168 protein-coding genes, 1 tRNA gene, 2 pseudogenes and 2 riboswitches are annotated in these 165,761 nt (G+C 60.7%); of the genes and pseudogenes, 96 read left to right on the top strand and 75 right to left on the bottom strand.

Going from position 1 to position 165,761, the window contains the following annotated elements:
* Nucleotides 1–203: 203 nt before the first annotated feature.
* The gene (locus QO231_RS13890) at nucleotides 204–1,166 is read right to left on the bottom strand and encodes an acetyl-CoA carboxylase carboxyltransferase subunit alpha (RefSeq protein ID WP_316777381.1); all 963 of its coding nucleotides are present in this window, start codon (nucleotides 1,164–1,166) and stop codon (nucleotides 204–206) included.
* 220 nt (nucleotides 1,167–1,386) lie between these two features.
* Nucleotides 1,387–1,980, bottom strand: coding sequence for a LysE family translocator (locus tag QO231_RS13885; protein ID WP_316777378.1), 594 nt, complete (start codon nucleotides 1,978–1,980; stop codon nucleotides 1,387–1,389).
* Between the two features lie 297 nt (nucleotides 1,981–2,277).
* On the opposite strand from QO231_RS13885, the gene QO231_RS13880 reads away from it, so the two are divergent.
* Nucleotides 2,278–2,499 (top strand): DUF1858 domain-containing protein, encoded by a 222-nt coding sequence (locus QO231_RS13880; RefSeq protein ID WP_316777375.1) that lies wholly within the window; start codon nucleotides 2,278–2,280, stop codon nucleotides 2,497–2,499.
* Between the two features lie 34 nt (nucleotides 2,500–2,533).
* On the opposite strand, the gene QO231_RS13875 is transcribed toward QO231_RS13880, so the two are convergent.
* Nucleotides 2,534–3,229 (bottom strand): Crp/Fnr family transcriptional regulator, encoded by a 696-nt coding sequence (locus QO231_RS13875; protein WP_316777372.1) that lies wholly within the window; start codon nucleotides 3,227–3,229, stop codon nucleotides 2,534–2,536.
* A 426-nt stretch (nucleotides 3,230–3,655) separates the two neighbouring features.
* Nucleotides 3,656–4,615 (bottom strand): LysR family transcriptional regulator, encoded by a 960-nt coding sequence (locus tag QO231_RS13870; protein WP_316777369.1) that lies wholly within the window; start codon nucleotides 4,613–4,615, stop codon nucleotides 3,656–3,658.
* A 140-nt stretch (nucleotides 4,616–4,755) separates the two neighbouring features.
* Here QO231_RS13870 and QO231_RS13865 point away from each other — a divergent pair, with 140 nt between their 5' ends.
* The 21 genes from QO231_RS13865 to QO231_RS13765 all read left to right on the top strand — a co-directional run bounded on the left by QO231_RS13865 (nucleotide 4,756) and on the right by QO231_RS13765 (nucleotide 23,958).
* Entirely contained in the window at nucleotides 4,756–5,544 is a 789-nt protein-coding gene (locus QO231_RS13865) for a transporter substrate-binding domain-containing protein (protein WP_316777366.1), read from the top strand.
* Between the two features lie 57 nt (nucleotides 5,545–5,601).
* Nucleotides 5,602–6,393 carry a creatininase family protein gene (locus QO231_RS13860; RefSeq protein WP_316777363.1) on the top strand — a complete coding sequence of 264 codons (792 nt, stop codon included), beginning with the start codon at nucleotides 5,602–5,604 and terminating at the stop codon, nucleotides 6,391–6,393.
* A gap of 11 nt (nucleotides 6,394–6,404) precedes the next feature.
* Nucleotides 6,405–7,052 carry an amino acid ABC transporter permease gene (locus tag QO231_RS13855; RefSeq protein WP_316777362.1) on the top strand — a complete coding sequence of 216 codons (648 nt, stop codon included), beginning with the start codon at nucleotides 6,405–6,407 and terminating at the stop codon, nucleotides 7,050–7,052.
* Nucleotides 7,053–7,082: 30 nt separating this feature from the next.
* Entirely contained in the window at nucleotides 7,083–7,739 is a 657-nt protein-coding gene (locus tag QO231_RS13850) for an amino acid ABC transporter permease (RefSeq protein ID WP_316777359.1), read from the top strand.
* Between the two features lie 15 nt (nucleotides 7,740–7,754).
* Nucleotides 7,755–8,522, top strand: a complete 768-nt coding sequence (locus QO231_RS13845; RefSeq protein WP_316777356.1) for an amino acid ABC transporter ATP-binding protein — start codon at nucleotides 7,755–7,757, stop codon at nucleotides 8,520–8,522.
* Between the two features lie 7 nt (nucleotides 8,523–8,529).
* Entirely contained in the window at nucleotides 8,530–9,867 is a 1,338-nt protein-coding gene (locus tag QO231_RS13840; protein ID WP_316777353.1) for an aminotransferase family protein, read from the top strand.
* A 9-nt stretch (nucleotides 9,868–9,876) separates the two neighbouring features.
* Nucleotides 9,877–10,803 (top strand): BKACE family enzyme, encoded by a 927-nt coding sequence (locus tag QO231_RS13835; RefSeq protein ID WP_316777351.1) that lies wholly within the window; start codon nucleotides 9,877–9,879, stop codon nucleotides 10,801–10,803.
* Between the two features lie 3 nt (nucleotides 10,804–10,806).
* The gene (locus tag QO231_RS13830; RefSeq protein WP_316777350.1) at nucleotides 10,807–11,289 is read left to right on the top strand and encodes a GNAT family N-acetyltransferase; all 483 of its coding nucleotides are present in this window, start codon (nucleotides 10,807–10,809) and stop codon (nucleotides 11,287–11,289) included.
* Nucleotides 11,286–12,314 (top strand): histone deacetylase family protein, encoded by a 1,029-nt coding sequence (locus tag QO231_RS13825; protein ID WP_316777348.1) that lies wholly within the window; start codon nucleotides 11,286–11,288, stop codon nucleotides 12,312–12,314. Before QO231_RS13830 ends, QO231_RS13825 begins: the two co-directional genes overlap by 4 nt.
* Nucleotides 12,315–12,552: 238 nt before the next feature.
* Nucleotides 12,553–13,344, top strand: a complete 792-nt coding sequence (locus QO231_RS13820) for an SPOR domain-containing protein (protein ID WP_394356602.1) — start codon at nucleotides 12,553–12,555, stop codon at nucleotides 13,342–13,344.
* Between the two features lie 52 nt (nucleotides 13,345–13,396).
* Nucleotides 13,397–14,530: a D-alanyl-D-alanine carboxypeptidase family protein gene (locus QO231_RS13815; protein ID WP_316777399.1), complete on the top strand. Its 1,134-nt coding sequence runs from the start codon at nucleotides 13,397–13,399 to the stop codon at nucleotides 14,528–14,530.
* Nucleotides 14,527–15,165: a dTMP kinase gene (tmk, locus tag QO231_RS13810; protein WP_316777346.1), complete on the top strand. Its 639-nt coding sequence runs from the start codon at nucleotides 14,527–14,529 to the stop codon at nucleotides 15,163–15,165. The genes QO231_RS13815 and tmk overlap by 4 nt, the downstream gene beginning before the upstream one ends.
* Nucleotides 15,162–16,289, top strand: a complete 1,128-nt coding sequence (locus QO231_RS13805; RefSeq protein ID WP_316777341.1) for a DNA polymerase III subunit delta' — start codon at nucleotides 15,162–15,164, stop codon at nucleotides 16,287–16,289. Before tmk ends, QO231_RS13805 begins: the two co-directional genes overlap by 4 nt.
* A 16-nt stretch (nucleotides 16,290–16,305) precedes the next feature.
* On the top strand, nucleotides 16,306–17,112 hold the full coding sequence (locus QO231_RS13800) for a TatD family hydrolase (RefSeq protein WP_316777338.1): 807 nt from the start codon (nucleotides 16,306–16,308) through the stop codon (nucleotides 17,110–17,112).
* A complete protein-coding gene (locus QO231_RS13795) occupies nucleotides 17,112–17,909 on the top strand; it encodes an MBL fold metallo-hydrolase (RefSeq protein WP_316777335.1) in 798 nt (265 codons plus the stop codon). The genes QO231_RS13800 and QO231_RS13795 overlap by 1 nt, the downstream gene beginning before the upstream one ends.
* 76 nt (nucleotides 17,910–17,985) lie before the next feature.
* On the top strand, nucleotides 17,986–18,918 hold the full coding sequence (locus tag QO231_RS13790; RefSeq protein ID WP_316777333.1) for an AEC family transporter: 933 nt from the start codon (nucleotides 17,986–17,988) through the stop codon (nucleotides 18,916–18,918).
* Nucleotides 18,919–19,028: 110 nt separating this feature from the next.
* Nucleotides 19,029–20,984: a DNA topoisomerase IV subunit B gene (gene parE, locus QO231_RS13785; RefSeq protein ID WP_316777330.1), complete on the top strand. Its 1,956-nt coding sequence runs from the start codon at nucleotides 19,029–19,031 to the stop codon at nucleotides 20,982–20,984.
* On the top strand, nucleotides 20,977–21,699 hold the full coding sequence (locus QO231_RS13780; protein ID WP_316777328.1) for a hypothetical protein: 723 nt from the start codon (nucleotides 20,977–20,979) through the stop codon (nucleotides 21,697–21,699). Before parE ends, QO231_RS13780 begins: the two co-directional genes overlap by 8 nt.
* Nucleotides 21,700–21,830: 131 nt before the next feature.
* Entirely contained in the window at nucleotides 21,831–22,568 is a 738-nt protein-coding gene (locus QO231_RS13775) for a hypothetical protein (RefSeq protein ID WP_316777327.1), read from the top strand.
* Nucleotides 22,565–23,146: a hypothetical protein gene (locus QO231_RS13770; RefSeq protein WP_316777325.1), complete on the top strand. Its 582-nt coding sequence runs from the start codon at nucleotides 22,565–22,567 to the stop codon at nucleotides 23,144–23,146. The genes QO231_RS13775 and QO231_RS13770 overlap by 4 nt, the downstream gene beginning before the upstream one ends.
* A gap of 77 nt (nucleotides 23,147–23,223) precedes the next feature.
* On the top strand, nucleotides 23,224–23,958 hold the full coding sequence (locus tag QO231_RS13765) for a vWA domain-containing protein (protein ID WP_316777323.1): 735 nt from the start codon (nucleotides 23,224–23,226) through the stop codon (nucleotides 23,956–23,958).
* Nucleotides 23,959–23,970: 12 nt separating this feature from the next.
* Here QO231_RS13765 and QO231_RS13760 read toward each other — a convergent pair whose 3' ends face one another.
* A complete protein-coding gene (locus tag QO231_RS13760; protein ID WP_316777321.1) occupies nucleotides 23,971–24,210 on the bottom strand; it encodes an Lrp/AsnC ligand binding domain-containing protein in 240 nt (79 codons plus the stop codon).
* A 103-nt stretch (nucleotides 24,211–24,313) separates the two neighbouring features.
* Nucleotides 24,314–25,138, bottom strand: a complete 825-nt coding sequence (locus tag QO231_RS13755) for a hypothetical protein (protein WP_316777318.1) — start codon at nucleotides 25,136–25,138, stop codon at nucleotides 24,314–24,316.
* Between the two features lie 276 nt (nucleotides 25,139–25,414).
* Between QO231_RS13755 and hisB the strand changes: the two genes are divergently transcribed.
* The gene (gene hisB, locus QO231_RS13750) at nucleotides 25,415–26,002 is read left to right on the top strand and encodes an imidazoleglycerol-phosphate dehydratase HisB (RefSeq protein WP_316777314.1); all 588 of its coding nucleotides are present in this window, start codon (nucleotides 25,415–25,417) and stop codon (nucleotides 26,000–26,002) included.
* Here hisB and QO231_RS13745 read toward each other — a convergent pair.
* Nucleotides 25,999–26,622, bottom strand: coding sequence for a DUF2306 domain-containing protein (locus QO231_RS13745; protein WP_316777311.1), 624 nt, complete (start codon nucleotides 26,620–26,622; stop codon nucleotides 25,999–26,001). The genes hisB and QO231_RS13745 overlap by 4 nt on opposite strands.
* An 87-nt stretch (nucleotides 26,623–26,709) precedes the next feature.
* Between QO231_RS13745 and QO231_RS13740 the strand changes: the two genes are divergently transcribed.
* Together QO231_RS13740 and hisH are read left to right on the top strand one after the other, a co-directional pair.
* Entirely contained in the window at nucleotides 26,710–27,321 is a 612-nt protein-coding gene (locus QO231_RS13740) for a TetR/AcrR family transcriptional regulator (RefSeq protein WP_316777308.1), read from the top strand.
* Nucleotides 27,322–27,380: 59 nt separating this feature from the next.
* A complete protein-coding gene (gene hisH, locus QO231_RS13735; RefSeq protein ID WP_316777306.1) occupies nucleotides 27,381–28,019 on the top strand; it encodes an imidazole glycerol phosphate synthase subunit HisH in 639 nt (212 codons plus the stop codon).
* A 9-nt stretch (nucleotides 28,020–28,028) separates the two neighbouring features.
* Here hisH and QO231_RS13730 read toward each other — a convergent pair whose 3' ends face one another.
* Nucleotides 28,029–28,415, bottom strand: a complete 387-nt coding sequence (locus QO231_RS13730) for a DUF2147 domain-containing protein (RefSeq protein WP_316777303.1) — start codon at nucleotides 28,413–28,415, stop codon at nucleotides 28,029–28,031.
* Between the two features lie 131 nt (nucleotides 28,416–28,546).
* On the opposite strand from QO231_RS13730, the gene hisA reads away from it, so the two are divergent.
* Nucleotides 28,547–29,269, top strand: a complete 723-nt coding sequence (gene hisA / locus QO231_RS13725) for a 1-(5-phosphoribosyl)-5-[(5-phosphoribosylamino)methylideneamino]imidazole-4-carboxamide isomerase (protein ID WP_316777300.1) — start codon at nucleotides 28,547–28,549, stop codon at nucleotides 29,267–29,269.
* Between the two features lies 1 nt (nucleotide 29,270).
* On the opposite strand, the gene QO231_RS13720 is transcribed toward hisA, so the two are convergent.
* A complete protein-coding gene (locus tag QO231_RS13720; protein WP_316777297.1) occupies nucleotides 29,271–29,723 on the bottom strand; it encodes a DUF302 domain-containing protein in 453 nt (150 codons plus the stop codon).
* 123 nt (nucleotides 29,724–29,846) lie between these two features.
* On the opposite strand from QO231_RS13720, the gene hisF reads away from it, so the two are divergent.
* Nucleotides 29,847–30,608 (top strand): imidazole glycerol phosphate synthase subunit HisF, encoded by a 762-nt coding sequence (gene hisF, locus QO231_RS13715; protein WP_316777295.1) that lies wholly within the window; start codon nucleotides 29,847–29,849, stop codon nucleotides 30,606–30,608.
* Nucleotides 30,605–30,922, top strand: coding sequence for a phosphoribosyl-ATP diphosphatase (locus tag QO231_RS13710; RefSeq protein WP_316777292.1), 318 nt, complete (start codon nucleotides 30,605–30,607; stop codon nucleotides 30,920–30,922). Before hisF ends, QO231_RS13710 begins: the two co-directional genes overlap by 4 nt.
* 106 nt (nucleotides 30,923–31,028) lie before the next feature.
* Here the strand turns inward: QO231_RS13710 and QO231_RS13705 are convergent, their stop codons facing one another.
* From QO231_RS13705 to QO231_RS13685, 5 genes are all read right to left on the bottom strand, one after another.
* Nucleotides 31,029–31,652 (bottom strand): outer membrane protein, encoded by a 624-nt coding sequence (locus QO231_RS13705; protein ID WP_316777289.1) that lies wholly within the window; start codon nucleotides 31,650–31,652, stop codon nucleotides 31,029–31,031.
* Nucleotides 31,653–32,113: 461 nt separating this feature from the next.
* On the bottom strand, nucleotides 32,114–33,331 hold the full coding sequence (locus tag QO231_RS13700; RefSeq protein ID WP_316777287.1) for an NAD(P)/FAD-dependent oxidoreductase: 1,218 nt from the start codon (nucleotides 33,329–33,331) through the stop codon (nucleotides 32,114–32,116).
* Complete coding sequence (locus QO231_RS13695) at nucleotides 33,331–35,040, bottom strand: hydantoinase B/oxoprolinase family protein (RefSeq protein ID WP_316777284.1); 1,710 nt, start codon at nucleotides 35,038–35,040, stop codon at nucleotides 33,331–33,333. The genes QO231_RS13700 and QO231_RS13695 overlap by 1 nt, the downstream gene beginning before the upstream one ends.
* A gap of 3 nt (nucleotides 35,041–35,043) precedes the next feature.
* Nucleotides 35,044–37,125, bottom strand: a complete 2,082-nt coding sequence (locus tag QO231_RS13690; protein WP_316777282.1) for a hydantoinase/oxoprolinase family protein — start codon at nucleotides 37,123–37,125, stop codon at nucleotides 35,044–35,046.
* Nucleotides 37,126–37,798: 673 nt separating this feature from the next.
* A tRNA-Leu gene (locus QO231_RS13685) sits at nucleotides 37,799–37,885 on the bottom strand.
* Nucleotides 37,886–38,017: 132 nt separating this feature from the next.
* Here QO231_RS13685 and lipB point away from each other — a divergent pair.
* Both lipB and QO231_RS13675 read left to right on the top strand, forming a co-directional pair.
* Entirely contained in the window at nucleotides 38,018–38,698 is a 681-nt protein-coding gene (gene lipB, locus QO231_RS13680) for a lipoyl(octanoyl) transferase LipB (RefSeq protein ID WP_316777279.1), read from the top strand.
* 351 nt (nucleotides 38,699–39,049) lie between these two features.
* Nucleotides 39,050–39,289, top strand: coding sequence for a MerR family transcriptional regulator (locus tag QO231_RS13675; RefSeq protein WP_316777278.1), 240 nt, complete (start codon nucleotides 39,050–39,052; stop codon nucleotides 39,287–39,289).
* A 162-nt stretch (nucleotides 39,290–39,451) separates the two neighbouring features.
* Here the strand turns inward: QO231_RS13675 and QO231_RS13670 are convergent, their stop codons facing one another.
* Nucleotides 39,452–39,871, bottom strand: a complete 420-nt coding sequence (locus tag QO231_RS13670) for an HIT family protein (RefSeq protein ID WP_316777275.1) — start codon at nucleotides 39,869–39,871, stop codon at nucleotides 39,452–39,454.
* A gap of 296 nt (nucleotides 39,872–40,167) precedes the next feature.
* Between QO231_RS13670 and ctaD the strand changes: the two genes are divergently transcribed.
* The 3 genes from ctaD to QO231_RS13655 all read left to right on the top strand — a co-directional run bounded on the left by ctaD (nucleotide 40,168) and on the right by QO231_RS13655 (nucleotide 43,316).
* On the top strand, nucleotides 40,168–41,841 hold the full coding sequence (ctaD, locus tag QO231_RS13665; protein ID WP_316777271.1) for a cytochrome c oxidase subunit I: 1,674 nt from the start codon (nucleotides 40,168–40,170) through the stop codon (nucleotides 41,839–41,841).
* 165 nt (nucleotides 41,842–42,006) lie between these two features.
* Complete coding sequence (locus QO231_RS13660) at nucleotides 42,007–42,729, top strand: SpoIIAA family protein (RefSeq protein ID WP_316777268.1); 723 nt, start codon at nucleotides 42,007–42,009, stop codon at nucleotides 42,727–42,729.
* A 101-nt stretch (nucleotides 42,730–42,830) separates the two neighbouring features.
* Nucleotides 42,831–43,316 carry a DUF2244 domain-containing protein gene (locus QO231_RS13655; RefSeq protein ID WP_316777265.1) on the top strand — a complete coding sequence of 162 codons (486 nt, stop codon included), beginning with the start codon at nucleotides 42,831–42,833 and terminating at the stop codon, nucleotides 43,314–43,316.
* A gap of 143 nt (nucleotides 43,317–43,459) precedes the next feature.
* Here the strand turns inward: QO231_RS13655 and QO231_RS13650 are convergent, their stop codons facing one another.
* Complete coding sequence (locus QO231_RS13650; RefSeq protein ID WP_316777263.1) at nucleotides 43,460–43,924, bottom strand: GatB/YqeY domain-containing protein; 465 nt, start codon at nucleotides 43,922–43,924, stop codon at nucleotides 43,460–43,462.
* 184 nt (nucleotides 43,925–44,108) lie between these two features.
* On the opposite strand from QO231_RS13650, the gene carA reads away from it, so the two are divergent.
* Together carA and QO231_RS13640 are read left to right on the top strand one after the other, a co-directional pair.
* Nucleotides 44,109–45,269, top strand: a complete 1,161-nt coding sequence (carA, locus tag QO231_RS13645) for a glutamine-hydrolyzing carbamoyl-phosphate synthase small subunit (protein ID WP_316777261.1) — start codon at nucleotides 44,109–44,111, stop codon at nucleotides 45,267–45,269.
* Between the two features lie 113 nt (nucleotides 45,270–45,382).
* Nucleotides 45,383–47,272, top strand: coding sequence for a glycosyltransferase (locus tag QO231_RS13640; RefSeq protein ID WP_316777258.1), 1,890 nt, complete (start codon nucleotides 45,383–45,385; stop codon nucleotides 47,270–47,272).
* A 79-nt stretch (nucleotides 47,273–47,351) separates the two neighbouring features.
* On the opposite strand, the gene QO231_RS13635 is transcribed toward QO231_RS13640, so the two are convergent.
* Nucleotides 47,352–48,005 (bottom strand): GntR family transcriptional regulator, encoded by a 654-nt coding sequence (locus tag QO231_RS13635; RefSeq protein WP_316777255.1) that lies wholly within the window; start codon nucleotides 48,003–48,005, stop codon nucleotides 47,352–47,354.
* A gap of 102 nt (nucleotides 48,006–48,107) precedes the next feature.
* Between QO231_RS13635 and QO231_RS13630 the strand changes: the two genes are divergently transcribed.
* Together QO231_RS13630 and QO231_RS13625 are read left to right on the top strand one after the other, a co-directional pair.
* Complete coding sequence (locus QO231_RS13630; RefSeq protein ID WP_316777252.1) at nucleotides 48,108–48,752, top strand: pyrimidine 5'-nucleotidase; 645 nt, start codon at nucleotides 48,108–48,110, stop codon at nucleotides 48,750–48,752.
* Nucleotides 48,753–48,847: 95 nt separating this feature from the next.
* Nucleotides 48,848–50,044: a UbiH/UbiF family hydroxylase gene (locus tag QO231_RS13625; RefSeq protein ID WP_316777248.1), complete on the top strand. Its 1,197-nt coding sequence runs from the start codon at nucleotides 48,848–48,850 to the stop codon at nucleotides 50,042–50,044.
* Between the two features lie 30 nt (nucleotides 50,045–50,074).
* On the opposite strand, the gene QO231_RS13620 is transcribed toward QO231_RS13625, so the two are convergent.
* The 3 genes from QO231_RS13620 to QO231_RS13610 form a co-directional block, all read right to left on the bottom strand.
* The gene (locus QO231_RS13620; protein ID WP_316777245.1) at nucleotides 50,075–51,202 is read right to left on the bottom strand and encodes an aminotransferase class V-fold PLP-dependent enzyme; all 1,128 of its coding nucleotides are present in this window, start codon (nucleotides 51,200–51,202) and stop codon (nucleotides 50,075–50,077) included.
* Between the two features lie 83 nt (nucleotides 51,203–51,285).
* Nucleotides 51,286–51,744, bottom strand: a complete 459-nt coding sequence (locus tag QO231_RS13615; RefSeq protein ID WP_316777242.1) for an Lrp/AsnC family transcriptional regulator — start codon at nucleotides 51,742–51,744, stop codon at nucleotides 51,286–51,288.
* Nucleotides 51,741–52,196 (bottom strand): Lrp/AsnC family transcriptional regulator, encoded by a 456-nt coding sequence (locus QO231_RS13610; protein WP_316777239.1) that lies wholly within the window; start codon nucleotides 52,194–52,196, stop codon nucleotides 51,741–51,743. Before QO231_RS13610 ends, QO231_RS13615 begins: the two co-directional genes overlap by 4 nt.
* Nucleotides 52,197–52,333: 137 nt before the next feature.
* Between QO231_RS13610 and ilvC the strand changes: the two genes are divergently transcribed.
* The gene (gene ilvC, locus QO231_RS13605; protein ID WP_316777236.1) at nucleotides 52,334–53,356 is read left to right on the top strand and encodes a ketol-acid reductoisomerase; all 1,023 of its coding nucleotides are present in this window, start codon (nucleotides 52,334–52,336) and stop codon (nucleotides 53,354–53,356) included.
* A gap of 174 nt (nucleotides 53,357–53,530) precedes the next feature.
* Entirely contained in the window at nucleotides 53,531–54,409 is an 879-nt protein-coding gene (locus tag QO231_RS13600; protein ID WP_316777233.1) for a DMT family transporter, read from the top strand.
* A 21-nt stretch (nucleotides 54,410–54,430) separates the two neighbouring features.
* Here QO231_RS13600 and glmM read toward each other — a convergent pair whose 3' ends face one another.
* The 9 genes and pseudogenes from glmM to QO231_RS13555 form a co-directional block, all read right to left on the bottom strand.
* On the bottom strand, nucleotides 54,431–55,777 hold the full coding sequence (gene glmM, locus QO231_RS13595; protein WP_316777229.1) for a phosphoglucosamine mutase: 1,347 nt from the start codon (nucleotides 55,775–55,777) through the stop codon (nucleotides 54,431–54,433).
* Nucleotides 55,778–55,792: 15 nt separating this feature from the next.
* A complete protein-coding gene (folP, locus tag QO231_RS13590) occupies nucleotides 55,793–56,794 on the bottom strand; it encodes a dihydropteroate synthase (protein WP_316777226.1) in 1,002 nt (333 codons plus the stop codon).
* Nucleotides 56,791–57,726 carry a dihydroneopterin aldolase gene (locus QO231_RS13585; protein WP_316777223.1) on the bottom strand — a complete coding sequence of 312 codons (936 nt, stop codon included), beginning with the start codon at nucleotides 57,724–57,726 and terminating at the stop codon, nucleotides 56,791–56,793. Before QO231_RS13585 ends, folP begins: the two co-directional genes overlap by 4 nt.
* 324 nt (nucleotides 57,727–58,050) lie before the next feature.
* Nucleotides 58,051–58,650 (bottom strand): cell wall hydrolase, encoded by a 600-nt coding sequence (locus tag QO231_RS13580; protein WP_316777220.1) that lies wholly within the window; start codon nucleotides 58,648–58,650, stop codon nucleotides 58,051–58,053.
* A 210-nt stretch (nucleotides 58,651–58,860) separates the two neighbouring features.
* The gene (locus QO231_RS13575; protein WP_316777218.1) at nucleotides 58,861–61,446 is read right to left on the bottom strand and encodes a putative PEP-binding protein; all 2,586 of its coding nucleotides are present in this window, start codon (nucleotides 61,444–61,446) and stop codon (nucleotides 58,861–58,863) included.
* A gap of 119 nt (nucleotides 61,447–61,565) precedes the next feature.
* Nucleotides 61,566–63,719 carry a glycine--tRNA ligase subunit beta gene (glyS, locus tag QO231_RS13570; RefSeq protein WP_316777215.1) on the bottom strand — a complete coding sequence of 718 codons (2,154 nt, stop codon included), beginning with the start codon at nucleotides 63,717–63,719 and terminating at the stop codon, nucleotides 61,566–61,568.
* Nucleotides 63,720–63,728: 9 nt separating this feature from the next.
* A pseudogene (locus QO231_RS13565) lies at nucleotides 63,729–63,857 on the bottom strand (sodium/glutamate symporter); the annotation flags it as partial.
* A 27-nt stretch (nucleotides 63,858–63,884) separates the two neighbouring features.
* Nucleotides 63,885–64,418: a DUF6446 family protein gene (locus tag QO231_RS13560; protein WP_316777213.1), complete on the bottom strand. Its 534-nt coding sequence runs from the start codon at nucleotides 64,416–64,418 to the stop codon at nucleotides 63,885–63,887.
* 34 nt (nucleotides 64,419–64,452) lie between these two features.
* Entirely contained in the window at nucleotides 64,453–65,382 is a 930-nt protein-coding gene (locus tag QO231_RS13555) for a glycine--tRNA ligase subunit alpha (RefSeq protein ID WP_316777210.1), read from the bottom strand.
* A 199-nt stretch (nucleotides 65,383–65,581) separates the two neighbouring features.
* Here QO231_RS13555 and QO231_RS13550 point away from each other — a divergent pair, with 199 nt between their 5' ends.
* Together QO231_RS13550 and QO231_RS13545 are read left to right on the top strand one after the other, a co-directional pair.
* On the top strand, nucleotides 65,582–67,333 hold the full coding sequence (locus QO231_RS13550) for a serine protease (RefSeq protein ID WP_316777207.1): 1,752 nt from the start codon (nucleotides 65,582–65,584) through the stop codon (nucleotides 67,331–67,333).
* 98 nt (nucleotides 67,334–67,431) lie between these two features.
* Nucleotides 67,432–67,806, top strand: coding sequence for a glycine zipper family protein (locus QO231_RS13545; RefSeq protein WP_316777205.1), 375 nt, complete (start codon nucleotides 67,432–67,434; stop codon nucleotides 67,804–67,806).
* Nucleotides 67,807–67,860: 54 nt separating this feature from the next.
* Here the strand turns inward: QO231_RS13545 and QO231_RS13540 are convergent, their stop codons facing one another.
* The 3 genes from QO231_RS13540 to QO231_RS13530 all read right to left on the bottom strand — a co-directional run bounded on the left by QO231_RS13540 (nucleotide 67,861) and on the right by QO231_RS13530 (nucleotide 71,952).
* Nucleotides 67,861–68,832 (bottom strand): HAD family hydrolase, encoded by a 972-nt coding sequence (locus tag QO231_RS13540; protein ID WP_316777203.1) that lies wholly within the window; start codon nucleotides 68,830–68,832, stop codon nucleotides 67,861–67,863.
* 73 nt (nucleotides 68,833–68,905) lie between these two features.
* On the bottom strand, nucleotides 68,906–70,504 hold the full coding sequence (locus QO231_RS13535; RefSeq protein ID WP_316777202.1) for a thiamine pyrophosphate-binding protein: 1,599 nt from the start codon (nucleotides 70,502–70,504) through the stop codon (nucleotides 68,906–68,908).
* Nucleotides 70,504–71,952 carry a TrkH family potassium uptake protein gene (locus QO231_RS13530; protein ID WP_316777199.1) on the bottom strand — a complete coding sequence of 483 codons (1,449 nt, stop codon included), beginning with the start codon at nucleotides 71,950–71,952 and terminating at the stop codon, nucleotides 70,504–70,506. Before QO231_RS13530 ends, QO231_RS13535 begins: the two co-directional genes overlap by 1 nt.
* Nucleotides 71,953–72,320: 368 nt before the next feature.
* Here QO231_RS13530 and QO231_RS13525 point away from each other — a divergent pair, with 368 nt between their 5' ends.
* On the top strand, nucleotides 72,321–73,106 hold the full coding sequence (locus tag QO231_RS13525) for a hypothetical protein (protein ID WP_316777197.1): 786 nt from the start codon (nucleotides 72,321–72,323) through the stop codon (nucleotides 73,104–73,106).
* 64 nt (nucleotides 73,107–73,170) lie between these two features.
* On the opposite strand, the gene QO231_RS13520 is transcribed toward QO231_RS13525, so the two are convergent.
* Together QO231_RS13520 and folE2 are read right to left on the bottom strand one after the other, a co-directional pair.
* Nucleotides 73,171–73,509 (bottom strand): antifreeze protein, encoded by a 339-nt coding sequence (locus QO231_RS13520; protein ID WP_316777195.1) that lies wholly within the window; start codon nucleotides 73,507–73,509, stop codon nucleotides 73,171–73,173.
* A gap of 216 nt (nucleotides 73,510–73,725) precedes the next feature.
* The gene (gene folE2 / locus QO231_RS13515; protein ID WP_316777193.1) at nucleotides 73,726–74,826 is read right to left on the bottom strand and encodes a GTP cyclohydrolase FolE2; all 1,101 of its coding nucleotides are present in this window, start codon (nucleotides 74,824–74,826) and stop codon (nucleotides 73,726–73,728) included.
* A gap of 384 nt (nucleotides 74,827–75,210) precedes the next feature.
* Here folE2 and QO231_RS13510 point away from each other — a divergent pair, with 384 nt between their 5' ends.
* Complete coding sequence (locus QO231_RS13510) at nucleotides 75,211–76,584, top strand: pyridoxal phosphate-dependent decarboxylase family protein (RefSeq protein ID WP_316777190.1); 1,374 nt, start codon at nucleotides 75,211–75,213, stop codon at nucleotides 76,582–76,584.
* 108 nt (nucleotides 76,585–76,692) lie between these two features.
* On the opposite strand, the gene metZ is transcribed toward QO231_RS13510, so the two are convergent.
* On the bottom strand, nucleotides 76,693–77,892 hold the full coding sequence (gene metZ / locus QO231_RS13505; protein ID WP_316777187.1) for an O-succinylhomoserine sulfhydrylase: 1,200 nt from the start codon (nucleotides 77,890–77,892) through the stop codon (nucleotides 76,693–76,695).
* A 60-nt stretch (nucleotides 77,893–77,952) separates the two neighbouring features.
* Nucleotides 77,953–78,030: riboswitch (SAM riboswitch) on the bottom strand.
* Nucleotides 78,031–78,166: 136 nt separating this feature from the next.
* On the opposite strand from metZ, the gene QO231_RS13500 reads away from it, so the two are divergent.
* Nucleotides 78,167–79,102, top strand: a complete 936-nt coding sequence (locus QO231_RS13500) for an alpha/beta hydrolase (protein WP_316777184.1) — start codon at nucleotides 78,167–78,169, stop codon at nucleotides 79,100–79,102.
* Nucleotides 79,103–79,176: 74 nt separating this feature from the next.
* Here QO231_RS13500 and QO231_RS13495 read toward each other — a convergent pair whose 3' ends face one another.
* From QO231_RS13495 to QO231_RS13480, 4 genes are all read right to left on the bottom strand, one after another.
* The gene (locus QO231_RS13495) at nucleotides 79,177–79,809 is read right to left on the bottom strand and encodes an inner membrane-spanning protein YciB (protein WP_316777182.1); all 633 of its coding nucleotides are present in this window, start codon (nucleotides 79,807–79,809) and stop codon (nucleotides 79,177–79,179) included.
* An 8-nt stretch (nucleotides 79,810–79,817) separates the two neighbouring features.
* Nucleotides 79,818–80,720, bottom strand: a complete 903-nt coding sequence (locus QO231_RS13490) for an EamA family transporter (protein ID WP_316777179.1) — start codon at nucleotides 80,718–80,720, stop codon at nucleotides 79,818–79,820.
* A gap of 211 nt (nucleotides 80,721–80,931) precedes the next feature.
* Nucleotides 80,932–82,215 (bottom strand): signal recognition particle-docking protein FtsY, encoded by a 1,284-nt coding sequence (gene ftsY, locus QO231_RS13485; RefSeq protein ID WP_316777176.1) that lies wholly within the window; start codon nucleotides 82,213–82,215, stop codon nucleotides 80,932–80,934.
* 60 nt (nucleotides 82,216–82,275) lie between these two features.
* Nucleotides 82,276–82,926: a lysoplasmalogenase family protein gene (locus tag QO231_RS13480; RefSeq protein WP_316777171.1), complete on the bottom strand. Its 651-nt coding sequence runs from the start codon at nucleotides 82,924–82,926 to the stop codon at nucleotides 82,276–82,278.
* Between the two features lie 122 nt (nucleotides 82,927–83,048).
* Between QO231_RS13480 and QO231_RS13475 the strand changes: the two genes are divergently transcribed.
* The gene (locus tag QO231_RS13475) at nucleotides 83,049–84,089 is read left to right on the top strand and encodes an alkane 1-monooxygenase (RefSeq protein WP_316777396.1); all 1,041 of its coding nucleotides are present in this window, start codon (nucleotides 83,049–83,051) and stop codon (nucleotides 84,087–84,089) included.
* A 27-nt stretch (nucleotides 84,090–84,116) separates the two neighbouring features.
* Nucleotides 84,117–84,512 (top strand): hypothetical protein, encoded by a 396-nt coding sequence (locus QO231_RS13470; RefSeq protein WP_394356601.1) that lies wholly within the window; start codon nucleotides 84,117–84,119, stop codon nucleotides 84,510–84,512.
* A 34-nt stretch (nucleotides 84,513–84,546) separates the two neighbouring features.
* Here QO231_RS13470 and xseA read toward each other — a convergent pair whose 3' ends face one another.
* Nucleotides 84,547–86,094 carry an exodeoxyribonuclease VII large subunit gene (gene xseA, locus QO231_RS13465; RefSeq protein ID WP_316777169.1) on the bottom strand — a complete coding sequence of 516 codons (1,548 nt, stop codon included), beginning with the start codon at nucleotides 86,092–86,094 and terminating at the stop codon, nucleotides 84,547–84,549.
* Between the two features lie 77 nt (nucleotides 86,095–86,171).
* Between xseA and purD the strand changes: the two genes are divergently transcribed.
* Nucleotides 86,172–87,434: a phosphoribosylamine--glycine ligase gene (purD, locus tag QO231_RS13460; RefSeq protein WP_316777167.1), complete on the top strand. Its 1,263-nt coding sequence runs from the start codon at nucleotides 86,172–86,174 to the stop codon at nucleotides 87,432–87,434.
* A gap of 12 nt (nucleotides 87,435–87,446) precedes the next feature.
* Here purD and QO231_RS13455 read toward each other — a convergent pair whose 3' ends face one another.
* Nucleotides 87,447–87,830: a cupin domain-containing protein gene (locus tag QO231_RS13455; protein WP_316777164.1), complete on the bottom strand. Its 384-nt coding sequence runs from the start codon at nucleotides 87,828–87,830 to the stop codon at nucleotides 87,447–87,449.
* Nucleotides 87,831–87,999: 169 nt separating this feature from the next.
* A complete protein-coding gene (locus QO231_RS13450) occupies nucleotides 88,000–88,323 on the bottom strand; it encodes a 2Fe-2S iron-sulfur cluster-binding protein (protein ID WP_316777162.1) in 324 nt (107 codons plus the stop codon).
* Between the two features lie 272 nt (nucleotides 88,324–88,595).
* Here QO231_RS13450 and QO231_RS13445 point away from each other — a divergent pair, with 272 nt between their 5' ends.
* On the top strand, nucleotides 88,596–89,270 hold the full coding sequence (locus QO231_RS13445) for a Crp/Fnr family transcriptional regulator (protein ID WP_316777159.1): 675 nt from the start codon (nucleotides 88,596–88,598) through the stop codon (nucleotides 89,268–89,270).
* 464 nt (nucleotides 89,271–89,734) lie between these two features.
* Here QO231_RS13445 and QO231_RS13440 read toward each other — a convergent pair whose 3' ends face one another.
* From QO231_RS13440 to rpiA, 6 genes are all read right to left on the bottom strand, one after another.
* The gene (locus tag QO231_RS13440; protein WP_394356600.1) at nucleotides 89,735–91,207 is read right to left on the bottom strand and encodes a Do family serine endopeptidase; all 1,473 of its coding nucleotides are present in this window, start codon (nucleotides 91,205–91,207) and stop codon (nucleotides 89,735–89,737) included.
* A 164-nt stretch (nucleotides 91,208–91,371) separates the two neighbouring features.
* Nucleotides 91,372–91,569 (bottom strand): DUF2065 domain-containing protein, encoded by a 198-nt coding sequence (locus QO231_RS13435; protein WP_316777154.1) that lies wholly within the window; start codon nucleotides 91,567–91,569, stop codon nucleotides 91,372–91,374.
* Complete coding sequence (hflC, locus tag QO231_RS13430; RefSeq protein ID WP_316777153.1) at nucleotides 91,569–92,627, bottom strand: protease modulator HflC; 1,059 nt, start codon at nucleotides 92,625–92,627, stop codon at nucleotides 91,569–91,571. Before hflC ends, QO231_RS13435 begins: the two co-directional genes overlap by 1 nt.
* The gene (gene hflK, locus QO231_RS13425) at nucleotides 92,627–93,793 is read right to left on the bottom strand and encodes an FtsH protease activity modulator HflK (RefSeq protein ID WP_316777150.1); all 1,167 of its coding nucleotides are present in this window, start codon (nucleotides 93,791–93,793) and stop codon (nucleotides 92,627–92,629) included. The genes hflC and hflK overlap by 1 nt, the downstream gene beginning before the upstream one ends.
* Nucleotides 93,794–93,890: 97 nt before the next feature.
* Complete coding sequence (gene gorA, locus QO231_RS13420) at nucleotides 93,891–95,267, bottom strand: glutathione-disulfide reductase (RefSeq protein WP_316777148.1); 1,377 nt, start codon at nucleotides 95,265–95,267, stop codon at nucleotides 93,891–93,893.
* A 56-nt stretch (nucleotides 95,268–95,323) separates the two neighbouring features.
* Complete coding sequence (gene rpiA / locus QO231_RS13415; RefSeq protein ID WP_316777145.1) at nucleotides 95,324–96,055, bottom strand: ribose-5-phosphate isomerase RpiA; 732 nt, start codon at nucleotides 96,053–96,055, stop codon at nucleotides 95,324–95,326.
* A gap of 138 nt (nucleotides 96,056–96,193) precedes the next feature.
* Between rpiA and QO231_RS13410 the strand changes: the two genes are divergently transcribed.
* The 4 genes from QO231_RS13410 to QO231_RS13395 all read left to right on the top strand — a co-directional run bounded on the left by QO231_RS13410 (nucleotide 96,194) and on the right by QO231_RS13395 (nucleotide 100,313).
* Nucleotides 96,194–96,970, top strand: coding sequence for a methyltransferase domain-containing protein (locus tag QO231_RS13410; protein ID WP_316777142.1), 777 nt, complete (start codon nucleotides 96,194–96,196; stop codon nucleotides 96,968–96,970).
* Nucleotides 96,967–97,674: a glutathione S-transferase family protein gene (locus QO231_RS13405; RefSeq protein WP_316777140.1), complete on the top strand. Its 708-nt coding sequence runs from the start codon at nucleotides 96,967–96,969 to the stop codon at nucleotides 97,672–97,674. The genes QO231_RS13410 and QO231_RS13405 overlap by 4 nt, the downstream gene beginning before the upstream one ends.
* Before the next feature lie 105 nt (nucleotides 97,675–97,779).
* Nucleotides 97,780–99,153, top strand: a complete 1,374-nt coding sequence (locus QO231_RS13400; protein ID WP_316777138.1) for an L-serine ammonia-lyase — start codon at nucleotides 97,780–97,782, stop codon at nucleotides 99,151–99,153.
* Nucleotides 99,154–99,377: 224 nt separating this feature from the next.
* On the top strand, nucleotides 99,378–100,313 hold the full coding sequence (locus tag QO231_RS13395) for a DMT family transporter (RefSeq protein WP_316777137.1): 936 nt from the start codon (nucleotides 99,378–99,380) through the stop codon (nucleotides 100,311–100,313).
* Here the strand turns inward: QO231_RS13395 and QO231_RS13390 are convergent.
* Complete coding sequence (locus tag QO231_RS13390) at nucleotides 100,240–100,953, bottom strand: thiamine diphosphokinase (RefSeq protein ID WP_316777134.1); 714 nt, start codon at nucleotides 100,951–100,953, stop codon at nucleotides 100,240–100,242. The genes QO231_RS13395 and QO231_RS13390 overlap by 74 nt on opposite strands.
* A 158-nt stretch (nucleotides 100,954–101,111) precedes the next feature.
* Here QO231_RS13390 and QO231_RS13385 point away from each other — a divergent pair, with 158 nt between their 5' ends.
* Nucleotides 101,112–102,866 (top strand): hypothetical protein, encoded by a 1,755-nt coding sequence (locus QO231_RS13385; protein ID WP_316777131.1) that lies wholly within the window; start codon nucleotides 101,112–101,114, stop codon nucleotides 102,864–102,866.
* A 103-nt stretch (nucleotides 102,867–102,969) separates the two neighbouring features.
* Here the strand turns inward: QO231_RS13385 and QO231_RS13380 are convergent, their stop codons facing one another.
* The 7 genes from QO231_RS13380 to nthA all read right to left on the bottom strand — a co-directional run bounded on the left by QO231_RS13380 (nucleotide 102,970) and on the right by nthA (nucleotide 108,645).
* The gene (locus QO231_RS13380) at nucleotides 102,970–104,523 is read right to left on the bottom strand and encodes an alanine/glycine:cation symporter family protein (RefSeq protein ID WP_316777129.1); all 1,554 of its coding nucleotides are present in this window, start codon (nucleotides 104,521–104,523) and stop codon (nucleotides 102,970–102,972) included.
* Between the two features lie 12 nt (nucleotides 104,524–104,535).
* Nucleotides 104,536–104,973 carry a universal stress protein gene (locus QO231_RS13375; protein WP_316777127.1) on the bottom strand — a complete coding sequence of 146 codons (438 nt, stop codon included), beginning with the start codon at nucleotides 104,971–104,973 and terminating at the stop codon, nucleotides 104,536–104,538.
* A 417-nt stretch (nucleotides 104,974–105,390) separates the two neighbouring features.
* Nucleotides 105,391–105,648 carry a DUF2842 domain-containing protein gene (locus tag QO231_RS13370; RefSeq protein ID WP_316777124.1) on the bottom strand — a complete coding sequence of 86 codons (258 nt, stop codon included), beginning with the start codon at nucleotides 105,646–105,648 and terminating at the stop codon, nucleotides 105,391–105,393.
* A gap of 1 nt (nucleotide 105,649) precedes the next feature.
* Nucleotides 105,650–106,942: an adenylosuccinate synthase gene (locus QO231_RS13365; protein ID WP_316777122.1), complete on the bottom strand. Its 1,293-nt coding sequence runs from the start codon at nucleotides 106,940–106,942 to the stop codon at nucleotides 105,650–105,652.
* Nucleotides 106,943–107,033: 91 nt separating this feature from the next.
* Nucleotides 107,034–107,351 (bottom strand): nitrile hydratase accessory protein, encoded by a 318-nt coding sequence (locus QO231_RS13360; RefSeq protein WP_316777119.1) that lies wholly within the window; start codon nucleotides 107,349–107,351, stop codon nucleotides 107,034–107,036.
* Nucleotides 107,348–108,028, bottom strand: a complete 681-nt coding sequence (nthB, locus tag QO231_RS13355; protein ID WP_316777116.1) for a nitrile hydratase subunit beta — start codon at nucleotides 108,026–108,028, stop codon at nucleotides 107,348–107,350. The genes QO231_RS13360 and nthB overlap by 4 nt, the downstream gene beginning before the upstream one ends.
* A complete protein-coding gene (gene nthA, locus QO231_RS13350; protein WP_316777114.1) occupies nucleotides 108,025–108,645 on the bottom strand; it encodes a nitrile hydratase subunit alpha in 621 nt (206 codons plus the stop codon). The genes nthB and nthA overlap by 4 nt, the downstream gene beginning before the upstream one ends.
* A 116-nt stretch (nucleotides 108,646–108,761) precedes the next feature.
* On the opposite strand from nthA, the gene secG reads away from it, so the two are divergent.
* From secG to QO231_RS13270, 16 genes are all read left to right on the top strand, one after another.
* Complete coding sequence (gene secG / locus QO231_RS13345) at nucleotides 108,762–109,124, top strand: preprotein translocase subunit SecG (protein ID WP_316777112.1); 363 nt, start codon at nucleotides 108,762–108,764, stop codon at nucleotides 109,122–109,124.
* A 166-nt stretch (nucleotides 109,125–109,290) separates the two neighbouring features.
* Nucleotides 109,291–110,934, top strand: coding sequence for a CTP synthase (locus QO231_RS13340; RefSeq protein ID WP_316777109.1), 1,644 nt, complete (start codon nucleotides 109,291–109,293; stop codon nucleotides 110,932–110,934).
* Between the two features lie 56 nt (nucleotides 110,935–110,990).
* Complete coding sequence (locus QO231_RS13335) at nucleotides 110,991–111,641, top strand: DUF1007 family protein (RefSeq protein ID WP_316777107.1); 651 nt, start codon at nucleotides 110,991–110,993, stop codon at nucleotides 111,639–111,641.
* Entirely contained in the window at nucleotides 111,626–112,525 is a 900-nt protein-coding gene (locus QO231_RS13330; protein WP_316777103.1) for a nickel/cobalt transporter, read from the top strand. Before QO231_RS13335 ends, QO231_RS13330 begins: the two co-directional genes overlap by 16 nt.
* Nucleotides 112,526–112,608: 83 nt before the next feature.
* On the top strand, nucleotides 112,609–112,902 hold the full coding sequence (locus tag QO231_RS13325; RefSeq protein WP_316777101.1) for a DUF1330 domain-containing protein: 294 nt from the start codon (nucleotides 112,609–112,611) through the stop codon (nucleotides 112,900–112,902).
* A 42-nt stretch (nucleotides 112,903–112,944) separates the two neighbouring features.
* Nucleotides 112,945–113,397 carry a tellurite resistance TerB family protein gene (locus tag QO231_RS13320; RefSeq protein WP_316777098.1) on the top strand — a complete coding sequence of 151 codons (453 nt, stop codon included), beginning with the start codon at nucleotides 112,945–112,947 and terminating at the stop codon, nucleotides 113,395–113,397.
* A 69-nt stretch (nucleotides 113,398–113,466) separates the two neighbouring features.
* Entirely contained in the window at nucleotides 113,467–113,904 is a 438-nt protein-coding gene (locus QO231_RS13315; protein ID WP_316777391.1) for a tellurite resistance TerB family protein, read from the top strand.
* On the top strand, nucleotides 113,901–114,635 hold the full coding sequence (locus QO231_RS13310; RefSeq protein ID WP_316777096.1) for a phosphate/phosphite/phosphonate ABC transporter substrate-binding protein: 735 nt from the start codon (nucleotides 113,901–113,903) through the stop codon (nucleotides 114,633–114,635). The genes QO231_RS13315 and QO231_RS13310 overlap by 4 nt, the downstream gene beginning before the upstream one ends.
* Before the next feature lie 127 nt (nucleotides 114,636–114,762).
* Nucleotides 114,763–115,539 carry an ABC transporter ATP-binding protein gene (locus QO231_RS13305; protein ID WP_316777093.1) on the top strand — a complete coding sequence of 259 codons (777 nt, stop codon included), beginning with the start codon at nucleotides 114,763–114,765 and terminating at the stop codon, nucleotides 115,537–115,539.
* Nucleotides 115,540–115,572: 33 nt separating this feature from the next.
* A complete protein-coding gene (locus QO231_RS13300) occupies nucleotides 115,573–116,307 on the top strand; it encodes a transporter substrate-binding domain-containing protein (RefSeq protein WP_316777091.1) in 735 nt (244 codons plus the stop codon).
* Between the two features lie 58 nt (nucleotides 116,308–116,365).
* Nucleotides 116,366–117,250, top strand: a complete 885-nt coding sequence (locus QO231_RS13295; RefSeq protein ID WP_316777088.1) for an ABC transporter permease — start codon at nucleotides 116,366–116,368, stop codon at nucleotides 117,248–117,250.
* Entirely contained in the window at nucleotides 117,250–118,059 is an 810-nt protein-coding gene (locus QO231_RS13290) for an ABC transporter permease (protein ID WP_316777086.1), read from the top strand. Before QO231_RS13295 ends, QO231_RS13290 begins: the two co-directional genes overlap by 1 nt.
* Nucleotides 118,060–118,460: 401 nt before the next feature.
* A complete protein-coding gene (locus QO231_RS13285) occupies nucleotides 118,461–119,144 on the top strand; it encodes a type 1 glutamine amidotransferase (protein WP_316777083.1) in 684 nt (227 codons plus the stop codon).
* Nucleotides 119,141–120,499, top strand: coding sequence for a glutamine synthetase family protein (locus QO231_RS13280; RefSeq protein ID WP_316777081.1), 1,359 nt, complete (start codon nucleotides 119,141–119,143; stop codon nucleotides 120,497–120,499). The genes QO231_RS13285 and QO231_RS13280 overlap by 4 nt, the downstream gene beginning before the upstream one ends.
* A gap of 23 nt (nucleotides 120,500–120,522) precedes the next feature.
* Entirely contained in the window at nucleotides 120,523–121,827 is a 1,305-nt protein-coding gene (locus QO231_RS13275) for an NAD(P)/FAD-dependent oxidoreductase (RefSeq protein WP_316777078.1), read from the top strand.
* Nucleotides 121,828–121,946: 119 nt separating this feature from the next.
* Nucleotides 121,947–123,161: a DegT/DnrJ/EryC1/StrS family aminotransferase gene (locus QO231_RS13270; protein ID WP_316777076.1), complete on the top strand. Its 1,215-nt coding sequence runs from the start codon at nucleotides 121,947–121,949 to the stop codon at nucleotides 123,159–123,161.
* A gap of 83 nt (nucleotides 123,162–123,244) precedes the next feature.
* Here the strand turns inward: QO231_RS13270 and phaR are convergent, their stop codons facing one another.
* The 3 genes from phaR to QO231_RS13255 form a co-directional block, all read right to left on the bottom strand.
* Complete coding sequence (gene phaR, locus QO231_RS13265; RefSeq protein ID WP_316777073.1) at nucleotides 123,245–123,805, bottom strand: polyhydroxyalkanoate synthesis repressor PhaR; 561 nt, start codon at nucleotides 123,803–123,805, stop codon at nucleotides 123,245–123,247.
* A gap of 253 nt (nucleotides 123,806–124,058) precedes the next feature.
* Entirely contained in the window at nucleotides 124,059–124,502 is a 444-nt protein-coding gene (locus QO231_RS13260) for a phasin family protein (protein ID WP_316777071.1), read from the bottom strand.
* A 128-nt stretch (nucleotides 124,503–124,630) separates the two neighbouring features.
* Nucleotides 124,631–126,436: a PHA/PHB synthase family protein gene (locus tag QO231_RS13255; protein WP_316777068.1), complete on the bottom strand. Its 1,806-nt coding sequence runs from the start codon at nucleotides 126,434–126,436 to the stop codon at nucleotides 124,631–124,633.
* Nucleotides 126,437–126,553: 117 nt separating this feature from the next.
* Between QO231_RS13255 and phaZ the strand changes: the two genes are divergently transcribed.
* Together phaZ and QO231_RS13245 are read left to right on the top strand one after the other, a co-directional pair.
* On the top strand, nucleotides 126,554–127,840 hold the full coding sequence (phaZ, locus tag QO231_RS13250; RefSeq protein WP_316777066.1) for a polyhydroxyalkanoate depolymerase: 1,287 nt from the start codon (nucleotides 126,554–126,556) through the stop codon (nucleotides 127,838–127,840).
* A gap of 12 nt (nucleotides 127,841–127,852) precedes the next feature.
* Nucleotides 127,853–128,431: a DUF6151 family protein gene (locus tag QO231_RS13245; RefSeq protein WP_316777063.1), complete on the top strand. Its 579-nt coding sequence runs from the start codon at nucleotides 127,853–127,855 to the stop codon at nucleotides 128,429–128,431.
* 21 nt (nucleotides 128,432–128,452) lie between these two features.
* On the opposite strand, the gene QO231_RS13240 is transcribed toward QO231_RS13245, so the two are convergent.
* Genes QO231_RS13240 through QO231_RS13225 form a run of 4 tightly spaced genes read right to left on the bottom strand, consistent with a single transcriptional unit; the run spans nucleotide 128,453 to nucleotide 131,282 of the window.
* A complete protein-coding gene (locus QO231_RS13240) occupies nucleotides 128,453–129,094 on the bottom strand; it encodes a hypothetical protein (protein WP_316777388.1) in 642 nt (213 codons plus the stop codon).
* A 17-nt stretch (nucleotides 129,095–129,111) separates the two neighbouring features.
* On the bottom strand, nucleotides 129,112–129,540 hold the full coding sequence (locus tag QO231_RS13235; RefSeq protein WP_316777386.1) for a VOC family protein: 429 nt from the start codon (nucleotides 129,538–129,540) through the stop codon (nucleotides 129,112–129,114).
* A gap of 2 nt (nucleotides 129,541–129,542) precedes the next feature.
* Complete coding sequence (locus QO231_RS13230; protein WP_316777061.1) at nucleotides 129,543–130,499, bottom strand: alpha/beta hydrolase; 957 nt, start codon at nucleotides 130,497–130,499, stop codon at nucleotides 129,543–129,545.
* A gap of 30 nt (nucleotides 130,500–130,529) precedes the next feature.
* Complete coding sequence (locus QO231_RS13225; protein ID WP_316777059.1) at nucleotides 130,530–131,282, bottom strand: alpha/beta fold hydrolase; 753 nt, start codon at nucleotides 131,280–131,282, stop codon at nucleotides 130,530–130,532.
* 155 nt (nucleotides 131,283–131,437) lie between these two features.
* Between QO231_RS13225 and QO231_RS13220 the strand changes: the two genes are divergently transcribed.
* Nucleotides 131,438–132,481, top strand: coding sequence for an Lnb N-terminal periplasmic domain-containing protein (locus QO231_RS13220; protein ID WP_316777056.1), 1,044 nt, complete (start codon nucleotides 131,438–131,440; stop codon nucleotides 132,479–132,481).
* Here QO231_RS13220 and QO231_RS13215 read toward each other — a convergent pair.
* On the bottom strand, nucleotides 132,456–133,565 hold the full coding sequence (locus tag QO231_RS13215) for an alpha/beta hydrolase (protein ID WP_316777054.1): 1,110 nt from the start codon (nucleotides 133,563–133,565) through the stop codon (nucleotides 132,456–132,458). The genes QO231_RS13220 and QO231_RS13215 overlap by 26 nt on opposite strands.
* A 210-nt stretch (nucleotides 133,566–133,775) precedes the next feature.
* Between QO231_RS13215 and thrS the strand changes: the two genes are divergently transcribed.
* The 5 genes from thrS to QO231_RS13190 all read left to right on the top strand — a co-directional run bounded on the left by thrS (nucleotide 133,776) and on the right by QO231_RS13190 (nucleotide 138,466).
* Complete coding sequence (gene thrS / locus QO231_RS13210) at nucleotides 133,776–135,722, top strand: threonine--tRNA ligase (protein ID WP_316777051.1); 1,947 nt, start codon at nucleotides 133,776–133,778, stop codon at nucleotides 135,720–135,722.
* Between the two features lie 219 nt (nucleotides 135,723–135,941).
* Nucleotides 135,942–136,244, top strand: coding sequence for a BufA1 family periplasmic bufferin-type metallophore (locus QO231_RS13205; protein ID WP_316777049.1), 303 nt, complete (start codon nucleotides 135,942–135,944; stop codon nucleotides 136,242–136,244).
* Between the two features lie 56 nt (nucleotides 136,245–136,300).
* Entirely contained in the window at nucleotides 136,301–137,158 is an 858-nt protein-coding gene (gene bufB / locus QO231_RS13200; RefSeq protein WP_316777048.1) for an MNIO family bufferin maturase, read from the top strand.
* A 2-nt stretch (nucleotides 137,159–137,160) separates the two neighbouring features.
* Nucleotides 137,161–137,913 (top strand): DNA-binding domain-containing protein, encoded by a 753-nt coding sequence (locus QO231_RS13195; protein ID WP_316777383.1) that lies wholly within the window; start codon nucleotides 137,161–137,163, stop codon nucleotides 137,911–137,913.
* 4 nt (nucleotides 137,914–137,917) lie between these two features.
* Nucleotides 137,918–138,466 (top strand): DoxX family protein, encoded by a 549-nt coding sequence (locus QO231_RS13190; protein WP_316777045.1) that lies wholly within the window; start codon nucleotides 137,918–137,920, stop codon nucleotides 138,464–138,466.
* A 48-nt stretch (nucleotides 138,467–138,514) separates the two neighbouring features.
* Here QO231_RS13190 and QO231_RS13185 read toward each other — a convergent pair whose 3' ends face one another.
* A complete protein-coding gene (locus QO231_RS13185; protein WP_316777043.1) occupies nucleotides 138,515–138,883 on the bottom strand; it encodes a hypothetical protein in 369 nt (122 codons plus the stop codon).
* Nucleotides 138,884–138,922: 39 nt separating this feature from the next.
* Nucleotides 138,923–139,240 carry an arsenate reductase family protein gene (locus QO231_RS13180; RefSeq protein ID WP_316777042.1) on the bottom strand — a complete coding sequence of 106 codons (318 nt, stop codon included), beginning with the start codon at nucleotides 139,238–139,240 and terminating at the stop codon, nucleotides 138,923–138,925.
* Nucleotides 139,241–139,459: 219 nt separating this feature from the next.
* Between QO231_RS13180 and QO231_RS13175 the strand changes: the two genes are divergently transcribed.
* Nucleotides 139,460–139,666, top strand: a complete 207-nt coding sequence (locus QO231_RS13175; protein ID WP_316777040.1) for a cold-shock protein — start codon at nucleotides 139,460–139,462, stop codon at nucleotides 139,664–139,666.
* 537 nt (nucleotides 139,667–140,203) lie between these two features.
* On the opposite strand, the gene QO231_RS13170 is transcribed toward QO231_RS13175, so the two are convergent.
* Nucleotides 140,204–140,521 (bottom strand): HPF/RaiA family ribosome-associated protein, encoded by a 318-nt coding sequence (locus tag QO231_RS13170; RefSeq protein ID WP_316777038.1) that lies wholly within the window; start codon nucleotides 140,519–140,521, stop codon nucleotides 140,204–140,206.
* Nucleotides 140,522–140,669: 148 nt separating this feature from the next.
* Nucleotides 140,670–141,575, bottom strand: a complete 906-nt coding sequence (thyX, locus tag QO231_RS13165) for an FAD-dependent thymidylate synthase (protein WP_316777036.1) — start codon at nucleotides 141,573–141,575, stop codon at nucleotides 140,670–140,672.
* A 186-nt stretch (nucleotides 141,576–141,761) separates the two neighbouring features.
* On the opposite strand from thyX, the gene QO231_RS13160 reads away from it, so the two are divergent.
* From QO231_RS13160 to QO231_RS13145, 4 genes are all read left to right on the top strand, one after another.
* Nucleotides 141,762–142,640 (top strand): transferrin-binding protein-like solute binding protein, encoded by an 879-nt coding sequence (locus QO231_RS13160; RefSeq protein ID WP_316777034.1) that lies wholly within the window; start codon nucleotides 141,762–141,764, stop codon nucleotides 142,638–142,640.
* Nucleotides 142,641–142,651: 11 nt separating this feature from the next.
* Nucleotides 142,652–144,076, top strand: a complete 1,425-nt coding sequence (locus QO231_RS13155) for a surface lipoprotein assembly modifier (protein ID WP_316777031.1) — start codon at nucleotides 142,652–142,654, stop codon at nucleotides 144,074–144,076.
* Nucleotides 144,077–144,143: 67 nt separating this feature from the next.
* Entirely contained in the window at nucleotides 144,144–144,572 is a 429-nt protein-coding gene (locus tag QO231_RS13150; protein ID WP_316777028.1) for a VOC family protein, read from the top strand.
* Nucleotides 144,539–145,273 carry a DUF1194 domain-containing protein gene (locus QO231_RS13145; protein ID WP_316777026.1) on the top strand — a complete coding sequence of 245 codons (735 nt, stop codon included), beginning with the start codon at nucleotides 144,539–144,541 and terminating at the stop codon, nucleotides 145,271–145,273. The genes QO231_RS13150 and QO231_RS13145 overlap by 34 nt, the downstream gene beginning before the upstream one ends.
* A 9-nt stretch (nucleotides 145,274–145,282) precedes the next feature.
* Here QO231_RS13145 and QO231_RS13140 read toward each other — a convergent pair whose 3' ends face one another.
* Nucleotides 145,283–146,344: a dipeptidase gene (locus QO231_RS13140; protein ID WP_316777024.1), complete on the bottom strand. Its 1,062-nt coding sequence runs from the start codon at nucleotides 146,342–146,344 to the stop codon at nucleotides 145,283–145,285.
* A gap of 216 nt (nucleotides 146,345–146,560) precedes the next feature.
* Here QO231_RS13140 and QO231_RS13135 point away from each other — a divergent pair, with 216 nt between their 5' ends.
* From QO231_RS13135 to QO231_RS13080, 12 genes are all read left to right on the top strand, one after another.
* Nucleotides 146,561–148,150 (top strand): ABC transporter substrate-binding protein, encoded by a 1,590-nt coding sequence (locus QO231_RS13135; protein ID WP_316777022.1) that lies wholly within the window; start codon nucleotides 146,561–146,563, stop codon nucleotides 148,148–148,150.
* A 9-nt stretch (nucleotides 148,151–148,159) separates the two neighbouring features.
* Nucleotides 148,160–149,221 (top strand): ABC transporter permease, encoded by a 1,062-nt coding sequence (locus tag QO231_RS13130; RefSeq protein WP_316777019.1) that lies wholly within the window; start codon nucleotides 148,160–148,162, stop codon nucleotides 149,219–149,221.
* Nucleotides 149,218–150,147, top strand: coding sequence for a nickel transporter permease (gene nikC / locus QO231_RS13125; RefSeq protein ID WP_316777015.1), 930 nt, complete (start codon nucleotides 149,218–149,220; stop codon nucleotides 150,145–150,147). The genes QO231_RS13130 and nikC overlap by 4 nt, the downstream gene beginning before the upstream one ends.
* Nucleotides 150,144–150,986, top strand: coding sequence for an ABC transporter ATP-binding protein (locus QO231_RS13120; RefSeq protein WP_316777012.1), 843 nt, complete (start codon nucleotides 150,144–150,146; stop codon nucleotides 150,984–150,986). The genes nikC and QO231_RS13120 overlap by 4 nt, the downstream gene beginning before the upstream one ends.
* The gene (locus QO231_RS13115; RefSeq protein WP_316777010.1) at nucleotides 150,979–151,755 is read left to right on the top strand and encodes an ABC transporter ATP-binding protein; all 777 of its coding nucleotides are present in this window, start codon (nucleotides 150,979–150,981) and stop codon (nucleotides 151,753–151,755) included. The genes QO231_RS13120 and QO231_RS13115 overlap by 8 nt, the downstream gene beginning before the upstream one ends.
* Before the next feature lie 138 nt (nucleotides 151,756–151,893).
* Nucleotides 151,894–152,877: an AAA family ATPase gene (locus tag QO231_RS13110; RefSeq protein WP_316777008.1), complete on the top strand. Its 984-nt coding sequence runs from the start codon at nucleotides 151,894–151,896 to the stop codon at nucleotides 152,875–152,877.
* Between the two features lie 19 nt (nucleotides 152,878–152,896).
* Complete coding sequence (locus QO231_RS13105; protein ID WP_316777006.1) at nucleotides 152,897–153,853, top strand: DUF58 domain-containing protein; 957 nt, start codon at nucleotides 152,897–152,899, stop codon at nucleotides 153,851–153,853.
* Nucleotides 153,850–154,332: a DUF4381 domain-containing protein gene (locus QO231_RS13100; protein ID WP_316777003.1), complete on the top strand. Its 483-nt coding sequence runs from the start codon at nucleotides 153,850–153,852 to the stop codon at nucleotides 154,330–154,332. The genes QO231_RS13105 and QO231_RS13100 overlap by 4 nt, the downstream gene beginning before the upstream one ends.
* Complete coding sequence (locus tag QO231_RS13095; protein WP_316777000.1) at nucleotides 154,329–155,309, top strand: VWA domain-containing protein; 981 nt, start codon at nucleotides 154,329–154,331, stop codon at nucleotides 155,307–155,309. The genes QO231_RS13100 and QO231_RS13095 overlap by 4 nt, the downstream gene beginning before the upstream one ends.
* The gene (locus tag QO231_RS13090; protein WP_316776998.1) at nucleotides 155,306–156,829 is read left to right on the top strand and encodes a VWA domain-containing protein; all 1,524 of its coding nucleotides are present in this window, start codon (nucleotides 155,306–155,308) and stop codon (nucleotides 156,827–156,829) included. Before QO231_RS13095 ends, QO231_RS13090 begins: the two co-directional genes overlap by 4 nt.
* Nucleotides 156,826–158,079, top strand: coding sequence for a hypothetical protein (locus QO231_RS13085; protein ID WP_316776994.1), 1,254 nt, complete (start codon nucleotides 156,826–156,828; stop codon nucleotides 158,077–158,079). The genes QO231_RS13090 and QO231_RS13085 overlap by 4 nt, the downstream gene beginning before the upstream one ends.
* A 116-nt stretch (nucleotides 158,080–158,195) precedes the next feature.
* Nucleotides 158,196–158,283, top strand: a riboswitch (glycine riboswitch).
* Nucleotides 158,284–158,406: 123 nt separating this feature from the next.
* Nucleotides 158,407–159,660: a D-amino acid dehydrogenase gene (locus QO231_RS13080; RefSeq protein WP_316776991.1), complete on the top strand. Its 1,254-nt coding sequence runs from the start codon at nucleotides 158,407–158,409 to the stop codon at nucleotides 159,658–159,660.
* 79 nt (nucleotides 159,661–159,739) lie between these two features.
* On the opposite strand, the gene QO231_RS13075 is transcribed toward QO231_RS13080, so the two are convergent.
* Genes QO231_RS13075 through napE form a run of 6 tightly spaced genes read right to left on the bottom strand, consistent with a single transcriptional unit; the run spans nucleotide 159,740 to nucleotide 164,350 of the window.
* On the bottom strand, nucleotides 159,740–160,402 hold the full coding sequence (locus QO231_RS13075) for a cytochrome c3 family protein (protein WP_316776988.1): 663 nt from the start codon (nucleotides 160,400–160,402) through the stop codon (nucleotides 159,740–159,742).
* The gene (locus QO231_RS13070; protein ID WP_316776985.1) at nucleotides 160,402–160,872 is read right to left on the bottom strand and encodes a nitrate reductase cytochrome c-type subunit; all 471 of its coding nucleotides are present in this window, start codon (nucleotides 160,870–160,872) and stop codon (nucleotides 160,402–160,404) included. The genes QO231_RS13075 and QO231_RS13070 overlap by 1 nt, the downstream gene beginning before the upstream one ends.
* Nucleotides 160,873–160,880: 8 nt before the next feature.
* On the bottom strand, nucleotides 160,881–163,379 hold the full coding sequence (gene napA, locus QO231_RS13065) for a nitrate reductase catalytic subunit NapA (RefSeq protein WP_316776982.1): 2,499 nt from the start codon (nucleotides 163,377–163,379) through the stop codon (nucleotides 160,881–160,883).
* Nucleotides 163,376–163,666, bottom strand: coding sequence for a chaperone NapD (locus QO231_RS13060; protein WP_316776979.1), 291 nt, complete (start codon nucleotides 163,664–163,666; stop codon nucleotides 163,376–163,378). Before QO231_RS13060 ends, napA begins: the two co-directional genes overlap by 4 nt.
* Nucleotides 163,663–164,178: a ferredoxin-type protein NapF gene (locus tag QO231_RS13055; protein ID WP_316776976.1), complete on the bottom strand. Its 516-nt coding sequence runs from the start codon at nucleotides 164,176–164,178 to the stop codon at nucleotides 163,663–163,665. The genes QO231_RS13060 and QO231_RS13055 overlap by 4 nt, the downstream gene beginning before the upstream one ends.
* 13 nt (nucleotides 164,179–164,191) lie before the next feature.
* On the bottom strand, nucleotides 164,192–164,350 hold the full coding sequence (napE, locus tag QO231_RS13050) for a periplasmic nitrate reductase, NapE protein (RefSeq protein ID WP_316776973.1): 159 nt from the start codon (nucleotides 164,348–164,350) through the stop codon (nucleotides 164,192–164,194).
* A 281-nt stretch (nucleotides 164,351–164,631) separates the two neighbouring features.
* Between napE and QO231_RS13045 the strand changes: the two genes are divergently transcribed.
* A complete protein-coding gene (locus QO231_RS13045; RefSeq protein ID WP_316776970.1) occupies nucleotides 164,632–164,973 on the top strand; it encodes an ArsR/SmtB family transcription factor in 342 nt (113 codons plus the stop codon).
* 446 nt (nucleotides 164,974–165,419) lie between these two features.
* A pseudogene (locus tag QO231_RS13040) lies at nucleotides 165,420–165,761 on the top strand (IS4 family transposase); the annotation flags it as partial.

Raw genomic sequence — 165,761 nt, 5'->3', positions numbered from 1 at the left:
TCAACCGAGGCAAAATCACCTCGATCAACAGCAAACTCTCAACTTCACAATCCGCGAAACAAATCCCGACTACGCGCAACCCACGTCACAAGCGCCCATATCGCGAAGCGATTTAGTGCATGCGGGTCAAAGCAGCCTGCTGCGCAAACGCAGCTAATTCACACATCGTCCCGCACAGCAGACATCCCCCATTCGCACTGGACTCAGGCCGCCAGCCCCTTGGTGCCCATGTCGAGATACTTGTTCCGGCGGTCGGCGATCAGGGCTGCACGATCCTTTTTCTTGAGATCGTCGAGCATCGACGCGATGGCCTTTTCGACCGCCGCCATGGCCGTTTGCTTGTCCCGATGTGCACCGCCTCTGGGTTCGGGAATGATGCGGTCGATCACGCCCAGCTTTTTCAGATCCTGTGCGGTGAGGCGCAAGGCTTCGGCAGCTTCGCGCATCTTTTCGGAGTTCTTCCAGAGGATCGAGGCGCAGCCTTCGGGCGAAATCACCGAATAGACGGAATGTTCCAGCATCGCGACGCGATTGGCCGTGGCAAAGGCAACCGCCCCGCCCGATCCGCCTTCGCCGATGATCACGCTGACCAGCGGCACGCCGATTTGCAGGCAGGCTTCGGTCGAGCGGGCGATCGCTTCGGACTGGCCGCGCTCTTCGGCACCTTTGCCGGGATAGGCACCGGCGGTGTCCACAAGCGTCACGACCGGCAGGTTGAACCGGTCGGCGATGTTCATCAGCCGCACCGCCTTGCGATACCCTTCGGGACGGGCCATGCCAAAGTTGCGTTCGATACGAGATTTGGTGTCACTGCCCTTTTCGTGGCCGATCACCACCACCGGCTGATCCCTGAACCGGGCAAGACCGCCCATCACCGCCAGATCGTCGGCAAAGTTCCGATCACCGGCAAGCGGGGTAAATTCGGTGAACAGCGCCTTGAGGTAGTCCTTGCAATGGGGCCGTTCGGGATGGCGGGCGACCTGGCATCGGCGCCAGGGGGTCAGTTCCGCATAAAGATCGTCGAGCAACTTGGCCGCTTTCTGATCCAGCGCTGCCGCTTCGTCCGCAACGTCCATCTCTTCGTTCGCGCGCGCGAGCGCACGCAATTCCTCTGCCTTGCCTTCGATTTCAGCGAGGGGTTTTTCGAAATCCAGATACTGGGTCATCGTCGCGCTCCCGTGATTGATGCGTATATGGCCAATGGCGCGGGCGTTTGCAATTGCCGCCGGTGCCGAATTCTGGTCCTGCGACATCCTCAACCGCCAGATCTCGGCGCGAATGGACTTGGTGCAGGTGAGAGCGAAGCCTTGCGCAGACCGCGTGCGCGCCCAGAACACGTGCCTCCGGCGCTGTTTGCTGTTCCGCTTTGCCTGCCGTCCGTTCCGGTCAGGACCAGATCACCGGATAGAGCGACGCCACCAGCAAAGCCGCCATCGTCCAGTTGAACGCGACCAACCGGGTGCGATTGGTGAGGATCCGCGCGAGTTGCTGCCCCAGCAGGGTCCAACTCCCGACCGAAGGCAGATTGATCGCACCGAACACCGCGCCCACCAGAAGGACCGAGCCGAAACTCTGCGACGGGGTGTACGCGCTGATCGCGGTCAGGGCCATCGCCCAGGCCTTGGGGTTGACCCACTGAAAGGCCGCGGCCTGCAGGAATGTCATGGGCTTCCCCACGTCCGCTGACTTGCTGACCGGGGCTGCGGTTGCGATCTTGTAGGCGAGGAACAACAGGTAAACGACGCTGATCGCCTTGAGCAGGTCATAGGCGACCGGATAGGCATCAAAGAGGCGCACCAGCCCCGCCCCGAGCAGCAGGATCATCAGCACGAAACCCAGCCCGACGCCCAGCATGTGCGGAATGGTCCGGCGAAAGCCGAAATTGGCGCCAGACGTCATCAGCATCAGGTTGTTCGGCCCCGGCGTGATTGACGAAACAAAGGCGAAGAGCGCAAGCGCCAGAAACAGGTCCATGTCCATGACTGCTGAATAACCCGAAATGGCATGGATGTGGAATTCGCATTTGTGCCGGCGATCATCATCATTCGAGATGGGCGGCGCAAACCCGAAGCGCCCGGTTGACCGGGGCACGGAGAGGAAGGGAGAAGCGATCACCGACCTGCCCATCTGATCGGTGCAACTCCATGGGGGATAGACCGGACAATGTCACAGGCCAATGCACGATCGGTGCTGATCGGGGTCTGACCGTTGTTTGCGCCAGCGCAAAGAATGCCGCGCCTGCCGGTGACACCATGTCCCTAACTAGTGGGGAGCACCATGCACCGCCCGGATTTCGATGATCCCGATTTGCCCCTGTCAGAGCTCTTCGCGCGCTGGCCCGACCTGGCAGCGGTGTTTCTGGATCACCGGATGCTCTGCCCGGGCTGTCCGATCACGCCGTTTCACACGATCGCGGAGGCCTGCGCGCGCTACAAGCTGGATGAGGAGGTGTTCCGCGGCGAACTGCATGCCAGGCTGGCGCATGGCAAATCGGCATGATTGGAAACCGAAACACCATGGCCCTCGCGCCAGATCAGCCGACACCGCCGGTCAGTTCCAGCAGCCGGTAGGGGTCGGTGACGACGATGTGCTTGCGGCTGGTCTGCACGATCCCGTCCCTTTCCCAGGCCGACAGCAGGCGACTGACCGTATGCAGCGTTGTCCCGGTCATGTCCGAAATATTCTGGCGCGTGACCGGAAAGGCGATTTCAATTCCGGCGTCGGTCTTTCGCCCACTCTGATTGACCATCCGCAACACCGCGGCCGCGACCCGTTTCTCGACGGCCTGCGTCGCCATTTCGATCAGGGTATCCTGAACCTGACCCAGACGCTGACTCAGAATCTTGTAGGTTTCAGTCGCAAAGCTGTCGTATTTCGCAGTGAATTCCGGCCATAGGCGCACTGGCCATGACAACGCGATAGACTCGACTGCCGCGATGGCCGTTCCCGGATAGGTATCGCGGTGCAGAGCCGGGGCGATCCCGAACAATTGTCCGGGCGAGATGTGCAGGACGATGATCTGATCTCCACCCGGTGTCGTACGAACCACCCGCAGATAGCCGTCCAGCAGCAAATAGAACCGTTCGGCGTCATGCCCCTCGCTGAAGATCACCGTACCTTCCTCATAGCGGCGCGATGCCGCCCTCTCGAGGATTTCTCGGATCTGCGAGCGCTCCAAGCGAGAAAAGGGCGGTAACCCGTCCAGAAGGCTTTCGTCTAGTTTCGGCACAATTCGATCCGGATGTTTGTTTCAAGTCATCGTTGACCTTTTTGCTCTTAGGGCAAAGCGAGGTCCGTGGAAACAACAGCGCACCGATGTTCCGATAGCAAACCGATGTCGATGCGAGCCCCCGGGAGCAACCAGCCGCAGGCGGAGCGTCTATGTCGACGTAAGACAGCATCCCGGCAAAGTGCGGCAAGGCGGCACCGTTCAATGCAATTCGCGTTGAACCTGACTCGCCGAACGCTGCCTGAATTCTTGGGTTTTTACGTGTCAGGCGATACCAGATGGCCCAAGTCAGACGCGAAACGCTCTGGGTCACTTAACCCGAATGCACGCAGCGCCAGCGGGGGGGAGTCAGCGCCTCTCTCCGGCTCGCCAAGTTTCAAGATTCTTCTCCGTGCCAACCGAGCCGCGATCGAATTGACCCGGCATTCAGCCGCTGTAGGTGCGCTCCGAGAGCGGCACTGCGTCCAGTTCGGCGTTCAACATGTCGAGCAAGGCCTGTTCTGCGCGGTTCATGCTGCGCCTCGCATTGGTGAGCATGTGGATATCCACGGCGGGCAATGCTTTGTATGGCGGAACCTGCCACAGCAGCCCAGATTGCACATCCTTGCGCGCCACATGGACAGGCAGGGCGCCGATGCCGATGTTGGTGACGATCATGCGTCGAACCTCGGGCAGGTTCGCAGACAGCCCTTTGAGTTCCGCCCGCATACCCAGACGGCTGCGCAATTGCGAAACGGCGAACAGCGGGCCATCAAGTTCGTCGGTCTGGAACGAGACCGCGTTTTCGCCCTCGAGTTCGGACAGGTCGATATCTTCGCGACCATACAACCGGTGCGAGGGGCCGCAGAAGAGCCCGAAATACTCGCGATAAAGGACCCTCGCCTCTAACCTGACTGGTCGATGCCGCAACAGGCAAACGCCAAAGGTAACGCGATTTTGCTCGAGATGCGCGACCACTTCGGTGCTGTCCATGGTCGAGATCGTGAAGCTCGCCTTTGGATATCGCGCGTTGAAGCGCTCAAGAACCGCATCGAAGTGTGGTGAGACAACGTGGCTGGCGACGGCCATGCTGACTTGCCCGGTCACTTCGTCTTCCAGTCCCGCCATCAGGTCCGGCAACTGCGCGACCGCGCCAAAAATTGTGCTGGCTTCTGCATAAAGCACCCGCCCCCATGGCGTGACGCTGAAGTGCTTGGGTGAACGATTGATCAGTTTGCGCCCTGTGATGTCCTCAAGCCGTTTCAGTGCTGCACTGATCGTTGGCTGTTTCAGTCCCAGGAAATGGGCGGCCGGGGTGATTCCGCCTTCGTCCACCACAACCATGAAAGTACGGAGCAGGTTCCAGTCCAATTTCCAGGGAAAACGTTGTTCGTATGGTTTTAACATCAATCAGATCTATTTTTGAGATTTGAATTATCTATTTGCCCTATGCAATATCACGACGCAACCTGTAACTCACGATGCCTCTGGGCTGCGACTCGGTGTGCGCAGGGCAGCAGGGCGTCGACAACAACAGGGAATCTGACATGAAATACTCAATGAACGTCCTGCGCCGCAGTGTCTTGATGGGTGGCGTTGCACTGATGGGACTCGGCGTGGCTCCAATGAAGGCGAGCGCTGATGAACTGGCCGACATAAAGGAACGCGGCGTGCTCAGCATCGCCATGAGCGGGCAGTATCCCCCGTTCAACTTTGTGAACGAGCAAAACGAAGTGGTCGGCTTTGACCCTGCCATCGGCACCGAAATCGCCAAGCGCATGGGACTTGAGGTCGAGATTGTCACAACGGCATGGGATGGGATCATCGGCGGGTTGCTGGCCAAGAAGTATGACGCGGTCGTCGGCTCGATGTCGATCACCGAAGAGCGAGACAAGGTGATTGATTTCGTCGGTCCCTATTACAACACCAAGCGGGCAATCTTTACCAAGGCGGGGTCCGTCGTCACCAGCGTCGATCAGCTGGCCGATGTGAAGGTCGGCGTGACGCTGGGCGAAACACACGAGCAATGGGCCCGCGACCAGGGCTATGACATCAACACCTACAAGGGCCTGCCCGAACTTCTGCTCGAGCTGGACAATGGCCGGGTCGATGCCATCGTGAACGACTCGATCCCGGTGATGCTGGCGATGAAGGCGGGCCAGTACGATCTGGCGATGATCGACGATCCGGCGGCCGAGCCGATCGGGGCGGGCATTGCGATCCGCGAAAACAACCCTGATCTCGCGGCCGCCATGCAGGACGCGCTCGACGGCATGATGGAGGATGGTACATATCTTGCCATTGCCGAGGAATGGGTCGGCGGCGACATTCGCTGACCCCTCTGACCTGCCGGGGCCTTTCCCGGCAGGCACCACCCTTGCGAGAGTCACGGCATGACACCGACTTATGGCCATCTGACCTGGGAAGACGTACGCGACGCCGACAAGGATCGCGTGGTGATCCTGAACGTGTCAGCCACCGAAGATCACGGCCCTCACATGCCGCTGGACACCGACACGGTGCTGGGCATGGCGGTGGCCGAAGGCGTGGCGACCGCCTGTCCGGATGAGGTGTTTGTCATGCCGCCTGTTCCTTACGGGTTCAACGAGCATCACAAGGACTTTCCCGGTGTTATCTGGATTCAGCCGGAAACGCTCATTGCCTTTGTCACCGACATTACCAAATCTCTGGCCCACCACGGGTTTCGCCGCATCCTGCTGCTCAATTCGCACGGATCGAACCATCCCTGCCTTGATCTCGCCGCGCGCAAGACGGTGATCGAGACCGGCATCATCTGTGTTTCGGCCTCGTACTGGAACCTGATGTCCGACCGCATCAATGCCGAGCGCAAATCCGCGATTGGCGGCATTGCCCATGCCGGAGAGTTCGAGGCCGCGATGTACATGCACCTGCACCCCGAACGCGTTCATGTCGAAAAGTCGACCGAGCAGAACCTGCACAACCCGGACAGTAAATTCTTCAATCTGGATCTCGCAGGCAAAGGCGGTGGCGCGATGCTGATGCGATGGTGGTCCGAAATCTCGCCTGATGGAACAATGGGTGATCCGACCGTCGCAGATCCCGAGACGGGCAGGCGGTTTCTGGACGCCGCGATCGAGGAAACCACGGCCCTGATCCGCGAAATTCGCGCGCTACCGATCTTGCAACGCCGCGACCATCATTGAAAGGCGGATGAATGGACACTGACCTGATCCTGCGCGTCTACCCATTCTTTCTGGAAGCGGCATGGGTCACGATCCAATTGTCGATCCTGACGGCAGGTCTGGGTTTGATCTGCGGTGCATTTGGCGCCGCAGCGCGGATGTCTCGTATGTCGGTTTTCCGTGCCATCGGAGCGACCTATGTCAGTGTCATCAGGGGAACCCCGGCGCTGATCCAGGTCTTTATCCTGTATTTCGGCGGCCCGCAGATCGGCATCCAGCTTGACAGCTTTGCCGCCGGGACCATTGCACTTGGCGTGAACATCGGCGCCTACATGACCGAAACCATCCGCGGCGCGATCCAGTCCGTCGATAAGGGCCAGACCGAGGCCGCGCGCACGCTGGGCATGAGCCGGTGGGAGACCATGCGCAAGGTGGTCTTGCCACAAGCCGCGCGCATGATGATCCGCCCGCTCGGGGTAAACATCAATGCGCTGATCAAGGGCACCGCGCTTGTCGCCCCTATCTCGGTGGTCGAACTGACCTATACCGCACAGCGCTTTATCGGATCGACCTACAAGCCCTTCGAAATGTTCCTGCTCGCAGGGGTTCTGTACATGGTGATCATCTACGTGGTGGGCCAGGGCATCAACTGGCTTGACCGCCGGGCGCGGATCACATGAGCGCGCCTGCCGGCCTGACAGGAGGCTGCCATGGGGCTTGATTTCAGCGTCGTGCCTGGCTACTTTGGCGTGCTCGCGATGGGGGCTGGCTGGACCATTGCCATCACGGTTTGCGCCGGAGTTCTCAGTTTTTTCGGCGGTATCGTATTCGCTGTCATCGCGCTCTATGGCCATTGGGCGCTGCGCCTGCCGGTACGGGCCTTTGCCTTCCTGTTCATGGGCACGCCGCTGCTGTTGCAGCTTTTCCTGATCTATTTCGGACTGATCCAGATCGGCATAGACCTGCCCGCCTTTGTCGCCGGGGTCATCGGGTTGGGGCTGCATTTCGCGGTCTATAACTCCGAGCTGATCCAGGCCTCGATCCTTGCCGTCGACAAGGGGCAATACGAAGGCGCGCGCACCTTGGGCCTGTCGCGCGGCCAGACGTTGCGACGGGTCGTGATCCCCCAGGCCGTGCGCGCCGTGATCCCGCCGATGGGCAACAACATGATTGCGCTCCTCAAGGATTCCGCGCTGGTCTCGGTGATCGGGGTCATGGAACTGACGCTGGCGGCACAGCAGGCGATCAGCCGCACCTACCGCCCGTTCGAGTTCTACCTCGCCGCCGCCTTTTGCTACTACATCATCAACCTCGCGCTGGAGGCCGGACTGCGCCGACTGGAGCGCCGTATCGCCGCGTCACGCTGAGAAGGAAATCCGATAATGACCGATCAGGCCTTTGTCACGATCAAGAACGCCGCCAAGAGTTTCGGCACACTTCAGGTGCTGAAGGACATCAACCTGACCGTGCAACGCGGCCAGATCGTCGCGATCATCGGCCCGTCCGGGTCCGGCAAGTCGACCTTGCTGCGCGCGATAAACGAGCTTGATCCCCTGACCTCGGGCGAGGTCTGGCTCGAAGATGTCCGGATCAATGAAAAGCTGCCGTTCCGCCAGTACGAGGCACACGTCAATCAGGTGCGGCAGGACATCGGCATGGTGTTCCAGCACTTCAACCTGTTCCCGCATCTGACGGTGCGCGGCAACATCACCCTGGCCCCGCGAATGCTCAAGGGGCTGTCCGAGGCCGAGGCGAACAAGCTGGCAGAAGAGCAATTGGCCAAGGTTGGTCTCTCCGAAAAGATCGACGAATACCCGTCACGCCTGTCCGGCGGGCAGAAACAGCGCGTCGCCATCGCCCGCGCGCTGGCGATGAAACCCAAGGTGATGCTGTTTGACGAGGCGACATCCGCGCTCGACCCGGAACTGGTCGAAGAGGTGAACCTCGTGATGAAGCAACTCGCCGAAGAACACATGACGATGATCATCGTCACGCATGAGATGGATTTCGCGGCCTCGGTCTGCGACCGCGTGCTGTTCATGGATCAGGGTGTGGTTGTCGAGGAAGGCCCGCCATCGGAGATCTTCGAAAACCCCAGGCATGAACGCACCCGCAATTTCCTGCGCAAACACCTGAGCCGGAAACAGTAGACCGAACATGAGCAACCTGTTTTATCAGACCAAATCGCCCCGCCCCATGCTCGACCGCGCCGAAGGGATCTATATGTGGGACAGCACGGGCAAGCGCTATATCGATGGCTCAAGCGGCGCGATGGTCAGCAACATTGGCCATTCGAATCCGGCTGTTCTGGCCGCGATGCGCGCGCAGATGGACAGGTCGACCTTCGGCTATCGGCTACATTTTCAGACCGAAAGTTCGGAAAGGCTGGCGGCAAAGACTGCCGCATTGGCTCCCGAAGGTCTGAACAGGGTCTTCTTCGTTTCGGGCGGGTCGGAGGCGGTCGAAAGCACCCTCAAAATGGCGCGGCAATACACGCTGACCCACGGAGATCCACAGCGTTTCAAGGTGATCTCGCGCTACCCCGGCTATCACGGCTGCACTCTGGGGGCGCTTGCGATCACCGGATACGCGCCGATGACAGCGCCGTTTGACCCGATGATGCAGCGGATGCCCAAGATCCCCGCGCCGCGCGCCTATCTGGACGGACTGGATGCAGACGACCCCGCAACGGGAGGCCACTACGCCGACATGCTGGAAGCGAAGATTCTCGAAGAAGGTCCAGAGACCGTGCTGGCCTTTATCGTTGAACCTGTCGGCGGAGCCTCGACCGGCGCGCTGGTGCCTCCTGCCGGCTACATGCAGCGCGTCCGCGAGATTTGCACCCAGTACGGCGTCCTGCTGATCCACGACGAAGTCATGACCGGCGGCGGGCGCACCGGTCGGTTCTTTGGAGCCGAACACTGGGATGTGAGCCCCGATCTCATTTCGATCTCAAAAGGGTTCGGCGGCGGCTATGTCCCTCTTGGCGCGATGATCGCGCGGGATGACATTGTCGAGGCCGTGATCGGGTCCGGAGGGTTCATTCACGGTTTTACCTATGCCGGAAATCCGCTGGCCTGTGCGGCAGGATGCGCGGTGCTGGATCAGATCGCGGAACATGATCTGATCGGAAACGCGGCACGGATGGGCGACAGGCTCCGCGACCGCCTGCGCGGCCTGATGCAGCGCTATCCGCTGATTGGCGATGTGCGTGGCAAGGGATTGCTGATGGCATTCGAACTGATGGCCGACCGCCACACCAAGGCGCCGTTGCCCACCGAACTCAACGCCCATGCGCGGCTGGTCGACATTGCCTATGAGAACGGATTGATCATCTATTCGCGCCGCACAAGGGGCGGCACCTCGGGTGATCACTTTCTGGTCTGTCCACCGATGATCGTGGACGAGGCTCAACTGGACGACCTCACCGAACGGCTGGACCGCTCGCTTGCCAGCTACATGGCTGAAATTCCGCAATTTTCCGGCGCTGCGTAGGGAGCAACCATGACCAAGATCATCATCACCTGTGCCGTGACCGGGTCGATCCATACCCCGTCGATGTCGCCCCATCTGCCCGTGACAGCGCAAGAGATCACCGACAATGCCATCGGGGCCGCCGAAGCGGGCGCGACAATACTGCACCTGCATGCGCGCGATCCCGAAAACGGCCGCCCCTCGGCGGATCCTGCCCATTTCATGGCCTTCCTGCCACAGATCAAGCAACGCTGTGACGCCGTGCTCAACATCTCGACCGGGGGCAGCGCCACGATGACGCTGGACCAACGCCTTGCCGCGCCGAAGCTCGCCGAACCTGAGATGTGTTCCCTCAACATGGGCACGATGAACTTTGCGCTCTACCCGGCGGCCGAACGGGTCACGGAATGGAAATACGATTGGGAGAAACCTTTTCTTGAAGGCTCGGACGATTTGGTCTTCAAGAACACACCACGGGACATGGAGCATATCCTGCTGGAACTGGGCGAAAAGCGCGGTGCCCGGTTCGAGTTTGAATGCTATGATGTCAGCCATCTTTACATGCTGAAACATTTCGTTGACCGCGGGCTGGTGCGCGGCAAGCTGTTCATCCAGTTCGTATTCGGGGTACTGGGCGGCATCGGGCCGGACCCTGAAAACCTGACCCATATGAAGCTGATCGCCGACAAGCTGTTTGGCGATGAGTATGCGTTTTCGGTGCTGGCGGCGGGGCGGCACCAGATGCCGCTGATCACGATGTCTGCCATCTTGGGCGGGCATGTGCGGGTCGGGCTGGAAGACAGCCTGATGATTTCACGCGGCGTGCTGGCGCGCGATAACGCCGAGCAGGTGGCCAAGATTCGTCGAATTGTTGAAGAGCTTGGCCGCAATGTCGCCTCCGCCGAAGACGCGCGCCAGATGCTTGATCTCAAGGGGGCGGACCGGACCGCGATCTGAAACATGGACAATCTCACCATAGCGCCGGTTCAAGAGGACGAGATCGCCCTGCTGGAAATTGCATTGCGCCAGCTCGCCTCGGATCTGGACGACCCCTACCGGGTCAAGATCAAGACACTTGCGGATACTGTTTGCGGTCCGACGGCCCCCTGTCTCGCGATGCTCGCGACGCGCGATGCCAAACCGCTGGCCGCGACACTGGCAGCGCCGGTATTGTCAACGACGCTGGGCGGCGCGGGCCTCTTCGTCAGTGATCTCTGGGTCACGCAGAGCGTCCGGGGCCGGGGCCTCGCGCGGCGGATGTTGGCCGCAACGCTTGACGAAGGATCGCGCCGGGGGATCGGGCATTTCCTCAAACTCACCGTGTATCACGACAACCCAGGCGCGCGCGCCGCCTATGACCGGCTTGGATTTTCCACGCATGCCGATGAAACGAACATGTTCCTGACCGGCACTGCGCTAGAGACCTTGAGAGGGAGTACATGAAAGCCATATTCGACGACCGCCAGTGGAAACATCAACCATGCCATTTCATGGCCAACGGAGCGATCCTGCCCAACCCGGAACAGCCGGAGCGGATCGACCGCCTGCTGGCGGGCTCGCGGGCAGCGGGGTGCAGTGTCCAAGCTCCACAGGATGCGGGCATCGGGCCAATTGCCGCGCTGCACGCGCCGGAGTATCTGATGTTTCTGGAGACCATCCACACCCGCTGGAAACGCATTGACGGTGCGGGCGAAGAGGTCATCCCGAACATCCATCCCGCCAACCGCAGCGACAGCTACCCCAAATCCGCCGTCGGGCAGGCAGGCTTTCATCAGGCCGACACCGCCTGCCCGATCGCAGACGGCACCTGGGAGGCCGCCTATTGGTCTGCGCAGACCGCCATCGCCGGGGCTGATCTGATCATCGCGGGCGAACACGCCGCCTATGCCCTGGCGCGGCCTCCGGGACATCATGCCTTTGGAGATCTGGCGGGTGGGTTTTGCTTCCTGAACAATTCCGCCATCGCCGCCGAACGCTTGCGCGTCAGCGGCCTGCGCGCCGCGATCCTTGATGTGGATGTGCATCATGGAAATGGCACGCAAGGCATATTCTATGACCGAAGCGACGTGTTGACGGTATCGCTTCACGCAGATCCCGAGCGCTTCTATCCGTTCTTCTGGGGACAGGCACATGAACGGGGCACGGGCGACGGGCTTGGCTACAACCTGAATTTGCCATTGGCGCGTGGCACAGCGAATGATGATTTCCTTGCGGCGCTTGATGTCGCGCTTCGCCGGATCAGCGCCTTTGGCGCAGACGTGGTTGTCGTGGCCCTGGGTTTGGATGCCTTCGTGGGCGACCCGTTCAAGGGCCTTGCGGTCACCACGACCGGCTTTGCGCGGATTGGGGCCGCGATTGCCGGGCTGAACCGGCCGTGCCTGTTCGTTCAGGAAGGCGGCTATCTCTGCGACGAGCTTGGCGAAAACCTGACATCTGCGCTTGGAGGATATCAGGACGCCGCAGGATAAGCCGTCTGGGCCGCGCCATATTCGAGATGCCCGTCAACGCCCCCAGACATCACCTCTGCAAACAGGTTCTCACGTGCCTGTGAGAACCGGGGATTTCTTGCCGAGCGAAGGCCTGCGGACTTTCATTGCCAAGACTGCCGGGCTATGATGCCGAAAATGGCGGTTTGCGCCAAAGCAGTGGGACCGGAAAACCGGCCAGGGGCGCAAAAAACGCCTGTCTACAGGCAAGGAACTTGGCATGATCCGAATGAGAACTGGCAACGGGCTTTCCTTTCGTTTGACCGGCGCTGTGCTGTTCGCCGCTGCGCTGGCCGCTTGCGATGATGGCGACCTGCGTCCCACGACCGCAAAACCGGAAACGACCAGCGGCACCGCTACCCAGAGCGACAGGGGCGAGCGGCGTGATATCGAGGCACCCGAGGTCTATGATATCTCAGAAGCCGGGCTTTGGGATGGGCGCCCTTCGCTTGGAGGCATCTGGGTAGCGCATCCGGATGTGACAGACCCGCACCGCGTGATTATCCGCAACACCGCCAACGACACATCGGTCGTCGGCGCATTGTTCCGTCGCGAACGCGACATCCCCGGTCCGCGCATCCAGGCCTCGTCCGAAGCGGCGGAAGCCTTGGCCATGCTGCCCGGCGCGCCCGTCAACCTGCATGTGACGGCGCTGGTCCGGGAACCGGCCACCGAAGAACCCGAGACCGAGGAAGCCACAGGTGAAGACAGCGATACCGCCACGGTCGCCGCCGAAGCAGGCACGGCCCTCGCGACGGATACCGCCGCACCGAAGGAAAAGAAGTTCCGCTGGCCCTGGGCGAAATCCAAGGACGACGCGGCCATCGAGGGCGCGATCAAACCGCTCGAAACCCCATCTGACATCTCTGAAACGACGCTTGCGCCGCTCGACGAGTCGGCGGCGCTTTGGGATCGCGACCATCATCCTGCACAAACGGCACCTGAACGGATCGCGGCGCTGGACCACGCCGGACAGATCGGGCGGTTCAGCGCCAAGCCCCCTATCACCTGACCAGGGAGAACGTCCCGTGAAACTCTCACTCAACTCCATTGTCGCCGCGGTGATGCTTTGCATCGTGCCGCTGGCCGCTGGTGCATTCGATACATCGGCCAAGGCCGCCTATGTGCTGGATCAGACCACCGGCACTGTATTGCTCTCCAAGAACGCAGATGAGCCTCTGCCGCCGGCATCGATGTCGAAACTGATGACGCTCTATGTCGCGTTCGAGGCCGTCCGCGACGGGCGCCTGACACTGGATGAACGCCTGCCGGTGTCTTCTCATGCCATGAGCTACAAGGGCTCGACCATGTTTCTGGACACCAACGACCGGGTGCGTGTCGAGGATCTGCTGCGCGGCATCATCGTGTTGTCGGGCAATGACGCCTGTGCAGTCATTGCCGAGGCGCTCAGCCCCGATGGAACCGAGCCGGGCTTTGCCCGCTACATGACCGAACGCGCGCAGCAAATCGGCATGACAAACTCCAGCTTCACCAATTCGAACGGCTGGCCACAGGCAGGTCACCGCATGTCGGTGCATGATCTCGCCGTGCTGGCAAACCGCCTGATCACCGACTTCCCCGAGTTCTACCCGCTGTTTGCCGAGCGCGAGTTCGCCTTCGACGGGCGCGCGCCGTCCAACATCCGCAACCGCAATCCGCTGCTCAATCTCGATATCGGGGCTGACGGGCTCAAGACCGGTCATACGCAAGAGGCTGGCTATGGTCTTGTCGGCTCGGCCAAACAGGGTGATCGCCGGGTGATCTTCGTGATATCGGGGCTCGAAAGCGAAGCGCGTCGTGCAGAGGAGGCCGAGGCCATTGTTAACTGGTCGTTTCGTCAATTTGCCGAAAAAACCATCGCCAAAGCCGGATCGCCCGTCACGCAAGCCGACGTCTGGATGGGCGGACAGCCCACGGTAGGGCTGGTGCCCGCCAGAGACCTGACGATCCTGTTGCCGGTGCTGAGCGGCAGGAAGCTTACGGCCGAAGTGGTTTACACCGGCCCGATCAAGGCTCCGATCGCCGAGGGCCAGGAACTTGCCGAACTGGTGATTTCACCCGAGGGCCTGCCGGAAACACGTCTGCCCCTGGTGGCTGGTCACGCAGTGGGCAACGGTGGGTTCCTGGTCCGCGTCAAGACCGCTGCGCAATACCTGATCACGCAGTTCCTCAACGGTCCTCCGACGGAGGCAATGTGAGCGATCCGCAGCCCGGTAGCGGCACATTTCTGACTTTTGAAGGCATCGACGGGTCCGGCAAGTCCACGCAGGCAAGTCTGTTGGCGGACAGGCTACGGGCAAACGGGCGCGACGTTGTTCTCACCCGCGAACCCGGCGGCTCGACCGGCGCCGAGGAAATCCGGCGCCTTGTGCTCGAAGGCGATCCCGACCGCTGGTCGGCGGAAACCGAGATCCTGCTGTTCACCGCAGCCCGCCGCGACCATATGGAACGCACTATCCTGCCGGCCCTTGCGGCAGGAAAAGTCGTGATCTGTGATCGGTTTGCCGACAGCACCCGAATGTACCAAGGACTGTCGCGCGGCGACCTGCGTGGATTGGTCGATGCGCTCCACGATCTGATGATCGGACGCGAGCCTGACATCACGGTGCTGATCGACATGGACCCCGAGATCGGGTTGCAACGCGCACTGGCGCGCCAGGGCAGCGAAGAGCGGTTCGAGGATTTCGGCCCCGAACTCCAGCAACAGATGCGCGCCGGGTTCCTCGCGCTTGCCCATGATTTCGCCGACCGTTTCCGTGTCATCGACGGCAACCGCCCGGTTGAGGCCGTGGCCGACGACGTATTCGCAATCGCTGCCCCGGCGCTGACATGAACGATGCCCCCCCTCCTGCCGATCAGGCCCCGGGCGCGCCACATCCGCGCGACTGCCCACGGCTGATCGGGCAGGACGCAGCAGAAGCGGCGTTTCTCGAGGCCTTTGCCGCCGATCGCCTGCATCATGCATGGCTTCTGACCGGTCCGCGCGGCGTCGGCAAGGCGACGCTTGCCTGGCGCATTGCGCGCTTCCTGCTGGCGACCCCATCCGCAGGAAACGACGGTCTCTTTGATGCTCCGCCGCCGCCCGGGTCGCTTGATATCGACCCAGAGCATCCGGTTGCACGGCGCATGCTGGCGGGTGGCGAGCCTGGGCTTGTTTCGATCACCCGCAGCGTCAACGAGAAGACCAACCGTATACGGGATGCCATCGTCGTGGACGATATCCGCAAACTCAATCGGTTCTTCGGCCTCTCGGCGACCGATGGCGGGCGGCGGGTGGTCATCGTCGACACTGCCGACGACATGAATATCTCCGCCGCCAACGCGCTACTCAAGATGCTCGAAGAGCCGCCCGCACGCACGACACTGCTGCTGATCTCGCACCAACCGTCGGCCCTGCTGCCCACGATCCGCTCTCGCTGCCGGACCCTGCGACTGTCTCCGCTCAACCCGGCCGACATGCAGGTCGCGCTGTCCCAAACCGGCGCGGAAATACCGACCGACCCGGATCTGGCAACGCACCTAGCAGCCCTTGCCTCGGGCTCGGTAGGGGCGGCCCTGCGCCTGATATCACTTGACGGTCTGCGCCTTTATGCGGAGGTGGTCGCAATCCTGAATTCGCTACCCAAACTCGACCGGCAACGCGCGCTGGCCCTCGCTGAAACCGCCGCGCAACGTGGGGCGGCGGAGCGGTACGAACTGCTGCTGATCCTGATCGACATTGCCCTCGCCCGGCTTGCGCGGACCGGTGCAACCGGCACCCCGCCAGCGCCAGAGGCCGCCCCGAACGAGGCACAAGTTCTTTCCCGCCTCGCAGCCGATGCCCGAAGAGGGCGGGCCTGGGCTGAAATCGCGGCCTCCATCACCAGCCGCTCGCGGCACGGGCAGGCAGTCAACCTTGACCCTGCCGCGCTTGTCCTAGATACGGTTTTCAAAATGCAGGAAACCGCAGCGGGCTAGGCCCGGACCAAGGGCCATGACACACACACTCCAGATCACCGACAGCCATTGCCACCTCGATTTCCCTGATTTTGAGGGGCAGCTTGATGATATCGTCGCCAATGCCGCGGCAGCAGGTGTCACACGCATGGTGACCATCTGCACCAAGCTTGCCAACGAACCCACAGTTCGCGCCATTGCCGAAGCCCATGCGCCAGTGTTCTACGCCGCAGGCACCCACCCGATGAGCGCGGCACGGGAACCTCTGGTCACTGTCGACGATCTCACCGCGCTGGCCCGACACCCGAAATTCGTCGGCATCGGCGAAACCGGGCTTGATTATCATTACACCGCCGACAGCGCCCGGATACAACAGGACAGCCTGCGCATCCATATCGCCGCCGCCCGCGACACCGGTCTGCCGCTGATCATCCATGCCCGCGCGGCGGATGACGACATGGCCGAAATCCTCACCGAAGAGTTTCGGAACGGTGCCTACAGCTGTGTGATGCACTGCTTTTCCTCCTCCGCAGATCTCGCCCGCGCGGCGCTTGACCTTGGTTTTTATCTGTCCATGTCCGGCATTGCCGCCTTTCCCAAGAGCCAGGAATTGCGCGAGATATTCGCTGCCGCCCCGCTCGACCGGATATTGGTAGAGACTGATGCGCCCTACCTCGCGCCGCCGCCGTACCGGGGCAGGAGAAACGAACCGGCCTACACGGCCCATACCGCGCGCAAAGGGGCCGAAGTCTTTGGCCTCGACTACGCCGAGTTCGCCGCCCGGACAGAGGAGAACTTCGACCGTCTGTTCGCCAAGGCCGCTCGCTGCGAGGCCGCCGCCTGATGGAAGACCTTCGTTTCACCATCCTTGGCTGCGGATCCTCGGGTGGCGTCCCCCGGCTGGGTGGCCACTGGGGCGATTGCGACCCGACCAACCCGAAGAACAGGCGCCGCCGCTGCTCGATGCTGGTCGAGCGCGATGGCCCGGATGGGACGACCTCGGTCCTGATCGACACCTCTCCCGACCTGCGCAGCCAGCTTCTCGACACCAATACCGGTCGATTGGACGGCGTGGTTTACACCCACTCCCATGCAGATCATGTGCACGGTATCGACGATTTGCGAATGATCGTCTTCAACATGCGCACGCGGCTTCCGGTCTGGGCAGATGGCGACACCCAGAACGCGTTATTGTCCCGCTTCGGCTATGCTTTCGCGCAACCCGAAGGCTCCCCCTATCCGCCGATCCTCGAGATGAAAACCATCGACGGTCGGTTTGAAATCGACGGCGCCGGCGGCCCCATTCCGTTCTTGCCGTTCCGCGTCGGGCACGGCTCGATCGACTCGCTGGGGTTTCGCATCGGCCGCGTGGCCTATCTCCCGGATGTCGCCAAGATCTATGACGAGTCCTGGGATGTGCTTCAGGGACTCGATTGCTGGATCGTCGACGCGCTCCGCCGCGCGCCGCACCCCACCCATACCCACCTGGAACAGACCCTGGGCTGGATCGGGCGCGTGCGCGCCAAACAGGCAGTCCTGACCAACATGCATATCGACATGGATTACGACACGGTCATGGCCGAAACGCCCGAGAACGTCATCGCCGCCTATGATGGGCTGACCCTCCGGTTCCCATTGTGACCGCCCTGCATTTCATCTTTGCCAAAATACTCCCGCCGGAGGCATCCAACCTCGCCCACAGACAAGCCGGCCGCGCATGTTCCAGACGCTGATTACCGTCATCCTGCCGGTCTTTCTGGTCATCGGTGCAGGCTATCTGACAACCCGGCATCGCTATTTCTCGATCGATCAGATGGAGGCGCTGATGCGGTTCGCGCAGGGGTTTGCGATCCCTTGCTTGCTGTTTCGTGCCATCGCGACGCTGGATCTCTCCGCAGGCTTTGATCCGAGCCTGCTGATCAGCTTTTACAGCGGGGCAACCATCTGCTTCCTGCTCGGCGTTTACGGCGCGCGGTTCATTTTCAAACGGGACTGGGAAGACTGCATCGCCATCGGCTTTTGCTGTCTCTTCTCGAACTCGGTTCTGCTCGGCCTTCCCATCACCGAACGGGCCTACGGTACGGAGAACCTCGCCGGGAACTACGCGATCATCGCCTTTCACGCCCCTTTCTGCTACGGGCTCGGCATCACCGCGATGGAGATCGTCTCCAATCGCGGCGGCCGTACAATCGATGCGGCCCGCGCCACGCTGACGGCGATGTTCAAGAACGTGCTGATCCTCGGCATTGCACTTGGCTTCCTGTTCAACCTCAGCGGCCTGACCATTCCCGACGTGGCCGATGACGCCCTGTCGATCATCACCCGCTCCGCCCTGCCCTGCGCTCTCTTTGCTCTCGGCGGTCTCCTGGTACAATACCGCCCCGAAGGCGACCTGCGCACCATTGCCTATGTTTGCATCATCGCGTTGATGATCCACCCGGCGCTGGTCTGGCTGTTGGGTCGGGCGTTCTCGCTGCCTCAGGATCTCTTCCGCTCGGGCGTGCTGAACGCGGCCATGGCTCCGGGGGTCAATGCCTATATCTTCGCCAACATGTATGGCCGGGCCAAGCGGGTGGCGGCGTCTTCGGTGCTGATCGCGACCGGCACCTCGCTGCTCAGCATCTGGATGTGGCTGACGCTGCTGGGCTAGCGCCGGCCTGCAACCCGCCATGCCCTGACCGCAATGCGATTGCCACCTTCGCCCTTCCCCATCGCCCGCCAACTTGCCATAATGCCCCAAAACAACAATAGAGCAGCGGTATGAACGATCTCCTGACGCCCTCGGGCCCATCCGACTACGACGCCTCCTCGATCGAGGTGCTCGAAGGTCTGGAACCGGTCCGCAAACGCCCCGGAATGTACATCGGCGGCACCGACGAACGCGCGCTGCATCACCTTGTCGCCGAAGTGCTCGACAACTCGATGGACGAAGCGGTCGCGGGGCACGCCAACCGGATCGAAGTCGAACTGCACGAGGACTATGCCGTGACCATCCGCGACAACGGCCGCGGCATCCCCATCGACCCGCACCCGAAATTCCCCGACAAGTCCGCGCTCGAAGTCATTCTCTGCACCCTGCACGCGGGCGGCAAATTCTCGGGCAAGGCCTATGAAACCTCCGGCGGCCTGCACGGGGTTGGCGCGTCGGTCGTCAATGCACTGTCGGATTCCATGGTCGTGCAGGTCGCCCGCAACAAGGAACTTTACGAACAGCGCTTTTCGCGCGGTGTCCCGCTTGACCCGATCGCAAAGATCGGCAGCGCCCCCAACCGGCGCGGCACCACCGTCACCTTTCACGCCGATGCCGAGATATTCGGCCACCACAAATTCAAACCCGCCCGGCTGTTCAAATCCATCCGCTCCAAGGCCTACCTGTTCTCGGGCGTCGAAATCCGCTGGAAATCCGCCATCGACGATGGCGAGACCCCGACTGAGGCCAGTTTTCACTTTCCCGGTGGCCTCTCGGACTATTTGACCGAAACGCTGGGCAGCGCGTCGGTCTATGCCGAAAAACCCTTTGCAGGCACCGTCGAATTCCGCGAGAAATTCAACGCGGCGGGCAAGGTCGAATGGGCGATCAACTGGACACCCTCGCGCGATGGGTTCATTCAATCCTACTGTAACACCGTGCCCACACCCGAGGGCGGCACCCATGTTGCCGGCTTCTGGGCCGCGATCCTCAAGGGGATCAAGGCCTATGGCGAGTTGGTCAACAACAAGAAGGCCACCCAGATCACCCGCGATGACCTGATCACCGGCGGCTGTGCGCTGGTCTCCTGTTTTATCAGCGAACCGGAATTCGTCGGCCAGACCAAGGATCGTCTCGCCACGGTCGAGGCACAGCGGCTGGTGGAAAACTCGGTCCGCGACCATTTTGACAACTGGCTGGCGGCCGATACCAAATCTGCCGGCGCGATTCTCGATTTCGTCGTGCTGCGCGCCGAGGAACGCCTGCGCCGCCGTCAGGAAAAGGAAACCCAACGCAAGAGCGCAACCAAGAAACTGCGCCTGCCCGGCAAGCTGACGGATTGTTCCTCAAATACCCGCGAGGGCACCGAACTGTTTATCGTCGAAGGCGATTCTGCGGGTGGCTCGGCCAAGATGGCGCGCAACCGCAAGACCCAGGCGCTGCTGCCTCTGCGCGGCAAGATCCTGAACGTGCTGGGGGCAGCCAGTTCCAAGCTCGGCTCCAACGCGGAAATCAACGACCTGACTCAGGCGCTTGGCGTCGGGCTGGGCAGCCGGTTCAACGTCGACGATCTGCGCTATGACAAGATCATCATCATGACCGACGCCGATGTGGACGGTGCCCATATCGCAGCACTCCTGATGACCTTCTTCTTTACCCAGATGCGCCCGATGATCGACACCGGCCACCTCTACCTCGCCTGCCCGCCGCTGTTCCGCCTGACCCAGGGGGCCAAACGCGTCTATTGCACTGACGAGGACGAACGCGACGTGTGGCTGGAAAAAGGTCTCGGCGGCAAGGGCAAGATCGACGTGTCCCGCTTCAAGGGTCTGGGTGAAATGGACGCCAAGGACCTGAAGGAAACCACCATGGACCCGGCGTCCCGCAAGCTGATCCGGGTGACGATTGACGAGGACGAGCCGGGAGAGACCGGAGATCTGGTGGAACGCCTGATGGGCAAGAAGCCGGAACTGCGGTTCCAGTATATTCAGGAGAATGCGCGGTTTGTGGAGGAGTTGGATGTTTAGGGAAAGTATCCCAAATTACAGACTATCCTTCTTAAACTGGCAATTTATAAAACCCTTCCTTTCCGGGAAAACCGCACAAGCAATGCCTTTAATACCGATTATTGGCTATGTCGTTCTGTTTAATGATACTATTGCACGGCATTTGAACTTTGAGGAGATAACAGATGGCAGCGGGACGCTTTTCATAGGTTCGCAAACTAGAATTCAACTAATTTACTTCGGTCTTGTCTTTCTTGGGGCGGCCTCTTTTTGGTTTAGATGCAGCTGTCCTAGCACAATCAAAATTGCATCTGATGAGTACGAGTACCGCGACTTTGCATTTTTAAAATATTCTATCCGAGAGTTTTTCACCATCTATCTGATGATAGAGGGAAAATCAGGCTTCGGTAAGTACGACGACACAAGTTTCGACCGTGACAATCTCTCAGATTTCGTTGACTCTGCAATGGATGGGTCGATGACAGCCGTGGCCACTATGTCAGATGAAGAAATCTTTTTCGCTCTCAAGAACATCCGTAATCGCGATAAGGCTACAGCGGTTCATAGTGAGATGCTTTCCGCGGTATTAGATAGATTTTATTTGATAGAGAATATCCGATATCCGGTCCAAGTTACTGCATTGTCCATTTTTCTCGCAATCTCATCAATTTGTCTTCTGTTACCTTCGGTTGATGTGTTCGTATCCGTCCTGTTTCATATTGTTTCTGCTCTATAGCTCCCGCCCGGGACCCCGTCCCGGGCCGCGCCCGACCTCCCCCACGGGGAGGGCGCGGCTCTCATGTTGCTCTCGGGTTAGATACAAACTGAAATCTTGCGTCCCGCGTTTTGCACCGTACACTCCGCCGGATGGCTTTTGTTCTGGATCATCAACTGGCTCTGCTGTTCGCCTGCTTTGTCGCGGGCTGTATCGGCGTGGCGATGATCTTTCGCCGGCCCGCCGGATCAAAGGCATGGAGACTGGCCGATCTGCTCTGGGTCGTGCTGGGCGGCATCGGTGGGGTGACCGCCGTTCTGGCCGGGATCTACAAATCCGACAGTTCCCTGCTCGACCGGCAAATCGACATCGCCTATGCGCTTACGGATGCGTTTGACCGCGACGCTGCGCGCTTCCGGTTGCGCTATTGCGAGACCGGAAGCGATGCCGACCTGCGGATCCTCTGTGACAAGGTCGAGTTTCTGTCGGCCTCCACCGCCGGTAATGCCGACCTGCCGTTGTTTCTCGCGATCACCGAATCCAGCGGAACGCTGCGGGCCTTGCCACTGTTCTCGAACCAGACCGTGCCAGACCGGATGAGCGACACCGATGCCTTTGGCGAGGCGGCGTTTCTCGCGTTTGTCGCACTGGATGACACCACCCGCCCGGCGCTGGCCAGTCTGCGCACGGAGCAGCCCGAAATCGCCGCCGATTTCCAGATCCTCGCCAGCACCTATGACGAGTTGATCGCCCAGATCCGCAGGCTGATCGCGGAATGGGAGTTTCTCCGGGCCAGCGCCGCCATCCTTGTCTTGCAGACGCTCGCGCTCTGCCTCGTTTCCTTCGCGGCACCGTTCCGACTCGGCAAGTCCGTGGCAGAACTGAGATGAAACCTCTCCGCGTATTCTTGTCCCTGTGCGCCGCAGCACTGCTTGCCACGGCCACCGCCGCCCAGCCGGTCGATTGGGCCAACATCAATGGCTGGGACGTCGCCTATTACCCCGGCTCCAAAGGCTGTCAGGCGTTTGCGTTGTTTGACGAAGAGACCGCCTTTTTCATCGGGTATGATGGCAAGGGCGAAAAGCCTGCGCTCGATGTCACGGTGCTGAACACCAGCTGGGACATGATCGAGCATGGCGAGGAATACCCGGTGCGCCTGCGCTTTGGTGATCAGGCCGCGTGGACGCTGAACATGGATGGTGTGGTTCTGAACGGCTTTCCCGGCCTGCACATCCTGATCGATGCGGGAACCTCCTCTGCTCAACAGTTCACCCGCGAATTCAAACGCGAACGCATCATGGCCTGGCGCCGGGCCGACCAGACGCTGGGGCGGTTTCCGCTGACGGGATCGAACAACGCCTTCAAGGCCGTGCACAATTGCCACGCGTTCCACCGCGAGGCGCGGGCCGTGCGGGCAAAGACATCGCGTGTGCGTAGCCCCAAGACAGACGATCCTTTCGCAAACTGAACCCGGTGCAACAGGACCAACGTGCAATGGACGCCCACCGCGCAAGGCATGATAGTCGAGGGTGGAGGTCGCCCCGGATGAAAACCCATCTCGTCACCCTCGCCCTGACGGGCGCGCTGGTCATGGCCCAGAGTGGTTCGGCGCAAACGAACGCGCGCTGTAACACGGACCCGATGCTGGTTTTCGACGCATCGGGGTCGATGGCGGAGATGGGCCACAATGGCATCGACTCACTGCGGATCATCGATGCCCGCGCCGCCCTGCACGCCGCCTTGCCGCAAATCACCCCGCTGCGCGATGTCGGGCTGATCACCTACGGACCGGGTGGCGACGACGACTCCTGCAGCCACGTTGCCTTGCGCCGCGCCCCTGCCCCGGATGCCTCCGCAGAAATTCTCGCCGAGATCGACGGGATCGAGCCGGACGGCAACACCGCCTTGACCCGGGCGGTGGGCGATGCCGCGCGGGTACTCGGCGCGCCCGGCCAAGCGGGGGTTGTCGTGCTGATCAGTGACGGCAACGAGACCTGCGGCGGCGCGCCCTGCCAATTGGCCGCCGAACTTGCCGCCACCGCGCCATCGCTGGTCGTGCATGTGATCGGGTTCAAGGTGAGCGGCAAGTTCTTTGGCTGGGAAGGTGGCGATTGCAATCCGGTTTTCGAGGTGCCCGCAAGCCCGGCACGTTGTCTCGCCGATCGCACTGGCGGGCTCTATGTCTCGACCGAAACCGTCGATGATCTGGTTCAGGCCCTGAAGCAGACGCTGGGCTGCCCGCTGTTCAGCGATGCAGGCCAAGCGCATTGGCGGGGCTGAATTCCCCTGCGGTCAAAATGCCTTGAAGGTCATCGTCGTCAGGGACCGTTCGATCCCCGGAATATCCAACAGGTGATCGTTGATGTACTTTCCGACGTCTTCGCTTTCCGGAATGTAAAGCTTCATCAAGAGGTCGAAATCGCCGCTGGTAGAGTAGAGCTCGGAGTGGATTTCCCGCAAGGCAATTTCTTCGGCTACCTTATAGGTGGTTCCGGGTTTGCAACGGATTTGGATGTAGAGACAGGTAGACATGGGCGGCCCTTGCTTGATGATGCCGGCAGGCTGGCACGGGGCGCGGACGGGCGCAATCCCCCTTGTATGGACCCCGGCCAGCGTACCGGCCGGGGCCGGGTCTTCAGGTGCAGCGGAACTGATATGTTCCCGTCGTGCGGAACGTGCCATCGGCCTGCTTCACGGTGCGAAGCCGTCCGATGAATATCAACCGTGGCGGGCAATTGCGCGGGCAGGCGAATGCGGCGAGCGCCATTGCGTTCTGGCGGGCCTTGCCGATCGAATCGACGGGGTTGGGATCATCGCCAATGGCCGTCACCGTGAAAATGTCACCGCAATTGGTCTGTCCATCACCGCCGCCCCCGTTGCCGCCTCCGTTGCCGGCGCCGTCACCATCGCCGTTCTTGTAGCAAGGGCACTTCTTGCCATCCCCCTGTGCGGCGTCGTCGATCCGCAGCACCACGATGATCACTGCGATCAGAGTGGCCGACAGGTCAGGGCGGGTACGAATGATCAGTACCAGGATGATCAGGATCAGGATCTTGATTGTCCCCGGTCCACCATAGTCAATCGCCTCGATCGGCACACCCAGATCCGACAGGCATTCGGCATAGGTGGTGCGATCCCGCCCGACCCAGGGGCGCGACGCGATCAGGCGGCCCAGCTCTGCCACCTGCTCCGGCGGCTGGCTGAGCAATTCCATACCGATTTCAAGGTCGTTCTGGTGGGGCAACACGGCAACACCCGCCGCAGCGTCCCGACAGAACCCATCGGTCAGATCCGCAAAGGCATGAATAGCCGGCGCGACCTGTTTCGCAAGCTCGGTCACCGAGCCAACCGGCACGTCCTTGACCGGTGGCTGCGCCAGCGCATCGACCGATGCCGCGATCAGTGCCGAGAGCCGCAAAGCCTCGGTTGACACCGCGACACCGCGATCATAGGGGAACACAATGCTTGTCAGACCTGACGAAAATCGCCGGGAGTTCTGGGCAAAAAAGGTCAAATTCCGGGGGAATGGTCATATCTGTCTTGGAGGTCATCTTTCAATTTCCTTATTAAATAGTTCACTTGGAAAACCAGAGGCGAGTAATTTCGCTTCTGTACTTCCCGTACGTGTGCATCCGGTATTTGGATCAATTTTTCAAAGGGCCGTTTGATCGGTGACGCCTTTACCTGACCGGCCCAGCATCTATAAGGGCCGGGCAACCGGCAGCGAGGACCAAGGATGCGAAACGCGACCGTCACCCGTAAAACAGCCGAGACCGATATCTCGGTCACCGTCGATCTGGATGGCTCGGGAAGCTATGACAATCAAACCGGTGTCGGATTTTTCGATCACATGCTGGACCAGCTCGCCCGGCACTCGCTGATCGACATGACGATACGCGCCAAGGGGGATTATCACATCGACGATCACCACACGGTCGAGGATGTCGGGATTGCCCTCGGTCAGGCGCTGGCCGAGGCGCTTGGCGACAAGCGCGGGATCCGGCGTTATGGTGCCTGTCTTCTGCCGATGGATGACGCGCTGGTCCGCACAGCGCTGGATCTTTCGGCGCGCCCATACCTGGTGTGGAATGTCGATCTGCCCACGGCCAAGATCGGCAGCTTCGACACCGAACTGGTGCGCGAGTTCTTTCAGGCGCTTTCCACGCATGGCGGTATCACGTTGCACGTCGCTTCCTTGCACGGCCTGAACAGCCACCACATCGCCGAGGCCGCTTTCAAATCCGTCGCCCGCGCCCTGCGCGAGGCGGTCGAGGTTGACGCCCGCAAGGCGGACGCGGTGCCATCGACCAAGGGCGCGCTCTAGGCCCCCGATGGCAGCGCCTGCGGGCGCGGCCCCACCCTGCGCAACAGCCACTCGGCCACCAGCAGGTTGGGCACCCAGCACATCCACGCCACCACCATGTACCCGGTGTCAAACCCGAGCGTTCCAGTGAGAACCGGCAGGTATAGACGCAGCGTCACTGCCGCCCAGGTCAACGCCGCCGACCGGATCATCCATTTTCGATGCGACAGGAAATTGCGTTGGCGCGCTTGCCAGATTCCGATTGTAGTCGTTGCCAACCACAGGACCGCCAAGAGGAAAAAGCCGGTCTGTCCAACGACGCCGCCCCCCGCATTCGGCGCGATCATGAGCCCGGACACACCGCCAAGAAGGATCGCCACGCCATAGGTTCGTCCAAGCCAACGATGCAGGCGCGGTCGGGACTGTCGCAACCGGCTGCTGAACTGGACAGGCACCAGCGCCAGAGCGAGCGGAGAGATCAGGATATGCACATAAAGAAGCAACGGCGATCGAACGAACTGGTGCCACATATGCTCAAGCCCGATCTCCTGCGGCAACAGCGGAAACCGCACAGAGGCGAGCGCGACGGAGAGTGACAGAAACCAGAACAGACCCTGGCGCATCCATCGGACATATGACATGGAACTCTCCCGAAAACTCGAATTTGACACTGTCAAGATAAGCTCAAACTTGACAGTGTCAACCATGGCTGAGTAACTACATCTCAAATGACTGACCTGAAACAGAAAAAGCCACATCATCACGGGGATCTCCGCAATGCGCTGATCCGCGCCGGGATCGACATTCTGGAGGAAAGCGGTCTTGAGTCGCTTACCCTTCGCAAATGCGCCGCCCGCGCGGGTGTTTCGCATGCCGCCCCGGCACATCACTTTGACGGGCTCGCCGGCCTGAAGGCCGCGATTGCCGAAGAAGGATATCGCGTGTTCCGCAACTACATGCTGGATGCGCGGATGATCGGCCCTGACACGCCCCATGCCCGGCTGCGCAGCATCTGTCGCGGCTACGTCAGCTTTGCCGTCGACAACCCGGCCCTGTTTGAACTGGTGTTCAGCTTTGATGCACAGGCATCCGAGCAACATGGCCTGAACAGGGATGGTTCCGCATCTTATCAGGTGCTGCGCGAAACCTGTGCGCCCTTTGTTGCCGCGGGTCAGGACCCGACCCCGGTTGAGCTTCAGGTCTGGTCGCTCATCCACGGGTTCACGGTTCTCTATCTCGCCGGCCGGTTCGGACCGGTGGACCGGGATCTTCGTCAATTCGGACCTTACGAGGAGGTCATGGCGATTCTTGATGCCCTGCCCCTCGCGCCACAGGCTTGACCCCGTACTGAATTCACGACAGGTGAAACGCAAGAGGCACCAGTGACAAGGACCGCAAAATGCTGACAGCGATCGTCGACTACGAGAGCGGCAACCTGCATTCCGCCGAAAAGGCGTTTCAACGCATGGCGCGCGAGGGTGATGCCGGGACGGTCGTGGTGACCTCGGACGCGGAAGTCGTCGCGCGCGCCGACCGCGTGGTGTTGCCCGGAGATGGCGCGTTTCCGGCCTGCGCCGCCGCATTGCGCGGCCATTCCGGCCTGTTTGACGCGATGGTCGAAGCGGTGGAGGTGCGCGGCCGACCGTTCCTTGGCATCTGCGTCGGCATGCAGCTCATGGCGAGTTGGGGCCGCGAATACGAAGACACGCGCGGGCTTGGCTGGATCGAAGGCGAAGTCGTGAAAATCGCGCCCGCAGACCCTGCACTGAAAGTGCCCCATATGGGTTGGAATGATCTCGTGATCGACGCCCAGCACCCGGTGTTTGAAGGCGCCACCACAGGCGAACATGCCTATTTCGTGCATTCCTACCAGTTTCATGTCACGGACCCGGCGGAGAGGTTGGCGCATGTCGATTATGGCGGCGACGTCACCGCCGTGATCGGCAAGGGCACCATGCTGGGCATGCAGTTCCACCCGGAAAAGAGCCAGGCCACCGGGCTCCGCCTGATCGCCAATTTCCTGCGCTGGACACCGTAGGCGTTCGACTCAGTTGACCCGGCTCCATGTCTGTTTGGAACAGATCAGACCGCCCGCAACGCAGCCACGCAGCGCCAGAGAATTGCCGTTTAGGTCCATCTTGCCGATGTAGATCTTGTCGTTCGAAGGCCGCCAGACCTTGCCCGCATAGGACCCATCACCAGCCGGCACCATGTCGATCACAAGTGTCTTGCCAATGTTGGGAGACGCGTATTCGCCATCGGTGTTGAATGTGCGGGCAATCACCCCGCAAACCGCTGCACCGCACATACTCAGATCGACATGGGCGTAGGCACCATCGTCAGCTTCGGTTTTCCAGGTGCCTTCCGCAGGATCGGCCAACGCCGCCCCCGCCAGGCCAAGCGCGATCGCCGTGCTCAGGAACAGTTTCTTCATCTCGTCATCCTCCGCTTTGCGGTCACTCTGGGGCACCGCGCGCGCGTCTGGCAAGACTGACCTCGGGTCGCGTTGCATTCCCGCCCCACGCCGTGCCATATCCCGCCGACATCACACCGAAAGGCCGCGACATGATCCTCTATCCCGCAATTGACCTCAAAGACGGACAAGCCGTGCGGCTGCTGCGCGGAGAGATGGACAAGGCCACCGTGTTCAATGACGATCCGACCGCACAGGCGCGCGCCTTTGTCGAGGCGGGTTGCGAATGGCTGCATCTCGTGGACCTGAACGGGGCATTTGCGGGCACGCCGGTCAATGCCGCCCCGGTCGAGGCGATTCTCGCGGCCTGCGATATCCCGGCGCAATTGGGCGGCGGTATCCGCGATATGGCCACCATCGAGGGATGGTTGACCAAGGGGCTTTCCCGCGTGATCCTGGGAACGGTCGCCGTTGAAAACCCCGATCTTGTGCGTGACGCCGCGCGGGAGTTTCCCGGTCACGTCGCCGTCGGCATCGACGCACGTAACGGGATGGTGGCGACAAAGGGCTGGGCCGAGGAAACCGATGTGCAGGTCACCGATCTGGCCCGCTCGTTTGAAGACGCGGGCGTTGCCGCGATCGTCTATACCGACATCAACCGCGATGGCGCGATGCAGGGGCCGAACATCGACGCCACCGCCGCCCTCGCCCATGCGGTGTCAATTCCGGTCATCGCCTCCGGCGGCGTCAGTTCTCTGGAAGACCTGATCGCCCTGCGCGACTGTGGCGCGCAATTGAACGGCGCCATCTCGGGCCGTGCGCTCTATGACGGAGCGCTTGACCTGAAACAGGCGCTAACGGTCTTGCGCGGTTGATCTACTCACCCGCAGCCTTTGCGGTCAGCTTGCCCAACGCGCCCTGCATCTTGCCAATGGCGGGCAGGTCGGCGGCGACATCAAGATCATCCAGCATGTCCTGCGGGTCTTCATAGGCCAGCCAGACCTGGCCGTCGCCATCCGCATAAGCCAGTACCTTGAGCGGCAGGAACAACCCTGCCAGCGGGTCGGCCTGCATCACCGGCGTACCCAGCTTGGGATTGCCGAAAATCAGAACCTGGGCATCGTCCAGTTCCATCTCGACTTTCTGCGCCCCGGCAGCGTGATCGACGCGGGCAAACACCGTCGCTCCGGCCCCTTCGACGGCCGCCTGCAGCGCGTCCATCGCCGCGTTTACCGTCTTGTCAGTCTTGACCCGCACCAAGTCATCCGCCACCGCCTGCCCTGCACCCGTCACGGCAAGTGCCGCTGCCAGAATGATATGTCCACGCATTTCGATCCCCCTTTTTGGATGGTCCTTACGCTTGCATGTCTTCACGACAGGACGCAATGGTCCAATCACATATCTGGTATCGGCGCGGCTTTGCCATTAGGACATGGGCCAAAAGGATCGGACATGCTCAAGACCCGCATCATACCCTGTCTCGACGTCGCCGATGGCCGCGTGGTCAAGGGGGTCAATTTCGTCGATCTCGTCGATGCCGGCGACCCCGTCGAATCGGCCCGTGCCTATGACGCTGCGGGTGCTGACGAATTGTGTTTCCTGGACATCCACGCCACCCACGAAAACCGGGGCACCATGTTCGACGTGGTCCGGCGCACCGCGGAACAATGCTATATTCCGCTGACTGTCGGCGGTGGCGTGCGCAGCCGGGAGGATGTGCGCGATCTGCTTCTGGCGGGCGCGGATAAGGTCAGCTTCAATTCCGCCGCTGTGGCCCGCCCTGATGTGGTGGCCGAAGCGGCGGACCAGTTTGGCAGCCAATGCATTGTCGTCGCCATAGACGCCAAGACCGTCAGCCCCGGCAAATGGGAGATCTTCACCCATGGGGGGCGCAAACCTACCGGTATCGACGCGGTGGCGTTTGCCCGCACCGTCACTGCCAAGGGGGCGGGCGAGATCCTTTTGACCAGCATGGACCGCGATGGCACCCGCGCCGGCTTCAACCTGCCACTGACCCGCGCAATCTCTGACGCGGTCGATGTGCCGGTGATTGCCTCCGGCGGGGTTGGGACACTTGATCATCTCGTCGAAGGCGTGACCCAAGGCGGTGCGAGCGCCGTGCTCGCCGCCTCGATTTTTCACTTTGGCGACTATACCATTCGCGAGGCCAAGCAGCACATGGCCGCCGCAGGCATTCCCATGAGGATAGCATGACCGTTCTGAGCGATCTCGCCGCCACCATTTCCGCCCGCAAAGGGGCTGACCCGGACAGCAGTTGGACGGCAAAGCTGTTGGCAAAGGGGCCGGAGAAATGCGCCGAGAAGTTCGGTGAAGAGGCCATAGAAGCCATCATCGAAGCGATCAAAGGCGACCAAAGCGCCCTCGCCAGCGAGGCGGCGGATGTTCTCTTTCACCTGCTGGTGATGCTGGAGTCACGCGATGTCGCGTTCGATGACGTGCTGGCGGAGCTGGCTCGCCGTCAAGGCACCAGCGGGATTGCAGAAAAAGCGTCGAGACCGTCGAAGTAGCCTCACCCGCCGTGCCCAGTAGCCACGGTTCATCGGCAAGAAAATGGCCATTGCAGGAATGCCCGCAATGGCCAGATCGTATTCAGGTTCTGATCGGGTCGTCAGATCAGAAGCGGTATGCCGCCTTGACGTAGATCGAGTTCAGGTCGACGTCGCCACCGGTCGCACCGGCGCCGCTGAACGTCTGGTACATGTATTCCGCACCGACGGTCCAGTTGTCGCCAACGCGCCAGTCGTATCCGAGACCGACGACATAGCTGTCCGAATCAAAGTCGAGAACGTTGTCGACGCTGTCGAAATCCGCATAGGCGAAACCGGCGCTGCCGTAGAGCATTCCGTTGCCCAGTTCGTAGCCGGCGATCAGTTTCAGGCGTGCGACGGCGTCAAGCGACGTGGTGTTGCCGGTGGCCGCATCGGTCACGGAAATGTCCGTAAAGTCGTACTGGAATTCCGGTCCGAGATACCAGCCATTTCCGAGCGACCAGAGGTAACCAGCGGTGATACCGCCAATCACGTTGTCTTCGTCGAAATTGCTGATGGTGTTGGAGTCGATGTTGAAGTCGCTGAAGGCATAGCCCAGCTGACCACCAAGATAGAAACCTTCCCAGAAAGGCGCTTCGACAACCGGTGCCACGATCACCGGATCGACCGGTGCGGGTGCTGTGTTGCCGGCAACCGCAACTCCTGCGGCGGTGGAAAGCAACATCGCGAGTGCTGTGGTTCTAATCATATCTGTTTGCTCCTAGAGAGTAGCGATTGTTCTAACATATAACCGATCCGAAGACCTTCTTCGTAAATCCCGGGTCGATTTAGAAGCCGTACATATGCCGATGCAGGGCTTATACAAGCTCGACTTCCGGACCGCAAATAGCATGTGTCATTTTTGACGCACCGAGTGGCGATTTCCAGCCGACCGCTCATGAAACAAGTCAATTCTCGATCAGATTTGGTTGTCAAATCCGACGAACACACAGCACCGCTGAACGCTCACCGGAGCGGCCTCAAGTATCGGCCATTTATCAACTACGGCGTTGATGGTGGCCTTTTTTGATCGACGATTTCCGCAACCGCTCTCGCCCAGTTTCTTGCGCGCATGGGCATCGTAGGCGCAGAACCCGCCGATCTGGGGCAGCGCGCTCAGTCAGGCGTTCAGGCGATCTTGGTGTTAACGTGCATGGCGCCGCCAACGACTCAGATTACGGCCCTTTCGATGATCGGGCGGTTCGCAAGGATGCGCTCGTATTTGAACGGGCTCAGGTCCAGCGCACGGTATTCGCCATAGGTCAGCCATTCGGCTGTCCCCCGCCCCATTGCCGGGGATTGCTGCAAGCCGTGACCGGAAAACCCGTTCTGAAAGATGAAATTCGACAGCTCCGGGTGCGGTCCGATGATTGCGTTGTGATCAAAGGTGTTCATGGCGTAATGCCCGGCCCATTCCGATTGCACCTTGATCGCTTCGAACTGCGGAATGCGACTCGCGAGGATTGGCCAGACATGGTTTTCCCAGAATGCGTAGTCCATGGTGAAATCGTCGTAAGCCACGGCCGGATCGATGTCGGAATGGCCGCCGCACTGGTAGGTGCCGCCACCGCTTTCGCGTACGTGGATACCCGACGGATCGATCGTCAGCGGCAGGTCCCGGTCCAGCGGCTTGTCTGCCTTGAAGACCCAGGAATAACGCTTGCGCGGCTCGACGGGCACATCGATGCCCGCCATCCGGGCGGTGGCCGCCGCGCGCGGGCCCGAGGCATTGACCAACTGACCACAGGCGATCACCTCGCCCGATTTCAACGTGACACTTTCAACCAGGGTACCGGCGGCGTTACGGTTGATCGCGACGACCTCGTTCTCGACGTATTCGATGCCACGTTCCCGCGACTGGCGACGCCACCAATCAAACACGGTCGCACCATCCCAATATCCCTCGTCCACAAGGTTGATCGAGCCCAGAACGATGTCATCTACATTGTAGAACGGGTAAGCGGCCTTGATTTGCTCCGGACCCATCAGCTGCGTCGCGGCCCCCGCCGCCAGCTGCACCTTCTGGTTCTGGCGCAGCACGTCGGCGAAAGACTCGCTGTCGGCCAGGTACATGTACCCGAACGACCGGATCGACAGATCCGGCACCCGTGCGTCGCCACCCATGTAGCTGCGGAGATTCTTGACAAATTCGGCGGCGAACTGGCTGATCCGCACATTCAACTCGGCCGAGAATTGCTGGCGCATGCAGCTGTTGGTATGCGCAGTCGAGCAGTATTCGTAGGTCGTGTCGCGCTCGACCACCAGAACCTTGCCGTTGAAGTCTTTGTTCTCGCTCAGAAACCACGCCGTGGACGCCCCCATGATGGCCCCACCCACGATGACCACGTCATAGAATGCGCGCGCTGGTGCTTCGGTCTTTCCGGCCATCACACGACCTCCCCTTTTCTGACTGCGATCTGAACCGTTGATATGTCTTCCTGGCTCAGCCCATAGTCACGCGCGGCGGTTTCGGCGGAGATATAGCCACGGGCAAGATCCCTCTTTACCAGCGCGGTGTCACGCTCGGACGGATCACCGTAGCCAGCGCCGCCGGGGAAGGCCATGACCACCTTGCGCCCGTGCGGTACGAACTGCTTGCCCTTGACGCGCATCGGCGTTCCGTCGTCCTGCGCGATGGTGGTGGGGGCGCCGTCAAGCCCGCCGCGACTGCCCCGCGCCGGGTGGTCGCCACGGTCGAACATCGCCTGGATGTCGAACTCGTGCCCCTCCATCGCCCCGACCTCCATGTATTGCCCAAGTCCGCCGCGCGTCTTGCCCGCGCCGCCACTGTCCGGGCGCAACTCCTTGCGCCAGATAATGACCGGGCCGGCATGTTCGGTTGCCTCGATCGGCATGGTCATGACGCCCGACGGAAAGGCCGTCGCGTTCAGCCCGTCGAACTCGGGTCGCGCGCCTGAGCCGCCCGAATTGAATGTCAGCACCTCGGACCGCCGCGCATGCGCCGGGGCCGGTGCATCCGTACGCGGCCGCAGCGAAACCTGGAAATTGCACAGGCAGCCTGCCCCCTCAGCAGGCACAAGGCCCGGCACGATCTTGTCAAAGGCGTTGAAGACCGTATCGGGCACGAAATGACCAACGATATGGCGCAACGCGACGGGTGCCGGGTGCAGCGCATTGACGATGGTATTCTCCGGCGCTTCGATCTCGAACGGCAGCAAGGACGCGTGATTGTTCGGGATTTCGGGCGCAATCGCCACCTTGAGCGCATAGCAGGCATATGCCTTTGTGTAGACCAGCGGGCAATTGATGCCCTTCTTGTCCACCATCGACGTGCCCGCGAAATCCGAGATGATCCGGTCTTCCTTCACAGTGATCCTGACCTTCAGCGTGATCGGCACGTCAAAGCCGTCCACTGTCATCTCGCCCGAGGCCGACGTCCGAGGCAGTGCCGCGATCCGTTCCAGCGTCGCGCGGCGTGAGTTTTCAAGAATGAACTCGGCTATGCCCTGCAGATCATCCAGATCAAACTCCGTCATCATCTCGACCAAACGGCGATGGCCAATCTCGTTGCAGGTGGTCAGCGCATACATGTCGCCGATCAGCTGATCGGGTTCGCGCACGTTGCCACGCACGATGCGGACAAGGGTTTCATCCACGTCGCCCCGTTCCGCGAACTTCATGATCGGTAGGTACAGCCCCTCTTCATACACGCTTGCCGCGTCGGCCCCGAACCCACGGCCGCCGATGTCGACAATGTGGGCGGTACAGGCAAAGAAGCCGACCAGCACACCCTTGTGGAACGAGGGCGTGACCATGGTGATGTCGTGCAGGTGCCCGGTGCCCTCCCAAGGGTCGTTTGTGACATAGACGTCACCCTCATACATGTTCTGCCGCCCGATCCGGCGAATGAAGTGCGCCACCGCATCGGCCATGGCGTTGACGTGCCCTGGCGTTCCCGTCACCGCCTGCGCCAGCATCCTGCCTTGCGTGTCATAGACCCCAGCCGACAGATCGCCGGCCTCGCGAACGCTCGTCGAAAAGGCCGTGCGCACCAGCGCCTGTGCCTGTTCCTCGACAACAGAGATCAATCTGTTCCACATCACCTGATAGGAAACCCTGGACTGTTCTTTGGCCATGGCTCAGGCCCCCTTCTGGATGATGTCGATGCAGCCGTCGGGCTGTCGGATGGCGTCGAGGCTGGACGGAATAATGATGGTGGTTTCATCCTCGGTCATCGCCGCCGGGCCCGAGACCCGATGCCCCGCTTCAAGGCTCGAGCGTTCCATCACATGTGCCGTCGCGAATTCGCCTGTCGCCGCGTCAAAGAGTTCCCGCGTGCCGTTCGGTATCGCAGCGAAATCGCCATTTGTGACCGCAACCGGCGCGACCTGTTCCGGCGGTGTGGTGGCGTTGACCGACCAGACGGTGATTTCCACGTCCATGCCCGCCACGGTGCGCCCGAAAAGCTTGGCGTAATCCTCTTCGAACCGCGCCAGGAAGGTCGCGGCGTCGGGGGCCATCGCCTGCTCTCGTGTCAGGCCGATCGGAATCTCCCAGCCCTGACCCGAATAGCGCATGTAGACCTTGAATTCGCTCAGGATCGGGCTGATTTCGTCGCAGGTGCGCACAAAGCCTGTGGCCTCGTCCTTCAACTCTGTCAGCAGGTCGCGGATCAGGTCGCCGTCGAAGTCCGAGAGCTTCATGTAGACGGAACGGTTGGCTTCGAAACTGAAAGGTGCGCGCAGAAACCCGATGGCCGATCCGACTCCGGCCCCCGGCGGAACGATCAAACGTCTGACGCCCAGCTTTTCACTCAACCGCCCCGCATGCAGCGGAGCCGCGCCGCCAAAGGCGATCATGGTGTATTCCGACAGATCTTCGCCATTTTCGACGGCATGAACGCGCGCGGCATTCGCCATGTTCTCATCGACCATTTCGGCCACTCCAAAGGCGGCCTCGACCGCACCCATGTCCAGAGTCTTGCCGATATGGGCGGTCAGGGCGTCCTTCGACTTGCCGGGGTGCAGCCTGATCGACCCACCGGCAAAATTGTCGGGATCAAGCTTGCCCAGAACGAGGTCGGCATCGGTGACACCGGGGCGCTCGCCCCCTCTTCCGTAGCAGGCCGGACCGGGTTCGGAACCGGCACTTTCCGGACCAACCCGAATCTGACGCAGACTGTCGACATGGGCCAGCGATCCGCCGCCTGCGCCGATCTCGACCATGTCGATCACCGGGATCGAAATCGGCATGCCCGATCCTTTCTTGAACCGGTAGGTGCGCGCCACTTCGAACACGCGGCTGGTCGTGGGGGTCTGGTTCTTGATCAGACAGATCTTGGCCGTCGTGCCCCCCATGTCAAAGGACAGCACCTTGTCCAGCCCATAGCGCGTGGCGATATGCGCTGCGAAAACCGCACCACCGGCAGGCCCGCTTTCGACCAGGCGCACCGGGAAATCGGCGGCGTTGCGGAGCGAAATGATCCCGCCGCCCGAATGCATCAGGAAAATCCGGCAATCGACACCCTCGCCGCGCAGGCGTTCCTCGAGCCGACCCAGATATGAGGCCATCAGCGGCTTGATATAGGCATTGGCGACCACGGTGTTGAAACGTTCGTACTCGCGCATCTGCGGCGAAACCTCGGATGAAATCGAAACCGTCACATCAGGCAGACGTTCGGCAAGCACATCGCGGATCAACTGTTCATGGCCCGGATTCAGATAGGAGTGGATCAAGCCCACCGCCACGCTTTCAAAACCGGCTTCTGCGATACGTTCCACGACGGTCTCGACGGCGGCAGGGTCCAGCGGGATCATGACCTCGCCCCGAGCGTTGATGCGCTCGGACACGGTGAACCGCATCTGGCGCGGCAAGAGCGGCTCGGGCAGGGTCAGGTTCAGATCATATTGCTCGAACCGGCTCTCGGTGCGCATCTCGATCACGTCACGAAACCCTTCGGTGGTGATCAGCGCGGTCTTTGCCCCACGCCGCTCGATCAGCGCATTGGTCGCCAGAGTTGTGCCGTGGATGATCTGGCCGATCTCGCCCGGTGCGACCCCGGCCTTGTCGCAGACCTGATGTATGCCGTCGATGATCGCATCTTCGGGTGCCGCATAGGTTGTCAGCACCTTGGTCGAGAACTGTTTGTCGCCCTTCTCGAGGACGACATCGGTGAATGTGCCACCGATATCAACACCAAGACGTATAGCAGCTGACTTCATTCCGTCGTTCTCCATTACATGTTCGATTGTTCGGGCTGAACCGTCGCATCCACCTGCCCATCAAACCTGTTGGTCGCCGCCGTCGGGAAACCGCAAAGATTCGATTGGCCCGATGAGAGTTGCAAGCCTTCTGGATCAATGCAAATTCTTACGGCATGCGGGCGATAGATTTACCCGCGCCCAGAAATCAACAGAACGGGGCGTTTTCGCCAAGCAATCTCGTTTCACGCCAAACAAGGGCCTGATCCTTCCCCACTGAATTGGTCCACCCCGATGGTTAGATAACGGACGATCGGTGCGGCTGCAGTCGGGCAACGAACAAGGAAGGAGGAGCGCATGTTTCTGCAAGAACATCCCGCTACGCGATCACAATCGCAAGGTATTCAATAACTCGCTGAATGGTTCCGCAAATGGGAGCCAGAGAACAGTATTCTTGGGGATAACTGGGGCCGCACTTCCAGAAAAAGACAGACTGGAGGATCAAAACTCACTCGCGATGGAGTTATTGCAAAACCCTTAGATCATATCAGAAATGAGACCTGACTCTGAAGAGAACCGTGCTCAGAACGGCATTCTCGAAGCCACTGGCATATCGTCGGCACTCAGATTATCGCCCCCCCTGAAACTGCCATTTTCGAGTCGCTAAGCGGTTGCTCGTCCAGAAAAATTGAGATGGTGCGGTCGAGAAGACTCGAACTTCCACGGGTGTTACCCCACAGCGACCTCAACGCTGCGCGTCTACCAATTCCGCCACGACCGCACGTCAGGGCTGGTGCGCCGGGCTATAGACCAAGGCCTGCGCCTTGTGAAGAGGCAATTGCCGTGTTTTTTTGCGGTTTGCCGATCTCCGTTTCCCCTTCCCTCCCGGTCGCCCCCGCGCTAATGCGTTGCCATGGTGGAATGGATCACATCTGACGGGCTGACGGACTATGACGAGGCCGTCTCGTTTATGGAGCAACGGGCGGCTGACATTGCTGCGGGCAAGGCTGACGAATGCATCTGGTTGCTTGAACATCCGCCGCTTTACACCGCTGGCACCAGCGCCCGGCGACAAGATCTCACCGATCCCGACCGCTTTCCGGTCCATGCCTCCAAACGTGGCGGGCAATACACCTATCACGGCCCTGGTCAGCGGGTCATCTATGTGATGCTCGATGTCGGCAATCGTGGACGTGACGTGCGCCGCTTCGTTCAACAGCTGGAAACCTGGGTGATCGCGACACTTGCCGAATTCAACGTTACCGGTCACATCCGCGAGGGCCGCGTCGGCGTCTGGGTCGTCCGCGACGACAAGCCCCTGACGGCGACCGGTCAAAAACCCGAGGACAAGATCGCGGCGATCGGCATACGTCTGCGCAAGTGGATCAGCTTTCACGGCATTTCGATCAACATCGAACCGGACCTTGACCATTTCACCGGCATCGTACCCTGCGGCATCAGCGACCACGGGGTCACCAGCCTTGTTGATCTCGGCCATCCGGTGGCGATGGCGGACGTGGACGTTGCCCTGAGATGCACCTTTGCACATGTGTTCGAAAATCAAACCGCTTCGGCACTTTCCCAACCCACCTGAAAACGCCACCATCCCGCGCGTTCATGGAATGGGTGGATCAACGTCATCCCCCAGACGCTCACCCCCCGCTCGCGACCCATCCTTCTGCGCCGCGGCATCGGAAAGAGTGTGAAGTGCGTCGGCGATCAATGTCCGCTATCCCGAAAGCAAACTGCGGACCATCTGCTACAGCGTCAACCCAACATTCACCGCCACGGCCCAGGCGACGCGCTCATCCTTGGCGGTCGGATCGAGATGATCGTAATGCACTCATGAGGCATTGCCAGTCATCTCTTACTGACTGTGGCACTCAATGCAGATCCTCTCGTGACGAGAGGCCCAAGAGGTCTTTCCCTGTCTTCAGTTGGAGAGATGTCGCGCCGCACCCACGTCAAGATGCCGGCCAACCGGTCTTACGAAGAAATGGGACTGTCGCCAGAACCCGAACGCACGGCAGGCAACCAACGCCGCTATGACGTGGCAGCACCTACGCGGCTGGGTCCTATGCGCCACGCGCGCGTGCTGGGCCAGCCTCTGGACGATGTCGCGGCGCTGATCTCGCTTGAAGGCGCGCGGGAAAACACCTCGACGCCGCGCATGAATTTGCGCTGAAACAGCAACGGCAAATCAGGGCGCGGATCGCGAAGTTGCATGACCTTGCGAGAGAGCTCGACGGTATCGCCACGGAACCCACGATCACGTCTGCGCGGTCCTGCACGCGTTCGGCGTCCCTGAGAATGTCCAAGGCCAGCGCCAACCCAAACCGGTGCGGCCCTACCCTGCAAGCACCGCGCGAATCCGGTCTGCGTGGACCCGGATCGCCTCCATGTCTCCCATCCTGCCCGGCGGGCGCAGGCTTACATCGGCATGACGGGGCAGAATATGGAAATGCAGGTGAAAGACCTCCTGCCCGCCATCGGCCTCATTGAATTGCTGCACGGTCACACCAGTTGCATCAAACGCGACCATCACGGCCCGTGCCAGCTTCTGAACCGTTCGCATCACCGCTGCCAGTTGCGCCTCGCTGGCATCCAGAACGTTGCGGCAAGGTGTCTTGGGAATGACAAGGCAATGGCCATCGGTGCGCGGCATGATATCCATGAACACCAGTGTTTCATCGTCCTCAAAGACCCGGATTGACGGGATCTCTTCGCGCAGGATCTTTGCAAAGATATTGTCGTCATCATAGGGCATCGGCTCGCTCCCTCGTTTCCAGGTCTCTTTCCAAGTGTTCCGCGCTTTGTGCGGAGCCTCGGCGGGCAGGTCAACCCACACAGCCGCCTGCGGGCCCTGATTTCATCTTTGTCCATACACTCCGGGGTCCGGGGCAGCGCCCCGGGACGGCGCACAAAACAAGGGGGCGCGGCAATTTATCTTGATCCAAATCAAACTCCGCCATTGAAGCCCACCTGTAGTCATTCTAAAACCTGAATAGATTTTCGCACGCGCCAGTTTCTCTGCGCGTGTTCATATGTAACAGGAGGCGCCAAATGGCCGACGCAGCCATTCATGGTCACGAGCACGCGGACGAGCGCAATTTCTTCACGCGTTGGTTCATGTCCACCAACCACAAAGACATCGGTATTCTGTATCTTGTGGTGTCCGCATTCGCCGGCTTTATCTCTGTCGCTTTCACCGTCTACATGCGGATTGAACTCATGGAGCCCGGTGTTCAGCACATGTGCATGGAAGGTGCCCGGCTCTTCGCCGATTCATCGAGCCCCTGCACTCCCAACGGCCACCTCTGGAACGTTCTGATTACCGCGCACGGCATCCTGATGATGTTCTTTGTCGTAATCCCCGCGCTGTTCGGCGGATTCGGCAACTATTTCATGCCCTTGCAGATTGGCGCGCCCGACATGGCGTTCCCGCGCATGAACAACCTGTCGTTCTGGCTCTACGTGTTCGGCACCACCCTGGCGGTCTGCTCGGTGCTGGCCCCCGGCGGTAACGACCAGGCCGGGTCCGGCGTCGGCTGGGTGCTCTACCCACCGCTCTCGGTCAATGAAGGCGGCATGTCGATGGATTTCGCGATCTTCGCGGTGCACGTCTCCGGTGCCTCGTCGATCCTTGGCGCGATCAACATGATCACCACCTTCCTGAACATGCGTGCCCCCGGCATGACCCTGTTCAAGGTGCCACTGTTTGCCTGGTCGATCTTTGTCACCGCCTGGCTGATCCTGCTTTCCCTGCCCGTTCTGGCGGGTGCGATCACCATGCTGCTGATGGATCGGAACTTCGGTTTCACTTTCTTTGATCCGGCCGGTGGCGGCGATCCGATCCTCTACCAGCACATCCTGTGGTTCTTTGGCCACCCGGAAGTGTACATCGTGATCCTGCCCGGGTTCGGCATCATCAGCCACGTCATCGCCACTTTCTCGCGCAAGCCGGTCTTCGGCTACCTGCCGATGGTCTGGGCGCTGATCGCGATCGGTTTCCTCGGCTTCGTTGTCTGGGCGCACCACATGTACACCGTGGGTCTGACCCTGAACCAGCAGGCCTATTTCATGCTGGCCACGATGACCATCGCGGTGCCCACCGGCGTCAAGATCTTCAGCTGGATCGCGACGATGTGGGGCGGTTCGATCGAATTCAAGACACCGATGCTCTTTGCCTTCGGTTTCCTGTTCCTGTTCACCGTCGGCGGCGTCACCGGCATCGTCCTGTCTCAGGCTGCCGTGGATCGTTACTATCACGATACCTACTATGTGGTGGCGCATTTCCACTATGTGATGAGCCTCGGCGCGGTGTTCGCGATCTTTGCCGGCATGTATTTCTACCTGCCAAAAATGTCTGGCCGGATGTATAGCGAAACGCTGGGTAAGATACATTTCTGGATGTTCTTCATCGGCGCGAATCTGACCTTCTTCCCGCAGCACTTCCTCGGGCGTCAGGGCATGCCGCGCCGCTATATCGACTATCCCGAAGCCTTTGCCTATTGGAACTGGTGGTCGAGCATGGGCGCATTCCTGTCCTTCGCCTCGTTCCTGCTGTTCTTCGGGATCATCTGGCACACGCTGAGACGCGGGGCCAAGGTGACGGAAAACAATCCGTGGAACGAATACGCCGATACGCTGGAATGGACCCTGCCCAGCCCGCCGCCCGAACACACGTTCGAGCAGCTGCCCAAGCAGGAAGACTGGGACAAGGGCCACGCCCACTGATCCCGACCACAGATGAACGACAAAGGCCCCGGAAACCCCGGGGCCTTTCTTGTTTGAGGGCCATCCCACCTCCAGTCAGCCAATTGTCAGGGAAGCCTGCCTGCCTCTTGTGGGCAACCCGGCAGCGCCTTACCTCTTGGTGATGAAACATACAGGAGATTTCCGATGATCACTGTCACCCCCGTTACCCCGGAGGGGATTCTCGAGATCCAGTTGAGTGGCACACTTACCGCCGATGACTATGCCGACACGCTGACACCTGCGATGGATGAGGCCGCCGCAGATCAGGGACGCCTGCGCCTGCTTCTCCGAATGGGTCCCGACTTTGAAGGTTTCACGGCCAAGGCCGCCTGGGCAGACGCCAAGCTGGGAATGCGCCACTGGTCAGGGTTTGAGAGAATCGCCGTTGTCACCGATGCCGACTGGATCGAAAACATGGTGCAGGTGATGGGCTTTGCCATGCCAGGCGCGGTGGAAACCTTCGACCTGGACGAACTGGACGATGCCCGCCGCTGGCTGACCGAATCCCTCGGCAGCCTGCACATGACGGATCTGGGCAACAACATTCTGCAAGTCCAGTTGCTGGGCAAACTCGATGCCGCAGCCTATGCCAACGCCGATGACAAGCTGGATGCCTATGTACGTGACCATGGCAGGTTCAAACTGTTGCTGGACTTACGCGAATTTGATGGCTGGCATGGTCTGGCGGCGCTAGGCGATCACCTGAAGCTCGTACGCGACCACCGCCACATCCCCACCAAGGTCGCGATCCTCGGCGATGAAGGCTGGCAGAAACTGGCCCAGAAACTGATGCGCCACTTCATCTCGGCAGAGACCAGATATTTTGATGAAAAGGATGCCGGCGCGGCAAATGCCTGGCTCGCGTGATGTCGTGACGCGATCACAATGGGCGGACGGGGTGTCAAATCCCGTTCACCCATAGCGCTGTACTTGCTAGTATGGCTTGAAAGTCATGCCCGAACCTTGCGATGCCCTATAACTGGTCGAAATCTGACGCAAACGCCCCGGCGCAAGAGCTTCAGCTCTGGCCGCACCAGTCGCTGCCACCCAAGGGCTATGCCGGCTTTATTCTTGCCACGTTCATACTGATCCTGATTCCGCTTGTGCCGCTTCTGGGCAGCGTGCTGCTCTGGGGCCTGCTACCGTTCCTGCTGCTTGCCGTCGGCGGGCTCTGGTATGCGCTGGACCGCAACCATCACAATGCACAAGTGCTGGAAATCCTCACGCTCACTGACAAGGACGCGCACCTCATTCGTCATAATCCCAATGGAGCGGCGCAGGAATGGCAATGCAATCGCTACTGGACCACGACTCAGATGCACGAAACCGACGGTCCGGTGCCCCATTACGTGACCCTGAAAGGCGGGGGTCGCGAGGTCGAAATCGGCGCCTTTCTCTCCGAGGACGAGCGCATTGCACTCTTTGAAGAGCTGAACCGCGCGTTGCGCAAGTGATCAGCCAGACCATTGTGGCCGCCAGGCATCGGTTTGTGAGCGTCACCCGCACGAGTCATCCCGATTCGCGCGCGTTCCGTCCAACGTTCCAAGGCTTCATGGCGCTAAAATCTTGCGGCCTGACGCAGGTTAATCTGAGCGGCCTAACCGGTGCACAGCCTGTCCTTGACCAGCGGGCCGACCTTGCCGAAATCCATCTGACCGGTGTACTTGCCCTTGAGTTCGGCCATCACCTTGCCCATGTCGCGGATCGAGGTGGCACCGGTTTTTTCAACGGCCGAGCGGACGGCCTTCGCAATCTCATCCTCGCCCAGTTGTTTGGGCAAGAACTCTTCAATGATCTCAATCTCTTGCCGCTCTCTCTCGGCAAGATCGATCCGCCCACCTTCTTCGTAGGCACGGGCGCTTTCCTGTCGTTGCTTGGTCATCTTGCTCAGGATCGCCAGCACATCGGCGTCACCGACACCACTGTCCGGCCCCTCGCCACGCACGGCGATGTCCTGATCCTTGATCGCCGCACAGATCAATCTCAATGTCGAAAGGCGCATCTTGGCCTTGTCGCGCATCGCCTGTTTGAGGGCGTCATTCACCCGCGTTCGCATGCTCATATCGCTTGTTCCATCCCCATGGAGTTCGAAACCCAGACACTACAGAAGGAAAATGCGCGATACAACCATGCCGTCATTACGTAACCCATTGAAATTGCAATGGGTCCCAAATCGTGACCGGGCTTGACCTGTGCCCGTGTGCCGCTTAGGTATCCGTGAATTCAGCACATCAGAGAGTCGCGCCATGGCCACATCCGCCCTGCCAAAGCCCACCGCCTGCCTGGCACTTGCGGATGGTACTGTTTTCTACGGCACCGGTTTCGGCGCGACCGGGCAGACCACTGCCGAGCTTTGCTTCAACACCGCGATGACCGGGTATCAGGAAATCATGACCGATCCGTCCTATGCGGGCCAGATCGTCACCTTCACCTTCCCCCATATCGGCAATGTCGGGGTTAATCCGGATGACGATGAAACCGCCGACCCGGTTGCCTCGGGCATGGTGGTGAAATGGGATCCGACCATGCCCAGCAACTGGCGCGCTACGGAGCGCCTGCAGGATTGGCTGACCCGGCGCGGGCGCATCGCCATCGGCGGTGTCGATACCCGCCGCCTGACCCGCGCGATCCGCCAGCAGGGCGCGCCGCATGTGGCGCTGGCGCATGACCCGGACGGAAACTTTGATCTGGAAGCGCTCGTTGCGGCGGCACGCGAGTTTGCGGGCCTGGAGGGGATGGACCTCGCCAAGGAGGTCACCTGCGCACAATCCTATCGCTGGAACGAAATGCGGTGGGCCTGGCCGGACGGCTACGCCCACCAGAAAGCACCCAGATTCAAGGTGGTGGCCATCGACTATGGCGCCAAGCGCAATATTCTTCGTTGCCTGGCCAGTGCGGGATGCGATGTGACGGTGTTGCCCGCAACCGCAACCTCGGACGACGTCCTGGCCCATCAACCGGATGGTGTGTTCCTGTCCAACGGCCCCGGCGACCCGGCCGCCACAGGCACCTATGCAGTGCCGATGATCCGCGACGTATTGGACAAGACCGATATCCCGGTTTTCGGCATCTGCCTCGGACATCAGATGCTTGCCCTCGCGCTCGGCGCGAAGACCGTCAAGATGAATCACGGCCACCACGGCGCAAACCATCCGGTCAAGGACATGGAAACCGGAAAGGTGGAAATAACCTCGATGAATCATGGCTTTGCCGTTGATGCTCAAACGCTGCCGGACGGCATCATCGAAACCCATAGGTCCCTCTTTGACGGCTCCAATTGCGGGATTCGCATGACCGACCGCCCTGTCTATTCCGTCCAGTACCATCCGGAAGCCAGCCCGGGACCGCAGGACAGTTTCTATTTGTTCGAACGTTTTGCAGAGGCGATGAACGCGCAACAAACTTAGAGATTCTCGAAAACTCTCCTAACATTATTAATAAGTTCCAGCAACTTAACCGATTGTTAACTCTACGAGGTTCACGCTGATCCCCGACTTTCACAGCGGGTTGGGCGACCGGGATGAACACTCAAAACCTGCGGCTTCTGATGTCACGCCCGGCCCCGATCGAGCCTGGCCGTGGCCGATTGCGCCTGGGCAAGTATCTGGTCGACAACGGGTCGATCACCTTGGATCAATTGATCCGCGCCCTGCATATGCAGTTGACGTTGGGTGCGCCGATTGGCGAAATCCTGGTATCCGAAGGGTGGGCCAGCCCGGCCGATATCCGTGATGCGCTCGCACAACAGTATCATATCCGCGAAGTTGATCTGACGCTTGAACCTCCGGATGAGGACCTCTGTCATCGCATGCCGCACGGGTTTTGGCTGAGACATCGCGTCATTCCATGGAAACGCGAAAACGGGACGGTGCTGATAGCCACGGACAGGCCGGATCGCTTTGAAGCGGTGCGCATGGCACTCGGCGATACCTACGCTGACGTCCGGCCAATCCTTGCCAGCGGCGCCCAGATCGAGGCCTCCATCGCCGATAGGTTCACGATGGCGATGGCCAAGGCGGCGGGGGCCCGCGTTGCGTCCCGCTACAGTTGCCGCACCTGGCAATCCGGGAATCGTGCGGTACTTCCTGCCATCCTGTTCTTGCTGGCGGTCGCGCTGATCTTCGCACCCGTGACGGTCCTCGCAGCGCTCAGCATCATGGCGATCGCCACGCTTATCATGTTTGCGTCCCTCAAGCTGGCGGCCCTCGCTGCGTTTCTCTTTCATCCCCGGCACGCAATCGCATCCAAAGAGAAACCGCTCACAGGGCGGCCTCCCGCCCGACGCCCCAAGATTTCAGTGCTTGTGCCGCTGTTTCGCGAAAAGGAAATTGCCGGTGCCCTGATCCGCCGGCTGGAGCGACTGACCTATCCCAAGACACTGCTGGATGTGATCCTCGTGCTGGAGGAACATGACGAAGTCACGCGCCAGACATTGGCCCAAACCCGGTTGCCCGCATGGATGCGGGTGATCCGCGTCCCGGCCCATGAGGGGCTGACAACCAAGCCCCGGGCAATGAACTATGCGCTCGATTTCTGTCGCGGCGATATCATCGGCGTCTGGGATGCCGAAGACGCCCCGGCCCCGGATCAACTCGAAGCCGTTGCGGCCCGATTTGCCGATGCGCCGGAAGATGTGGTTTGTTTTCAAGGGGTTCTGGACTATTACAACCCGCGCACGAACTGGCTCGCGCGGTGTTTCACCATCGAGTATGCAAGCTGGTTCCGGGTGGTTCTGCCCGGTATCGCGCGTCTGGGACTGGTGATTCCCCTTGGCGGGACGACCCTGTTCTTTCGGCGTGACAAGCTTGAGGAATTGGGCGGATGGGACGCCCATAACGTGACCGAGGATGCAGATCTCGGGGTGCGACTTTGTCGGGCAGGCTATCGCACCGAATTGATCGATACCGTGACGTTTGAAGAGGCGAACTGCCGCCCCTGGCCGTGGATCAAGCAACGCTCGCGCTGGCTCAAGGGGTTCATGGTCACCTACCTCGTGCATATGCAAAGCCCGCGTCGGTTGCTCTCCGATCTTGGCCTGACACGGTTTCTCGGCCTGCAGGCGTTTTTCATCGGCACCCTGTGCCAGTTCCTGCTTGCGCCGGTGCTCTGGTCGTTCTGGCTGGTGCTTCTGGGCTGGTTCCATCCAGTGCACACGCTGGTGTCGACATCAACCGCCACCGTGATCGCGGGGTTGTTCATCTGCGCGGAACTGTTGGTGTTTGCCATCGGGATTACGTCCGTCGCCGCTCCCGAACGGCGGTTCCTGCTGCGTTGGGTTCCAACGATGCCGCTCTATTTTCCGCTGGCGGCCATCGCGGCCTACAAGGCGCTCTACGAGTTGGTTTTTCGCCCCTATTACTGGGACAAGACCCAGCACGGTCACGCGCCTTCAGAGCTGGGCACCGATTGAGCCGGGTGTTCTGCGTCCGCGCGCTCAAGGGTGTCAAATCAGCGAAACACTACGCCAATTGGGTGAATGACCTGGCGCTTCATTCGGCGCGCTCGCGCGCGTCCGCGTCCTGTTTCAGCCGGGTCATGAACGCAACCGAAATATGTTCTTTCAGAGCGGCTTCGGCCCTGCCCTCGTCTCGCGCTTCTATCGCGCTGACGATGCCATCATGTTCTCCCTGCGCGATTTCACCCCGTCCCTGCGCGGCAAGCGAAGTGGTCGCCATCAGGGCCATCGTCCGATGGACCAGATCAAGTTGCTGCACGAGATAGCGATTGTGCGAGGCAAGATGGATCTGCTTGTGAAACCGCCTGTTCGCCCGCGCCAGCGCCGCCGGGTCGTTGATCAGCGCGTCATCCGCTGACACCATGGCACGCAAGACCGCGATCTCCTCTTCCGTGGCATGTTGCGCAGCCAGCCGCGCGGCCAACCCTTCCAACTCGCGCCGGACCACGTACAGCTCTGACATCTGGTTGTGCGTGAGCGACGCCACGATGAGCGACCGACCGTCGCGTTCCAGAAGCGACTGGGTTTCCAACCGCTGCAGCGCCTCGCGGATCGGCGTACGCGATACGCCAAAGCGCTCGGCAAGATCGCTCTCCACCAAGCGGTCGCCCGGCTTGTATATGCCGACATCTATGGCTTCGAGGATCAGACTATAGGCATCGGTCTGCGGCTGTTTGGTATAGGTCATCCGATCCTTTCCGGCCTTGGGGTCTGTCCTGTCTACAGGCGCGCGGCCTTGACGATCAACCCCACCGTTGATTTGCATCTCCCCGTGCCCTAGATCACGGGCATGGTCAAAGCCGCGTTTTCCCACGTCACCACCTGGGTGTTCGATCTGGACAACACCCTGTATCCGCCCCAGGCCCGCCTGTTCGATCAGATCGAAGTGCGGATGACGCAATTCGTGATGGATGCGCTTGGAGTCGACCGGGCGCAAGCCGACCGGTTGCGCAAACAATACTGGCACCAATACGGCACCACGCTGGCCGGTTTGATGCGCGAACATGATGTCGATCCCGGCCCCTATCTGACCGATGTACACGACATTTCGCTCGATCATCTTGAACAGGATGCTGACCTGCGTGCCCGGATCGCGGACCTGCCGGGCCGGCGGATCGTCTATACCAATGGCTGCGCCCCCTATGCCGAACGCGTGCTGGGCGCACGCGGTCTCGCGGGGCTGTTTGATGCGGTCTATGGCGTCGAGCATGCGGGCTTTCTGCCCAAACCGGAACGGGCTGCATTTGAGACCGTGTTCGCCAGCGACGGAACCGATACCCTCCGCGCGGCCATGTTCGAGGATGATCAGCGCAATCTTGCCGCGCCGCATGCGATGGGGATGCGCACGGTGCACGTGGCACCGGAACCGCACGGTGCGGACCATATTCACCATCACACGGACGACCTTGGCGCATTTCTGAAAACAGTGGCCTAGGATGACCAGGGCCCGGTCGCCGGGACGGGACAGGATGTCGCTTGGTCTCTGCCCTGACGCTGACCTACGCTGAATGGACAAGAAGGACCGATCCGATGGCTGACTCCTGCGACATCCTGATTTCCGGTGGCGGCGTTGCGGGGCTGACCGCAGCCGTCGTGTTCGGCAATGGCGGTTTCGATGTGATCTGTGTCGATCCTGCTCCGCCCATCACCAGCCGCGACACCGAGGGATCAGACCTGCGCACCACCGCGATCCTTCAGCCCGCGCGCAACCTCCTGGAACCTTGCGGCCTTTGGAGCCGGTTTGCCCCCTTCGCCGCACCACTTCAGGTCATGCGCATCGTCGATGCAGGTGGCGCGCGTCCGCAACCACGTATCATACGCGATTTCAATGCCGCGGATGTTTCGGATCAACCGTTTGGCTGGAACCTACCCAACTGGCTGCTGCGCCGTGAACTGGTGGCGCGGCTTGGCGACCTGCCAAACGTTGATTTCCGTCCGGGTACCGGCACCACCAGCCTGTTCACCCGCCAGAGTGAAGCCCGCGTTGGCCTTGGCGATGGCAGTCGGATCCGGGCGCGGCTGGTGATTGCTGCAGACGGGCGCGACTCGCCCATGCGGCAGGCAGCCGGCATAGAAGTGCACACCACGCGTTATGGGCAAAAGGCACTGGCCTTTGCGGTCACCCACCCTGTGCCACATGAGAACGTCTCGACCGAAATTCACCGCAGCGGCGGGCCCTTTACGCTGGTGCCGCTGCCTGACTACGAGGGACAGCCGTCGTCAGCGGTGGTCTGGATGGAGCATGGTCCCCGCGCCGCGACCCTGTACGGGATGGATCAATCCGACTTTGAAGCCGCTATGACAGAACGGTCATGCGGGCTTTTTGGTGCGCTGACACTTGCCTCGCGCAGGACGATCTGGCCGATCATCACGCAGAAAGCCGACCGCATGTCAGGCGAGCGAATTGCGCTGATGGCCGAGGCCGCGCATGTGGTGCCGCCGATTGGCGCACAGGGACTGAACATGTCGCTGGCCGATTTGCGCACCCTGCTCGACCTTGCACTGGCGCGTCCGGACGAGTTGGGCGATGCACAGATGCTCGATGCCTATCACGACGCCCGCATCCGGGATGTCACGTTGCGGGCACAGGGGATCGATCTGCTGAACCGCGCGTCGATGATGGAGGCCCGCCCGCTGCGCGACGCGCGTGCGGCAGGTTTGAATGCCCTCTACTCGCTGCCGCCTGTCCGCCGCACGCTGATGCAGATGGGACTGGGCGTCAGGTAGCGTGACGTCCGGTCGTTCTGCTGCAAGGCCTCAGAGGACCTGCTCTAGCGCGCCTTTGAGACGCCCGATGGTGCCATCCACGTCATAGAGCTTGTCCAGACCGAAGAGACCGAGCCGGAAGGTGCTGAAATCCGAAGGCTCATCACATTGCAGCGGCACACCTGCGGCGATCTGCATTCCGATCGCGGCAAACTTCTTGCCAGTCTTGATATCCGGGTCGCTGGTATAGCTGACCACAACGCCCGGTGCGCCAAAGCCATCGGCGGCGACTGATGTCATGCCCATGTCCCTGAGCATCGCGCGCACCCCATCGCCAAGCGCCCATTGCGCGGTACGCAGGCGATCAAACCCATAGTCGCGGGTTTCAAGCATCGTGTCGCGGAAATCGCGCAACGCATCGGTGGGCATCGTGGCGTGATAGGCATGGCCGCCAGTCTCGTAGGCCACCATGATCTGCCGCCACTTGCCAAGATCGATCGCAAAGCTGTCGGATGTCGTTTCCTGCAACTTTGCCTCGGCCCGCTCTGACATCATGACCAGACCAGCACAGGGTGACGCACTCCAGCCCTTTTGCGGGGCGGAAATCAGCACATCGACACCGGTCGTCCGCATGTCGACCCAGACACATCCCGAGGCAATGCAGTCCAGCACCATCAGCGCGCCGACCTCATGTGCGGCGGCGGCCATCGCTGTGATATAGTCGTCCGGCAGGATCACACCCGCCGATGTTTCAACATGCGGAGCAAACACAACGTCCGGGCGGCTCGAGCGGATTTCGGCAACAACCTCGTCAATCGGCGCCGGGGCAAAGGGCGACGGGCTGGTGTTGGCGGTCTGCCGCGCTTTCATCACCGTGGTCTGGGCCGTCAGACCACCGGTTTCGAAAATCTGGCTCCAACGGTAGGAAAACCATCCGTTGCGCACCACCAACACGTTGGCATCGCGGGTAAACTGTCGGGCGACGGCTTCCATCCCATAGGTGCCGCCGCCGGGAATCACGGCAACCGCGTCCGCATTGTAGACGTCTTTCAACATCTCGGAGATGTCGCGCATCACCTGCTGGAACATAGCGGACATGTGGTTGAGCGAACGGTCTGTAAAGACAACGGAAAATTCCTGAAGTCCTTCCGGGTCAACGGTATCAAGCAGCGCGGGCATTGGTATCCTCCGTGGCAATCAGAGCCTTTCCATAGCCCGAGGGACGCAGGTTTGGCAAACTGGCATTTCTTTGTTGTTGTGAACTAGCCGATCGGTCCTGGACGGCGCTCCTCACTGAGCAGGACATTGGCCTCGACATCGCCTGCGCCGGGCAAGGTCATGATGCGCCGTCGGAGGACACGCTCAAAATCGGAAAGATCGCGGGCAACCACGCGCAGACGGAAGTCATAGAGACCCAGAACATGCTCGACGGTCTGCACTTCGGGGATCGCGCTGACCGCGCGTTCAAAGTCATCGAGGCTGACTTGGCCCTTGCGGGCGAGCTTGACCCCGAGAAAGACCGTGACTCCAAAACCAAGCGCCTCGGCATTCAATCGAAGGCGTATTCCCTTGATCACACCCTCCGTTTCCAGCCGCCGGATTCGCCGCCAAACCGCAGGTTGCGACAAGCCGAGTTGTCGGCCAATGGCGCCCGCACTTTGGCTGGCATCACGGAGCAGCGCGCGAAGAATGAACCGGTCGGTGTCGTCAAGTTCGATCACAGCGGCAGCGCCTCGTTGCTCTTGATACGGGCCAGATGCATCAGCGCTTCGATGTCGGCGATGTGCGGCAGGGTCAGGATGCGCTTGCGATAGACCTGCTGATATTCCGTCATATCCCGTGCAATCACCGCCAAGCGTACGTCAACGCGGCCCAGAAACGTTTGTATTTCGAGAACTTCCGGCACCTCGCGGGCTGCGGCGATAAAATCGTCAAACGCGCGGGGCTGTGTCTTGTCCAGCGTGATCCTGAGGCTGACCTCAACCGCATAGCCAAGTGCGGACCAATCGATCACCGCCTCCTTCCCGAGGGTCAATCCCTGGGCCTGCATCTTTTCAATGCGTCGAAAGACTCGTGACGGGGTGAGATTTGCAGACGCCGCGAGTTCGGCATTCGTCAAAGTCGGCTCTGCCTGAAGCAGGCGCAAGAGGCGGCGGTCTGTGTCGTCAAGCATGATCTATTCATCTATTGAAGAATTCGCGAATAGATATGCCGGAATTATCGCACAATATCCACCCTGTACCACTCCCAATCCGGTTCAAGCCCGGATACACCCGGCAAAGGAAATCTGACAGCGAAAGGAACGCCAAGATGCGCGTCTATTATGATCGCGATTGCGATATCAACCTGATCAAAGACAAGAAAGTGGCCATTCTGGGCTATGGCAGCCAGGGCCACGCCCATGCACTGAACCTGCGCGATTCAGGGGCAAAGAACCTCGTTGTTGCATTGCGCGAAGGCTCTGCCAGCGCCGCAAAGGCCGAAGGCGAAGGCCTGAAGGTCATGGGGATTGCCGAGGCCGCGGCCTGGGCCGACCTGATCATGTTCACCATGCCCGACGAATTGCAGGCCGAAACCTACAAGAAATATGTGCATGACAACATCCGCGAAGGGGCCGCGATTGCCTTTGCCCACGGGTTGAACGTGCATTTCGGCCTGATCGAAGCCAAACCGGGCGTCGATGTCATCATGATGGCCCCAAAGGGCCCCGGCCACACGGTGCGCGGCGAATATACCAAAGGCGGCGGCGTGCCCTGCCTGGTTGCCGTGGATCAGGATGCCAGCGGCAAGGCGCTGGAAATCGGCCTGTCCTATTGCTCGGCCATTGGCGGCGGGCGATCGGGCATCATCGAAACCAACTTCCGCGAAGAATGCGAAACAGATCTGTTCGGCGAGCAGGCCGTGCTCTGTGGCGGACTGGTTGAACTGATCCGCATGGGTTTCGAAACCCTGGTCGAAGCCGGCTATGCACCCGAAATGGCCTATTTCGAATGCCTGCACGAAGTGAAGCTGATCGTGGATCTGATCTATGAAGGCGGCATCGCCAACATGAACTACTCGATCTCCAACACGGCGGAGTACGGCGAATACGTCAGCGGCCCGCGGATCTTGCCATATGACGAAACCAAGGCACGGATGAAGGCTGTTCTAAGCGACATCCAGACCGGCAAGTTCGTGCGCGACTTCATGGCCGAAAACCAGGTTGGCCAACCGTCGTTCAAGGCAACCCGGCGGATCAACGACGAGCACCAGATCGAAGCCACCGGCGAAAAGCTGCGCGGCATGATGCCGTGGATTTCCGCTGGCAAGATGGTCGACAAAGAAAAGAACTGACTTAGGCAGGGTGCGTCTCGGCGCACCCTTCGATCCCTATCGAAGTGTTCCTTCTTGACCCCGGCCAACTGCCGGGGTCTTGTCGTTCCAAGGTGATGCAACGCTTCAATATTCCACAACAGGCCCTTGATAAATATGGATACCCGCCCCGAAATCACTGCCAAGAGCTGGACCATGATATCGATCCTGGGAGTAGTCTGGGGCGGCACATTTCTGGTGATCGAACTGGCGCTTGCCGGGATCACTCCGTTTTGGCTGGCCGCCTGCCGGATCGGGTTCGGAGCGCTGTTGACCGGTGCTGTCTGGGGCTTGCGTGGTGGACGCCTGTTTGCAACACCGCCGAACGGTGGCGAACGGATCAACCTTTGCGTGATTGCCGCGCTCAGTTCGGCGATGCCCTTCATGCTACTGTCCTGGGGCCAGCAATATGTCACCTCGGGCTTTGCCGGGGTGTCGATGGCAAGCGTGGCCTTGATGGTCTTGCCGCTGGCGCATTTCCTTGTGCCGGGTGAACGCATCACCCTGCGTCGGGCCATCGGGTTCGTCATCGGATTTACCGGAATCACGATGCTGATCGGCGGACAGGCCTTTGAAAGCACAGGCGTTGCGCTGGAAATGCCGGGGCGGATCGCCTGTGTCGGGGCGGCAGGATGCTATGCGGTGAGTTCGGTGTTGATGCGTCGCCTGCCCCCGGTCGATCCGGTCGGATTGTCGGCAATGTTGCTGATCCTTGGCGCGCTTCTGGTGATCCCGATGGCGTGGATCGTTGAAGGGCCACCCCCGATGCCGGATGCGCGCACGCTGTGGTTGGTTGCCTTTCTGGGCTTGCTGCCGACGGCGGCCGCCAACCTGCTGCGGGTCACCGTCGTGCGCACGGCGGGGCCGGTGTTCATGAGTCTTGTGAACTACCAGGTTCCGGTGTGGTCCGTGCTGATGGGTGTGGCCATTCTGGGTGAACCATTGCCCTCGTCGCTGATCTGGGCGATGGCGCTGATCCTGTCAGGAGTCGCGCTTAGCCAGATTGGCGCCCTGCGGCGGCTGTTCGGCAGTTGAACGGCTCACCCCAGCCATCGATCAGATGGTAACGGCCTCTGTCACCGCCTGTACGATGCTGTTGACCGCACGATCGAGGATCGCCGGATCCTCGCATTCGGCCATGACCCGGATCAACGGCTCGGTACCTGATTTGCGGATCAGCAGCCGCCCCTTGCCGTTCAATTCAGTTTCCGCATCGGCAATGGCAGTCTGGACCATCGGCAATTCAAGCGGCTGCTGCCCGTCGCCGTAGCGCACGTTTTTCAACAGCTGCGGCACCGGTTCGAACTGGCGGGCAAGCTGGCTGGCGGGCGTGTCGGAATGGACCATTTCCGCAAGAAAATGCAGCCCGGCCATCAAGCCGTCACCTGTTGTGGCGTAATCGGTCATCACGATGTGACCGGATTGCTCGCCGCCAAGGTTGTAGCCCCCTTCGCGCATGCGTTCGACGACATACCGATCGCCAACGCCGGTGCGTTCAAGCCGCAGACCCTCTGATTGAAGGTGCCGTTCCAGCCCGAGATTGGACATCACGGTCGCAACCAGCGCACCTCCGGCAAGTTGGCCTTCGGCGGCGCGGCGCGTGGCCAGCAGCGCCATCAGCTGATCGCCATCCGCTATGGTGCCGGTTTCATCAATCATGATGACCCGGTCCGCGTCCCCATCCAGACAGATGCCAACATCCGCTCCGTGGGCAACAACGGTTTCGGCAGCCGCGCGGGGTTTGGTCGATCCACAGTCGCGGTTGATGTTGTGTCCGTCCGGCGAAACACCCACAGGAATCACATCCGCGCCAAGTTCCCAGAGCGTTTCCGGCGCGGTACGATAGGCCGCGCCATTTGCGCAATCGATCACCACCTTCAACCCGTCAAGCCGAAGGTCACGGGGCAGAGAGGACTTTACCCGCTCGCCATAGCGGAACCGGGCGTCATCAATACGTTTGGCGCGACCGATATTCATGGCCTGCGCGGGTTCAACGCCGGAGTCGATCAACGCCTCGATCTCGGCTTCGACCTGGTCGGAGAGCTTATAGCCATCGGGACCGAAGAATTTGATGCCGTTGTCCGCTGCGGGATTGTGACTGGCCGAAATCATGACGCCCAGATCGGCCCGCATGGAGCGGGTCATCAGACCGACGGCAGGCGTCGGCACCGGACCAAGCAGCAGCACGTTCATTCCCGTAGAGGTCAGACCCGCAGTCAGGGCGTTCTCGAACATATAGCCGGAGAGCCGCGTGTCCTTGCCGATCACCACCCGATGCACACCGCCGGCATCGCGCCGGAAATAGCGTCCAACCGCGGCCCCGATGCGCAGTGCCATATCGGCGGTCATGGGATGCACATTGGCCGTTCCACGCACGCCGTCGGTTCCAAAAAGTTCTCGCATCAGATGTCCTTGCTCCTATCTCGCCGCTGCCCAGAGGCGCAGCGCCTGCGCAGTGTCGTCTACGTCATGTACCCGCAGGATTTGCACACCCTGGGCCAGCGCGGCAAGTCCTACGGCAATCGAACCGGGCGCGCGGGTGGCGGGATCGGGGGCCTGCCCGATGGTGCCGATGAACCGTTTGCGCGACACACCGAGCAGGATCGGGCACCCGAGGCCGTGAAACAGGCTGAGGTTGCGCAGAAGCGCGAGGTTGTGCGCCTCGGTCTTGCCAAAACCGATTCCGGGATCGATCACCATGCGGTCGCGCGGGATCCCGATCGCCGAAAGGGACGCAACACGGGTCTGCAGGTAGGCAAAAACATCCAGAACCACGTCGTCATAGTGCGGATTCTGCTGCATCGTCGCAGGGTCCCCAAGCGCATGCATGATGCAGACCGGCACACCTGCTGCGGCGCAGAGAGGGGCGAGATCCGGATCATAGGTAAAACCTGCAACGTCGTTGACCAGTGACGCACCCGCGTCCAGCGCGGCACGGGCAACGGTCGATTTGCGGGTGTCGATCGAGATCGGCAGGTCGGTTTCCTGCCTGAGCGCCGCGATCACCGGAGCGGTGCGGATTGTTTCAACCTCGCAATCAATCGTGTCGGCTCCTGGTCGAGTCGATTCGCCACCGATGTCGATAATCGTCGCCCCTGCCCGGATCATCGAAAGCGCGGCATTGCGGGCTGTCCCGGGGTCGAAATGCACGCCTCCATCGGAAAAACTGTCCGGTGTGACGTTGAGAATGCCCATGAGTTGCGGCACGCTCATGTCGAGCCCCATGAGATCCTTGCGCGGCGCGGTGAGGTTTTCCAGCAGGTCGGCGGGCAACTCAGACGCAGGCACCAGCCGGGGCGGTGCAGTGCGATCAAGTATCTCGGCATGAGTGAACCACAGGCTCTCACTGCCCGCGAGGGGCAGCGCCCCCTTTGGCCGGGTTGCCCCGTGCTGGACCAGCGGTCTTACGGCCGGGCTCACAGGATTTGCTGCTCCACGGAGACAGCGCGCAAGGACACGCCGGAATCCTTTGGCAGGTCAGAGCCGATCACCAGCATTTCATCGGCGGCAAAGGTCGCGGCAAACCAGGCCGCCAGCGCCACCGAGTCAGATGGTGCGGCAGATGGTCCGTCAACGGCATCCAGCACGATCTTGGACGGGGCCCAGACCGAAATCTGGCCGTTCTTCATGGCCCAATCGAGTTCGGTTCGCGTTGCCACGACCTTGCACCGCAGATCGCGTGCCGCCAGCGCCCAGGCGTTCTGTTCGATGGCCAGAAGGTCGATTCGCCGCTGCGTCATCTTGTGTCCAGTCATCGGGCGCGGCTGTTCATGCGCGCCAACGCAGAGCACAAGTGGTCGATCCCCCCCGGCAAGCTGGTCGATCCAGCCGGAGAGGTTGTCTGATGCTATCGCGCGGTTGGAAAGATAGGTCAGGCGCGGATGCGGCCGATCATCATCATGCACCGGGCTTTCCAGCACCTCTTGCGCGATCTGGTCGCGGCCGCGCACGATTTCGACTCCAAGCGCACCCGGCCCCCGGTCGAGCTTTTCCACGCGCACGAAAACCCGGATCGCCTGCGGCTCCAGCAGGATGCGCTCGGCAATGCGAGCCGCGAGGGTTTCCAGCAGGTTCAGCCGTTCCTCAGCCAACTCGTAGGTGATGGCCTCGGTCACCTTGTCATAGGACAGGATGCGGTCCACATCGTCGTCGATCGGGCCGGTGAGCGGCTGCACTTCGACAACGACATTGAAGCATATCCGCTGGGTCTTGCCCCGTTCGGCCTGAAACGCGCCGATATCGACGGCGACGATGTGATCTCGCAACGATATCCGGTCAAGCGGCTCCTGCGGGGCGGTGGCCTCGGCACGTTCGGAGGGATGCGCAAAGGCGAGACGGATTTCAGAGGTCATCTAGGAACCTTTGGTTGGGGCCTGGGGCGATGGCACGCCAAATGTAATATTCAGACTAGCAGCGCGAGGGGTGCGCGACCAGCCGACAATCGTTTCCATCGACACGTCAGAACCCAATGTCTTAGAAAAATGTGGGCCAGCGACCACGAACCCTCCCAAGTTCATTGTCGCTGGCCCTTGACCGTCCGGCATCACCAAAGTGGCGGTCGGTATAGTGCGTCAGATCAGAAATGCTGCGAACCATCGCCATGTTTCCCTGCGGAAACCCCCTCCTGGATGGTCGCTTCTGCTGACGCCGATTGGTTTCTCCCGGCTTTGAAACGTCTATTCGCTGCTCGCGGTACGAACCTCCGGGCGATAGAACACATGCACGCCGATACGGGCGGTTTCCTGAAAGCGGCGAGACCAGGACGGACGCACCGCAACGGTGTGGTAATACGTGGCCCCGTCGGTCAGATCGACACCGGTTCCGTCGATTGCGGCACGCGCAACCTTGGCGACACGGCGGAACGCGCCCGGTTCCGCAATCACCTCGTCGCGGCCGTCGCAGGTATAGGTGAACTGGCACTGGTAGCGACGGCCGGTCCCTTGGTTGATCACGCTGCACAGCGAGCCCGGAAAGCGGCTGCTCTTGACTCGGTTCAGAATGACTTCGGCAACGGCAAACTGGCCCTTGATGGTTTCCCCGCGCGCTTCAAAGTACAGCGCCTCGGACAGGCAACGCCATTGCTCGCCACCGCTGGCAGGCGGTTGACTGTCAAGCCAGGTCTTGGAGAGGGTCGCCCTGATCGGCTTGACCTCGGCGCGTGGCTGGGATGCGGTCAGCAGCGATTTCAGGTATGGTCCCAGACCCAACTTCTTGGATTGGGTGCGTTCCTGCGCTTCTTCGACAGAGTCGGATAGTTTGGCATCAGCCTTGGCCATGTCAGGAGCCAGACCGGATGCAAATACAAAAAGGCAGACGACCGCTAGAGCGGTTTTCGAGCGAAACATTTTCTTCAATTCCCCAAAGAACGATCCGCGCTGGACCCTCCCGCGACAAGCGCAGGGCAGGCCATAGACAAATTTTCGCACAAGATCCAGTTTTGTGGATTTTGCAAGCGGATTTTCGCGTATGGAACGCGCTAATTTGAGTCAACCGCGCTGCGGGGTGTCACAATTTGTAGCAGAGTCCGCGTCTGCCCCGGATATTTTGTCAGCGATGGCAAGCTGTGCAGCGGCCAGACGCGCCACGGGGACCCGGAATGGGGAACAAGACACATAGTCGAACCCGGCCGTCCGGCAAAAGGCGATGGATTCAGGATTGCCGCCGTGTTCACCACAGATCGACAGGGTGATTCCCGGATTGCTTGCCCGACCCCGGGCGGCCCCGAGTTGCACCAGTTCACCCACTCCATCTGTATCGAGCACATGAAAAGGGTCTTCGGGAAAGACATGCTGTTGTACATAGTCGGACATGAACCGTCCGGCGTCGTCGCGGGACAGACCATAGGTCATCTGGGTCAGGTCGTTGGTGCCAAAGCTGAGAAACGAGGTATCAGGCGCGAATTCCGCAGCGCGCAGGCAGGCGCGCGGGGTCTCGACCATCACCCCCAAACGAAAATCAAATGTCTTGCCCTTCTCGGCGCGGACAGCGGCAGCAACTGCATCCACCCGTCTTTTCACCAGTTCTACCTCGCGTCGGGCCGAGACCAGTGGAATCATGATTTCGGGTACCACCGGCTCGCCATCCTCGCTGGCCCGCAAAGTGGCCTCAAAGATTGCACGCGCCTGCATGTCGTAGATTTCCGGCACCGTCACACCGAGCCGGACCCCACGCAGACCAAGCATCGGGTTGTATTCTTCCATCGCTTCGATCCGGCGAACCACGTCGCTGACCGGCAGGTTCAGCGCCTCAGCCAGTTCGCGTTGCCCGGACTTGGTATTGGGCAGGAACTCGTGCAGTGGCGGGTCAAACAGGCGGATGCAAACCGGCTGGCCTTGCATGATGCGAAAGAGCTGGACAAAATCGTCGCGCTGCATCGGCAGCAGCCGTTCCAGAACGGCGGCGCGCCCGGCGGATGTCTGGGCAAAGATCATCTCGCGCATGACCGTCATGCGACCGGGATCAAAGAACATGTGCTCGGTACGGCAAAGGCCAATGCCCTGCGCATCGAAATTGCGCGCGGTCTGGGCGTCGGCCGGGCTGTCGGCGTTGGCGCGAATGCCGATGTCACGCGCCTCGTCCGCCCATCCCATGAGCGTTTGGAACGCATCGTCTAGCGCCGCCTCGATCGTGGCCGGCTCGCCTGCAAGCACCTCACCATTGCCACCGTCGATGGTGATTGTGTCGCCCGCACGCAGCACCCGCCCATCAGGAGCGATGAGTTGCCGCTTGCCAGTGACAAAGCGCAGCGCAGAGGCCCCGACGATACAGGGCAGACCCAGCCCGCGCCCGATCACCGCCGCATGGCTGGTGATGCCGCCGCGTTCGGTCAGTACCCCGGCTGCGGCATGCATGCCGCGAATGTCCTCGGGCGAAGTCTCGCGTCGGACCAGGATGCTGGCCTCGCCGCGCGCCGCCGAAGATTGTGCCTCGGCAGAGGTAAAGACGATGCGCCCGGTGGCCGCTCCAGGACTGGCGCCGATACCGGTCGCCAGCACATCGCGCACCGCATCGGGCGCGACCTGTCTGTGCAAAAGTTCGGTAACCGCATGCGGGTCAACACGCATCACCGCCTCTTGCGGGGTAATGATGCCATCGCGGGCGAGTTGCACGGCAATCCGCACCGCCGCACGACTGCTCCGCGACACGCGCACCCCATCCAGAATGTGCACGCGGCCATTGCCGATGACGAACTCCACCTGCATCTCTTCGCGCAGCTTGTGCCGCATCAGCGCCGCATGATCCTTGAGATCGGCAAAGGCCTCGGGTGCGGCCTCTGCCAGCGACGGACCACGCTTGTCCTTGTCCAGAAACAGCGCCTCGGTCCCGGCCCCGAGCGCATCGCGTCCCTGGCTCTGGCTGAGGTAACGCCCGGTGATCTGCGGCTTGCCTGTCTCTTGATCCACAAGCTGCAGGACACCGGAGCCGCATTCCCCCTGCCCCAGTCCCGGAATCATCTCCTGCACCACAAGGCCGAGCCCCGCATCCGCAGGGGCGCCCTTGGCCTGACGCAGCAAACGCGCCGACGTCCCCTCCCACGCCCGCGCCATCGAGCGCAGCACGGCGGCAAGCTGCGCCGCCGGATCCTGCGGGAACCGTTCTTCGGTTTCGGCCTCGTAGGCATGCAGCGTCTCTCGCAGGCCCTGCGCCCCGTCGCCTGCGACACCGTCAAACATGTCCGGATCAAGCCGGGCCACGTGAAAGGAATAGGACTGCACAAAGCGCAGATACAATGCCGCCGCCGCATCCTGCCCCAGGGTATCGCAGAACTCGGCATAGCGGGCATCGTTCATGCCCACGTTCAGCACCGCGCCCGGTCCACCCCAATCCGGGTCCTCCGAGGACGGGCGCACACAGAGAAGCGTGTCCGGCTCGAACTGCCCGACAATGGCAACGATATCCGGCAATTCATCGGCAGCGATGCGATGCACCGCATCAAAGGACAAGGCCACGGTGCGCGGCACCGGCATGTCGAGCCGAACCAATCGCTGCAGGCATTTTGCCCGCCCGCCATGGGTCGAGGCCGCCAACGGCGCATCCGGGGTTATCAGCGTGGTATGCGGATTGTTCTGCATGGGCTTTCTGCACTGCGGCACGTTGTTTCTAGCCCTGCACCATAGGCACAGAGGTCAGCGGCGCAAGCGAAAGCTGTCGCAGGCAGTGGGCCGGTCTGTCGGTCTCTGGACGCGCTGCGCTACCCTTCGACCCGTGTCAGATCCGCGACCGAGGTACAGATGCTGCGGATCTGGCTGAGCAGGTTCAGACGATTGCGGCGCAGGACCTCGCTGTCGGTATTGACCTGCACATCTTCAAAGAACGCATCGATCGGGGCGCGCAGGGCGGCCATGGCGGCCATCGCCTTGGGGAAATCCTGCTCCGCCAGCGCCGGATCGATTTCGGCCTTTGCCGCGTCGAGTGCCGCGAACAGGGCCTTTTCGCTGTCGCTCTCGGCAAATTTCACATCCGCGCCATAGGAGTATTCCACCCCGTCCTTCTCTTCGGCCTGCGACAGGATGTTGTTGGCGCGCTTGAAGCCTTGCAGAAGGTTTTCACCGTCCTCTGTGGACAGCACCTCGTTCAGCGCGCGGGCGCGTTTGACAAGCAGGTTCAGATCGTCATTGCCCTCCATCGCAATGCAGGCGTCGATGATGTCATGACGGATGCCCTGATCGCGCAGGTAGACCTTTAGTCGGTCGTGGATGAACGAGAGAAGATCCACCGTCTTCTTGTCAACCTTCCGACCATCAGGCATTTCGACCAAGCCTCTCCCTATGAAAAAAGTCCCCTCTTTCTCTTTCAATACGGCGGCCAATGACTCAAGAACTTGGTTTTGATGGAGTTCGATTATGTCGATAAGATCAAATTTCAATGCGTTTGTTAGGATCAGCCTCACCACACCCAACGCCGCGCGGCGCAGAGCGAAGGGATCCTTGGAGCCGGTCGGTTTCTCGTCAATCGCCCAGAACCCGGTGAGCGTATCAATCTTGTCGGCCAGCGCCACGGTGACGGAAAGCGGCGCGGTGGGCACATCGTCGGAGGGGCCGAGTGGGGAGTAATGTTCCTGCGCGACGGTGGCAACTTCGGCGGGGTGGCCTGCCGCTTCGATGTAATATCGCCCCATAAGCCCTTGAAGTTCGGGAAATTCATAGACCATTTCGCTGGAGAGATCGACCTTGGCGAGCTGGGCGGCGATTTCCGCCTGATCGGGATCGGCACCGCAGACAGGCGCAAGCTCGCGCGCCAGCCCTGCGATGCGGCGGATGCGGTCGCCCTGACCGCCCAGCCTATTGTGAAATGTCACGTTTTCAAGAGATTGCGTCCAGATGTTCATGTCGGATCGCGCAATCCGCAGATCGTTCTCCCAAAAGAACTTGGCATCTGCCAGACGCGCGGACAGCACCTTTTGATTGCCCGCAAGAATGGTCGCGCCCTGATCGGCGGTTTCGCGATTGGCGACGGTGACAAAGCGTTCGATGCGGCCGGTTTTCGGGTTGCGCACGGAAAAGAATTTCTGGTGTTCCCGCATGCTGGTCTGCAGCACTTCCGGCGGCAGGTCGAGAAACGCAGTGTCAATCTCGCCCATCAACGTCACAGGCCATTCCACCAGCCCCGCGACCTCGGCCAGCAGCCCCTTGTCCTCGACAACCTCGAGACCGGCGGCAAAGGCGAGGTTGGTGGCGTCGGCCCAGATATGATCCGCGCGTTCCGCCGGGTTCAGCATGACATGGGCGCGTTTCAGCCGGGCCTCGTAGTCCTCGAACGAGGTGACCGGGAACCGGCCCGGTGCCATGAAGCGGTGACCTTCGGTGCTGTCGCCCGCGCTCAGACCATCCAGCGTCATTGGCACGGTCGTGGCTCCGATCTCATCCGTCAGGATACAGAGAATCGAGTGAAGCGGACGCACCCAACGCAGGCTGCCGTTGCCCCATCGCATCGACTTTGGCCAAGGGAAATTGCGAATGGTGGCTTCCAGCACGTCTGCGATGATCTCGGCGGCGGGTCGTCCTGGCTTTTCGATCACGGCGAAATAGACCGCGCCTTTGGGCGTGTCGCGCTGCTCCAGTTCATCCTGCGTTACACCTGCGCCGCGCAAGAAACCCTGGATCGCCTTTTCGGGCGCATCGACACGGGGGCCTTTGCGCTCTTCGCGCACAGCCGGGGATCGGGCCAGCATGCCCTCGATGGCAAGCGTCAGGCGACGCGGCGTCGAAAAGGCGGCGGCCCCGGCATACGTGAGACCCGCCTCGACCAACCCGTCGGTCACGCGCCTTTTCAGATCCTCGGCGGCGCGCGCCTGCATCCGGGCGGGGATCTCTTCGGAAAACAGTTCGATGAGCAGGTCGGGCATGGCTGGTCCTCAGAAGTTCAGGATCATCTGGATGATCACCGCATTGGCGATATCGACGATAAAGGCGGATACAAGGGGGAGCATGACAAAGGCAAGAGGCGACGGGCCATAGCGCCTGGTCCCGGCCGTCATGTTGGCGTCGACGTTCATCTGGGCCTGCCCGGATCAGTCTGACGCGGTGTCATGCGGCGGACATTCCTCGCCGACGACAGTTCCATCATAGGCCTTGGCGCCGCAATTGTTCAGCTCGTGCCAGATATAGCCCCGACCGTCCGCCGTGATTGCAACAAGACGGTCGACGCCATAGTGCACATTCTTTGAACCGAGAAACACCTGTGCAGTCCCTGCTCTGATCTGCTCCGCGATGGCTTCTGCATCAAAGCAGTCAAACCAGAACGGCGCGTTGCGTGGGGTTGCATCGGCCACCGACTCATAGCTCAAAGCCAGTGTTTCCGGACCGGCGGTGGTGGTGAAACAGGCCCGGTAACGGATTGGCGAACTCTCGGCATCGATCGCCTGAAACCCGTCATAGGAAATCGGTTCCGGCGTAACACTCGCCCGCGAGACCAACAGGACATCCCGACCCGGATCAGGTTCGACAGCGTCATAATAGCCGAATACCTGCAGATAGTAGAGTGCCGCGCCGGCCGCGAGCGCACAGAACAGCAGCAACAGGATAATGATGCGGCCCAGGGTCATGACGCTGCCCGCGTGCCATGGTCGTTGCAGCGGGTCATGCGGCGTATCCACCGGCGGTGGTCTGCACATATGCGTCGGCGCATTGCTTCGCCAGCGCCCGCACCCGGCCGATATAGGCCTGCCGTTCGGTAACAGAGATCACCCCGCGTGCATCAAGCAGGTTGAAGATATGGCTGGCCTTGATGCATTGATCATAGGCCGGATGCGCCATGACGATTCGCTTGCCGGTCTTGGGGTCCTCTGCGGGCTGTGCGAGGATCGCGGCGCACTCCTCTTCCGCCTCTTCAAAGTGACGCAGCAGAATTTCTGTGTTGGCGGTGTCAAAGTTCCAACGGGCGTATTCCTCTTCGGTCTGTTTGAACACGTCCCCATAGCTGAGCGGGATTGGCGCGTCGGGATCGTTGAACGGCATATCCATCACATGTTCGACCCCCAGCACATACATGGCGAGACGTTCCAGACCATAGGTCAACTCGCCTGAAACCGGGGTGCAATCATGGCCACCGACCTGTTGAAAATAGGTGAACTGGCTCACTTCCATCCCGTCGCACCAGACCTCCCAGCCAAGCCCCCATGCGCCCAATGTCGGGCTTTCCCAGTCGTCCTCGACAAACCGGATGTCGTGCAGCCCCATATCGATCCCGATGGCCGCAAGCGAGCCGAGGTAGAGCGCCTGCAAATCCGGCGGGCTGGGTTTGATCAGCACCTGATACTGATAATAGTGCTGCAACCGGTTGGGATTTTCACCGTATCGCCCATCGGTGGGGCGGCGCGAGGGTTGCACATAGGCCGCCGCCCAATGTCGGCTACCGAGCGAGCGGAGGGTGGTGGCAGGATGAAACGTGCCGGCGCCGACCTCCATGTCATAGGGCTGCAATATGGCACAGCCCCTGGACGCCCAGTAGGATTGAAGTCTCAGGATGATCTCCTGAAATGAGCGTGGGACGGTGGTCTCTTCGGTCATGCGGCGGTTCCCGTTGCGGTCCACAGATGGCTGCTTCTGCCCCGGCGCGGATACCCGGGAGAAGCGGGTTTTACCTATGCCTGCGGCTCAGCGGGGTCAACGCCGCAAAGAGCGGCGGTTTGCAGGTTGAAATCCGTGGTATTTGCCGGGAAATCCTGTTTATGTGCCGCAAATTCACGACGGTTTGAGGCAAGATTACATGGTCAGGACATTTTTCGCATCGCTGGTGTTCGCGATTGTCACGATAAATGGGGCGGTCTGGGCGCAGCAGGCGGACCAGGACGCAGTATGGGTGCAGATCGAAGCACATCCGAGTTTGCGGGTCGCCCGGAACCGGGCACAGGACTACGCGGCGCGACTCGCGGATGTGAACGGGTTCGCCCTGGGCGGTACATGGTACGGTATCCTGCTTGGCCCCTATCTGCGCGAGGATGCGCAGCGGGTGCTGCAGGTCTATCGCGCGGACCGGCAGATTCCTTCGGATTCCTTTGTCGCCTACTCCCGCAACCTCGGGGCGCAATTCTGGCCCGAAGGCGCCAATCTGCTGAATCGCGGTGTGGTGACCGCGCCAATCGCCGAGGCCGAGCCACAGACAGAGTCTCCCGTCACGCCAACGGCGCCGTCCGACGAAACCCCTGCCGAGGCCCGCCGCAGCGAACGATTGCTGAGTCCCGAAGAGCGCCGTGACCTGCAGATCGCCCTGCGCGCGGCGGGATTCTATAATTCCGTCATCGATGGGTCCTTTGGCCGGGGCACGCGGCAGTCAATGTCCGACTGGCAGGTGAACAATGGCCTTGAGGCGACAGGAATCCTGACGTCAGCACAGCGCAAAGTATTGATGGATCAGTACAATGAGCCGCTGGTCAGCGTCGGAATGAACAGGGTTCTGGACCAGCAGGCCGGTATCGAGATGGATATTCCCGCCGGCGTGGTCCGCTTTGACCGCTACGAACCACCCTTTGCCCACTACGAGGCCACCAGCGACGATCTCGCCGCCAAGGTATTGCTGATCAGCCAGCCGGGCACGCAGGCGACGCTTTTCGGTCTTTATGACATCATGCAGACGCTGGAAATCGTACCATTGGACGGACCACGCGAGCGCGGCCGGAATAGCTTTACTCTGGAGGGGCGCGGCAAGACCTTCGCCTCCTATACCGAGGCACGGCTGGAAAATGGCGAAATCAAGGGCTTTACGCTGCTCTGGCCCAATGGCGACGAGGCGCGCCGGCAACGGGTACTTGAAGCGATGAAAGCCAGCTTTGCCCGCACCCCGGGCGTTCTGGACGCGGCGGCTGGTGGTGACACCGTGCAGGATGTGGATCTTGTGGCAGGGCTCGACGTCCGCAAACCGCGCCTGTCGCGATCCGGATTCTATGTCGACAGCAAGGGCACTGTTGTGACCACGGCAGATGCGGCGGCGGGATGCACGCGGATCACACTGGATGACGAATACCAAGCCGACCTGCTGACCAGCGACGCCGATCTGGGGATCGCTGTGCTGCGCCCGCAAGAGGCACTGGCCCCGATGTCGGTGGCCCGGTTCCGAGCGACCCAGGGGCGTCTGCAATCCGAAATTGCCGTCGCCGGTTACAGCTATGACGGCAAGCTTGGCGCGCCGACCCTGACGTTCGGCACGCTGGCCGACGTCAAGGGTCTGCGCGGCGAGGCGCAGATGAGCCGGCTCACGCTGAAGGCACTGCCCGGTGATGCGGGCGGGCCGGTGCTTGATGCGGGCGGTGGAGTGCTGGGCATGCTACTGCCCTCGGTTACAGATGACAGCAAACAACTGCCCGCAGATGTGAGCTTTGCCGCCGACGCCGGGGCGATTCGGAGTGTTTTGGACCTTGCCGGGTTGACCGTTGAGGACCCTGCCGACCAGTCCGAGCTACCCCCGGCCGAGATCACCCGTATCGCATCAGGAATGACTGTTCTGGTCAGGTGTTGGGACTAAGGCAGCGCGCTGACGCAACAGGCACCGGACCGTCCGATTCTCTTGGCTTCAGTTGATCCGGCGTGTAGAAAGCCGCTGGAGCAAGGAGAGGACCCAAGATGCCCCGACTGAGCACGTGTACCACCGTTCCCGCGCTTCTGCTTGCGGCGGCCTGCGCCAATAGCGGCGCCAACTACACGCCGGTGATCGACGGTCCCAAGGGGCCAAAATACGAATCCGATCTGGCGGCCTGCCAACAGCTTGCGGCATCTGGCGGTGTCGTGGACGGGCGCGTTGCGGGTTCAACAGCGGCAGGTGCGGGCATCGGCGCGGCCTCTGCCGTGATCTGGGACGGCAACAGCAGCAATCTCGGTGAGGCGGCCGCCGTCGGCGCAATTGCCGGTCTGGCATCCGGCGTTGCCCGGCAGAATTCCAGCCGCGAGAACATCGTCAGGAACTGCATGGCCGGGCGCGGCTATCGCGTGCTTGGCTGATCGGAACGCAAGAACGGGCGCAGAGAACTGGCCCGGCCTTGTTTCGCTGACCCCCTACTCGGATGGCCAGACGGCTTCCCAATCTTTCGCGATGTCGACGATCAGCCAGCCGCGCTCAGGACCTTCGTCAAGACCGCGCACCAGCTTTCCGATATGGCTGTCGCGGTCATAGGCGAATTCGCGGGCCGCGTCGGTATGATGGACGATCAGGCCCAAGCGCGGCCCGTCGCCTGCCGTTGTCCATTCCAGCATCTGAAAATCGCCGTCGGAATTGCCGCCTGCAAAGATCGGGCGTTTGCCGATCTTTGAATCAATCGCAATCGGTTTGCCTTCCTTGTCGTCGATAAAGGAGAAACCTGCATCCTTGACCACTGTCGGCACGCCTTCAACGATCTGATAGCTAGAGTTCATGGTGCTCCCGATCACCTGCTCCGGTGGGATGTTGTAGGCGTTCTCGGCAAAGGCCCGCATAAAGTGAACGCCACCGCCTGAAACGATATAGGTTTCGAAACCCTCGTCCCGCAGGTAGCGCAGCAATTCCAACATCGGCTGATAGAGCATTTCGTCATAGCGCATGCCCGTTTTGGGGTGCCGCGCAGTGTCGAGCCATTCCAGAACATTCGCCTGAAAGGCGTCAACCGACATCCCGGCATGTGAAGCGTCCAGGACCTCGATCAGGCCCTCCTGACCGGTCGCCATCAGCGCTTTCATGTCACCAGCGGCTGCCGCCCTGAGCGCATCAGAGGTGAGAAAGGCCGGGTCTTCGGCACCTTTGCGGGCAACAACGTCGATGCCATAGATCAGCTGGAAGTAAACAGGCTGCTCCGCCCAGAGCGTGCCGTCATTGTCAAAAACCGCGATGCGGTCAGCCTGCACCACGAACATCTCGCTGTCCGGGTCGGTGACATCGGTCACGAAATCGATAATCCGCGCCTTGGCCTCCGTGTCGTTCCAGGATGGCAGCGGATCAGCGGACAGGCTCGTCGCGGTCAATCCGAGAACAAGGCAAAGGCTTCGAGTGATCATGTCGGGACTCCGGTTGGCGGCATGCAATTGCCGTGATGTGAACGCACCCGACCGGGCCTTGTCAACCGCAGCCTTATCCGGTGATGGCCGGGGTCACATGGATCAGGGTCGGGCCGTTGGCGGAAAATGCAGTGCGAACATCATTCTGCAGATCCCCTAGCGTTTGCGGCGCAGCGGCCTTTGCGCCGAATGCCTCTGCCAGTTTGCAGAAATCCGGATTGCGGGCGATCACCGCATTGGGGGCGATCTGTGCGCGGGTCATGCTGTCTTCGATTTCCTTGAGCTTGCCATTGTCCCAAATCAGGATCGGAAGCGGCAGGCCAAGTTCGACCGCTACGCCCAGTTCCGCCATCGTGTATTGAAATCCGTAGTCGCCGATGATCACCATCGTCCGCTTGCCCGGTCGCCCGATCGCGCCCCCGATCCCGGCGGGGAGCGCATAACCCAGTGTGCCAAAACCGCTGGGATGGTGCCAGTGGCCGGGGCGATGCATGGGCCAAATTTCATTGGCCACATAGGCAAATTGCGTCATGTCGGAATAGATCATCGTGTCAGGTGTCAGCACGTCGCGAAGGGCATCACAGACCGGGGCGATACCGGGGCGTTCGGCGGCTGTTTCCGCGCGCCAGCGGAGCCTGGCTCCGGCCACTTCCTCGGCACTCCAGCCGGTTTTTGGGGAGTAATCTTCTGTGGCCTGCTGCAGAGCGGTGGCCACGTCGCGTGCATCCGCGCGGATCCTGACCGTGGCGCGCTGCGCATCGGAAAGACAGGTCGGGTCAAGATCGACCCGGACCAGCGCCGCGGTATGGCCCAGATCGGTACGCCAGAGATCGACCTCGGCCAGTTCAGTACCGATGGCGATGACGAGATCGGCACTGGCGATGATGTCGGCGCTGCCAGCGCGCGCGAGCGTCGAGCCAAAATCAAGCGGATAGTCCGCTCCGACACAGCCCCGCCCCGCATACGTGGTGAAACACGCGGCCCCCGTCTGGGACATGATTTGCCGCCAGAAGGCACCCTTTGCGCCACCGCCCAGAACAAAGAGCGGGCGACGCGCGACACCAAGCAATGACAGGATTGGATCGATGTCCGTCAGGCGGGTCCTGCGGGAAGTGGCGGACCCGTTGGGCGTTGGCGCGGGATCGGCGGCGGCCTCAAGCTGTGCAATCGGCACCTGGATGTGTTTGGCACGGGGGCGATCAGTCTCGAACTCTTCGAACGCGCGGTCGATAAGCCCGTATGCGGCGGATGCGCTCTGCGCAGTGGCCGACCAGTCACAAACGGTTCCGGCGGCGGTTTCCTGGTCATTCATCTGGTGTAACTGACCCTTGCGGGACGCGGTTTCATCCAGACAGGAGGAAATCGCCAACACCGATACCGAATCCGATTGCGCCTGCCCCAGCGGAGTCATGATGTTGCAGAGGCCAGGTCCGGTGATCACATAGGCAACGCCCGGCTTCCCTGTCGCACGCGCATAGCCATCGGCCATGAAACCCGCGCCCTGTTCGTGACGCGCAAGCACGTGGGTCATCCCCGCCTCTTCGATGCCACGATACATTTCCTGATTGTGGACACCCGGAATGCCAAAGATCACTTCGACGCCGCGGTCGCGCAGCATGTGTGAGATCTGCGCACCAAGCGGGCGACGCGTTTGTGGAGCCGAGTCAGCCATCAGGCTCTCCAGAATTGAACAGTAAAGATTACAAAAATTGCCATCAGTTCCAGACGACCGCAGAGCATCGCAAAGGACAGAATCCATTTGGCAGTGTCATTCAGGGTGGCAAAGTTCCCTGCGGGGCCAATCGTGTCGCCAAGCCCCGGCCCGACATTGGCGACCGCAGTGGCCGCCCCCGAAATCGAGGTAACAAAGTCGAGCCCGGTCATGGCAAGGGCCCAGCTGACGATTCCGATGGTCACGATGAAGAACACGAAAAAGGACATGACCGAGTTCAACACCTCGTCATCCACGCGTTTGCCGTCGTAACGGGGGATGAAAATGCCGTTTGGCAGGCGAATCCGCTGCAACTGCACCCGGATCGACGCAAAGAGAAGCTGGAAGCGGAAAATTTTGATCGAACAAGTGGTTGAGCCCGCGCAGCCGCCGATGAGCCCGATCAGAAAGAACAGCGTAATCAGCAGCGGCCCCCATGTCATGTAGTTGACGCTGGCATAGCCGGTGCCGCTGATGATCGACGTGATATTGAACAGCGCTTCGCGAAAGGACTGTTCCCAATGATGCGGAAAGATGCGCTGAAGTTCGATCCACATGACCAGCACGAGAAAGGCGATGGTGCCAAAGAACGCGCGAATCTGAGGATCACGCCAGAGCGCATTCGTATTGCCGTTGATCAGTTGCACATACCGCACGAATGGCAAGGCGGCGAGGATCATGAACACCGCGGCGACATACTCCAACGGACCCGAGAACGTCGCGAATGATGCGTCATAGTTGGCAAACCCGCCGGTGGAAACCGTGGTCAGCGCGTGAACGACCGCATCAAAAATGTCCATCCCGAGCGCCGAGTAACACGCGATGCAGGAGATCGTCAGCCCGAGGTAGATGACCGATATCCGACTGGAAATCTCGGTCGCGCGCGGCAGGATTTTACCCATTGTATCAAAGGCTTCTGATCGAAAGATCTGCATTCCGCCAACCCGGAGTTCCGGCAGGAACACCATCGCGACCACGATCACACCGACACCGCCGAGCCATTGGAGCAGGCCGCGCCACAAGAGCAGACCATGGGGCAGATCATCCAGCCCGCTGATCACCGTCGAGCCGGTGGTTGTGAGGCCCGACATGGCCTCGAAGTAGGCGTCTGTAAAGGAAAGTTCGGTTTCGCCGAGCATCAGCGGCAAAGCTCCAAAAAGCGGCAGCGCCACCCAGACAGCGGAGGTCAGCAGAAAAATCTGCTGGATGGTCAGCCCCTGTTTTACGCCGTTTGCACAGCTGAGCGCAGTGACGCCACCCGCCAGTATCGTGATGACGGCACATTCAAAGAACACCGGCCAATGATCATTGCCGTAGTAGAGGTCGGTAAACATCGGCAACACCATCGCACCGCCAAGAATGGCGATAAGCAGGCCGATCACATATCCAACAGGGCGCAGGTCCATCATGGGGGGCAGCGTTGGCGCGACCGGAGCAGCGTGTCAAGGACCACCCAGCGTGCTGCTGGCGACAGAACCAAGAGAACGGCAGGGCAACGGGCCGGCATGTCTCGTCACCGCAGCCCTTTCTGGCCACGCCCAACACGTCTGAAGAGCTTTGACAGGATGAGGTCATGCCGTTTTTCCTGGCCAAACAGCAGGGATAGAGCTGCTGCCGCTGATGAACGGGATAGATCTTATGTCAGGCGCGCCAGCCCCTGCGGGACATGTTCCATCTTGGACCGTGTCGTTGTTCATTGGAAACCACGATCAGGGTCGCTTGGTTTCCTTCCACATACAGATACACTTGGGCGATGCCCGGAATGTGGACAGCGTCCTTGGCAACCGGGCATCAAAGCAAAGCGCGATCCGCTGTGCTGCGGACCGCGCTTGGATTTCTTATTCCGGACCCCGGCGCACGGTTTCGTGCCACATCAGGTCCTGAGTATTACTTTGCCGACTACGACTTTGGCATTGTCGGAGGCGCCGACGGCGCACGTTTTGCCGCAGGTTTCGCCGCCTTGGGTTCTTCCTTGGCCGTTGCAGCCGCAACCTTCGGCGCTGCCTTCGCGGCAGGCTTCGGCGCAGTCTTAGCAACGGGCGCGGGTGCGGCCTTCGCAGTAGGCGTCGGTGCGGCCTTGGCGGCGGGCTTCGGAGCAAGCTTCGGCGCAGCCTTCGCGGCAGGCGTCGGTGCAGCCTTCGCGGCAGGCGTCGGTGCAGCCTTCGCGGCAGGCGTCGGTGCAGCCTTCGCGACAGGCGTCGGTGCGGCCTTCGCGGCAGGCGTCGGTGCGGCCTTCGCAGCAGGCGTCGGAGCGGCCTTCGCAGCAGGCTTCTGCGCGGCCTTGGCGGCTGGCTTCGGCACGGCCTTGGCGGCGGGCTTAGGTGCGGCCTTGGCGGCAGGCTTAGGCGCGGCCTTGGCGGCGGGCTTAGGTGCGGCCTTGGCGGCGGGCTTCGGCGCGGCCTTGGCGGCAGGCTTCGGCGCGGCCTTGGCGGTTGGTATGACTATAAACCCCGAGCATTGCATCGCGCGCAGCGGCGCGATTTGCGTTTGCAGAGCGGTCCGGGTCATCAATTCAACCAGCTTGAGATTATTGGTGAAAATCCTGCTGGTCATGCGCGCATAGGCCGCTTGAACGTCCAGCGCGTTGGGCAAAGGGGTCATTGTTGTCTTACTCCGTTAAATCATGTTCAGTTCCAGGCGACCGTTCGCCCGAATACAAGTGGGCCGCGACCAAACAAACGTTCGCGATTGGCACGGGCCTTGCTTGAAATCGGTTCCAGTGACTCTCGAAACACTCGGTCGAGGCTGCCCCCGGACATCATTGCAAAGGTTCCACTAAGGGCTGCCTCGGTGAAGGCCGGTATTTTCTCGCCGATCATTGTCTGGCTTTCGCCCTCTGGCATTGACCAGGCCCCCGACAAACCCAGCAGCCGCATGGTCAGAACCCATCGGGTATCCGCCATCAACTGCGCGACGCTCGTCCAAGTCTCGGTCACTTCACCTATCCGGTCGATCGCGTGGTTCATCTGCAATTGCCTCCGGCGGGACTCGGCCCGGATATTCCGAGTCAAATTCAGCCCTGCTTCCGGCCCTTATACACAAGGGATAACGGCAGTGCAGCAGCAAATGCTGCGATGCGGCGCAATTGCGCGATTCGCTACATAAGTGCCAGAAGTCAATACCAAAATTGCAGGCAAAAAATCGCTGACGGGGCGCAGTCGCCCATCATTTCCGATTCCGGCTCAGCCCTGATGCACCAGCGTACCAAACAGGCGCGGATCGAGACTTTGCGCTGTAAACATGTCACCCTCCGTCAGGATGCTGACCGCGTCATGGCTGTGCAGGCTTTCCTGATGGCTGGCGATAATGCGGAAATCACCGATGCGATGATCGGCCTTGAGCTGTTCACAGAACAGCCGCGCGGCGTCTTCCACAAAGATCGGGTTAGCCGCATTGAGTTCGGCAAAAGCCTGTTCATCCTCGCGTTTCACCATGACCTGCGTTTCGGTTGGCACGGCCCGGCGACAGGCATCGATCAAATCCTCGAACCATAGGCACTCCGCATCACGCTCGATTTCGACCGAAATTCGAGCAACCGATCGCTGCGAATGCGGTGTGGCCAACTGGTTGCGCAGGGCGCGTGCATGCTCGGACAATTCGAGCGAACAGGGGCAGGTCGAGGAATAGACATAGTCCAGATGCATGATCTTCTTGCGGACGCCGTCGGTTTCGATCAGTTCGAGCGCTATGTCGTAATATTGGTAGCCTTCCAGCCCCGAGCGCAGGCTTTCCACGCGCATCGGGAAGGAAAACCGCATCTGCAGGCGCGCATCAAGGCTGTCGAGATCGGACATGTAATCGTCAAGCGCCGACTCGATCACTTCAAAACTGAAGGTTCGTTCGGAATGCTTGTAGAAGCTGCGCATGATGCGGGACATGTTAATGCCCTTCTTGTCCGCCTCAAGGCTCACCGTACCAGTGACCGACGTTTCCAGCGTCAGGTCGTCAGCATTCCTGGTATGAAAGCGGATCGGCAGACGGAAATTACTGATTCCCACATGCTGAATCTGCTGCTGAGTGCCCCGGATCAGGCTGGATGGACCGTTTTGCAGATCGGGCATCGACGCCTTATAGGCCGCATCCACCTCGAAATTCTCGGGATAGTCTCGCGATAGCGAAGGATAGTTCAACCGCGATTCCGGAAGCAGCCGCGCAATCGAGGGATCAAGCGCCAATATCTCGGCCTCGCTCGCCCCGCGCGCCCAGGCGCGCAATACATCCAGCGCTGCCTTGGCCGCGCAATCGTCCGGGGTCTCCTCAATCTCCGGCGTATGGATGTTCATTTCATGCTCCTGTCCTGCCCTCCCGGGCGGTTGTGCAGACTCTAACATAGGCTGTTGAGGATCGTATTTCCATCATCACCTTTTCATACGCGCAAAACGGCACATCAGATCATTTTCGGTAGTGTCCGGGGGATACCATGCGGGCCCATCTGCGATACGCCCGCAATCCGAAACCTCTCGCGGTGCTGGCCACATGCTGGACACTTCCGCGATACGCCGCCTATGGTTTGCGGGCAAGGACGACGCACCCGGCCTAAATGGCTTGGATGATGGTGCCCGATACCGAGCGAACGTGCCTCGGCGGCGCATCAACCGGAGAGTCGACCATGACCAATGCGCCAGAAGATCCATATATGCACGATGGCGTCCGGGGCTTTTGCGACGATGACAAAAAATGCGATCGAAGCCGCCTCACGGCACGCCATTGCCTATCGTCAATCTCTCGCCCGTTCACGGGTGACGCCGGACCTGCGACCAGCGGGTTTGGCGGGGCAATTCGACGCCCCGCTTGCGGATAGCGGAGAAGACGCGGCGACCGTCATCGAAGAACTCGTGCACGCGTCTGCAGGCGGCATTCATGGTCACACCTCGCCTCGATTCTTCGGCTATGTCTGTGGCGGATCAATGCCGGTGGGCATGGCGGCGGACATTCTTGTGTCAGCCTGGGGTCAGAATTCCGCCTCGTCATGGGAAAGCCCCTCGGTCGCAGCAATCGAACAGACGGTCTGCCGCTGGTGCCTCGACCTGCTCGGACTACCAGCAGACTGCGGTGTGGGAATCGTGACGGGCGCTACGGTAGCGAACGCCCAGGCGATCATCGCCGCCCGCGATGCGTTGCTGGCGCGGCAGGGCTGGGATGTAAGCGAGCGCGGCCTGTTCGGCGCGCCCGAAATCCCTGTGCTCATCGGTGCCGACGCGCATTCGGCCCCACTCGCCGGGCTGAAATATGCGGGCTTCGGAGTAGGCCGGGCCATCCGGGTCGAAACGGATGACCAAGGGCGCATCCGGTTGGAGGCGCTCAAAGCCGCCCTCGCAAGCTGTACACAGCCCCCGCTCGTCGTGTTGCAAGCCGGACAGATCAACACGGGGGCGTTCGATCCCTTTGCAGAGGCGATTGCACTGGTGCGTCAACACGAGGGCTGGACCCATGTCGATGGTGCCTTTGGCCTCTGGATGCATGCGGTGCCGGACCTGCGCAGCAGGCTCGCGGGCGTTGCGGATGCAGACAGCTGGGCGGTCGATCTGCACAAGTGGTTGAATGCCCCCTACGACGCTGGTCTGTGCATCCTGCGCAGCCGGGATACGCTTGTCTCCGCAATGAGCGCGCGGGGCGCATATCTGCCGGACACCGGCGATACCTGGGAGCCCAGTGACAGCACTCTCGAACTGAGCCGTCGCGCGCGCGGAGTGCCCAGTTATGCCATTCTGAAGCATCTCGGGGTGTCCGGCGTGCGTGAAATGATCACGCGCCACTGTGCGCTGGCGGTGTATCTGGCAGAGACGCTTTCTGCCGAGTCGGGCTTTGAGGTCCTGAACGACGTCGTTTCAAATCAGGTGGCGATCAGCTGTGGCGATGACGACCAAACCAGCGCGGTCTTGCAGCGTGTTCAGGCCAGCGGACAGGTCTACCCCAGCCACGGTGTCTGGCGCGGACGCCAGATCATCCGGGTTTCGATAACCAACCATGCAACGGATCGGGCCGACATCGACCTGCTGGTCGACGAGTTGCGCGCCGCCCACCGGCAGGGCGGCGGCTGATCGGATCACCGCAACGCCAACTACTGGGTTGCGCGCTTGGCTTGGGTCACCCGGCATCACCCAACGCGTTGGAACCTATGATTTCAGTCAGCAATAGGCGAGCCAAGTTTAGCGCGAAACGCCCTCGCCAGCCGCTGCCAGCGCCTGTTTTACGTCTGCGATCAGATCATCCGTATCCTCGATCCCGACCGAGAACCGAACCAACCCCGGCGCAATCCCCAACTCGGCCCGCTGCTCTTCGCTCAGCCTTTGATGCGTGGTTGTCGCCGGATGGGTCACGATGGATTTGGCGTCGCCCAGATTGTTTGAGATCTTGGCGATCGTCAGCGCATTGAGAAAACGAAAGGCCGCTGCCTGCCCACCCTTCAGATCGAGCGAGACCACGGTACCGCCCTTGCCCATCTGACTGGTACACAGATCGAACTGGCCATGCGAAGAATGGCCGGGATACAGCACCCGTGCCAATCCGTCATGCCCCTGCAACGCCTCGGTGAGCGCCAGCGCAGACTCCGCCTGCGCATTGACCCGCAGCGACATCGTCTCCAGCCCCTTGAGCATGACCCAGGCGTTGAACGGGCTCATCGCGCCGCCGGTGTGTTTCATGTAAGGTTCGACTGTCTTGCGAATGAAATCACGTGTGCCGAGAATGATTCCGCCCAAGGCCCTGCCCTGACCGTCGATATGCTTGGTGGCCGAATAGATCACAACGTCCGCGCCCTGTTCGATCGCACGCGAGAACACCGGCGTGGCAAAGACGTTGTCGACCAGAACGGTCGCCCCGACGGCGTGGGCCAAGGTGCAGACCGCGGAAATGTCGATGACCTCCAGTGTCGGATTGGAGACCGATTCAAAGAAAACCGCACGCGTGTCGGGACGGATGGCCGCCTGCCACTGGACCAGGTCGGTGCCGTCTACAAAGGTCACCTCAACCCCAAAACGGGCCAGCACATCTTCGAGCACATAAAGGCACGACCCGAACAGCGCCTTGGCAGACACCACATGGTCGCCCGCCTTGAGCATCGCGGTGAGCGCCCCTGATACGGCCGCCATACCCGAGGCCGCGGCAAAGGCATCCTCTGCACCTTCCAGCGCGGCGATGCGGTCCTCGAACATGCGCACGGTCGGATTGCCATAGCGGGCATAGATGAACTCATCCTCACCTGCCTCGATGAACCGCGCCTCCGCCGCTTCGGCGCTGTCATAGACAAACCCCTGCGTCAGAAAGATCGCCTCACTCACTTCGCCATATTGGCTGCGACGCGTACCGCCATGCACGGCGGTTGTGCGCTTGTTCCAGTTTTTGGTCATATCACCCTCTTGCTCATGTGGGGGCACGAAAAAACGGCCCCGATCGCGGTCAAGCGAAAGGAGCCTTTCATCCTGACCTTTTAGCGGTGTTGTTTATCGTGGCCCGCAATCCGGTAACAAATCGCCACGTCGTTCTTTGGCTCAATAGCGCGACGGGAACGGTCGGGTCAAGCCATTGTAAGTTCATCGTTACGGTCTCGTAACGTAGGATTCATGATTGCGCTATAGTGTCAATTCACTCTGCAGACACATGATCTTGTGTGAGACCGGGACAATGCCGATCATCAGATTGAACGCAAAGGGTGAGACGTGCGAGTTGCACGATTCTGCACAACCACCGGCAAGCGTACTGAGCCGGATGGCCAAAGGGGCCGGACCAGTGATCGTGATGATCCACGGGTTCAGTTATGAGCCTGGCGGTCCCCGCCATTGCCCCCACCAGAAAATCCTGAGCCTTGATCCACCTCCCCATCCCCGGGCTGCGCCCAGCTGGCCACGTGGATTGGGTTTGGGCGCTGGAAACCCCGACGAGGGCCTGGGGCTGGCCTTTGGCTGGTTCGCACGCGGGTCGATCTGGGGGGCGCGGCGTCGCGCCGCTGCTGCCGGGCGCGCGCTCGCCAAATCACTGAGGATAATAAGGCAACGCGCGCCGCGGAGACGGATTCATATCGTGGCACATTCGATGGGGATCGAAGTTGCCGCAGAGGCGCTGCATCATCTGCCCGGCGGCGCGGTGGATCGGATCATCTCGATGACAGGGGCCTGCTACCAGTCACGCATGCTCGACGCCCTGCAAACAGAGGCCGGACGCAGCACCCACTTTATCAACGTCACCAGCCGCGAGAACGATTTCTATGATTGCATATACGAACGGCTGATCGCGCCACCCAAGCGCGCGGACCGGACGCTGGGTCAGGGATTGGACGTTTCAAATGCGGTGACGCTACAGCTGGATTGCCCTGCCACATTGGAGCATCTGTCGCGTCTCGGAGCCGAAATCGCGCCGCCAGAGCGGCGTATCTGTCACTGGTCCAGCTACCTGCGGCCCGGTGTCCTGAGGTTTTATTCAGACCTTCTGCGCCGCCCCGATATCATGACGCTCGGTCGATTGCGCGTCGGATTGCCTGCGCAGCCTGCCCGGCGATGGTCGCGGATCTGCCCACGTCCAGGGTTGCCGCAACCTATCGTGCTTACCCAAAAGCCCACCTGATCACCTCGCAGAGCGCCGTCGCGTCAGTGTATTGTTGAGTTTTTTTGGTCCGATGTCGGGGGCCAACCGGCCGATCAAGCGCGCGCGTCAGGGTCGGATTTGTCGTCGGGATCGATCATGTATTTCTGCAGGGCGAGAATCTGCCACCAGAGAAACCCGAAGAGCGCGGCGGGAAAGGCAAAGGTTTCGATCTTGACCCATGCCGCATCCGACATGGTCCGCCAGACCAGTTCGTTGCCGATTGCCAGCACGATGAAGACAATGAACAGGCGACGGGTCAGGATCATCCAGCCCTCGTTCCGCATCGGGATCAATTCGCCCATCACGAAGGCAAGATAGGATTTCCCCTGCAAGAGCCCGATCCCAAGAAGCGTCGAGAAGCAGAGGTAGACGATCGTGGTTTTCATCTTGAAGAACCGTTCGTCGTTGAACCACGCCGTGAGGCCACCGAAGAAGATCACCATGATGGCGGTGAAAATCTGCATCCGGCTGAGATGACCGGTCAGACGCCACAGGATCGCCATCGACACCAGAAGGATCGGCACAAAGACCACCGCAGCAACGATGAAGCCCGAGTATTCGGTGCCATTATACACAAAGGTGTAGTCCTGGATGCGCAGGTACAGCAGGAAAAAGGCGATCGTCGGCCCCAACTCCAACACCTGCTTGAGGATCATGTTGATCTCTTTTGGTTTCTGCTTGGCCATATCCGCTCCTATCCGCTCATCTCAACTATCACCGCCCCCGCCGCGATCAAGGTCATAAGTGCGATCCGACGCGGCCCCACGGTCTCTTTCAGCACCAGCCAGCCAATCAAAGCCGCGAACACGGTGGAGGTTTCGCGCAACACCGCCGCTTCGCCCACCTTGTCCAGCCGCGTGGCCAGCATGATCCCCCCGAAACTGGCAAAAGCCACAAGGCCTCCGAGCACGCCTCGCGCCATCAGCGGCGGCAAGGCGGGGCGGTCGGTCATCGCCCGCCAGCGCATCGCCGCATAGATCGGCATGACGATGCCGTCGATCATGAAGAACCACGCCAGAAAGGTGAACGGATCGGCTGCAGAGCGAATGCCATAGGCGTCATAGGTGGTGTAGAGCGCGACAAACAGACCTGTTACAACCGCCAGAGCCAGTGCCACCTGCAGCGTCTCGCGCTGGCTGTCCAGATAGCGCAGGTTATAGGCGGCAAGTCCGAAGATACCCGACAGCAGCACCGCGACTCCGCCCCACTGTGCCGTGGTGAAAACCTCGCCAAAGATCAGATAGGCACCAACGACGGCAAAGAGTGATCCTGTGCCACGGACCACCGGGTAGACGACCGTATAGGAACCTTTGGAATAGGCCAGCGCCTGCAGCACCTTGTAGGCGACATGAATGACCCAGGCACCCGCGAAGATCGGCCACATATGCGATCCCGGCCACGGCACCACGAACAGGGCAAAAGGTGCAGCCATCAACCCGTAGGAGGCATCAATTGCCCCACGGGACAGCCAGGGATCATGCCGCCCCTTCTGCAACGCCCCAAAGACCGCGTGCAGAAACGCCGCCAACAGTGCCAACCACAGCGCCAGACTGTGCCCGGCGGCGGTGCCTTCCAGCGATATCAACCAAGCGCTCATGGCTGGGCGAAGTCTCCGGGGAACACTATCCTTGCAGCCGGGTTGGACCAATGCCCCGAACGCAAAGGCTCACTGATGATCGACGCGTTTCTCGGTGAGTTCAACGAAACGTTCACTACGGTTCGCCCCGAGGTGGTCATGGTGCTGCCTCCGCTGCGGCAGTTGGAACATTTCATCGCGCTCAAACGTAAGTAGCGCAGTTGCGCCTCCCTCAAGCCGCCGTGTCCACACCGGTCAGCGCGGCGGCGAAATCCTCGGGATCAAAGGGCGCGAGATCGTCGAGCTGCTCGCCGACGCCGATGGCATGGATTGGCAGCCCGAACTTGTCCGCCAGCGCCACCAGAACACCGCCCTTGGCGGTCCCGTCGAGCTTGGTCATGACCAGCCCCGACACATCGGAAATCTTGCGGAAGGTCTCGACCTGACTGAGCGCGTTCTGCCCGGTCGTTGCGTCGAGAACCAACAGGGTGTTGTGCGGCGCATCTGGATCTTTCTTGCGGATCACCCGGACGATCTTGGCGAGTTCCTCCATCAGGTCGGCACGGTTCTGCAAGCGCCCGGCAGTGTCGATCATCAAGAGATCGGCCCCGTCCTCCTGCGCCTTGGTCATCGCGTCATATGCAAGGCTGGCCGGATCCGATCCTTCGGGTGCGGTCAGCACCGGCACCCCGGCGCGGTCGCCCCAGACCTGCAATTGCTCGACGGCAGCGGCGCGAAAGGTATCTCCGGCGGCGATGACAACCGATTTCCCTGCGGCCTTGAACTGGCTGGCCAACTTGCCGATGGTCGTGGTCTTGCCCGATCCGTTCACACCGACCACCAGCACCACCTGCGGTCGCTTTGGATAGATCGGCAAGGGTCTGGCCACCGGCTCCATGATCCGGGCAATCTCGCTGGCCAGCAGTGATTTGATTTCGCCGGTTGAGAGCTTCTTGCCAAATCGGCCTTCGGCCATGTTGGCGGTCACGCGCAGGGCGGTATCCACGCCCATGTCGGCGCTGATCAACAGCTCTTCGAGCTGCTCCAGCATATCATCGTCAAGCGCCCTGCGAACCACCGTCTTTGCCGGTGAGCGACCCAACAGCCGGCCCAGCAATCCCGGCGAAGGCGAAGGCGCTTCCGGAGCGGGTTGCGGCGCTTCCAGGGGCGCGGGAGCGGGCATCGGATCTGACGGGATCGGCTGAGGCGTCGGCACAGGAGCTGGCGCTGGCGTCGGTTCAGGTTCGGGAACAGGTACCGGCTCAGGCACGGGCGTTGGGGCAGGTTGCGGGTCCGGGATTGGCTCAGGCACCACCTCGGGCTCGGGTTCCTCTAGCGGAGGAACGGGCGCGTCAGGCTCCGGTTGCGGCGGGGTTTCCGGTGGTGTCGGCAGCGGATCCGGATCGGGCGCGACGGGTTCCGCCTCGCCGCCATCCTCGACGATCGCATCAAGCCCCTCTTCGATCTTGGAAGAGGACTTGAACAGCTTGTCCTTGAGTTTCTTGAAAAACGCCATGCTGGTCTCCACGCGGGTCGCTTCCCCACCTAATGTGGTTTACGCTGGTTTGAAAGGGCGTCAGCCGTTCCCTTGGACCAAGACGAGGTAGAACCCCGCCTGCGCACCCCAGTAAAGCACCCAGATGACCCACGGCATGACGCGCAGGGCCGGATGACCCGCTGGCAGCAGGAACCGTTCTGTCGCAAGCGTCATGTCCGACAGAACAAAGGCAAGCGCGGCCACGAGAACCCAGGCCAACGGCCCGGATGACGGCAACGTCAATGCCGCCAGCCCCATGCCGAGAATGATCGGAATGTAGAGCAACACCGGCAAACGCAGGTTGCCCGCACGCGGCGCGAGAAGCACGGCCATCAGCCCACCAAGCCCTAGCAAGGACAGCACAGCAACGAGTGTCGGGGAATTCGGCAGCCGGGATAGCTCGCTCTCGGGCAAGCTTAGAAACAGGCTGATGTAACCCACATGACCGGCGGCAAAGGCCGCGACGCCAGCAGCAAACGGGCCATCGCCATCGCGGGACAGCAGCAGATCACCAAGGGCGCAGAGCCCAAGCGCGGTCGCGAGACCAAACTCGCCTGCAAGGCTGGCGGATACTGCCAACCCAGCCACGGACGCGGTCTTGACAAGCGACCGCACCAGACCCGCCGGACGCCGGGCCAGCGGCAGGTAGGTCAATGCGCAGAGCACGCAGAACTGAAAAAGCGGGGTCATCCGTCCGATCTAGACAAGTTCGCGCGGTACGTCATCCGGGATTTGACAGTTTCGGCACCTCGCGCGATGTTGGCGCCCGAACGCCACATCGCGGTTCAGAAGAGAAAGCGTCGTTGCCAGTCATGTTGCGGTTTGCATTGGCCAGTCTCAGCCCCATCGCTGTCCTCGGCGCGGCCTGTGTCTGGGGCGGTGCGTGGCCGCTCGCTGCGCTGTTCTACGTGACCGTGTTCGTGATGGTCATGGATCGGCTGCCGATCGCTCCCCTGCCCGCTTGTGACACCCACCAAGCGGCGCGGTTGGGGTTGGCGCTGAACATTGGGCTTGCCGTGTTGCACGTGCCGCTGCTCCTGCTTGGGGTCTGGGCGGTCGCCGCCGGGCCTGATTTTGGCGTCGGGCAACGTCTGATGCTGGGGCTGGCTCTCGGGCTCTATCTGGGACAGGTCGCCAATTCCAATGCGCACGAGTTGATCCACGCGGGTGGGAAATGGCCGCGACATTTGGGCAAGACCGTGTTCATCTCGCTGCTGTTTGGCCATCACGCCTCGGCCCACCCCAAGGTGCATCACCTGCATGTCGCCACCGATGACGATCCGAATTCGGCACGGGCAGGCGAAGGGTTCTATCACTTCTGGCCTCGCGCCTGGATCGGATCTTTCCGGGCCGGGCGTGCGGCGGAAAACGCTGCGCGTGCGCGCAAGATTCCCCCGCCCGGATTGCTGAGCCACCCATACATCGCCTATTGCGGCGGGGCCCTTGTGATGTTGGTCGCCGCATATGTGCTGGCCGGGGTGCGCGGGATTTGGGTTTTGCTCGCAATCGCGGGCTATGCACAGATGCAATTGCTGCTTGCCGATTATGTCCAGCACTACGGGCTGCGCCGTGGCGTCCGGCCTGACGGGCGGCGGAAACCGGCGGGACCGCAACATTCCTGGAACGCACCGCATTGGTATTCAGGCGCCATGATGCTGAACGCGCCCCGTCATTCCGACCACCATCAGCACCCCGCGCGCCACTTCGCGGCACTGGAACTGGATTCGGCGACGATGCCGATGTTGCCAAGGCCCATGCCCGTGATGGCGGCGCTGGCGCTGGTTCCACATCTCTGGCGGCGCATCATGGACCCACGTCTGGCAAGATGGCAGTCTGCCGCGCCCTTGGATTAACCTGCGCTGATCTGGCATTCTGTCGGGATGATGATACGCACCCTGATTCCCCTGTGCCTGATCGCCGCTCCGGTGGTCGCGCAAAACCCGATGAACGCCGACGCCTTTGATGCCTATACCCGGGGCAAGACCCTGTATTATGGCTATGAAGGCGAAGCCTACGGAGTTGAACGCTATCTCGACGGTCGCCGGGTGATCTGGTCGTTCCTTGACGGGCAATGCAAGGAAGGCATCTGGTACCAAGAGGGCGAGCAGATCTGCTTTGTCTACGAGGACCGTCTTGATGCGCAATGCTGGGCGTTTTCAGAAACCCCGCGCGGGCTGATCGCGCGCTTCGAGAACAGCCCCGATGAAACAGAACTTTACGAAGCGCAGGAAAACGACGCGGAAATGCTGTGTTATGGGCCGGAGATCGGCGTGTGATGGCCCGGTTTCCTGGTCGAATTGATATCTCACGTCAGAACAGGCTCCCCTGATCGGGCTTCTTCGGCGCCTTGGTGGCCTTGCGCGATGGCGCGTTGGAAACGGTGATCCGCCCGTCGGCGAATTGGATTTCGAGTGATGCGGACGTGGCGGCTGCCTCCCGCGTGGTCACCACCCGATCTTCCGCGCGCACGACGGCATAGCCTCGCTTCAGCGTGGATTCATAGCCCAAGGTGGCCAACAGGCGATCCATGGCATCGACCTTGCTTTGCAGACGTGAGGTGCGTGTCGTGGCCGCTATCGACAGTCGGCGTATGAGCGTCTGATACCCAACAGCCTTCTGATCGAGCCGCGCCACAAGGTGACTTGGGCGGAGCCGGTCCGAGATCGTGCGGAGCGTGTCCGCTCGCCGCCGTATGGCGCGGGCCTGCGCCTGCGGCAGGGCCAGCGCCCGCGCATCAAAATCAGCCCGGTGATTGCGCAGCATGCGTTCCAGCGCCGAAGGACGCAGGCTGCCCGACAGGTCGGCGAGCCGGATGCGCCGGGTCTGGACCGAGCGGATCAGCGCCGAATCGAGCCGGTCACCGACCTGGTCCAACCGCTGGCGGGGCGAATCCAAGAGCCCGTCAGGGCGCGGCAGCGCGCGGGCGACATCGGCCAGACGCTGCCGTCGGCGCGTAATTCCCTGGCTGACGGCGCGGCTGAGGCGTGCCCCCTGACCTTCCATATGTGCCATGAGGTCGAGCCGCACCGGCACCGCTAGTTCCGCCGCCGCCGTGGGCGTTGGCGCACGTTGATCAGAGACGAAGTCGATCAGTGTGGTGTCGGTTTCATGACCCACCGCCGAGATCAGCGGAATCTCTGACGCCGCCGCTGCGCGGGCCACGATTTCCTCGTTGAACCCCCAAAGGTCCTCGACCGAGCCACCGCCGCGCGCCACGATCAGAAGATCGGGGCGCGGTATCGCACCGCCCGGCGTCAGACCATTGAATCCTTCGATGGCGCGAGCCACTTCCGGCGCGCAGGCGGCCCCCTGCACGGCCACAGGCCAGATCAGCACCTTGCGCGGGAACCGGTCACGCAACCGATGAAGAATGTCGCGAATCACAGCCCCGGAAGGCGAGGTGACGACCCCGATGACGTCAGGCAGATAAGGCAGGCCTCGCTTGCGCGCCGGATCAAACAGCCCCTCGGCGGCCAGTTGCTTCTTGCGCTTTTCCAACAGCGCCATCAACGCGCCCTGCCCGGCAACCGCCACGTCATCGACGTTGAGGTTGTATTTGGATTGCCCCCCAAACGCGGTCATGCGCCCGGTAACGACCACTTCCAACCCTTCTTCCGGCACCACCGACAGGCCAGCGATCTGCCCTTTCCAGGTGGTGCAGGCCAGGACGGACCGGTCATCCTTGACGTCGAAATAGAGATGGCCGGACCGCGCCTTGAACACCCGCCCGACTTCGCCCTTGACGCGGATGCGCCCGAACTCGCCCTCAAGCGTGCGTTTGACGGCGCCCGAGAGTTCGGTGACCGAGTATTCGGGCAGGTTCTGGCCCGGAAGCGGGTCGTCTATCAGATCGGACATGAGGGTGCCTTGTTTCGCCTGTGCGCGCAGCTTAGAACGCGGGCGCAACAAGGCCAAGCAGATCGGAGCGCATTTTCATGAACATCCTCATTCTCGGCAGCGGCGGGCGCGAACACAGCCTGGCATGGGCGGTGATGCAGAACCCGAAATGCGACAAGCTGATCGTGGCACCGGGCAATGCCGGGATCGCGCAGATCGCCAGTTGTGCGGCGCTGGATATCGAGGATGGCGGCGCAGTCGTGACCTTTGCCGAGGAAAACGCCATCGACTTTGTGATCGTCGGCCCCGAGGCCCCACTGGCCGCCGGCGTCGCCGACCGGCTGCGCGAAGGCGGATTTCTGGTGTTTGGGCCGTCGGCGGCGGCGGCGCGCCTCGAAGCCTCCAAGAGTTTCACCAAGGAGATCTGCGACGCGGCCAACGCACCGACGGCGGCCTATGGACATTTCTCCGATGCCGAGGCCGCCAAGGCCTATGTCCGCGCACAGGGCGCGCCGATCGTGGTCAAGGCCGACGGTCTTGCGGCGGGCAAGGGGGTGATCGTCGCGATGGACGAATCCGAAGCGCTGGCCGCGATCGATGACATGTTCGGCGGAGCGTTTGGAGGTGCCGGGGCGGAGGTGGTTGTCGAAGAATTCATGGAGGGCGAAGAGGCGTCCTTCTTTGTGCTGTGCGATGGCGAAACCGTGCTGCCGTTCGGCACCGCTCAGGATCACAAGCGGGTGGGCGAAGGCGATACCGGTCCCAATACCGGCGGCATGGGGGCCTACTCTCCGGCCCCGGTCATGACCGACGCAATCACCCAAAAGGCACTGGCACAGATCGTGCGCCCTACGATGGCCGAGATGGCACGACGCGAGATGCCCTATCAGGGCGTGCTCTATGTCGGGTTGATGATCAAGGACGACCAGCCACGCCTCGTCGAATACAACGTGCGCTTTGGCGATCCGGAATGCCAGGTTCTGATGATGCGACTGGGGGCACAGGCGATGGATCTGATGCATGCCGCCGCCGAAGGTCGGCTGGACAAGGCGCAGGTGCACTGGGCCGATGATCACGCGATGACGGTGGTCATGGCGGCCAAAGGGTATCCCGGCAGCTATCAAAAGGGCGATGTGATTGGCGGGCTCGACGGTATGCCCGAGTCCAGTTCCCAGATGTGCTTTCACGCCGGCACGTCCGAACGCGACGGCAAGATCACCGCAATCGGGGGCCGAGTGCTGAACCTCACCGCGCGCGGCAGCACTTTGGCCCAGGCACGGGACAGGGCCTATGCGATGACCGATAGCATCGACTGGCCCCGGGGGTTCTGCCGTCGGGACATCGGGTGGCGGGCGCTGTAGGGCCCCGCCGGGTTAACGATCTTCCGGTGTTTCTGGCGTCTGGACAATGATCATGTTGACCGGCTCTCCGTCCTCGGCGGATGATTCGTGTCCTTCGCCAGTTGTGTCCTTCATCCAGAACAGGTCACCCGCGCGAAAGTCGCGAACCTCACCAGACCCCGCGTGAACCCGGAAACAACCGGACAGGATCGCGGCGATCTGACAATGCGGCGAACGGTGGCGCACCCCCCGCCAGCCTGCGGGCAATGTCAGGAACACAAAGCTTGAGGCCGCGACGGCATCGGAAATCATCAGCGGCGCCGCAGGCGGAACAAAGTCCTGCACTGGAAGGTCCATGTCACGATCTTCAAAACGTGACACGCCGGACTCGTCTTCCCAGAGAACCGCATATTTCACGATCGTTCCCCCCCAATCGGTTTCGTACCGGCCAGCAAGTCCGGATTGTCAATCCTAGCGGGTTCGGTGGTGCAACCGCAACACCCGCAAGAAAATGCCCAAGCTGGCAAGGCGCGGCGAGCGAAGCGTTTCCACGGGCGGGCGGGTTTACGCCGCGCCCGTTCCGGTCTCAGATCTGTTTTTCGGGCATCTGGACGATCAGACCATCCAGCGCATCGGTGACCTTGATCTGGCATGTCAGCCGCGAACGTTCGCCATCCGGTTCATAGGCAAAGTCGAGCATGTCTTCTTCCATGTCGTCCTTGGCGGGCAACTTCTCGACCCAGGCCTTGTCCACATAGACGTGGCAGGTAGAGCAGGCACAGGCCCCGCCGCAATCGGCTTCGATGCCCGGAATATTGTTGTCGCGCGCACCTTCCATCACGGTCAGCCCGGTGGCGACCTCGACCACATGCTCTTTGCCGCCATGCTCGATATACGTGATTTTTGCCATGTCTTCCGGCTCCTCTGCGTGTCTCGGAGTTCTCTTTAGTCAAGCAAACTGGGGCACGCCAGCCGAATCTGCCCGTGCCGGAGGCTCGTTGAGAGGGAAATGTCCGAATTTCCGGTTTTTTCTGTTCCGGTCACCCCTGCACCCATGGTCCCTGCTGCATAGCGAAATGACGGATTACACCGGTTTCAAACCAGATGATCGCTTTTCCCGCTTTTGCCGGGGTCATGAAATTTGCTAGTCTGCAGCCGGAGAGAGCAAAAGGGGACACATGCATGGCAACGCAAGGCCTGCCAGAAATCGGATTCCTGTCAGATGTTTCGGCCGGGCTGAAAGAGATGCTGTCCCAGCAGGCGACAGAAATCAACCTGTCGCCGGGCGATACGCTCTTCGAACAGGGCGATGAAGGCGATGCGCTATATGCGATCATCAAGGGTGCCGTGGAGTTCAGCGTGCTCGCGCTGGACGGGCGCAAGTTGACGCTCGAAATGATGCGACGCGGCGAATTGTTCGGCGAAATCACCCTGTTTGATCCCGGTGCTCGCACCGCAACCGCTACTGCGGTCGAGGAAACACTTCTCTTTCGCGTGCGACATGCCGATGTGCTCAAGCAAATCCGCAGACAGCCCGAACTGGCTGTCGACATGATCCACCTCGCGGGTCAGCGTATGCGGTGGATGGGACGCCAATTGAATGAGCAGGTCTTTCTGCCCTTGCCGACGCGACTGGCCCGCAAGATCCTGCATCTGGCGCCCGAGGCCGCCCTCTCCCCCTGCAAGCTGGATCTGTCGCAGGCGGAATTGGCGGAATTTGTGGGGGCCACACGCGAGGCGGTTTCCAAGATCCTGTCAATCTGGAAACGCGACGGGGTCATTCAGGGCGCGCGCGGTGGCTTGGTGATCCAGGACTGGGAAGGCCTCTCGCGGCTGGCAAAACCCGACCAGATCTGATCCGGGTGCCAGGCGTTCCGACCAACACGGAATCAATTTCGGACAATATGTGCCTTTCCGCCCCGTTGTGTGTGCTGGTTCACATACGTCGCGGCGATTCTCAGGCAAACAGGGAGTACGAAAACCGCAACGCCTCTGGCACAGTTAAAGATGAAAGGAGCCACCATGACACGCCGTCCCGTATCGCTCCGAAATCGTGCCTGTTCCCCGGTCCCAAGACAACGTGTATCCCTGCTGGGACTATTGATTAGTTTTTTTGTTTCTCTCGATAAACAGTTCCAACGTGTCCAGAATCGTTTGCATCCCCCGGGCAGGTGGCCCTAGCCATCTGACCCCCAGTTTCCAGGGCCGGCCATTTTCCCTGTGTGCTCCTCCCTCGCCGGTCCCAGGAAAAAGAGCCATGCGTTCACACGCATGGCTCTTTGCCGTTTCAAGGTATCGTCCCGGCTTGCGGCGCGGCGCTCTCAGTCCTCGATGTTCAGCGCGACGAACCGTGGGTCTCCACCACGACGCACCAGCAACAACAGAGATTTGCGACCGGCCTCGCGCGCGGCCGTGATCTGTTCATCCATCTGCTCGACGGACGTGACCTTCTGCTGACCGACCTCGGTGATGAGATCACCCGCACGCAGACCTTTCTCAAAGGCCTCCGACGTCTCTTCGATATCCATCACAACCAGTCCGGTCAGTCCATCGTCGACTCCGAGTTCCTCGCGCAGCTTGGGCGTGAGGACGGTGATGGTCATGCCCAGAACTTCTTCCTCCTGCATCTCGCTGTCCGGCTTGGTGACGGCGGCGGGCACTGCGCCCTCGGCTTCTTCGCGGCGACCCAGCGTGACCAGGATGGTCTTGGTGGCCCCGTCACGGAAAACGACGACGCGCACGGCCTTGCCGACCGTGGTGTTGCCGACCTTTTTCACGAGACTGCGAGTGTCGGTGACTTCGGTTCCGTCAAAGTTGACGATCACATCGCCCGACAGCAAACCGGCCTCCTTCGAGGGACCTTCCGGAACGTCAGTGATCAGGGCACCCGCCACCACTTCCAGCCCCATGGCCTCGGCGATTTCCTCGGTCACATCCTGAATGCGCACACCCAGCCAACCACGACGGGTTTCGCCAAATTCCTTGAGCTGATCAACCACTCGGGTCACCACGTTGGACGCCATGGAAAATCCGATGCCGATAGAGCCGCCGTTGGGCGACAGGATCGCGGTGTTCACACCGACGACTTCGCCGTCCATGTTGAACAACGGGCCACCCGAGTTGCCCCGGTTGATCGCCGCGTCGGTCTGAATGTAATCGTCATAGGTGCCTGACAGCGCCCGATTGCGCGCCGAAACGATCCCGACCGAGACCGAGAACCCCTGCCCCAGCGGATTACCCATGGCCATGACCCAGTCACCGACCAGCGCATTGTCGCTGTCGCCAAAGCTGACAAAGGACAATGGCTCATCCGATTCGACCTTGAGCAGGGCAATATCGGTGTTCGGGTCGGTGCCGATCACCTTGGCGGGCAGTTCCTCTCCCGAGAAGAATTCGACCAGGATCTCGTCGGCCCCGTCGATCACGTGATTGTTGGTCACCACATACCCGTCTTCGGAAATCACGAAGCCCGATCCAAGCGCCGACGAACGGCGGGGGCGCTGCTCACCGTTGTTGTTTCGGTCCTGGAATTCGCGAAAGAAGTCCTCGAAAGGCGAGCCCTCGGGCACGATTCCCTGCGGTCCCGTCCGGCCTTCGACCACGGTGGATGTCGTGATGTTGACAACCGCCGGACTGATCTTCTCGGCAAGCGGAGCCAGGCTTTCCGGTTTGGCCTGAGCTGCGAGCGCCTGCATCAAAAAGAGACTCAGCGCCAGAAAACCAAGCCAAAACAAACGCATCTTGGCCCGCTGAGGGTGATTGTCTGCTGCTGAAATTGCAATTGCCTGTGGCATCACTGTGCCATCTCCTCTTTATTTTCCCTGTACCGGCCCAATACACGGCGCCGATCCTGCGTTCTTTGCACAATGTAGGGGCTTTGATGCGCACAGCAAAGGGTGTTGCCGATAATCAAGTGGATTTGAAGGACGTAGCGGCCAGTCGCGTGCACCAAACGCTTTCACAGCGCACCCAGCCAGTGTGCGCACCACAACAGGATCAAACCGCTGACAATGGCGAGAGCACCGATCTGTCTGCGCGCCGGTTCAGAGAGGCTGCGCAGCATTTCAAGCATTTGTTCTATGAGCGAAGGGGCAAGCACCCAGGCCAGCCCCTCGACAATCAAAACCAGTCCTATCGCCAATAGGGCGATGGCCATTAGTTCTGCACTCCGTCCTCGGCGTCTTCAACCTGGTCAACCTCGTAGTTGTTCACGTCGGTTTCGGCTTCTTCCTGCGCTTCACTCGCCGCCGTGCCAGCAGCCGCATCCGCTTCGGCGGCTTCAAGCGCCGCGCCTTCAGCTGCATCGACCTGAGCTTGGGGCAGTGGCGCAGGGGGCGTCACCGCGCGACCGCCGCTCGGCGATCTCAGGTAGTTGAAGAACTCGGAATCCGGATTCATCACCATGGACGAATTGCTGCCTTTGAGTGCCCGCTGATAGGAGGTGAGAGACCGGTAGAATTCAAAGAATTCGGGATCCTTGCCAAAGGCTTCGGCAAAAATGTTGTTGCGCAACGCATCGGCTTCACCGCGAATGATCTCGGCTTCCCGCTGGGCCTCGGATACCAGTTCAACCACTGTCCGGTCGGCTAGGGCACGCACCCGCTGAGCGGCCTCGTGCCCACGGGCACGTTCGTCGGTCGCTTCGCGTTCGCGCTCGGCACGCATCCGTTCGAAAGTGGCCTCAAGGTTCTGCTTGGGCAGATCGGTGGCTTTAAGGCGCACGTCGATGATTTCGAGGCCCAGCCCTCGGGCTTCGAAAATGGCGCTGTTGCGGATTCGCAGCATCAAGGCCGCCCGGTCGGAACTGAGGATGTCCTTGGATGTTACCGACCCGAGAACTTCGCGGGTTTCAGCCCGAAGGATCGAATCGAGCCGGTTTTCCGCCGTGGCGACGCCACCCACACCCACGGCCTGACGGAACTGGGTGACGTCCGCGATCCGGAAACGCGCAAAGGCGTCAACCACCAGACGGCGATCATCCAGAGGCGTGACCTCCAAGGGTTCGACATCGCGCGACAGGATGCGGTCATCATACCGCACGACTTCCTGGATGAGCGGGATCTTGAAGGCCAGACCGGGGTCTTCCTTGACCGCAACAACCCGACCAAACTGCAGGACCAGTGCCTTTTCGCGCTCATCCACGATGAACAGCGCAGACATCAGACCCGCAACGACAATCACGATGATCGGCAGAAGAAACGTTGTTTTCCGCATCAGTTGGACTCCCCGGTGTTCCGGCGCAATTCATTCAACGGAAGGTAGGGTACGACACCGGACCCGCCCCCGCTTTCGTCCAGAATAATCTTGTCCAGACCACCCAGCACCTGTTCCATGGTTTCCAGATAGAGGCGCTTGCGCGTCACTTCCGGCGCTTTGAGATACTCTTGCAGAACTGCGGTGAACCGGCTGGCTTCACCCTCAGCTTCGTTCACCTGTTGCGCCCGATAGCCTTCGGCTTCTTCCTGCAACTGCGCCGCCTGACCACGGGCCTCGGCCAGTACCTTGTTGGCATAGGCATCAGCCACGTTTTGCAAACGGTCGCGTTCCTGGGCAGCGGCCTGCACGTCGCGGAAGGCGTCGATCACCTTTTCCGGCGGGTCGGCCTTGTCAAAGTTGACCCGGATGATGTTTACGCCACTGCCATAGCTGTCCAACGTGAACTGAATCAGGTCTTTCAGACGTTCGCCGATAACACCGCGATCCCGGTTCAGGATCGGGGCCAGCTCGGATTGTGCGATGATTTCACGCATAGCCGATTCCGACACCGCCTGGATGGTCTGGCGCGGATCAGCCAGATTGAAAAGGTATTGTGCCGGGTCGTTGATGTTCCAAACCACCTGATAATCGATGTCGACGACGTTTTCATCGCCGGTGAGCATCAGACCGTCTTGTGCGCCACGGGTGCCGCCCATGTCTTCGGTCTGTTCGCGGGTGACCGGGATCACCTCGGCCGTTACAAACGGCCAGGGCGCGAAGTTCAGGCCGGGATTGCCGATGCTGGAAAACTCGCCCAGAAACAATTCAACTGACTGTTCTTCGGGCTTGACGGTGTAAAAGCTCGCCATGCCCCAGGCAATCGCCCCGACGAGCGCGCCAAGTACGATGGTTCCACGGGTAAACAGAGGGCTACCGCCGCCACCGGATCCGCCGGTGCCGTTCGGGCCGCCGCCTTTATGGCCCGAGCCACCGCGTCCCCCCATCAGGACGCGCAGCTGCTCCTGGCCCTTCTTGACCAGCTCATCGATTTCCGGAAGCTGCGCCCCGTCGGAACCGGGTTTGCCGTCTCCGCCGCGCTTGCCGCCGCCGTTGCGACGATCATCATCGCCGCCGCCGCCGGATGAACCGCCACCCCCCCAGGGACCGCCACTGTTTCCCGCCATTTGTTGTGTTTCCCCTTGTCATACCGCGCCACAAGGCGCTGTCCTGATGCGTTCTAGATAGGTGTATGCCCTATCGGATTATTCAAGTCCGAAACAGTCAGGCTGACCGTATCGGTGTTTTCAACGTCACGATTTCTTCGCTCATCGTCGGGTGGACCGCAACCGTGCGATCAAAGTCTTCTTTGGTTGCGCCCATCTTGACCGCGATCCCGGCCAGTTGGATCATCTCGCCCGCGTTGGGCGCAACGATGTGACAGCCCAGCACCCTGCGATTGGTCTTGCTGACCACGAGCTTCATCATCACCCGGTCGGGTTTGTCGGCAAAGGCAGTCTGCATCGGCCGGAAGCTGGTGCAATAGACCTCGATCGGCTCTTGCTCTGCGGCGTCCTCTTCGCTCAGGCCGACGGTGCCGAACTCCGGCTGGGTAAAGATCGCGCTTGCGATCAACTCGTGATCGACAGGCGTCGCATTGCCCTTGAACACCGTCTCTACAAACGCCATGCCCTCGCGGATTGCAACCGGGGTCAGGTTGACCCGGTCCGTAACGTCGCCGATGGCATAGATCGATGGCACGGCGGTCTGGCTGTATTCGTCGACCATGATCTGGCCCTTGCGGCCCAGTTTCACGCCGATGTCTTCCAACCCCATGTTGCCGGTATTGGCAACGCGCCCCGTGGCAAACAGCACCGCATCAAACACGCGCTCGCTGCCATTGGTGGCCTTGACCCTGACCCGTTCGCCTGCCTTGCCGTCGGTTTCGGCGGGGCCCATCTCGATAATGTCGGTGCCAGTGTGCAGATCGACACCCTTTTCGCGCATCGACTCGGCCACCAACCCGCGCGCCTCTTCGTCAAAACCACGCAAGACCTGTGCCCCGCGATAGTATTGCGTAACGTCGACTCCCAGCCCGCGCATGATACAGGCGAATTCGCAAGCGATGTAACCACCCCCGATGATCAGCAAGGATTTCGGCAGCTCTGCCAGGTGAAAGATATCGTCAGACACGATCCCCAGATCGGCATTGGGCAAGTCGGGCCGGACCGGATGGCCGCCCGTCGCCACGAGAATATGCTTGGCGGTGAAGACCTCGCCTGTCGACAGGCTGACGGTATGCGCATCCCTGAGCGTCGCACGTGCATCGAACGTCGTGACACCCGCATTGGCCAGAAGCTTGCGATAGACGCCTTCGAGCCGGTCCAGTTCCGCATTCAGTTTTCCACGAAACGCCAGCCAGTCAAATGCGCCATCGCCGATGTCCCAGCCATAGGCACGCGCCTCTGCGGCCATCTCGCCGTAACCCGAGGCAAACACCATCAGTTTCTTTGGAACACAGCCGCGGATCACACAGGTGCCGCCATAGCGGTCATCCTCGGCCAGCGCGACCTTGGCCCCGGTCTCGGACGCGGCCACCCGTGCGGCGCGCACACCGCCAGAGCCGCCGCCAATCACAAAGAGATCAAAATCAAAACTCATCCGTGTGCGCCCTCAAACTTTTTGCATTCGTCTGTCCGGTTCTGATGCCCGCCACATCAGGTCGATTCCTTGCCGAGATGGTGCAGATCGACGCGACTGTCAGCATGCCCGACGATCACGAGATCACACATGTCGATGAACAGGCCATTTTCGACGACGCCGGGTATCTGGTTCAGCACCGTCGAAATCTGCCGTGCGTCGCCGATCCGTTGCAGGTGCAGGTCGATGATGTGGTTGCCTTCATCGGTCACGAATGGCGCATCCCCGTTCATGCGAAGGGCCGTCGTCCGTCCTCCGACATCCATCGCGACAAGCGCCTCTTCAATCAGCTTCTGCGTGCTCTTCAAGCCAAAGGGGATCACCTCGACCGGCAAGGGAAAGGCCCCCAGCGTTTCAACCTCTTTGGCGGCGTCCGCGATCACGATCATCCGGTCACTGGCCCTTGCAACAATCTTTTCCTGCAAATGCGCCCCGCCGCCGCCCTTGATCAGGGTCAGATCGCTGTCAAATTCGTCGGCACCGTCGATGGTCAGGTCCAGCCAACCCGCCTCGTCCAGCGTGATCACCTCGATGCCCACGTCGCGGGCCTGCGCTGCGGTCCGTGTCGATGTTGGAACGCCGCGAAACCTGAGACCGTCGGCGCGCACCCGTTCCCCAAGACGCTTTACCAGCCAGGCGGCTGTGCTGCCCGTGCCCAGGCCAACCCTCATCCCATCCTCGACATAGCCCGCAGCACGATTTGCTGCGACGGATTTGGCTTTGTCGGCAGGTGACAGTTCACCGGTCATGTGCAGTCTCCAGGTCAATTCCCGGCCTTATAGGCGAGTTGTCCAAGAGGGGCGAGGGGCGAAATGCAGGGATTGGCGGTTTGGACAGATCCGAGTGGCTGTGATAGATTCTATGGCGGGGTCGATTGCGGGGATAGGATGCTGAAGTTTGATGAACATACGGCGCGCCTGCTGGACGATGCCTATCAGGGGGCGGATTTCTCGCGACGACGCAGGATGAGCTTTGACGCGGTAGATCCGCGACCGGGCGAGCGCATACTCGATGTCGGCTGCGGGCCCGGTTTGCTGAGTCAGGATCTCGCGCGGGCCGTGGGCGAGGACGGTCACATCTTCGGGCTGGATCCCAGCGATCACATGCTGAACTCGGCCAGGCAACGATGCGGCGCGCGCGCGAATGTGACGCTGCTGCAGGGCAGTGCCGAGACGTTGCCGATCGAGGATTGCAGTATCGACAAGGCCGTTTCCCTGCAGGTGTTCGAGTATTTCGATGACATGCACCCTGCCCTATCCGAGTTGCACCGGGTTTTGCGACCCGATGGTCGCGTGGTCATTTCGGACATGCATTTTGACACGCTGGTCTGGCACAGTGATCAGCCCGAGCGCATGGCCCGGATGATCCGCATCTGGGATGGCCACCTCGCGGAACGACGGGTTCCGGAAATCTTGCCAAGCGCCCTTCGGAATGCCGGTTTCAGAATGGAAACCGTGATCCCGTACAACAATTGTGACATCGATCTGCGGCCAGATGGGTTGGCGCAGATGATGATCCGTCTGATGGTGGGATATGCGACATCGACCGGAGAAATGACGCCGGACGAATCCGGCGCGTGGGCGCAAGAACAGGCCGAGCTTGCACGAGATCGTCGTTTCTGGTTCTCGCTGAGCCATTTCATCACCGTCGCACGGCGCCAATGACCGGGGGCTATCGCCTCCACTATGCGCCCGACAATGCGTCGCTGATTGTCAGGCTGACACTGGAAGAGTTGGGGCAAGACTACGAGACCGTCCTCGTTGACAGAACACGGCAAGCACAGCGCAGCCCTGCCTATCTCACGTTGAACCCCAACGGATTGATCCCGGTGCTGGAAACGCCCCAGGGCCCGCTGTTTGAAACCGGCGCGATCCTGTTGTGGCTGGCCGACACGCATCACAAGAGTGCCCCAGCGCTTGAGGCCGTAGACCGGGGTGCCTATCTGAAATGGTTGTTCTTTGTTTCCAACACGCTGCATGCCGACCTGCGGATGATGTTCTACCCGCATCTCTACGTGGGTCACGACATCAGCGCGCAGACGGCCCTGCGCAAGACCCTGCAGGACCGGCTGCGCACTCATCTCGCAAGACTTGACAAGGTGGCTGCAGATTGTCCCGGCTGGCTGTCTGCGGATGCACCAACCGGGCTGTGCTGGTATGTGGCCTGCCTCTTGCGATGGATGGCGCTGTTTCCCAGCGACTGGGATCGAAGCTGGTTCGACCTTTCGGCGACCCCGCACCTGTTTGAATTGCTGGCAGGCCTCGAAAATCATCCGGCCACCCGCGCCGCACAAGTTGCCGAAGGGTTGGGACCGACACCGTTTACCGCACCGCGCCACGCCCGACCCCCGGAAGGCAGTGCCACCTGATCCGTGAAAATGTCATATCGCCCGGCAAAGTGTCGCTTTCTTGACGTCGCTCGCAGAACGGGCATGTGATAGAGCTACCTGGCACAGGAAATCAGAGGGTTCGCCATGTTCCTATCGGTATTTGACATGTTCAAGGTCGGCGTTGGACCGTCCTCATCCCACACGATGGGGCCGATGGTTGCCGCCGCGCGCTTTCTGGATGAGATGCGCGCCTCGCCGTTCGGATTGGTCGGGTTGCGAATATCATTGCACGGCAGTCTGGCGTTCACCGGCGTGGGCCATGCCACGGACCGGGCCACGATTTTGGGGCTCGCGGGATTTCGACCCGAAACCTACGACGCCGAAGCCGCTGCCAAGGCCCTTGCCGAGATCAAATCGACCTACCGCCTGTCACCCGAAGGGCTGGGTCCGCTCAGGTTCAACCCGGCCACTGACCTGATCTTTGATTACGATCGCGTTTTGCCCGGCCATGCCAATGGAATGATCCTGATGGCAACCGATGCCCAGGGCGACGTGACATTGCGCCAGACCTATTACTCGATCGGCGGCGGGTTCGTGATGACCGAGGAGGAACTTGCCGCAGGCAAGGATACGGATGACGGCGCGCCTGTCCCCTACCCGTTCAAATCCGCCGCTGAAATGCTCGCAATGGCAGGAGAATCCGGAAAGTCCATCGCCGCAATGAAACGCGCGAACGAATTGTCTCGTGGCGGCGCGGACAAGCTGGCCGCTGGTACCGCGCGTTTGTGGGAAGTGATGAACGATTGCATAGATCGCGGCCTGACGACCGATGGCATCCTGCCGGGCGGGCTGAGCGTAAAGCGGCGCGCCAAGGGCATTCACGATGCGCTGATCGCCGAACGCGGCATGAATCTGACCGCGCCGCACACGATCAACGACTGGATGAGCGTCTATGCCATGGCGGTGAACGAGGAGAACGCTGCCGGCGGACAGGTCGTGACCGCCCCGACCAATGGTGCGGCGGGTGTGTTGCCGGCCGTACTGCGCTATTACCTGGATCATGTTCCGGGCGCATCCTCGGCACATGTCGAGGATTTCCTGCTGACCGCCGGCGCCATCGGTGGTCTGGTCAAGTTCAACGCCTCGATTTCCGGGGCCGAAGCAGGCTGTCAGGCCGAGGTGGGCAGCGCCGCCGCCATGGCTGCCGCCGGGCTATGCGCGGTCATGGGCGGCACGCCGGAACAGGTGGAAAATGCCGCCGAAATCGCGCTGGAGCATCATCTGGGTATGACCTGTGATCCGGTGCGGGGGCTGGTTCAGGTGCCATGTATCGAGCGCAATGGCCTTGGCGCGATCAAGGCCGTGTCAGCCGCAAGCCTTGCCCTGCGCGGTGACGGCACGCATCTGGTTCCGCTTGACGCCTGTATCGAAACCATGCGGCAGACCGGTCAGGACATGAGCGAGCGCTATAAGGAAACCTCGCTTGGCGGGCTGGCCGTGAATGTTCCGAATTGCTGAGCGAGCGACTCGCAGGCCCCGGCAAACACAAAGGCTACCGTCACCAGCAACGCGTCGCGCTGCTCCAAGTTTCCTGGCGGTTCCTTCACCGGTTCTGCTCAGGTGGCGGCGTGCCGACCAGAGAGTTTAAATCATCGGTCAGCTCACAGGGAGCCACGCTTTTGTGCGTTTGGTAAACAGAACGTTTCCTTGCATCATTTTTTGTCGCTGCTAGCGTGCAGACCATGTCTACCGATCGGCCCCTTCTGGGCGTTCTCTTGATGCTTGGTTTCTGCATCGTCGCCCCGATGGGTGACGCTGTGGCAAAGCTGCTCGGGCAATCTGTCCCGCTTGGCCAATTGCTGCTGGTGCGGTTTGCCATTCAGGCGGTTGCGCTTATTCCGATCGTCTACCTGACCGGGCGCTTGTGGCGGATGCGCGGGCGCGTGCTGATCCTGACGTTCGTTCGCACGGTGCTGCATATCACCGGCATCGGCGCCATGTTCACGGCCTTGAAGTATCTGCCGCTCGCAGATGCGGTTGCGATCGCCTTTGTCATGCCATTCATCATGCTCCTGCTCGGCAAGTTCGTGCTGTCCGAAGAAGTCGGCAGCCGGAGGCTGATCGGCTGCATTGTCGGCTTCATCGGGACCCTGATGGTGATTCAGCCAAGCTTTGTCGAAATCGGCTGGCCTGCGCTGTGGCCGCTTGTGGTCGCGATCAATTTCTCGTTCTTCATGCTCGTGACCCGTCAGCTGGCCAAGGAAACCGACCCGATTGGCCTGCAGGCCGTAAGCGGCGTGATGGCGACCGTCCTCTTGATACCTGCGGTCCTGATCGGCGACGCAGCCGGATGGCCAGGCCTGAACCTCATTCGGCCCGACGGAACCGAATGGGGCCTGCTGATTGCCATCGGGTTGCTGGGTACGGCCGCGCATTTGCTGATGACATGGTCTCTGCGCTACGCGCCTGCCGCGACTCTGGCTCCGATGCAGTATCTCGAGATTCCGGTCGCCACGATTATCGGATGGCTGGTGTTTCGCGACCTGCCCAACACATTGGCCAGCATCGGCATTCTGGTCACCATTGGCGCCGGCCTCTACGTGATCATGCGCGAGCAGGCCACTGCGCGGGCAATTGCCCGACAGACGCGTGACGACGAGACGATGCCAGCGCAGTGACCGCAGCCGCAAGTGCCCGCCGCGGCACGATTGCAAGAAGCCCGGCCCCATCCACCCGAAGCCGGACCCGCCCCGTCGCACGATTCGAGGTTCCGATGCGCCCATCAGGGGACAGAGCAAGCCCGTCGATCGGCCATTTCAATCCCTGCGAACGCCCGCTGACAGCGGCCATCGGGAACAACGACACCACGTCGCCAGCCGTCAGGTCCAGCACGAGAACCGGGGGGACGTGCAATACGATCTCGGTCTCACCGATCAGGATGCACGGCTTGCCCGGATAGCGAACAAGCGCGTTGAACGCCGCAAACTGATGATCAAGCCGCGCGCCGAGGAATCCCACCGCGAGAATCACCGGCGCCGCGATGCAGCGCAGCGCCTTTTCGAAATCCGTGCTGTCCTGTTCGGCGATCTGAAACAGCCGATCGGCAGGAATCCGCGCGCGATCCTGCGCGGTGAGGCTATCGAAATCTCCCACAACGGCGTGGATGTCATGGCCACCGGCAAGCGCAGAAGACGCGCCCCCATCGACCGCTACAAGCATGGGCGCAAGGCGCAGGGCCATTTCGATATCATCGGGACCAACCGTGCCCCCGCCAACAAGCGTAATGCCGCGCTTGCTCTGGATATTCGCATCATTCATGGGCGCGTTAATCCCTTTTTTGGAACGAGAACACATTCTGGCCACAAAAAGATACTGATATCAGATGATGAACTGACCGCTTTTTGACGCCTACTGTATGGTAAATTAAACCATGTGACTGTGTAAGGGTCGGCGACAACTCTCTAAGGATGGGCAGCATGGCGAACAACAACAAGGTTCTGACGGTTTCCTACGGGGCGTTTTCCTGCACGCTTGAGGGGTTTGACGATTCTGTCGGGACGCTCAAGGAGATTACCGAATATTTCCGAGCGCTGTCTGCGTCTGATCCCGGTTTCGGTGACGAGCCGATGCTTCCCGACCCGGCGAATTTGGCCCGGATCGCCAAGAACAATGAACCCAGACCCGTTGATATCCGCACAGGCGACCGGGGCAGCATCCTGCTGCGCGCAGAAGACGCCGAGTTCGTTCCCGATACCGACGTCACATCAGAACGCGAAGCGGACCCGGACAATGATGAGCAGCAAGAGACGCTCAGCCTCGCCGAGGTGATGGCGCAGGTCTCGGAACCGGAACAACCGCCGGCGGAACAGGCCCAGGCGAAGTCTGAGGAGCCTGTCGCGGACAGCGTTTCCGCCAAGCTGCAACGCCTGCGCGCGATCGTCGCGCGCAACGCAGCAGAGCTTGAAGACGACGACCAGCCCGAAGATGTCGACACGGTGGAAGAATTCTTCTCCGGTTCCTATGCAGGCGAGATGAGTGATGCGCTCGGCGAGGACGAAGCGGAATCTGCGGACGGTTCCGACGATGCCGACGACGCCGATCCGATCGCCGACGATGCGGCGGATGATGCGGAGCCCGCTCCCGGCACCGGAATGGAAGATGAAGATTCGGTTTCCGACGACGTCGAGGAGACACGTCCTGACGGCGAGCAGCTGCACGATAGCGCCGCCGACGAAGACGAGGTCATGCAAAAGGTGCTGGGTACTGTTTCGGTAACCGACGACAGCAGCCCTTTGGGATCTGAGGCTGAGGCTGAGGCTGAGGCTGAGGCTGAGGCTGAGGCTGAGGCTGAGGCTGAGGAAGATCTCTCAGTGCCTTACCTATTGAAACCCGAACAAATGGTCGCAGCCGGCACCACAGCGAACGCAGACGGGGAACCATCTGAAGTACCGCACGTGGTGAGGATCAAACGTGCGGATGTCGAAGCAGCGTTGGCGGCCGGGGATTTGCAAGATATCACGGAGCAATCCGCCGAGACCCGTTCACAAAAGAACAAGCTTCTGCCTGGCGGCAATGAACTCGCGCGCCTTATGGCTACCGCCGATGCCAGGATGGAAGAACCGGATTCCTCGAACACGCGAGAGACATACAGCCATCTTCGCGCTGCCGCTGCGGCGACAGGAGAGGAACGCACGGTGGCGCGATCAGGCGACGATCAGGCGACGGATGATGTTTACCGCGAGGATCTGGCCAGCGTTGTCAAACCCACCCGTCCGAGCTCCAAACGCCCCGGTCGTCCGACTGACCAAAGCCAGAACGCGCCGCTAAAACTGGTCCCGGATCTGAGGATCGACGTCGAAGACAGCGCGGCGTTGCGCGGCCCGGTGCGCCCGCGCCGCGTTTATGCCGCAACGGCCGAATATGACGTCGAAACATCGGACACCAACACGACGTTTGCCGACTTTGCAGCGGAACAGGGTGCGACCGAAATGCCCGATGTGCTGGAAGCGGCTGCGGCCTACCTGTCCTTCGTCGAAGGTCGCAAACAATTCTCGCGCCCGCAGCTGATGAGCAAATTGCACCAGATTGATGACGGTGCCTATGACCGCGAGGATAGCCTGCGCTCGTTCGGCAATCTGTTGCGCGACGGCAAGATCGAGAAAGTGGGTGGCGGGCGGTTCACGGCGTCTGACGACATTGGATATCGTCCGGTCAAACACGCCGCCGGTTAGCTCCCAAAGGCGCCAGACAGAAAACGGCGGCCCTTTCGGGGCCGCCGTCTTTTTTTGTTGATTTGAACCGTGGCGGGGCGCGTTTGCAACCCGCCAGCGGAGCCTAGTGGCCGAACTTGCGAATCTCACCAGACGCCAGGCGGCTGCTGTAGGAGGCCAGTTCCTTGCGCACGACCTTCATCAGGAAGTAGAGCGCAAAGACGTTGACCACCGCCATCGCAAAGATCGCTGCATCGGAGAAATCGATAACCGGCCCAAGATTGGCCGCCGCCCCGATGATAACGAAGACGCAGAAGATCAGCTTGAAGATCAGCTCAGTCGTCTTCCCTTCTCCGAACAAATAGGTCCAGGCCTTGAGGCCATAGTAGGACCAGGAGATCATGGTCGAGAAGGCAAACAGGATCACCGCGACCGCCAGCACCAGCGGGAACCAACTGATCCCAGAAGCAAAGGCCGCCGACGTCAACTGGACACCCTGAACACCTCCTTCGGTTGCGATCATGCTGCCGTCTTCGGTCAGGATGAAGAGACCTGTCGCAGGATCAACTTGCTGAACACCGGAGATGGTGATCACCAAAGCCGTCATCGTACAGATGACCACGGTATCGATCAGCGGCTCGAGCAGCGATACGAAACCTTCGGTGATTGGCTCCTTGGTCCGGACCGCCGAGTGGGCAATGGCCGCAGAACCCACGCCGGCTTCGTTCGAGAACGCCGCCCGCTTGAAGCCCTGGATCAGCGCACCGACCATACCGCCGGCAACACCCAGTCCGGTAAAGGCACCGGCAAAGATCTGTCCGAACGCCCAACCGATCTGGTCAAAATTGACGATCAGAATGATCAGCGCCGCGCCGACATAGAGGATGCCCATGAATGGCACCACCTTTTCGGTCACCCGGGCGATGGATTTGATGCCGCCGACGATCACCGCAAAGACGACTCCGGCAAAAATGACACCGGTGATCCACCCCGGATAATCCCCGACGATGCCGGAAATCTGTGCGTGTGCCTGGTTGGCCTGGAACATGTTGCCCCCGCCCAAAGCGCCCAGAATACAGAAGATCGAAAACAGGACCGCAAGGATCTTGCCACCCGGAAGCCCGAGTTCGGTGAACCCTTTGGACATGTAGTACATCGGGCCGCCCGACACCGTGCCGTCGGGATATTCGTTCCGATACTTCACGCCCAGCGTACATTCGGTGAACTTGGACGCCATGCCAAGAAGACCCGCGAGGATCATCCAGAACGTCGCACCTGGCCCGCCGATACCGACGGCCACCGCAACACCGGCGATGTTACCAAGGCCGACCGTACCCGACAACGCCGTGGCCAGCGCCTGAAAGTGGCTGACCTCGCCTGCGTCGTTGGGGTCAGAGTAGTCGCCCTTTACCAGCGAGATCGCGTGTCCGAAGAACCTGAATTGCACGAAGGCAAAATAGAGCGTAAAGACCGTGGCCGCGACCACGAGCCAAAGCACGATCCAGGGAAAATTCGTTCCCGGAAGCGGGGCAAAGATGAGACTGACGAATGGCCCCGTCACGCTGGCAAAGGTCTCGTTGACCTTCTGATCCAGAGTCATGGCTTCCTGGGCGATGGCAGGGGCCGCCAGACCAATTGCTGTCGCAGCAGACAGCGCTGTTGTAACTGCGCGTTTCATATGATGATCCTCTTATCCGACAACGGTTACTGGAACGCTGGCTTCCATCACCAGGTTGGCCGTCGAGCTGCCAAATATCCGTTGGGACAGGCTTCGCTCGCTCGCTCGAGCGACAATGATCTGTTCCGCATTCTCCTTGAGCGCGACTTCATTCAATGCGTCCGCCACGTTCCCGTGACGCACGATGCCACGGACACTCAGCCCGTCCTTGGTCAATCTCTCGACCGCAGGAGCAATGATCCGCTCATTGGCGGAGGCGATTTCCTTCTCGCGTCGCTTGTGACGCTGTTCGTTTTCCTCGGGGGTCTGGAACGCATAGGGCGACCATTCGATAATATACACCACGAGCAACTCGCATGCGCCGATCTGGCCGGCGAGCTTTTGGGCGTAGTCCAGGGCGCGTTCGCCCGAACTGTGCCCGTCTAGGCCAACTACTAGTTTTGCCGTCATTATGTCATACCTCCAGTCCGCGCGTCCGCGACGGTGATCAAGAGTCGGAAAAGACTGCCCCCCGGCTGTCACCAAGGCCGACTCCGGATCGGAACGCACGAGTCATTGTTGATGTCTTTCACGGCCGACTATAAGCGCGTGGTTGAAAAATCGCGGCGTGATTCTTGCGTGTTTTCCGGGTATTGGCGCAAAAATATGACAATAGCCTTTTTTGATGCGGTATTGCGGCAATTTGGCTCCTTGAAAAATCTTTGAATATCAATTCGTTAAGAGAACAGTCTCGCCACGCGTCCCGCATTCCTCTGGGATTCGCAGAGTGGTGCAAGCAATTTTTTCATAGCGTGAAACATGCCACGGGCGACCATATGGCCGCCCGAATCCCGCATTTGAGGCAACAAAACCGCAAATTGTGCCAAATCAGTGGCGATCATTCCCATGTTGTTCCTCATCCGGGTCCGCCTGGCCAATGCCACGAAAGATGAACTTGAAGGGCAGCACCCAGACAACCCCGAGGGCGATGTAGATCAGGAACTCGACCAGAATTGGCGGGCGGTTCAGGCTGTTCATGATGGTGACCGCGATCATGATATAGATCGGCAGCCCCACCAGCAGGATCACCAGCGCCCATCGGCGTCGTGCCTTGTAGCTCAGACCGGTTTTTTCAGGTTTGGTCATGTCAGTCGGCAAACGGGTCGGTAACGAGGATGGTGTCATCCCGCTCGGGCGAAGTGGACAGAAGAGCAACCTGGCATTCGATCAGTTCTTCGACCCGGCGCACGTATTTGATCGCGGCGGCCGGCAGGTCCGCCCAGCTGCGCGCGCCCTCTGTGCTCTCGGACCAGCCGGGCATCTCTTCGTATATGGGGACACAGCGCGCCTGCTGATCGGCGGCGGTGGGCAGGTAATCCAGCCGCTGCCCGTCCAGATCGTAGCCCACGCAGATTTTCAGCGTTTCGAACCCATCCAGCACGTCGAGCTTGGTCAGGGAGATGCCGTTCACGCCCGAGGTGGCACAGGTCTGGCGCACGAGGCAGGCATCGAACCAGCCACAGCGACGCTTGCGTCCCGTCGTGGTGCCGAATTCATGGCCGCGCTCGCCCAGACGTTGGCCGTCATCATCATCCAATTCGGTCGGGAACGGCCCCTCACCCACACGGGTGGTATAGGCTTTGACGATGCCAAGCACGAAATCGATCGATCCCGGCCCGATGCCGGTGCCGGTGGCCGCCTGTCCCGCGATGACGTTGGACGATGTGACAAACGGGTAGGTCCCGAAATCGATATCCAGCAACGCGCCCTGTGCGCCTTCAAACAGGATACGTTTGCCCGCCTTGCGCTTTTCGTTCAGCACTTTCCAGACGGGTGCCGCGAACTTGAGGATCGCCGGAGCAATCTCCTTGAGTTTCGCAATCAGCCCGTCGCGGTCGATCGCGTCCAACCCGAGACCCGACCGCAAGGCGTTGTGGTGCACCAGAGCCCGGTCTACGCGCAGCGCCAGCGTCGCGTCATCCGCCAGATCGGCAACGCGGATCACGCGGCGGCCGACCTTGTCCTCGTAGCAAGGGCCAATGCCACGGCCTGTCGTGCCGATCTTGGCAACCGAGTTCTGGTTTTCCCGCGCCCGGTCCAACTCGCCATGAAACGGCAGGATCAGAGGGGTGTTTTCCGCAATCATCAGGGTTTCCGGCGTGATCACGACGCCCTGCGACCGGATGCCTTCGATCTCGTTCAGCAGGTGCCAGGGGTCGAGGACGACGCCATTGCCGATGACCGACAGCTTGCCGCCCCGCACCACGCCCGACGGCAGCGCGTGCAGCTTGTAGACTTCGCCTTCGATGACCAGCGTATGGCCCGCGTTGTGGCCGCCCTGAAACCGGGCAATCACATCGGCCCGTTCGCTGAGCCAATCCACGATCTTGCCTTTTCCCTCGTCACCCCATTGAGCGCCGACAACAACGACATTGGCCATGCCCGTTCCTTCTGTGCGATTATGAAACCCGCGCCGGTATAGCGGCGGCATGCGGGCAGCGAAACCTCAAATTCACCGCAGACGGCAGAAGTCAGCGCGTGAGGCGCACGGGCGCGCCATGGGGCGTCGTCAGGTAAGCGCGTTCCCAGGCGACCCGTACCTGCTCGGCCTCTGTGCGTCCGGCGCTGCCATCTTCGGCCAGCAGCGTTTCGAGTGTTTCGAGCCAGGCATTGAAGTAATCGTCGCCCCCGTCCAGCTCACGGGTCAGGCCATGCCGCGCCAATGTCGCCCCGAACCGCGTGGCCCAGTCGGCCCATGTAAAGCGCCCGGATTCGTTGAGATGAACGGTCAGCGCAAACACCTGCGCATGCCAAGGCTCGGCAAAGGCGGGATCGGGCCGGCTCGTCATGCCGGCTCCAGATAGCATTCCCAGAGATCGAGGGTGACCTCGTCATCGGGATGTTCCGGATGCGTCCAGAGTTCGCAGGCCGGGAACACCACTGTATAGAGCGGCTGCGGCGCTTCGCCCAATCCATGCGCGTTGCTGTCCGGGAAAACATGCGCGCCGTGGCTCAGAAGGATGCGTCCCTGCGCGCCAACCGCATAGGCCGGAAGCCGGGTGTGCCCCCCGTCGATCAGCCGATTTCCTGCACGGGGAATCGTCCGCACCGCATCGCCCGGCGCGTATTTGAACTTGGCATCACTCTCGCGCGAATAGGGGAAACGCTTGCCCGCTGCGGCCCGGACCTGTTCGGGGCTGACCTTGCGTGCTCTGATCGCCTCATCGGGTGGCTGCGCATCGTCACCGGTCAGCTCTGCTTCTGAAAGCACCTGTCCCGCGACAAGCATATCGGTGACGGCTGCGATCCATTTTTCATAATAGGTGAACCGCGCATAATCCCTGGGCGCCAGTCTTTCGCGGGCATGTCGGCGCATGTCGATATTCCACTGGCCCAATGGCATCGACAGGGTTGTGATCGCGTGCGCCCGTTTCTGCCAGTCGGCGGCAAACGGGGCGTCATCCGGCTGGCCCGTATTGACAGGTCCGGTGCCATAGCGGCCTCCCATGTCATGAACCCGGCTCACGACGGTGCCTCCGGCTGGCCGGTTCCGATCATGGAATTTCGCGTGACCCAATTGGCAAGGTCAGCCTCGGACAGCCCTTCAGTTTCCGCCGGTCGCATCGGCAACACCAGATACCGAACCTCGGCGGTGGAATCCCAGACCCGAACGGAGGTGCCCTCCGGCAAGATCACCCCGAATTCGGCCAGCACCTTGCGCGGTTCTCGCACGGCGCGCGCCCTGTAGGCGTCTGATTTGTACCAGGCCGGCGGCACCCCCAACAACGGCCAAGGATAGCAACTGCACAGCGTGCAAACCACGATGTTATGCTGCCGTTCGGTGTTCTCGACCACGACCACATGTTCGCCCTGCCCACCGGTCATGTCCATCTCGATCAGATCGGGCATCGGGTCATCCAGAATGCGCGCCTTGAACTCCGGATCGCTCCAGGCCCGCGCCACCACTTTTGCGCCGTGCTGCGGGCCAATACGGGTCTCGAACTGGTCGATCAGCACGTCAATCGCGGCGGGATCAATCAGCCCTTTGCGCGTCAGTACGGTTTCAAGCGCCTTGACGCGCAGCGCCGGATCGGAGGGCAGCAGAGCGTGGGGATGTTCGTCATGAGACTGATCGTGTGGCATGAACCCAGCATGGGCGCCCCAAGCACGTTTTGTCCAGCCCCCAGATCGTCCCTTGCCCCTTTCGGCAATCTTGCCTACATACCCCCCGATACAAACGCCCTACGCCGCAGGTCCTCATGGAAAATGTCATATTAATCGTCCACCTGATACTGGCCCTCGGCCTGATCGGAGTCGTGCTGTTGCAGCGCTCTGAGGGCGGCGGGCTTGGCATGGGTGGCGGCGGTGGCGGCGCGATATCCGGTCGTGCAGCGGCAACGGCCCTGGGCAAGGTGACCTGGATTCTGGCCATTGCGTTCATCTGCACGTCGATCACCTTGACCGTTCTGGCAGCGCAGAAGGCGGCCGGCACTTCGGTCATCGACCGGCTTGGCGGCTCTGCCCCCGCAGCGGAGGAAACGGTGCCGGCCCTGCCGGACGCACAAGACCTGTTGCCGCCGAGCGCAGACAGTGATGCACCACTGGTGCCCAAAGCCGACTAACCCGGTCACGTACAATACCTTGACCAAAGAGAGAGAACCGTAACAGCATCTTGCGGTTCTCTTGCGCATGACGGGCGAATCCTGTATGGGTGAACTCCCGTGATGCATCGGTTTTTTTCGGCCGGTGCGACTCTGAATTTCGACAGTCACGGGAGCAGCCGACAGCATGGCGCGTTTTATCTTTATCACCGGCGGTGTTGTGTCCTCTCTGGGCAAGGGGCTGGCCTCGGCGGCCCTTGGATCGCTTTTGCAGGCGCGCGGTTTTTCGGTTCGGTTGCGCAAGCTTGACCCCTATCTCAACGTCGACCCCGGCACGATGAGCCCGTTTGAACATGGCGAGGTCTTCGTCACCGACGACGGTGCCGAAACCGATCTCGACCTTGGGCACTACGAACGCTTTACCGGAGTCGCCGCCCGAAACAGCGATTCCGTAAGCTCCGGTCGCATTTACTCGACAGTGCTGGAGAAAGAGCGGCGCGGCGATTATCTGGGCAAGACCATTCAGGTCATTCCCCACGTCACCAACGAGATCAAGGATTTCATCGCCATCGGCGAGGAGGAGGTCGATTTCATGCTGTGTGAAATCGGCGGCACGGTTGGCGACATCGAGGGCCTGCCGTTCTTTGAAGCGATCCGCCAGTTCAGCCAGGACCGACCGCGCGGGCAATGCGTGTTCATGCATCTGACGCTGCTGCCCTTTATCAAGGCAAGCGGCGAGCTAAAGACCAAGCCAACGCAGCACAGCGTCAAGGAATTGCGCTCGATCGGCCTCGCACCCGACATTCTGGTGTGCCGGTCCGAAGGTCCGATCCCCGAAAAGGAGCGCGCAAAGCTGGCCCTGTTCTGTAACGTGCGGCCAGATGCCGTGATCGCGGCGCAGGATCTCAAATCCATCTACGAAGCGCCGCTGGCCTATCATCGCGAAGGGCTGGATCAGGCTGTGCTTGATGCCTTTGCGATTACCCCGGCCCCAAAACCCAATCTCGCCCGCTGGGAAGACGTGGCCGACCGGATCTACAACCCCGAGGGCACCATCAAGGTCGCCATCGTCGGCAAGTACACGCAACTGGAAGACGCATACAAATCCATCGCCGAGGCACTGACCCATGGCGGTATGGCCAACCGGGTCCGGGTTCAGGTGGAATGGGTCGATGCCGAGATTTTCGACACCGAGGATCCGGCCCCCTATCTCGAAGGCTTCCACGCGATCCTGGTGCCGGGCGGCTTTGGCGAACGCGGCACCGAAGGCAAGATCAAGGCGGCCGAATTCGCCCGAACCCGCAAGGTACCCTATCTGGGCATTTGTCTGGGCATGCAGATGGCGGTGATCGAGGCGGCGCGCAATGTCGCGGGGCTGAAAACCGCCGGGTCCGAAGAATTCGACCACGAGGCCGGCAAGAAACGGTTCGAACCCGTAGTCTATCACCTCAAGGAATGGGTGCAGGGCAGCAAGCGCGTCGAGCGCAAGGTTGGCGACGACAAGGGCGGCACCATGCGGTTGGGAGCCTATGACGCCACGCTGAAGGATGGCTCGCGGGTGGCCGAAGTCTACGGTACGCCCCATATCGAAGAACGGCACCGGCACCGCTATGAAGTCGATATCAAGTATCGCGAGCAGCTCGAAGACGTCGGGTTGCAGTTTTCGGGCATGTCCCCGGATGGCCGCCTGCCGGAAATTGTCGAATGGCGCGATCATCCATGGTTCATCGGGGTCCAGTTCCATCCGGAACTGAAGTCAAAACCCTTTGCGCCGCATCCGTTGTTTGCCGATTTCGTGCGTGCCGCCAAGGAAACGTCGCGGCTGGTTTGAGCGCATGGCCTACCTATGCGATTGCTGTACCGCCGCCGACGGATTAGGTTCAAGCCATGACACGCTTGCTGGCCATCCTGCTGTGCACCGTCCCTGTGCCCGCGCTGACCCATCCGCATATCTTTATTGATACGGGTGTGGACATCATTCTTGACGAGTCCGGCGCGCTCTCGCACCTGAAAATCACCTGGACCTATGACGAATACTATTCGCTGCTGATCACAGAAGAACTGAAGATCGACCAGGATTTCGACGGAGTGCTGACAGAAGAAGACATCGCGCGTCTGACCGGCTTCGACATGAACTGGGTCCCCGGTTTCAACGGCGATCTGGTGGCTCTGCTTGATGAAGCCCTGCTTGATTTGTCCGGTCCGCAACAGCCGACCGCGACTCTTAAGGATGGTCGCATCACCACCACCCATGTTCGCCAGGTCGAGGCCACCCCGAGTCTCGCTGGGCACATCCTGTCGCTGCGTGCCTATGATGAAACCTATTACACTGCCTATGACGTGACGCTTCCGGTCAAGATCAAACCCGCGTCGATCTGCACGCTGGACAAGATCGCCCCTGACATTGATGGCGAGTTGGAACAGATGCGGCAGATGCTGTTGACGATCAACGCCGATGCGGATCTGGAGGAGAACGAAATTCCCCTGATCGGAGCCAAGTTTGCAACCGAAATCCGCGTGTCATGTCCCGCTTCCTGATCGTTCCGGTTCTGCTGGCGCTGGCCTACGCGCTCTGGCTGTGGAGCAGTGGCGGCTTTGACCAAATTGCGGCGATGGCGGCATTGGAACAGCGCGATTTCCAGAACCGGATTGCCCGCACCCTGCGTGAACTGCGCGGCGGCGGCGAGGGGTCTTTGCTGGTTCTGCTGATTGCCTGTTTTGCCTACGGGTTCTTTCATGCGGTCGGCCCCGGACATGGCAAGGTACTGCTCGGCGGCTACGGGCTGGGCCGCAAGGTGTCGGCGCTGCGGCTGGCCACGATCGGATTTGCCGCGTCGCTGGGACAGGCCATCACGGCAATTGCGCTGGTCTACACGGGCGTACTGCTCCTGTCGCTCGGGCGGGAACAGATGGTCGGACTGACCGAGGATATCATGGCACCGGCCTCTTATGCGGCCATAGCGCTGATCGGCGGCTGGCTGATCCTGCGTGGCATTCGCCATGTCCGCAAAGCAGCAGCAAATCATGACCACGACCACGATCACGACGGCACATGCGGCTCATGCGGCCATCGTCACGCCCCGACACCAGACGAAGTGGCGGGCGCGCGGTCGTTGACCGAGGTCCTGGCGTTGATCTTGAGCATCGCGATCCGCCCCTGCACCGGCGCGCTCTTCGTATTGCTCATCACCTGGCAGATGGGGATTGCGCTGGCAGGGATCGCCGGGGCCTTTGCAATGGCGCTCGGCACCGCAACGGTAACGGTCGCCGTCGGTCTTGGTGCTGTCGGGCTGCGCGGCGGGCTTGTCGCATCGCTGACAAGCGGAGGTCTGGCGGCGCGGTTGTTGCCCGCCGTCGAAATCTTTGCAGGCTTGGTGATCGCGCTGATCGCCGGCGGGTTGCTTTTGCGTTCACTCGGGTGATCAGCCAGCTGTCGTTTCCCATATTGCATGTCCCGGGATTCCGGGCGAGGTTCGCCGCGAAGCAGGGGGCAAGGGAGCGACTGATGGCCAAAGGATACTGGATCGCGCACGTTGATGTGGCCGACATCGAAACCTACAAGGAATACGTTGCCGCCAACGCGGCTCCTTTTGCTGAATTCGGGGCTCGGTTTCTGGTCCGGGGCGGTCAACGGCAGGTGCGCGAAGGCGCGGCCCGCAAGCGCACCGTGGTGATCGAGTTTGACAGCTATGAAGCGGCACTGGCCTGTTATGACAGCGCGAGTTATCGGGCCGCCAAAGATATCCGTGATCCTGTCTCAACCGGCGATCTTGTCATCATCGAAGGCTATGATGGATAGGATTCGCTTGGCGAACCCCGCGATACCGGATAATCTTTCCCAATGTTGAGCAAGCTTTTTGCCGCGTTTCGCGCCAACAACGCCGAAGACCTTCCTGATCCGGATGCCGAGCTGGCTTTGGGTGCACTCCTGGTGCGCGTGGCAATGTCGGATCAGAACTATCAGGTCGAGGAAATAAGCCTGATCGACCGCATTCTGACGCGTCTTTTTCAACATAACGCGATCGAAGCGGCAAAAATTCGCGCAACCTGCGAAAAGCTGCATGCCGCCGCACCTGAGACCGACACATTCGCCAAGCTGATCCGCGAAACCACCGGGCTCGAAGAACGCCTCGCGGCGCTGGATGCGTTGTGGGAAGTGGTGTTGGCCGACGGCGACCCCAAGGAAGACGAGCTGCGCGTCCTGGAAAGTGCCCGCAAGGCGATGGGGCTAAGTTTTCTGGAAAGCAAGGCGGCGCGCGAAAAGGTCGAACAGGCCCATCGCGCGATTTCCTGACGTCTGATTTTCTGACCTCTCCGGATGTCCCGGGTTTGCGTTCTGCTGACCTTTGCCTATATCTGGGCCATGTTTGGTGATTTTCTGAAACGGCTGACACAGCCGGAACCCGCGCCGCTCGCCCATACGGACGCCCGGCTGGCCCTGACCGCACTTCTGGTGCGCGTCGCGCGCTCGGACAACGACTATTCGGCTGCTGAAATTGAGCGGATCGACCGCATTGTGGCGGATCGCTATGGCTTGTCGCCGTTTGAAACAACGCAACTTCGCGGACAGGCCGAAGCCCTGGAAACCGAAGCGCCCGACACCGTCCGCTTTACCCGCGCCATCAAGGATGCGGTGCCCTATGAAGATCGCCGCTCGGTGGTCCAATCGCTGTGGACCGTGGTTCTGGCCGATGGAGAACGTGCCCAGGAAGAAGATGCGCTGTTGCGTCTGGTTGCCAGCCTGCTCGGGGTCAGCGACGTCGACAGCGCGATGGCCCGACAACACGCGAACAAATCATGATTGCATCGCTGGGCATGTATGACATGCCCGCGATTCAACCCGCGAACGACCGGTTCTGGGCGCTGATCCGTGCCCATCTGCGATTTGGCCCATCGCAGCTGTCCCGTGAGAGGGATCCATGGGCGCTCTGGCAGTCGCCCGACCTGCTGTTGGCGCAGACCTGCGGCATGCCGTATCGCACCAGACTCTACCAAACCGTTGCGTTGATCGGAACGCCGGACTACGGCGTGACCGGGTGCCCACCGGGATACTACAATTCGGTTCTCGTGGTGCGCGCGGATGCACCTGAGGATCGGCTCCATGATTTTTCCGGCGGCACCTTTGCCTATAACGAGCCGATGTCACAGTCGGGATGGGCCGCGCCAATGGTGCATCTGAATGCCCTGGGTGTTAGCGTTCAGACCCTTACCAAAACCGGCGCACACGCGGCCTCGGCCAAGGCGGTGGCCGACGGGCGTGCGGATATGGCCGCGCTCGATGTCGTGACCTGGACCCTGCTGCAGGAACATGACCCTGTTGCACAGCAGTTGAAAGTCATCGGCACCACCACCCCGACGCCCGGCCTGCCGCTGATCACGGCACGGGGCCGTGACACGGCACCCCTTGCCACAGCAGTCCGCGCGGCCATTCACGATCTGACGCCCAAAGACCGCGCGGCTCTGCACCTCCGGGGGCTGATCGACATTCCACAGGCCACCTATCTGGCGGTTCCCACCCCGCCTTCGCCCTGACCAAAAGACGGGTTACCCTTGGTCACTTCGGCAGGTTCCGCCTTGATTCTTCCGTATTGCGCATTGCATTGCGCAGAAAATTCATTCCTATTGACGCACTGAAGCTGTTCCAAATACCGGATTCCACGTGCAAGACACACCTTCCGTCATCGAAATCAACAACCTGCATAAAAGCTATGGCGAGCTCGAAGTGCTCAAGGGTGTGGACATCAATGCCCATCGGGGCGACGTGGTATCGCTGATCGGATCGTCGGGATCCGGGAAATCAACGCTGCTGCGCTGCGCCAACCTTTTGGAAGACAGTCAACAGGGCGATATCCTGTTCAAAGGCGAACCCGTGCTGTGGAAGGGCAATGCCCATCATCGTCGCCCCGCCGATGCCAAGCAGGTCCTGCGTATCCGGACCAACCTGTCGATGGTCTTTCAACAGTTCAACCTGTGGTCCCACATGTCGATCTTGCAGAACGTGATGGAAGCGCCCGTGACCGTGCTGGGCCGGCCCAGGGACGAGGTCGAAGAGGCCGCGCGCGGGTATCTGCAAAAAGTGGGCATCGGCGACAAATGTGATGTTTATCCCGCACAGCTATCAGGCGGGCAACAGCAGCGTGCCGCCATCGCCCGTGCCCTGTGCATGGAGCCCGAGGCGCTGTTGTTTGACGAACCCACCTCGGCGCTGGACCCGGAACTGGAACAGGAAGTTGTCAGGGTCATCAAGGATCTGGCCAGCGAAGGCCGGACCATGCTGATCGTGACCCATGACATGAAACTGGCCCATGACGTATCGGATCACGTGGTGTTCCTGCATCAGGGCCTGATCGAAGAACAAGGGCCGCCGGACACGCTGTTTGGCAGCCCCAAATCGGAACGCCTGCGCGGGTTTCTGTCTGCGACCCACGCCGCGTAAAAAAAGAGCAAAAAACCAAAGGGAGTACTCTTCATGAAAAATCTGATCCTTGGCACTGCGGCCGTCGCGCTGTCGGCCGGCATTGCGTTTGCCGACGGCCACGGCAAAACCATCCGCATGGGCACCGAGGGTGCCTACCCTCCATACAACTTCATCAATGACGCTGGCGAAGTGGACGGGTTCGAGCGCGAGTTGGGCGACGAGCTTTGCAAGCGTGCCGAGCTGACCTGTGAATGGGTCAAGAATGACTGGGATTCGATTATCCCCAACCTCGTGTCCGGCAACTATGACACCATCATGGCCGGGATGAGCATCACCGACGAGCGCGACGAAGTCATCGACTTTACCCAGAATTACTACCCGCCAACGGCTTCGGCCTATGTGGGCGCCTCCGACGGCGTCGACGTCCTCGAGGGCGTGGTCGCGGCTCAAACCGCAACCATCCAGGCCGGTTATGTCGCCGAAAGCGGCGCGACGCTGGTCGAATTCGCAACGCCCGAAGAAACCGTGGCGGCCGTGCGCAATGGTGAGGCCGACGCGGTCTTTGCCGACAAGGACTACCTAGTGCCGCTGGTCGAGGAATCCGGTGGAGAACTGACATTTGTTGGTGACGAAGTTCCGCTCGGCGGTGGCATTGGCCTTGGCCTGCGCGAGAGCGACACGGACCTGAAGGGCAAGTTCGACGCGGCCATTACGTCAATGAAAGAAGATGGCACGCTGAACACGATGCTGAAAAAGTGGTTCGGCGACGATACCACCACCTACTGAACAGTGGCTGTCAGGCTCGCTACATCGGCGGGCCTGATCCCCGGAACAAAAGCACCCCATGTTTTCCTATTGCAGTGACCCTGACTCACTCGGCACATTTGCCTGGTTCTCGTGCTATCTGACGACCGGCGTGCATATGTCGTTCTACGTGGCGTTCTTCAAGGTGCTTTTGCTGTTGGCGATCACGGCCCCGGTGGCGCTTGGGTTCGGGTTTCTCGGCGCGATGGCCGCGCGGTCACGAATCGCCCCCCTGCGCTGGCTGGGAAAGATCTACATCGCGATCGTGCGCGGGGTCCCCGACATCGCCTTTTTCCTGTTCTTCGTGATCGCATTGGATCAGGCGGTCGAGTACCTGCGACACAAAATGCTGTGCCCGGACTGGGATCAGCCCATCCGGCAAGGCTCGGATTTTGTCGTCTGTCAGGCCGCCAAGATGCCTCTGGGGAACGCTCCGCAATACCTGCACGAAACCTATGGATTTTTCTTGGCGGTCTTTACCTTTGCCATCGTCTTTGGGGCCTTTGCAGCGAATGTCCTTTACGGCGGGATGCGCGCGGTGCCCCATGCACAGCTTGAGACCGCCGAAGCCTATGGCATGTCGCACCGCCAGACCTTCTGGCGGGTGCTTGTCCCGCAGATGTGGGTCTTTGCCCTGCCCGGCCTGTCAAACCTGTGGATGGTGCTGATCAAGGCGACCCCGTTGCTGTTCCTGCTCGGCATCGAAGACATCGTCTATTGGGCGCGGGAACTTGGCGGCACCAAGACCAGCAAATTCACGAGCTTTCCGCATGGCGACTGGCGCATGTGGTATTTCCTGTTCCTTCTGATCTTCTACCTGGCCTTCACCCGCGTGTCCGAAATTGTGCTCGAACGGGTGATGCAGCGCCTCACACATGGCCAGGCGACCTCTGGTGGTGAAGCACAAAGAAAGGCGGCCGCCTGATGTCGACCTGCCTGCAAACCATCCATGACTATGCATTGCGCTCGATCGGCATCGGCGAACGCCTGCTGCCACGCGAAGGGTTTACCCTCTGCGAACAGGTGACGTTGATCGGGTCGGGCATGATCTGGAACATCTATTTCGGCATCGTGGCGCTGACCATCGGGTTCTTTCTGGCGACCGGGCTGGCCGTGGCCAAGGGGGCACACTCCCGCTGGCTTCGCAAACCGGCGGAATGGTTCATCTTTGTCTTCCGTGGCTCGCCGTTGTTCATTCAGTTCTTTTTCGCCTACTTCCTGTTTCTGAGCCTCAAAAGCAGCAATCCTGCCTTTGGGGCCTTTACCGCCGCGTGGTTGGGGGCCCTGATCGTCCTGTTCCTGAACACGGCGGCCTATACTGGCGAGATTTTCTATGGCGCGCTGCGCTCCATCCCCAAAGGCGATGTCGAAGCTGCCGACGCCTATGGCATGACCGGCTGGCACCGATTCCGGCGGATCATCTGGCCCACGATGTTACGGCTGGCCTGGCCCGCCTACACCAACGAGGCGATCTTTCTGTTTCACGCGACGACGCTGGTGTTCTTTTCCGGTTTTCCGGCATGGCAACAACGCGGTGATGCGCTCTATTACGCCAGCTATTTCGCCGACAAGACCTTCAACCCCTTCGTGCCCTACCCGATTCTTGCCGGGTATTTCATCCTGGTGACGCTGGTGATCGTGTCGGTGTTCGGCCTCATCGGTATACGCCTCAATCGACATCTGCCGGCAGAGCGCCGCGCCCGCGCACCGATGCGGCTGACCCTGATCCGCTGATCCGGAAGTGCACGGCCAGAAAACACCATGATTTTGCCTGCGCGGAAGAGACGTCCGATGCGGCGAACGGCTATTTGATCAAATTCATGCGCCAGATCAGGACACATCGGTCAGGCTGTAGGTCCGGTATCGCCGGACAAACCTCTGCGCATCCGCACCTTTCCGGCATTCCACATTGCGGCAGGCGAGTTGAACGGCCAGATGCGCGGTAGTCGCCTGCACAAACTCCTTGCAGTGAAGCTCGATAGGCCCTGTGCGGATGCCGTTCTCGACCCTCAATCTCGATCTGTGGAGCACCCACAGCCGAGCCTCACTGGCCCGCTATCTCGAGTCGGTCTGAGCACTCTTGCCGCCGGTACGCGCCGCTGCTATCCTGAATTTGATCAAATTATTGGTGACTTATGAAAATCGGCATTCTGCAAACCGGACACGCGCCAGACAACATGCTCGCGTCCATGGGAGACTACGACACGATATTCGAAACACTGCTTGCCGGACATGATTTCGACTTTGTCAGCTTTCCGGTGGTCGACGGCCAGTTTCCCAATGGCGTGGACGAGGCTGAAGGCTGGCTGATCACCGGGTCCAAGCATGGCGCCTATGAGGATCATCCCTGGATACCGCCGCTTGAGGATCTGATCCGCGAGATCGTGCAACGCGGCCGGCCTTTGATCGGCGTGTGCTTCGGCCACCAGATCATCGCGCAGGCGCTTGGCGGCAAGGTCGAGAAGTTCAGCGGCGGCTGGGCCGTGGGCGGCACAACCTATCAGGTGGGCGACGAGACGCTGACCCTGAATGCCTGGCATCAGGATCAGGTGACGGAATTGCCAAAAGGCGCGCGGGTGCTGGGGTCCAATGATTTCTGCAAGAACGCGGTCATCGCCTATGGTGACACGATCTGGACGGTGCAGCCGCATCCCGAGTTTGGCAACGATTTTGTCGATGGGCTGATCCGGACCCGCGGGCGGGGCGTGGTGCCCGACGACCTGCTGGACGAGGCGACAAAGCGTCTGGACCTGCCGAACGACAATGGCAAGATCGCTGTGCAAATGGCCAATTTCTTCAAGAAAGGGCGCAAGACATGACCGACTTTACAGAACGCCTGCCCGAGGCCGCCCGACTCTATCTCGAGGGTCGACGTCTGGACGAGGTGGAATGCATCATTTCCGACCTGCCCGGCATTGCCCGTGGCAAGGCAGTGCCCGCCAGCAAGTTTGCCAAGCAGGATTATTTTCACCTGCCCGACAGCATCTTTTATCAGACCATCACCGGAGGCTGGGGCGAGGCCGCGGGCGAAGGCGGGTTCATCGAAAAGGACATGATCCTGCGCCCTGACATGTCCACCGCTACGGCGGCGCCATGGACCGGCGACTGGACGTTGCAGGTGATCCATGACGCCTATGACCGCAAGGACAACCCAGTGCCCTGCTCGCCGCGCAATGTCCTGAAACGCGTGGTCAAACTCTACGCGGATCAGGGGTGGAAAGCCGTCGTCGCGCCGGAAATGGAGTTCTTTCTCGTCGCCCGCAACATTGATCCGGCCAAACAGATCGAACCGATGATGGGGCGATCTGGCCGACCCGCCGCCGCGCGGCAGGCCTACTCGATGACGGCGGTCGATGAATTCGGGCCGGTGATCGACGATATCTATGACTTTGCCGAGGCACAGGGGTTCGAAATCGACGGCATCACCCAGGAAGGCGGCGCCGGGCAGCTTGAGATCAACCTGCGCCATGGCGATCCGGTCAAGCTGGCGGACGAGGTATTTTACTTCAAACGGCTGATCCGCGAAGCCGCGCTGCGCCACGATTGTTTTGCCACCTTCATGGCCAAGCCCATCGCCGAAGAGCCGGGCAGCGCGATGCATATTCACCATTCGATTCTGGATATCGAATCCGGCAAGAACATCTTTTCCGGCCCGCAAGGCGGCGAAACCGATGCCTTCTATCATTTCATTGGCGGATTGCAGCACCACCTGCCCTCCGCCATCGCCGTGATGGCACCCTATGTGAACAGTTATCGGCGCTATACCCGCGATCACGCCGCGCCGATCAACCTGGAATGGGGGCGCGACAACCGAACGACCGGCATTCGCATTCCCCTGTCCGGCACCGAGGCACGCCGTGTGGAAAACCGACTCGCAGGCATGGATTGCAATCCCTACCTTTGCATCGCCGCTTCGCTGGCCTGTGGCTATCTCGGCATGATGGAAGAGCGCCGCCCGGACAAGCAATACCGTGGCGATGCCTATGAGGGTGACGAGGATATTCCCCGCGTCATGGGCGAGGCCCTGACCTTGTTTGAAGCTGCCACTGACTTGCACAAGGTGCTCGGCCCGGACTTTGCCCGTGTCTACAGCATCGTCAAACGCGCGGAATACGAAGAGTTCTTGCAAGTCATCTCGCCGTGGGAACGTGAACATCTGCTGCTGAACGTCTAGGTCCGGCGGCACGCGAGGGCACCATGAACCTATTGTTCTCAAACGACCGGCGCGGCGAATACCCCACCAGCTGGTATGCCGCGACTGCCAATCAGTTGGATCGATTTGCCCCCTTGCGTGGCGAGACCCGCGCCGATGTTTGCGTGGTCGGAGCAGGGTACACCGGTCTTTCGGCGGCGCTGCATCTTGCCGAGGCGGGAATGGATGTTGTCCTGCTGGATGCCCATCGTGTCGGCTTTGGCGCCTCCGGGCGCAATGGCGGTCAATTGGGCAGCGGCCAGCGCCTGAATCAGGACGGGCTGGAAAAGCTGCTGGGCGATGCCGAGGCGGCAAAGCTCTGGCACCTGGCAGAAGAGGGCAAGGCGCTGGTCAAGCAGCTGATACAGCGGCATAATATTGACTGCGACCTCAAACCTGGCGTCGCACATACGGCGTCTTCCAAACGCGATGTCGATGATCTCCATTCCTATGCCGGGCATCTTCAGACGCGCTATGGCTATGATCAGATCGAGGCCCTGGATGCGGACGCCTGCCATGATCTCTGCCCGTCACCGGCCTACAAGGGCGGCACGCTGGATATGGGTGCTGCGCATCTGCATCCGCTGAACTATGCCCTCGGACTGGGGCGCGCGGCGGCCTCGGCTGGCGTGCGCATTTTCGAAGAATGCCATGTGCATCACATCGCCGAGGGCCAGCCGGCGACGGTTCAGACCGACAGAGGCCGCGTGATTGCGGATCATGTGATCTTGGCCGGCAATGGCTATCTTGGTGGCCTCAGCCGGAGGGTCGCTGCGCGGGTCATGCCGATCAACAACTTCATCGTGGCGACCGAACCGCTTGGAGCCGAGACTGCGCGGGTTCTGACGCGGGATGTGGCCGTGGCCGACAGCAAATTCGTGGTGAATTACTTTCGCCTGAGCGCCGATGGCCGGCTGCTTTTTGGCGGTGGCGAAAGCTATGGCTATGCCTTCCCCACCGATATCGCAGCACTTGTACGCAAGCCGATGACCCAGATTTACCCGCATCTCGCGGATGCGCGGATCGACTATGCTTGGGGCGGAACCCTGGCAATCACCATGAAACGGATGCCGTTCCTCGCGCGGCTTGGGCCCAACGTGTTGTCGGCATCGGGCTATTCCGGCCACGGCGTTGGCACCGCGACTCATGCGGGCCAGTTGATGGCGCTGGCCGTGCAGGGACAGGCAGAAGGCTTTGACACAATGGCCCGCGTCCCCGCTCCCGCCTTTCCCGGCGGTGCAATGCTGCGCTCGCCCCTGCTTGTGCTGGCGATGACCTGGTACGGCCTGCGCGATCGCCTGGGCACCTGAAGCTCAGACATCACACACATTCCCATTGGCGAGGTTACGCCAGCGTTGCTCGATTTCCTGTTGGCAGTTTTTCTTATCTGTTTTAAGAAACTCACAGGTTAAGTTAAGGAAATCGAAATATGACCTTGCCACCGAATGTCCATGACGCCGAACCCATCCCGCAATCAGCCCGCGACGCCATTGATGGGCTGATGCAATCCGGCGACCTGTTTCGCTATACCGCACCCGCCGATGCGCCGGTTACGTTGCTTGAGACCGAGTTCGCCCGGATGATGGGCAGCAAGTACGCGCTGGCCGTGTCATCCTGTTCTGCCGCGCTGTTTCTGTCGTTGAAGGCGCTCGACCTGCCGCGCGACGCCCGTGTTCTGATCCCCGGTTTTACCTTTGCCGCGGTTCCGTCATCGGTGATGCACGCGGATTGTCTGCCGGTCCTGTGCGAGGTTGGAGAAAACTACCGGATCGACATCGCGGATTTCGAGGCGAAACTAGCTGATGTTCAGGCCGTCATCATCAGCCACATGCGCGGACATACCAGCGACATGGACGCAATCTTGGCACTGTGTGATGCCCGCGATATCCCGGTGATCGAAGATGCAGCACATTCGCTGGGCACGACATGGAGCGGCAGGAACATCGGCACCATCGGTCGGGTCGGGTGTTTTTCGTTCCAGTCCTACAAGATGATCAATGCAGGAGAAGGCGGCATTCTGATAACCGATGATGCCGATCTCGTGGCCCGTGCGGTCATCATGTCAGGGGCCTATGAGCACAATTGGCAGAAGCACAAAGGCCCCCACGGCGACAACTCGCCCGCGCTGGAGGCCGCGTTTACCCGTTGGCAGAACATGTTGCCGCTCTACAATTTGCGCATGAGCAATCTGTCAGCCGTGGTTGCCCGTGCGCAGATACCGGAGCTTTCGCGCCGTGCGCGCGATGGGCTGGCAAACCACGACCACGTGGCCGCACGGCTCAACGCATCGCCCAATATTGACGTACCACCGCCCCTGCCGCAGGAAGCCCGCGCACCGGACTCCATACAGTTCAACCTTGTCAGAATGGACGAGTACGAAACGCTGTCATTCGCAGCCGCCACAGAGGCGCGTGGCGTCAAGGTGCAGGTCTTTGGTCAGAGCGCAGACAACGCGCGCGCCTTCTGGAACTGGAAGTTCATTCCCGATCTGCCGGAATTGCCCCGCACCCGCGCCATGCTGATGCGGGCCTGTGATGTGCGCCTTCCCGTGCGGCTCAGCGAGGCGGAGCTGAACGTGATTGCGGACATCATCCTGAACGCGGTCGAAGACGTGATGGGGCCGGTCCCGGCTTATGGGACCTGACGGCCTCGGGCGCTGCCGCCCGAATGGCTTGCATGCGCTATCCTGCTGACACGCTGGCGCCGACAGGTGCGTAAGGGTTGGGACTACTTTAGTTTGGAAAGCTTGTTCTGAAGATCGGCCAGTTGCTTCTTGATGTCCTCAAGATTTTCGGATGAACTGTCATCGGTGCCCGCCTCATCGCCTTCCGACGGAGCGCTCCACGAATTGCCCATGCCGCCGGTCATCGCCTTGAGGAACGCGGCCTGCTGCGCCTTCATCGCCTCGAACCCCGGTATCTTGGTCATCGGGTTCATCGCCGTCATGTTTTCCATCATCTTGGCTTGGTTCTCGCGCAGCATTTCGAACGAGCTCGTCAGAAATTGAGGCATCATGCCGCCGCCGGGCACCATGTAGCTGCGCACGAGATCGTTCAGCACGTTGACCGGCAAGACGTTCTCGCCCCGGCTTTCGTGCTCGGCAATGATTTGCAGCAGGTATTGGCGGGTCAGATCATCACCGGATTTCAGATCAACGATCTGAACCTCTCGTCCGCCCCGGATAAAGCCGGCAATATCTTCCAGTGTCACATAATCGCTGGTCTCGGTGTTATACAGCCGCCGACTTGCGTATCGCTTGATTAGAAGGGATTTTTCCGCGTCCGACACCTAATATCCTCCCGAGAAATGATGCGTCGCAGAAAAGCCTATGCGACTGCAGCACAAAAAGAAAGGGCGTGCGAAATGCGACAGGGGTTTCAACCGCGATACCGGTCAGCCGTGCCTCATTCCTGGGCACCTTTTGGCTCTGTCACGCAAACTCATATCAGCATTTGGCAAAAAAATTGGGGACAGGTCTTTCGACCTGCCCCCGTGATTGCACCGGTTGGGAGGAGTTGGCGCAATTCGGTACTGGCGTGGCTTACTTGGCCGCTGCTTTCTTGGCAGCCGAAGTCACGTCGTTGGTGGCTTTTTTGACGGCGGCAGTTGCATCTTCGGTGATGTCTTTGCCAGCTGCCATCAGGAGCTCGACGGTATCTGTCTGAACTTTTTTCGCGATTTCGGCGAAGGCGGCCATGTTTTCGGCAGCAACTTCAGCGGAAGCCGAAGCAAAATCGGTCGCGGCTTTGGCGTAGTCAGCCGGCTCGGCTTTGGCTTTGGACACTTCGCTCAGCTTGGCGATGGTGTCTTTGGTCCACTTGCTGGAAAGCTCGGCCGATTTGGAAGCGGCGTTCAGTGCGACACTCGAGAGCTTCTCGTTCAGGGTTGCCTGAGTCTTGAAAGCTTCTTCCATTGCTTTTGTGTCAACGGGGAAGCTGCCCATCATGTCTTTCATGACGGAGGTGAAATCTTGTGTGTTAGCCATTGTCCTAATCCTTGCGTTGTTGACCGGGACGATCCCGTGTCTGTCTGCTGAGGACAATATGTATGCTGCGGTGCGGCATTGCAAGGGTTTTTTGCTGCACCGCAGCATATTTTTATTATTTATTATTATCAGGCACTTGCCTTCATGCGGACATAGGTTCCAGGGGCTGGAGCAAGCGATGGACGATTCGAATCATTGGTTTCACGCGCCGGAACCTGCTTGCCGGACCGCTTCTTCAGCCAGCTTTCCCAACGCGGCCACCACGAGCCGTCATGCCGCTCGGCGCTCTTCATCCAATCCTCATTCGACAGCTTGAGATCACTGTTGGTGTAGTGCCCGTACTTGTTCTTGCTCGGCGGGTTCACGATGCCCGCAATATGGCCGGATTCCGAAACGATGAACTCCTTGCTGCGCGACCCCATCATCTGGACGCCGCGATAGCAATCTTTCCAGGCGGCGATGTGATCGGTTTCACAGGTCACCGCAAACACCGGCACATCCACGTCAGAGACCTTGAGGGTGTGTCCCGCCAGCTCGAACCCATCCTGAGTGAACTCGTTCTTCTGACACAGACCACGAAGGTATTGCTTGGCCATCTTGGCGGGAAGGTTCGCACCGTCCCCGTTCCAATAGAGCAGATCGAAGGCCGGCGGCGCTTCACCCATCATGTAGCTGCGGATCGCCGGCTTGTAGACCAGATCATTGGAGCGCAGATAGCTGAACGTCCGCGCCATGATATAAGACGGCAGATAGCCCTTGTCATCCACCTCGGCCTCGATGCCGGCGATGAAATCATCGGTCAGGAACGGCGTGAACTCTCCCTGATCGCCAAAATCGGTCAGGGCGGTAAAGAGCGTGGCCGATTTGACCGATTTGTCGCCGCCCTGTTTCATGAGAGAGAGGGCCATCGACAGCGTGGTGCCGGCGATGCAATAGCCGACGGCATTGACTTGTTTGGTCTTGCAGATGGCTTTGACCTCTTCGATCGCGGTCAGGTAGCCGTCCTGAATATAGTCCTCAAGACCGGCGTCCGAGTATTTGGCGTCCGGGTTGATCCAGCTGACGACAAACAGGGTATACCCCTGCTCGGTGATCCATTTGATAAGGCTGTTCTGAGCCTTGAGGTCCAGGATGTAAAACTTGTTGATCCAGGGTGGAAAGATGATCAGCGGGATTTCATGTACCGTATCGGTGACAGGTTTGTATTGGATCAGCTCCATCATCCGGTTGCGATAGACCACCTCTCCGGGTGTCGTTGCGATGTTGCCTCCGAGTTCAAAGGCCTTTTCATCCGCAAGCCGGACGACCAGCTCGCCATTGTTCGCCTCAAGATCCGAAATCAGGTTCTCGAGTCCGGCGACCAGAGACTGGCCGTCGGTCTCGATCGCCTTTTCCAGTGCATCCGGGTTGGTCGCAAAGAAATTCGTCGGCGCCATCATGTCGACGATCTGGTTGGCAAAGTAGGACAGCCGCTGCTTTTCCTTGCCGTCCATATCCTCAACGCTGTCGACGGCCTTTTGGATCGCCTCGGAGTTGATCAGATACTGCTGCTTGAGAAAGTTGAAATAGGGGTGCTCGTCCCACAACGCATTGGTAAAACGACGGTCTTTTGGTCCCGGGTCTGTCGGCGCCGCAAGTTTGCCCTTGGCCAGTGTCCCTTGAACGTCGGCGAAATGCTTGAGCGATTTTCCCCAATATGCAACCTGTTGCTCGATCAGCTTGGAAGGATTCTGCATCGCCTCGGCCCAATAGGCGGTTGCTGCCTTTGCGAACAAATCCTGTTTTGGGGCGTCAAGCGCAGCATTGTGGCCGGTTTTGTGGGTCATGACTTCCACCAGACGCCGGGAAAGATCCTCTATTTTCTCTAGGTTTTTCTGAAATATCTCAATATGTTCGCCGGAAACTTCGGTTCCGCCATCTTGTTTGGTTGTCATTTTAGGGAATACCTCGTAATCTTGCTGCTGTGCAGAATAACGTCGCCGGTTTCGGGGGGCAAAGCGACGAATGGTCCGATCCCGATGGGGTCTTATATGAATTGATGGAGTCCCGGAATGCGCTACATGATGACCTACGACCTGATGGAGGCGACCCGCAACACCAATCAATGGATGGGTGCGTCCGCTCTTGCCCTTGCATCCTATCCGATCTTCAGCATGATTCCAAATCCGGCGCTGAGTTGGATGGCTGCGTGGGGTGAAGTCACCGAACGCACATTTCAACGCATGGCTGTCAAGCCCGACTGGGGAATTCGCACGTTTACCTGCAAGGACGGCAAGGACCATCTTGTCAGCATCGAAACCGTGGTTGAACGTCCGTTTGGCGATCTGATTCACTTCAAGGTCACCGACCGTGAGCCAAGCCCGCGCAAGGTGCTGCTGGTGGCTCCGATGTCCGGTCACTATGCAACATTGATGCGGAGCACGGTCAAATCGCTGCTGGTAGATTGTGAAGTCTACATCACCGACTGGCACAATGCGCGCGACATCCCGGTTTCTGCCGGCAAGTTCGATATCGAAGACTACACCCTCTACCTCGTCGATTTCATGCGCGAGATGGGCCCCGACACCCATGTGATCGCCGTCTGCCAACCGGCCCCGCTGACCCTGGCCGCGACCGCATATCTTGCGGAACAGGATCCGGACGCGCAGCCGTGTTCGCTTACGTTGATCGGTGGCCCGGTCGACCCCGACGCGACGCCCACCGACGTCACCGATTTTGGTCGGCGTGTGACCATGGGGCAGCTTGAGGAAACGATGATCCAGCGCGTCGGATTCAAGTATCCGGGTGTCGGGCGTATGGTCTATCCCGGCCTGTTGCAGCTTGCCTCCTTCATGTCGATGAACGCAGATCGCCACGCGAGTGCCTTCCAGGATCAGATCATGAGAGTGGCGCGCGGCGAGGCTTCCGATCACGACGCCCATAACCGCTTTTATGATGAGTATCTCGCGGTTATGGATATGCCTGCGGAATTTTATCTGTCGACCGTTGAACGGGTCTTCAAGGAACGCGAAATCGCTCGGAACGTCTTTGTCGTCGATGGCCACCAGGTCGATATCGGCAAGATCACCAGTGTCGCGGTCAAAACCGTCGAGGGTGCCAAGGACGATATTTCCGCCCCGGGCCAGTGTATTGCGGCGCTTGACCTCTGCACCGGCCTGCCGGACAGCAAGAAGGCCAGCCATGTCGAACCCGGCGCGGGCCACTATGGCATCTTCGCAGGCAAATCCTGGCGCGACAATATCCGGCCTCTCGTACTGCAGTTCATCGACGCAAACAGCCGAACCGCGCCTCCGCCCAAGCGCAAACGGGCGGCGAACACCAACGTCGCGGCCGAATAAAGCCCGATTGACATGGCCGATACCGCATCCACCACATTTTCCTGCAGCTGCGGAAAAATGCGTGGGCGCGTTGCACCCGCTGGCCCGAAAACCGGCACGCACCTGATCTGTCACTGCCGCGACTGTCGCGCGGCAGCACGACACCTTGGGCATCCTGATACGGCGCAGAATGGGGTCGACCTGTTCCAGACCAGCCCGGACACCATTAAATTTGAATCTGGCACGGAACATCTGGCAATCCTGCGACTCAGCCCGAAAGGGCCGCTGCGCTGGTACGCGTCTTGTTGCAGGACCCCGATGTTCAACACGCTGAGCCGTCCGGGCCTTGCCTTTGTGACCGTATTGGTTGCCAACACCGATGTTCCCGCCGTCTTTGGACCAGTCGTCGCGCAGGGTTTTGTGCCACAGGCAGGTGGCCCGGCCAAACACAAGAACGGAGCACGCATGGTGATGAGCATCCTGTCCCGTTTGATTGCCCAGCGCGTGTCGGGCCGGTGGAAGAAGACTCCGTTTTTTGATCTTGCGTCGGGCGAACCAACCGCGCCTGTGCATCTGATCGGCAAGGAAGAGCGCGCGGCGCTTTTCGACTGACCTGCCTCACGGAACATCTCGCTACGCGCCGGGTTTTTGCTCTGTCCAAGCAGGCATTGGTTTACCGCGATAGGGCGGGAAATCGGCATATCGCGCCTTGCGGTGTTGCGCGGATTCTTCGGGCTCCTGACCAGACACCAAGAGACGCCCACGCGGGGCGATGTAGCTATCGATCCGCCGCAGGGGCACCGGACGCCACACGACGTTGAACGCGCAAAGCTTGGGAAAGAACCAGATCTCCGAGTAATCCAGATGATCGTGCAGCCACCACGCCAGATCACGCCAGTCGCGCCCGGTTTCGTATTGATCGGCAAACCACGGGATGACGACAGACGCCCCGGCAATCCGCTGTTCCCCGTCTCCCCGATCCCAGATGTGACATTCCAGTGGATTGTCATTGCGCGCGCAATTGAGCCGGTTCTCGTTGCCAAACCTGTTCAGCGAGGGCGAACGATAGCCCGAGCGGACCGCGATCCGGCCAAATGTTTCCTCAAGCGGGTCCATCAGGGCCTCGCAAAACGCGCGGCCGTTTTCGATGGCGCGGTCCGGATGTTCGGGAATATTGCTCATCTCGTGCATGTTGGCGATCTCGGAGTACAGAAAGTCGCGCATGAAGAAATAGCGGGACAGCCGGACGCGTCCCAATTCCTCAAGCCCCCGCATGCTGCGCGGGGGGCGCATCAATCGTACCCTGCCCAGCGAAAGGCACCATCCGCGGCAAGAGGTGCGTAGGGATTGTACGCCACTTCCCAGATGCAGCGGTCGGGTGCACGGAAATACCCGATATGCCCACCCCAGAACACGTCATGTGCCGATTTGAGGATGGTCGCCCCCGCCGTCTCTGCAGTGGCAAGCAACGTGGCGACCTCCTGCTTTGCGCGGACGTTGTATGCCAGGGTCATCGCGCCATGGCCAAGATCCCCGACCGGCAGCCCCATGTCCCGCGCCAGGTTTTCAAGCGGGTAGAGCCCGAGGGTCTGCTCGATCAGGTCAAAGGCGATCACGCCCTCTTGCCCCGGCACACGCCGCCAGCCCAATGCTTCGTAGAATGCGGCGGCGACGTCCATATCCGGAACACCCAATGTTATGAGGCTGATCCGTTGATCCATAGTCATATCCCCTGCCCTGTTAGCCAGTCCAAAATAGCCGTTACCGCCGCGCCCGTCTGTCCCGGCGACAGGATGTCCCCCGCAATCACATGCGAGGACGGATCGTCGCCCGTACCCATCGTTACTGCAAGAATAGTCGCGGGTCCGCCCCAATCGGCGGCAATACTGCGCGAGATATCGGGGCGCACCACGCTGTCATCGTCTGAAAGATAGAACAAAGCCGGCACCTGCACGTGGCTGAAGTCCAGTGCCGTCACCGCTTTGACCAATGCGGCCATCGGCAACAGGGCGACGGTGGGATAGCTGTTTGTCCAATAGAGCGCGTGTTTGTCATTTTGAGGTTGAAACGATTGCGTGTCGCCCGCGACCAGCGGCCCCCACCAACGCACGGCTGGCAGCGTCAACAGCACCGACGCCGGATCATGAAGCCCAAAATTCGGCGAAACAAACACCATAGCGGCCACGTCGAGTGCCAACGCGTGATCCACCGCCGCAGCCGCCGCAAGTGTCGCGCCCGTCGAGGTCGCCATGATCACAACCCTCTCACCGACGGCGCGGGCGGCGGCCACCCCTTCGGCGAGGTCATGCATCCAGTCTGCAACCGTCGCTTTGCCCATCGCGTCGCCGCCGCGCCCGTGCCCGCGCAGCCGGGTAAAGACCAGATTGGCCCCAAGGGCATGCGCAACGCGATCCGGCACCGGACGGATCTCTTCGGAGGTGGCCGAGAAGCCATGCACATAGAGCACCGAGATCGGTGTCCGTGTCTCGCGCTGCCCGGCCCAGACGACGCGCTTTTCAGTGCCCGGGGTGATATCCGGATACAGGGATTCGATGCTTTCGAAATAAACCTGAACGCCCTCGCCGAACTTGCGCGGTTCGAACGCGGCGGACAGATCCACGGGCTCGTACGGGCCGAGCCACCAAAGCACACCACCGATCCCGACAAGACCGACAAACATGCGCCCCAGTGCCCTGCCGAGCCGGCGCACCTAGTCGGCCCCGTTCAGGACATCCGCAACTGCCGCCTCGATCAACGCCAGACTGGGACCGTCGGAAAATCTGTGATCCGCGCCCTTGACCAGCGTCAGCCTCATATCCGGGCACTCAGCATGCTCCAGCAGCCTCAGGGCGGTTTCGGTACTGACGGCGGTATCGTCCGTGCCTTGCAGACAGCGCACCGGAAACGGCAGCGACAGGTGCTGGCGCAGAACCAGACGGGTGCGACCATCTTCGATCATGCGTTTGCTGATGATGTAAGGCTCCATGTAGTCCGACGGAAGTTCCACATGGCCGACAGTTTCCAGGTCCTGTTTCTGGGCATCCGTGAAGCTGGCCCAATACCCGTCTTCGGTGAAATCGGGCGCGGCTGCAATGGTCACCATACCGGCAATGCGCGCAGGGATTGCACGGGCAAGCAACAATGCCTGCCAGCCCCCCATGGACGAGCCCACAACGACAAGCGGACCCTCTGCCAGGGCGGTGACGGCGGCGAGCGTGTCCTCGGCCCAATCCCCGATACAACCCTCTTCGAAGGTGCCGCTGCTTTCGCCGTGACCCGAATAGTCAAACCGCAAGAACGCCTGCCCACGGCTTTTTGCCCAGTCTTCCAGATGCACCGCCTTGGTGCCCTGCATGTCTGATTTCAGCCCGCCAAGGAACACGATACAGGGCCCGTTTCCCTTGGTCATATGATAGGCGATGCGCCGCCCCTGCGGCGTCTCGAGAAAGGCTGGTTCGGTCATGGTCCCTCCGGATTTTGGCCGATCATGCACGACGTGGCACCGCCTGCAACTGTGGAATTGAGCAAGGCCCCGCGCGTCATGGCGATCTCGACGGTCGCAGGGTTGTCGCCACCTGCCGGACTTCGTAAGGCTGGCCCAATCAGCAAAGGTCGCCCATGTTCCGGATCATTCGCCTCGTCCCCGTCGTTCTGTGCCTGCTGGCGGTCGCGCTGGCTACCCTCTGGGGTGCGCTGGCGCTCTGGTATCACGGACCAGTCTCAGAACAGCAAAAGCTGTTTGCCATCGGCGGGTACGCTTTTTTCGGCCTGCTCATGGGTCTGGGGCTGTTCACGCAGCGAAGGGTTGGCGCGCTCGGCCTTTTCGGGCTGGTCTTTGCCGGCTTGCTGTTCTGGTGGAGCGGAATCGCGCCGCCAACCGAGCGCAACTGGGCACCGGATGTGGCCCGACAGGTAACCGGGCAGATTGATGGCGACATGCTCACGCTTGAGAACATGCGCAATTTCGACTGGCACGGACCCTATGACGCGACGCCCCGCTGGGAAACCCGCAGCTATGACCTGAGCCAATTGCAGACCGTTGACATGTTCCTGTCCTACTGGGCGGGGCCGTTGATGGCCCATTTCATTGTCAGTTTCGGGTTCTCCGATGGCGAATATCTGGCCTGGTCGGTCGAGGTACGGCGTGAGGTCGATGGCGGGTTTTCTCCGGTTGCCGATGCGTTCAAGACCAACACGCTGCTCATTCTGGCCGCCGATGAACGCGATGTTGTTGGTGTGCGGTCAAACTGGCGCAAGGAGGATGTTCAACTCTTCCGGCTAAATGCCGATCCGCAGACCGCAAGGGCCCTGCTGACCGAATATGTGCGCGACGCGAATGCGTTGGCGCGGCAACCGGAATTCTACAATTCGCTGACCACGAATTGCACGACGGTCGTGGTGCGCATGATGAAGGCCATCGGAAACAGCCTGCCATTGGACTGGCGCTTGTTGGCAAACGGGTATCTGCCGGACTATGCCTACGACCATCAGGCGCTGGACATGCGCCATTCGATGTCTGACCTGCGCGCATTGGGGCGCATAGAGAGGCAGGCAAATGCACATGGGCTGAAGTCCGGCTTCTCCGACGCAATCCGACAGCGTGTGCCCAAGCCCGAAGGCGGAACCCGAACGGGCGTCAATCCGGAACAAGAACCCGGATGACCGGCACATCGTTCAGCACTTCGACCAGCGTCGGGGGTTGTACCTTGCTGTCAAAGTTGTCCTTCTTGAGACTCGAGCCAATCAACTGAACCACTGCGGGAGAACCGGCAAACTTGGAATGCGTCCCGGATGCGGAATCGCCGATCTCGCTCAGATCGATGACCGATACGCCAAGGTTGGAAAGTTCCGCCGCGTCCGCCGCGCCAACACGTGCGACGCCACCAGATATCCGGCGCGAGACCATGAGCGCGCGGTCATCCTTGGACACGAATACATAAAAGTCCCGTTCGGTTTTGGGAATGCGATTCAGTTGGGACTTGAACAGATCAAGATCGATGTCCGGGGCCGCGAACATCACGTTGTCCATCCTGCCCAATGTATAGGTGTTGTCGACCAGACTGGCCTCGACCAGCGCTTCGACCGTAAGCAGTGACCCCATGGAATGTGCAAACAGATCGAACCCCTGCGCCCGCGTCGATGCCAGAATGCGCGCCGTTTTCAAGAGTTGCGGGCGGGCTGCAAGCGCGCTGTTCATGTCGTAGACATAATGGGATGCCTTGCCCGCAGACGCCCAGGAGAACAGGACCGGGACGCCGGAAAAATTCGTGTCCTCGACAAATTGCGCAATCCGCAGGACCGAGTCGGAAAAGGTATTGTTGTAACCATGGATGAACAGAAGAACATCACGGTCTTGCGGCGCGCGACGCGCAAGTTCTGCGTTGATGCCCGCCACGAATGCGTTTGAGCTGCCGTAAACTGCGGGTTCGATCACCGAGAATTCGGTTCTGGGGTCCGGAGGCAGTCTCTTTGGTCGCTCGATCATGCCGGACTGATGGCTCGGCGGGATCGAGACGACAACAGATGACAGCCCGAGGTCGGGTGCGCGCTCACCCGAATAGAAGACACCGATGGCCTCGGTCGCTTCTCGGGTGGTAGCGATGAATACCTTCTGACGGCTGGCATCGTTCACGCTGAGCACAGGGTCGGTGCCGTTGTCGATCCCGATCAGGTCGGGCGGGCGTGTACAGGACAGCAGCCCGATGCACAGCACCAGTGTTGCGAAAACGCGAACGGTAGCGATCATGTCGTGGAACTCCGGTTCTGGGCACCCTCCGCCCCGGCCTGCCAAACCCGAAGCAATTGGTGTGGACTATCACGGCCTGCGTCTCCGGAGGCAAGTGCAGATGCCGCACAATAGCCGGTTGACTTGCCCTGAAGTGCGGCCCAAACAAGCGGCACGTACATAACCCGCAACCGGGCGTTCAGTGGGCGCCAAACCGACGAGGAGGCCCAGATGGCCCAAATTTCTCTCACCCTTCCCGATGGCAATGCACGATCCTATGAAGCCGGCATCACGGCGGCACAGGTCGCGGCCGATATTTCGACCTCGCTCGCCAAAAAGGCAATCAGCGCGACCGTCAACGGCCAGCACTGGGATCTGGCCTGGCCGATCGAGGCGGATGCCGACGTCGCGATTCACACGCTGAAGGACGAGGCGCAGGCCAACGAGCTGATTCGCCACGATCTCGCGCACATCATGGCGCGCGCCGTGCAGGAAATCTGGCCCGACACCAAGGTCACCATCGGTCCGGTGATCGAGAATGGCTGGTACTACGATTTTGATCGCGAAGACCCGTTCACCCCCGAAGATCTGGGCCTGATCGAAAAGAAGATGAAAGAGATCATCAACAAGCGCGAGCCTGTGACCACCGAGGTCTGGGAGCGCGAGCGCGCGATCAAGCATTACGACGCCAACAACGAGCCATACAAGGTCGAGCTGATCGACGCGATTCCCGGCGACGAACCGTTGCGCATGTATTGGCATGGGCACTGGCAGGATCTATGCCGTGGGCCACATTTGCAGCATACCGGGCAGGTGCCGGGCGATGCGTTCAAGTTGATGTCGATCGCGGGCGCCTATTGGCGTGGCGACAGCAACCGCGCAATGTTGCAGCGAATCTACGGTGTGGCCTTTCAGAACAAAGAGAAGCTGAAGGCTCATTTGCACATGCTGGAGGAGGCCGCAAAGCGCGACCATCGCAAGCTGGGCCGCGAGATGGACCTGTTCCACATGCAGGAAGAAGCGCCAGGCCAGATCTTCTGGCACCCGGATGGCTGGACAGTCTATACCGCGCTGCAGGACTACATGCGCCGCAGGCAGCGGCGTGGCGGCTATGTCGAGGTCAACACGCCCCAAGTCGTGGACCGCAAGCTGTGGGTCGCATCGGGCCACTGGGACAAGTATCAGGAGCACATGTTCATCGTCGAAGTGGACGAGGAGCACGCGCGCGAAAAGTCGGTAAATGCGCTCAAGCCGATGAACTGCCCCTGCCATGTGCAGATCTTCAACCAGGGCCTGAAGTCCTATCGCGACCTGCCGTTGCGTATGGCAGAATTCGGCAGCTGCAACCGGTATGAGCCTTCGGGGGCGTTGCACGGCATCATGCGGGTGCGCGGGTTTACACAGGATGATGGGCACATCTTCTGTCGCGAGGATCAGATCGAATCCGAAACCGCCGAGTTCATCCGTTTTCTCAGCGAGATCTACAAGGATCTCGGATTTGAGACGTTCAGCGTCAAGTTCTCTGACCGCCCGGAGACGCGCGCCGGATCGGACGAGGTCTGGGACAAAGCCGAAGCGGCGCTGTTGTCGGCCACCCGCGCAGCAGGGATCGAACCCGAGCTGAACCCCGGCGAAGGGGCATTTTACGGTCCCAAGCTGGAATTCGTGCTGACCGACGCGATCGGGCGCGACTGGCAATGCGGCACGCACCAGGTGGATTTCGTCCTGCCTGAACGGCTGGATGCCACCTTTATCGGTGCCGACGGGGCCAAGCATCGACCGGTCATGCTGCACCGTGCCACGCTCGGTAGTTTCGAACGCTTCATCGGCATCCTGATCGAAGAACACGCGGGCAAGCTGCCGTTCTGGCTGGCGCCGCGACAGGTCGTCGTCGCCTCGATCACCTCCGAGGCCGATGACTATGTGCACGAAGTCGTCACCGATCTGCAAAAGGCCGGTGTGCGGGCAGAATCTGACACGCGCAACGAAAAGATCAACTACAAGGTCCGCGAGCATTCGCTGGGCAAGGTGCCTGTGATCCTCGCGGTCGGCGGACGCGAAATCGAGGACCGGACCGTGTCGGTCCGCAGGCTGGGCGATAAACGAACATCTGTTGAAACACTCGCAGATGTTACAGTCGCCCTGTCACGCGAAGCCACGCCGCCGGATCTTCTGTAATATATGCCCCAAGGGCGTAACAATCCGGTCTGCATATGCGGGCCGGATTGAAACATTTGACAATTCTCTCGCAATTTCCGACGGTTCTGCTCCCGATGGTCGTAACACGGCCTGACGGGGACGTGAGACACGGGCTCGTGAATTCACCCCGCGCCACTGACCACGTATTGTTTCACCATCACCGATCAAATTCGTTCAACACTCTTAGGGAGACAGACCATGTCCAACACTGCAAAGACGCTGGCCGTCGCGGGTGCCGTTGCCGCAGCACTGGCCGCAACGGCCAACACCGCCAACGCACAAGCCAAGGAAAAGTGCTACGGCGTCGCCTTGGCCGGTCAGAACGATTGCGCCGCCGGTCCCGGCACCACCTGTGCGGGCACATCAACCGTGAACTACCAGGGCAACGCCTGGACACTTGTCGACTCGGGCAGCTGTGAAAAAATGGAGCTACCGGCAATGGCAGATGGCACCGAACGCCATGGCTCGCTCGAAGCCCTGAAACGCGATCTGCCGGCATAGGCCGCGCATCCGGGCGGGCCGATGTCGGCCTGCCCCACCTACAGGACACCCGTGTCATGCTGGATTCCACACGCAAAGCCAGAGCACTGCCAGCAGGTGTCGGGGTCGGATACAAGCCACAGCATTTTACCGAGATCACCAATGCGCCCGGGCCGGTCGAATGGCTTGAAATTCACGCCGAAAACTACATGGGCGAAGGCGGGCGGCCGCTGGCACAGTTGCGCGCCCTGTCCGAGCGGTTTCCGATCTCGGTACATGGCGTTGGCCTTTCCATCGGCGGTGAAAGCGCTTTGGATCGCGAGCATCTATCGCGATTGGAGCGTCTTCTGGGCTGGTTGGATCCTGCCAGTTTCTCCGAGCATCTCGCCTGGTCCACGCACGGGTCTGAATTTCTGAATGACCTGTTGCCCCTGCCCTATACCAACGCCACGCTGACGCGCGTCGCCGACCATATCGATCAGGTGCAGACCGGTCTTGGCCGCCGGATGTTGCTTGAAAACCCCTCCAGTTATCTGGCCTTCGATGAAAGCACATGGACTGAAACGGAGTTCCTGGCAGAGCTGGTGCGGCGCACCGGTTGTGGCTTGCTGCTCGATGTCAACAACGTCTTTGTCTCGGCGACCAACCTGAGCACCACGCCACAGGACTATATCGACGGGTTTGCGCTGGCCGACGTCGGCGAGATTCACGTCGGCGGACATGACGAAGACACGGATGATCACGGGGCGCCGCTGCTGATAGACAGTCATGCCGCGCCGGTGGTTGATCCGGTCTGGGCGCTGCTCGAACATACAATGGCACGCTCCGGGCCCCTCCCGATTCTGGTGGAATGGGACAACAATGTCCCCGACTGGCCCGTTTTGCGCGACGAGGCCGCGCGCGCCGCCGCCACCCTGAACCGGGTGCCCGCGTGAACATGGTGCCACAAGCCCTGTTCCGCGAGGCGCTCTTGGAGCCCGCCCGCAGCCCGCCCGCTGGATTGAGTGACGGCGCAGGACGGCCTGCTGGCGCGCGGTTCGATGTCTATCGCAACAACGTGGTTGTCTCACTCATCGACGCGCTTCACACGGGTTTTCCCGTGCTGTCCAAATTGCTTGGAAAAGAGAACATGGACGGCTTGGCCGGGATGTTCGTGCGGGCGCATCCACCGACATCACCCGTCATGATGTTTTATGGCGAGGCCCTGCCCGACTTCATCACCACGCTGCCGCAGCTGTCGCACCTGGGGTACCTGCCCGACGTTGCCCGTCTGGAACTGGAACTGCGATACGCCTATCACGCCGCCGATGGCATCCCGATCTCGCCGGATGCACTGGCTGTCCTGGCACCCGAATCATTGCTTGGCGCACAGGTTGCGCTGGCACCTGCGGTGCGGGTCATGCGTTCGGCGTGGCCCATTCATGACATCTGGCGGTTCAATACTCAGGCCGATGCGCCGAAACCGATGCCGGGCGCTCAGGACGTGCTGATCACCAGGGCAGATTTCGACCCGACACCCCATGTTCTGCCTGCTGGCGGCGCGGCATGGATCGAGGCGCTTGGTCAAGGACAGAGCATTGGCGCCGCACTCGAAACCGCCGTACACGAAGCGACAGAGTTTGACATGACCACACCGCTGACCCTGCTCCTCGCCGGGAATGCAATCCTCTCACTTGCAAACAAGGACTGACCCCATGACCGCGCTGATCACGATGCACAACGCCGTGTTTGATTGGCTGGACCGCCAGTCCGGCCTTATCCTGCCAACCCTCGCGCGCTTTGTGTTTGCGGCGGTTCTGCTGATCTACTTCTGGAAGTCTGCCGCGACAAAGGTCGGCAGTGGCATATTTGGCATCTTTTCCCCTTCCGACGGCGCGTATGTGCAGATTTTTCCGCGCGCCATGGAGGCGGCAAGCTATGACAGTTCGCAATTGGGCGTGTTCTACTGGGCGGTCGCATTGCTCGGAACCTGGGCGGAGTTCATCCTGCCCGCGCTGATCGTGGTGGGTCTCTTCAGTCGGCTCGCGTCGATCGGGATGATCGGCTTTGTCATCCTGCAATCGGCCACAGACATTGTCGGACATGGGGCCACGGACGCTAAGACCCTTGGCGCCTGGTTCGACGCCGCTTCCGGCAGCCTGATCATGGACCAGCGTACATTGTGGATCATGGTTCTGCTGGTGATCGTGGTCAAGGGCGGCGGGCCTCTGTCCCTCGACCGCCTGACCGGTCGGATCTCCTAGGGCGTTCTTTGACCTCCTGAAAGCGTCCCGGCTCAAAGCCGGGGCCCATCAGAAATGCGCCCTTTCCTGATCTGGCTTGCCTGCCGCAACTGCCAACAGGCCAGCTGTCGCCGCAAAGGCGATCGGAAACATGGTGAACACGTTGAAACCAAAGGCATGGTACATGCCGCCTGCCGACAGGATCAACAACACGCCACCCCAAAGCGCCCGTGCCCGCGCCATTGCGCCCCCTGCAATGGCCAGCATAGGTGCAAGCACGGAAATCGTGCGGATCATGTCGACGTCGCTGACCTGAACGGCCAGCCCCTCGATCTCGCCCCAGTGTTCAATCGCGGCGGTGTAGCCGTAGCTGAAAAACCCGACAAACATGCCGGCGATACCGGCGATTACTCCCAAAATCAGTGCGGCGTTGCGCATCTCTGCCCTCCTGTGCGTGACAATGAGATAGGCATCGACCTAGCCGACGCCAAGGGCCGCCTGCACATCCGCACCCCAACCGAGCGTCAACTGACCGTCGTTTTCGATCAGCGGTCGCTTCATCAGCGTTGGGTGATCGACAAGTAAATCCAGCGGCGGGCGGGCGCGCTCGGTTTCGCTCAGCCCTCTCCAGGTTGTCGAGCGGGTATTCAGAAGCGCCGCCCCGAATTGCCCGTGCGCGCGCTCAAGGACGTCCTTTGGAACGCCATCGCTGCGCACATCAACGAAACGTGCCTCTGCCAATGATTTCAGCGCCTTGCGGCAAGTATCGCACGTCTTGAGCCCATACAGTACCATGAAGCTTCTCCTCTTTGGGTGCGCGAATATCCGTCAATCCGCCAAATTGCAGCCCCTTTTTCTTGATTTTTCACCCGGTCGTGCGATTTTAGGAAACAGTACGCTTCTTTTAAGTGCACTTGTTCCAGACAGCCGGAACAATCACGGAACGCGAGGAGTGTGCCAAGGAAAGCCTCCGCGATTTCGGGGCGCTATGTAAATTAGAAGGAGACACGGGAAATGCCAACTGGCACCGTGAAGTGGTTTAACACGACAAAAGGCTATGGCTTTATTGCGCCCGATACCGGGGGCAAGGATGTGTTTGTGCACATATCGGCCGTGGAAAGGTCGGGCCTGACCGGCCTCGCTGACAATCAGAAGGTAGACTATGATCTGGAAGAAGGTCGGGACGGTCGTGAGATGGCCGCAAACCTGAAGCCGCTCTGAACACCATAGCATACGAGAAAACGCCGCGTCCCGGCATGTTTACGGGACGCGTTGAAGTCTTGATCGGCTTGTCAGAATGGTCACGAGGCACGACCGGCGCAGCGTTCCGCAACCCTTACATGGATCCGCATGAAAATGGTCGGCGACCTGCGGTGCATCAACACCCGCAATGTACTGACCTGTGTGGCCCGCACACAACAGTATGCAACACGCCCCAAGCCGCCAACACTACTTACTGAAAAATGGCCCACCACTCACGACAGGCATACGCACCAATCCCAAGATAATCCCGGTCTGGCCGAGTCGAGTCCACCCCTAACAAACCGGAAACAGTGTGTTTCCGGGCCGAATCACCGAGAATCTTTGAAGGTTTCTCCCATGAAGTGACGCCGGGTCAGCTAAATTCACGCTAGAGTAGATTCCTTTTCTCAATGCACATCACCACGGCGACCCACAGCACCGATGCCTGAACCGCGAGGCATGGCCAATCCACCGTGAGATATATGTCAACATCACAGTCCTGCTTCGCCAGTGGACTTAGTGACGCGCGTCGTGCTTGTCGAATTCGCTCGACAGGCGGGCGCGAAGCTTTCTCACCGCGCCCTTGAGAGCAGCGGGAATGTTGGCCGCATCGTGATGAGCAGCCAAAGGCCCCATCCCTCGTGGCCGGGCCTCTATCGTACACCGGATGTGATCCGGGCCGTGCTTGTCCGCGTTCTGATCCTTGAGATGCACCTCGACACGTGTCAGTCGATCTTCGAGGTGACCAAGCTCCGACGTCACGGCCAGTTCCGCCACCTCGGCAACCCGTTCGTCGCCATGGATGAAATTGTCGGTGTTGACCTGAATTTGCATTGGCAATCTCCCTTGAACTTCATCTCAAGGGGTAAGTACGGAAGGTGGGGGTTTCAAGGGGCCGGGCGCGGGAGAACGCCGCCATTCCGGCCCCTTTGGAAGAGTGAGGCCATCACTCTCGGGGATTAGATAAACGCGGAGCGACGTGTTATTTGATCACCTCTTCAAACTCCCGCCATTCCCGCGCGCTCATGTCCGAGTTTTCCTTGGTCACGGTCTCGCCCTTCAGCATTCGCCTCAGGCACTCGACCATCTGGGACGACATGGTGACCGCGCCCATGCGGTAATCCTCGAACGCGCCATAGGCGGCGGGCACCCAGTCGGCGACCATTTCGCAGATGGTGTCGGCATAGACGCGGATTTCGTATTGGGCGTGGGCATCGGCGCGCAGGCGCAGGAAGTGGAAAAGGTTGTGCAGATCCACCTTCCAGTACCATTGCGTATAGATGTTCGCGGGCAGGTTCATCCGCGCAAGTTCGCGGGCCAGACCGGCCTGTCCGTCGGCGGAAATCATCGCCTCGTAGTTGTCATAGCAGCGCGCGGAATCCGCCTTGAGGATCTCAAGCACCCGCGCCGCCTCTTCCCCTTGCAACACGTCGCCCCGGCCCTGGTTGTTGACCTCGGACTGGGCGTTGACGTGTTCGGGTGCCGGAATATAGAATTCGCGGTCCAGGATCGAATAGCGGGCCGAGTATTCGTTCACGTTCGCGGTGCGGTGTCGGATCCACTGGCGGGCGACGAATACGGGCAGTTTGACGTGCAGTTTCAACTCGCACATCTCGAACGGGGTCGAATGCCAGTGTCGCATCAGATAGCGGATCAGCCCCTCGTCGTTCTGCACCGACTTTGTGCCCTTTCCATAGCTCACCCGCGCCGCCTGACAGATTGCGGCGTCGTCGCCCATATAGTCTATCACCCGGACAAACCCATGGTCCAGGACCGGGCGTGCCTGATAGAGATGCTTTTCCATCCCCGGCGCGACGGTGCGCAGCGTGGGTTGCGGATTGCCCCGCAACGCATCGATTTCGGCCTGTTGTTCTGGTGACAGCGGCATGGCGAATCCTTTCCCGGCAGAATCTGTTGAGACCTTTACTGTATATTGTGATTTCCCGCGCGTGAACCACTATATCAGGGTCACTCATTGGCCACGTTACTCGTCTTTGACGTGTATTCGCGTTGACTTTCCGAGGTGAGAGGCGGAGTCTGATCGAAACGACCAATCAAAAGGTTGATGAGGCAGATGAAGCGGTTTGTGTTTGGTGTCGCGCTCGCGACAGCGCTATCGGCGTGTAGCGGTGGCAACCCATTCCTTGAGGATGATGGGGGCGGCGGTACGGATCCGGTTGATCCGACGAGCCCCATTCCGGAAGCCGTCTCAAGCGATCTGGACGCCGCAGCCTATACGCCGGATCCGACCAATCCGCGTCTCGTGGTGACCGGTGTCGCGTTCAACGGCACTCCGCTGCCAGTCGAGTATGTGCGAGAGGCATCCCTGGACTCCCCTGGCGGCGAGTATCAGGCATTCGAGCGGCAGCCCGATGCACTGAACACCCATACCACCGCCTATGCGCGCTCGGTAACCGGTGCCCAGGGGGTACTGGTCGTGTCCGGTGGTCTGGATGGATTTTACAATGGCGGGGCCACCTACTCTGCAAACGGCTTTGCTGTGCCGGCGCCGAACACGGCAAATGCCGATGTGCGGTATGACGGAGAGTATGTGGGCCTCATGAACCTCCCCGACAACGGCGATGCGCTGCTCCCGGTTCCGCCGGGCACAGACCCCGCTGTTGTTCCGAGACAGGCGGCGCGCGTATTTGGCGATGCACGGATCGATGCGGATTTCTCGGCCATGCGCGTCAAGGGCCAGATATACAATCGCACATATGCTGCGCAAGGCACCGCTCTGGAGACGCTTCAGATCGCTCCGGCCGAAATTCAGGCGGATGGCTCCTTTGCCGGCGATGTCACACAGGATCAGCAGCCAACGGGCGACTATGGCGGTGCCTTTGGTGGACCGAATGCCAATTCCGTCGCGGGTGCCCTCTTTGCATCAGACCATGTCGCCGGCGTGTCTGGTGTGGAAGAGTTCGGCCTGTTCGTGCTTGAACGCAGCAACTGAGGGTCCGGCGGATGCCGAGCCCCGCTTCATCCCGCCCCCGGCCTGATCCGCTTCGACGGATGGTGCAATGCCTCGCGGTGTTGCTCTGCCTGATCGCCTATTCGGCGCAGGAAAGTGTTGCCGAGCCAATCGAGCTTGATGCCGCGCAGGTCCGCAACATGGCAATCGCTGCACTGGAATCCGGCGATCCGGGTCTTGCCATTCAGCTGGCAAAGGCGGTGCTCAAGACTGATCCCAAGGACCCGCTCGCCTATTACATCATTGCCCGCAGCTATGCCCGGCTGGGCGACCCGCAACTCGCCCGCCGCGCCGCGGGTTACGCCTATCGCTATGCGGATGCCGGGCCGGCACGCTTTGAAGCCGCACAGCTTGCCGCGCGAATGGCATTCGCGGGCGAGCAATACAGCCTGTCGCAACTCTGGTTGCGCCGCACCGCGATCCACGCGCCAACAGAAGCGGATGAAGAACGCGTCGCGCAAGACTACAAGCTGCTGCGTCAGGTCAATCCCTGGTCGCTGCGCCTGCGGGCCGACCTGCGCCCTTCGGACAATGTGAACAACGGCTCCGACACCTCGCGCAACATCATTGACGGCGTCCCCGACGAGGGCACGATTTCCGGGGCCGGGCTGGCGTTGTCTGGGCTGATCGGATCGCTGGACATCGCGCCGTCCTATCGTCTGCACATCGATGAGAACAGCATGACATCCCTGAGCGCGCGGCTATATGTCGAACGGGTGTCGCTGTCCGGCAGCGCCAAGGCAACCGCAACGGATGCCGTCGGCTCGGATTTCGCATCGACCTACGCCGCCGTATCCCTGTCGCACACGCTTGCGATCGGAACGGCGAATACCCCGGGTCAGGCCACCTTTGACGTGTCGTTTGGCGAAAGCTGGTATGGTGGTGAACGCAACTATCGCTTTGCGCGGGTGGGTGCCGTACGCAGCTGGCGACCCGATCCCGACACGCGGTTCGCCCTGCGCGCAAATGCCGAACGCCGGTATGATGCGCGCTATACAACCAATGATGCGCGGGTTCTGAGCCTCGGGGCCGACTTTGGCAAGGCATTGGAAAACGGCGATATCTTCAACCTTGCGCTGGCGTTTCAGGACGCGGATGCAGTCAGCATCAATGGCACCTATTCGACGGTATCGATGCGCGCCAGCTACACGCTGCGGCATGCCGTTGGTCCTGCGCGTTTGTCGATGGGTTTGGTGATGGGCTATACCAACTACGATCAGTACCTGTTCAGCATCACCGGCGCGGTCCCCCGGACCGACAAATCGGTTTACGGGGACCTGACGCTGATCTTTGATCGCTATGATTACGCAGGGTTCGTACCGACGCTGCGTTTGCGCACCGGGCGCAAGGACTCCAACTTCAGCCGCTATTCCTCGCGTGAAGTCTCGGTGTCGCTCGGCGTCGGATCAAAATTCTGAAATCGCCGTGGCCGTACTGGTTCTCGTGCCGGAACACGCTAATGTGCCAGTCAGTAAGGAGACCAATATGACCATTCGATATCTTCACACGATGGTGCGCGTCGCCGATCTGGACAAGACGGTGGCGTTTTTCGAATTTCTGGGGTTGCAAAAGACCCGGCATATGGACAGCGAAGAAGGACGTTTCAGCCTGATCTTCATGGCCGCCCCGGGGCAGGAGGAATGCCCGGTCGAGCTGACCTACAACTGGGATGGTGACGAGGGTCTGCCCAGTGACAGCCGCCATTTCGGGCATCTCGCCTATAGCGTCGACAACATCTATGACATGTGCCAGCACCTGATGGACAAGGGTGTCACCATCAACCGCCCGCCGCGCGACGGGCGCATGGCCTTTGTTCGCAGCCCCGACAATATCTCGATCGAGTTGTTGCAGGCCGGCGAGTCGCTTGAGCCTGCCGAGCCATGGACCAGCATGGAGAATATCGGCCATTGGTGATTGCCCGCGCCGCCGCGTTGGGATTGGCGCTTGCCGGTGGCGCAGAAGCCGCCGAATGCAGATTGGCACTGGCCCTTGCAATTGATGTGTCGTCTTCGGTGGACGAAGCCGAAGACCAACTGCAGCGGAGCGGGCTTGCCGCCTCTCTGATTGCACCCGAAGTGCAGCGCGCGTTCTTCGCCAGCGATTTTCCGGTGGCGCTGGCGGTGTATGAGTGGAGCGGACGGTACAATCAGCAGATCATTGTCGACTGGCGGCTGATTGCGGATCAGGCAACGCTGGTGGATGTGGCAAGCATGATCGGGCGATCAGAGCGCAGCCACAACGAGTTTCCGACCGCCATCGGCTATGCGCTTGGCTATGGGGCCGGTTTGCTTTCACGCGCGCCGGATTGCCTGTTCAGCACACTGGACATGGCGGGAGATGGTGAGAACAACGAGGGTTTCCCGCCCGCCGCTGCCTATGCCGAATTTCCCTTTGAGGGCGTGACCGTAAATGGTCTGGTCGTCAATGCCGCCGAGTACGATGCCGAGGTGACGCTCATCGAGTTCTATCGCGATGAAGTCTTGCATGGTCCCGGCGCGTTTCTTGAGATTGCACAGGGATTTCAGGATTACGAACGCGCTATGCGCCGCAAACTGGAACGCGAACTGGACGTGCCGAGTCTGGGCGCGTTGGACATTGGTCCAGGACCGGGCTGATCTCAGGCGTCACGCGGCAGGGATCGGTACAGATTTTTCGAGCGCAGACAGCCAGTTTTCGTGACAGATCTTGTCAATCAGCGCATCGCCAAACCCGGCATCCCGCATGGCCGCAACCAAAATCGGAAGGCCCGCCACGCCGCCGATCTCGCGCGGGAGCAGGCAACCGTCAAAATCCGAGCCGAGGGCAACGCCGTTTTCCCCCAGGATTCCGATCATGTGATCCAGATGCCGGATCATCTGGGCGACGGGCGTGTCTCTGCACTGTTTGCAGTCGGCTCGCAAGAATCCGACATGAAAATTCAGGCCTACGACACCGCCGGATTCTGCCACCGCCGACAATTGCCGGTCGGTCAGGTTTCGTCCACTGGGCGACACGGCATGTGCATTGGAATGGGTGGCGATCAAGGGCTTGTTCGTGGTCGACGCCACATCCCAGAAACCGGCCTCGGTGAGGTGTGACAGATCGACGAGGATGCCGAGGCGGTCACATTCCCGGACCAGTTCGAACCCGGCATCGGTCAGCCCTTGTCCCGGATCAAGCTGCGGCTGCGCCTCCATCGGAGCACCGTGACCAAAGGCGTTGTCGCGGGACCACACCAGCCCGAGCGAACGCAGCCCTGCCGCATGCAGAACCTCAAGCGCGTTGAGTTCGGTGTCGATACATTCCGCCCCCTCGATATGCGGAATCATGGCGATTCGGTTGCGCCCGATTGCCGACCGCACATCCGCCGCGTGCTCACAGATTGCCAGGTCCTCGGGCAATTCGCGCTCAAGTCGCCTCATCCGCGCGAACATCGCCAACGTGAAATTCAACGCCTCGGACTGGCTGATCGGATCAAAGTTGCTGGGATCATCATAATCAAAGTCCACGCCGAATCGATCCAGGCGCGACGGCGTGAACATCGCAAAAAAGCCCCCTGCAAATCCACCCTTCCGGGCAGCGGGCAGATCGATATCCAGCGTCGCATTGGCCTGCGCAAAGGTCAGGGGTCTGCCCAGTCGAGCGGCGATTTCGAGCTTCAGCAGAGTATCGTTATGTCCATCAAAGACGGGAACGAGTTCGGTCATCAAAGGCTCCTGAGTGAATTTGGCGCGCATGGCAGTTCAAACGAAAACGACAGGTTTCCGCATGATGGAAACAATGACGTCATTATTGACGACTGGCTCTGAATCCTCAACGGTAGGCGCAGGCCTGACAGATCGACTCGGCATCCGGCACGGATCGACATGCCGTCGGTATCTACAGAACAGGCACAAAAACAGGGAGTTAATAGGATGAAGACCATGTTAAGGCAACTGATTGCCTGGCCGTTGGCCATGCTTGTATCGGCAATGCTAAGCCTGTCAGCACAGGCTGCACCGCCCAAAGACACATTCGTGATGGCCAAGGATTTCGCCGATATCATCACGCTCGACCCGGCGGAGGTGTTCGAGTTTTCCGGCGGCGAAGTGATTGCCAACATCTATGACCGCGTGATGATGTTCGAAGCCGAAGATCTCAAGACCCTGGTCGGCGGCGTCGCCGAAAGCTGGGACATATCGGAGGATGGCAAGACCATCACCTTCACCATCCGCCCCGATATGACCTTTCATTCCGGCAATCCGGTGACCGCAGAGGATGTGGTCTACAGCCTTCGCCGGGTGATCAAGCTGGGCAAGACGCCCTCCTTCATCTTTTCACAGTTCGGCTGGACGCCGGAAAACGTCGATGAGCTGGTGGTGGTCGATGGTGACAAGGCCAAGATCACCATCACCGAGGAGTTTTCGCCGGCGCTGGTGCTGAATGCACTGTCAGCGGGCATCGCATCGGTCGTCGACATGAAAGAGGTCATGGCCCATGAGGTCGATGGCGACTTGGGCTATGGCTGGCTGAAAACCAACAGCGCCGGGTCCGGAGCCTTTGTGCTCAAGGCGTGGAAGGCCAATGAACTGGTGACTCTGGAAGCCAACCCGAACTATCGCCACGGTGCACCGGGTGTGAAACGCGTGATCATCCGCCACGTGCCGGAGCCATCGGCACAACGGCTCCTGATCGAAAAAGGGGATATCGATCTCGCCCGCAACCTGACACCGGATCAGATCGAGGGCATTTCGACCAATGCGGACCTCAAAGTGCAGGCCGATCCCAAGGGCGCGCTGATTTACATGGCGGCCAATTCCAGTGATCCGATCCTTGGCAGTCCCAAGGTTGTCGAGGCGCTGCGCTATCTTGTCGACTACGAAGGCATGGCCAACAGCTTCCTTCAGGGTCAGTTTCAGGTGCATCAGGCGGCGTGGCCGTCAGGTCTCTGGGGGTCATACGACGAAACCCCGTTCAGCCTTGATGTAGACAAGGCCAAGGCGTTGCTGGCCGAAGCGGGCTATCCGGACGGGTTCGAAGTTGCGATCGACACGCTGACGGACTCTCCATACCCTGATATTGCCCAGTCGGTGCAGGCAACCCTGGCGCAGGCCGGGATCAAGGCCACCATCACCACAGCCGAAGGCAAGACGCTGTGGCCGATGTACCGCGCGCAGAAGCATCAGCTGATCCTGGCACAATGGTCGCCCGATTATGTCGATCCGCATTCCAATCTTGATGCCTTTGCACATAACCCGGACAACCGGCCCGAGGCCAAGCTGACCGGCGTTCTGGCCTGGCGCAATGCCTGGGCGGATGACAACATGAACGCGATGGTCGTCGAGGCCCGGAACGAGCCGGATCTGGGCAAACGCGAAGCGCTGTATCAGGAGATCCAGAAGGGCCTTCAGAGCAATTCGCCCTATGCGATCATGTTCCAGCAGACCGAACAGGCGGTGCTGCGCAAAGAGGTCGAGGGCTATGTCTCGGGAGCGACATTCGATCTCATCTTCTATCGCAATATCACCAAATAGGCCGGTGATTTGACCGAAACAAGCACAGCTGCAGCGACAGGCTCATCTCTGTCGCTGCAGCGCCCGTTGAAGGCCGTCGCGAATGTGCTGTTGACGTTGGTTCTGACCTTCATCGGTTTGACCGCGATCACATTTACCATCGGACGGGTGATGCCAACTGACCCGGTTCTGGCCATCATCGGCGATCGCGCCCCGCAGGAAGCCTATGACCGGGTCTATCTGGAAATGGGCCTGGATCGCCCGATCTACGAACAATACGGTCGCTATCTGAACGAACTGGCCCATGGCGATCTGGGCACCTCGATCATGACCTCGCAGCCGGTGCTGGAGGACATCAAGCGGTTCTTTCCCGCAACGCTGGAACTGGCCACCATCGCAACCCTGATGGGAGTGCTGATCGGTGTGCCGATGGGCGTCTGGGCCGCGGTCAATCAGGGAAAGTTCATCGACCACGCAGTCAGGGTGCTGGGCCTTATCGGCTATTCCGTTCCGGTGTTCTGGCTGGGCATGGTCGCCCTGTTGATCTTTTACGGCAATCTTGGCTGGGTCGCGGGGCCCGGGCGACTGGATGTCTATCTTGACGGAATCGTCGAGACGCAAACCGGATTCATCCTGATCGACGCCGCCCTTGCCGGAGAATGGGACATCTTCCGGAATGCAATCTCGCACCTGATCCTGCCCGCCTCGATCCTTGGCGCATTCGCACTCGCCTATATCGCACGGATGACGCGCAGTTTCATGCTGGACCAGCTCAATCAGGAATACATCCTGACCGCCCGCGTCAAAGGTGTCAGCGAACCGGCGGTGATCTGGCGCCATGCCTTTCGCAATGTGTTGGTGCAGCTCATCACGATCATCGGGCTGACCTATGCGTCGCTGCTGGAAGGTTCGGTTCTGACCGAAACGGTGTTTTCTTGGCCCGGTATCGGCCAGTATATCACCACATCGCTGTTCAACGCCGACATGAACGCGGTCCTTGGCGGAACAGTTGTCGTCGGCACCTGCTTTGTCGGAATCAACATGCTGTCGGACCTGCTTTATAAACTGGTCGATCCAAGGGCACGGTCATGAGTGACAGCAACGCACCGAAGGCCAACGGCGGGCTGCGTGCATGGCTCATGTCCCCTGCCCCGCAATCGAAATTTCAGGCCCGCTGTCAGCGCAGCTATCTGAGCTGGCTGGCGTTTCGGTCAAACCCGATCGCGATGACGGGTCTAGTGATTATTCTTGGCCTGATCCTGATGGCGATCTTTGCGCCGGTATTGACCGCGACCAACGGGTTGGAACCCGATCTTGCGAACCGGCTGCAACCGTTCAGCGCCGAACATTGGCTGGGCACCGATCAACTGGGCCGCGACATCTATGACCGGATCATCTGGGGCTCGCGCATCACGCTGTATATCGTCGGGCTTGTCTCGGTCATCGTCGTGCCGATCGGATTGGCGATTGGCACGATCGCTGGCTATCTCGGCGGATGGGTCGACAATGTGCTGATGCGCATCACCGATATCTTTCTGGCGTTCCCGCGCCTGATCCTCGCCCTTGCACTGGTGGCGGCCCTGGGTCCGGGGCTGGAGAACGCGGTGCTCGCCATCGCCCTGACCACATGGTCGCCCTATGCAAGAATTGCGCGGGCCGAGGTTCTGACCATCCGAAATGCGGAGTTCATCCTTGCCGCACAGGCACAGGGCGCATCCACCTTTCGCATTCTGCGCCGCCACGTGGTGCCGATCTGTCTGTCGTCGGTCATCGTGCGGCTGACGCTGGACATGGCGGGGATCATCCTGACGGCGGCGGGGCTTGGCTTTCTGGGGCTAGGCGCACAGCCGCCGCTGCCGGAATGGGGTGCGATGATCTCGACCGGGCGGCAGTTGCTGCTGGATCAATGGTGGGTGCCGACGGTGCCCGGCATCGCGATCTTCGTGGTCAGCCTCGGCTTTTGCCTGTTGGGTGACGGCCTGCGCGACGCCCTTGATCCGAAGAACACCGACACATGACGCCGCTGCTCTCCGTCAAGGACCTGCGGGTCACGTTTGAAACCCACAGGGGGCCGGTCAAGGCCGTGCGCGGGGTGTCGTTTGATCTCGGTCGCGAACGGCTGGGCATCGTGGGGGAGTCGGGCTCGGGCAAGTCACAGACCGGTCGCGCCCTGCTGCGCCTGTCGGCGGGCAACGGGCGCGTATCGGCCGACAAGATGGAGTTTGACGGAATTGACCTGATGACTGCTTCGGAACGCAAGATGCGTGGTATTCGCGGGGCGCGGATTTCGATGATCATGCAGGACCCGCGCTACTCCCTGAACCCGGTGCTGAGGGTCGGCGACCAGATCGCCGAAGCGTTTCTGGTGCATTCCTCGGCCAGCAGGCGCGAGGCGCGGGCGCAGGCCTTGCAGATGCTGAAAACCGTGCAGATCCGAGAACCGGAAAAAGTGTATCAGATGTATCCGCATCAGGTATCGGGCGGTATGGGGCAGCGGGTGATGATCGCGATGATGCTCATCCCGAACCCGGACATCATCATTGCGGATGAGCCAACCTCGGCGCTGGATGTGACGGTACAGATGCAAGTGCTGGCGCTGCTCGATGACATGGTGCGCGAACGGGGTATGGGGCTGATCCTGATTAGCCACGACCTGAACCTTGTCGCGTCGTTCTGTGACCGGGTGCTGGTCATGTATGCCGGTCGGGTCATGGAAGTGATTGAAGCCGGTCGTCTGAACGAAGCAAAGCACCCCTATACGCGCGGTCTGCTCAACTGCGTACCGGAACTGGACGAGCCACAGGATATGCTGCCGGTGTTGCAGCGTGATCCGGCATGGGTGACAGCAGGTGATTGACGTCAGCGAACTCAACGTGACATTTGGGCAGGGTCGATCCGAATTGCGCGCGGTGCAGGACGTATCGTTTCGCATCGAGGCGGGAGAATCCTTTGGTTTGGTTGGTGAATCCGGCTCGGGCAAATCAACCGTCCTTCGCGCGATCTCTCGGCTGACGCAGGACTGGACAGGCTCGATAAAGATCGCCGGTGCCGAACTTGAGCATCGCCGCGACCGAAAGACCACCCGACGCATGCAGATGGTGTTTCAGGACCCCTACGGATCGCTGCACCCCCGGCACACGATCAATGATATCCTGATGGAACCTCTGGAAATTCATCGGATGGACCGGCGTGAGGCGCGGGTTCTCACGGCGCTGGAGGATGTGGGTCTAGGGATAGAGATGCGGTTTCGCTATCCCTATCAAATTTCGGGCGGACAGCGGCAGCGGATTGCGATCGCGCGCGCCCTGATCCTTGAACCCGAGATACTGTTGCTGGATGAGCCGACCTCGGCGCTGGACGTGTCGGTACAGGCCGAAATCCTGAACCTGCTGAAACGTATTCAACGCGAACGCGGGCTGACCTATCTCATGGTCAGTCACGATCTCGCCGTCGTCGCCCATATGTGCGAGCGCGTCGCCGTGATGAACCGGGGGCGCTTTGCCGAGGTGTTGACGACAGAACAACTGCGCTCTGGCACGCCGAAACAAGACTATACAAGGCAACTCCTGACCGCGAGCGGGCGGTATGACCGCGATGTCGCCAAGTCGTTTGTGAGTTTCGACTAGGCGGCGGCGGGCCCGATGGTCTGTGCACCCCCTTACGCATCGGGAGCAGACACGCTAGGATTGCTTGACCACTTCACGCACTACAGTCATATCAACGTACAGATAATTGTTTATAAAAGAAAACTCCGGAGATCACGGATGACAGCACATGATCAGATTTTCGATCTGAAAGCCCGCATGGGACAGTCCATCATCGGGCAAACTGATGTGATCGACCGGCTGATCATCGGGCTTCTTGCCAACGGCAACCTGCTGGTTGAAGGCTTGCCTGGCCTCGCCAAGACCCGCGCTATCAAAGCCATGGCCAAAAATCTGGATGCAAGGTTCAGCCGCATTCAGTTTACACCCGATTTGCTGCCATCCGACGTCACCGGAACCGAGGTCTATCTGCAGGGTGCGGGCAAGGCCGAATTCCGTTTCGATCCCGGTCCTATTTTTGCCAACATCGTGCTCGCCGACGAAATCAACCGCGCCCCTGCAAAAGTGCAGGCCGCGCTGCTGGAAGCAATGGAAGAGCGGCAGGTGACTGTTGCCGGTACCACCCACAAGATGGAGCCGCTGTTCATCGTGATGGCGACTCAGAACCCGATCGAGCAGGAAGGCACTTATCCGCTGCCCGAGGCACAGATGGACCGGTTCCTGATGCATGTGAACATCACATATCCGCCGGTCGAAGACGAAGTCGACGTGATCCGGCTCGTGCGCGGCGAGGAACAGGCCGCGCATGCGCCGGCGCCGGATGCCAAGGAGACCCCGAAAGAGATTGCACAGCAAGCGGTATTCGATGCCCGCGCCGAGATCGGGCAAATCCACGTGTCGGACGCAATGGACCGCTATATGGCCGATCTGGTCTATGCCACGCGGACGCCAGCAAGGCTCAGCGAAGATCTGGGCAACTGGATCGAAGTCGGAGCCAGCCCCCGGGCATCTCTGGCACTTGATAAATGCAGCCGCACCCACGCCTGGATGGCCGGGCGCGACTATGTCGACCCGCAGGACGTGCGGGCGATCGCGCATGACGTTTTCCGCCACCGTATTGCCCTCAGCTATGAAGCGCAGGGAGACGGCAAGGTCACCGACGACATAACAGACGAGATCATCAAGCTGGTCGCACTGCCCTAGGCGCGGCGCGAGAGGGATCATGACCAAGAGCGCCCAGACAATGGCAAGCCAGCACGACCCGCGCGTGCATGTGGATCTGCGCCAGTTGTTGCGGCTGGCGGGTCCGGCGCGACGGCTGAGCCTGCTGCCCCGGCAACCGGCACAGTCGGTTCTGAACGGTCGCCATGCATCCAAGCTGCGCGGGCGGGGGCTGAATTTCGAAGAATTGCGGAATTACTTTGCCGGCGACGACATCCGCACCATCGACTGGAAGGTGACGGCGCGCACCGGCGAGCCCCATGTCCGGGTCTATACCGAGGAACGCGACCGCCCGGCCCTGCTGCTGGTGGATCAGCGGATGTCGATGTTTTTTGGCAGCCGCGTCTACATGAAATCGGTGATTGCCGCCGAGGCCGCCGCATTGGCGGCACATCGGCTGCTGGCGCAGGGGGATCGCGTCGGCGGGTTGGTGTTCGGTGACGACGCAATTGCCGAACATCGCCCGGTGCGCGCGCCCGCCGCAGTGAACCGGTTCCTGGCCTCGGTCGCCGATGCCAACACACGGCTTCACGCGACCCGTGCCGTGCCGGAACCCGGATCGTTGAACGCGGCCCTCAAGGCGGCGGGCCGGATTGCCAAGACCGATTACCTGGTGCTGGTTTTCTCTGATTTTGACACCATTGACGTTCAGACCGAGCGGCTGCTCAGGTCACTGGCACAGCATAACGATGTGCTGCTCTTCTGTGTATCCGACCCGCTGGCCGACGCATTGCCCGAAGGGTTTCGCGTTGCCATTTCCGATGGCGAACTGCAGGCCGAGATCAACGGAGCCGATGGCAAGGTGCGCGAACGGATCGAAACCGTTACACGCGGGCGGTTGGCCAAGCTTGACCACTGGTCGCGCAAATACGGGCTGCCCTTCCTGCCACTGACAACGGCACGACCGGCTCTGGAGCAACTCTCGCACCTGCTCGGCCAGACAAGGCGCACCAGATGAACGGCGATCTGGACGGGCTGAACTTGGTACAATTGCTCGACCGGCTGGAACCGGCACCCGAGCCTCTGCCGATCTCGCTGATGCCACAGACCGTGGGCTGGGTCTGGCTGGGCATTGGGTTGGTAGTTGCCTTGTTACTGTTGATCCGAGAATTTCTTCGCCATCGTCGCGCAAATGCCTACCGCCGGGCCGCACTGGATGCGTTGTCCGAGGCTGGCGATGACCCTGCCCGCATCGCTCAGATCATCCGACGTACGGCCCTGACGGCGTACCCGCGAGAGGAGGTTGCCGCACTGACAGGAGAACACTGGCTTGCGTATCTGGACCGGACCCTGCCCGGGGATGGATTTTCCAACGGTCCCGGCCGTGTCCTCGCGAATGCGCCCTATACGAGCGTCGTCCCGACACCTGGACTCGCAGAACTTGCACGGCACTGGATCTCGGGCCACAGCACAGCGCGGCGAGGGCAGCGCACATGATTACGCTTGCGAATCCATGGCTGCTGCTGCTGCTGCCCGCGCCCTGGCTGATCTGGCGTTTCATGCCGCCGCACAAGGAACAGGTCGCCGCAATCCGCGTGCCGTTCTTTCGCATGTTGACCGAAGCGGCGGAAGAAACGCCATCCGTCGGCGCAACGGTGCTACGTCGCAGCAAGCTTCAGATGGGTGCCGCCATGGCCATCTGGGCACTGATCATGCTGGGCCTCGCCCAACCCGAGCGATTGGGAGAGCCGATCGTCATTGAACAATCGGCGCGCGACATCGTTTTGGCGCTGGATATTTCCGGGTCGATGGACGAACGCGACTTTGTCGGAGAAGGCGGCGCACGGCAACAGCGCCTCGCGGCCGTGATATCGGTAATGAAGGATTTCATCGCCGCGCGTGACAGCGACCGGATGGCGCTGATCGTGTTTGGCAGCAAGGCCTTTGTGCAGGCGCCGTTTACTGAAGACTTGCAGAGCCTGGATGGTTTCCTGGATCAGACACAAGTCGGCATGGCCGGTCCCAACACGGCAATCGGCGATGCAATCGGTCTGGCGGTACGCACGTTCGAGGCCAGCGATGTGGACGAGCGGTTGATCATCCTGCTGAGCGATGGCGCCGATACCAGCAGCCGCATGACCCCGATCAATGCCGCCACGATCGCAGCGGATCGCGGCGTCGTCATTCAGACCATCGGGGTCGGCGATCCCGTGGCCTCGGGCGAAGACAAGGTGGATCTGGGTGCCCTTGAAAATATCGCCGCACGCACGGGCGGAGCGTTCTTCTTTGCCAACGACGCCGAAGCTCTGGGCCAGATTTATGCGCAGATCGACGAGATGACCCCTCGCATCACCAAGAGCACCAGCTATCGACCAACCGAAAACCTCTCGTGGATCGCCGCAGGTGCGGGGCTGTTGATCGGCCTGTGTACCTTGTCATTCCTGACCATCCAGGCACGGCGGAGGACAACATGATCGAGACACTGGAGGCCTTCCATTTCCTGCGGCCGCTTTGGCTGCTAAGTCTTCCGGCCATCGCCGCACTCTGGTATCTTGCGCGACCCCGCAGGGTTACCCGCGATTTCGAGGCCGCCGAAATTGCCCCCCATCTGGCCGATGCCCTGAAGGTTGGTGACGCGGGCTCGCGCCGGGTCTATCCCATTGACGGGGTGGCGACGGGCCTTGCGCTTCTGGCGCTCGCAGCCGCTGGACCCAGTTGGAGCCGCATCCCCAACCCGCTGGTGTCAGAGACCGCGCCGCTTGTCGTCGCCCTCAAGGTCACCGAGTCGATGGAAACGGCGGATCTTGCGCCGTCCCGGTTGGAGCGCGCCCGGTTCAAGATCCTCGACCTGATCAACGAACGCGCCGGCGCTCGAACCGCGCTGATCGCCTATGCCGGCAGTGCACACAGGGTTTCCCCTCCGACCGAGGACCCGAACATCCTGCGCCCGTTGCTGCAGGGGCTGAATCCGGCCGTTATGCCGGTGGCCGGAGACGATCCGGCAGCCGCATTGGCGCTCGCGGTGGAGATGAACGAAACCACAGAGACACCAGGCGCCATTCTCTTTGTGTTGGACGACCTGAACCCGGCGGATATCGCGGCGTTTGAGGCATCAGGCGACGCACCACTGCCACCGATCGTCATGCTGGTGACCTTGCCGGATGGTCAAATTCCGTCACAGCTTGACCGGCTGAGCGACGTCACCGTCGTTCCCTTCAGCGCCGATGACAGTGACATAGCCCTGATCGAACGCAGCCTGCGGTCGGCCCACAAGGCTGCGTTGCTGGCTGATGACAGGCTGAAATGGGAGGATCGCGGCGCGTGGTTGCTCTGGCCCGCCGCACTGCTGGCGCTGTTGTGGTTCCGCCGCGGCTGGACCATGCGGTGGAGTGCTGTGATCCTGCTGGTGTTCGGGCTGCATGTACCTACGGCAGGACAGGCCGAAGGATGGAAGGATTGGTTCCTGACCCCGGATCAGCAGGGTCGGCTGGCCTATGAAAACAAGGACTACGCCCGGGCGGCAGACCTGTTTGCGGACCCGATGTGGCGTGGATACGCACAGATGCGTGCCGGTCAATACGCCGACGCCGCCGAGACCTTTGCCGGGATCAGCACTGCGGATGCGGCCTTTGCAGAAGGGCTGTCGCGTATTCGGAACCGGCAATACCGCCCCGGCGCGCGGGCGTTCGAAACGGCGCTGGAACGGCAACCGGATTTTCCAGCGGCCGAGAACAATCGCGACATTGCCTGGGCCATCGTCGAATACGTAGAGACCGCGCAGGAACAATCGGACACCGGAGAAGAGAGCGGCATCGGTGCGGACGAAGTTGTCTTTGACAATGAATCGCAGCGCGGTGCCGACACCCAGATCGAGGCCCCGACCGAAGACGCCGCCCCACAGACTGCGCAACAGTGGATCGACAGCATCGACACCGACATGGGGGATTTCCTGCGCAGCCGGTTCATTCTGGAGAACAGCGAGGCCGCGCTATGATCCCGCGGTTTGCATTTTCTCTTGTCCTTGCCTGTTTCGCAGGGGGTCTGGCATCGGCACAGGAGCCTCAGATCGGTTTCGAACTGGAGACCGACACGGTTGTCGTCGGCCAGCCACTGGTCCTGCGTATCAAGGTGCTTGTACCGACTTGGATGCCGAATTCACCGGATTTCCCGACACTCGAGGTTCCGTCATTGATGGTGCGGCTGCCGGAACGGGCCACAAACCCGATAAGTGAAAGGATCGACGGTGAGACATGGTCGGGCGTGCAGCGCGCCTATCGGTTGTATCCGCTGGCCGCCGGCGAATACCAATTGCCGGCGGGTGAAGTGGCGATCACCTATGCAGATCCCGACACAACCGACCCGATCAGCTACTCCACACCGCTCCCGGATATCGGGTTTGAGGCCAGCTTGCCGAAAGTCGCCGAACACTTGTCTCCGCCCGTTCTGGCCAAGGGATTCGAGCTTGAACAGACGATCGACGGTGAAAGCGAACTGGCAGTGGGGGATGCGATCACTCGGACATTGAGCGCGCACATCGAAGGGACCACGCCGGTTCTGATCCCGCAACTTGCCAAAGAGAGCGATGCAACGGCCTTGCGGCCCTATCCAAAGGACCCGGTTGTCACGGAAAGCGAAGACCGAGGCACGTTGTCCGGGACCCGCATCGAAACGACCACTTATGTGGCACAGACAGATGGCACAATTGCCCTTCCCGAAGTCGCGATTGACTGGTTCAATCTGGAGACCGGAAAGATCGAAACCGCGTCGGTCCCTGAAATCTTGCTGACGGTGACGGGCGCCCCGCCGAAACCGCCCGAGCCCGCAGACATCGCCAAATGGCTTGGTCTCGCGTCTTTGGCCCTCGCCATCGGTTGGGGTGTTTTCAAATGGTTACTGCCCACGATTGCCCAGTGGATGGACGCGCAGCACGACAACTGGCGCAACTCCGAGCACCATGCCCATCACGCGGTTGTTGCCGCGATTGCACAGCAGGATCTTTTCGCAGTGATGGTGGCCCTGAACAATTGGAAAGCATTCGCGCCGGCCGATGCATCAGACAACTTGGCTGACCTGAACAGCGCGCTTGCCAAGGTTGGGGCCGCTCGATTTGGCGTCGGGGAACAGCAAGATGCACCAGATCATTGGCGGCAGGTCGGTGCGCTGTATCGCAAGGCGCGGGCGCGGATACGGACCACGCGGCGCGCGAGTTCCACCCACTCGAGCCTGCCTCCGCTCAATCCCTGATCCGCGCCGGGCCTTGCATCTTGAAACGAACCGATGGCATCTGCGAACAGCTTTGAAGTCCCCACTCAAATCAGTTGCGCGAATCAATCCGATGCCCTAGACGCCGCTTCATAGTGAAGGCTATGCCGGGAGAAGGCGGGTTACACCGCCGCCGAAGGAGCAACCGCCCCGGAAACTCTCAGGTCCAAGGACCGGTATGGCTGAAACACTCCGGAAAGCGGCTCGCAAGGCCCACCGTAGGAGAAAGCCCATAATTCGGGTGAAGCTCTCAGGTTCCATGCACGGAGGGGGCACGCGGCATATGCCGCACGTGCAAGGAGCATGTCCATGACCAAAGTTGCCGTTATCGGTGCCGGTGTGACCGGCCTGACCACCGCCTATGAACTGCTGGATCGCGGTTTTGACGTGACTGTTTTTGACCGCCACCGCTATGCGGCGATGGAAACCAGCTTTGCCAATGGAGGCCAGCTCTCCGCCTCCAATGCCGAGGTCTGGACCCAGTGGGGCATCGTTCTGAAGGGCCTCAAATGGATGCTGCAGGCCGATGCGCCATTGCTGGTAAACCCCGCCCCCACCCTGCACAAGATGCGCTGGATGGCAGAGTTCCTGTCAAATATCCCGCGGTACAAGCAGAACACCGTTGAAACTGTCCGGCTGGCCATTGCTGCGCGCGCCGTGCTGTTTGAAATGGCCGACCGCGAAGGCATCGATTTTGATCTCGAGCGCCGGGGCATCCTGCATTTCTATGATCGCGCAACCGACATGGCACATGCCCGCAAGGTCAACGCATTGCTGGCCGAAGGTGGCCTCGTGCGCCGCGAGCTCGCCCCCGATGAAATCCGCGATATCGAACCGGCGTTGCACGGCAACTTTGTCGGCGGTTTCCTGACCGATAGCGACAGTTCCGGTGACATCCACAAATTCACCATCGGCCTGTCCCGCGCCTGTGCCCGTCGCGGCGCCACGCTGCGCTATGGAGCGCAGGTCGAAGACCTGTCGGCAGAGAACGGCACCGTGCGCGTGACCGAAGCAGGCCGCGACGAGGTTTTTGATGCGGTTGTCGTCAGCGCCGGGATCAAGAGCCGTGGCTTTGCCCGTCAGCTCGGAGATCGCGTCAACATCTACCCGGTCAAGGGGTATTCAGTCACGGTGAACCTTGACGACGCCGAAAGCCAGGCCGCCGCGCCCTGGATCAGTTTGCTGGATGATCGTTCCAAGATCGTGGCCAGCCGTTTTGGTGCCAACCGTTTCCGCATTGCCGGAACCGCCGAGTTCAATGGCGACAATCGTGACATTCGAGCCGATCGAATCCGGCCGCTGACCGAATGGTGCGAGCGTCACTTCCCCGGTATTTCGACCGAAAATGTCACGCCCTGGGCGGGCCTGCGACCGATGATGCCATCAATGCTACCCCGCGTCGGCGCCGGGCAGGCACCGGGTGTATTCTACAACACCGGGCATGGTCACCTTGGCTGGACGCTGTCTGCCGCAACCGCCCGCATCGTGGCCGCAACGGTCGCAGAAGCGCATGGATCAACCGGGGCTGCCCTGCCGCGCCTGCAACCGGCGCTCGCAGCCTGATCATCCGGAATGCACAGCCCTCCGCCCCGCATAACACGGCGGAGGGCTGCCATTCGCCGGTTTGGCTCCGTTCACTCTGTCAGCGAGTCCCGGACCCAAGGTAGGTTTCAATCTCGGATGTCGCGGTCGCATCCAACCCCGGCAACAGGCTGGCATGGTCCTGCTCGGCTTCGCCCATGTCAGGCAGGTGATGCGCAATGCCCTTGTGGCAATCGATGCAGGTCTTTTCCCCGGTGAAGAGAAACCGCTCGTGCGCCTCGGCGGCGCGCTTGCTCTGACGGGTGATATCCATCGAAATCGCGGAATGGCAGTTGCGGCATTCCAGCGAGTCGTTCGCCTCCAGTCGCGCCCATTCGTGGCGCGCCAGATCGAGACGTTTCTCGAGGAACTTTTCACGGGTGTTGATTGTGCCGAAAATCTTGCCCCAGACTTCCTTGCTGGCCTGCATTTTGCGGGCAATCTTATGCGTCCATTCATGCGGCACGTGGCAATCCGGACACGAGGCGCGCACCCCTGACCGGTTTGAATAGTGGATGGTCGGCTTCAGTTCCTGAAACACGTTGTCCCGCATTTCATGGCAACTGGTGCAGAAGGTTTCCGTGTTGGTGATTTCCAGCGCGGTGTTGAACCCGCCCCAGAAAACGATCCCCATGATAAAACCACCGATGGTCAGAAAGCCCAGTGAAAAGAAGGTGCTGGGGCGACGGGCAATCCACCAGACCCGTTTGACAAAGCGCCACATCAGTTTGCCTCGTCCTGCTGTGACTTCACATAGTCAAGGACACTGTCGACATCCGCAAACGAATTTTCCACCAGCGGGCGCGCATCATGCTGCACGACATGGCATTGGGTACAGAAGTAACGGCGCGGGGTGACAGCGGCGAGTGTCTGACCGTCGCGGTTCATGAAATGTGTTACCGAGACCATCGGTGCCTGGCTGATTTCGACGGCCGTGCGGCTGTGGCAGGTCAGGCATTTGTTGGCATTCACGTCGATCTGGTAATTGTCGATCTGATGCGGGATCAACGGGGGCTGGTCGGGATAGTTGCGCACTTGCCGGATGTCGGTGTTGACCACGCCGGGTATTTGCGTGGCCGCACCATCCTGATCCAAAGGTATGTCCGGACGCAGCGTCGCGACCTGATTTTCCGCCAGGGCGATGCTGCCAACGAACAGAACGGCAAGCAGTGGAAGGAATTGCAGACGTTTCATATCACACCTCACACGGCTTCGATGCGCACGGCGCATTTTTTGAAATCGGTCTGTTTGGAGATCGGGTCGGTCGCATCCAGGGTAAGCTTGTTGATCAGCCTGCGCGCATCGAACCAGGGAACAAAGACCAGGCCGCGCGGCGGTTTGTTGCGCCCCCGTGTCTCGACCCGCGTTCGCATTTCGCCACGTCGCGAGATTACCTTAACCTCGGAGCCGCGCCTGAGATTCATCTCCAAAGCATCATCGGGATGCATATAGCAAAGCGCGTCGGGAACCGCGCGATACAGTTCGGGTACACGTTGCGTCATCGATCCTGAATGCCAATGCTCCAGCACCCGTCCCGTTGACAACCACATCGGGTATTCAGCGTCGGGGCTTTCGGCGGCGGGCTCGAATGGCAATGCAAAGATATTGGCGCGCCCATCCTTCTTTCCGTAGAAATCGATCCTTTTCCCGTCGCGCACATATGGGTCGTATTCACCGTTGAAACGCCAGCGAGTCTCCTTGCCATCGACCACGGGCCATCGCAGACCGCGTACCTCGTGATAGGTCTCGAACGGGGCCAGGTCGTGACCGTGACCACGCCCGAATTCGGCATATTCCTCAAACAGACCCTTTTGCAGGTAAAATCCGAAATCCTGCGCCTCGGGATTGGCGTATTCGTCACTGACCTCATCAAGCCCGAACTGGTCGACCTTGCCGTTGGCGAACAGCACATCGAACAGTGTCTTGCCCTTGAATTCGGGGCTGGCATCAAGAAGCTCGGCGGGCCAAACCTCGTCCGTGGTAAAGCGTTTGGAAAACTCGACCAGTTGCCAAAGGTCGGATCGTGACTCGCCCGGTGCATCCACTAGCTGGTGCCAGAATTGCGTGCGCCGCTCGGCGTTGCCATAGGCGCCTTCCTTTTCGACCCACATGGCGGCCGGCAGGATCAAGTCGGCGGCCTCGGCGGTGACAGTCGGGTAAGCGTCGGAAACAACGATGAAATTCTCGGGATTACGATACCCCGGGAGCCCCTCGTTCATCATGTTGGGGGCGGCCTGCATGTTGTTGTTCACCTGCACCCAATAACAGTTGATCTTGCCATCTTTCAGGTCACGGTTCTGCTTCACCGCATGACTGCCCAGCCATCCGGGCACGGTACCTTCGGGCAGGTTCCAGATTTTTTCGGCAAAGGCGCGGTGATCCGGGTTGGTGACCACCAGATCGGCAGGCAAGCGATGCGAGAACGTACCGACCTCGCGCGCGGTGCCACAGGCCGAAGGCTGGCCCGTCAGCGAGAACGGCGAGTTGCCGGGAGTTGAGATTTTTCCAGTCAGCAGGTGAATATTGTACACTAGGTTGTTGGCCCAGACCCCGCGGGTGTGCTGGTTGAACCCCATGGTCCAGAGCGACATCACCTTGGTGTCCGGGTCGGCATAGAGCTTGGCCAGTTCTTCCAACCGCGAGGCGGGCACGCCCGACATCTCGACGGCCTTTTCCAGCGTGTAATCGGACACGAACTCGGCATATTCTTCAAAGCTCATCGGCTCGGACTCATTGGCATTGCCCGCATTGGCGGCATTCACCTCAAGCGGGTTATCCGGGCGCAGTCCGTAACCGATATCGGTAACACCGCGCTTGAAGTTGACATGATCGCGCACGAAGTCTTGGTGCACCGCGTCATTCTGAATGATGTAGTTGGCGATATAGTTCAGGATCACCAGATCGGTTTGCGGCGTAAAGATCATCGGGATATCAGCCAGGTCAAAGCTGCGGTGGGTAAAGGTCGACAGGACCGCCACTTTGACATGCGGATGGCTGAAACGCCGGTCTGAAATGCGGGTCCACAGGATCGGGTGCATCTCGGCCATGTTCGAACCCCAGAGCACGAACGCGTCGGCGTGTTCAAAGTCATCGTAGCAGCCCATCGGCTCGTCGATGCCAAAGGTCCGCATGAACCCGCCCACGGCAGAGGCCATGCAATGGCGGGCATTGGGGTCGATGTTGTTGGAGCGAAAACCGGCCTTCATCAGCTTGGAGGCGGCATAGCCCTCCCAAACCGTCCACTGTCCGGATCCGAACATCCCGATGGCCTCGGGGCCTTTCTCGGCCAGCGTCTTTTTCCATTTCTCGGCCATGATATCAAAGGCTTCGTCCCAGCTGACCGGCTCAAAGTCTCCGTCCTTGTGGTACACGCCGTCGCGTTTGCGCAGCAGCGGCTGGGTCAGCCGGTCGCTTCCGTACATGATCTTGGACAGGAAATAGCCTTTGACACAATTCAGCCCGCGATTGACCTCGGCCTGGGTATCGCCGTGGGTGGCAACAACACGGCCCGCCTTGGTGGCGACCATGATCGAACAACCGGTCCCGCAAAAGCGGCAGGGTGCCTTTGACCATTTCAGATCGGTCAGTTCGGCTTCGGTCACGAGGTTTTGCGCCGCAGCGGGGATCGGCAGGCCGGCGGCAAGGGCAGCGGCGGCCACAGCCTGGGCCTTGATCACTTCGCGTCGGGTCATTCCGGTCATTGCTGGGCTCCTTGGGCTTGCGAGGCATCGGCGAGCAATTCGCCGCCTTCGCAAATCTGGTGAAAAACAAGTGCCGCGCTGGCGACACCGTCGAGCAACTGAATCTGTGTCAGACCATCGGCGATGGCCTGATCGCTGTCGGTTTCCAACACCACCACGATCTTGCCGATCGGGTCCGTCATCGACACTTCCGCATGCGGCATCCGGGCAATATGATCAGCGATCCCATGCATCCGGTCGGGATGGCTGCGCACAAGCAGGCTCGAGATATGCAAGGGTTGGGTCATGTAACTGGGGCTTTCATTCTGGGGTCGGACAGTGTGATCGCATCGTTCGGACATAGGCTCAGGCAAGCTCCGCACCCGGTACAGGCCGTCGCATCCAACCGGATCGCCCCGACCGGGCGCACCCCAAGGTCCAGACGCAAGGCACGCGGCTCACAGATGTCTGTACACAACTGGCACGAGATCCCGGCCACCATCAGGCAATTACCCGAAATCTCTGCCACGACCGGCCATGGAGGACTTTGATTCAGGTCAAAGACAGGCTCGGCGCAGGTCTCGGCACAAGCACGGCAGAACGTGCAATCGCCGCCGCGCAGGGCTACGCGAACGCGCCTGTTGCCATCCAGTTCCAGAATGTTCTCGGGGCACGCGGCGATGCAGTCACCGCACCCTGTACAGGCTGTTTGTATGGTCGCTTCGTCGCTCCACGGCGGCCGAAATTCCGGCAAGGGCGCCGATACGCGACTGCGCAGGAAATCGCGACGCGTCAGTGAGGAGCTGGCATTGGCTGGCATTGTTCAGCTTTTCCTAGCCGTGTGGCGGCCCGAGGAGTATCTGCGAAATCCAGATGGCCAGCCCATAGGAACCGACGAGCGCAACCGCCAGGGCCGGTACAAGAACAACGACCAGAAACAGGAACACGTTCCGCTCTTCGCGTTTGGTCGTAGGTTCGGGAGCGCTTTGCATGATGTTATCTCCCTTGGCAGGCGGCAAAAAAATTTGTTGTCCAGACGATACAGGACTCGCCTCAAAAATCCACGGAATTTTCGGAAGTGTCAACAGCGGCAAACTCTTCGGTTGTTGCCCGGATTGATTGGGCGCAATGCGTGTCCTGTCGAATCCCGCCTATCGGTGGTACCACTGCGTCCGCACTGCGTGCTGCAATTCAACACCAGAACCAATGTGTTCCAGGCACCCGCCGCTGCTATCGCCTTTTCCAATCGGACGCAGCCTTGTAAGACAAGGGCATGTCGGACCCTCTGGATACAGTCTTTGCCGCCCTTGCCGACCCGACGCGTCGGGCGATCCTGTCCATGCTGCTCGAAGACGACATGGCCGTGACCGATGTGGCCGCGCCGTTCGAGATGTCGCTTGCCGCGATTTCAAAGCATCTGACCATCCTCACCCGTGCCGGGCTGATCAGCCAGGAAAAGCGCGGGCGCGTGAAGTGGTGCAAGCTGGAGCCCGACGCCCTGCGCGGGGCGTCGGTGTGGATGCAGGGGTTCGGACAGTTCGAACCGGTGAATCTCGAGGCTTTCGAGCGATTTCTGGTACAGGAGTTGGGCGAAGCGGCTAAACTGACGGAATAGGTTTCGAATATATACCCTTGATCGAAGCGAAACTATCGCGAAGACCGTTTTTGGGCCGTCTCGACATTCGCACCTCTATTCGGTGCAGCGGATGCTGCAATGCATCCACGGTCGGCTGTAAGCCCCTAGTGTTCCCGGGGTTTTTTCGCTGCTTGCGCTCGCAGCATCGGAAATGCCGCACGAGCGGAAAATCTGGTGCCGCTGTGCAGCGGAAGGACTGCCATTCCTGCAGACCGCAGCGAGGATCAAAGGTCGAATCTATAGGTCGCGGGGCTCTGTCGCGCAAATCGGGTTTGGGATTCATCCAGAGAATCCAGTGTGATAGCTCTGATACATGAGCAGACCACACACTACACGACACAGGGTGGATTTTCAGATTTTAGGGCTGGCGCCGATCGACGAGATCGATTCTGAACACGGACTCTTTCCCTGCAAGGAGTTCATCCATGACCAGTTTCGCTCTCGCCGATCTACAGAAGCTGTTAGCCCCGCATGTGCCGTTGGGCAAGTCACGTGTTGAGACGCTCTGCCTGCTCGTACTGGGTATGATCAGCGCCCGCACTGTCAACCTGACCCATATTGCTGCAGAGCGGCCCGCTCGCGCAAAAGTTGCGTCAACCTACCGCCGTCTGCAACGTTTCTTCCAACATGTGATCTTGCCCGAAGATTGGAGTGTTGGCATCGTCATGGCGCTGATCGGCAATCCTGATCGTTGGTACCTGTGTCTTGATCGAACCAACTGGAAGATTGGCAAATCCGATGTCAACGTCCTCGTGTTGGCCGTGGTC

The organism is Sedimentitalea todarodis (assembly GCF_032595355.1).
Classification (GTDB): Bacteria; Pseudomonadota; Alphaproteobacteria; order Rhodobacterales; family Rhodobacteraceae; genus Sedimentitalea; species Sedimentitalea todarodis.
This window is presented reverse-complemented; position numbering and strand designations above follow the sequence as displayed.

Coding starts and splice junctions, on each gene's coding strand:
- QO231_RS13890 (WP_316777381.1), bottom strand. CDS start 1,166: ATGACCCAGTATCTGGATTTCGAAAAACCCCTCGCTGAAATCGAAGGC.
- QO231_RS13885 (WP_316777378.1), bottom strand. CDS start 1,980: ATGGACATGGACCTGTTTCTGGCGCTTGCGCTCTTCGCCTTTGTTTCG.
- QO231_RS13880 (WP_316777375.1), top strand. CDS start 2,278: ATGCACCGCCCGGATTTCGATGATCCCGATTTGCCCCTGTCAGAGCTC.
- QO231_RS13870 (WP_316777369.1), bottom strand. CDS start 4,615: ATGTTAAAACCATACGAACAACGTTTTCCCTGGAAATTGGACTGGAAC.
- QO231_RS13865 (WP_316777366.1), top strand. CDS start 4,756: ATGAAATACTCAATGAACGTCCTGCGCCGCAGTGTCTTGATGGGTGGC.
- QO231_RS13860 (WP_316777363.1), top strand. CDS start 5,602: ATGACACCGACTTATGGCCATCTGACCTGGGAAGACGTACGCGACGCC.
- QO231_RS13855 (WP_316777362.1), top strand. CDS start 6,405: ATGGACACTGACCTGATCCTGCGCGTCTACCCATTCTTTCTGGAAGCG.
- QO231_RS13850 (WP_316777359.1), top strand. CDS start 7,083: ATGGGGCTTGATTTCAGCGTCGTGCCTGGCTACTTTGGCGTGCTCGCG.
- QO231_RS13845 (WP_316777356.1), top strand. CDS start 7,755: ATGACCGATCAGGCCTTTGTCACGATCAAGAACGCCGCCAAGAGTTTC.
- QO231_RS13840 (WP_316777353.1), top strand. CDS start 8,530: ATGAGCAACCTGTTTTATCAGACCAAATCGCCCCGCCCCATGCTCGAC.
- QO231_RS13835 (WP_316777351.1), top strand. CDS start 9,877: ATGACCAAGATCATCATCACCTGTGCCGTGACCGGGTCGATCCATACC.
- QO231_RS13830 (WP_316777350.1), top strand. CDS start 10,807: ATGGACAATCTCACCATAGCGCCGGTTCAAGAGGACGAGATCGCCCTG.
- QO231_RS13825 (WP_316777348.1), top strand. CDS start 11,286: ATGAAAGCCATATTCGACGACCGCCAGTGGAAACATCAACCATGCCAT.
- QO231_RS13820 (WP_394356602.1), top strand. CDS start 12,553: ATGATCCGAATGAGAACTGGCAACGGGCTTTCCTTTCGTTTGACCGGC.
- QO231_RS13815 (WP_316777399.1), top strand. CDS start 13,397: ATGCTTTGCATCGTGCCGCTGGCCGCTGGTGCATTCGATACATCGGCC.
- QO231_RS13805 (WP_316777341.1), top strand. CDS start 15,162: ATGAACGATGCCCCCCCTCCTGCCGATCAGGCCCCGGGCGCGCCACAT.
- QO231_RS13800 (WP_316777338.1), top strand. CDS start 16,306: ATGACACACACACTCCAGATCACCGACAGCCATTGCCACCTCGATTTC.
- QO231_RS13795 (WP_316777335.1), top strand. CDS start 17,112: ATGGAAGACCTTCGTTTCACCATCCTTGGCTGCGGATCCTCGGGTGGC.
- QO231_RS13790 (WP_316777333.1), top strand. CDS start 17,986: ATGTTCCAGACGCTGATTACCGTCATCCTGCCGGTCTTTCTGGTCATC.
- parE (WP_316777330.1), top strand. CDS start 19,029: ATGAACGATCTCCTGACGCCCTCGGGCCCATCCGACTACGACGCCTCC.
- QO231_RS13780 (WP_316777328.1), top strand. CDS start 20,977: ATGTTTAGGGAAAGTATCCCAAATTACAGACTATCCTTCTTAAACTGG.
- QO231_RS13775 (WP_316777327.1), top strand. CDS start 21,831: ATGGCTTTTGTTCTGGATCATCAACTGGCTCTGCTGTTCGCCTGCTTT.
- QO231_RS13770 (WP_316777325.1), top strand. CDS start 22,565: ATGAAACCTCTCCGCGTATTCTTGTCCCTGTGCGCCGCAGCACTGCTT.
- QO231_RS13765 (WP_316777323.1), top strand. CDS start 23,224: ATGAAAACCCATCTCGTCACCCTCGCCCTGACGGGCGCGCTGGTCATG.
- QO231_RS13760 (WP_316777321.1), bottom strand. CDS start 24,210: ATGTCTACCTGTCTCTACATCCAAATCCGTTGCAAACCCGGAACCACC.
- hisB (WP_316777314.1), top strand. CDS start 25,415: ATGCGAAACGCGACCGTCACCCGTAAAACAGCCGAGACCGATATCTCG.
- QO231_RS13745 (WP_316777311.1), bottom strand. CDS start 26,622: ATGTCATATGTCCGATGGATGCGCCAGGGTCTGTTCTGGTTTCTGTCA.
- QO231_RS13740 (WP_316777308.1), top strand. CDS start 26,710: ATGACTGACCTGAAACAGAAAAAGCCACATCATCACGGGGATCTCCGC.
- hisH (WP_316777306.1), top strand. CDS start 27,381: ATGCTGACAGCGATCGTCGACTACGAGAGCGGCAACCTGCATTCCGCC.
- QO231_RS13730 (WP_316777303.1), bottom strand. CDS start 28,415: ATGAAGAAACTGTTCCTGAGCACGGCGATCGCGCTTGGCCTGGCGGGG.
- hisA (WP_316777300.1), top strand. CDS start 28,547: ATGATCCTCTATCCCGCAATTGACCTCAAAGACGGACAAGCCGTGCGG.
- QO231_RS13720 (WP_316777297.1), bottom strand. CDS start 29,723: ATGCGTGGACATATCATTCTGGCAGCGGCACTTGCCGTGACGGGTGCA.
- hisF (WP_316777295.1), top strand. CDS start 29,847: ATGCTCAAGACCCGCATCATACCCTGTCTCGACGTCGCCGATGGCCGC.
- QO231_RS13710 (WP_316777292.1), top strand. CDS start 30,605: ATGACCGTTCTGAGCGATCTCGCCGCCACCATTTCCGCCCGCAAAGGG.
- QO231_RS13705 (WP_316777289.1), bottom strand. CDS start 31,652: ATGATTAGAACCACAGCACTCGCGATGTTGCTTTCCACCGCCGCAGGA.
- QO231_RS13700 (WP_316777287.1), bottom strand. CDS start 33,331: ATGGCCGGAAAGACCGAAGCACCAGCGCGCGCATTCTATGACGTGGTC.
- QO231_RS13695 (WP_316777284.1), bottom strand. CDS start 35,040: ATGGCCAAAGAACAGTCCAGGGTTTCCTATCAGGTGATGTGGAACAGA.
- QO231_RS13690 (WP_316777282.1), bottom strand. CDS start 37,125: ATGAAGTCAGCTGCTATACGTCTTGGTGTTGATATCGGTGGCACATTC.
- lipB (WP_316777279.1), top strand. CDS start 38,018: ATGGTGGAATGGATCACATCTGACGGGCTGACGGACTATGACGAGGCC.
- QO231_RS13675 (WP_316777278.1), top strand. CDS start 39,050: ATGTCGCGCCGCACCCACGTCAAGATGCCGGCCAACCGGTCTTACGAA.
- QO231_RS13670 (WP_316777275.1), bottom strand. CDS start 39,871: ATGCCCTATGATGACGACAATATCTTTGCAAAGATCCTGCGCGAAGAG.
- ctaD (WP_316777271.1), top strand. CDS start 40,168: ATGGCCGACGCAGCCATTCATGGTCACGAGCACGCGGACGAGCGCAAT.
- QO231_RS13660 (WP_316777268.1), top strand. CDS start 42,007: ATGATCACTGTCACCCCCGTTACCCCGGAGGGGATTCTCGAGATCCAG.
- QO231_RS13655 (WP_316777265.1), top strand. CDS start 42,831: ATGCCCTATAACTGGTCGAAATCTGACGCAAACGCCCCGGCGCAAGAG.
- QO231_RS13650 (WP_316777263.1), bottom strand. CDS start 43,924: ATGAGCATGCGAACGCGGGTGAATGACGCCCTCAAACAGGCGATGCGC.
- carA (WP_316777261.1), top strand. CDS start 44,109: ATGGCCACATCCGCCCTGCCAAAGCCCACCGCCTGCCTGGCACTTGCG.
- QO231_RS13640 (WP_316777258.1), top strand. CDS start 45,383: ATGAACACTCAAAACCTGCGGCTTCTGATGTCACGCCCGGCCCCGATC.
- QO231_RS13635 (WP_316777255.1), bottom strand. CDS start 48,005: ATGACCTATACCAAACAGCCGCAGACCGATGCCTATAGTCTGATCCTC.
- QO231_RS13630 (WP_316777252.1), top strand. CDS start 48,108: ATGGTCAAAGCCGCGTTTTCCCACGTCACCACCTGGGTGTTCGATCTG.
- QO231_RS13625 (WP_316777248.1), top strand. CDS start 48,848: ATGGCTGACTCCTGCGACATCCTGATTTCCGGTGGCGGCGTTGCGGGG.
- QO231_RS13620 (WP_316777245.1), bottom strand. CDS start 51,202: ATGCCCGCGCTGCTTGATACCGTTGACCCGGAAGGACTTCAGGAATTT.
- QO231_RS13610 (WP_316777239.1), bottom strand. CDS start 52,196: ATGCTTGACGACACAGACCGCCGCCTCTTGCGCCTGCTTCAGGCAGAG.
- ilvC (WP_316777236.1), top strand. CDS start 52,334: ATGCGCGTCTATTATGATCGCGATTGCGATATCAACCTGATCAAAGAC.
- QO231_RS13600 (WP_316777233.1), top strand. CDS start 53,531: ATGATATCGATCCTGGGAGTAGTCTGGGGCGGCACATTTCTGGTGATC.
- glmM (WP_316777229.1), bottom strand. CDS start 55,777: ATGCGAGAACTTTTTGGAACCGACGGCGTGCGTGGAACGGCCAATGTG.
- QO231_RS13585 (WP_316777223.1), bottom strand. CDS start 57,726: ATGACCTCTGAAATCCGTCTCGCCTTTGCGCATCCCTCCGAACGTGCC.
- QO231_RS13580 (WP_316777220.1), bottom strand. CDS start 58,650: ATGGCCAAGGCTGATGCCAAACTATCCGACTCTGTCGAAGAAGCGCAG.
- QO231_RS13575 (WP_316777218.1), bottom strand. CDS start 61,446: ATGCAGAACAATCCGCATACCACGCTGATAACCCCGGATGCGCCGTTG.
- glyS (WP_316777215.1), bottom strand. CDS start 63,719: ATGCCCGACCTGCTCATCGAACTGTTTTCCGAAGAGATCCCCGCCCGG.
- QO231_RS13560 (WP_316777213.1), bottom strand. CDS start 64,418: ATGACCCTGGGCCGCATCATTATCCTGTTGCTGCTGTTCTGTGCGCTC.
- QO231_RS13555 (WP_316777210.1), bottom strand. CDS start 65,382: ATGACCGAAGAGACCACCGTCCCACGCTCATTTCAGGAGATCATCCTG.
- QO231_RS13550 (WP_316777207.1), top strand. CDS start 65,582: ATGGTCAGGACATTTTTCGCATCGCTGGTGTTCGCGATTGTCACGATA.
- QO231_RS13545 (WP_316777205.1), top strand. CDS start 67,432: ATGCCCCGACTGAGCACGTGTACCACCGTTCCCGCGCTTCTGCTTGCG.
- QO231_RS13540 (WP_316777203.1), bottom strand. CDS start 68,832: ATGATCACTCGAAGCCTTTGCCTTGTTCTCGGATTGACCGCGACGAGC.
- QO231_RS13535 (WP_316777202.1), bottom strand. CDS start 70,504: ATGGCTGACTCGGCTCCACAAACGCGTCGCCCGCTTGGTGCGCAGATC.
- QO231_RS13530 (WP_316777199.1), bottom strand. CDS start 71,952: ATGATGGACCTGCGCCCTGTTGGATATGTGATCGGCCTGCTTATCGCC.
- QO231_RS13520 (WP_316777195.1), bottom strand. CDS start 73,509: ATGAACCACGCGATCGACCGGATAGGTGAAGTGACCGAGACTTGGACG.
- folE2 (WP_316777193.1), bottom strand. CDS start 74,826: ATGAACATCCATACGCCGGAGATTGAGGAGACCCCGGACGATTGCGCG.
- QO231_RS13510 (WP_316777190.1), top strand. CDS start 75,211: ATGACAAAAAATGCGATCGAAGCCGCCTCACGGCACGCCATTGCCTAT.
- metZ (WP_316777187.1), bottom strand. CDS start 77,892: ATGACCAAAAACTGGAACAAGCGCACAACCGCCGTGCATGGCGGTACG.
- QO231_RS13500 (WP_316777184.1), top strand. CDS start 78,167: ATGCCGATCATCAGATTGAACGCAAAGGGTGAGACGTGCGAGTTGCAC.
- QO231_RS13495 (WP_316777182.1), bottom strand. CDS start 79,809: ATGGCCAAGCAGAAACCAAAAGAGATCAACATGATCCTCAAGCAGGTG.
- QO231_RS13490 (WP_316777179.1), bottom strand. CDS start 80,720: ATGAGCGCTTGGTTGATATCGCTGGAAGGCACCGCCGCCGGGCACAGT.
- ftsY (WP_316777176.1), bottom strand. CDS start 82,215: ATGGCGTTTTTCAAGAAACTCAAGGACAAGCTGTTCAAGTCCTCTTCC.
- QO231_RS13480 (WP_316777171.1), bottom strand. CDS start 82,926: ATGACCCCGCTTTTTCAGTTCTGCGTGCTCTGCGCATTGACCTACCTG.
- QO231_RS13475 (WP_316777396.1), top strand. CDS start 83,049: ATGTTGCGGTTTGCATTGGCCAGTCTCAGCCCCATCGCTGTCCTCGGC.
- QO231_RS13470 (WP_394356601.1), top strand. CDS start 84,117: ATGATGATACGCACCCTGATTCCCCTGTGCCTGATCGCCGCTCCGGTG.
- xseA (WP_316777169.1), bottom strand. CDS start 86,094: ATGTCCGATCTGATAGACGACCCGCTTCCGGGCCAGAACCTGCCCGAA.
- purD (WP_316777167.1), top strand. CDS start 86,172: ATGAACATCCTCATTCTCGGCAGCGGCGGGCGCGAACACAGCCTGGCA.
- QO231_RS13450 (WP_316777162.1), bottom strand. CDS start 88,323: ATGGCAAAAATCACGTATATCGAGCATGGCGGCAAAGAGCATGTGGTC.
- QO231_RS13445 (WP_316777159.1), top strand. CDS start 88,596: ATGGCAACGCAAGGCCTGCCAGAAATCGGATTCCTGTCAGATGTTTCG.
- QO231_RS13440 (WP_394356600.1), bottom strand. CDS start 91,207: ATGCCACAGGCAATTGCAATTTCAGCAGCAGACAATCACCCTCAGCGG.
- QO231_RS13435 (WP_316777154.1), bottom strand. CDS start 91,569: ATGGCCATCGCCCTATTGGCGATAGGACTGGTTTTGATTGTCGAGGGG.
- hflC (WP_316777153.1), bottom strand. CDS start 92,627: ATGCGGAAAACAACGTTTCTTCTGCCGATCATCGTGATTGTCGTTGCG.
- hflK (WP_316777150.1), bottom strand. CDS start 93,793: ATGGCGGGAAACAGTGGCGGTCCCTGGGGGGGTGGCGGTTCATCCGGC.
- gorA (WP_316777148.1), bottom strand. CDS start 95,267: ATGAGTTTTGATTTTGATCTCTTTGTGATTGGCGGCGGCTCTGGCGGT.
- rpiA (WP_316777145.1), bottom strand. CDS start 96,055: ATGACCGGTGAACTGTCACCTGCCGACAAAGCCAAATCCGTCGCAGCA.
- QO231_RS13410 (WP_316777142.1), top strand. CDS start 96,194: ATGCTGAAGTTTGATGAACATACGGCGCGCCTGCTGGACGATGCCTAT.
- QO231_RS13405 (WP_316777140.1), top strand. CDS start 96,967: ATGACCGGGGGCTATCGCCTCCACTATGCGCCCGACAATGCGTCGCTG.
- QO231_RS13400 (WP_316777138.1), top strand. CDS start 97,780: ATGTTCCTATCGGTATTTGACATGTTCAAGGTCGGCGTTGGACCGTCC.
- QO231_RS13395 (WP_316777137.1), top strand. CDS start 99,378: ATGTCTACCGATCGGCCCCTTCTGGGCGTTCTCTTGATGCTTGGTTTC.
- QO231_RS13390 (WP_316777134.1), bottom strand. CDS start 100,953: ATGAATGATGCGAATATCCAGAGCAAGCGCGGCATTACGCTTGTTGGC.
- QO231_RS13385 (WP_316777131.1), top strand. CDS start 101,112: ATGGCGAACAACAACAAGGTTCTGACGGTTTCCTACGGGGCGTTTTCC.
- QO231_RS13380 (WP_316777129.1), bottom strand. CDS start 104,523: ATGAAACGCGCAGTTACAACAGCGCTGTCTGCTGCGACAGCAATTGGT.
- QO231_RS13375 (WP_316777127.1), bottom strand. CDS start 104,973: ATGACGGCAAAACTAGTAGTTGGCCTAGACGGGCACAGTTCGGGCGAA.
- QO231_RS13370 (WP_316777124.1), bottom strand. CDS start 105,648: ATGACCAAACCTGAAAAAACCGGTCTGAGCTACAAGGCACGACGCCGA.
- QO231_RS13365 (WP_316777122.1), bottom strand. CDS start 106,942: ATGGCCAATGTCGTTGTTGTCGGCGCTCAATGGGGTGACGAGGGAAAA.
- QO231_RS13360 (WP_316777119.1), bottom strand. CDS start 107,351: ATGACGAGCCGGCCCGATCCCGCCTTTGCCGAGCCTTGGCATGCGCAG.
- nthA (WP_316777114.1), bottom strand. CDS start 108,645: ATGCCACACGATCAGTCTCATGACGAACATCCCCACGCTCTGCTGCCC.
- secG (WP_316777112.1), top strand. CDS start 108,762: ATGGAAAATGTCATATTAATCGTCCACCTGATACTGGCCCTCGGCCTG.
- QO231_RS13340 (WP_316777109.1), top strand. CDS start 109,291: ATGGCGCGTTTTATCTTTATCACCGGCGGTGTTGTGTCCTCTCTGGGC.
- QO231_RS13335 (WP_316777107.1), top strand. CDS start 110,991: ATGACACGCTTGCTGGCCATCCTGCTGTGCACCGTCCCTGTGCCCGCG.
- QO231_RS13330 (WP_316777103.1), top strand. CDS start 111,626: ATGTCCCGCTTCCTGATCGTTCCGGTTCTGCTGGCGCTGGCCTACGCG.
- QO231_RS13325 (WP_316777101.1), top strand. CDS start 112,609: ATGGCCAAAGGATACTGGATCGCGCACGTTGATGTGGCCGACATCGAA.
- QO231_RS13320 (WP_316777098.1), top strand. CDS start 112,945: ATGTTGAGCAAGCTTTTTGCCGCGTTTCGCGCCAACAACGCCGAAGAC.
- QO231_RS13315 (WP_316777391.1), top strand. CDS start 113,467: ATGTTTGGTGATTTTCTGAAACGGCTGACACAGCCGGAACCCGCGCCG.
- QO231_RS13310 (WP_316777096.1), top strand. CDS start 113,901: ATGATTGCATCGCTGGGCATGTATGACATGCCCGCGATTCAACCCGCG.
- QO231_RS13300 (WP_316777091.1), top strand. CDS start 115,573: ATGAAAAATCTGATCCTTGGCACTGCGGCCGTCGCGCTGTCGGCCGGC.
- QO231_RS13295 (WP_316777088.1), top strand. CDS start 116,366: ATGTTTTCCTATTGCAGTGACCCTGACTCACTCGGCACATTTGCCTGG.
- QO231_RS13290 (WP_316777086.1), top strand. CDS start 117,250: ATGTCGACCTGCCTGCAAACCATCCATGACTATGCATTGCGCTCGATC.
- QO231_RS13285 (WP_316777083.1), top strand. CDS start 118,461: ATGAAAATCGGCATTCTGCAAACCGGACACGCGCCAGACAACATGCTC.
- QO231_RS13280 (WP_316777081.1), top strand. CDS start 119,141: ATGACCGACTTTACAGAACGCCTGCCCGAGGCCGCCCGACTCTATCTC.
- QO231_RS13275 (WP_316777078.1), top strand. CDS start 120,523: ATGAACCTATTGTTCTCAAACGACCGGCGCGGCGAATACCCCACCAGC.
- QO231_RS13270 (WP_316777076.1), top strand. CDS start 121,947: ATGACCTTGCCACCGAATGTCCATGACGCCGAACCCATCCCGCAATCA.
- QO231_RS13260 (WP_316777071.1), bottom strand. CDS start 124,502: ATGGCTAACACACAAGATTTCACCTCCGTCATGAAAGACATGATGGGC.
- QO231_RS13255 (WP_316777068.1), bottom strand. CDS start 126,436: ATGACAACCAAACAAGATGGCGGAACCGAAGTTTCCGGCGAACATATT.
- phaZ (WP_316777066.1), top strand. CDS start 126,554: ATGCGCTACATGATGACCTACGACCTGATGGAGGCGACCCGCAACACC.
- QO231_RS13245 (WP_316777063.1), top strand. CDS start 127,853: ATGGCCGATACCGCATCCACCACATTTTCCTGCAGCTGCGGAAAAATG.
- QO231_RS13240 (WP_316777388.1), bottom strand. CDS start 129,094: ATGCGGGGGCTTGAGGAATTGGGACGCGTCCGGCTGTCCCGCTATTTC.
- QO231_RS13235 (WP_316777386.1), bottom strand. CDS start 129,540: ATGGATCAACGGATCAGCCTCATAACATTGGGTGTTCCGGATATGGAC.
- QO231_RS13230 (WP_316777061.1), bottom strand. CDS start 130,499: ATGTTTGTCGGTCTTGTCGGGATCGGTGGTGTGCTTTGGTGGCTCGGC.
- QO231_RS13225 (WP_316777059.1), bottom strand. CDS start 131,282: ATGACCGAACCAGCCTTTCTCGAGACGCCGCAGGGGCGGCGCATCGCC.
- QO231_RS13220 (WP_316777056.1), top strand. CDS start 131,438: ATGTTCCGGATCATTCGCCTCGTCCCCGTCGTTCTGTGCCTGCTGGCG.
- QO231_RS13215 (WP_316777054.1), bottom strand. CDS start 133,565: ATGATCGCTACCGTTCGCGTTTTCGCAACACTGGTGCTGTGCATCGGG.
- thrS (WP_316777051.1), top strand. CDS start 133,776: ATGGCCCAAATTTCTCTCACCCTTCCCGATGGCAATGCACGATCCTAT.
- QO231_RS13205 (WP_316777049.1), top strand. CDS start 135,942: ATGTCCAACACTGCAAAGACGCTGGCCGTCGCGGGTGCCGTTGCCGCA.
- bufB (WP_316777048.1), top strand. CDS start 136,301: ATGCTGGATTCCACACGCAAAGCCAGAGCACTGCCAGCAGGTGTCGGG.
- QO231_RS13195 (WP_316777383.1), top strand. CDS start 137,161: ATGGTGCCACAAGCCCTGTTCCGCGAGGCGCTCTTGGAGCCCGCCCGC.
- QO231_RS13190 (WP_316777045.1), top strand. CDS start 137,918: ATGACCGCGCTGATCACGATGCACAACGCCGTGTTTGATTGGCTGGAC.
- QO231_RS13185 (WP_316777043.1), bottom strand. CDS start 138,883: ATGCGCAACGCCGCACTGATTTTGGGAGTAATCGCCGGTATCGCCGGC.
- QO231_RS13180 (WP_316777042.1), bottom strand. CDS start 139,240: ATGGTACTGTATGGGCTCAAGACGTGCGATACTTGCCGCAAGGCGCTG.
- QO231_RS13175 (WP_316777040.1), top strand. CDS start 139,460: ATGCCAACTGGCACCGTGAAGTGGTTTAACACGACAAAAGGCTATGGC.
- QO231_RS13170 (WP_316777038.1), bottom strand. CDS start 140,521: ATGCAAATTCAGGTCAACACCGACAATTTCATCCATGGCGACGAACGG.
- thyX (WP_316777036.1), bottom strand. CDS start 141,575: ATGCCGCTGTCACCAGAACAACAGGCCGAAATCGATGCGTTGCGGGGC.
- QO231_RS13160 (WP_316777034.1), top strand. CDS start 141,762: ATGAAGCGGTTTGTGTTTGGTGTCGCGCTCGCGACAGCGCTATCGGCG.
- QO231_RS13155 (WP_316777031.1), top strand. CDS start 142,652: ATGCCGAGCCCCGCTTCATCCCGCCCCCGGCCTGATCCGCTTCGACGG.
- QO231_RS13150 (WP_316777028.1), top strand. CDS start 144,144: ATGACCATTCGATATCTTCACACGATGGTGCGCGTCGCCGATCTGGAC.
- QO231_RS13145 (WP_316777026.1), top strand. CDS start 144,539: ATGGACCAGCATGGAGAATATCGGCCATTGGTGATTGCCCGCGCCGCC.
- QO231_RS13140 (WP_316777024.1), bottom strand. CDS start 146,344: ATGACCGAACTCGTTCCCGTCTTTGATGGACATAACGATACTCTGCTG.
- QO231_RS13135 (WP_316777022.1), top strand. CDS start 146,561: ATGTTAAGGCAACTGATTGCCTGGCCGTTGGCCATGCTTGTATCGGCA.
- nikC (WP_316777015.1), top strand. CDS start 149,218: ATGAGTGACAGCAACGCACCGAAGGCCAACGGCGGGCTGCGTGCATGG.
- QO231_RS13120 (WP_316777012.1), top strand. CDS start 150,144: ATGACGCCGCTGCTCTCCGTCAAGGACCTGCGGGTCACGTTTGAAACC.
- QO231_RS13110 (WP_316777008.1), top strand. CDS start 151,894: ATGACAGCACATGATCAGATTTTCGATCTGAAAGCCCGCATGGGACAG.
- QO231_RS13105 (WP_316777006.1), top strand. CDS start 152,897: ATGACCAAGAGCGCCCAGACAATGGCAAGCCAGCACGACCCGCGCGTG.
- QO231_RS13100 (WP_316777003.1), top strand. CDS start 153,850: ATGAACGGCGATCTGGACGGGCTGAACTTGGTACAATTGCTCGACCGG.
- QO231_RS13095 (WP_316777000.1), top strand. CDS start 154,329: ATGATTACGCTTGCGAATCCATGGCTGCTGCTGCTGCTGCCCGCGCCC.
- QO231_RS13090 (WP_316776998.1), top strand. CDS start 155,306: ATGATCGAGACACTGGAGGCCTTCCATTTCCTGCGGCCGCTTTGGCTG.
- QO231_RS13085 (WP_316776994.1), top strand. CDS start 156,826: ATGATCCCGCGGTTTGCATTTTCTCTTGTCCTTGCCTGTTTCGCAGGG.
- QO231_RS13080 (WP_316776991.1), top strand. CDS start 158,407: ATGACCAAAGTTGCCGTTATCGGTGCCGGTGTGACCGGCCTGACCACC.
- QO231_RS13075 (WP_316776988.1), bottom strand. CDS start 160,402: ATGTGGCGCTTTGTCAAACGGGTCTGGTGGATTGCCCGTCGCCCCAGC.
- QO231_RS13070 (WP_316776985.1), bottom strand. CDS start 160,872: ATGAAACGTCTGCAATTCCTTCCACTGCTTGCCGTTCTGTTCGTTGGC.
- napA (WP_316776982.1), bottom strand. CDS start 163,379: ATGACCGGAATGACCCGACGCGAAGTGATCAAGGCCCAGGCTGTGGCC.
- QO231_RS13060 (WP_316776979.1), bottom strand. CDS start 163,666: ATGACCCAACCCTTGCATATCTCGAGCCTGCTTGTGCGCAGCCATCCC.
- QO231_RS13055 (WP_316776976.1), bottom strand. CDS start 164,178: ATGCCAGCCAATGCCAGCTCCTCACTGACGCGTCGCGATTTCCTGCGC.
- napE (WP_316776973.1), bottom strand. CDS start 164,350: ATGCAAAGCGCTCCCGAACCTACGACCAAACGCGAAGAGCGGAACGTG.
- QO231_RS13045 (WP_316776970.1), top strand. CDS start 164,632: ATGTCGGACCCTCTGGATACAGTCTTTGCCGCCCTTGCCGACCCGACG.